General features: G+C 63.8%; 246 protein-coding genes, 6 tRNA genes, 1 rRNA gene and 2 pseudogenes (1 of these 255 running past the window's edge). 179 read left to right on the top strand and 76 right to left on the bottom strand.

Annotated features, from left to right (window positions below):
• Positions 1-99, top strand: a 5S ribosomal RNA gene (gene rrf / locus CH305_RS17685); the annotation flags it as partial.
• Positions 100-807: 708 nt separating this feature from the next.
• Here the strand turns inward: rrf and CH305_RS17690 are convergent.
• Positions 808-2,397, bottom strand: coding sequence for an adenylate/guanylate cyclase domain-containing protein (locus CH305_RS17690; RefSeq protein WP_032402505.1), 1,590 nt, complete (start codon positions 2,395-2,397; stop codon positions 808-810).
• Between the two features lie 42 nt (positions 2,398-2,439).
• Between CH305_RS17690 and nucS the strand changes: the two genes are divergently transcribed.
• Together nucS and CH305_RS29515 are read left to right on the top strand one after the other, a co-directional pair.
• Positions 2,440-3,111, top strand: a complete 672-nt coding sequence (gene nucS, locus CH305_RS17695; protein WP_032375951.1) for an endonuclease NucS — start codon at positions 2,440-2,442, stop codon at positions 3,109-3,111.
• Between the two features lie 41 nt (positions 3,112-3,152).
• Positions 3,153-3,470 carry an ATP/GTP-binding protein gene (locus tag CH305_RS29515; RefSeq protein ID WP_094704448.1) on the top strand — a complete coding sequence of 106 codons (318 nt, stop codon included), beginning with the start codon at positions 3,153-3,155 and terminating at the stop codon, positions 3,468-3,470.
• Between the two features lie 28 nt (positions 3,471-3,498).
• On the opposite strand, the gene CH305_RS17705 is transcribed toward CH305_RS29515, so the two are convergent.
• Both CH305_RS17705 and mce read right to left on the bottom strand, forming a co-directional pair.
• Positions 3,499-4,449, bottom strand: coding sequence for a hypothetical protein (locus CH305_RS17705; protein WP_094610027.1), 951 nt, complete (start codon positions 4,447-4,449; stop codon positions 3,499-3,501).
• A gap of 59 nt (positions 4,450-4,508) precedes the next feature.
• Positions 4,509-4,991 (bottom strand): methylmalonyl-CoA epimerase, encoded by a 483-nt coding sequence (gene mce, locus CH305_RS17710; RefSeq protein WP_371828250.1) that lies wholly within the window; start codon positions 4,989-4,991, stop codon positions 4,509-4,511.
• Positions 4,992-5,096: 105 nt separating this feature from the next.
• Here mce and CH305_RS17715 point away from each other — a divergent pair, with 105 nt between their 5' ends.
• From CH305_RS17715 to CH305_RS17725, 3 genes are all read left to right on the top strand, one after another.
• The gene (locus tag CH305_RS17715) at positions 5,097-6,287 is read left to right on the top strand and encodes an acetyl-CoA C-acetyltransferase (RefSeq protein ID WP_094704449.1); all 1,191 of its coding nucleotides are present in this window, start codon (positions 5,097-5,099) and stop codon (positions 6,285-6,287) included.
• Between the two features lie 67 nt (positions 6,288-6,354).
• Positions 6,355-6,726, top strand: a complete 372-nt coding sequence (locus CH305_RS17720) for a DUF3817 domain-containing protein (RefSeq protein WP_170944783.1) — start codon at positions 6,355-6,357, stop codon at positions 6,724-6,726.
• 104 nt (positions 6,727-6,830) lie between these two features.
• Positions 6,831-7,718, top strand: coding sequence for a tetratricopeptide repeat protein (locus tag CH305_RS17725; protein ID WP_094610108.1), 888 nt, complete (start codon positions 6,831-6,833; stop codon positions 7,716-7,718).
• A 5-nt stretch (positions 7,719-7,723) separates the two neighbouring features.
• On the opposite strand, the gene CH305_RS17730 is transcribed toward CH305_RS17725, so the two are convergent.
• From CH305_RS17730 to CH305_RS17740, 3 genes are read right to left on the bottom strand one after another with little or no spacing between them, the layout of a single operon-like run.
• A complete protein-coding gene (locus CH305_RS17730; protein WP_094610029.1) occupies positions 7,724-9,172 on the bottom strand; it encodes a metallopeptidase in 1,449 nt (482 codons plus the stop codon).
• Positions 9,173-11,374 (bottom strand): 1,4-alpha-glucan branching protein GlgB, encoded by a 2,202-nt coding sequence (gene glgB / locus CH305_RS17735; protein ID WP_094704642.1) that lies wholly within the window; start codon positions 11,372-11,374, stop codon positions 9,173-9,175.
• 11 nt (positions 11,375-11,385) lie between these two features.
• Entirely contained in the window at positions 11,386-13,392 is a 2,007-nt protein-coding gene (locus tag CH305_RS17740; protein WP_094704643.1) for an alpha-1,4-glucan--maltose-1-phosphate maltosyltransferase, read from the bottom strand.
• A 205-nt stretch (positions 13,393-13,597) separates the two neighbouring features.
• Between CH305_RS17740 and glgP the strand changes: the two genes are divergently transcribed.
• Positions 13,598-16,120: an alpha-glucan family phosphorylase gene (gene glgP / locus CH305_RS17745; protein WP_094704450.1), complete on the top strand. Its 2,523-nt coding sequence runs from the start codon at positions 13,598-13,600 to the stop codon at positions 16,118-16,120.
• Between the two features lie 11 nt (positions 16,121-16,131).
• Here glgP and CH305_RS17750 read toward each other — a convergent pair whose 3' ends face one another.
• Together CH305_RS17750 and CH305_RS17755 are read right to left on the bottom strand one after the other, a co-directional pair.
• Positions 16,132-18,180 (bottom strand): ATP-dependent DNA helicase, encoded by a 2,049-nt coding sequence (locus CH305_RS17750; RefSeq protein ID WP_032402288.1) that lies wholly within the window; start codon positions 18,178-18,180, stop codon positions 16,132-16,134.
• A 50-nt stretch (positions 18,181-18,230) separates the two neighbouring features.
• Positions 18,231-19,487 carry a nicotinate phosphoribosyltransferase gene (locus CH305_RS17755; RefSeq protein ID WP_230592419.1) on the bottom strand — a complete coding sequence of 419 codons (1,257 nt, stop codon included), beginning with the start codon at positions 19,485-19,487 and terminating at the stop codon, positions 18,231-18,233.
• Positions 19,488-19,637: 150 nt separating this feature from the next.
• On the opposite strand from CH305_RS17755, the gene clpS reads away from it, so the two are divergent.
• From clpS to CH305_RS17795, 8 genes are all read left to right on the top strand, one after another.
• On the top strand, positions 19,638-19,997 hold the full coding sequence (clpS, locus tag CH305_RS17760) for an ATP-dependent Clp protease adapter ClpS (RefSeq protein ID WP_170944785.1): 360 nt from the start codon (positions 19,638-19,640) through the stop codon (positions 19,995-19,997).
• 40 nt (positions 19,998-20,037) lie between these two features.
• On the top strand, positions 20,038-20,607 hold the full coding sequence (locus tag CH305_RS17765; RefSeq protein WP_032375959.1) for a DUF2017 domain-containing protein: 570 nt from the start codon (positions 20,038-20,040) through the stop codon (positions 20,605-20,607).
• A gap of 9 nt (positions 20,608-20,616) precedes the next feature.
• Positions 20,617-21,702, top strand: coding sequence for a P1 family peptidase (locus tag CH305_RS17770; protein ID WP_094704451.1), 1,086 nt, complete (start codon positions 20,617-20,619; stop codon positions 21,700-21,702).
• A 107-nt stretch (positions 21,703-21,809) separates the two neighbouring features.
• Entirely contained in the window at positions 21,810-22,391 is a 582-nt protein-coding gene (locus tag CH305_RS17775; protein ID WP_371828252.1) for a rhomboid family intramembrane serine protease, read from the top strand.
• Positions 22,392-22,503: 112 nt separating this feature from the next.
• On the top strand, positions 22,504-23,262 hold the full coding sequence (locus CH305_RS17780; protein ID WP_176457261.1) for a cyclic nucleotide-degrading phosphodiesterase: 759 nt from the start codon (positions 22,504-22,506) through the stop codon (positions 23,260-23,262).
• 21 nt (positions 23,263-23,283) lie between these two features.
• Positions 23,284-24,069, top strand: coding sequence for a ribonuclease PH (gene rph / locus CH305_RS17785; RefSeq protein ID WP_032375961.1), 786 nt, complete (start codon positions 23,284-23,286; stop codon positions 24,067-24,069).
• Positions 24,062-24,676, top strand: coding sequence for an RdgB/HAM1 family non-canonical purine NTP pyrophosphatase (gene rdgB, locus CH305_RS17790; RefSeq protein WP_094704452.1), 615 nt, complete (start codon positions 24,062-24,064; stop codon positions 24,674-24,676). Before rph ends, rdgB begins: the two co-directional genes overlap by 8 nt.
• 3 nt (positions 24,677-24,679) lie before the next feature.
• Positions 24,680-25,489, top strand: a complete 810-nt coding sequence (locus CH305_RS17795) for a triacylglycerol lipase (RefSeq protein WP_094704453.1) — start codon at positions 24,680-24,682, stop codon at positions 25,487-25,489.
• Positions 25,490-25,491: 2 nt separating this feature from the next.
• Here CH305_RS17795 and CH305_RS17800 read toward each other — a convergent pair whose 3' ends face one another.
• From CH305_RS17800 to CH305_RS17815, 4 genes are all read right to left on the bottom strand, one after another.
• A complete protein-coding gene (locus tag CH305_RS17800; protein WP_032375964.1) occupies positions 25,492-25,845 on the bottom strand; it encodes a DUF3817 domain-containing protein in 354 nt (117 codons plus the stop codon).
• Positions 25,842-26,243 carry a glucitol operon activator gene (locus CH305_RS17805; RefSeq protein ID WP_032375965.1) on the bottom strand — a complete coding sequence of 134 codons (402 nt, stop codon included), beginning with the start codon at positions 26,241-26,243 and terminating at the stop codon, positions 25,842-25,844. The genes CH305_RS17800 and CH305_RS17805 overlap by 4 nt, the downstream gene beginning before the upstream one ends.
• An 88-nt stretch (positions 26,244-26,331) precedes the next feature.
• Positions 26,332-26,991 (bottom strand): maleylpyruvate isomerase family mycothiol-dependent enzyme, encoded by a 660-nt coding sequence (locus CH305_RS17810; RefSeq protein WP_094704454.1) that lies wholly within the window; start codon positions 26,989-26,991, stop codon positions 26,332-26,334.
• A gap of 71 nt (positions 26,992-27,062) precedes the next feature.
• A tRNA-Leu gene (locus tag CH305_RS17815) sits at positions 27,063-27,144 on the bottom strand.
• A gap of 83 nt (positions 27,145-27,227) precedes the next feature.
• On the opposite strand from CH305_RS17815, the gene CH305_RS17820 reads away from it, so the two are divergent.
• Complete coding sequence (locus tag CH305_RS17820; RefSeq protein ID WP_032402293.1) at positions 27,228-28,016, top strand: TetR/AcrR family transcriptional regulator; 789 nt, start codon at positions 27,228-27,230, stop codon at positions 28,014-28,016.
• Here CH305_RS17820 and CH305_RS17825 read toward each other — a convergent pair.
• Positions 27,983-28,714, bottom strand: coding sequence for a hypothetical protein (locus tag CH305_RS17825; protein ID WP_143545296.1), 732 nt, complete (start codon positions 28,712-28,714; stop codon positions 27,983-27,985). The genes CH305_RS17820 and CH305_RS17825 overlap by 34 nt on opposite strands.
• Before the next feature lie 433 nt (positions 28,715-29,147).
• Here CH305_RS17825 and CH305_RS17830 point away from each other — a divergent pair, with 433 nt between their 5' ends.
• Both CH305_RS17830 and CH305_RS17835 read left to right on the top strand, forming a co-directional pair.
• Positions 29,148-38,450, top strand: coding sequence for a type I polyketide synthase (locus CH305_RS17830; protein WP_094704456.1), 9,303 nt, complete (start codon positions 29,148-29,150; stop codon positions 38,448-38,450).
• A complete protein-coding gene (locus tag CH305_RS17835) occupies positions 38,450-38,842 on the top strand; it encodes a holo-ACP synthase (RefSeq protein WP_032375969.1) in 393 nt (130 codons plus the stop codon). Before CH305_RS17830 ends, CH305_RS17835 begins: the two co-directional genes overlap by 1 nt.
• Positions 38,843-38,917: 75 nt before the next feature.
• Here the strand turns inward: CH305_RS17835 and CH305_RS17840 are convergent, their stop codons facing one another.
• Positions 38,918-39,559: a TetR/AcrR family transcriptional regulator gene (locus CH305_RS17840; protein WP_371829127.1), complete on the bottom strand. Its 642-nt coding sequence runs from the start codon at positions 39,557-39,559 to the stop codon at positions 38,918-38,920.
• A gap of 349 nt (positions 39,560-39,908) precedes the next feature.
• On the opposite strand from CH305_RS17840, the gene CH305_RS17845 reads away from it, so the two are divergent.
• Positions 39,909-41,237 (top strand): hypothetical protein, encoded by a 1,329-nt coding sequence (locus CH305_RS17845; protein WP_256983848.1) that lies wholly within the window; start codon positions 39,909-39,911, stop codon positions 41,235-41,237.
• Between the two features lie 74 nt (positions 41,238-41,311).
• Entirely contained in the window at positions 41,312-42,676 is a 1,365-nt protein-coding gene (locus tag CH305_RS17850) for a dipeptidase (protein WP_094704458.1), read from the top strand.
• Here CH305_RS17850 and bcp read toward each other — a convergent pair.
• Positions 42,665-43,138: a thioredoxin-dependent thiol peroxidase gene (gene bcp / locus CH305_RS17855; protein ID WP_094704459.1), complete on the bottom strand. Its 474-nt coding sequence runs from the start codon at positions 43,136-43,138 to the stop codon at positions 42,665-42,667. The genes CH305_RS17850 and bcp overlap by 12 nt on opposite strands.
• Positions 43,139-43,215: 77 nt before the next feature.
• Here bcp and CH305_RS17860 point away from each other — a divergent pair, with 77 nt between their 5' ends.
• Together CH305_RS17860 and CH305_RS17865 are read left to right on the top strand one after the other, a co-directional pair.
• Entirely contained in the window at positions 43,216-43,437 is a 222-nt protein-coding gene (locus CH305_RS17860; RefSeq protein ID WP_032375974.1) for a DUF3618 domain-containing protein, read from the top strand.
• 92 nt (positions 43,438-43,529) lie between these two features.
• Positions 43,530-43,603: transfer RNA gene (locus CH305_RS17865), tRNA-Lys, on the top strand.
• 200 nt (positions 43,604-43,803) lie between these two features.
• Here the strand turns inward: CH305_RS17865 and CH305_RS17870 are convergent.
• A complete protein-coding gene (locus tag CH305_RS17870; protein WP_094610040.1) occupies positions 43,804-44,379 on the bottom strand; it encodes a DUF6461 domain-containing protein in 576 nt (191 codons plus the stop codon).
• Positions 44,380-44,468: 89 nt separating this feature from the next.
• Between CH305_RS17870 and CH305_RS17875 the strand changes: the two genes are divergently transcribed.
• The 7 genes from CH305_RS17875 (at position 44,469) to CH305_RS17905 (ending at position 49,744) form a co-directional block, all read left to right on the top strand.
• Positions 44,469-44,942: an SRPBCC family protein gene (locus CH305_RS17875; RefSeq protein WP_141215876.1), complete on the top strand. Its 474-nt coding sequence runs from the start codon at positions 44,469-44,471 to the stop codon at positions 44,940-44,942.
• Positions 44,943-45,087: 145 nt separating this feature from the next.
• Positions 45,088-45,558, top strand: a complete 471-nt coding sequence (locus CH305_RS17880) for a hypothetical protein (protein WP_037151123.1) — start codon at positions 45,088-45,090, stop codon at positions 45,556-45,558.
• A 320-nt stretch (positions 45,559-45,878) separates the two neighbouring features.
• The gene (locus tag CH305_RS17885) at positions 45,879-46,361 is read left to right on the top strand and encodes a GNAT family N-acetyltransferase (RefSeq protein WP_094704460.1); all 483 of its coding nucleotides are present in this window, start codon (positions 45,879-45,881) and stop codon (positions 46,359-46,361) included.
• Between the two features lie 143 nt (positions 46,362-46,504).
• A complete protein-coding gene (locus CH305_RS17890; RefSeq protein WP_094704644.1) occupies positions 46,505-46,837 on the top strand; it encodes a putative quinol monooxygenase in 333 nt (110 codons plus the stop codon).
• 60 nt (positions 46,838-46,897) lie between these two features.
• On the top strand, positions 46,898-48,109 hold the full coding sequence (locus tag CH305_RS17895) for an alpha/beta fold hydrolase (protein ID WP_179278329.1): 1,212 nt from the start codon (positions 46,898-46,900) through the stop codon (positions 48,107-48,109).
• A gap of 352 nt (positions 48,110-48,461) precedes the next feature.
• Positions 48,462-48,632 (top strand): hypothetical protein, encoded by a 171-nt coding sequence (locus CH305_RS29070; RefSeq protein ID WP_155289238.1) that lies wholly within the window; start codon positions 48,462-48,464, stop codon positions 48,630-48,632.
• A gap of 83 nt (positions 48,633-48,715) precedes the next feature.
• Complete coding sequence (locus CH305_RS17905; protein ID WP_094704462.1) at positions 48,716-49,744, top strand: LLM class flavin-dependent oxidoreductase; 1,029 nt, start codon at positions 48,716-48,718, stop codon at positions 49,742-49,744.
• 7 nt (positions 49,745-49,751) lie between these two features.
• On the opposite strand, the gene CH305_RS17910 is transcribed toward CH305_RS17905, so the two are convergent.
• A complete protein-coding gene (locus tag CH305_RS17910) occupies positions 49,752-50,459 on the bottom strand; it encodes an enoyl-CoA hydratase-related protein (protein WP_094610045.1) in 708 nt (235 codons plus the stop codon).
• A gap of 59 nt (positions 50,460-50,518) precedes the next feature.
• A complete protein-coding gene (locus CH305_RS17915) occupies positions 50,519-51,637 on the bottom strand; it encodes a hypothetical protein (protein WP_256983849.1) in 1,119 nt (372 codons plus the stop codon).
• A 113-nt stretch (positions 51,638-51,750) separates the two neighbouring features.
• Here CH305_RS17915 and CH305_RS17920 point away from each other — a divergent pair, with 113 nt between their 5' ends.
• The gene (locus CH305_RS17920) at positions 51,751-52,032 is read left to right on the top strand and encodes a Rho termination factor N-terminal domain-containing protein (protein WP_094704645.1); all 282 of its coding nucleotides are present in this window, start codon (positions 51,751-51,753) and stop codon (positions 52,030-52,032) included.
• A gap of 1 nt (position 52,033) precedes the next feature.
• On the opposite strand, the gene CH305_RS17925 is transcribed toward CH305_RS17920, so the two are convergent.
• The 3 genes from CH305_RS17925 to CH305_RS17935 form a co-directional block, all read right to left on the bottom strand.
• Complete coding sequence (locus tag CH305_RS17925; RefSeq protein WP_037151116.1) at positions 52,034-52,522, bottom strand: SRPBCC domain-containing protein; 489 nt, start codon at positions 52,520-52,522, stop codon at positions 52,034-52,036.
• Between the two features lie 96 nt (positions 52,523-52,618).
• Positions 52,619-53,572 (bottom strand): ABC transporter substrate-binding protein, encoded by a 954-nt coding sequence (locus tag CH305_RS17930; RefSeq protein WP_256983850.1) that lies wholly within the window; start codon positions 53,570-53,572, stop codon positions 52,619-52,621.
• Positions 53,573-53,613: 41 nt separating this feature from the next.
• Positions 53,614-55,302 carry a nitroreductase family deazaflavin-dependent oxidoreductase gene (locus tag CH305_RS17935; protein WP_094704463.1) on the bottom strand — a complete coding sequence of 563 codons (1,689 nt, stop codon included), beginning with the start codon at positions 55,300-55,302 and terminating at the stop codon, positions 53,614-53,616.
• 112 nt (positions 55,303-55,414) lie between these two features.
• Here CH305_RS17935 and CH305_RS17940 point away from each other — a divergent pair, with 112 nt between their 5' ends.
• Positions 55,415-56,008: a TetR/AcrR family transcriptional regulator gene (locus CH305_RS17940; RefSeq protein WP_230592410.1), complete on the top strand. Its 594-nt coding sequence runs from the start codon at positions 55,415-55,417 to the stop codon at positions 56,006-56,008.
• 92 nt (positions 56,009-56,100) lie between these two features.
• Complete coding sequence (locus CH305_RS17945) at positions 56,101-57,720, top strand: MFS transporter (protein ID WP_052077535.1); 1,620 nt, start codon at positions 56,101-56,103, stop codon at positions 57,718-57,720.
• On the opposite strand, the gene CH305_RS17950 is transcribed toward CH305_RS17945, so the two are convergent.
• The 3 genes from CH305_RS17950 to CH305_RS17960 form a co-directional block, all read right to left on the bottom strand.
• Complete coding sequence (locus CH305_RS17950; RefSeq protein WP_094610051.1) at positions 57,713-58,609, bottom strand: SDR family oxidoreductase; 897 nt, start codon at positions 58,607-58,609, stop codon at positions 57,713-57,715. The two genes, CH305_RS17945 and CH305_RS17950, sit on opposite strands and share 8 nt — an antisense overlap.
• A 112-nt stretch (positions 58,610-58,721) precedes the next feature.
• Positions 58,722-59,084, bottom strand: coding sequence for an STAS domain-containing protein (locus CH305_RS17955; RefSeq protein WP_032402344.1), 363 nt, complete (start codon positions 59,082-59,084; stop codon positions 58,722-58,724).
• Positions 59,085-59,277: 193 nt separating this feature from the next.
• Positions 59,278-60,207 (bottom strand): aldo/keto reductase family oxidoreductase, encoded by a 930-nt coding sequence (locus CH305_RS17960; RefSeq protein ID WP_094704464.1) that lies wholly within the window; start codon positions 60,205-60,207, stop codon positions 59,278-59,280.
• 153 nt (positions 60,208-60,360) lie between these two features.
• Here CH305_RS17960 and CH305_RS17965 point away from each other — a divergent pair.
• Together CH305_RS17965 and CH305_RS17970 are read left to right on the top strand one after the other, a co-directional pair.
• Positions 60,361-60,447, top strand: a pseudogene (locus CH305_RS17965) (LacI family DNA-binding transcriptional regulator); the annotation flags it as partial.
• Between the two features lie 65 nt (positions 60,448-60,512).
• Positions 60,513-61,417, top strand: a pseudogene (locus CH305_RS17970) (zinc-binding dehydrogenase); the annotation flags it as partial.
• Between the two features lie 15 nt (positions 61,418-61,432).
• Here CH305_RS17970 and CH305_RS17975 read toward each other — a convergent pair.
• The 10 genes from CH305_RS17975 to CH305_RS18020 form a co-directional block, all read right to left on the bottom strand.
• The gene (locus CH305_RS17975; RefSeq protein ID WP_032402346.1) at positions 61,433-62,017 is read right to left on the bottom strand and encodes a hypothetical protein; all 585 of its coding nucleotides are present in this window, start codon (positions 62,015-62,017) and stop codon (positions 61,433-61,435) included.
• A gap of 106 nt (positions 62,018-62,123) precedes the next feature.
• On the bottom strand, positions 62,124-63,209 hold the full coding sequence (locus tag CH305_RS17980) for a glycosyltransferase family 4 protein (protein ID WP_094704465.1): 1,086 nt from the start codon (positions 63,207-63,209) through the stop codon (positions 62,124-62,126).
• Between the two features lie 39 nt (positions 63,210-63,248).
• Positions 63,249-64,514: a hypothetical protein gene (locus CH305_RS17985; RefSeq protein ID WP_256983854.1), complete on the bottom strand. Its 1,266-nt coding sequence runs from the start codon at positions 64,512-64,514 to the stop codon at positions 63,249-63,251.
• A complete protein-coding gene (locus CH305_RS17990) occupies positions 64,501-65,610 on the bottom strand; it encodes a glycosyltransferase (RefSeq protein WP_032402348.1) in 1,110 nt (369 codons plus the stop codon). Before CH305_RS17990 ends, CH305_RS17985 begins: the two co-directional genes overlap by 14 nt.
• A complete protein-coding gene (locus CH305_RS17995; protein ID WP_256983856.1) occupies positions 65,600-66,865 on the bottom strand; it encodes a hypothetical protein in 1,266 nt (421 codons plus the stop codon). The genes CH305_RS17990 and CH305_RS17995 overlap by 11 nt, the downstream gene beginning before the upstream one ends.
• Positions 66,866-67,108: 243 nt before the next feature.
• On the bottom strand, positions 67,109-68,635 hold the full coding sequence (locus tag CH305_RS18000) for a flippase (protein WP_094704466.1): 1,527 nt from the start codon (positions 68,633-68,635) through the stop codon (positions 67,109-67,111).
• The gene (locus CH305_RS18005; protein ID WP_037151095.1) at positions 68,635-69,687 is read right to left on the bottom strand and encodes a glycosyltransferase family 1 protein; all 1,053 of its coding nucleotides are present in this window, start codon (positions 69,685-69,687) and stop codon (positions 68,635-68,637) included. The genes CH305_RS18000 and CH305_RS18005 overlap by 1 nt, the downstream gene beginning before the upstream one ends.
• Positions 69,597-70,970 carry an O-antigen ligase gene (locus CH305_RS18010; RefSeq protein ID WP_032402351.1) on the bottom strand — a complete coding sequence of 458 codons (1,374 nt, stop codon included), beginning with the start codon at positions 70,968-70,970 and terminating at the stop codon, positions 69,597-69,599. The genes CH305_RS18005 and CH305_RS18010 overlap by 91 nt, the downstream gene beginning before the upstream one ends.
• Before the next feature lie 40 nt (positions 70,971-71,010).
• On the bottom strand, positions 71,011-72,489 hold the full coding sequence (locus tag CH305_RS18015) for a sugar transferase (RefSeq protein WP_032402352.1): 1,479 nt from the start codon (positions 72,487-72,489) through the stop codon (positions 71,011-71,013).
• A 155-nt stretch (positions 72,490-72,644) separates the two neighbouring features.
• Entirely contained in the window at positions 72,645-73,352 is a 708-nt protein-coding gene (locus tag CH305_RS18020; protein ID WP_032402353.1) for a GAF domain-containing protein, read from the bottom strand.
• A 147-nt stretch (positions 73,353-73,499) separates the two neighbouring features.
• Here CH305_RS18020 and CH305_RS18025 point away from each other — a divergent pair, with 147 nt between their 5' ends.
• Complete coding sequence (locus CH305_RS18025) at positions 73,500-74,612, top strand: endo-1,4-beta-xylanase (protein ID WP_037151092.1); 1,113 nt, start codon at positions 73,500-73,502, stop codon at positions 74,610-74,612.
• Positions 74,613-74,648: 36 nt separating this feature from the next.
• Positions 74,649-75,572 (top strand): alpha/beta hydrolase, encoded by a 924-nt coding sequence (locus CH305_RS18030; protein ID WP_094610054.1) that lies wholly within the window; start codon positions 74,649-74,651, stop codon positions 75,570-75,572.
• Here the strand turns inward: CH305_RS18030 and CH305_RS18035 are convergent.
• Positions 75,566-79,732 carry a bifunctional nitrate reductase/sulfite reductase flavoprotein subunit alpha gene (locus tag CH305_RS18035; RefSeq protein WP_094704648.1) on the bottom strand — a complete coding sequence of 1,389 codons (4,167 nt, stop codon included), beginning with the start codon at positions 79,730-79,732 and terminating at the stop codon, positions 75,566-75,568. The two genes, CH305_RS18030 and CH305_RS18035, sit on opposite strands and share 7 nt — an antisense overlap.
• 261 nt (positions 79,733-79,993) lie before the next feature.
• Between CH305_RS18035 and CH305_RS18040 the strand changes: the two genes are divergently transcribed.
• A complete protein-coding gene (locus CH305_RS18040) occupies positions 79,994-81,187 on the top strand; it encodes an Ig-like domain-containing protein (RefSeq protein ID WP_094610116.1) in 1,194 nt (397 codons plus the stop codon).
• 19 nt (positions 81,188-81,206) lie between these two features.
• Here the strand turns inward: CH305_RS18040 and CH305_RS18045 are convergent, their stop codons facing one another.
• The 3 genes from CH305_RS18045 to orn form a co-directional block, all read right to left on the bottom strand.
• Positions 81,207-81,968 (bottom strand): M23 family metallopeptidase, encoded by a 762-nt coding sequence (locus CH305_RS18045; protein WP_037177223.1) that lies wholly within the window; start codon positions 81,966-81,968, stop codon positions 81,207-81,209.
• Positions 81,969-82,283: 315 nt separating this feature from the next.
• Positions 82,284-82,359, bottom strand: a tRNA-His gene (locus tag CH305_RS18050).
• A gap of 78 nt (positions 82,360-82,437) precedes the next feature.
• Positions 82,438-83,049: an oligoribonuclease gene (gene orn, locus CH305_RS18055; RefSeq protein ID WP_080730668.1), complete on the bottom strand. Its 612-nt coding sequence runs from the start codon at positions 83,047-83,049 to the stop codon at positions 82,438-82,440.
• 94 nt (positions 83,050-83,143) lie between these two features.
• Between orn and CH305_RS18060 the strand changes: the two genes are divergently transcribed.
• Positions 83,144-84,868 (top strand): helicase HerA-like domain-containing protein, encoded by a 1,725-nt coding sequence (locus tag CH305_RS18060; protein ID WP_094704649.1) that lies wholly within the window; start codon positions 83,144-83,146, stop codon positions 84,866-84,868.
• Here CH305_RS18060 and cmrA read toward each other — a convergent pair.
• The 3 genes from cmrA to CH305_RS18075 are packed head-to-tail and all read right to left on the bottom strand — an operon-like array spanning position 84,865 to position 88,261.
• A complete protein-coding gene (cmrA, locus tag CH305_RS18065) occupies positions 84,865-85,668 on the bottom strand; it encodes a mycolate reductase (protein ID WP_032379250.1) in 804 nt (267 codons plus the stop codon). The genes CH305_RS18060 and cmrA overlap by 4 nt on opposite strands.
• 23 nt (positions 85,669-85,691) lie before the next feature.
• Positions 85,692-87,737: an FAD-dependent oxidoreductase gene (locus CH305_RS18070; protein ID WP_094610055.1), complete on the bottom strand. Its 2,046-nt coding sequence runs from the start codon at positions 87,735-87,737 to the stop codon at positions 85,692-85,694.
• Positions 87,734-88,261 (bottom strand): PadR family transcriptional regulator, encoded by a 528-nt coding sequence (locus CH305_RS18075; RefSeq protein ID WP_032379248.1) that lies wholly within the window; start codon positions 88,259-88,261, stop codon positions 87,734-87,736. Before CH305_RS18075 ends, CH305_RS18070 begins: the two co-directional genes overlap by 4 nt.
• A gap of 83 nt (positions 88,262-88,344) precedes the next feature.
• On the opposite strand from CH305_RS18075, the gene CH305_RS18080 reads away from it, so the two are divergent.
• Positions 88,345-89,667: an MFS transporter gene (locus CH305_RS18080; protein ID WP_094704650.1), complete on the top strand. Its 1,323-nt coding sequence runs from the start codon at positions 88,345-88,347 to the stop codon at positions 89,665-89,667.
• Here the strand turns inward: CH305_RS18080 and CH305_RS18085 are convergent.
• Positions 89,664-90,482 (bottom strand): alpha/beta fold hydrolase, encoded by an 819-nt coding sequence (locus CH305_RS18085; protein ID WP_094704651.1) that lies wholly within the window; start codon positions 90,480-90,482, stop codon positions 89,664-89,666. The genes CH305_RS18080 and CH305_RS18085 overlap by 4 nt on opposite strands.
• A 35-nt stretch (positions 90,483-90,517) precedes the next feature.
• Positions 90,518-91,168: a TetR family transcriptional regulator gene (locus tag CH305_RS18090; RefSeq protein WP_230592413.1), complete on the bottom strand. Its 651-nt coding sequence runs from the start codon at positions 91,166-91,168 to the stop codon at positions 90,518-90,520.
• A 171-nt stretch (positions 91,169-91,339) separates the two neighbouring features.
• Between CH305_RS18090 and CH305_RS18095 the strand changes: the two genes are divergently transcribed.
• The 3 genes from CH305_RS18095 (at position 91,340) to CH305_RS18105 (ending at position 93,958) form a co-directional block, all read left to right on the top strand.
• On the top strand, positions 91,340-92,452 hold the full coding sequence (locus CH305_RS18095) for a ferredoxin reductase (protein ID WP_032402360.1): 1,113 nt from the start codon (positions 91,340-91,342) through the stop codon (positions 92,450-92,452).
• A gap of 61 nt (positions 92,453-92,513) precedes the next feature.
• Positions 92,514-93,698 carry an acyl-CoA desaturase gene (locus tag CH305_RS18100; protein ID WP_032402361.1) on the top strand — a complete coding sequence of 395 codons (1,185 nt, stop codon included), beginning with the start codon at positions 92,514-92,516 and terminating at the stop codon, positions 93,696-93,698.
• A 23-nt stretch (positions 93,699-93,721) separates the two neighbouring features.
• Complete coding sequence (locus CH305_RS18105) at positions 93,722-93,958, top strand: hypothetical protein (RefSeq protein WP_032379604.1); 237 nt, start codon at positions 93,722-93,724, stop codon at positions 93,956-93,958.
• A gap of 55 nt (positions 93,959-94,013) precedes the next feature.
• On the opposite strand, the gene CH305_RS18110 is transcribed toward CH305_RS18105, so the two are convergent.
• From CH305_RS18110 to CH305_RS18120, 3 genes are all read right to left on the bottom strand, one after another.
• On the bottom strand, positions 94,014-95,123 hold the full coding sequence (locus tag CH305_RS18110) for a class I SAM-dependent methyltransferase (RefSeq protein WP_094704652.1): 1,110 nt from the start codon (positions 95,121-95,123) through the stop codon (positions 94,014-94,016).
• Positions 95,124-95,136: 13 nt separating this feature from the next.
• Positions 95,137-96,279 carry a N(5)-(carboxyethyl)ornithine synthase gene (locus CH305_RS18115; RefSeq protein WP_094704467.1) on the bottom strand — a complete coding sequence of 381 codons (1,143 nt, stop codon included), beginning with the start codon at positions 96,277-96,279 and terminating at the stop codon, positions 95,137-95,139.
• Between the two features lie 74 nt (positions 96,280-96,353).
• On the bottom strand, positions 96,354-97,817 hold the full coding sequence (locus CH305_RS18120; RefSeq protein ID WP_032402363.1) for an MFS transporter: 1,464 nt from the start codon (positions 97,815-97,817) through the stop codon (positions 96,354-96,356).
• A gap of 95 nt (positions 97,818-97,912) precedes the next feature.
• Between CH305_RS18120 and CH305_RS18125 the strand changes: the two genes are divergently transcribed.
• Positions 97,913-98,512, top strand: a complete 600-nt coding sequence (locus CH305_RS18125; RefSeq protein ID WP_032402364.1) for a TetR/AcrR family transcriptional regulator — start codon at positions 97,913-97,915, stop codon at positions 98,510-98,512.
• 189 nt (positions 98,513-98,701) lie between these two features.
• Here the strand turns inward: CH305_RS18125 and CH305_RS18130 are convergent, their stop codons facing one another.
• The 4 genes from CH305_RS18130 to CH305_RS18145 form a co-directional block, all read right to left on the bottom strand.
• Positions 98,702-99,886: a site-specific integrase gene (locus CH305_RS18130; protein WP_179278330.1), complete on the bottom strand. Its 1,185-nt coding sequence runs from the start codon at positions 99,884-99,886 to the stop codon at positions 98,702-98,704.
• Positions 99,887-99,903: 17 nt separating this feature from the next.
• Positions 99,904-100,131 (bottom strand): DUF3263 domain-containing protein, encoded by a 228-nt coding sequence (locus tag CH305_RS18135; protein WP_218828604.1) that lies wholly within the window; start codon positions 100,129-100,131, stop codon positions 99,904-99,906.
• Entirely contained in the window at positions 100,128-100,553 is a 426-nt protein-coding gene (locus CH305_RS18140; protein ID WP_179278331.1) for a hypothetical protein, read from the bottom strand. Before CH305_RS18140 ends, CH305_RS18135 begins: the two co-directional genes overlap by 4 nt.
• Positions 100,554-100,620: 67 nt before the next feature.
• Positions 100,621-101,433 carry a hypothetical protein gene (locus CH305_RS18145; protein WP_143545298.1) on the bottom strand — a complete coding sequence of 271 codons (813 nt, stop codon included), beginning with the start codon at positions 101,431-101,433 and terminating at the stop codon, positions 100,621-100,623.
• Positions 101,434-101,611: 178 nt separating this feature from the next.
• Here CH305_RS18145 and CH305_RS18150 point away from each other — a divergent pair, with 178 nt between their 5' ends.
• The 95 genes from CH305_RS18150 to CH305_RS18600 all read left to right on the top strand — a co-directional run bounded on the left by CH305_RS18150 (position 101,612) and on the right by CH305_RS18600 (position 163,237).
• Positions 101,612-101,884: a helix-turn-helix domain-containing protein gene (locus CH305_RS18150; RefSeq protein ID WP_094704472.1), complete on the top strand. Its 273-nt coding sequence runs from the start codon at positions 101,612-101,614 to the stop codon at positions 101,882-101,884.
• Between the two features lie 80 nt (positions 101,885-101,964).
• Positions 101,965-102,768 carry a phage antirepressor N-terminal domain-containing protein gene (locus tag CH305_RS18155; RefSeq protein ID WP_179278332.1) on the top strand — a complete coding sequence of 268 codons (804 nt, stop codon included), beginning with the start codon at positions 101,965-101,967 and terminating at the stop codon, positions 102,766-102,768.
• Positions 102,765-103,049, top strand: coding sequence for a hypothetical protein (locus tag CH305_RS18160; RefSeq protein WP_094704474.1), 285 nt, complete (start codon positions 102,765-102,767; stop codon positions 103,047-103,049). Before CH305_RS18155 ends, CH305_RS18160 begins: the two co-directional genes overlap by 4 nt.
• A complete protein-coding gene (locus CH305_RS18165) occupies positions 103,046-103,276 on the top strand; it encodes a helix-turn-helix domain-containing protein (RefSeq protein ID WP_094704475.1) in 231 nt (76 codons plus the stop codon). The genes CH305_RS18160 and CH305_RS18165 overlap by 4 nt, the downstream gene beginning before the upstream one ends.
• Positions 103,273-103,530 (top strand): DUF1508 domain-containing protein, encoded by a 258-nt coding sequence (locus tag CH305_RS28755; RefSeq protein ID WP_143545299.1) that lies wholly within the window; start codon positions 103,273-103,275, stop codon positions 103,528-103,530. Before CH305_RS18165 ends, CH305_RS28755 begins: the two co-directional genes overlap by 4 nt.
• Positions 103,527-103,865, top strand: a complete 339-nt coding sequence (locus CH305_RS28760; RefSeq protein ID WP_143545300.1) for a hypothetical protein — start codon at positions 103,527-103,529, stop codon at positions 103,863-103,865. The genes CH305_RS28755 and CH305_RS28760 overlap by 4 nt, the downstream gene beginning before the upstream one ends.
• A 297-nt stretch (positions 103,866-104,162) precedes the next feature.
• Positions 104,163-104,798, top strand: coding sequence for a hypothetical protein (locus tag CH305_RS18175; RefSeq protein ID WP_143545301.1), 636 nt, complete (start codon positions 104,163-104,165; stop codon positions 104,796-104,798).
• Positions 104,795-104,962 carry a hypothetical protein gene (locus tag CH305_RS29075; RefSeq protein ID WP_179278333.1) on the top strand — a complete coding sequence of 56 codons (168 nt, stop codon included), beginning with the start codon at positions 104,795-104,797 and terminating at the stop codon, positions 104,960-104,962. Before CH305_RS18175 ends, CH305_RS29075 begins: the two co-directional genes overlap by 4 nt.
• Positions 104,959-105,288: a hypothetical protein gene (locus CH305_RS18180; protein WP_143545302.1), complete on the top strand. Its 330-nt coding sequence runs from the start codon at positions 104,959-104,961 to the stop codon at positions 105,286-105,288. Before CH305_RS29075 ends, CH305_RS18180 begins: the two co-directional genes overlap by 4 nt.
• Positions 105,285-105,677: a hypothetical protein gene (locus tag CH305_RS18185; protein ID WP_094704479.1), complete on the top strand. Its 393-nt coding sequence runs from the start codon at positions 105,285-105,287 to the stop codon at positions 105,675-105,677. Before CH305_RS18180 ends, CH305_RS18185 begins: the two co-directional genes overlap by 4 nt.
• Positions 105,678-105,980: 303 nt before the next feature.
• Positions 105,981-106,250 (top strand): hypothetical protein, encoded by a 270-nt coding sequence (locus CH305_RS18195; RefSeq protein ID WP_143545303.1) that lies wholly within the window; start codon positions 105,981-105,983, stop codon positions 106,248-106,250.
• The gene (locus CH305_RS18200; RefSeq protein ID WP_094704482.1) at positions 106,247-106,846 is read left to right on the top strand and encodes a hypothetical protein; all 600 of its coding nucleotides are present in this window, start codon (positions 106,247-106,249) and stop codon (positions 106,844-106,846) included. Before CH305_RS18195 ends, CH305_RS18200 begins: the two co-directional genes overlap by 4 nt.
• Complete coding sequence (locus CH305_RS18205) at positions 106,843-107,304, top strand: RNA methyltransferase (protein ID WP_094704483.1); 462 nt, start codon at positions 106,843-106,845, stop codon at positions 107,302-107,304. Before CH305_RS18200 ends, CH305_RS18205 begins: the two co-directional genes overlap by 4 nt.
• Entirely contained in the window at positions 107,301-107,564 is a 264-nt protein-coding gene (locus tag CH305_RS18210; RefSeq protein WP_094704484.1) for a hypothetical protein, read from the top strand. The genes CH305_RS18205 and CH305_RS18210 overlap by 4 nt, the downstream gene beginning before the upstream one ends.
• Positions 107,561-108,073, top strand: coding sequence for a dual specificity protein phosphatase family protein (locus CH305_RS18215; RefSeq protein WP_094704485.1), 513 nt, complete (start codon positions 107,561-107,563; stop codon positions 108,071-108,073). The genes CH305_RS18210 and CH305_RS18215 overlap by 4 nt, the downstream gene beginning before the upstream one ends.
• Positions 108,070-108,315, top strand: a complete 246-nt coding sequence (locus tag CH305_RS18220) for a hypothetical protein (RefSeq protein WP_094704486.1) — start codon at positions 108,070-108,072, stop codon at positions 108,313-108,315. Before CH305_RS18215 ends, CH305_RS18220 begins: the two co-directional genes overlap by 4 nt.
• Complete coding sequence (locus CH305_RS18225; RefSeq protein WP_094704487.1) at positions 108,312-108,578, top strand: hypothetical protein; 267 nt, start codon at positions 108,312-108,314, stop codon at positions 108,576-108,578. Before CH305_RS18220 ends, CH305_RS18225 begins: the two co-directional genes overlap by 4 nt.
• A complete protein-coding gene (locus CH305_RS18230; RefSeq protein ID WP_143545304.1) occupies positions 108,575-108,769 on the top strand; it encodes a hypothetical protein in 195 nt (64 codons plus the stop codon). Before CH305_RS18225 ends, CH305_RS18230 begins: the two co-directional genes overlap by 4 nt.
• Before the next feature lie 78 nt (positions 108,770-108,847).
• Positions 108,848-109,366 (top strand): hypothetical protein, encoded by a 519-nt coding sequence (locus CH305_RS18235; protein ID WP_094704489.1) that lies wholly within the window; start codon positions 108,848-108,850, stop codon positions 109,364-109,366.
• Positions 109,363-109,725 carry a hypothetical protein gene (locus tag CH305_RS18240; protein ID WP_094704490.1) on the top strand — a complete coding sequence of 121 codons (363 nt, stop codon included), beginning with the start codon at positions 109,363-109,365 and terminating at the stop codon, positions 109,723-109,725. Before CH305_RS18235 ends, CH305_RS18240 begins: the two co-directional genes overlap by 4 nt.
• The gene (locus CH305_RS18245; protein WP_218828605.1) at positions 109,722-110,180 is read left to right on the top strand and encodes an HNH endonuclease signature motif containing protein; all 459 of its coding nucleotides are present in this window, start codon (positions 109,722-109,724) and stop codon (positions 110,178-110,180) included. The genes CH305_RS18240 and CH305_RS18245 overlap by 4 nt, the downstream gene beginning before the upstream one ends.
• Complete coding sequence (locus tag CH305_RS18250; protein ID WP_094704491.1) at positions 110,177-111,361, top strand: AAA family ATPase; 1,185 nt, start codon at positions 110,177-110,179, stop codon at positions 111,359-111,361. The genes CH305_RS18245 and CH305_RS18250 overlap by 4 nt, the downstream gene beginning before the upstream one ends.
• Positions 111,362-111,474: 113 nt before the next feature.
• Positions 111,475-112,110: a hypothetical protein gene (locus tag CH305_RS18255; protein WP_143545305.1), complete on the top strand. Its 636-nt coding sequence runs from the start codon at positions 111,475-111,477 to the stop codon at positions 112,108-112,110.
• Between the two features lie 163 nt (positions 112,111-112,273).
• On the top strand, positions 112,274-113,821 hold the full coding sequence (locus tag CH305_RS18260; RefSeq protein WP_094704493.1) for a DNA cytosine methyltransferase: 1,548 nt from the start codon (positions 112,274-112,276) through the stop codon (positions 113,819-113,821).
• Complete coding sequence (locus CH305_RS28765) at positions 113,818-114,102, top strand: hypothetical protein (RefSeq protein WP_143545306.1); 285 nt, start codon at positions 113,818-113,820, stop codon at positions 114,100-114,102. Before CH305_RS18260 ends, CH305_RS28765 begins: the two co-directional genes overlap by 4 nt.
• Before the next feature lie 122 nt (positions 114,103-114,224).
• Entirely contained in the window at positions 114,225-115,427 is a 1,203-nt protein-coding gene (locus CH305_RS18265) for a site-specific DNA-methyltransferase (RefSeq protein ID WP_373454572.1), read from the top strand.
• Positions 115,424-115,768 (top strand): HNH endonuclease, encoded by a 345-nt coding sequence (locus CH305_RS18270; RefSeq protein ID WP_094704495.1) that lies wholly within the window; start codon positions 115,424-115,426, stop codon positions 115,766-115,768. Before CH305_RS18265 ends, CH305_RS18270 begins: the two co-directional genes overlap by 4 nt.
• A gap of 164 nt (positions 115,769-115,932) precedes the next feature.
• Positions 115,933-116,160: a hypothetical protein gene (locus tag CH305_RS28770; RefSeq protein ID WP_143545307.1), complete on the top strand. Its 228-nt coding sequence runs from the start codon at positions 115,933-115,935 to the stop codon at positions 116,158-116,160.
• A 611-nt stretch (positions 116,161-116,771) separates the two neighbouring features.
• A complete protein-coding gene (locus CH305_RS28775; RefSeq protein WP_143545308.1) occupies positions 116,772-117,083 on the top strand; it encodes a hypothetical protein in 312 nt (103 codons plus the stop codon).
• Positions 117,080-117,415 carry a hypothetical protein gene (locus tag CH305_RS18280; RefSeq protein WP_094704497.1) on the top strand — a complete coding sequence of 112 codons (336 nt, stop codon included), beginning with the start codon at positions 117,080-117,082 and terminating at the stop codon, positions 117,413-117,415. Before CH305_RS28775 ends, CH305_RS18280 begins: the two co-directional genes overlap by 4 nt.
• 405 nt (positions 117,416-117,820) lie before the next feature.
• The gene (locus CH305_RS18285; RefSeq protein WP_094704498.1) at positions 117,821-118,006 is read left to right on the top strand and encodes a hypothetical protein; all 186 of its coding nucleotides are present in this window, start codon (positions 117,821-117,823) and stop codon (positions 118,004-118,006) included.
• Complete coding sequence (locus CH305_RS18290) at positions 118,003-118,755, top strand: hypothetical protein (RefSeq protein WP_094704499.1); 753 nt, start codon at positions 118,003-118,005, stop codon at positions 118,753-118,755. Before CH305_RS18285 ends, CH305_RS18290 begins: the two co-directional genes overlap by 4 nt.
• Complete coding sequence (locus CH305_RS18295; protein ID WP_094704500.1) at positions 118,752-119,123, top strand: hypothetical protein; 372 nt, start codon at positions 118,752-118,754, stop codon at positions 119,121-119,123. The genes CH305_RS18290 and CH305_RS18295 overlap by 4 nt, the downstream gene beginning before the upstream one ends.
• A gap of 94 nt (positions 119,124-119,217) precedes the next feature.
• Positions 119,218-119,430, top strand: coding sequence for a hypothetical protein (locus CH305_RS18300; protein WP_094704501.1), 213 nt, complete (start codon positions 119,218-119,220; stop codon positions 119,428-119,430).
• The gene (locus CH305_RS18305; RefSeq protein WP_094704502.1) at positions 119,427-119,720 is read left to right on the top strand and encodes a hypothetical protein; all 294 of its coding nucleotides are present in this window, start codon (positions 119,427-119,429) and stop codon (positions 119,718-119,720) included. The genes CH305_RS18300 and CH305_RS18305 overlap by 4 nt, the downstream gene beginning before the upstream one ends.
• A complete protein-coding gene (locus CH305_RS18310; protein ID WP_094704503.1) occupies positions 119,717-120,115 on the top strand; it encodes a hypothetical protein in 399 nt (132 codons plus the stop codon). Before CH305_RS18305 ends, CH305_RS18310 begins: the two co-directional genes overlap by 4 nt.
• Entirely contained in the window at positions 120,112-120,366 is a 255-nt protein-coding gene (locus CH305_RS18315) for a glutaredoxin domain-containing protein (RefSeq protein WP_094704504.1), read from the top strand. Before CH305_RS18310 ends, CH305_RS18315 begins: the two co-directional genes overlap by 4 nt.
• On the top strand, positions 120,363-120,563 hold the full coding sequence (locus CH305_RS18320; protein ID WP_094704505.1) for a hypothetical protein: 201 nt from the start codon (positions 120,363-120,365) through the stop codon (positions 120,561-120,563). The genes CH305_RS18315 and CH305_RS18320 overlap by 4 nt, the downstream gene beginning before the upstream one ends.
• Complete coding sequence (locus CH305_RS18325; RefSeq protein WP_094704506.1) at positions 120,560-121,357, top strand: hypothetical protein; 798 nt, start codon at positions 120,560-120,562, stop codon at positions 121,355-121,357. The genes CH305_RS18320 and CH305_RS18325 overlap by 4 nt, the downstream gene beginning before the upstream one ends.
• Complete coding sequence (locus tag CH305_RS18330; RefSeq protein ID WP_143545309.1) at positions 121,354-121,734, top strand: hypothetical protein; 381 nt, start codon at positions 121,354-121,356, stop codon at positions 121,732-121,734. The genes CH305_RS18325 and CH305_RS18330 overlap by 4 nt, the downstream gene beginning before the upstream one ends.
• The gene (locus CH305_RS18335) at positions 121,731-122,138 is read left to right on the top strand and encodes a hypothetical protein (protein ID WP_094704508.1); all 408 of its coding nucleotides are present in this window, start codon (positions 121,731-121,733) and stop codon (positions 122,136-122,138) included. Before CH305_RS18330 ends, CH305_RS18335 begins: the two co-directional genes overlap by 4 nt.
• A complete protein-coding gene (locus CH305_RS18340; RefSeq protein ID WP_094704509.1) occupies positions 122,135-122,485 on the top strand; it encodes a hypothetical protein in 351 nt (116 codons plus the stop codon). The genes CH305_RS18335 and CH305_RS18340 overlap by 4 nt, the downstream gene beginning before the upstream one ends.
• 453 nt (positions 122,486-122,938) lie before the next feature.
• Positions 122,939-123,202: a hypothetical protein gene (locus CH305_RS18350; RefSeq protein WP_094704511.1), complete on the top strand. Its 264-nt coding sequence runs from the start codon at positions 122,939-122,941 to the stop codon at positions 123,200-123,202.
• On the top strand, positions 123,199-123,363 hold the full coding sequence (locus CH305_RS29080; protein WP_179278334.1) for a hypothetical protein: 165 nt from the start codon (positions 123,199-123,201) through the stop codon (positions 123,361-123,363). Before CH305_RS18350 ends, CH305_RS29080 begins: the two co-directional genes overlap by 4 nt.
• Positions 123,360-123,521 carry a hypothetical protein gene (locus tag CH305_RS29085; protein ID WP_179278335.1) on the top strand — a complete coding sequence of 54 codons (162 nt, stop codon included), beginning with the start codon at positions 123,360-123,362 and terminating at the stop codon, positions 123,519-123,521. The genes CH305_RS29080 and CH305_RS29085 overlap by 4 nt, the downstream gene beginning before the upstream one ends.
• Positions 123,518-123,787, top strand: a complete 270-nt coding sequence (locus tag CH305_RS18355; RefSeq protein WP_094704512.1) for a hypothetical protein — start codon at positions 123,518-123,520, stop codon at positions 123,785-123,787. Before CH305_RS29085 ends, CH305_RS18355 begins: the two co-directional genes overlap by 4 nt.
• Positions 123,788-123,956: 169 nt before the next feature.
• Complete coding sequence (locus tag CH305_RS18360; RefSeq protein ID WP_094704513.1) at positions 123,957-124,211, top strand: hypothetical protein; 255 nt, start codon at positions 123,957-123,959, stop codon at positions 124,209-124,211.
• Positions 124,204-124,560: a hypothetical protein gene (locus CH305_RS18365; RefSeq protein WP_094704514.1), complete on the top strand. Its 357-nt coding sequence runs from the start codon at positions 124,204-124,206 to the stop codon at positions 124,558-124,560. The genes CH305_RS18360 and CH305_RS18365 overlap by 8 nt, the downstream gene beginning before the upstream one ends.
• 226 nt (positions 124,561-124,786) lie before the next feature.
• Positions 124,787-125,389, top strand: coding sequence for a metallophosphoesterase (locus CH305_RS18375; protein ID WP_094704516.1), 603 nt, complete (start codon positions 124,787-124,789; stop codon positions 125,387-125,389).
• Positions 125,386-125,718: a DUF6221 family protein gene (locus CH305_RS18380; protein WP_094704517.1), complete on the top strand. Its 333-nt coding sequence runs from the start codon at positions 125,386-125,388 to the stop codon at positions 125,716-125,718. Before CH305_RS18375 ends, CH305_RS18380 begins: the two co-directional genes overlap by 4 nt.
• Before the next feature lie 2 nt (positions 125,719-125,720).
• Positions 125,721-126,110 carry a hypothetical protein gene (locus tag CH305_RS18385; RefSeq protein WP_094704518.1) on the top strand — a complete coding sequence of 130 codons (390 nt, stop codon included), beginning with the start codon at positions 125,721-125,723 and terminating at the stop codon, positions 126,108-126,110.
• Positions 126,103-126,252 carry a hypothetical protein gene (locus CH305_RS29090; RefSeq protein WP_179278336.1) on the top strand — a complete coding sequence of 50 codons (150 nt, stop codon included), beginning with the start codon at positions 126,103-126,105 and terminating at the stop codon, positions 126,250-126,252. Before CH305_RS18385 ends, CH305_RS29090 begins: the two co-directional genes overlap by 8 nt.
• Before the next feature lie 277 nt (positions 126,253-126,529).
• On the top strand, positions 126,530-128,125 hold the full coding sequence (locus tag CH305_RS18390) for a TROVE domain-containing protein (RefSeq protein ID WP_094704519.1): 1,596 nt from the start codon (positions 126,530-126,532) through the stop codon (positions 128,123-128,125).
• A 232-nt stretch (positions 128,126-128,357) separates the two neighbouring features.
• Positions 128,358-128,762, top strand: a complete 405-nt coding sequence (locus tag CH305_RS18395; RefSeq protein WP_094704520.1) for a hypothetical protein — start codon at positions 128,358-128,360, stop codon at positions 128,760-128,762.
• Entirely contained in the window at positions 128,755-128,922 is a 168-nt protein-coding gene (locus CH305_RS29095; RefSeq protein WP_179278337.1) for a hypothetical protein, read from the top strand. Before CH305_RS18395 ends, CH305_RS29095 begins: the two co-directional genes overlap by 8 nt.
• The gene (locus tag CH305_RS18400; protein ID WP_094704521.1) at positions 128,919-129,215 is read left to right on the top strand and encodes a hypothetical protein; all 297 of its coding nucleotides are present in this window, start codon (positions 128,919-128,921) and stop codon (positions 129,213-129,215) included. Before CH305_RS29095 ends, CH305_RS18400 begins: the two co-directional genes overlap by 4 nt.
• Complete coding sequence (locus CH305_RS18405; RefSeq protein WP_094704522.1) at positions 129,212-129,763, top strand: DUF5565 family protein; 552 nt, start codon at positions 129,212-129,214, stop codon at positions 129,761-129,763. The genes CH305_RS18400 and CH305_RS18405 overlap by 4 nt, the downstream gene beginning before the upstream one ends.
• Positions 129,760-130,158, top strand: coding sequence for a DUF6221 family protein (locus CH305_RS18410; RefSeq protein ID WP_143545310.1), 399 nt, complete (start codon positions 129,760-129,762; stop codon positions 130,156-130,158). The genes CH305_RS18405 and CH305_RS18410 overlap by 4 nt, the downstream gene beginning before the upstream one ends.
• A gap of 112 nt (positions 130,159-130,270) precedes the next feature.
• A complete protein-coding gene (locus CH305_RS18415; RefSeq protein WP_094704524.1) occupies positions 130,271-131,035 on the top strand; it encodes a hypothetical protein in 765 nt (254 codons plus the stop codon).
• A gap of 198 nt (positions 131,036-131,233) precedes the next feature.
• On the top strand, positions 131,234-131,440 hold the full coding sequence (locus tag CH305_RS18420; RefSeq protein WP_094704525.1) for a hypothetical protein: 207 nt from the start codon (positions 131,234-131,236) through the stop codon (positions 131,438-131,440).
• A 96-nt stretch (positions 131,441-131,536) separates the two neighbouring features.
• Positions 131,537-131,797 (top strand): hypothetical protein, encoded by a 261-nt coding sequence (locus tag CH305_RS18425; RefSeq protein ID WP_094704526.1) that lies wholly within the window; start codon positions 131,537-131,539, stop codon positions 131,795-131,797.
• On the top strand, positions 131,794-132,084 hold the full coding sequence (locus tag CH305_RS18430; protein ID WP_094704527.1) for a hypothetical protein: 291 nt from the start codon (positions 131,794-131,796) through the stop codon (positions 132,082-132,084). Before CH305_RS18425 ends, CH305_RS18430 begins: the two co-directional genes overlap by 4 nt.
• Positions 132,085-132,138: 54 nt before the next feature.
• The gene (locus tag CH305_RS29100) at positions 132,139-132,282 is read left to right on the top strand and encodes a hypothetical protein (protein WP_179278338.1); all 144 of its coding nucleotides are present in this window, start codon (positions 132,139-132,141) and stop codon (positions 132,280-132,282) included.
• 56 nt (positions 132,283-132,338) lie between these two features.
• Positions 132,339-132,623: a hypothetical protein gene (locus tag CH305_RS18435; RefSeq protein WP_094704528.1), complete on the top strand. Its 285-nt coding sequence runs from the start codon at positions 132,339-132,341 to the stop codon at positions 132,621-132,623.
• Positions 132,623-132,787 carry a hypothetical protein gene (locus CH305_RS29105; protein ID WP_179278339.1) on the top strand — a complete coding sequence of 55 codons (165 nt, stop codon included), beginning with the start codon at positions 132,623-132,625 and terminating at the stop codon, positions 132,785-132,787. Before CH305_RS18435 ends, CH305_RS29105 begins: the two co-directional genes overlap by 1 nt.
• Before the next feature lie 611 nt (positions 132,788-133,398).
• Complete coding sequence (locus CH305_RS18445; RefSeq protein ID WP_256983865.1) at positions 133,399-133,812, top strand: hypothetical protein; 414 nt, start codon at positions 133,399-133,401, stop codon at positions 133,810-133,812.
• 358 nt (positions 133,813-134,170) lie between these two features.
• Complete coding sequence (locus CH305_RS29520) at positions 134,171-134,860, top strand: hypothetical protein (RefSeq protein WP_256983866.1); 690 nt, start codon at positions 134,171-134,173, stop codon at positions 134,858-134,860.
• Positions 134,861-135,047: 187 nt separating this feature from the next.
• Complete coding sequence (locus tag CH305_RS18455) at positions 135,048-135,449, top strand: hypothetical protein (RefSeq protein WP_256983867.1); 402 nt, start codon at positions 135,048-135,050, stop codon at positions 135,447-135,449.
• A gap of 20 nt (positions 135,450-135,469) precedes the next feature.
• Positions 135,470-136,816, top strand: a complete 1,347-nt coding sequence (locus CH305_RS18460; RefSeq protein ID WP_179278341.1) for a phage portal protein — start codon at positions 135,470-135,472, stop codon at positions 136,814-136,816.
• A complete protein-coding gene (locus CH305_RS29110; protein WP_179278342.1) occupies positions 136,803-138,692 on the top strand; it encodes an ADP-ribosyltransferase in 1,890 nt (629 codons plus the stop codon). Before CH305_RS18460 ends, CH305_RS29110 begins: the two co-directional genes overlap by 14 nt.
• 1 nt (position 138,693) lies before the next feature.
• The gene (locus CH305_RS18470) at positions 138,694-138,996 is read left to right on the top strand and encodes a hypothetical protein (protein ID WP_094704534.1); all 303 of its coding nucleotides are present in this window, start codon (positions 138,694-138,696) and stop codon (positions 138,994-138,996) included.
• 156 nt (positions 138,997-139,152) lie between these two features.
• Positions 139,153-139,767 carry a hypothetical protein gene (locus CH305_RS18475; protein ID WP_094704535.1) on the top strand — a complete coding sequence of 205 codons (615 nt, stop codon included), beginning with the start codon at positions 139,153-139,155 and terminating at the stop codon, positions 139,765-139,767.
• Positions 139,768-139,782: 15 nt separating this feature from the next.
• A complete protein-coding gene (locus tag CH305_RS18480; protein ID WP_094704536.1) occupies positions 139,783-140,142 on the top strand; it encodes a capsid cement protein in 360 nt (119 codons plus the stop codon).
• 58 nt (positions 140,143-140,200) lie between these two features.
• Entirely contained in the window at positions 140,201-141,103 is a 903-nt protein-coding gene (locus CH305_RS18485) for a hypothetical protein (RefSeq protein WP_094704537.1), read from the top strand.
• Positions 141,104-141,113: 10 nt separating this feature from the next.
• The gene (locus CH305_RS18490; protein ID WP_094704538.1) at positions 141,114-141,350 is read left to right on the top strand and encodes a hypothetical protein; all 237 of its coding nucleotides are present in this window, start codon (positions 141,114-141,116) and stop codon (positions 141,348-141,350) included.
• Positions 141,351-141,353: 3 nt separating this feature from the next.
• A complete protein-coding gene (locus CH305_RS18495; protein ID WP_094704539.1) occupies positions 141,354-141,740 on the top strand; it encodes a hypothetical protein in 387 nt (128 codons plus the stop codon).
• Between the two features lie 380 nt (positions 141,741-142,120).
• Positions 142,121-142,387, top strand: coding sequence for a hypothetical protein (locus CH305_RS18505; RefSeq protein WP_094704541.1), 267 nt, complete (start codon positions 142,121-142,123; stop codon positions 142,385-142,387).
• A 405-nt stretch (positions 142,388-142,792) separates the two neighbouring features.
• A complete protein-coding gene (locus CH305_RS18515; protein WP_094704542.1) occupies positions 142,793-143,236 on the top strand; it encodes a hypothetical protein in 444 nt (147 codons plus the stop codon).
• A gap of 133 nt (positions 143,237-143,369) precedes the next feature.
• Positions 143,370-143,933, top strand: coding sequence for a hypothetical protein (locus tag CH305_RS18520; protein ID WP_094704543.1), 564 nt, complete (start codon positions 143,370-143,372; stop codon positions 143,931-143,933).
• A 15-nt stretch (positions 143,934-143,948) separates the two neighbouring features.
• Positions 143,949-144,329, top strand: coding sequence for a hypothetical protein (locus CH305_RS18525; protein ID WP_094704544.1), 381 nt, complete (start codon positions 143,949-143,951; stop codon positions 144,327-144,329).
• A gap of 50 nt (positions 144,330-144,379) precedes the next feature.
• Positions 144,380-144,751, top strand: coding sequence for a hypothetical protein (locus CH305_RS18530; protein ID WP_094704545.1), 372 nt, complete (start codon positions 144,380-144,382; stop codon positions 144,749-144,751).
• Between the two features lie 62 nt (positions 144,752-144,813).
• Positions 144,814-149,787: a phage tail tape measure protein gene (locus CH305_RS18535; protein ID WP_256983870.1), complete on the top strand. Its 4,974-nt coding sequence runs from the start codon at positions 144,814-144,816 to the stop codon at positions 149,785-149,787.
• Positions 149,784-150,677: a hypothetical protein gene (locus CH305_RS18540; RefSeq protein ID WP_094704547.1), complete on the top strand. Its 894-nt coding sequence runs from the start codon at positions 149,784-149,786 to the stop codon at positions 150,675-150,677. Before CH305_RS18535 ends, CH305_RS18540 begins: the two co-directional genes overlap by 4 nt.
• Complete coding sequence (locus CH305_RS18545; protein WP_094704548.1) at positions 150,674-152,272, top strand: hypothetical protein; 1,599 nt, start codon at positions 150,674-150,676, stop codon at positions 152,270-152,272. Before CH305_RS18540 ends, CH305_RS18545 begins: the two co-directional genes overlap by 4 nt.
• A gap of 11 nt (positions 152,273-152,283) precedes the next feature.
• Positions 152,284-152,895, top strand: coding sequence for a C39 family peptidase (locus tag CH305_RS18550; RefSeq protein WP_094704549.1), 612 nt, complete (start codon positions 152,284-152,286; stop codon positions 152,893-152,895).
• A 107-nt stretch (positions 152,896-153,002) separates the two neighbouring features.
• On the top strand, positions 153,003-153,497 hold the full coding sequence (locus CH305_RS29760; RefSeq protein ID WP_094704550.1) for an NUMOD4 domain-containing protein: 495 nt from the start codon (positions 153,003-153,005) through the stop codon (positions 153,495-153,497).
• A 172-nt stretch (positions 153,498-153,669) separates the two neighbouring features.
• Positions 153,670-154,290, top strand: coding sequence for a hypothetical protein (locus CH305_RS18560; RefSeq protein ID WP_143545311.1), 621 nt, complete (start codon positions 153,670-153,672; stop codon positions 154,288-154,290).
• Positions 154,290-154,772 (top strand): hypothetical protein, encoded by a 483-nt coding sequence (locus CH305_RS18565; RefSeq protein WP_094704552.1) that lies wholly within the window; start codon positions 154,290-154,292, stop codon positions 154,770-154,772. The genes CH305_RS18560 and CH305_RS18565 overlap by 1 nt, the downstream gene beginning before the upstream one ends.
• On the top strand, positions 154,772-155,251 hold the full coding sequence (locus CH305_RS18570) for a hypothetical protein (protein WP_094704553.1): 480 nt from the start codon (positions 154,772-154,774) through the stop codon (positions 155,249-155,251). Before CH305_RS18565 ends, CH305_RS18570 begins: the two co-directional genes overlap by 1 nt.
• A complete protein-coding gene (locus CH305_RS18575) occupies positions 155,229-155,705 on the top strand; it encodes a hypothetical protein (protein ID WP_143545312.1) in 477 nt (158 codons plus the stop codon). The genes CH305_RS18570 and CH305_RS18575 overlap by 23 nt, the downstream gene beginning before the upstream one ends.
• Positions 155,702-156,037: a hypothetical protein gene (locus CH305_RS18580; RefSeq protein WP_094704555.1), complete on the top strand. Its 336-nt coding sequence runs from the start codon at positions 155,702-155,704 to the stop codon at positions 156,035-156,037. Before CH305_RS18575 ends, CH305_RS18580 begins: the two co-directional genes overlap by 4 nt.
• 61 nt (positions 156,038-156,098) lie before the next feature.
• Entirely contained in the window at positions 156,099-157,181 is a 1,083-nt protein-coding gene (locus tag CH305_RS18585; protein WP_094704556.1) for a hypothetical protein, read from the top strand.
• Entirely contained in the window at positions 157,181-159,556 is a 2,376-nt protein-coding gene (locus CH305_RS18590; RefSeq protein WP_094704557.1) for a hypothetical protein, read from the top strand. Before CH305_RS18585 ends, CH305_RS18590 begins: the two co-directional genes overlap by 1 nt.
• 64 nt (positions 159,557-159,620) lie before the next feature.
• Positions 159,621-160,568: a hypothetical protein gene (locus CH305_RS18595; protein WP_094704558.1), complete on the top strand. Its 948-nt coding sequence runs from the start codon at positions 159,621-159,623 to the stop codon at positions 160,566-160,568.
• The gene (locus CH305_RS18600) at positions 160,568-163,237 is read left to right on the top strand and encodes a hypothetical protein (RefSeq protein WP_094704559.1); all 2,670 of its coding nucleotides are present in this window, start codon (positions 160,568-160,570) and stop codon (positions 163,235-163,237) included. The genes CH305_RS18595 and CH305_RS18600 overlap by 1 nt, the downstream gene beginning before the upstream one ends.
• Positions 163,238-163,244: 7 nt before the next feature.
• Here CH305_RS18600 and CH305_RS18605 read toward each other — a convergent pair whose 3' ends face one another.
• Positions 163,245-165,395 carry an acyltransferase family protein gene (locus tag CH305_RS18605; protein ID WP_256983874.1) on the bottom strand — a complete coding sequence of 717 codons (2,151 nt, stop codon included), beginning with the start codon at positions 165,393-165,395 and terminating at the stop codon, positions 163,245-163,247.
• A gap of 94 nt (positions 165,396-165,489) precedes the next feature.
• Here CH305_RS18605 and CH305_RS29115 point away from each other — a divergent pair, with 94 nt between their 5' ends.
• The 9 genes from CH305_RS29115 (at position 165,490) to CH305_RS18645 (ending at position 168,513) form a co-directional block, all read left to right on the top strand.
• Positions 165,490-165,663: a hypothetical protein gene (locus CH305_RS29115; RefSeq protein WP_179278343.1), complete on the top strand. Its 174-nt coding sequence runs from the start codon at positions 165,490-165,492 to the stop codon at positions 165,661-165,663.
• Positions 165,664-165,722: 59 nt separating this feature from the next.
• Positions 165,723-165,950 (top strand): hypothetical protein, encoded by a 228-nt coding sequence (locus CH305_RS18615; protein ID WP_094704562.1) that lies wholly within the window; start codon positions 165,723-165,725, stop codon positions 165,948-165,950.
• A gap of 11 nt (positions 165,951-165,961) precedes the next feature.
• Positions 165,962-166,342, top strand: coding sequence for a DUF6221 family protein (locus tag CH305_RS18620; RefSeq protein ID WP_094704563.1), 381 nt, complete (start codon positions 165,962-165,964; stop codon positions 166,340-166,342).
• Positions 166,333-166,656, top strand: a complete 324-nt coding sequence (locus tag CH305_RS18625) for a hypothetical protein (protein ID WP_143545313.1) — start codon at positions 166,333-166,335, stop codon at positions 166,654-166,656. The genes CH305_RS18620 and CH305_RS18625 overlap by 10 nt, the downstream gene beginning before the upstream one ends.
• Positions 166,657-167,007, top strand: a complete 351-nt coding sequence (locus CH305_RS18630) for a hypothetical protein (protein ID WP_094704565.1) — start codon at positions 166,657-166,659, stop codon at positions 167,005-167,007. It begins immediately after the preceding gene.
• Positions 167,000-167,344 carry a hypothetical protein gene (locus CH305_RS18635; RefSeq protein WP_094704566.1) on the top strand — a complete coding sequence of 115 codons (345 nt, stop codon included), beginning with the start codon at positions 167,000-167,002 and terminating at the stop codon, positions 167,342-167,344. The genes CH305_RS18630 and CH305_RS18635 overlap by 8 nt, the downstream gene beginning before the upstream one ends.
• Positions 167,345-167,392: 48 nt before the next feature.
• On the top strand, positions 167,393-167,536 hold the full coding sequence (locus tag CH305_RS29120) for a hypothetical protein (protein WP_179273190.1): 144 nt from the start codon (positions 167,393-167,395) through the stop codon (positions 167,534-167,536).
• Positions 167,533-167,766 (top strand): hypothetical protein, encoded by a 234-nt coding sequence (locus tag CH305_RS18640; RefSeq protein WP_094704567.1) that lies wholly within the window; start codon positions 167,533-167,535, stop codon positions 167,764-167,766. Before CH305_RS29120 ends, CH305_RS18640 begins: the two co-directional genes overlap by 4 nt.
• A gap of 486 nt (positions 167,767-168,252) precedes the next feature.
• Entirely contained in the window at positions 168,253-168,513 is a 261-nt protein-coding gene (locus tag CH305_RS18645; protein ID WP_143545314.1) for a hypothetical protein, read from the top strand.
• Positions 168,514-168,633: 120 nt separating this feature from the next.
• On the opposite strand, the gene CH305_RS18650 is transcribed toward CH305_RS18645, so the two are convergent.
• Positions 168,634-168,816 (bottom strand): hypothetical protein, encoded by a 183-nt coding sequence (locus CH305_RS18650; protein ID WP_094704569.1) that lies wholly within the window; start codon positions 168,814-168,816, stop codon positions 168,634-168,636.
• 140 nt (positions 168,817-168,956) lie between these two features.
• On the bottom strand, positions 168,957-169,169 hold the full coding sequence (locus tag CH305_RS18655) for a hypothetical protein (protein WP_094704570.1): 213 nt from the start codon (positions 169,167-169,169) through the stop codon (positions 168,957-168,959).
• A 104-nt stretch (positions 169,170-169,273) separates the two neighbouring features.
• On the opposite strand from CH305_RS18655, the gene CH305_RS18660 reads away from it, so the two are divergent.
• Positions 169,274-169,498: a hypothetical protein gene (locus tag CH305_RS18660; RefSeq protein WP_094704571.1), complete on the top strand. Its 225-nt coding sequence runs from the start codon at positions 169,274-169,276 to the stop codon at positions 169,496-169,498.
• 290 nt (positions 169,499-169,788) lie between these two features.
• On the opposite strand, the gene CH305_RS18665 is transcribed toward CH305_RS18660, so the two are convergent.
• The 4 genes from CH305_RS18665 to CH305_RS18680 all read right to left on the bottom strand — a co-directional run bounded on the left by CH305_RS18665 (position 169,789) and on the right by CH305_RS18680 (position 171,446).
• Positions 169,789-170,001 carry a hypothetical protein gene (locus CH305_RS18665; protein ID WP_094704572.1) on the bottom strand — a complete coding sequence of 71 codons (213 nt, stop codon included), beginning with the start codon at positions 169,999-170,001 and terminating at the stop codon, positions 169,789-169,791.
• Between the two features lie 58 nt (positions 170,002-170,059).
• Positions 170,060-170,464: a hypothetical protein gene (locus CH305_RS18670; protein WP_094704573.1), complete on the bottom strand. Its 405-nt coding sequence runs from the start codon at positions 170,462-170,464 to the stop codon at positions 170,060-170,062.
• Positions 170,461-171,063 (bottom strand): DUF2637 domain-containing protein, encoded by a 603-nt coding sequence (locus CH305_RS18675; RefSeq protein ID WP_094704574.1) that lies wholly within the window; start codon positions 171,061-171,063, stop codon positions 170,461-170,463. Before CH305_RS18675 ends, CH305_RS18670 begins: the two co-directional genes overlap by 4 nt.
• A 307-nt stretch (positions 171,064-171,370) precedes the next feature.
• Positions 171,371-171,446 (bottom strand) — tRNA-Arg (locus tag CH305_RS18680).
• A 145-nt stretch (positions 171,447-171,591) separates the two neighbouring features.
• Between CH305_RS18680 and CH305_RS18685 the strand changes: the two genes are divergently transcribed.
• On the top strand, positions 171,592-172,749 hold the full coding sequence (locus CH305_RS18685; RefSeq protein ID WP_094704654.1) for an XdhC family protein: 1,158 nt from the start codon (positions 171,592-171,594) through the stop codon (positions 172,747-172,749).
• A 44-nt stretch (positions 172,750-172,793) separates the two neighbouring features.
• On the top strand, positions 172,794-174,857 hold the full coding sequence (locus tag CH305_RS18690; RefSeq protein ID WP_037151078.1) for a cytochrome c oxidase assembly protein: 2,064 nt from the start codon (positions 172,794-172,796) through the stop codon (positions 174,855-174,857).
• Positions 174,858-174,867: 10 nt separating this feature from the next.
• Here the strand turns inward: CH305_RS18690 and CH305_RS18695 are convergent, their stop codons facing one another.
• Positions 174,868-175,293, bottom strand: coding sequence for a MarR family winged helix-turn-helix transcriptional regulator (locus tag CH305_RS18695; RefSeq protein ID WP_032402367.1), 426 nt, complete (start codon positions 175,291-175,293; stop codon positions 174,868-174,870).
• Positions 175,294-175,391: 98 nt separating this feature from the next.
• Between CH305_RS18695 and CH305_RS18700 the strand changes: the two genes are divergently transcribed.
• The 8 genes from CH305_RS18700 to CH305_RS18735 all read left to right on the top strand — a co-directional run bounded on the left by CH305_RS18700 (position 175,392) and on the right by CH305_RS18735 (position 186,902).
• Positions 175,392-177,188, top strand: coding sequence for an ABC transporter ATP-binding protein (locus CH305_RS18700; RefSeq protein WP_094610058.1), 1,797 nt, complete (start codon positions 175,392-175,394; stop codon positions 177,186-177,188).
• Between the two features lie 10 nt (positions 177,189-177,198).
• Positions 177,199-177,831 (top strand): YigZ family protein, encoded by a 633-nt coding sequence (locus CH305_RS18705; RefSeq protein ID WP_170944788.1) that lies wholly within the window; start codon positions 177,199-177,201, stop codon positions 177,829-177,831.
• 169 nt (positions 177,832-178,000) lie between these two features.
• On the top strand, positions 178,001-178,486 hold the full coding sequence (locus tag CH305_RS18710) for a single-stranded DNA-binding protein (protein WP_032402368.1): 486 nt from the start codon (positions 178,001-178,003) through the stop codon (positions 178,484-178,486).
• A 126-nt stretch (positions 178,487-178,612) separates the two neighbouring features.
• Positions 178,613-180,292 carry an energy-dependent translational throttle protein EttA gene (gene ettA / locus CH305_RS18715; RefSeq protein ID WP_032402531.1) on the top strand — a complete coding sequence of 560 codons (1,680 nt, stop codon included), beginning with the start codon at positions 178,613-178,615 and terminating at the stop codon, positions 180,290-180,292.
• 1 nt (position 180,293) lies between these two features.
• Positions 180,294-180,719, top strand: a complete 426-nt coding sequence (locus tag CH305_RS18720) for a thioesterase family protein (protein ID WP_032402369.1) — start codon at positions 180,294-180,296, stop codon at positions 180,717-180,719.
• Between the two features lie 126 nt (positions 180,720-180,845).
• Positions 180,846-185,699, top strand: coding sequence for an NAD-glutamate dehydrogenase (locus tag CH305_RS18725; RefSeq protein ID WP_094704575.1), 4,854 nt, complete (start codon positions 180,846-180,848; stop codon positions 185,697-185,699).
• Between the two features lie 56 nt (positions 185,700-185,755).
• Entirely contained in the window at positions 185,756-186,220 is a 465-nt protein-coding gene (locus CH305_RS18730) for a thioesterase family protein (RefSeq protein WP_052058437.1), read from the top strand.
• Positions 186,213-186,902 (top strand): hypothetical protein, encoded by a 690-nt coding sequence (locus CH305_RS18735; RefSeq protein ID WP_094704576.1) that lies wholly within the window; start codon positions 186,213-186,215, stop codon positions 186,900-186,902. Before CH305_RS18730 ends, CH305_RS18735 begins: the two co-directional genes overlap by 8 nt.
• Here the strand turns inward: CH305_RS18735 and CH305_RS18740 are convergent.
• Positions 186,899-188,482, bottom strand: a complete 1,584-nt coding sequence (locus tag CH305_RS18740; protein WP_094704577.1) for a glycoside hydrolase family 13 protein — start codon at positions 188,480-188,482, stop codon at positions 186,899-186,901. The two genes, CH305_RS18735 and CH305_RS18740, sit on opposite strands and share 4 nt — an antisense overlap.
• A 210-nt stretch (positions 188,483-188,692) precedes the next feature.
• Here CH305_RS18740 and CH305_RS18745 point away from each other — a divergent pair, with 210 nt between their 5' ends.
• Positions 188,693-189,157: a cupin domain-containing protein gene (locus CH305_RS18745; protein ID WP_032402373.1), complete on the top strand. Its 465-nt coding sequence runs from the start codon at positions 188,693-188,695 to the stop codon at positions 189,155-189,157.
• A 12-nt stretch (positions 189,158-189,169) separates the two neighbouring features.
• Here the strand turns inward: CH305_RS18745 and CH305_RS18750 are convergent, their stop codons facing one another.
• Together CH305_RS18750 and CH305_RS18755 are read right to left on the bottom strand one after the other, a co-directional pair.
• Positions 189,170-189,565 carry a globin gene (locus CH305_RS18750; RefSeq protein ID WP_032402374.1) on the bottom strand — a complete coding sequence of 132 codons (396 nt, stop codon included), beginning with the start codon at positions 189,563-189,565 and terminating at the stop codon, positions 189,170-189,172.
• Positions 189,566-189,628: 63 nt separating this feature from the next.
• Positions 189,629-190,588 carry a mechanosensitive ion channel family protein gene (locus CH305_RS18755; protein WP_094704655.1) on the bottom strand — a complete coding sequence of 320 codons (960 nt, stop codon included), beginning with the start codon at positions 190,586-190,588 and terminating at the stop codon, positions 189,629-189,631.
• A gap of 231 nt (positions 190,589-190,819) precedes the next feature.
• Between CH305_RS18755 and CH305_RS18760 the strand changes: the two genes are divergently transcribed.
• The 3 genes from CH305_RS18760 to CH305_RS18770 all read left to right on the top strand — a co-directional run bounded on the left by CH305_RS18760 (position 190,820) and on the right by CH305_RS18770 (position 192,279).
• On the top strand, positions 190,820-191,482 hold the full coding sequence (locus tag CH305_RS18760) for an HNH endonuclease (protein WP_170944789.1): 663 nt from the start codon (positions 190,820-190,822) through the stop codon (positions 191,480-191,482).
• Positions 191,483-191,564: 82 nt separating this feature from the next.
• On the top strand, positions 191,565-191,816 hold the full coding sequence (locus CH305_RS18765; RefSeq protein ID WP_032379229.1) for a hypothetical protein: 252 nt from the start codon (positions 191,565-191,567) through the stop codon (positions 191,814-191,816).
• A complete protein-coding gene (locus tag CH305_RS18770; RefSeq protein WP_032402376.1) occupies positions 191,803-192,279 on the top strand; it encodes a DUF5130 family protein in 477 nt (158 codons plus the stop codon). The genes CH305_RS18765 and CH305_RS18770 overlap by 14 nt, the downstream gene beginning before the upstream one ends.
• Before the next feature lie 90 nt (positions 192,280-192,369).
• Here CH305_RS18770 and pepN read toward each other — a convergent pair whose 3' ends face one another.
• Positions 192,370-194,943, bottom strand: a complete 2,574-nt coding sequence (gene pepN / locus CH305_RS18775) for an aminopeptidase N (protein WP_094704578.1) — start codon at positions 194,941-194,943, stop codon at positions 192,370-192,372.
• A gap of 157 nt (positions 194,944-195,100) precedes the next feature.
• Between pepN and CH305_RS18780 the strand changes: the two genes are divergently transcribed.
• Positions 195,101-195,718, top strand: a complete 618-nt coding sequence (locus CH305_RS18780; protein WP_032402378.1) for a DsbA family protein — start codon at positions 195,101-195,103, stop codon at positions 195,716-195,718.
• Positions 195,719-195,780: 62 nt separating this feature from the next.
• Here the strand turns inward: CH305_RS18780 and CH305_RS18785 are convergent, their stop codons facing one another.
• On the bottom strand, positions 195,781-196,443 hold the full coding sequence (locus CH305_RS18785) for a DUF429 domain-containing protein (RefSeq protein ID WP_094704579.1): 663 nt from the start codon (positions 196,441-196,443) through the stop codon (positions 195,781-195,783).
• A 16-nt stretch (positions 196,444-196,459) separates the two neighbouring features.
• On the opposite strand from CH305_RS18785, the gene CH305_RS18790 reads away from it, so the two are divergent.
• Positions 196,460-196,939, top strand: a complete 480-nt coding sequence (locus tag CH305_RS18790) for a ribose-5-phosphate isomerase (RefSeq protein ID WP_032379225.1) — start codon at positions 196,460-196,462, stop codon at positions 196,937-196,939.
• Entirely contained in the window at positions 196,940-197,734 is a 795-nt protein-coding gene (locus tag CH305_RS18795) for an Fpg/Nei family DNA glycosylase (RefSeq protein WP_094704580.1), read from the top strand.
• Here CH305_RS18795 and CH305_RS18800 read toward each other — a convergent pair.
• Together CH305_RS18800 and CH305_RS18805 are read right to left on the bottom strand one after the other, a co-directional pair.
• A complete protein-coding gene (locus CH305_RS18800) occupies positions 197,731-198,537 on the bottom strand; it encodes a hypothetical protein (RefSeq protein ID WP_094704581.1) in 807 nt (268 codons plus the stop codon). The two genes, CH305_RS18795 and CH305_RS18800, sit on opposite strands and share 4 nt — an antisense overlap.
• 110 nt (positions 198,538-198,647) lie before the next feature.
• A tRNA-Gly gene (locus tag CH305_RS18805) sits at positions 198,648-198,721 on the bottom strand.
• 170 nt (positions 198,722-198,891) lie between these two features.
• Here CH305_RS18805 and CH305_RS18810 point away from each other — a divergent pair.
• From CH305_RS18810 to clpX, 5 genes are all read left to right on the top strand, one after another.
• Positions 198,892-198,965, top strand: a tRNA-Pro gene (locus CH305_RS18810).
• 113 nt (positions 198,966-199,078) lie between these two features.
• A complete protein-coding gene (gene tig, locus CH305_RS18815; protein WP_179278345.1) occupies positions 199,079-200,458 on the top strand; it encodes a trigger factor in 1,380 nt (459 codons plus the stop codon).
• 100 nt (positions 200,459-200,558) lie between these two features.
• On the top strand, positions 200,559-201,191 hold the full coding sequence (locus tag CH305_RS18820) for an ATP-dependent Clp protease proteolytic subunit (protein ID WP_032379221.1): 633 nt from the start codon (positions 200,559-200,561) through the stop codon (positions 201,189-201,191).
• A 46-nt stretch (positions 201,192-201,237) separates the two neighbouring features.
• A complete protein-coding gene (locus tag CH305_RS18825; protein ID WP_008715342.1) occupies positions 201,238-201,879 on the top strand; it encodes an ATP-dependent Clp protease proteolytic subunit in 642 nt (213 codons plus the stop codon).
• A 294-nt stretch (positions 201,880-202,173) separates the two neighbouring features.
• Positions 202,174-203,454, top strand: coding sequence for an ATP-dependent Clp protease ATP-binding subunit ClpX (clpX, locus tag CH305_RS18830; RefSeq protein WP_032379220.1), 1,281 nt, complete (start codon positions 202,174-202,176; stop codon positions 203,452-203,454).
• Positions 203,455-203,522: 68 nt separating this feature from the next.
• Here the strand turns inward: clpX and CH305_RS18835 are convergent, their stop codons facing one another.
• The 3 genes from CH305_RS18835 to CH305_RS18845 all read right to left on the bottom strand — a co-directional run bounded on the left by CH305_RS18835 (position 203,523) and on the right by CH305_RS18845 (position 206,540).
• Positions 203,523-204,320, bottom strand: coding sequence for an N-acyl homoserine lactonase family protein (locus tag CH305_RS18835; protein ID WP_094704583.1), 798 nt, complete (start codon positions 204,318-204,320; stop codon positions 203,523-203,525).
• Between the two features lie 6 nt (positions 204,321-204,326).
• Entirely contained in the window at positions 204,327-205,688 is a 1,362-nt protein-coding gene (locus CH305_RS18840; RefSeq protein WP_094704584.1) for an MFS transporter, read from the bottom strand.
• 174 nt (positions 205,689-205,862) lie between these two features.
• On the bottom strand, positions 205,863-206,540 hold the full coding sequence (locus tag CH305_RS18845; RefSeq protein ID WP_032402382.1) for a TetR/AcrR family transcriptional regulator: 678 nt from the start codon (positions 206,538-206,540) through the stop codon (positions 205,863-205,865).
• A 110-nt stretch (positions 206,541-206,650) separates the two neighbouring features.
• Between CH305_RS18845 and CH305_RS18850 the strand changes: the two genes are divergently transcribed.
• Positions 206,651-207,550, top strand: coding sequence for a shikimate dehydrogenase (locus tag CH305_RS18850; protein WP_094704585.1), 900 nt, complete (start codon positions 206,651-206,653; stop codon positions 207,548-207,550).
• A complete protein-coding gene (locus tag CH305_RS18855; protein ID WP_094610066.1) occupies positions 207,547-209,436 on the top strand; it encodes a sugar phosphate isomerase/epimerase and 4-hydroxyphenylpyruvate domain-containing protein in 1,890 nt (629 codons plus the stop codon). Before CH305_RS18850 ends, CH305_RS18855 begins: the two co-directional genes overlap by 4 nt.
• 34 nt (positions 209,437-209,470) lie before the next feature.
• Here CH305_RS18855 and CH305_RS18860 read toward each other — a convergent pair whose 3' ends face one another.
• From CH305_RS18860 to pcaH, 6 genes are read right to left on the bottom strand one after another with little or no spacing between them, the layout of a single operon-like run.
• The gene (locus CH305_RS18860) at positions 209,471-210,682 is read right to left on the bottom strand and encodes an acetyl-CoA C-acetyltransferase (protein WP_094610067.1); all 1,212 of its coding nucleotides are present in this window, start codon (positions 210,680-210,682) and stop codon (positions 209,471-209,473) included.
• On the bottom strand, positions 210,675-211,496 hold the full coding sequence (locus tag CH305_RS18865) for an IclR family transcriptional regulator (RefSeq protein ID WP_037151053.1): 822 nt from the start codon (positions 211,494-211,496) through the stop codon (positions 210,675-210,677). Before CH305_RS18865 ends, CH305_RS18860 begins: the two co-directional genes overlap by 8 nt.
• On the bottom strand, positions 211,493-212,662 hold the full coding sequence (gene pcaD, locus CH305_RS18870; protein WP_094704586.1) for a 3-oxoadipate enol-lactonase: 1,170 nt from the start codon (positions 212,660-212,662) through the stop codon (positions 211,493-211,495). Before pcaD ends, CH305_RS18865 begins: the two co-directional genes overlap by 4 nt.
• Positions 212,659-214,008 carry a 3-carboxy-cis,cis-muconate cycloisomerase gene (gene pcaB, locus CH305_RS18875; RefSeq protein ID WP_094704587.1) on the bottom strand — a complete coding sequence of 450 codons (1,350 nt, stop codon included), beginning with the start codon at positions 214,006-214,008 and terminating at the stop codon, positions 212,659-212,661. The genes pcaD and pcaB overlap by 4 nt, the downstream gene beginning before the upstream one ends.
• Before the next feature lie 23 nt (positions 214,009-214,031).
• Positions 214,032-214,670, bottom strand: a complete 639-nt coding sequence (gene pcaG, locus CH305_RS18880; protein WP_094704588.1) for a protocatechuate 3,4-dioxygenase subunit alpha — start codon at positions 214,668-214,670, stop codon at positions 214,032-214,034.
• Positions 214,663-215,379, bottom strand: coding sequence for a protocatechuate 3,4-dioxygenase subunit beta (pcaH, locus tag CH305_RS18885; RefSeq protein WP_032402390.1), 717 nt, complete (start codon positions 215,377-215,379; stop codon positions 214,663-214,665). The genes pcaG and pcaH overlap by 8 nt, the downstream gene beginning before the upstream one ends.
• Before the next feature lie 108 nt (positions 215,380-215,487).
• On the opposite strand from pcaH, the gene CH305_RS18890 reads away from it, so the two are divergent.
• Both CH305_RS18890 and CH305_RS18895 read left to right on the top strand, forming a co-directional pair.
• Positions 215,488-216,237 carry a CoA transferase subunit A gene (locus tag CH305_RS18890; RefSeq protein WP_179278346.1) on the top strand — a complete coding sequence of 250 codons (750 nt, stop codon included), beginning with the start codon at positions 215,488-215,490 and terminating at the stop codon, positions 216,235-216,237.
• Positions 216,234-216,881 (top strand): CoA transferase subunit B, encoded by a 648-nt coding sequence (locus CH305_RS18895; protein ID WP_032379210.1) that lies wholly within the window; start codon positions 216,234-216,236, stop codon positions 216,879-216,881. The genes CH305_RS18890 and CH305_RS18895 overlap by 4 nt, the downstream gene beginning before the upstream one ends.
• Here CH305_RS18895 and fdhD read toward each other — a convergent pair.
• Together fdhD and malQ are read right to left on the bottom strand one after the other, a co-directional pair.
• Complete coding sequence (fdhD, locus tag CH305_RS18900; RefSeq protein ID WP_094704589.1) at positions 216,858-217,703, bottom strand: formate dehydrogenase accessory sulfurtransferase FdhD; 846 nt, start codon at positions 217,701-217,703, stop codon at positions 216,858-216,860. The two genes, CH305_RS18895 and fdhD, sit on opposite strands and share 24 nt — an antisense overlap.
• 60 nt (positions 217,704-217,763) lie before the next feature.
• Positions 217,764-219,950 carry a 4-alpha-glucanotransferase gene (gene malQ, locus CH305_RS18905; RefSeq protein ID WP_256983891.1) on the bottom strand — a complete coding sequence of 729 codons (2,187 nt, stop codon included), beginning with the start codon at positions 219,948-219,950 and terminating at the stop codon, positions 217,764-217,766.
• A gap of 147 nt (positions 219,951-220,097) precedes the next feature.
• Between malQ and CH305_RS18910 the strand changes: the two genes are divergently transcribed.
• The 5 genes in view from CH305_RS18910 to CH305_RS18930 are tightly spaced (at most 60 nt apart) and all read left to right on the top strand, a layout consistent with a single transcriptional unit that may run on beyond the window.
• On the top strand, positions 220,098-220,529 hold the full coding sequence (locus tag CH305_RS18910; protein WP_032379208.1) for an anti-sigma factor: 432 nt from the start codon (positions 220,098-220,100) through the stop codon (positions 220,527-220,529).
• On the top strand, positions 220,529-221,311 hold the full coding sequence (locus tag CH305_RS18915) for a SigB/SigF/SigG family RNA polymerase sigma factor (RefSeq protein WP_032379207.1): 783 nt from the start codon (positions 220,529-220,531) through the stop codon (positions 221,309-221,311). The genes CH305_RS18910 and CH305_RS18915 overlap by 1 nt, the downstream gene beginning before the upstream one ends.
• A gap of 60 nt (positions 221,312-221,371) precedes the next feature.
• Positions 221,372-223,363 (top strand): prolyl oligopeptidase family serine peptidase, encoded by a 1,992-nt coding sequence (locus tag CH305_RS18920; protein ID WP_094704590.1) that lies wholly within the window; start codon positions 221,372-221,374, stop codon positions 223,361-223,363.
• 9 nt (positions 223,364-223,372) lie between these two features.
• The gene (locus CH305_RS18925) at positions 223,373-226,042 is read left to right on the top strand and encodes a valine--tRNA ligase (RefSeq protein WP_094610071.1); all 2,670 of its coding nucleotides are present in this window, start codon (positions 223,373-223,375) and stop codon (positions 226,040-226,042) included.
• Positions 226,043-227,276, top strand: partial view of a folylpolyglutamate synthase/dihydrofolate synthase family protein gene (locus CH305_RS18930; RefSeq protein ID WP_052077517.1) — the 5' portion only. It continues 197 nt past the right edge of the window; only the first 1,234 of its 1,431 coding nucleotides appear in the window; the start codon lies at positions 226,043-226,045; its stop codon lies beyond the right edge, outside the window.

The raw sequence follows: 227,276 nt of genomic DNA on the forward strand, positions 1-227,276 counted from the left end.
GGGGAAACGCCCGGTCCCATTCCGAACCCGGAAGCTAAGCCCTCCAGCGCCGATGGTACTGCACTCGACAGGGTGTGGGAGAGTAGGACACCGCCGAACACAACTTGGACCAGACAACCCCCGACCATCACGGTCGGGGGTTGTTTGCATTCGAAACCACTTAAAGTCACAACAGTATTCGTGGCCTTGTCCGTCGTCGGTATCCCTGAATTCCAGGGCTCCGACATCTGCACCGCAAGTCCCATCATTGCGATGCGGCCGCGTGTCTCGCCCCCACCCGGGTCGCACACGCGAGCGCACTCGCCAGACGCGAGTAGAACAGCGACACCAGACCGCGCGCACCTGACAAACGCACGCGCATTCGCATAATCCAGAGGTGTCAGCACCGCCGGTTGCCTCCGATGGTGTCGGCCGTCGACTCGTCACTGTCACCCCCCGTCGCACACGCGAGCGCATTTCCCGCAAACAAAGGGAATCAGTGATGCCCAGCTGGGTCGGCCGCCTGACTTGTCATTGCCAACCCCGGTCACAAACGCGCGCGCGTTTGCGGGCCCCCGAACCGGACTGAACCCCAACAAGTCGAGTACTGCTATCGAAGCTTGGCGATCGAGGTTGGCGGGCTTACGCACACCTGGCTTCTGCAGACGCGCTCGCCTTCGCGAGGCGCGCGCAGAATCGTCAGCGATGTGGTGAGCGTTCGACAAACGCGAGCGCGTTTGCGAGGGGACCGGGAAAGGACGGCCAAGTCGTCAGTGATGAAAACGGCAGGGACGCAGCGCACTACACCTGCTGAGCCCAACGATCGGGTCAGGCGTGAACAGCTTCGTGCTCATCCGCCTCGACCTTGACGTCCTTCGGATTTGCAAGAACTGTTTCCGCAGAGCGTCCGCGAAGAGTGACTGCATCACCGAATTCCCAACGATGTGCTTCCTCGTCAGCAGCACCGTCGACGGCAGTCTTGGAGGCGAGGATGGCTCCGGGCGCATTCTTTGCCAGTTCGGAGAGACGAGCTGCCTCGTTCACCGGGTCTCCGATAACGGTGTACTCGAATCTGGACTTTGCACCGACGTTGCCGGCAACCGCCCGTCCGGCAGCGACGCCGACGGCGGCGCTGCATTCGGGCACTTCCACCAACAACCGTCGAGAAATTGCTCGTGCTGCAGCAAGTGCGGAGCCGCAGTGGTCGGAAATTTCGTTCGGGGCCCCGAAGATGGCGAGCGCGGCGTCTCCCTCGAACTTGTTGATGAAGCCGCCGTGTTCGTCCACCTCGTCGACCACGACTGCGAAGAATCGGTTGAGTAGGTCCACGACCTCGGTAGGGGGCCGGGATGCTGCCAGCTCCGTCGATCCCACCAGGTCGATGAAGAACACTGCGACATCACGTTCTTGTCCGCCGAGTTCGCTGTCGGACTGCAACGCTTTCTCGGCAACTTCGTGCCCGACGTGTCGGCCGAACAGGTCGCGGATCTTCTCTCGATCGCGCACACCGTCGGCCATGCGATTGAAGCCGCTCTGCAGTTCGCCGAGCTCGGTGCCGTCGTACACCGCGAGGCGGACATCCATGTTGCCCTTCTCCACCTCGGCCATACCCGCACGCACGTTGTTGATGGGTGAAGTGGTCGCGAAGCCGCCCAGCACGGTCAACGCGAGCCCGAACACGATCGTGATGCCACCCAACGCGAGGATGGAGATGGCCAACTGAGTCGATGTGGTTTCGGGGTTGATGAAGCGGAAGATCGCGATGATCATCAAGCCACTGACCGGGACGCCCGTTCCCAGTAGCCACGACAGGATGGAGCGGCCCATGACTCCTGCGATACGAATTCGTCGAGGATCACCGGCTTCGAGGGCCCGAGCGGCAGCGGGACGAAGCGCGAATTCACTGAGTAGGTAACTGAACGCACAGACGACGGTGCCACCTGCGGCGATCGTGAAGGCAACCTTGGGAATCGACGCCGGGTCGATGATCCCGTCGATCGTGGGGAGCAGCAGCAAGGCTCCGATCCACAGCAGAATCTGGATTCGCGTCAGTCGCCAGGGCATAGCGAGCGTCGCGACCTGCTCCTCGCGGCTGGGTTGACGGTCCTCGATTGCCCACCGCAAGCTTCGCAGGGCGTGCGTGGTGCCCCAGACAGCACCGACGACGAATGCCACGAACACGTAGACCGGTACGACGATGTAGTTGACCCACCAGTACTTGCTCGGATCGAGCACGTCCGGTCCCGGCACGACAACGCTGATCAACACACCGACGATTACGGCGCCGATCAGGTTCGACAGGATGAGGAAGACCGTCAACAGCAGCTGAATGCGAACCCGTCGTCGGCGCGGGGACTCGGAGGTGTCGCCGAGCAGTCGGGAACCCAGGGGAGCGGCGGATCGTCTCAATTGCGGCATGGTCGTCACAGACTAACGGGGCGCCTGCCTTATGGTGGTCGAGTGCGTTTAGTTATTGCTCGTTGCCAAGTCGACTACGTCGGCCGTCTCACCGCACACCTTCCGTCCGCTCGCCGTCTGTTGCTCGTGAAGTCCGACGGATCGGTCAGCGTGCATGCGGACGACCGCGCGTACAAGCCGCTCAATTGGATGTCTCCGCCGTGTTGGACGGTCGAGACCACCGAAGACGAGACGATCAAATGGGTCGTCACCAACAAGGCGGGCGAGGAACTTCGCATCACCATCGATGACGTCGAGCTCGACTCGAGTCACGAGCTGGGCATAGACCCGGGTCTGGTGAAAGACGGTGTGGAGGCACATCTTCAGGAGCTGTTGGCCGAGCACGTCAGCACCTTGGGCGACGGATACACCCTCGTCCGACGCGAATACATGACGGCTATCGGCCCGGTGGATCTGCTGTGCCGCAACGCTGATGGCGGAACAGTGGCCGTCGAGATCAAGCGACGTGGTGAGATCGACGGCGTCGAGCAGTTGACCCGTTACCTGGAGCTTCTCAATCGTGATCCGCTGCTGGCCCCGGTGAGCGGAGTCTTCGCTGCCCAGGTCATCAAGCCGCAGGCGAAGACGCTGGCCACAGACCGCGGCATTCGTTGTCTCACACTCGACTACGACGTCCTACGGGGAACCGACAGTACCGAGTTCCGTCTTTTCTGACGACTGTCGGCACGAGTCGGCCTGTTCTCTACACTGGACGGGTGCCCCGTCGTAACCAACCCCGCCGACCGAATCGGAGCGGCCCGAGTGATCTCGGTCCGGCAACCGACTCGGTGCTGGGTGGCAACCGGGTCGAGGTCGGTCCGGATGGAGACACGTACACGACGCGGATGATCCCGGGTGCCAAGGCCGTCAAGACGTATCGCTGCCCTGGCTGCGATCACGAGGTGCGGCCGGGCGTCGCGCATATCGTCGCGTGGCCGTCGGACGATTTCGGGGGCGCGGACAACCGCAGACATTGGCACTCCGGATGTTGGAGCGGCCGAAACACGCGAGGCCTCACCCGCAGGTGGTCGTAGCAGGGGAGGCCCAGCGTGTACTGCGAAATCAGGACGCCGAGTCGGCCGATTCCTTCTCGTCCTCGGCCTTCGCGGCTGCCTTCTCTTCTTCCTTCTTGAGGATTGCCGTCGGGTCGGGATTGTCGAGCAGTTCGCTCTCGCGGTTGACCGAGGCGAGCATGGCCGGAACCGAATCGAGCTGTCCACGGATTCCGAGAAGCTGGGCGAGTACGCGGCTGCGCAGCACACGCAACTCCTCGGCCAGTTCCTTGGAGTGGGCGATCCGCCGTTCGGCTTGTTCGCTGGCGGATTGAAGCCGTCGAGCAGCCTCGGTGGTTGCCTCCTCGATGCGACGGGCAGCATCGGCCTTGCTCGACGCTTCGAGTTCTTCGAGCGCGGTCAACACCTTGGTGCGGCGCTCGGCCATCGTGATCTCGAAATCTTCCTGAACCTCGGCGCGCTTGGCCTCGGACTCGGCGGCCAGCTTGTCGCGCTCGGCCTGCGCGGCCTCGACCACCCGGGCTGCCTCGGTGCGCGCCTGAGCCATGGTCTGCTGGTGCTCGGTCTCGAGCGCCGTCCGACGCTCTTCGAGTTCTGCCACCAGTGACTCGTGCCGTCCACGCAGTCGCGCACTCTCTTGCTGCGCAACCGAAATCATTTCTTCGGACTCCGAATGCGCCTTGGCGCGTACCTCGGATGCCTCGTCGGAGGCCAACCGCAGCATGCGCGAGATGCGATCACTCATACCCTCCGCTGTGGTGGGCGGAACCGACAGGCGATCGATGTCCTTGCGCAGTTCGTCGATCTCGTCACGCGCGTCGTCGAGTTGCTTGGCCAGATCACGAGCCTGGGCTGCGGCCGCATCACGATCAGCGGTCGTCAGCCGGAGCTCGGCGTCGAACCGCTCGAAGTAGTTGGTGACTTCGTCGCGATCGAACCCCTTCCGGACGATGGAAAAGGGAAGTTGCACCGCGGAAGTGCGCTCATGATCGATGGCCATGGCCGTCAATTTACCGGTGAGTCAAGTAGAGAGCCATACGGCTCGTTCACAGAGTTCGATCAGTGCGCGTCGGGGTTCGGCTCGACGAGTTCGATGAGCACGCCACCGGCGTCCTTGGGATGGACGAAGTTGATCCGAGAATCGGCAGTGCCCCGGCGCGGGGCGTCGTACAGCAGCCGAACGCCGCGGGCGCGCAATTCGGTCGAGATCTCCTCGATATCGGTGACGCGGTACGCCAACTGCTGTAGTCCCGGTCCGTTGCGTCCGATGAACTTGGCGATGGTGGACGACTCGTCGATCGGGGCGAGCAACTGCAGTGCAGCGGACTTCTCTCCGGCACCGGGGAACGAGAGCATCGCCTCGCGAACGCCCTGTTCTTCGTTGATCTCCTCGTGCACGGCGACCATGCCGAGGTGGTCGGTGTACCAGGCGATGGCGGCGTCGAGATCGGGCACCGCGACACCCACGTGGTCTATAGCCGTCACCAGGTCGGAGCGCAGCGGGGCTCCCGTGTAAGACTGCGTGCTGGAGGTCATGGCCATGACGTTAGCGCCAGCTGCGTTTCGGTGCTCCGCCCGGCCGGTATCGGTAGGGGGCGTCGGAGCGTTGATCTCGACAAGGCCGTCTTCACACTTTCGGAGGAAATCGTGACCACAACAGTCATCGTTGCCGGTGCTCGTACGCCCGTCGGGCGCTTCTCGGGCGCACTCAAGGACTTCTCGGGATCGGACCTCGGCGGAATCGCCATCAAGGGTGCCCTCGAGAAGGCCGGTGTTGCGCCGGATCAGGTCGACTACGTCATCATGGGACAGGTTCTGACCGCCGGAGCCGGCCAGATTCCGGCCCGTCAGGCTGCCGTTGCCGCCGGCATTCCGATGACCGTGCCTGCACTGACGATCAACAAGGTGTGTCTGTCCGGTGTCGACGCCATCGCGCTGGCCGATCAGCTCATCCGCGCCGGTGAGTTCGAGATCGTCGTCGCCGGTGGGCAGGAGTCGATGACCCAGGCTCCGCACATGCTCGAGAAGTCGCGCGCCGGGTTCAAGTACGGCGACGTCACGATGCGTGATCACCTCGCGTACGACGGTTTGTACGACATCTTCACCGACCAGGCCATGGGCGCACTCACCGAGCAGCGGAACCAGAGTGCCGAAGCCATCAGCCGCGAGGAGCAAGACGCTTTCGCCGCCGCGTCGCATCAGAAAGCCGCAGCCGCCTGGAAGAACGGCGTATTCGACAACGAGGTTGTCCCCGTGTCCGTTCCGCAGCGCAAGGGCGATCCGATCCAGGTCACGGAAGACGAAGGCGTCCGCGCCGACACCACGGTCGATTCCCTCGGAAAGCTTCGACCCGCCTTCGACAAGGCCGGAACCGTCACCGCGGGATCGGCGTCGCAGATTTCCGACGGTGCTGCCGCCGTCGTCGTGATGAGCAAGGAAAAGGCCGAGTCGCTCGGTTTGACCTGGCTCGCCGAGATCGGTGCCCACGGAGTGGTGGCAGGTCCCGACTCCACGCTGCAGTCGCAGCCGGCCCGGGCGATTGCCAAGGCGTGCGCGAAGGACGGCATCGATCCGAAGGACCTCGACGTCGTCGAGATCAACGAGGCGTTCGCGGCGGTCGGAATCGCCTCGACACGCGAGCTCGGCATCGATCCGGAGATCGTGAACGTCAACGGTGGCGCGATCTCCATCGGACATCCCCTCGGCATGTCCGGTGCCCGCATCGCATTGCACTTGGCCCTCGAGCTGCAGCGACGCGGCGGCGGAGTCGGCGCAGCCGCACTGTGCGGCGGCGGTGGACAGGGCGACGCCCTCATCGTTCGAGTACCGAAGAAGTAGGACCGCGGTGGCTCTGGTCGGGAGTGAGACCAGAGCCACTACGTTCTGTCGTAGCAAACCGGGCACAATGGCTGGCATGACCAACTTCTTCAACCTGAGCAGCACGGCCACCCGTTTCCGTTTCATCGCTGTACTCGAAGCGTTCACCTGGCTGGGACTGCTGATCGGAATGGCGTTCAAGTACATCCCCGCCGATGGCAACGAAATCGGCGTGAAGATCTTCGGGCCGATCCATGGCGGCGTGTTCGTCGTGTACCTGGGCATCGCGGTGCTGACGGCAGTGAAGTTGAAGTGGGACGTCAAGGCAACACTGCTGGCGCTCGTCGCAGCATTCCCACCGTTCGGCACGGTGATCTTCGAGATCTGGGCCGCGCGCACCGGACGCCTCGCCGAGCTGAGCACAGGCCGACCCGTAGCCGACGCGAAGGTCCTGTCCTGACTGCCCGCCAGTGGATGACGCATCGGGTTAGTGACAAACTGTAGAACGTGACTCGACCCGGTTCCCGTCCTCCCGTCCGCCCGTCAGCTGCCGTCCCCGCCTCGATCGCCGGTGCTGTCGACCTGTCCGTTCTCAAGGACCGTCCGGCACCTGCTCCCGCGGCCGAGCCCGCCGGTGAATCCGGGGGACTCGCACCGATCGTGGACGTGACCGCGGCGACGTTCGAGGCCGAGGTTCTGCAACGATCCACTCAGGTCCCGGTGATCGTCGATCTCGGTTCGGCCCGCTCCCCGCAATCGCAGGCGTTGACGCGACAGCTCGGCCAATTGGCCGTCGAGGCAGGCGGCACGTGGGTGCTGGCCCGCGTCGACGTCGATTCCAATCCACAGATCGCGCAGGCGTTCGGTGTGAAAGCCATTCCGACTGTGGTTGCCGTTGCAGCCGGTCAGCCACTGGCCGACTTCGAGGGAACGCAGTCGGACGAGCAGCTGCGTCAGTGGCTACAGGCCGTCGAGCAGGCGACTGCGGGAAAGCTCACCGGGCCTCCCGGGGCGGCTGCTGCAGAACCGGAACCCGAGATCGAGGACCCCAGAATCGTCGCTGCCGAGGAAGCCATCGACGAGGGCGACTTCGACAAGGCGGCGGCCGCATACCAGGCGATCATCGACGCCGAACCGAAGAACACCGACGCCGTCGCGGCGCTGCGTCAGGTCAGGTTCTTGGCTCGGGTGCAGAACATTGCACCTGACGCCATCGAGATCGCCGACGCCGATCCCGCGAACGTGCAGGCCCGGATCGCGGCCGCAGACGCCGAGATGGCTGCTCAGCAACCGGAGCAGGCTTTCGCTCGGTTGATCGACGGCATCAAGATCAGTGCGGGCGACGACCGGACCGCACTGCGCACTCGACTCCTCGAGCTGTTCGAGTTGTTCGACGCAGCCGATCCGCTGGTGGTGTCCGCGCGGCGCAAACTCGCGTCCGCTCTGTACTGAGTTCCTCAGCTGTAGCGCGAGTCGCACAGCTCCTTGCCGCCGAGAACTCCCGAGCGGAAGGCGTCGACTCGGGAGAATCCGGATGGCAACGTCGTTCCGTTGACGTCGCTGGCTGCGAGTCCGTCGCTGAGTAGGCCCGACACCGCCTCGTCGAGATCGCCTGGGGAAAGAAAGACTTCGAGGCCCGTCGAACCGTTCTCGGCGCTCATCGCCGAGGTGATGACCCCGGACAGGCACGCCGAACGCAGAGCGGTCTGCGGGTCGTCGAGGGTCTGGCCGGCTTCCTTCTGCACCGCGAGCGTGTAGCGGGAGGCGAACAGCACGTACGCGCTGTAGTCACCGGAGACGTTGAGCGGCAATATGTCTCCGCGCTGCGGGGTCTCGGGCTGTCCGACTTCGGCCAGGGCCTCGACGTCGACGCCGATGGTATTGGTCGAGGGGCAGTACGACACCGGCGCAGTGGCTTCGGCGTCGGCGCATCCGACGTCCGAACCGGTGTAGTCGACGGCCGGGGGAGTTGTGACGGGCAGTACCTGCTCGAAGGATCGAGTGAAGGCGTCGAGGGAGTCCTCGGTGACCGGTAGTTCACCCGAGTCGTCCGGATCATCGAACTTCTGCGGCAACGATGCTCGACGCGAGTCGATTTCGGCCTCGTCGATGCTCGTGCAGGCCCCGGCACCGTCGGTGAAGCCGATCTGCACAGCCGTGACGCGCTCGAAGGCCGAGCCGTGCACCGATTCCGGATCGTTGGGATCGACATCGCGAACGGCGACGGTCGCGGCGAGAACGCCGTTGAGTCCGTCGGAGGTATTGATGGTGAAGTGCGGCGAATCGTCCTCTGCGACATGGCGAATGAACGCGCCGGCAAAACAGTCGGCCTGTTGCTCGGCCACGATGGTGGGAGTGTCGTCACCGACGAGTCCCGATTGATGCTGGATGGCGTGACCGTATTCGTGGGCGATCACCATCACCACCGACATCGGTCCGAATGCGTCGACCAGAGCAGGAAGCAGAATGGTGCGATCCCACCCGATCGAGTCGTCGCGCGTGCAATACGCGGCATTGGGGATACCGCCGGTTCGATCCCCGCAGAACCTGACGCCGGATCCCTCGTCCTCGGACGCGTCCCACGAGACCACGTTCGAGATCGGCGTGAACGAGCCTTTGAAGAGGGCTGGGTACTGCTCGGCCCAGAACTGTTGAATGTCGTCGATCGCGTTGGTGGCGAGGATATCGGAGTCGGTGCCCTCGGCGTTCTCGACCTCGATCGTCGAATCGGGGACACCCGGTCGTGGCCCGCTCGGTCCGCTCGTGACCGGCAGTCCGGCGACGGTGAACGGGTTCTCGTAGATGGACACGGCGTTGCCGCCGACAGTCTGTGCGCACGAGGCGAGGAGAAGGAGTCCTGCAGTGGCGGCCGCGGCCAGTAGTCGGGGTGTGCGGCCGCCACTCATCTATCGCTCCAGTCTTATCCAGATCGCCCCGTTGGCGGGAAGTGCAACCTGGCCTGACGCAGGTCGACCGTGCCACGAGTGCGATGTTGCCGTCACTTCACCCAGGTTGCCCATTCCGGAGCCGCCGTATTCCGTTGCATCGGTGTTCAGGATCTCGATCCAACGGCCGGGTTCCGGTAGTCCCACACGATAGCTGCCGTGCTCGGAACCGGAGAAGTTGAAAATACACGCGATGACCGAACCGTCGGACCCGTACCGCAGAAAGCTCAGCACGTTGTTCTCGGTGTCGTTGGCGTCGATCCACGAGTACCCGCTCGGCGAGGTGTCGAGTGTCCACAGTGCCGGATGCGACTTGTACGTCGAGTTCAGATCGGAGACAAGGGATTTGACGCCATTGTGCAGGGGCTCCTCGTCGATCTGGTACCAGTCGAGGCCGCGTTCCTCGGACCATTCACGGGTCTGGCCGAACTCCTGGCCCATGAACAGCAGTTGCTTGCCCGGGTGCGCCCACATGTAGGCGAGCATGCCGCGCAGCCCTGCTGCCTTGGTGTAGTCGTCACCGGGCATCCGAGTCCACAGCGTCCCCTTGCCGTGCACCACCTCGTCGTGGCTGATGGGCAGCAGGTAGTTCTCGCTCCACGCGTAGACGAGGGAGAAGGTGATCTCGTGGTGGTGGTAGCTGCGATGGATCGGATCACGCCCGAGGAATCCCAGGGTGTCGTGCATCCAGCCCATGTTCCACTTCATGTTGAAGCCGAGTCCGCCGACGTTCGTCGGGCGGGTGACGCCGGGCCATGCCGTCGACTCCTCGGCCACGGTGACGACGCCGCGGTGCTTCTTGTGCACCGTCGCGTTCATCTCCTGCAGGAACGTGACGGCCTCGAGGTTCTCCCGGCCGCCGTAGATGTTCGGCGACCAACCGCCCTCGGGGCGGGAGTAATCCAGGTACAGCATCGATGCAACGGCGTCGACACGGAGGCCGTCGATGTGGAACTCGTCGATCCAGTACAGCGCGTTCGCGACCAGGAAGTTGCGCACCTCTCGGCGGCCGAAGTCGAAAACAAGTGTGCCCCAGTCGAGTTGCTCGCCGCGCTGGGGGTCGCCGTGTTCGTAGAGCGGGCCGCCGTCGAATCGAGCGAGGGCCCACTCGTCCTTGGGGAAGTGCGCAGGCACCCAGTCGACGATGACGCCGATTCCGGCGCTGTGCAGATGATCGACGAAGTAGCGGAAATCGTCGGGGCTGCCGAAACGTGATGTGGGTGCGTAGTAGGACGTGACCTGGTAGCCCCACGACCCGCCGAAGGGGTGCTCCGCGACCGGGAGGAGCTCGACGTGGGTGAAGCCGGTTTCGGTGATGTACTCGGCCAATTGCTCGGCCAGTTCGCGGTAACCCAGGCCCGGTCGCCACGACGCCAGATGGATCTCGTAGACACTCATCGGTCCCTGCGTTGGCTCGATTCCGGCCCTGGTGTCGAGCCACTTCTCGTCGTTCCACGTGTACGACGACGCGGTGACGACCGATGCGGTCGACGGCGGAACCTCGGTGGCGAAAGCCATCGGGTCTGCCTTGTCCTTGACCGAGCCGTCGGCACCGTTCACGCGGAACTTGTACAGGGCACCCGGCGCGATGTCGGGTACGAACAGCTCCCACACTCCGGTCGAGCCCAGAACACGCATGGGCCAGCTGCGGCCGGTCCAGCCGTCGAAGTCACCGACGAGGGTGACGCCCTGTGCTGCGGGGGCCCACACTGCGAACGAGGTGCCGACCACCGGACCGTCCGGCGTCGCGTACGACTGCTGATGCGCGCCGAGGATGTCCCACAGCCGCTCGTGCCGACCCTCACCGAACAGGTGTAGATCGAGCTCACCGAGAGTGGGGAGGAACCGGTATCCGTCGGCGGATTCGGAGACGTGCCCGCCGGGCCACGTCACGACGAGCCGATAGTCGATCAGGTCCTCGAACGGCAGCAGCGCCGAGAACACTCCGTGCGCGACGTGAGTCAGCTCGTGGTCGACACCGCCGACTCGGGCGACGACCTTCTCGGCGTCGGGCTTGAGCGCTCGGATGGCCGTTCCGCCGGGTACCGGATGGGCACCGAGAACGGAATGCGGGTTGTAGTGCCGACCCGCCGCGATGAGTTCCAGATCGTTGTCGGACGGGGCTGCGACGGTGTCTTCGGGCGTCGTCGGATTCTTGGTCACGTTGAATCCACTCACTTTCGGTTGCCGCGGTAGGCCAGTTCGATTCGTGCCGGGTAGGGAATGTGGGGGAGCGTGAAAATGTGCGCCACCGACGTCCAGGGCTCGAGTCGGACGAAATTGGTGTGGCCCCAGTCGTAATGAACGCCGCTCACCTCGTCCTTGATCGTGAGGGTGTCCTGCCAGTCGTGGCCGAGGGCAGGCATGTCCAGATGGATGGTGCCTTCCTCGGCACCGAACGGGTTGAGGTTGATCACCACCAGGATCGAGTCGCCGGTCTGCGGGTCGAACTTCGAGTACCCGATCAACGCTTCGTTGTCGATCGTGTGGAAGTGGATGTTGCGGAGCTGCTGCAGCGCCGGATGCGCGCGCCTGATCGCGTTCAGCGTGGTGATCCAGGGCTCGAGCGACTCGCCTCGGGCGAGCGCACCCTCGAAGTCGCGCGGACGCAACTGGTACTTCTCCGAGTCCAGATACTCCTCGCTGCCCTCACGCACGGCCTGGTGCTCGAACAGCTCGTAGCCGGAGTAGACGCCCCAGGTGGGGGCCATCGTCGCCGCGAGAGCTGCCCGGAGAGCGAACATTCCGGGCCCACCGTGCTGCAGGCTCTCGTGCAGGATGTCCGGGGTGTTGACGAACAGGTTGGGCCGCGCGTCGTCGGCGCGTCGCGCATGCTCCTCGGCGAACTCGGTCAGCTCCCACTTCGCGGTACGCCAGGTGAAGTACGTGTACGACTGGGTGAACCCGCGCTGTGCCAATCCGTACATGCGCACCGGACGGGTGAAGGCCTCGGCGAGGAACAGCACGTCCGGGTCGGCCTTCTTGACCTCGGCGATGAGCCATTCCCAGAAGTCCGGTGGCTTGGTGTGCGGGTTGTCGACTCGGAAGACCTTGACCCCCAGCGAGATCCAATACCGGACCACGCGCAGTACCTCTTCGTAGATGCCGCGTCGATCGTTGTCGAAGTTGACCGGGTAGATGTCCTGGTACTTCTTCGGTGGGTTCTCGGCGTAGGCGATCGTGCCGTCCGGCAGCACGGTGAACCACTCGGAATGCGTTGCTGCCCAAGGGTGATCGGGAGCGGCCTGCAGGGCGAGGTCGAGCGCCACTTCGAGGCCGTACTCCTGCGCGGCAGCGACGAAGGCACGGAAGTCGTCCTCGGTTCCCAGTTCGGGATGGATGGCGTCGTGCCCGCCGTCCTTGGATCCGATCGCCCACGGCGACCCGACGTCCTCGGGGCCCGGAGTCAGCGTGTTGTTCGGGCCCTTGCGGTTGATGGTGCCGATCGGGTGGATGGGCGGCAGGTAGACGATGTCGAATCCCATCCGCTGGATGCGAGGCAACTGCTCGATCGACGTTGCGAACGTGCCGTGCCGCGGCGATCCGTCCTCGTTCCACCCGCCGGTCGATCGAGGGAAGAACTCGTACCAGGCACCGTTGAGAGCGAGATTGCGATCGACCCAGATGTTGACCGCGCGCGAGCGTGTCACCAGCTCGCGCAGCGGGTGCGCGAACAGCAGTTCGGCGACCGACGACGCGAATGCCGACGACACTCGGGCCGGCAGCGGTCGGTCGGTTTCGCGCAGCGCGGCAGCGACGTCGGCCAGCAGTTGCCTGCTCTCGGCAGGAACCCCGGTGGCGGCGCGCAGGAACAGCCGCGCCCCGATCTCCAGATCGTTCGCGAGTTCGTGCGCGCTCTGGCCCACTCCGAGCTTCGCTTCCACGGCATGGCGCCAGGTGCTGATCGGATCGCTCCACGCTTCGATGCGGCAGATCCAGTAACCCGGCCGAGAGGGGACGAACACCGCGTCGAACGTGTCGGGTTCGCGGCCCGGTGTCATCGGGATGCGTTCGAGTTTGCCTCCCGGTCCGCGCACCGACAGTGTCGCGGCCACCGCGTCGTGACCCTCGCGCCAGACGTCGGCGGAGACTGGAAACGTCTCGCCCACCACCGCTTTCGCGGGGTACTTCCCGGTCGTCGTATCTGGAAGGACATTGTCGATACCAAGTCGACCTGTCACTTCACACTCCATTCTTCGCTAGAGGTATGGCTGCGCGGGCGCAACCTCTGATCGAACCGATATTGGTGTGCTTCTATTCGTCAACCGTAATGCAGCAATGCAGATGGCGCGTGCGCCGACGCATACTGCCCGCGACGGGCACCGCGGAGCAGATTTCGTGCAAGCCGCCCATCGACACAGGTGTCCGTGGGTAGGGTTCGATCCTGTGAAAGCTTTGCGCCGATTCACCGTCCGAGCCCATCTTCCCGCCCGCTTGAATGCCCTCGCCGAGCTCTCGACAAACCTCAGGTGGTCGTGGCACTCGGCGACGCAGGATCTGTTCGAGCACATCGATCCACTGTTGTGGACCGAACTCGAGCGCGATCCGGTGGCTGTACTGGGAGCCGTCGCACCCGCGCGGCTCGAGGAACTCGCGGCCGACGAACGTTTTCTGGCCGAGCTGGACGCCGCGGAGGCGGATCTGCACGACTACCTCGCCCGTCCGCTCTGGTACCAGAACGAGCTGTCGAAGGGGCGGGCTCTGCCGTCGGGCATCGGGTACTTCTCCATGGAGTTCGGTGTCACCGAAGTGTTGCCGAACTATTCGGGCGGGCTCGGCATCTTGGCCGGGGACCACCTCAAGGAGGCCTCCGACCTGGGCCTGCCGTTGATAGGCGTCGGGTTGCTCTATCGCTCGGGGTACTTTCGCCAGTCGCTGACTGCCGACGGCTGGCAGGCCGAACGCTATCCGTCCCTCGACCCGCACGGTCTGCCGCTGCGGTTGCTCACCGACGACGGCGATTCTCCGGTGCTGATCCACGTGTCGATGCCGGGATCTCGCGTTCTGCGGGCGCGCGTGTGGATCGCCCAGGTGGGGCGCGTCCCACTGTTGTTGCTCGACTCCGACATCGCCGACAACGATCCCGAGCTGCGCGGGGTGACCGACCGGTTGTACGGCGGCGACCAGGATCACCGCATCAAACAGGAGATCCTCGCCGGTATCGGCGGAGTACGAGCGATCCGGGCCTACACCCGTGCACACGGACTTCCCGACCCCGAGGTGTTCCACATGAACGAGGGCCACGCCGGCTTCTTGGGCGTCGAACGCATCCGCGAACTCGTCACCTCGGGAACCCTGGATTTCGACGCGGCGCTGGCTGCGGTGCGGGCCGGCACCGTCTTCACCACCCACACCCCTGTCCCCGCCGGAATCGACCGGTTTCCGGCCGATCTGGTGCGGCACTACTTCGGAAGTGCGGACGGCGGCGCGGACTCGGCGCTACTGCCGGGATTGCCGATGGACCGAATCCTCGCCCTCGGCGGCGAGAGCGACGCCTCGGTGTTCAACATGGCGCACATGGGATTGCGGCTCGGCCAACGAGCCAACGGTGTGTCGAAACTCCACGGCATCGTCAGCCGCGAGATGTTCAACGGTCTGTGGCCGGGATTCGATGCGTCCGAGGTGCCGATCGGATCGGTCACCAACGGCGTCCATGCTCCTACGTGGTCTGCTCGGGAATGGGCACAGGAGGAGGAGATGTCCTCGGAGCGCGTGTGGTCCACGCGTAACGCTCTGCGTGCGCAGTTGGTGGACGAGGTACGCCGCCGAGTGCGGCGGTCGGCACTCGAACGCGGTTCCACGCAAGCCGAGATCAATTGGACTGCAAGTGTTTTCGATCCGAACGTGCTGACCGTCGGTTTCGCTCGTCGCGTACCGACGTACAAGCGACTGACTCTGATGCTGCGCGAACCCGAGCGACTGCGGGCGATGTTGCTGGACCCGGAACGACCGGTCCAACTCGTGGTCGCAGGCAAGTCGCATCCGGCCGACGACGGCGGAAAGGCGCTCATTCAGCAGATCGTCAAGTTCGCCGATCAAGCCGACGTGCGACATCGCATCGTGTTCCTGCCCGACTACGACATGTCCATGGCGCGCTTCCTGTACTGGGGATGCGATGTATGGCTGAACAATCCGCTGCGGCCGCTCGAAGCGTGTGGCACCTCGGGCATGAAATCGGCACTCAACGGCGGCCTCAACCTCTCGATCCGCGACGGCTGGTGGGACGAGATGTACGACGGCGAGAACGGCTGGGCCATCCCGACGGCCGATGGTGTCACCGACGACAATCGACGGGACGATCTCGAAGCAGCTGCTCTGTACGAGCTGCTCGAACAGGCTGTGCTGCCCAAGTTCTACGACCGCGGCGAGGACGGCGTGCCCGGTCGATGGATCGAAATGGTGCGGCACACCCTCGAACAGCTGGGCCCGAAGGTGTTGGCGTCGAGAATGGTTCAGGACTACACGCTCGGCTACTACGCGCCTGCTGCCGAGTCCGCTCGCGCGGCGTCGGCCGACGGTCACCGCGGTGCCACGGACGTGGCGTCGTACCGTCGCCGCGTCGAACAGGCCTGGGGCGCAGTGAAAGTCACCCGCGTCGACAGTGAGGGGCTACCGGATACTCCGGTGATCGGTGCGGAACTGTCGCTGCGCGCGAACGTCGATCTCGGCGGCTTGGACGCGGCGGACGTCGTGGTGCAGGCGGTGGTCGGTCGCGCCGATGACGAGGAGAACCTCACCGACATCTCCGCGACGCCCATGACACACGTGGGCACGGAGGGCGGTGAGCACGTCTATGCCGGCGAGAGCACGCTGCCGCACAGCGGCGCAGTGGGATACACCGTGCGGGTGCTGCCGCATCACGACGGCCTGGCCTCGGATGCCGAGCTCGGATTGGTGTCCACTCCGTAGGGGTAGTGGCGCTACTTTCCCGCCAGCCGGGTGAGCGCCTTGCGCACCACCTCCGGGTCCGAGGTCTCCCAGAACGGAGGCAACGAGGCTCGGAGGTAACCGCCGTAGCGGGCAGTGGCCAGACGTGAATCGAGAACGGCGACAACGCCTTTGTCGTCCACGCTGCGGAGCAACCGGCCGACGCCCTGCGCGAGCAGCAGGGCGGCATGGTTGGCGGCGACAGCGAGAAACCCGTTGCCGCCGCGGGATTCCACGGCCTGCTGACGGGCTACGAGCAGCGGATCGTCGGGCCGCGGAAACGGAATCCGATCCAGAATCACCAGACTGAGCGACGGGCCCGGCACATCCACTCCCTGCCACAGCGACAACGTCCCGAACAGGGAGGTGGCCTCGTCGTCGGCGAACTTCTGCACCAGTGCGCCGGTGGAATCGTCGCCCTGGCACAGGATCGGCGTATCGAGTCGCTCGCGCATTTCCTCCGCGGCGGCCTTGGCTGCACGCATCGACGAGAAGAGTCCGAGTGTCCGTCCTCCGGCTGCGCTGACCAGAGACTCGATTTCGTCTAGGTAGGACTTGGAGAGGCCGTCGCGTCCGGGCGGTGAGAGGTGCTTGGCGATGTACATGATGCCGGCCCGGGCATGATCGAACGGTGACCCGACGTCGAGCGAATTCCACCGGATCGACCCGGTATCGGACGGCGGTTCCACACCCGACGCCATCGCGGTATCGCTCCGGGACGGCGTCTCCGCAGGCAGGCCCCAGTTGACGGCCAACCCGTCGAACGACCCGCCGACGGTCAAGGTTGCCGACGTCAGGACCACGGTGGACTCGGCGAACAGGCGCGCTCGGAGCAGTCCGCCGACCGAGAGCGGGGCGATACGGACCGTGCGTTTGACGTTGCCGCGGAAATCGTCGACCGCGTGCCAGACGACGTCCCTGCGTTTGGCCGGATCGGGTTCGTCGAAGGCCGTGAGAACTCGAACGGCGCTGTCGTGCACCTCGTCGACCGCGACGAGTGCAGCGCTGCGAGCCGCGGCAGCCTCGGGGTCGCTGGCCGCCATGCCCTGCTTGTTGGGGCCGATCGCGGTGCGCACTGCCCAGGCGGCGTCGCGGATGGAGGCGAGGGCCGGCCCGACGCCGTCGGGCAGAGATTGCCAGCGACTCGGGGGCAGCTCGTCGAGAATCGCGGCCCAGTTCTCGGCTGCACCTTCGAGCTGGTCCACCGTCTCTTCTTCGATCAACTTCGCGCTCCGGCGAGCGGCAGCGGTGACGGTTGCTGCCGACAGCTCCTCTGTTGCAACGCCCGTCACTCGATCGACCAGTTCGTGAGCCTCGTCGACGACCACGACGTCGTGCTCGGGCAGGATCTGGATGCCGGTGATCGCATCGATCGCGAGCAGCGCATGATTGGTCACCACGACGTCGACCTGGGCGGCCTCGGTGCGGGCGCGCTCGGCGAAGCAATCCTCGCCGACGGGGCAGCGGGACTTGCCGAGGCATTCGCGCGCAGTGACGCTGACCTGGCGCCAGGCCTGATCGCTGACTCCGGGCACGACGTCGTCGCGGTCGCCGGTCTCGGTCTCGGACGACCACTTGGTCAGCCGCACCACCTCTCGGCCCATGCGCGAGACCGCGAACGGGTCGAACAGTTCTGCGTCCGGTGCCTCCTGCGCGGCACCGGTGTGGATCTTGTTCATGCACAAGTAGTTGTTGCGGCCCTTGAGGATCGCGAACTTCGGTCGTCGACCCAGAGCCTCGGTCAGTGCGTCGGACAGGCGCGGCAGGTCGCGGTCGACCAACTGCCGCTGCAGTGCGATGGTGGCCGTGGAAACGATGACGGTCTTTCCGGAGTCGACCGCGTGCCTGATGCTCGGGACGAGATAGGCGAGGGACTTTCCGGTACCGGTGCCTGCCTGCACCGCGAGATGCTCACCGGTATCGATCGAGTGCGCCACCGCCGACGCCATCGTCAGCTGATTGCTCCGTTCCTTGCCGCCCAGTGAGTGCACCGCTACCTGCAGTAGAGCGGGAACGGTTGGCAACTCGGTCTTCGACGGCACCGAAGAAGACTACTGCCGATTGCCCACCGGGTTCGGCATCGACACCGCCCCTAGCCTTCGACGAAGCGGGTGGGTATCGCCGGTTCGCCCTGAGACAGTTTCAGGCCCTCCCACGGGAGGCTGACCAGGCGCCCGGCCAGTAGTTCACGGCCGTCGGCCAGCGTCGGCAGGCCGGGGACGCGCTCGCCGCCGCGGACCAAAGGCGTGGTCAACGTCTCCACCGTCATATCGTCGCCGATGGTCGGGGGAGAGTCGAAGGGGTGCACGATCTCCTCGACGGCGGTGCCGGTGCTGCGCGCCGTTCGCACCGCGGCCTTGGTGCCCCCGCGCGATTCTTTGTGACTGCTGCGCTTGGCGACAGGGATGCCGTCGACCGTGACCAGCTTGTAGACCATGCCCGCCGTCGGGGCACCGGAACCGGTGACCAGTGACGTGCCGACGCCGTAGGAGTCCACTGGTTCGGCCCGCAGCGCGGCGATGGCGTACTCGTCGAGGTCGCCCGAAACGACGATCCTGGTCTTCGGCGCACCCAGGGCGTCCAGCTGGTCGCGAACCTGCCGCGCGAGCACTCCGAGGTCGCCGGAATCGATGCGTACCCCGCCGAGTTCGGGCCCGGCGACCTCGATGGCGTTGGCGACGCCCTGGGTGATGTCGTAGGTGTCGACGAGCAGCGTGGTGCTCACGCCGAGTGCTCGTACCTGCGCCGCGAATGCGGACCGTTCGTCCGGGCCGTCGACGGTGGTGTGCAGCAGGGTGAACGCGTGAGCCGATGTGCCGGCTCCGGGGACGCCGTGCCGGCGGACGGCTTCGAGATTGGACGTCGCGGTGAACCCGGCGAGGTACGCCGCACGCGATGCGGCGACGGCCGCTTCCTCGTGGGTTCGACGCGATCCCATCTCGATGATCGGCCTGGACTTCGCGGACGCCACCATCCGTGCTGCCGCCGATGCGATCGCGCTGTCGTGATTGAGGATCGAGAGCACGAGTGTTTCGAGGACGACGCACTCGGCGAAGGTTCCGCGGACGGTCAGCACGGGGGAGCCGGGAAAGTACAGCTCCCCTTCGCGATAGCCGTCTATGTCGCCGGTGAATCGGTAGTTGCGCAGCCACTCGACGGTGTCGGCGTCGAGAAATTCGGCCACGATGCGTAGCTCGTCCGGGCCGAAACGAAAGCGCGCGATGGCGTCGAGGATGCGGCCGGTGCCCGCGAGAACTCCGTACCGGCGGCCCGCAGGCAGCCGTCGCGCAAAAACCTCGAAGCTGCAGACACGATCTGCGTTACCGCTGGCCAGAGCGGCTGAGAGCATCGTGTACTCGTACTGATCGGTCAGCAGCGCGGTACTGACGTCGTCGGTGAAAATCGCGTGATCTGTGGTCGCGTCGTTGCTCACCTCGCCCACACTACGAGCGCAGGGGCGAGCGTGTGACGCTGGCCCGACACGCCGTACCCTGTGGACATGCCTTGGTTGACGGTGGATGGAACGCTTCTGCCCGTGGACGGCGTCTCGGCAGGTGATGTTGTCGCAGCATCACCGCAGGCGGTTCCGGCCCAGACCGAGGCCGTTGCTGCCGACGAGTCACACGACACTCCATGGGTCACGATCGTGTGGGACGACCCGGTCAACCTGATGCACTACGTGACCTACGTGTTCCAGAAGCTCTTCGGCTACAGCAAGGCCAAGGCCACCGAGCTGATGATGCAGGTGCACTCCGAGGGCAAAGCCGTCGTGTCTAGCGGCGAGCGCGACGCGATGGAGAACGATGTTCGACGCCTGCATGCGGCTGGTCTGTGGGCCACGATGCAGCAGGACAAGTAGTAGCTCACCACCTCTACGTCAGAGAAGGACATCAGCAACAGTGCGCACGTGGACGAGACGGAATTCGCTGTCCGGGGTCAAGATCAAATCCGAGATCGACGCGCGTGAGGCGGCAGTGCTTCGGTCTCTCGTCGGCTCGGTACTGGGACTGCTGCGCGACCGATCCGCCGCTGCCCCCACCGACGAGCTGGCCGCGCTGACCGGTCTGCGTACCGGCCACAACACTCCGCCCGACGATGCCGCGCTGGCGCGGCTGCTTCCGGACTTCCACCGCGCCGATCCCAGCCGCGACGAGGAGGATCCGACCGACCTCAACGGCGCTCTGCGTGGCCTCCACGAGCCCGAGATCATCGACGAGAAGTTGGCGGCCGGATCGATCATCCTGGCCACGCTTCCCGAGTCCGGTGGCAAGATCGTGCTGACCCAGGAGCAAGCGGATGCATGGTTGACCGGCCTCAACGACGTGAGGCTGGCGCTCGGCACGACGCTGGGGATCAGTGCGGACACACCGGACGTCCTCGACGAGGGTGATCCTCGCGCTCCGCATCTCGATGTGTACCACTGGCTGACCTGGATGCAGGATTCACTCGTACAGGTCCTCATTCCCTAGGACGCGCGCGTGACCGCAGCCTTCTCCAACCCCGGACCGCGGGACTCTCTGACCGACGTGGCAGGTCTTCTGGTCGGTCACCATCACGAACTCGACGACGACGCCACGATGGGATCCGGCTCGGCCACCGGTGCCACCGTGGTGCGTGCACTCGGTGGAGCGACGGCCGCAGTCGACGTCCGCGGCGGCGGGCCGGGAACTCGCGAGACCGATCTGCTCGATCCGAGCCATTCCGTTCAGCACGTCAACGCGATACTGCTGACCGCGGGCAGTGCGTACGGGCTCGCGGCCGCAGACGGCGTCATGCGATGGCTGGAAGAGCACGGTCAGGGCATTCCGATGGGCAGTCCCGATCACGTCGTTCCGATCGTGCCGGCTGCGGTGATCTTCGATCTTCCGGTCGGTGAGTGGACGGCGCGTCCGACCTCGGAGTTCGGCTATCTCGCGGCGGCAGCAGCGGCGGCCGAATTCGCTACGGGATCGGTCGGAGCAGGAGTCGGTGCTCGTGCCGGAGTGCTCAAGGGCGGCGTGGGCACCGCGAGCACGGTGATCGAAGGCGGTCCGGCCGACGGGGTGACGGTCGCGGCGCTGATGGTCGCCAATCCTGTGGGCGCGGTATTCGACCCCCGCACCGGATTGTTGTGGGGCACCGGCACACTCGGGCCCGCAGCGTTCGGCATGCGCAAGCCCGACGTCAACGAGGTGTGGACCGCCTCGGCGCTCGAACCCAAGGGCACTGCCCTGAACACCACGATCGGTGTGGTCGCCACCGACGCGACACTGTCGTCGGCGTCGTGCAAGAGGATTGCCGTCGCGGGTCACGACGGTCTTGCTCGGGCCATTCGGCCTGCGCACTCGCCCCTCGACGGCGACACGATCTTTGCCGTGTCCACGGGCACCAGAGCCGTCACTGCCGAGTCCTCGGTCCCCGCCGCGTACTCGGCGGAGCTACCGGTCCTGGCGGCGGTCACCGAAGCCGCGGCGATCGTCGTCGAGCGGGCCATCGTGCGTGCCCTGCTCGACGCCACCTCGGTGGCCGGCATCCCTACCTACCGCCAGATCTTCCCGTCGGCGTTCGCCGCGTCGCGCACCTGAGGGCAGGTCTCGACCCGTCCCTGACCGGTACCGTGGAGGAACCGAGGTTGGAGGCGATCATGAGTGATATCGGCAAGCTTCCCGGCAAGCGTGAGCGGCCGGTCTGGATGCAGGCCGCCGTCTACGTCGGGGCATTCACCGCGCTGCTGTGGATCATCGAGATCATCGATGTGGCCAGCGGGTCGAGGCTCGAACGCAACGGCATCGAGCCGCGTTCGGTCGAGGGTTTGTGGGGCATTCTGTTCGCGCCCGTGCTGCACGACGACTGGCAGCATCTGATCGCGAACACCGTGCCGATCATCGTGCTCGGGTTTCTGGTGTTGCTCTCCGGACTGGCGCGTGGGCTGGCTGCCACCGGGATCATCTGGGTGGTCGGCGGGTTCGGCACCTGGCTCACCGCCGGCTCCTACTCGAACACGATCGGTGCGTCGATTCTGATCTTCGGGTTCATCGCATACCTGTTGGTGCGCGGCTTCTTCACGCGCAAGCTCGGGCAACTCGCGATCGGTGTGGTGGTGTTCGTGCTGTACGGCAGCGCCCTGTGGGGCGTGCTCCCGAGTGATCCGAACATCTCGTGGCAGGGACATCTGTTCGGTGCGGTGGGCGGAGTGATCGCGGCTCGACTGTTGTCAGCCGATGCGCGCGCCGAGAGGTCGCGTGCGAAATCGCTCGATCGGCTCACTCCGTAGGTGCGAGGTAACTGCAGACACACCTGTCGTCGCTGGTGAATTTCGCCGACTCGCGCTGTGAATACTGCCCGAACGTTTCTGGTGATGCTCTCGGCGTGGCAGCATGGCTTTCATGCGAATTACCGTCCTGGGATGTTCGGGCAGCGTGTCCGGACCCGATTCACCCGCGTCGGGCTACTTGCTGGAAGAAGAGGAGACCGCTCCGGTCGTTCTCGACTTCGGTCCCGGCGTGCTCGGGGCGTTGCAGCGTTACGCCGACCCGGGGGATGTGAGTGTTCTGCTCTCGCATCTGCACGCCGATCACTGCCTCGATGTTCCAGGTCTGCTGGTGTGGCGTCGCTACCATCCGAACCCGCCGGAAGGTCGAGCGATCGTCTACGGGCCGAAGGACACGGCGTTTCGGCTCGGAGTCGCCTCGGCAGAGTGCGGCGGGCAGATCGACGACATGTCCGACACGATCGACCTACGACGCTGGGTGGACGGCCGCACCGTGGAGTTCGGCAAATTGTCGATTCTGACGCGGCAAGTGTTCCATCCGCCGGAGTCGTACGGCATGCGGATCACCACCGGTGAGGGCCGCACCTTCACGTACAGCGGCGACACGGGAATGTGTCAGGCGGTGCGGGATCTGGCGCACGGAGCCGATGTGTTCCTGTGCGAGGCATCGTGGACCGACAGCCCCGAGCGACCCGAGGGCGTGCACTTGTCCGGAACCGAGGCCGGCCGAATCGCTCGCGAGGCCGGGGTCGGAGAATTGCTGCTGACCCACATTCCGCCGTGGACGTCTCGCGAGGACGTCATAGCCGAGGCCAAAGCGGAGTTCAGTGGACCGGTGCATGCCGTTCTTCCGGGGGACGTATTCACCGTCTGAGGACGCGCTAGGCTTCGAGTCGTGTCCAGACGAGAAGACGGCAGGGCGGACGACGAGCTCCGCAACATCAAGATCACCCGTGGATTCACCAGCCATCCGGCAGGGTCGGTGCTGGTCGAGTTCGGCAACACCAGGGTGATGTGTACGGCCAGCGTCGAGGAGGGCGTGCCGCGTTGGCGAAAGGGATCCGGCCTCGGTTGGCTCACCGCCGAATATGCGATGCTTCCGGCCGCGACGCATACCCGCAACGGCCGCGAGTCCGTCAAGGGCAAGGTCGGCGGACGTACTCAGGAAATCTCTCGCTTGGTCGGACGTTCACTGCGTGCCTGCATCGATCTGGCCGCCATCGGTGAGAACACCATCGCACTCGACTGCGACGTACTCCAGGCGGACGGCGGCACCCGAACTGCTGCCGTCACCGGAGCGTTCGTGGCGCTCAACGACGCCGTCACCTACCTACGGGCAGCGGGACGCCTGGCCGATCCGCAGCCGATTTCGTGCATGATCGCCGCGGTCAGCGTCGGCGTCGTCGACGGACGGGTGCGTCTCGACCTGCCGTACGAAGAGGATTCGCGTGCCGAGGTCGACATGAACGTGGTCGCCACCGACACCGGCACCCTGGTGGAAATTCAAGGCACCGGAGAAGGCGCGACCTTCCCGCGCACCACACTCGACAAGTTGCTCGACTCCGCGTTCGTCGGCATCGAGAAGTTGTTCGAGGTTCAGAAGGAAGCTCTGGCGCTGCCGTACCCGGGGGATCTGCCCGAGCCGGCCGCCGCGGGATCGAAGAAGAAATTCGGTGCCTGATACCAAGCTCCTGGTCGCGAGTCGCAACGCGAAGAAGTTGCGTGAATTGCGGCGAGTTCTCGACGCTGCCGGGCTCGTCGGCATCGAGTTGATCCGTCTCGACGAAGTGCCTCCCTTTCCCGAGGCACCCGAGACCGGAGCGACCTTCGAGGACAACGCGCTGGCCAAGGCTCGCGACGGAGCCGCAGCCACCGGATTGCCTTGTGTTGCAGACGATTCCGGAATCGAGATCGATGCACTCAACGCGATGCCCGGGGTGCTGTCGGCTCGCTGGTCGGGTGCACACGGGCAGGACGAGGCCAACACCGCGCTGGTGCTGGCTCAGTTGACGGACACGCCCGACGAGCGCCGCGGGGCGGCATTCGTATCGGCATGTGCGCTGGTGCTGCCAGGCGGCAGCGAGACCGTGGTCCGCGGGGAATGGCGGGGGGTCGTGGGGCGAGAGCCGATGGGGGAGAACGGTTTCGGCTACGATCCGATTTTCGTTCCCGAGGGCGACGGCCGCAGTGCAGCGCAGCTGAGCCCGGACGAGAAGGACGCGGCCTCGCATCGCGGCCGCGCGCTACGCAAACTTGTTCCCGCGCTCGAAGAACTGACGGGGCGGTAGCTCGTGGGGGCGCGCGCAGTGCTGGGGCGTACGTCGGTTGCGCTCGCCGGCGTCGCGGTAATTCTGACTGGTATCCCGGCCTCGGCCAAACCTGCGGCAGGCTCGTTCGCCGAGGCTCTCGCATATTCGATCGCGCACCCTGGAGTGACGCCTCCGGGCTCGAACGACTACTCGTGCGTCCCCAGTGCGCAGCACCCGGAACCGGTGGTGCTGGTGCACGGTTTCCTGGAGAACTCGTACGACAACTGGGCGTCCTTGTCGCCGAACTTGGCCGATGCCGGGTACTGCGTGTTCGCGATCGACTACGGAAACACCGGGCCTGTGCCCGCGCTCGGAGCACTCGAGTCCATCCCCGAGAGCGCTGCCGAACTGTCGACGTTCGTCGATTCCGTCCTCGCGGCAACAGGAGCCGAGAAGGTGTCGATCGTCGGTCACTCGAAGGGTGGCACGGTGCCCCGCTACTACGCGCGCTTCCTCGGTGGGGATCGCACGGTGGCACGGATTGTCGCGTTGTCGCCGCCGAACTATCCGACTGCGGGCCCGCCCGTGCAGGACGACGTGCTGCAGAGACTGAACGAGGGGAGCGACACCGTCACGGGGATCGAGTACACGACGATCGTCACCCGCTACGACCAGATCGTCGTTCCGTACACCGCGTCACTGCTGACCGGTGCAGGAAACACGAACGTGGTGTTGCAGGACGTATGCCCGGCCAACGTCGTCGAGCACACAGGGATCTCCTACGATCCGCTCGCCAAGCGGCTGGTGCAGAACGCACTGGATCCGGAGAACTCGCAGCCGATCAGCTGCTGACGTCAGACGGCGAAGTCGGCTTTGACCTGCTTGGTGCGCTTGTGCTCGATGTAGAACGACAGGAACGGGATGGTGCCGGCCAGTAGCGTGCCGATGGTGCGGCCGGCGGGCCAGCGCACCTTGATCGCGAGGTCGATCGTCAGGATCAGGTACACGAGATAGACCCAACCGTGCACGACGGCAATCCAATTCGGCACGTTCTCGGCCTTGAAGATGTACTTCGCGACCATCTCGGCCACGAGGACCAGCAACCAGATACCGGTGGCATAGGCCAGAACGCGGTAACGCAGCAACGCGGATGCAATCTTCTGGGTCTTGTTCGCAGATGCCTGCGCCTTCTCCGGTGCCGAACTCACGTGGTGCTCCTGTCGGTCCCGCGGGATTCGTTCAGCTCCGCGAGGTAGCTGTTGTATTCGAGTAGTTGCCGGGCCTCGGGATCGTCGAGATCGCTCGTATCCGCCGCCGGGGCATGCCGCTGGGGAAGCAGGTCGAGGGGCACCTCGGTGGGACCGTCGGGTCGCGCGGCTGCCGCTTCGTCCGGATCCTCGTCCTCGAGTCGGACGAATTTGCGGTAGGCGTACACCACGAACGCGGCGAACAAGGGCCACTGGAACGCGTACCCCAGGTTCTGGCCGTTGCCACCGACCGACTCGAAGCGTTCCCACTGCCACCAGCCGAGGCCGAGACAGACCGCCGCCGCCACCACGACCAGCGCGATCAACGCAGGTCGACGGTTCGGGCGGGAGGTGGTCACGCTTCGACGGTACCGGAGGTACTACTACTGGAGGTAGTCGCGTGCTGCGGCCCGGCGGTGATTCTCACCATGAACGGCCCTGGTGTTCCTACGATCGTCGCCGACTCGCCCGCGCCGCCGCGAGTCGGTCCGCACCCGCGCCGGTGACGTCGGCGAGCGCGCTGCTACGTCCGGTAAGAATCAGCGCCAGCGTGCCCGCCGATCCTTCGATGATCGGACCGTCGCCGCGGGTCCAGTCGAGATCGGTTGCGCGCCAATGCAATCGAAGCTCGGGGCCTTTGAACGGTGCCGCGCCGGTTGCGGGCACCAGGAAATCGAGCATCGTGATCATGCGGTGGTCGGGAACGTGGTGCTCGATGCCCAGCGGCCGACACATGTCCAATCCATGCACGATGACGTCGGACAAGGGAGCCATCGGCCCGTGTCCCGGCGGGGTGAACTTCTTGTCTGCGTGAGCTGTGAGGAGCGCGGGTAATTCGGCGCCGTGCTTGCGACGCACACGCTGGGTCATCAGCTGATTGGCCCGGTCGAAGTTGCCTCGGGTACGTGCCATGGCGAGGCCGAATTGCCAGAGGGGGACGATCAGCGGGACCACCAGATGGGCGGCGACGTCGCGCACAGTCCAGGCGTCGCACAGCGACGGGGTGTCCCATTGTTCGGGGGTCAAGGTCTCGAGTGTGCGCGCGATGGAGCGTCGTTCTTCGGAAATTTCGGCGAAGATCGCGTCGTCGTCGGGATCGCTGGACATACGAGCCACCTTCACACGTCGGAACCTGCAAACCTGGGAGTCTCGAGAAGGGCCGGGCCGAACGACCGTTGTGCGCGAGGGGGGACTTGAACCCCCACGTCCTGAGACACTGGAACCTAAATCCAGCGCGTCTGCCAATTCCGCCACTCGCGCGTGCCGGTGAAGTCTACAACCGATGCTCCTACGTGTGCGACGCGGTTCTTCGAGCCAGGTCGACCTCCGATTAGGCTCGCCGGGTGGTGAAGAAGGAGAACTCGTTCGACCCGGCGCGCATCCTCGAGTTGCTGTGGCGGGTGGGGGCGAAGCCGAGCCGAACAGGGCTGAGCGTGGACGCGATCGTCGACGCCGCCATCGAGCTGGCCGACGCGCACGGCCTCGAGTCCGTGTCGATGCGCAACGTGGCCGAGCATCTCGGGGTCGGCGCAATGTCGCTCTACACCCACGTTCCGGGTCGAGAGGAGTTGGCGGATCTGATGATCGACCGATCCCTTGTCGGCCTTTACTCGCATGCCGACGAGCCGTCTTCTGTTCCCGGCGGGTGGCGTCCTGCTCTGCGGTTCGTCGCCGAGCGCAATTGGTCTCTGTATCAACGGCATTCGTGGCTGCTGGAGGCGGAAGGGGCGCGGCCGGTGCTGGGTCCGCACACCAACGACAAGTACGAGGCCGAACTACGCCCCCTGGTCGGCACCGGCCTGACCGACATCGAGATCGACTCCGTGCTCACACTCGTACTCACGCACGTCTCCGGTACCGCGCGTGCCCTCGCGGGCGTCGTGCGGGTGAAGGAGCAGTCGGGAATGACCGACGCCCAGTGGTGGGCGGCCACTGCTCCGATCATCGAACGGGTGATGGACCGTGAGCGTTTTCCGGTGTCGTCTCGGGTCGGAACGGCCGCGGCGGCGTCGTACGACGCCGCCAGCGACCCCGTGCACGCCTACCGGTTCGGGTTGGAGTGCATTCTCGACGGTGTGGAGGCGCTGATGTCTCGCGGTCAGCCTGCCGATCGCAATTCCGCTTCGGAGTGACCCTGCTTCGCCCTGCGTGATTTGTGCTGATATCGCCACACCGCGTGCTCGAGCGAGGCGAGGTCGGTGCCGAGTGCGTTCGCTGCCGCTGTGAGGATCGCGGGGAAGCGGTCTTCGGCAATTCCAGCGGCGAGGTTCTGGCGGAGCGGTTCGAGTGCGTCGGCGACGAACGAGTTCAGATGTGCGGTCGCCTTGTCGGTGCGCACCCCGAGATGCATGAGCATGCACTCCCAGGTGGTCTCGCCGAGGCCGGGGATCGCGCGGAACGCATCGAATTGTTCTTTCGTGTGCTGCTCGAAATCGGTCGAACAGCTCAGCCCCACCGAGATCAACGTCTGTGCCGCCACGGTTGCAGCTGCTGCCTTGGTTCGACTGTTGCCCGGAACGAACTGACGGTTGGACAGAATCTCGACGAGTACACCCGGGTCCGAGGTCAGTTCTGCGAGTGTTGTCAAGTCGTCGAGTCGGTTATCGCCACGATGCGATCGCCATCGCGCGAGCACTGCGCGGACCCCGCTGGTCGGTCCGCCGTACGGGGCGCGGGCGGAGAACAGTGCATCGAGCAGCGCGACCTCGCTCTCGCCGCGCCACCCGGGTGTCCAGTGCGGCGAACGTGATTGTGACGCAACCGATTCGATGTGCAGCAGTACTGCGTCGAGTTCGTTCGGTGTGTAGATGTCTGTTACCGATGAATACATGAATTCCCCCCGAATTCTGTCGACCACCCTCGTGAGGAGTGGTTCGAGTGACGAAGCTAGAGGACCCCACCGACAGGATTGACTGGAGCTGATCTGTGCTCGAGATCACATCACGAAAAGATAACGAAAAATACGAGGGTTTCCTCATGTTCTGCGCGCCGAGGCGATCCCCTCGCCAGGGTGAATGTGGGTTACCGACGAGTTGGGTAAACAAAAAGTAATGCCGCGCGACGGGGCGTACTCGCTGGTAGCACTCGGACGTCCGAGCAAACCTGAGGATTTCCTCATGATTTTGTGTCAATCTTGAGCAGCGCGGAGAGACCTGTCGACGACGACCGGCTCACTGCTTCTGCCTGTAGCCCACGACGCACTCGGGCAGCCACCACAGCGAGCGCCCCGACCCCCGAGGCGCCCACGAGAGGAATCTTCAGCCTTGACGATCAACGAGAGCACACCATCACACGGACGCGGCACGCGGGGGAACGGCAACGCAGGCAAATCCCCTAGAAGCAATGGCGGCTCTCGGACTCTGGCAGATCGTTTCGCCGCGGGTGAGCCCTACGCTCTGGCATTCGGTGGCCAGGGTGCACCGTGGCTCAGCTCCCTCGAAGAGCTGGCCCGCGACTCCGCACTCGAGCCCGAACTCACCGATCTCGTCAACGAGGCTGCAGCCGTACTCGCGCCCGTCTCCGACGAGCTACTGGTCGTCCGCTCCGTCGGATTCGACCCCATCGGCTGGATGCTCGAGCAGGATCTCGCCGACGACGACACTGTCGGCTCGTACGGACCGTCCGAGGCTGCGCTGACTTCCGCCGCAGTCTCGCTTCCCGGAGTGTTTCTCACCCAGGTCGCAGCACTGCGTGCGCTGAAGCTGCAGGGACTCGATCCCTCCCAGACCCCTCCCGTCAAGGTGGTCGGACACTCGCAGGGGCTCATCGCTGCCGAGTCCGTCGCTGCGGACGGTGCGCAGGATGCGAACTTCCTCGCGATCGCTCAGCTCGTGGGTGCAGCAGCGGGTCTCGTCGGCCGCCGCCGCGGAATCATCGGAGCAGGCGACCGTGCGCCGATGGTCTCGGTCGCCAACGTCGAGCCCGAACGCCTGCAAGCCATCATCGCCGACCTGGAGATCGTCGGAGCGCCGGAGCGATCCGCCGCACTCGCTATCCGCAACGGTCGTCGTCGCGTCGTACTCTCGGGACCGCCGGCCCAGCTGGCCCGCGTTCAGGAGAAGTGCGAGCAGATCGCTGCCGAGGAAGAGCGTGAGCGCGACGCCAAGAAGCGTGGCGGAGCCGTGTTCGCTCCGGTCTTCGAGCAGCTTCCGGTCGAGATCGGCTTCCATCACCCCGCTCTCGAGGACGCTGTCGAACTCGTCAGCGCCTGGGCTCAGCGCTGTGGACTCGACGTCGAGCTTGCTCGCGGCCTCGCACAGAAGATCCTGGTCGACTCCGTGGATTGGGTCGACGCCATCGACGGCGTTGTCGACGCCGGTGCCGATTGGATCCTCGACCTCGGTCCGGGCGACCTGCTCACCCGCATGACCACTCCGGCACTGCGCGGACAGGGCGTCGGCATCATCGCCGCATCCTCACGCGGGGGCCACCGGAATCTACTCACTCCGGGAGCCGCACCCGAGGTGCAGCCCGCATGGTCTGCCTTTGCGCCCAAGCCGGTCACGCTGCCCGACGGCCGCGTTGTGGTCGAGACCTCCTTCACCAAGATGACCGGACGTTCACCGATCCTGCTCGCCGGCATGACGCCGACGACGGTCGACGCGAAGATCGTTGCCGCAGCGGCCAACGCAGGCCACTGGGCCGAGCTCGCCGGTGGCGGCCAGGTCACCGAGGACATCTTCACCGATCGCGTCGCGGAGCTCTCCACTCTCCTCGAGCCCGGCCGCGCCATCCAGTTCAACTCGCTGTTCCTCGATCCGTACCTGTGGAAGCTGCAGCTCGGCGGTCGCCGCATCGTGCAGCGCGCTCGCGCAGCAGGTGCCGCCATCGACGGCGTCGTCGTCACGGCAGGAATCCCCGAACTCGACGAGGCAGTCGCTCTCATCGAAGAGCTGTCCGAGGCGGGCATCAGCTACGTCTCGTTCAAGCCCGGCACCGTCGCGCAGATTCGCGCCGTCATCCGCATCGCCAACGAGGTGCCGTCCTACCAGGTCAACGTCCACATCGAAGGTGGCCGCGCAGGCGGGCACCACTCGTGGGAGGACCTCGACGACCTGCTGCTGACCACCTACGCGGAGCTGCGGTCGCGGCCCAACCTCGTCATCTGTGTCGGCGGCGGCATCGGAACCCCCGAGCGCGCAGCGGAATACCTCACCGGCACCTGGTCGGCCGTTTACGGCTACCCCAAGATGCCGCTCGACGGAATCCTCGTCGGCACCGCTGCCATGGCCACCCTCGAAGCCACCACGGCACCCGAGGTCAAGCAGCTTCTCGTCGACACACCGGGAACTCCCGACTGGGTCGGGGCCGGAACCGCCACCGGCGGAATGGCTTCGGGCCGTAGCCAGCTCGGTGCCGACATCCACGAAATCGACAATGCGGCATCGCGTTGCGGTCGACTGCTCGACGAGGTCGCCGGCAACGCCGACGCCGTGGCCGAGCGCCGCGACGAGATCATCGCCGCACTCGACGGCACTGCAAAGCCGTTCTTCGGTGACGTCGCCGAGATGACCTACCAGCAGTGGCTCGCCCGCTACCTGGATCTGGCCATCGGTACCGACTCGCGCAGCGACTTCGATTGCGGCGGTGAGTTCACCGATGCCGTGACCGAGGCACGTGAATCGGTATGGCTCGACATCACCTGGCGCACCCGCTTCCTGGAGATGTTGCAGCGCGCCGAGGCTCGTCTGCACCCGGTCGATCGCGGACCCATCCCCACCCTGTTCGCCGACGCCGAGGTTCTCGAACGTCCGCGCGCAGCACTGAAGTCGCTGCTCGCGCAGTTCCCCGACGCCGCCGATGTGGTGCTGCACCCGGCCGACATCACCTTCTTCACCTCGCTGTGCCGGATGCCCGGCAAGCCGGTCAACTTCGTCCCCGTCGTCGACGGTGACGTGCGCCGCTGGTGGCGCAGTGACTCGCTGTGGCAGGCACACGACCCTCGCTACTCTGCCGATCAGGTCTGCATCATCCCCGGAACCGTTGCCGTTGCAGGCATCACCCGTGTGGACGAGCCGGTCGGCGAACTGCTGAACCGTTTCGAGAAGGCCACTGCGGACCAGCTTCTCGCTGAGGGTGTCGAGCCGGCGGCCATTGCCAGCCGCCGCCACGCCGAGATCGCGCCCGGACTGCTGGGCATCGTGCTGGCAGCTCCCGACGTCACCTGGGCTTCGCGTATGACGCAGAACCCCGTTGCACGCCTGGGTGATCCTGCCGAGTGGACCGTCGATTCCGATTCGGTCGCCTCGCATCCGCAGACCGGCTCCTCACTGACCGTGCTCGATGCCGAGCATGTGGAGCTGCTGGTTCCTCTCGCTCCGGGCAAGGAAGTACGCATCCGTCTGACGGTGCCCGCCTCCACGATCGACGGCGGCGCTCCCGTCGTCACCGCACAGGATGCCCAGCAGGCCATGTCGGCACTACTCGGAGTTGCTGCCGGCCAGGAGCTTCCGGCCGTCAAGGGCGGCGTCGCGCGGCTGAACATCGCGTGGATCCCCGACCTGATCGCCGACCACGCCGGCGTCACCGGTTCCGGACTGCCCGACACACTGACCGTCAGCGGCAAGGCCGTTCCCGACGTTCTGGTCGGTGCCTGCTGGCCCGCCGTCTTCGCCGTCCTCGGTGCTACCCGCAACGCCGAAGGCATCGACGTCATCGAGGGCATGCTCGACCTGGTGCACCTCGATCACAGCGTCAACCTGGTCGGTGAATTGCCTACCGACACTTCGATTCTCGTCGTCAAGGCGGCTGCGGGAGAGGTGCTCGACACCGACCTCGGGCGCGTCGTCGAGGTCACCGTCGAGATCGGTGCCATGCTCGGCGAGGGCCTCGATGCTCCTTCTGTCGCAACCCTGGTGGAGCGCTTCGCGATTCGTGGACGCACCGGCAAGGGCGAGCTGTCCGATCCGGCTCGCGCCGGCGGATCCCTCAGCGCCGACGCCAAGGACACCCCGCGTCGTCGTCGCCGTCAGGCCACCATCGTGGCCCCGCGCAACATGGCGGCGTTCGCTCAGGTCTCGGGTGATCACAACCCGATTCACACCTCGGACGCCGCAGCACTGCTCGCCGGTCTCGGCAGCCCGATCGTGCACGGCATGTGGCTCTCCGCGGCTGCCCAGCAGACGGTCACCGCAGTCGACCACGCGGACACCAAGACTCCGCCGCGTCGCCTCACTGCATGGACGGCACGCTTCCTCGGCATGGTTCGTCCAGGAGCCGAGATCGACGTTCGCGTCGACCGCACCGGGTTCGACCAGGGTGCAGAGCTCGTCGAGGTGTCCTGCCGTGTCGCAGGCGAACTCGTCATGGTCGCCACTGCTCGCACCGCTGCGCCGAAGACCGTCTACGCATTCCCCGGCCAGGGCATCCAGCGCCCGGGCATGGGACTGGACGCACGGGCTCGGTCGAAGGCCGCACGTGAGGTGTGGGAGCGTGCCGACAAGCACACCCGCAGCGCACTCGGATTCTCGATTCTCGCTGTGGTGCGCGACAACCCGACAACTCTCAAGGCGCGCGGCGTCACGCACAAGCATCCCGACGGCGTGCTGCACCTGACCCAGTTCACCCAGGTCGCGATGGCCGTTCTCGGTGTCGCACAGGTTGCCGAGCTGCGCGAATCCGGTGCGTTCGTGGAGAACTCCATCCTCGCCGGCCACTCGGTGGGTGAGTACAACGCACTCGCCGCTGTCGCCGGTGTGCTTCCGCTCGAAGCCGTCCTCGAGGTCGTCTTCCAGCGTGGCTCGGCCATGCACGCACTCGTTCCTCGTGACGAGAACGGCCGCAGCGACTACCGGATGGCAGCCATTCGCCCGTCTCAGATCGGCCTGGCCGACGAGGACGTGCAGGGCTTCGTCGCCGGTGTCGCAGCAGAATCCGGTGAGTTCCTCGAAATCGTCAACCTCAACCTGCGCGGTTCGCAGTACGCCATTGCAGGCACGGTCGCCGGCCTCGGCGAGCTCGAGAAGAAGATCGCGATTCGACGGGCAGAATTCGGTGGCAAGGCCGCCTACATCATGGTTCCGGGCATCGACGTGCCGTTCCACTCGACCGTGCTGCGCGGGGGAGTCGACGACTTCCGCAACCGCCTGCAGACCCTGCTGCCCGAGCAGCTGGATCCGGCGATCCTGGTGGGGCGCTACATCCCGAACCTGGTGCCCAAGCCGTTCTCGCTCGACCGCGAGTTCGTCCAGGAGATCGCCGATCTGGTGCCGTCCGAGCCGCTGAACACTGTTCTCGCGGACTTCGATTCGTGGGCCGCACGGCCGAGCGACCTGTGCCGGGTGATTCTGACCGAGCTGCTGGCATGGCAGTTCGCCAGCCCGGTTCGATGGATCGAGACGCAGGACCTGCTGTTCGCGGACGAGTCCGACGGCGGCATGGGCATCGAACGCTTCGTCGAGATCGGCCTCGGTGCAACGCCGACCGTCGCCAACCTCGCGTCGCAGACCCTCAAGCTGCCCGGCCGCTTCGGTCACCCGGTCGAGGTGCTCAACCTCGAACGTGAAGCCGCGATCGTCTACGGCACCGACACCGACCCGGCTCCGGCCGACGAGGACGAGGCAACTCCCGCTCCCGAGACCGCCGCTCCTGCAGCCGCGGCTGCTCCGGCGGCAGCACCTGCTCCGGCAGCTGCACCGTCGGGCGGACCTCGCCCGGACGACATCGCCTTCGTCGCTGCAGACGCGACCAAGATCCTCATCGGCCTGTGGACCAAACTGCAGCTCGATCAGATCGGGCCCGCCGACACCATCGAGGCACTGTGCGACGGCGTCTCCTCACGTCGTAACCAGCTGCTCGTCGACCTCGGCTCCGAGCTCTCGCTCGGTGCCATCGACGGCGCAGCCGATGCCGACATGGGCGCGCTCTCGGGCACGGTCAACAAGCTGGCTCGTACGTACAAGCCGTTCGGCCCAGTGCTCAGCGATTCGATCAACGATCACCTCCGCAAGGTGTTCGGCCCCTCGGGTCGACGCCCGGCCTCGATCGCCGATCGCGTCAAGAAGACCTGGGAACTGGGCGACGGCTGGGCGCATCACGTCACCGCCGAGGTCGCTCTCGGCACCCGTGACGGTGCCTCGGTCCGCGGCGGTGCACTCGGCGGCCTGGCCGACGGCGCTCTCGCCGACGGCTCTGCTGTCGACAACGTCATCGATGCGGCAGTAGCCGCGGTGGCCGCACGTCGCGGCGTCGCAGTCTCGATGCCGCAAGCAGGCGGTGGAGCCGGCGGAACCGTCGACGCTGCTGCTCTGGGTGAGTTCACCGAGCACATCACCGGCCGCGACGGCGTTCTCGCCTCCGCAGCCCGGTTGGTGCTCGAACAGCTCGGACTGGCCGATGCCCCCAACTCGCTGCTCGCCGAGGACCCCGACGCCGCTCTGGTCGAGCTGGTCTCCGCCGAACTCGGATCGGACTGGCCCCGCCTGGTCGCTCCCGCGTTCGACGCCAAGCGCGCCGTGCTGATCGACGACCGGTGGGCAACTGCCCGTGAGGATCTGGCCCGGTTGTGGCTCGGTACCGCAGGCGATGTCGCCGTCGAGTCCTTTGCAGGCGCAGGCAATGCTGTTGCAGCTCAAGCACAGTGGTGGAAGGCCAAGGCCGACTACGAGAACAAGACCGTGCTCGCCGAGACCTTCGGACGCATCGCGGACATCGCGGTCGCATCCGAGGACAAGGGCCAGTGGGCCGACGAGGTCGCTGTCGTCACCGGTGGCAGCAAGGGATCCATCGCAGCAGCGGTGACCGCCAAGCTGCTGGCCGGGGGAGCGACGGTCTTCGTCACCACCTCCAGGCTCGACGACGAGCGGCTCGGCTTCTACCGGGCGCTCTACCGCGACAACGCACGTAGCGGAGCGTCGCTGTGGGTGGTTCCGGCCAATATCGCGTCGTACACCGACGTCGATGCTCTCATCGAGTGGATCGGCAGCGACTTCATCGACACTGCCGGTGGCGCAAAGACTCTGGTCAAGGCCGCCACCACGCCGACGATGCTGTTCCCGTTCGCCGCACCCCGGGTCATGGGCGAGATGTCCGACGCCGGTGCTCGCGCCGAGATGGAAATGCGCGTGCTGCTCTGGTCGGTCGAGCGTCTGATCACCGGACTGGCGAAGGTCGGCTACGACACCGACATCGACACCCACCTGCACGTGGTGCTGCCGGGATCGCCGAACCGCGGAATGTTCGGTGGCGACGGTGCCTACGGCGAGTCGAAGGCTGCACTCGATGCGGTTGTCGCCAAGTGGGGCTCGGAGAAGAACTGGGCCGAGCGGGTGTCCATCGCCCACGCTCACATCGGGTGGGTGCGTGGCACCGGCCTGATGGGTGGCAACGATCCCATCGTCGAGGCCGTCGAGGCCGAGGGTGTGCGCACCTGGTCGACCGAGGAGATGGCGACCGAGCTGCTCGAACTGTGCACACCTGCCGCTCGTCGTCAGGCTACGCAGGAACCGATCACCGCCGATCTCACGGGCGGCCTGGCCAACACCAAGCTCAACCTCGTCGAGCTCGCTCGGGACGCAGCTGCGGCCGCGGCCGAGAAGACCGAAGAGGCAGTGGACAACTCGGTGATCGCGGCACTGCCCGCACCGCCGCGGCTGTCGACGTCGACCACGGCTCCGGCATGGCCGACCCTGGATGTCGATCCGAAGGACCTGATCGTCATCGTCGGTGCAGGTGAGCTCGGACCGTACGGTTCGGCGCGTACCCGCTTCGAGATGGAGGTCGACGAGCAGCTCTCTGCCGCAGGCGTTCTCGAACTCGCATGGAATACCGGCCTGATCGCCTGGGAGAACGATCCCAAGCCGGGTTGGTACGACATCGAGTCCGGTGACCTGGTGCCCGAGGAAGACATCGCCGACAAGTACCACGACATCGTGGTCGAGAAATGCGGTATCCGCACCTACGGCGACGACGGTGCGATGGTCGGCAACACCGCTCCGCTGATGACCTCGATCTTCCTCGACAACGACCTCACCTTCGTGGTCGGAACCGAGATCGATGCCCGGTCGTTCGCGGCAGCGGATCCCGAGCACACGCTGATCACACCGGTTCCCGATTCGAGCGACTGGCAGGTCACCCGCAAGGCAGGCACCGAGATTCGCGTTCCGCGCAAGATGAAGCTCACCCGCACCGTGGGTGGACAGATTCCGACCGGATTCGATCCCACCAAGTGGGGCATCTCGCCCGACATGGCCAGCTCGGTCGACCGAGTCGCCCTGTGGAACATCGTCACCACGGTCGACGCGTTCATCTCCTCGGGCTTCAACCCGTCGGAACTGATGCGCTGGGTGCACCCGACGCTGGTCGCCAACACGCAGGGCACCGGCATGGGCGGCATGGAGTCCATGCGCTCGCTGTACATCGATACCCTGCTCGGTGATGCTCGTGCGAACGACATCCTGCAGGAGGCTCTGCCGAACGTCGTTGCTGCGCACGTGGTCCAGTCGTACATCGGTAGCTACGGCGCGATGGTTCACCCCGTCGCCGCCTGTGCCACCGCTGCAGTCTCGGTCGAGGAAGGCGTCGACAAGATCAAGCTGGGCAAGGCTCAGCTCGTGGTCGCCGGCGGATTCGACGACCTGAGCACCGAAGGCATCATCGGCTTCGGCGACATGTCGGCCACCGCGGACTCGGCAGCGATGTCCGCCAAGGGAATCAGCGACCGACGCTTCTCGCGGGCCAACGACCGCAGGCGCGGTGGATTCGTCGAATCGCACGGCGGCGGAACGATTCTGCTCGCCCGCGGCGATCTGGCACTCGAGATGGGCCTACCGGTTCTCGGAGTGGTTGCCTACGCACAGTCGTACGGCGACGGAGTGCACACCTCCATCCCGGCTCCGGGACTCGGCGCGCTCAGTGCCGGTCGCGGCGGCAAGGACTCGGCACTTGCGCTCTCGCTCAACGCACTCGGCGTCAGTGCAGACGACGTGGCCGTGATCTCCAAGCACGACACGTCCACCGCAGCCAACGACCCGAACGAGGCGGAACTGCACACCCGCCTCGCCAAGGCCATCGGCCGCTCGGACGGCGCTCCGCTGTTCGTCGTCTCGCAGAAGAGCCTCACCGGACACTCGAAGGGTGGAGCGGCTGCCTGGCAGCTGATCGGCCTGTGCCAGGTGCTGGCCAACGGCGTCATTCCGCCGAACCGCAGCCTCGACTGCGTCGACGACAAGATGACCGGCTTCGAGCATCTGGTGTGGGCACGGGAGCCGTTGCGCTTCGGCGACTCGGTTCCGCTCAAGGCGGGTCTGCTCACCTCGCTCGGATTCGGGCACGTGTCCGGACTCATCGCTCTGGTGCACCCGCAGGCGTTCATCGAGGCCGTTCCCGCGGATCGCCGTGCGGAGTACATCGCCAAGGCGAACGAGCGTCGAATTGCCGGTCAGCGCAGGCTGATCTCCGCAATGGTGGGAGGCGACTCCCTCTACGAGCGGCCCGACGATCGACGGCTCGGACATGACGGGACGCCGGCCAAGGCGTCGCGCGAACTGGAGGCAAACGTGTTGCTCAACGAGTCCGCTCGCCTCGGCGAGGACGATGTCTACTCCTCCGGTCTGCCGGGTGCCATCTGATGGCGATTCTCGGAGTGGGTTTCGACCTGGTGACGGTGTCCGACTTCGCCGAGCAGATGGAGAAGGTCGGCACGACGATGATTCGCGACAGCTTCACCGCGGGTGAGCGTCGGCATGCCGCGACGAAGAGTTCCGATCCGACCCGCCACTACGCAGCACGGTGGGCCGCCAAGGAAGCAGTGCTGAAGGCTTGGGCGACATCGCGATTCGCTCGGCCGCCGCAGATCGGTGACAACCCGTACCCGTTGATCGAGGTCGTCAACGATGCGTGGGGCCGTCCGTCCATCAAGCTGCACGGCATCGCGCAGGAGTTCCTGCCGACGGTCAAGATTCACCTGTCGCTGACGCACGACGGCGACATCGCTGCCGCGGTGGCGATCCTGGAGGAGTGAGTCTCCGCTGAAACGAGTAAGGCCCGTCCGATCCACGAGATCGGGCGGGCCTTTCGTCTGTGCGGGCTCGGTTGCTCAGGCTTGCTCGTTATCGCTCGCCGAGCCGCCGGAACGCCTGCTCTCCTTCTCGGCGACGAGCAGATAGGCCATCATGATGCGTTTGAGTTCGGCGACGGCGTCTTCGTGGCTCTGGCCGTCCTGCACGGAGAAGTTGAGCATCGAGTAGACGATGTGCACCAGCACCTGAGCCATGAGGTTCCTGCGGTGCCGTGGTGTGCGCGGAGTCAACGGCCCGAGCATGCGCGAGACCTGATCGGCGAACTCTCGCTCGTGGATGACTCCGGTCGCACGCGTCGACGGCGTCGACTGCATGGCGAGCCACACCTCACGGCGCGACGGGTCGGTCATCCACATGCCCGCCATGTGGTCGACGAAGTTGTTGAGGAACCGCACCCAATCCAGCGACGGGACCTCGCCGTCGAATTCGGCCAGCTCCTGTTGTACTCCGACGAGGTCCTGGCGATTGAGCTCGCAGACGATGACGTATTTGTTGGCGAAGAACTGGTACAGCGTGCCGATCGGCAGTTCGGCGCGCGACGCGACTTCCTCGCAGGTGAACGACTCGAACCCCACGTCGCTGAGCAACTCACGCGAGGCCTGCAGCAGGGCGTCGAATTTGCGTTGACTGCGTTCCTGGGTGGGTCGGCGGCGCGGCATCAGTTCCTGCGTCTGTGCCGTCGACTCGAGCGCGGCGTCGAGACGGCGCGAGGACTGAGCACGAGCAGAGGATTCCACCCGGTCAGGCTATCCGGCGGACGGGCCCGGTAGCCACACCTGGTCCGCTACCTGCGGGTCGGCAGCCGAGAGTTTCGAACGAACATGGGGTTGACGACAACGACCGGTTCCAATCCCTGTGACAAACTCCAAGACCGATCTGGACCAATTTAACCGTCAACAGGTATGGTTCAAGGAACAGAATCAATTTCCGTGCAGGGTGATCGTCGTTCGGATCCGCTGGATGACGTTCATGGTCGGGTGCCTCCACCCTGAGCACAGGGAGACTGCCATGGCAACCATTGGTATAGCGATCGAATCTGGCTCGATGCAGACAATTCTTGTCGAGCCGACCTCAGGCGAGGTACTCGCCGATCGGACGACGCCACTGCACCCCGACGCGGCCACCGTACTGACCGAAGCGATCGAGATCATGCGTGCCGAGGCCGCGACCCTCGATACCGACGTCGACGCAGTAGGCGTGGTGTATCGATCCGAGGCGGAACGCGCCGAATTCAGCGGTGCTCTCGGCGACGAACCTGTGACGTTGTGTTCGGCGTCCGAGTCGTTCCTGACCTGGCTGGCCCAATCGGAAGAACTCGCCGACGCGAAGACAGTGCTCCTGTACTACATGGGTGAGGCTGGCGTCTCCATCTCTCTTGCGGATGCCGCAGAGGCATCGTTCACCCCTACGAGAACCGCCGAGCTGGATTCGATGTCGCCCGAACGCATCGGCAGCACCATTCCACTGGCGTGGGACGTAGTGGATCACTCCGGCAAGAAGCCCGAGTTCGTGGCCCTGTTCGGCGACTCGTCGAGCAATCGCGACCTCGTCGACATCCTGGCTCTCGGACTCGGTGTTCCCGTGATGCGAGTGGGAGATGCCGATCAGATCGCCGCACGAGGGGCTGCGCTACTGGCGCTCGCGGACGGGCCGGCCCCAGTGGAAGAGGCAGTCGCAGCGCCGGCCGTCGCGCCGGTGGAGCCGTTGTCCGCCGAATCGGAGCCGGAGCAGACTGCCGAACCCGACGAGGCCGACGCTCAGGACACTGTCGCGACGCCACTACTCGTGACCGCTGTTTCTGCGTCCGCAGTGCCGACGGTTGCCGACTCGAAGCCATCACAGGCCGGGAGCTCCGGTCGCAAGCTCGTGTTCGCAGCCGTGCTGCTGGCGGGCGTGCTGTCGGCAGGTGTTGCGGTTGCTGCAACGTTACCGGGTGACTCGGAATCCACCGCGGAGCAGAGCGTCGACCAGCGTGATGCCGGTGCCGATCTGGCCGGGGCAACCCGTTACGTGGACCCAATGACGACGACCGACCCGGCTGCCCTGGCCGCACCGGCCCTTGCACCGCTACCGGAGACGATTCCTCCTACCGTGGATCCGGCAACCGTTGCCACACCGACACCGACAACGGACGCGTGGGCCACGCAGGATGCGCCGCAGGCCGTGGTCGCTCCGCAGCCGGCTCCCGCTCCGACGAAGGTCGACCCTCCGCAGTTCACCGTCCCTGTCGTTGTGCCGGAGCCGGGAAAGTCGCAAGAGCAGCTCGAGCAGGAAGCGTGGGATCGACACTGGCAGCAGACCGGTGAGTGGATTCATCAGGAGTTGGCCGGGGGCTGACAGCGGGCGCTCCGCGCTACGAGTGATGACAGACTGGCGAGAGCCTGTCTGTCATTTTCTCGTTTGGAGGACTCATGCCTGCCGATGCACCACCCGTGGACGTTCGATCCGACATCGAAGCGGCGATGCCCCGAGCGAAAGCGGAGTTGGCAGAGCTGGTTCGGTTCACGTCGGTACACGATCCCCGACAGTTTCCGGTCGAGGAATGCTTCGGTGCGGCACGCTGGGTGCAACAGGCTTTCCTGGACGCGGGTGTTCCGGACGTGCAGTTGATCGAGACGGTCGACGGCTCGCTGGCCGTTGTCGGCTCGCGTCCGGCACCCGCGGGAGCGCCGACCGTTCTGCTCTACTCGCACTATGACGTTCAGCCTCCGGGAGAGCAGAATCTCTGGAACAGTGCGCCTTTCGAGCTGACCGAGCGAGACGGTCGGTGGTACGGGCGAGGATCGGCCGATTGCAAGGGCAACGTGATCATGCACCTGTTGGCGCTTCGGGCGCTGGGGGAGTCCATCGGTGTGGGCGTTCGGATCGTCTGTGAGGGTTCGGAAGAGACGGGCACGGGTGGGCTCGAAGCGCTCGTGGAGCAGCGACCGGAATTGTTCGCCGCCGACGTGGTCGTCATCGGCGACACCGGGAACGCGCGGGTGGGCCTGCCGACGGTGACGACCACTCTTCGCGGTATCGCCAATGTGGTGGTACACGTGGAAACACTTGCAGGAGAGGTTCATTCCGGCATGTACGGCGGTCCGGCTCCCGATGCGCTCGCCGCGTTGGTGCAGGTGCTCTCCACCCTGCGCAACGAGCAGGGTGACACCGTGGTCGACGGTCTCGACGGAGGGCAGACGTGGGACGGAGTCGCGTACGAGACGGAACAGTTCCGCTCCGATGCCGGGGTGCTCGACGGCGTCCGGCTGGCGGGCTCGGGCACTGTGGCCGACGCGGTGTGGGCGCGGCCCGCTCTGACCATTCTGGGTATCGACTGCCCGCCCGTCGTGGGGTCTGCGGCGGCGATCTCACCGCGTGCGTCCGCGAGGCTCAATTTGCGCGTACCGCCGGGAATGGATCCCAAGACGGCTCAGGATGCTTTGGTGGCTCATCTCGAGGCGCGAACGCCGTGGAATGCGCGCGTCACCGTTGAGCGTGAGGCTGTCGGATCGCCCTTCCGGGCCAGGACCGACGGACCGGGCTACGCAGCACTGTCCGAGGCGCTGGAAGAGGCGTTCGGGCATCCGATGGGGACGGCCGGGCAGGGCGGGTCCATTCCGCTGTGCAACGCGTTGGCTCAGGTGCTGCCGGACGCCGAGATCGTGCTGATGGGCGTCGAGGAACCTCGGTGCCGGATCCACGCTCCCAACGAGAGCGTGGACCCGACGGAGATCGAGAAGATGGCCGTCGCCGAGGCGTTGTTCCTGCAGCGGCTGGCCGGGTCAGACGGCTAGATCGCGGCGGAGCTTGGCGACGTGGCCGGTGGCGCGGACGTTGTACTGCGCTACCTCGATCTTGCCGGCCTCGTCGACGAGGAACGTGGAGCGGATGACGCCCTCGTAGACCTTGCCGTAGTTCTTCTTCTCCCCGAATGCGCCCCACGCCTGCAACGTCGTCTTCTCCTCGTCGGAGAGCAGCGGGAACGTCAGCTCTTCCTTGTCGCGGAACTTCGCGAGCTTGGCCGGCTTGTCGGGGGAGATGCCGATGACTTCGAGGCCTTCGCCGTTGAGCTCGGCGAGACTGTCGCGGAAGTCGCAGGCCTGCTTGGTGCAGCCGGGGGTGCTCGCGGCGGGGTAGAAGTACACGATCACCTTCTTGCCTGCATAGTCGGCGAGGGAGACGTCGTTGCCGTCGGAATCGGGCAGGGTGAACGCCGGAGCGGTGTCGCCCGGCTCGAGCTTGCTGTATTCGGTCACCGCACGAGACTATCGAAATATCGTCGTGCTCTAGGCTCGACTGCGACCGAGACTATTTGCAACAAGTTGGAGGACACGTGGCCAAGGACACCGACCGAATCGAGCGCGAGATCGAGGCCGCTCGCAATCAGCTCGCCAGCACCCTGGACGAGCTGAGCGTCCGTGCCAGCCCCAAGAACATCGTCGCCAACACCAAGCAGTCCGTGGTGGCAAAGCTCAACGAGCCGGCAGTGAAGTTCACTCTGCTCGGAGTGGGCGCAGTGGTGGCAGTTCTCGTGGTTCGCAGGATCTTCAACTGACGCAACAGGCGCTTTGACCAGCCGATTTCACATCTGGCGGCATCTGCTGTTAATGTTTCTCCCGCACCGCAGAGAACACGCGGTGCGGATCGGCGCCATTAGCTCAGTTGGTTAGAGCAGCTGACTCTTAATCAGCGGGTCCGGGGTTCGAATCCCTGATGGCGCACACTGAAACGCCCGTTCACCAGAACCATCTGGTGAACGGGCGTTTTTTGTTGGGTGGCTGCCCAGTCGATTCGTCTCGGACGTATCCGCCGACGAGTGCTTGGATTCAGTCGGGTATGCCGGTGGTCCGTTGGATGTAGTGCTTCGCCGCTGAGCGGACTACTCCTCGGTGGAGCTCGCGATACCTCGCATCGAGTTCCACTATTCGAGGGAGTCACCTATCTGAAACTGCGCGCTGCGCAAGAGCTCCCGAGTCAGTTCGACGCCAGTGTGGTTGACGATCATCGCCAAATAGACCTCCAGCGTATGAAACAGGCCGTCGGGCATGGAGTCCTCGGTATCGGGGGCATCGCCGACGTCACGCATGCGATCTCGCCAGGGGCTGTCGAGTTCATCGAAACCCGGCCCATCCTTCAGCAGCGCATCGAACATCGCCGTTCGTACGCCGTCGACCCATTGGGCAAAATTGCTGTGACCCAACTGAGTCGCGAAGGTGAGGGCCTCGCCACCGACCGACAACGGTGCCATCAATTCATGGGCCAACCCTGCAACCGACGGTGCGACCACCAGAACCCAAGCACCCACCTGAACGACGCCAACGACCTCGACATCGGCATTGACACCCTCCAAACCGGTAACCGTGCCGGTCCTCGACGTGGTCAGGGCGTCGAGGACCGCTTCCGCATCGTCGTGGTGGACGAATGTGAACGACACGCCCGTATGCACCCATTCGTATTCGTCGGAGATCCAGGTGAAGTCTTCCCAAGTTGCAGGCATAGCCGAATTCTCACACGCTCGACGTACCGGATTCCGCCTGTGTGGAAGGCCGTCTGGATCAGCGGAAGGTGTCCTGCGAAGCTGTGCGGATGTCTTTCATCATCAGGCTGACGACGTCGATCGACGCGGACCCGGCAGTGGTGTTCGATCTGGAATCGGATGCTGTCGTTCACGCCGAGTCTCAGGGTTCGTTCGATGAGAGTGTGCGGGTCGACTCGGGTCGAAGTGATCTTCGTTTGGGCGATGAAATCGAAATCCGTTCCAGGCACCTCGGTGTGTGGTTCACCTTGACCAGTCGCATCACGGAGTACGAGCCCTCACGATATTTCGTGGATGAGCAGGTCACCGGCCCCGTTGCCTCCATGCGTCACGAGCATTTGTTTCTCGCACGACGTGAACACACGCACATGGTCGACATCACGTCGGTGACATTCCCTGGCGGACGACTCGGCGCTGTGATCCTGGACGTCCCCGGCAAGCTGTATCTTCGGCGCGTCCTGCGCGTTCGGAATGCATACATCAAGAAGCGTGCGGAATCGGAGCAGGGAACTGGTGGACGGTAGACGTCTGCAATCTGACACCGACACAACGGTTCTCGATCCTGTTTTGTGCGACCTCAGGCTGCATTCGGTTCGAAAGATGCTGATCGGTATTTTTTGAGGCAGACTGTTGAACCGGACGTAGTTCGCTCGAACGAGGAGAATTGCCATGCAATCGACCCGCCGACTTCTGCTCGGGGCTCTACTCTGCGCCCCAGCACTATTGGTGTTCCCCGCGACGGCATCGGCGGCGCAGTCGACAGATGTGACGTACGCGTTCGAGGTCGACGGGTCGACCGTGACAAACACGATTACCAACAATTCCGGTAGCGAACTGACTTGCGGCACATCGTTGGCTCCCGCACCGGGCGGAGTGCTGCCTCCAGTGTGGGAGGTCGTCGGCAACGGTCAGTCGCTGTACTCGACCGACGACGCGGGCCAGGTCGGAATCAGTACCCAACACGTCACCGATATCCCGGCCGGCACCTATGTTGCGCTCGCATCGTGCGTTACCGAAGGCGCCGATCCCACAACAGCGTGGGTCTCGGACTACCCCGGCCTCCCCGACGTCCTCGCAACCCTGCCATGGACCTCGTACACCGTGCAGCAGGCATCGCCGATCGTAACGATCGAAAGTTGAGCGCTGGAACCTGATTCGGTCCCTGGCAGCTCTGCCTAACCGATACGTTTCGAGGAGGAGCCGAATTCGACCGTCCGGCAACGTAATCGACGATGAACTCAAGGTCGCGTTGGGCTGTGGCTTCCCACGATGCGGTGGTCCAGGTATCGTCGGAAATGTTGCTGCCACCGGCTTCTCGGGTGATCTGCGACGGAGCCGAGGTGCGGTGGGACGTGAAGGCTCGGGGTCGGCGTCGTTGAACAGAAACCACCCGTGCGCGATCGCTGGTGGCCGAGCGACCTGATCAGCGTTGACGGCTATCGGTGCGGGATACTCGATCGATGGTGGTCGTCCGATCGAGAGATCCAGCTGACCTGCCGCTGTGTGTCGAGGCGCTGATCGACGTCCACAAATCCGACGACTATCCGCATCGTTGGCCACACGATCCGGCTGACTGGTTGACGCCCGAGAACATGGCGGCCGCGTGGGTTGCTGAGCATGAGAATCGCATCGTCGGACATGTCGTCATCGTCGACAAGGCGGGTGCCCTCTGGGTGTCCCGACTCTTCGTGCGACCGGGACACCGGGGCTCGCTCGTCGGAGATGCGCTGTTGCGGCAGGCGCGAATTGGAGGTGCGTCGATGCTCGATGTCATCGAGCGCTCCAGCAAAGCGATCGAATTGTACGAACGCACCGGCTGGACGCTGGTCGACAGGCGTCCGGCAGAGTGGATCATGTCTGACGGTCGTAGGCCGGTCGAGCGAATCTACCGTGCGGATCCGCGCTCGACCGAGCACAACTCGACGGGCCCAACACTCCGGTGATCGTTTTCGATGCCCGATCAGGAGCGTACTGGGATGCCTGGGGCTGATCGGACCGACTCACGGCCCTCTCACTCCACAGTCGAATGTCCGACCCATGGTGCATGATCGCGGGCATTGGATGCGTCGACCGAAAGGAAACCGAGATGTCAACAGAACCCGAGGCCGGCTCCGGCGTCACGGTGGTCGTCTCTCACACGACCCTGCCGAACCAGCGCGACGCTGTCCGAGCCCTGTGGGAAAAGCACATGGCTTCGGCTGTGCTCGACAATCCCGGGCATCTCGCTTACTACTACTGTCTCGATTCCGACGATCCCGATCGCATCACTGCGTTTCAGCACTACCGCACCGCCGAGGATGCGGTCACATTTCTCCAGCATCCCGCTTATCGGGAGTACGAACGTGAAGCGGCACCGCTGTTGGCCGGCGCACCACAGGTACGCACCCTTGTCCCGACATGGATCAAGCCGGGAAAGTAGCGGGAAGACGGCGAACAGCGAATGCGGATCAGCACTCGGGGCCGCATACTTGGCCGCGAGATGAGACTCCTTTCCGTCACCTTCGCCCTCTCCGTCCTTGTCGGGTCCCTCGTGCTGTCGGCCGCACCCGTCTCGGCCGCACCCGTCTCGGCCGCACCCGTCTCGGCGGCACCGGGTAGTGCCGATTTCTACGGTGCTCCCGTTGCCGATTTGGAGGCGTACGCACCTGGGTCCATCGTGCGCCGAGAACCCGTGCCGCAGCTCGACCTTCTGGGGTCGCACACCGAGCGCATTCTGTACCGATCTGCCGATCCCCGTGATCGAGCGGTGGCGGTGTCGGGGCTTCTGGTCACACCCACCCGTGCATGGGCAGGGCCCGGACCCCGGCCTGTGATCGCTTATGCGCCGGGCAGTTACGGGATCGCCGACCGCTGCTCGGGTTCCTCCGAGTTGGGACTGACAACGACGATGCCGGCGCTGTTGCCGCTTCTGGCACAGGGGTATCAGGTGGTCACGACCGACTACCAAGGGCTCGGTACCCCCGGCGAGTACGAGTTCCTCGGCCGGGTCGCCAGCGCACGTGCCCTGCTCGACTCGGCGCGGGCCGCGGCACGTGAGACCGACGCGCCCGTTGTCCTTTACGGCTACTCGGCGGGCGGCGTCGCGTCGGCTGCCGCCGCAGAGCTCGCCTCCACGTACGCGCCCGACGTGTCCGTGGTCGGGGCCTTCGTCGGTGCCGCACCGACCGATCCTGTGGTCCGCGTCGAAGGCCAGGACGGCTCCGCGTGGGCCGCGACAATGCTCTATACGATCGACGGCCTGATCGGCGCGCACCCCGACCAGGCCGACCGAATCCGCGCTCTGTTCAATGATCGCGGACGGGCAGCTCTCGATGCGGCACTGGATTTCTGCAACACCGACGCGCTCGGGTACGGATCACTGCGGTCCGAGGACCTGACTGCGGACGGCACGTCGCTGAGCGCGCTGATGCTGGGTCCCGTACTGGGCCCACTGACGGCGGCGAACACCATTGGATTCACCGCGCCCGTCGCGCCCGTGATGATCGTTCACGGCATCCACGACCGTTCTGTCGAGATCGAGCAGAGCCGACTCCTGACGCAGCGCTGGCGCGCCGCCGGAGGTACCGACATCACCGTTCGGGAGTTCGACTTCGGAACCGATCTCGTTCCCGCAGTCGACCATACGGCCACCAACATCGCTGCTTACCCCGAGTTGCTCGAGTGGATCGACCGACTTGTCGCGCAGGCCTAACGCGGTACCCGGTAGATAGTCAGTGATGTAGATCACACGTGAGCGATGTGTGCTTGCTCGCGCTCGAATCGACTTACTCGGCGCAGCTACCAGGTACAGGGCGTACCGGAAAGCCTGCTGCTTCCGAGAAAGGACCAACAGAACATGATCACCACTGGAAACGAGGCCACACTATGAGCAGCCGAAGAAGTCTCTCCAGCCGACTCTTCGAGGGTCTCGGCCGCATCACATGGGGCTACGGAAAGCGAAAGCTGGACGAACGGCGCGCACGTAAGCGCGGCGGGCGATAAGCCGAACGGCGTCTGCTCGGTGGGTGTCCGATTTCGGCATCTTCGATAGGTACGGTGCAGCCATGGACGGATTCGAGATAGGCGACGGAGTCACTCCGCTGAGTGGGCCCATGAGCGGTGTCTACGGAACTGTGGTGTGGTTCTACGAGGAGAAGCAGCAACTGTTGGTTCGCTTCGGCGGTAGTCAACAGATGTACTTCGCGGGGGACGAGTTGAAGCGATGGGGAGCGTAGTCGTCTGCTCGGCCTCCCAGCGGAATAATTGAATCTTCACCGATGCTGATGGAGTCGACCATCCCGAATCGAAAGGTCCCACCATGCATCTGGGCGTCGACAGTTTCGTCTCTTCCGTGACCGACCCGACCGACGGTCGGGTGATCGCGCCCGAGGAGCGGATGAGTCACCTGCTCGAGGAGATCGCACTCGCCGATCAGGTCGGGCTCTACTCGTTCGGTATCGGCGAGCATCATCGCAGCGAGTACTACGACTCGGCCCCGTCGATCATCCTGGCTGCTGCAGCCGCCCGAACCGAGAACATTCGGCTCGGTAGCGCCGTCAAGGTGCTCAGTGCGGACGATCCAGTGCGGGTGTTCCAAGAGTTCGCCACCCTCGACCTGATCTCCAAGGGCCGGGTCGATCTGGTCGTGGGTCGCGGTTCGTTCACCGAATCGTTCCCGCTGTTCGGCCTGGATCTGGCCGATTACGACTCGCTCTTCGCTGAAAAGCTGGACCTCCTGCTGCAGATCCGCGACAACGTAGAAGTCACCTGGTCGGGTCGGCACCGTCCGGCGCTCAACCGACAGGGGATCTATCCGCGCCCACTTCAGGACCCGTTGCCGATCTGGGTCGGTGTAGGTGGCACCCCTGAATCCTTTGCTCGCGCAGGACTTCTGGGACTCCCGCTGATGATCGCCATCATCGGCGGCGAGCCACGCCAGTTCGCTCCGCTCGTCGACCTCTACCGCCGCGCCGGCGCGCAAGCGGGTCACCCGCCCGAGCAGCTGAAGGTAGGTCTGCACGTGTTCGGCTTCGTCGCCGAGACAACCCAGGCTGCAGCCGACACCATCTATCCCGGCTGGAACGAGATGTTCACCAAGATCTCCCGTGAGCGTGGATTTGCCCGACCGAGCCGGCAACAGTTCGACGCCACTTCCGGCCCGAACGGCGCGTTCTTCATGGGCGATCCGCAGACGGTGGCAGACAAGATTCTGCGAGTGGGTGAGCAACTGGGCGGTGTGGATCGACTGTCGCTACAGATGACCAATCCGCGGCTGGCGCACAGCGACCTGCTTCGCGGCATCGAATTGCTCGGCACCGAGGTCGCGCCCCTCGTGACTGGAAAATGAGGCCTACCTAGTTCGAGGCCCATTCCATTTCGTCGACGCCTGCGACAGGCGTCAGCAGGGAACGGATCTCACCGGCGTACATGGTGCGTTTGATCTCGCCCAGAACGTCGCCACGAGTTCCGGCCAGGTCGCCTGCGCGGGCGACGGCGTCGTCGAGCAGTGAATCGGCGGGCGATACAGCATCGACCAGCCCGAGTGCCATGGCGTCACCTCCGCCGTAGCGGCGTCCGGTGGTGAGTGCCTCGTGGAACGCATGGGGCGCCAGTCTCGCTCGCACCATGTCGACGGTTCCCGGGCTGTAGGTCGCGCCGATGTTGACACCGGGGAAGCAGAGGAAGCCGCGATCGGATCGCATGATCCGGTAGTCGTGCGCCATCACGAAAAATGCGGCACCACCGAAAGTGTGTCCCTGCATGGCCGCGACTGTCTGCATCGGAAGCGTCAGAAAGCGCACCAACATCTCCTGAACGGTGCCGATGAATCGGTTGATCTGGTCGAGATTCTCCGCACCCCACGACAGGTCCACTCCGGTGGAGAAGTACTTGCCTGTCGCTGTCGTGACGAGCGCAGCGGCACCGGAACTGGCCTGGACTTCGTCGAGCAGAGTATTGATCTCGGCAACCCAATCCGGACTGATGCGGTTTTCGGTGTCGTCGACACCTCGGCTTCCGAGGTTCAGTACGAAGACATCGGCAACTCGTTCGAGATATGGCATATCCCGAACGTACCCACATCTGGTTGTTCTCACTCACAACGCCGAGGGTTCGACGGTCGTTACGAGGACGCGCTGGCCGACTCTCGACGAATCAGTTCGCGGTGACCGTAGGTGGCACCGAGAATGTCCTCGCGATTTGCCACGGAGGAGCCGACTGCGCCTGCCACCGTACCCAGCGAAGCGGCGAGCCATGCGAGGGAGAGATAGTCGCCAAGAGTCGCGTCGCGACCGATCTGTGTAGTCAGGAAGTCCGGCGAAATGACCACCGCTGCCGAGAACAGTACGACTGCGGACAGCAGCGCGTACATGCAGAGCGCACCGGCCAGGACAGTTCCGAGGGTGGCTGCGTTGTACATCCAGCGATCGATCGTCGAGCTTCGGAACGATCGTTTCTCCCACAGCCCGTTGGGGAAGACGACCCACACCGTCATGGCGATCACCGCGGTGACTCCGATCATCGCCAGTCGTCCTAGGCTCATCGACGCCGCCATCTGCCAGATGCTCGCGTAGAACACACCGAAGGCGGACGCTGCGCTCGCGGCTGCAAGCGCGCTCGACAACGTGGGAACCAACCGCCACGGACGATTACACCGAATCATTCCCGATACCAACCTGATTCGCCCGAATATGCTCGACGTCAGGAGAACTTCGGCACCCTCCCCGGAATCACTCGGAGCCCAGCGAGAGCGAGAGTATCTACGTGGTTGCCGTGAGGGGTCGTCGGCTTCGATCAACTCGTGCAACACCGCCAGTGCGGCCGAGACAGCGCGTCGCCGGACCGCCAGTGTTCCGAAGGAGGGCACGTACAGCGCGCCCGTCGTACCGCCTCGAATCTCGGCGATCACCGGGCGCGACCCGAGGCGGCGAGGAACCTCCGAGACACACAAGACAATGTCGTAGTTGTCGGTGGCTTGCACCGATGCCAGCCACTGACCGAGTGGGGCGGCACCGGTTGCGGTGGGTGGGAGCGGAACCGATGCTCCGGACACCCGTAGTTCTCGCCGGTGCCCGTCGATCATCGCGTGATCGGGCAACTTCTCGATGATGGCGGACGCGACGGTCGACGCAAAGCCGTCGTCACTGACCACGCCGACCGAGAGGGGCGCGACGTCTGCGTCGGTGGCATGTGTGTTGTCGGTGGTGTCCGGGCCCGCTGAGGCCGGTCGATCGAAGTGCATCCAGTTCGCTTACCCGATGACACTCGATGCACACCACGCGTAGAGGGGTTTGTCGTCGCGCAGACCGGGTGGCGCACTTGACAGTCGATGCAGTCCAGCGAGAGGAAGTTCCGATGCCGGCGAAAGACAACGAAACCGAGGACCAGCCGCAACTGAAGGATCAGGGCCTGTACGAGAAGCTTCGAGAAGAAGGCAACTCGAAGGAGAAGGCTGCTCGCATCTCGAACGCAGCCGCGAAGGAGGGCAGGGATCAGATCGGTGAGAAGGGTGGGAAGTCCGGATCCTACGAGGACTGGACCGTGGACGAATTGACCGACAGAGCCAAAGAACTGGGCCTGGAAGGTTACTCGAAACTGAAGAAGGAGGAGCTCATCGACGCGCTCCGACACCACTGATTCACTGCGGGCGCAGCGATGAGTAGTACTCCTGCTGGGATGGGTAGTAGTCGTCGAAACTCGGGAGTGGGTCGCCGCTTCCGGCCGCGACGAACATGTCCAGGTAGTACTCCCACCCCGGTCCGATGTCGCCCAGACCGTCCGTGCTTTCGCAACTGTGTACGAGCACGAGAAGGGTCGCTGTGCCTCTCTCGGTCAGGCGGACCTCGAGTGGCCACTGGCCCTCGCCGGTCATCCGTACTGCCAGGAGGCCCGGTGCCTCACACGTTTCGATGATCATGTCCGAGGCCGGCTCGCCCTCCTCGAAACTCATGGTGACCCGAATGGTGTTGTCCGAAATGCGCTCCCATGGACCGAACCACAGTGCCGTCCGGGAAGATTCGGTGAGGTGTGCCCACACGTCCTCGCGTGGTGCCGAGATGGTTCTGCTCAATTCGAGGGCGTAGCCGGTGTCGGTGCTCCGCAATGTGCCCACGGGTGTCGGTGCCATCGAGTGATTATGCGACTCACGTACCACTGCCGTCGAGCACCATCATCATTGCCGTTGCGCGGGCACGGTGCTCGATGAACTCGAGCGAGCAATCGATCAACTCGGGGCGTAGAGCTTCTCCACCAAGCCGAGGGCCCACATGGCGGTGAGGGGACCACCGTCGTTGGTGAACTTGTCGGTCCGCACGATCCGGTCGCTGCGCACCGCCGGTAATCCGGTCCAGAGTGGGTTGGCGTTCATCGCCTGCAGATCCTCCTCCGACGTGATCGCGGCGATCATCGCCACTGCGTCGGATGCGGCGGTGACGTTCTCGGGTCCGTATTCGATCTCCGGGGTGGCGGCGGCCCAGGCGGAGCCGAAGCGGGCTCCCACATCCTCCAGTGCAATGGATGTCACCCGGTCGCGTCCTATCGAGATCCCGCCTTGCTCCGACGTGCTGACAGGTAGGACGGCGGTATCGGCGATCGCATCGGCGTACTGCGTCGTGAGTTGGTCTACGCCAGTGGTGTATTCGTCGATTATCGTTCGGGCCTCATCCTGCAGATTCAGTGCCGCGCCGATCGTTGTCACGTCCTGCTGCCAGCTGACTCCGGTGCCGGTGGAGCCCACCGGCAGTACTGGCGCTATGTGGCTGAGCTGGTCGTAGATTTCTTCGATCACCTCGTCGCGCCCGATGATCAGGTCAGGATCGACACGTGCGATGGCTTCGAGGTCGACGGTGTTTCGCGGATACAGCTCGGGAACACCGTCTGCGAGCAGCATCCTGGTGGGCTCGGTCAGAGGACCCGGTATTTCGGGCGGAGCTTCGGTTTCCACCGGCATTCCGGCGATGGGCAGATCGAATGCCAGGGCGATGTCGAGGTCGCGTCGTCCGTCGATCACGACGACCGACTCGATTCGATCCGGTACCTCCACGGTGCCGAACTGCGTGGTGACCGTGTGGGTCGCCGGGTTTGTGGCTGCAGGCTCGGTGTCCGAACCGCAGGACGACATCAGGGAGGCAGCAAGGACCGCGCCTAGGGCAACGGACAAGTGGGGGAGTCTCTTCATAACTTAAGTAAACCAAACCTAAGTAAATTGCGAAGAACTGGTCAAACGTCGTACTCGACTCGCACCGAAACGGGGTCGGTCTGCAACGCACGGAAGCCGGCTCCGATGATAAGTCCGAGTACCGGATTGTTCGAGAAGGATCGTGCTCGGAGGGCAACGTCGTCGTCGGGCACGAACGTTGCTGTTCCGGTGCGCCACCGGCTACCCACGCGAATGCGGATCCTCGGCTCGTCGGTGATGTTGGCTCCCCAGCCGGATCTGGTTCCGTGTTGGGATATCAGCCACGCACCGGAGTCGTCGAACGACGCCGACACCGGCACGCGCCGGGCGAGTCCGGTTTTACGGCCCACTGTCTCGATGTCGGTCACCAGCGAGGTGGTCACACCGATGGATGTCAATCCGTTGACGATGGGATTCGCGACGTATTTGCCGATCAAGCGCTCGCGTCGAAACTTCGCAGCACTGGCAGCGCTGGTCGGATTGCCCGTGCCGCGACGGTTGCGGAACGCGTCCCAGCCGTTGCGCTGCATCATCGTGGCCGCAGTCTTCCACGCCGGACGACTCGAATTCGGTTGCCGCCCAGCACCGATGAGCTGCAACTGGTCGGTGTGCCACTGCAGATCGAGAGCGCCGTTGATCTGCTTGAACGCGCTGGACTTCGACGGGACGCGCAGAGCCACGCGCGGCGACTCGACCCGATCCAGCGTGCCGTCGACCAGAGAGTTCGCGACGGCCGGATCGAGGGCCGTGGGACGGCCGAGACCCACCATGTCGCACTCGCCCGACTGGACCGCCGAACTCATCACCGAACGGGTGCGGAATCCTCCGGTCACGGCCAGTGGCACCGTTCCTGCAGCGTCGCGTACCGTCCGCGCGTATTCCAGGAAGTAGGCCTCGCGCTCTCGGGTACTCGAGGTGCCCATCATTGCGGGGGATTCGTAACTACCACCACTGATTTCGATCAGATCGATGGATTCTCGGACCAGATGCTCGACGGTGATCCGCGATTCTTCTTCGCTGAACCCGCCGCGCTGGAAGTCTGCCGAATTCAGTTTGATTCCCACGGCGAAGCTGGGGGACACCGTTGACCTGATGGCGCGGACCACTTCGAGAACGAACCGCATTCGCCCGTCGAGGTCGCCGCCCCAGGCATCGTCGCGTTTGTTGGACAACGGCGACAGGAACTGAGACACCAGGTAGCCGTGTGCGCCATGGATCTGGACGCCGTCGAAGCCGGCCGACTCGGCCACAGCTGCTGCCGTGGCGAATCGATCGATGATGTTGCGAATCTCGTTCTCGCTCAACGCACGCGGTGCCGGAATGCCCGGGATGTTGGGGGCAATGGCGGACGGTGCGACGGGCTTGGTGCGGGTGACGATCGGATTGGCCTGCCGGCCCGGGTGATTGAGCTGCATCCAGATGGGTGCGCCGCCGTCGGATGTCGCCTTTGCCCACCGAGCAAGTGCGTCGCGGTCGCGGTCGTCTTCGATCACGACGTTGCCCGGTTCTCCGAGATGGGATCGGTCGACCATGACGTTGCCGGTCACAACAAGGCCGTAGCCGCCTGCACCCCATCGGCGGTACAGCGTCTCGAGGCGAGAGTCGGGTGCATGCTCGGCCGTCGCCAGTCCCTCGCTCAGAGCCGACTTCATCACGCGGTTCGGCAGGATCTGCCCGCAGGCGAGTGTGAGAGGGCTGCTCAGGTCGATGACCTCGGTGTCGGGGGACATGGCGTTGCTCCGATTCCAGTGGATAGCCGTTGCGGGCTATGCTCAGCAGCATAGACAACGCGACCCTAGATGTAACTTCGCGTTACGTCAATAACGGTCGAGAAGGGTTCGAATGGCCAATCGGAGTAGCGCGCGGGCAGACATGCTGCGCAGCGCCGCGCAATTGTTCCGTCGGCGTGGAGTGGAAGCCACCTCGTTGGCCGACGTCATCGATCACGCGGGCGCGCCGCGTGGCTCGATCTATCACCATTTCCCTGGCGGGAAGCCTCAGCTGGTGGAGGAGGCAACGCGAACCGCGGGTGCCGCGATGAGCGCGATGATCTCGGCCGGCCTGGCTTCGGCCGGTCCGGCGGCAACCGTCCGGGCGATCATCGACGGATTCCGAAGCGAGCTGCTGGCGACGGATTACGTTGCAGGGTGCCCGGTCGCGCCTGCTGCGCTCGAGGGGCTGCATGCGCCGGCCGCTGTCGCGGCGGCAGGTGAGTCCTTCTCGTCCTGGGAGGACGTGATCGCGGCGTCCCTGTGGCAGCGCGGATTGGCCCGCGAGCGGTCCTACACGTTGGCGACTTTCTCGATCGCCGCCATCGAAGGCGCGCTGATCGTGGCCAAGGCGCAGCGATCCACCACCGCTCTGGACCGGACGGAAACCGAACTGTTGGCCCTGCTCGGGGCGGTACTGGACGCGTCGAACCCTCCTCGTCCATGAGTCGGTAGCGGTTGGCCCTGTTGCTATAACACCCAGTTACAGTTACTTTCCCTTCGGGAACTATGCCGATCGTCATAGTCGAAGGGATCCTGATGTCGTTGCCTACAACTTCCCGTCACCGAGCAGATGCCCCGCCGCGGAGTCGGCGATACCTGGCGCTGCTCGTCATCTGCACAGCTGAGTTGCTCGTCGTTCTCGACAACACCGTCGTCAACGTTGCGCTGCCCTCCATGGGGTTGCAGCTTCGTGCCGATATCAGCGGGCTTCAGTGGGTGGTCGACGCGTACACGCTGACGTTTGCCGGACTGTTGCTTGCGTTCGGTCACCTCGGTGATCGCTATGGCCGAAAGAGGGTCATGATTTTCGGGCTGGCCGGTATCGCGGTCATGTCCGTCGGCGGCGCTCTTGCCGCGGATCTAGGGCAGGTCGTCCTGGCTCGGGCGGCGATGGGTGTGTGTGCGGCAGCAGTGTTCCCGGCAACGCTCGCGCTGATCATCAATATCTTCACCGACGCCAAGGAGCGGGCGCTGGCCATCGCCGCCTGGACCGCGATGGCAGGTTTCGCGATCGCTATCGGTCCCACAGCAGGCGGTTTTCTGCTCGAGCACTTCTCGTGGCACTCGGTGTTCTGGATCAATGTTCCTGTGGCGCTGTCGGTTCTGATAGCCGCTGTGTGGTGTGTCCCGGAATCGCGGGCCGAGCATGTCGGGAAATACGACCCGCTGGGCATCGCGCTGTCGTTGGCCGGTATCACGGTGCTGGTGTGGGCGATCATCGAAGCGCCGCACAATGGATGGTTGTCTGCGACGAGTGTCGTTGCCTATGTTGCCGGTGCCGTCGCTCTTGCCGGGTTCGTCTGGTGGGAGCTCCGGACACCATCCCCGGTGCTGGACCTGAATCTGTTTCGGAACAGGCGGTTCTCGTTGCCGGCCTTGGCGATTGCCGTCGCCTATTTCAGTATGTTCGGGTTCCTTTTCATGATCACCCAGTACTTCCAAGGCGTGATGGAGCTGACGCCGCTGCAGTTCGGCATCCACTCGTTGCCCTTCGCGGTGTCCATCGCGATCGGCGCACCCATGGCCACGGTGATCGCACAGCGCATCGGAACCACGGCCGTGATCGTCTTCGGCTTGGTGGTGATGAGCGTCGGGATGTTCATCGCCGGCCAGGTGAAGGTCGAAACCCCTTATCTGGGACCGGTTGTGGTGTCGATGGTGCTGATGGGCCTCGGTTTGGCAATCGTGCAAGGCCCGGCCACCGAATCGATCATGTCTTCGGTGTCGCTCGACGAAGCAGGTGCCGGCTCCGCGGTGAACGACACCACCCGGGAGGTCGGCGGAACCCTCGGAGTTGCCGTCCTCGGATCCATCGTCGCGTCGATCTACACCGCACAGGTGAGTCCGAAGATCGACGCGATACCCGACGCGATCATGGAGCCGTACCAAAAAGCGTTCGCTCGCGAAACGGTTGTCAGCGTCATCGAGATCGTGAAAGCGCCCACCAACCCGATCTTCGCGACGCAGAAAGCGGACCTGATCTACGCGATGAAGGCGGCCTCGTTGGAAGGCTTTCAGCTCGCATCGTTCGTCACAGTCGGGGCCGCCATGACGTGCGCGATCGCTGTTGCGCTGTTCCTGCCCTGGCGACGACCCGAGGGTAGCGGTGTGCTTCTGGCGTGGCGCGACCACACGGACGCCGACGGGGTCAGTTGAAGGGCGTGCCGCCGGTGACGGCGATGGTCTCGCCCGTGATGTAGCTCGACTCGTTCGATGCCAGGAACACGTACGCCGGAGCCAGTTCCGCGGGGTGGCCGGGTCGTCCGAGAGGAACGGTTTCGCCGAACTTCTCGTACTTCTCGGCCGGCATCGTAGCCGGGATCAGTGGGGTCCAAATCGGTCCTGGCGCAACGGCGTTGACTCGAATACCACGCGCTGCCAGGTCGCCGGCGAGTCCCTTGGTGAAGGCTACGATTCCCGCTTTGGTGGTGGCGTAGTCCATCAGCTCCGGAGATGGATTCGATGCCTGAATCGAGGTGGTGTTGATGATGGTCGCCCCAGCGTCCATCGTTTCTGCAGCGCGTTTGGAGATCCAGAACAGGGCGTACAGATTGGTCTTGAGCACGCGATCGAACTGCTCGGTGGTGATGTCGGCGATGCCGCCCATCTGGGCCATCTGAAACGCGGCGTTGTTGACGACGATATCGAGTCCGCCCAGAACGTCGGACGCGGTGTCCACCAGCTGGACACACTGATCTTCGTCGGTCACGTCACACGCGATCGCCCTGCCTGCTCGGCCTGCACTCTCGATCAGGTCGACGGTGGCCTGAGCGTCAGGACCCTCGGACTCGAGATGAGCGATGACGACATCGGCCCCTTCGCGAGCAAAAGCCAGTGCGACGGCCCTCCCGATTCCCGAATCGCCGCCGGTGACCAGGGCCTTACGACCGTGCAGACGGTCCGATCCCCGGTAGGAGTTCTCGCCGTGATCGGGGGCGGTCACCATGTCGCGCGTCAGCCCGGGGTGGTCCAAGCGATTCTGCTCTGCCCGCTCCGGCATCGGGAATGCGGAAGTGGGGTCGGTCTTGCTGAACTGGTCGGACATTGTCGATCCTCGCCTCGGTGCATGAAGTGCTCCGGACGGCGATACGACAGCCGCCCCGGAGTCGCTGTCCACCGAGGGTTTGCCGGATGCGGCCTTCTGCAAACCTGGGCCGTCAGTACCGACGCGGATCCGTCACGATCGCCGCCGCACCCAGGGCTTCGAGAATCATGCGCGCCGGCCGCGTCGGCGCGAAGACTTCGAGCCGGCCGGCGCTGCGGGAAGCGGCGTCGATGATCACGCTGGCTGCGCCGGAGTAGATGAACGACACCGCCGACAAGTCCAGCAGCACAACGGTTTCCTTGTGCAGGGCCTCCCGGATTGCGTGTTCCAGATCGGCACGGGAGTTCAGCTCGAGATCGCCGGTTGCCCGGACGACAGTCAGGTCTGCCGAGTACGACTCGGTCGTGATCGAGTAGCCGGGACGGCTGCGCACGATGGGTGCGATTCGAGATTCGAGGTGGTCGGTGACAGTCACGGTGCGAACCTCTCAGTTCGGATGGCCTAGCGACCGGCATGCTCTGGGTGGAACCCGAGGGCTACAGGTTCCGTCGTATGCCGTGCGGCAATCCTGACAGCGCAACGTCACCGAATCGAGGCCTCCCCATCACGGAGCGATAGCGAGTGAGTAACGAGATGGTAACGGTGGATGTGACGCAGCTGAGCAACGCTCAGGGCAAGGTGTGACCTGCGGCGACGAAGAGTCGGTACCACTCCTGCCTGGTCAAACGCAGGTCCGAACCTGCGGCGGCCTCGACCACTCGATCGGGATTCGTGGTGCCCAGCACAACCTGAATGTTCGCGGGATGTCGAGTGATCCAGGCTGTCGCGATCGCCGACGGGGTCGAGCCGTGCGACTCGGCAATCTCATCGAGTGCGGTGTTGAGTTCTGGATAGTTCACTCGGTCTCCTACGAAGACGCCGGAGGCGCTACCGCTCTGAAAGGGCGACCACGCCTGCAAGGTGATGCCGCGCGCCCTCGCGTAGTCCAACAATCCGTTGTCGCGATCGATCGATTGATCCTCCGAGCTCATGTTGGCGGTCAGGCCGGCCGCGATCAGGGGGGAATGAACGATGCTCAGCTGCACTTGATCGAACAGAATCGGTTGTTCCACAGCGGTCTTCAGTAACTCGATCTGTCCGGGTGTGTGATTGGAGACGCCGAAGGTCAAGACCTTGCCCGACGCGTGCAGCTCGTCGAACGCCGCCGCCACGTCCTCCGGTTCGACGAGGCTGTCCGGTCGATGCAGCAGCAACGTGTCCAGATGATCGACACCGAGTGCAGTGAGGGATTCTTCGACCGTGGCGACGATGTGATCCTTGGAGAAATCGAACCAGCCTTCGCGAATGCCAACCTTGCTCTGAATCTCGACGCGCTCGCGCTGGGCCGGAGTCAGCTTCACCGCATCTCCGAATCGCTTCTCGCACGTGTGCGGGGTGCCGCCGTAGATGTCGGCGTGGTCGAACACGGTGACGCCCACGTCGAGGGCGGTGTCCACCAGCCTTCTGATCTGGTTCTCGTCCAGATCGGTGATGCGCATGAACCCCAGCACGATGCTCGAGACGCTTGCGCCGGTCTGGGGGAGGGGAAAGGTGCGCACGGTGGATCTCCTGTTCGCCGGTCGAGCTGTCGGGTCGAGTCTGTCAAAGACGGGCGGGCCGCTACCTCCAGGCTTTTGCGCAAGGTGTTGACAATATTGCGCAATACCTGCATTCGTTGTGCTCAGCATCACAAACAACATCCGAGGTGAACCATGGCACCCACCCTCACACAGGTGGCGCAACAGGCAGGTGTGTCGTTGTCGACGGCGTCGCGCGCCTTCAGCAATCCGGACCGTATCGGTGCAGACACGCTGGCCCCGTCGACCTGTCTTGGCACGACAGTTTCGACCTCGATGCGATTGCTGCCGACATCGCCGACTGGCAGCACGGTGCGGCAGGACAATCGGTGTTGAAGCGCCGATGAGGTTGGGCCACGAGGCATCGGGAACGGTGGTTCGCCGTGCCGAGGACGGTAGCGGACCCGTCGAGGGCACCACGGTGACGTTCCACCCGGCAACACCGGGCGGAACGGGCGCGAAGTATCCGGCGGATCGTCCGAACCTGTCGCCCGGGTGTCGGTACATGGGCAGTGCCGCGCAGGTACCGCACAACGACGGACTCTTCATCGGGCACGTCGCCGTCCCGACACGGATGCTCAGAGCATTGCCCGAGGGACTCGATCTGAGGATCGCAGCGTTGGCCGAGCCTGCGAGCGTCGCTTGGCACGCCGTCGAGCGCGCCGCCGACGTCTCGGGCAAGACCGTCCTCGTCGTGGGCACCGGCCCGATCGGTGCCCTCATCGTGGCGGTCGCCGCGCGGGCGGGTGCGGCACACATCGTGGCGGCCGACCTGACGGAGTTCTCGCTCGACGTGGCACGTGCACTCGGGGCGCATCGAACTATCGATGCTCGCGAGTCCGCAGCGATCGCCTCCGTGGAGGCGGACGTCACGTTCGAGTGCTCGGGCAACCACCGCGGCCTCGCTTCGGCGATCGACGGCACCATGCGCGGCGGGCGAGTGGTCATGGTCGGGCTACCGCCGGCGGGGGATCAGCCGGTGCCGGTGTCGCTGGCGATCACCCGCGAGATAGACCTGGTCGGATCCATCCGTTTCAACGACGAGATGGACGATGTCATCGAGGCTTTGGCGGACGGCTCTCTCGACGTCGAAGCCGTCATCACAGCGGAGTATCCCGTTGCGGAGGCGCTCGACGCCTTCGCGCTGGCTGCGGACGCGTCTCGATCGAGCAAGGTCCTACTGACTTTCTGATCGAGTGTCCGGTCGTTACTCGAATTCCAGGCGCATGGATTGCGTCGTGGCCTGGAGTATCACCACGAAGCCGGTCAGCGTCACCACGATCGGTGCCCACAGAACAACCGCGACGAATATGTCCACGTCTCGCTCCATCACGATGAACACCGCAACGATGGACGTGCCGGCCAAGCACAGTGCGATGTGCGCGGCCAAACGCCACTTGTCGAAGAAGAAGCCGGCCAGCATTCCAATGGGGATGAGGAACGTGCATTTCCCGAGCGTGACCTCGGGTGCGAAGTTCGCTGTGATGGTGGCTCCGAAGATCGCGATGTCGGCAATGACGACGAAGGCGAACGCCTGCCCGAGTGTCGGCCACGGGCCGAACCACCAGAACGCGCCCATGATGTACGCGGCGATCATGGAGGTCCATTGCACGATCGACGGGAGCGGTGTGGTGGCGCCGTAGCCGTATGCCAGCTCGAGGGTGACCACAAGGGCCATGGACAGAGCAGCCGCCGAGACGATGCGTTTGACCACAGTGGTGATGGCGAGAGACGTCATCACCCCGACGCCCCACTGATAATGCTCGTTCGATCTGGTCGCAGCGCGAGTCATTTCGGCCCCTATCGTTCCAATCGGCAACCGATTGAAACACAGCCGTGATTGCGGGGATCGACTTTCGCCGAGTCCCCACTCGTATCCTGTCCGTTCGGCTTTTCGGTCAGCTGGTCAAGCGTGCCAACAGTTCGGGGAGCGTCTCACCGATGTCGTGGCGGCTTGCGACTCGGTATCTCGCGGCGCTGCCGAGAGCGCGACGTCGATCCGAATCGCCGATGACGGTCGAGATTGCACCGGCGAGGGCGGCAGCGTCACCGGGTGCGACGAGAATCCCGGCACCGTCGGCGAGGAACTCGTGGGTGCCACCGTGGTCGGTTCCGATCACCGGAAGTCCGTACGACATTGCTTCGAGCACCGACAACGGACCGGCCTCCGGTGACGTACTTGCCGAGACGACCACATCCCATCTGCGCAGCGCCGATGGGGCGTCGGTGTGTCCGAGGAACTCGACACGGCCCGCGAGGTCGGGTCGAGATGCTCGCTCGTGGAGCTCCGCGACGTACTCGCGGTCACCGGGGAAGCTCCCCCCTGCCAGTTCGACACGAATATCGGGGAGGGTGGCCACGGCGTCGAGCAGTACTCGATGGCCCTTCCACGGCGTGAGGAGGGCGAGTATGCCGACAACCGGCGGGGAATGCAGCTCGCCGCCGAAACGCGGTACCGGCCACGTGACTCCGTTGTGTGAGACCACGACCGGAAGGCCGGCCGCACGGAGAGGTACCGCAGTGGCTTCCGATACGGAAACCGCTACCCGAATTGCGGAGCGGGCGTAGCGAACTACCAGACGTTGCTTGAGGGACGTCATGGTGTCGTGGACCAGCCATGAGGCACCGCGGGGCGGGCGGGACAATGCGGCGACCGGGAGGGCGAAGAGCGAGTTGACGACAGTGGCCGTACCCGGCGCGCGGGCAATTGTGCGGACCGAACGTGATGCGATGACCCACCTCGCGACCATGCGTATCGCCGCGATACCTCTGGCCGCTCCTCGTTCGCCACCCAGACCGAGTTCGCCGATGGGGATGTGTCGCGTCGTCCTGGGGACACGATCGGCCAGTGGGCCGTTCGGACACGCGATCACAGTGTCGTGGCCGCGGCGCTCGGCCTCGTCGATCAAGTCCAACAGGACCTTCTCGGCGCCGGAGACCTGCCCGGTGTGGGCCAGGAACAGCACTGTCGAATCTTCGGTCATCTGTAGGCCCGTCTGTGCAGCGAAGGTCGTTCCGGCAGATCAATACACATCGCGGAGCAGCGCCACTGGGTCTTCACACATTCTCCGCAGCGCTGCATCCACGACCGACACGTCGACCATCTTGCTGCAGAACGAGGCCGTGTAGGTTCGCCCACCGGCAACTTCGGCGATGAGCATCGTGCAGCCGTCCGGGCCGTCCGGTTCGAGTGATGCGGCCATCTGCGGGGGTCTGCCGTCATCGGTCCAGTCGAGGTGATCGAACACTCGTACTCGGCCGAGGTCACTGACGGCCAACCGCAACGGCTCTGGAACCTCGACGACCGAATTCTCGTCAGGCAACTGCGCCGAACGTCGAATACGCGACGCCACATCGCGGAGATGTGACATGCCCAGTACTGCGATGGGCCAGCCGGATTCGATCACCTCGCGCATTGCCGTAGCGATGGCGACGGGAGTCGTGCCGGCGGGGAGGTGAAGTGGAATGCCGACGGCAAAGTTCCCGTGCGAACTCTGCTGCGCCGGATCGAGATAGCGCCTGCTGTTGAACAACACCATGATGTGATCGTCGACGTCGACGGCTTCTGCTCGAAGTGCAGCGCTCCACAGGGCAATCGATATCGACGCAGGGGTCGCTCCAGGCAGGTTCTCGGCCGTCCAGTGCTTGAGTTCGTCGACTACGGCTCTGCTCATGTACCCGGCTCGGCTGACTTTTCCGGCTTCCCAGTTCTCGATCCGGCGCCGGGGACCGGACCCGCCGTTCGTCTCCGACCGATGGCGAGCGCGCAGTGCCCAGAAGTCGGCCAGTGTCTTCGGATTTCGAGAGTAGTGACGCCAGAGAGCTTTCCACGTCGTGCTCGGCGGCAAGCCTGCGGCCAGTCCCGGAACCAATGACCCGTCGGCATCGTCGCAGAATGCCGCCAACATCAGGACGCCGATCTGGCCGTCCCCGATTCCGTGCGAATAGTCGACAGCGAGATGGTCGTCGAACACGACCACTTCGAGTGGACCGCGGGTACCTCTTCGAGATCGAATGTCGGTCAGTATCTGCCCCAGGTCTTCGGTGGGGCTGCTGCTCGAGATGACATTGTCGCCGGCGATGTCGCTGCGGTACCGCCACCGTCGGGCATCCGACCGTGGTTCCAGCGCGATGTGCGGTGCCGCGTCGACGTGTTCGGCGGCGGTGAGCGTTCGACGCGTGCGCTCTATGTCGAGTCCGCGAACGGGGCCGACCGCGGTGACTATTCGGGTATCGGCGAACACGCGATCCAGCGCGGTCGAGCGGTAACTACGTTCAGCGGACGGCATCGACGACCTCCTGCATACGACTCCGGAAGTTGGCCCGCGAGAAGCCCTCGGCCCATGCGCGAATTTCACTGCGGTCGAAGTCTTCGGGAGTGAACGACCGCATGGCGTCGGCGAACCCGGCGACGACTGCCTCGTCGGTGCCCGGCTGCACATGCAGGCCGGTCTTGCCTGGAATCACGGAGTCCATGGCACCGCCGTCACCCAACGCGATGACCGGGGTTCCGGTTGCCATGGACTCGACGGGGACGATGCCGAAGTCTTCTACTCCGGGCATCAGAAGGGCACGCGTCGTTCGATGAAGTTCGAGGAGCTTCTCGTGTGAAACCCGTCCCAGAAAGGTCGTTTTCGGTCCGGCCAGCTCCCGGCAGGCGTCCATCGCACGGCCGTCTCCCGCCACCACGAGGGGCACGTCGGCCTCGGCGGCGGCGCGTACCGCGATGTCGGGACGCTTGTAGGGGACGAGTCGGCCGGCGAGCAGGAAGAAGTTCTCACGCTCGATCGACGGGTCTGGAGTGAAGCCCTGGGTGTCCACCGGCGGATGGACCACCACGGCGTCGTCGCGCCCCCACCAGTCTTCGATCCGACGAGCGACCGCAGTCGAGTTGGCTACCACGGTCGTCAGTTTCGGTGCGGCAGCGATCTCACATCGACGGGCTACGGCCGACAGCGCCGTCAAAATCGCCGCTCCGGCTCTGCCGCCGCCTTCGCCTGCGCGCAGTTCGGGGTCCCAGGCCCACCGTGCGGGGCTGTGTACGTAGGCGATCACCGGGGAGTCGGTGGCGAACACGGCCTGAGTTGCAAAGGCGTGATGGCTCACCACCACTGCATCGAAACCGCGGAGCGGCATGCGGCGAAAGGCCAACGGCATCAACGGAAGAACAGGTGCGTACGACCGTTGGCCCAAAGCGCTGTACACGCGATCGAGGCCGGACGTGTGCGGCTCGCGGCTTATTCCCGACGGAACCCCGGACGGCCGGGAGATGGGTGCGAACACCTCGGCCGCGGGCCAGTGCAGGGCAAGTTGTTCGATGACGTGCTCGGATCCGGCGATTTCGGTGAATCGTTCGTGAACGACGGCAATTCTGTCAGCTGGCATTGCGTTGGCCTTCCGGCGCGATCGTCTGCGCGGTCTGTTCCGCTCGTCGGGTCGAGGTCTTGTTCTGCAATACCAGGTGTACGGGAATGTCGAAGTCTCCCAGTCGCCGCAGCGTCGTAGTTGCTGCCTTCTTGTCTCGTCCACGTTTCGACACCAGCACCACGACGGTCTCGACATCACCCACGTCGGTGTACTGCCACCACTGTTCCGACAGGCCGAATTCCGCTGTGGCTTCGTGATGTCCGGTTGTCGGCCCCTGACCCCGTGTCGACTCGAAGACCGCACCGTCCCCGACCAACAGGAGAATCACGCTGTCGCCCTTGGGAGCAGCGTGTCGCGCACTTCTGGACGCAGGCCGGTCGCCGCGCTCGAGGGCCGCAATCCGTGAAGCGACGACGGGGGGCATGGTGTCGCCGGCTGCCTGGTCGAAGTGTGCACCGTACTTGCGGGACACGCGCCGCGCCCAGGAGCGAGAGGGCGTGCGGCCGAATCGTCCTCGAAGCAACACGATCAGTTCGGCCGCGACGATGAGGGCAGCGAGAGCTGCGACGAGTGCCTCCGAGACCGGTTTCGGTGAGACCGGAGTGGTGCTCTGCTCGGGGTTTGACAACACAACCAGTCGATCTCCACTCGCAGCGGCCTCGAGTTCACTCTGGCGGGTGCGTAGTTCGGCCAGCTCGGACAGTGATGCAGCCCGATTGGGATCGTCGGCGGCGAGAGCGTTCACCTGCGCCTGTTTCGCGTCGATGGCGGACTGTCCCTCGTCTGTTCGCTCCTGCGAGTCGCGGATCGCATTGTCCGAGGCGGTACTTGCCATCGTCGACACCATCGCCTCGGCAAGATCTGCGGCGAGTTCGGGGGATCGGGTCGTCACGGTCACGGTCAGCAGCGCGGGCGAGGTACCGGGAGAGAGCTCTACGCTCGAGGCCAGTTCCGCCGCGTCCATACCGGCGTCCACCTGTGAGAGGACCTGATCTAGCACGCCGCGATCGGTTGCCAATTCGATGAACGGTGCACGCATCTGCTCGATGAACGCGTCACCGGGAACGAGGGCCTGGACCGGTTCGATCTCGGCGACGATCGACGCGGCGTACTGCTTGTCGGTGAGCTCGCTCCTGAGGTAGAACACGCCCGCACCGACCAGTGCCGCAATGATCACGGCGGGCAGCAGTGCCCGGCCGAGCTCACGCATGTGTCCCGCGAGGTCGATCGGTGGGGGCACGTCGCCCCGGTGTACGGCATCGTGGACGGACATCAACCGCGTACCCTTCCGTCGTCGATGCGAGCGGATGTACCGCTTCGGTGATTCGTGGAGCCGATGGGCTCGATGATAGCCGGGCACCGGCGCTGTTCGCGTAGCCGTGCCGTTCGCGAATGGAGCTGCATATCAACAACATTGGAATAACATGCGCAGCGGTCCGAAAAAATCGTGAAACCGAACTTCGACTCCGCAGCGCGCGGACCGAATCGGGTGATGTGTCCGATGTACCTGTGGGCCTCACTGGGAGCGTGCACGGTGTCGTCCTTTCTCGGCTGATCCCGGCAACGGTGACTCGACGAGTCCGATGGCGACGAACGCGTACAGCGAGATCGCGACCAGTAGGGCTGCCGCAACGGAAACGAGCAGCCACAGACCGGGGTAGTGCTGTACCAGGAACCAGCCCCCGACCGTCGTGGCGACGGCGATCACGACGACGATCGAAATGGACTGCAACGGAAACAGTCTGGGGACGGGCATGCTTCGAGCAATCACGATCCACAGCAGGACGAGGGTGGTTCCGATCGTCGCGACCGTGGACACAGCAGCTCCGTCGTACGACATCCGCGGGATCAATACGAGGTTCAACCCGATGTTCAGGGCCAGACCGACCAACGCAACCACGGGGTAGTGACGTTGCATTCCGGCCGATGCGAGCAGAAATATGCCCAGCATCACCAACGACATCAGCGCTGCGCCGATCACGAGCAGACGGGCAGCGTGAGCACCGTCGACGAATCTGTCGCCGTACAGCAGACCGATCAACGGCTCGGCCGACGGTACGAACGCCGCGACAGCCATCGCGCCGAACAGCGCGAACAGCAGTGCGGCCGAACGTGAGCGAGCTCGGAATGCTGTGGTGTCGTGGGGCCACGACGCGACGAGCAAAGTGCTGATCGGTGCCACCGCCGCCAGCACGAAGGTGTCGATCATGTCGGAGAATTTGTAGCCGATGGAATACAGTCCCACGGCCTCGAAGGTGTCGAGGAGGCTGAGCATCAGCATGTCGATCTTGAGCATGGCGATGGTGAGGGCGAAGCCGATCGCCAGCGGCACGGCCTCTCTCAGATACGGCCCCCAGCGGCGCACTTCGATGTGTCTCGACGGTCGCAGCCCCATGGAACGGTTGCCTATACCGAAACCCTTCGTGACCAGCTTGAACACTTCGTTGACCACTGCTGGAAGCACGAAGATGAGCAGGGTGGGGGCCAGCACGGCCGCCAGCACGGTCAAGGCCAATTGTATTGCCTGGCCCGCACTTTCGGCCACGGCCACCAGCACCAGGCGGTGACGGCTCTGGAAGAGGACGCTCAAGGCGTGGCCCGGTGTGGCGAACACGACCACCAATCCGCCGAGCGATGTCGCGAGCACCACCTCCGCCGGATACTGCAGTAGGAGAACGTACGCGACTGCCAGCACGTACCCCACCAACCCGAGGACGGTACGCAGAGCCAGGAACGACGACGCCGTTCGACCGATCTCTTCGGGATCGTCGTCCATCAGTTTCGCCAGCACGACGCGTCCGACTCCCAGATCGGTGACGACGGACATCAAGCCGAGCAGTGCGAAGACGAAGCTGAACTGACCCCAGTCGTCCGGTCCGAGGGATCGCGCGATGACGACGCTGCCTGCCCATCCCAGGGCTGCGATGATCACTCGGCTGATCAGGACGGCAATCGTGGCTTTGGCCGCAGCTTTCGGATCCGCGGCGACTGCGCGGTAGTCGGGGGGCTGCTCGGTGCCGTCGAGTGCGAGGTCCTCGGCCATCAGACCGCGCCTGCGGCTCGATACGCGTCGGCAGTGAGTTCCGCTGTTCGACGCCAGCTGATCCGGCGTGAGGCTTCGGCCGCAGCTCCGACGAGGGCGGCGCGGGCGTCCTCGTCGAATGCGATGGGCCGCATGGCCCGTACCCAGTCGTCCACGTTCTCCGACTTCACCAGAACGGCACCGTCACCCACGACATCGGGTAGGGCTCCGACTGCGCTGGCGACCACGGCACCGCCGCACGCCATCGCCTCGACCGGTGGGAGTCCGTAACCCTCGTACCGAGAGGCGTAGGCGGTCACGGTCGCAGCAGCGTAGAGCGCCGGGAGGTCCGTGACGTCGACGTAGCCCAGACCATGCGAATTGTGCGGGGCGCTCGGCCCGGTGGAACCGGCACCGGCCAACACGCACGGTAGTCCGATCTCCTCCGCCGCATCGGCCACCAGTCGAACGTTCTTGCGTGGCTCCACTGTTCCGACCTGCAGGACGAATCGATCCGGCAGAGCGAACTTGTTGCGGACGGCGTCCACCTCGGCGTCGGTGGGAACGGCCGCCCATGCGGCCGGTGCCAGCCCGACGACAGTGGCTTCGCGGCCGCTGACTGCTTCGATCCGATCGGCGGTGAATCGCGATACCGCTATCAACAGATCTGCACGACGCAGCGCATGGCGAACCAGCCGCTGTTCACCCGCCGCCCTGAATCGGCTCGATGCCGACGGCATGTCGATGACGGAAAGGTCGTGCACCGTCGCGACAGTGAAGGCTTTCGTGAGCAGTGGGAGATCGACGTCCAGCCCATGAACCACATCGCACGCTCCGAGGGGGAGTGCTCCGAGTACTGCCCGAGCCGCACCGCTCGAGACGGGTCGCTCGATCGGCCGCACCGAGGGCGGGAGCTCGCTCACTGCGTCGCGCTGCACCGATGCGGCGAGGTCGGCATTCGGCAGGCAGTGCGGTAGCTCGTTCAGTAGTTCGCGTATGTAGGTCTGTACGCCGCTTCCGCCCGGTCGGAGGGCGAGCGCCCCGAAGACGATTCGTGTTGCGCTGCTGCGCATCCCACCACTCCTAACAAGAGCCAGAAATAGACATCGATCGGAAAGATCTCGAAGTACGTCGAGACGAGACTGGCGAACATGGCTGCGACGATCGACGCACCGACTCCCAGCGCCAGTGCGCCGTCACCACCGGGCAGTGTCCGCGACAGGCGCGTGCACCACAGCAGCGACGTGACGAGTAAGGCGACCACGACCCACAGACCGATGGGGCCGAGTTCGAGCAGCGCCTTCACGTAGTAGTTGTCCGGCTGATAGTTGGTCGACAGACCGGATTGCGTGAACGCCGTGCCCTCGGCAGTGGAAATACGGTCTGCCGCAGAACCACTCGATCCCAGTCCTGTTCCGAACGGATGAACCAAGATGCTCGCGATGATGTTGGCCCAGCCGTCTCCACGCTGACCGAGGCTGCTCGACGAGAAGAAGACCGACGTTATCTTCGGTACGAAGGGAACCGTGACCGCCACGGCCAGTGCCGCCAGAGCAAGAGGTGCAGCGAGGTAGCGGAAACGCACAGCGATCAAGTAGATGGCCCCGACCGCGAGCCCGAGAATTGCTCCTCGCACGATCGAACTGGACATGGCGACCACCATCATCGGAGTCGCCCAGAGGAACAACATGTTTCGGCGTCGGCGCGGATCGGCCAGGGCAACGGCTCCGCCCACGAGCAAGGCCAGCATCACGTACAGCCCGAACGGGAAGGGCAGGTTGAACGTGCTGAACGTTCGGAGCAGGCCGCCCGAGGTTCGCACTTGCGTGCCGTACTCGTACCCGAGCGACACCAGCGCAGCCGGTCCGGCCACAAGTTGTGCGATGCCCACCGCCGAGGTGAACACACCCATACCCATCAGGATGGAGACGAGGTGATCGCGATCCTTCGCGTCGAACGGTGCGAACCACATCACGACAACCAGCAGAACGTAGAAGAACGTCACCTTGATACCGAATATGCCGACGATGCCGAACGTGGCGAACGCGGAGATGCTGCCGAGTACGACGAACAGGGCCGCCGCCGGCCACCACGGCATGAACACCCGAGGCGTCGAGCCACGGACGTGTCGCGGTCGGCGCAACCACGCACACAGAACCGTGAAGACGACAAGACCTTCCTTCCAACCGGACACCACGCCGGGCAGGGGAACGAGAACCAGAAGGCCGTGCAGTGGAACGAATGCCGCGAGCAACAGTATTCCGCGCTGGGGTCGCCGGTAGATCGTCACAGCAACTGCGCAACCGAGCGCGACGACCACCACCGCGCCGAAACCGATGGCGACGTACGTGATCACGGGGTGACCCGAACCTGGCCGTATTCGGCGTAGACCACGATCAGTCCTCGGCGCGTTTCAGAACGGCCAGCACTGTGAGGAACAGGATCTTGATATCGAGCCAGACGGACCAGTTCTCGATGTAGTAGTTGTCCCACTCCGCGCGGTCGGCAATGGAGGTCTGGCCGCGAAGGCCGTGAACCTGAGCCCATCCCGTCACACCGGCCTTGACGCGGTGGCGTTCGCCGTATCGACGGATCTGCATTTCGAACAGGTCGACGTACTCGGGTCGTTCCGGCCGAGGGCCGACCAGACTCATGTCACCGCGAATGACATTGATCAGCTGGGGAAGTTCATCCAACGAGGTCTGTCGCATGATCTTTCCGATACGGGTGCGCCGATCGACTCCCTCGACGCCACCGGGCGCGTCCCCGGCCTTTCGCTCGAACGCGGCGTCCGATGCGCGCGGGGGCCGCATGGAGCGAAACTTCAGGCAATCGAAGGGCAATCCGTCCCGCCCGATCCGCTCCTGCGCGAAGAAGATCGGGCCGGGGGAGCTCAGGCGCACGAGCAGCATCAGCGTCAGGAAGACGGGGGAGAGCAGCAGGAGACCGAATGCCGTCAGGACTCGATCGAGAACACCTTTGAGGGCGAACTGCCACCCCTTGGGGTTCACGTGCGGCAGCACCATCAACGGCAGGCCGCCGATGTGCTCGACGCGAGTGTTGACGCCGACGGCGTCGTACAACCTGGGCACCACCCACACCCGCATACCGAGCCGATGCGCAGTTCTGATCGCTCCGACCAGGACTCGGTCTTCTGTCGGAGCGAATGCAACGATCAGTTCTTCCGCACCGGTCCTACGCGCAACTGCCTCGAAATCGCCCGGCAGCCCGAGGTGTGGCAGATCGGGTAGCTCGCTTTGCGGCGAGACGTCGGCGATCGGGGCATCGCCGACGTAACCGACCGGAGCAAGACCGTACTCGGGAAATTGTCTTGTGCGAGAAACGAGTTGATGTGCGATCGGATCGTTGCCGAGCACGATGGCCGGTGCCGCGGATCCGAACTTGGTGCGAAGCAAGCGCTGGACGACGACGCGGATCAGACGTGCGATCGCAATCGTGAGCGCGCTCAGCAACCACAGTCGCAACACGACCGCGCTGGGCCGGTAGTCGGTGTCGGCCAGGAACATCACGACCGTCAAAGCGAGCGACGCGAACGCAACAGCCGTTTCGGCCGGCCCTATCTCGTCGAGGAAGTTGCGACGTAGGCTGCGCCGGTACATCGACTTGCCGGCCATGATTCCGATGAGTAGTGGCAGGAACAGCCATGGGAGCCAGCCGGTGTCGGTGAGACTGCCCGAATGCCACAGTAGCGCTCCGATCAAAGCAACGGCACCGGCGAGCACATCCACCGCGACGGTGATCGCGGTGTTGAGCGGATCGACCCGTAGTCGGTCCACCAGTGTGCGGCGGACCGCAGCGGTGTCGGGCTCGACAGACCGCGGGCGAGTGTGCGGTGATTCGAGTGTTTCGGGCACAGCGTCTTCCCGGTGGCTAGTTTCGGATGGGTAAGTCTTTGATATCCCATTGAATGTATACCGCTGAGAAAGAGGTCACCCGGTCGACTTCATGAAAAAAACCCGAGGTCGGTTGTAGGCCGAGAAAAGCTATTAGCAGTTGAGGAAAGTGGCCTTTATTCGAAAACTCGCTCGCGAATAATCCAGGCCAAGTCCTGCAGTATCTGAACGTGGCCGGTGGTCCACTGCCGCGGCTGCCGATCCCACACGCAGAGGGTGCCCACGGAATGGCCGCCGTCGTCGACGAGCGGAACTCCGAGGTAGGAAACGAACAGATTGCTCTGGACCGACGGATGATCCTTGAGTGCGTCGTTGAGTCTCGCGTCCTCTACCACCAGCGGCTGGCCCAGATCGATCGCATAACGGCAGATGGACGCTTCGAGAGGAACCTCCTGCGCGCCACCGAGTTCCGACGGAAGTCCGAGTGCACTCTTGAAGTACTGACGTCTGTCGTCGAGAAGCGAGAATGCGGCCGACGGAGCGTCCAATGCATCGGCGACCATCGCGACGATCCGGTCGTAGCCGGCGTCGGATCCGGTGTCCATCAACCCTGTCCGAGTCACTGCTGCCAGCCTCTCGGGGTCGTCGATCGGGGTACCGAATGCCCGCGTCACCTCGACCGGGTCGACGCCCTTCTCGGAGGCGGCCTGCAAGGCCCGCAGCAACGCACCCACGTCGGAGTCCTGGTCGTCGGACAGTTCGCGAACGAGCCGGTCCACCACTGCGCGCCGAATGAATTCTTCGGTGGAAAGACCGGATTTCTCCGCTTGCCGGGCGAGTAGCTCGTTCAGACGCTCGTCGAAACCGGGAAAGCCTGTAGTCATTGGGCAAATGGTAGTACAGGCAAAGTTGTCGTACCGATGACTGCCGCAAGAAGATATTTTTCGATTCTGAAACACGCCGCCTTTGCGACAATGCGTATGACAATCCATTCGTGAATGACTGCGCCCCGTTGTTGCTAGCATCTGTCGATGAGAAGGAATTCGACGCGACGAGCGAGTGCCGCACTGGTGATCGTGCTGTTGGCGTTCGCTGCCGGGTCGATACCCGCTGCTGCATCTGTTGTGCGGTCGCAGCAGGCCGGAAGTCCATTGTGTGCTCGGCAGTCCGATGCAGTTCGGATCGGGGTATCGCCGGGCGCGTCGATAGGCACACTGTCTCCGGCGGATCTGGATCGGGAACTCACTCTTGCTCGAGACGCCGGGGCTTTCGCCGTTCGTGTCGACATCGATTGGTCCGCAATCGAATCGACTCGGGGCCGCTTCGATTGGAGTCGCACGGACCGAGTTATCGACGCCGTTGTGGCCCACGGGATGTGCCCGCACGGCATAATCGCCTACACCCCGAGATGGGCACGAGTGGCGGCTGCCATCAACGATTCGCACTCCCGACCTGCCAATGCCGCCACCTTTGCTGCGTTCGCCAAGACCGTGGCGCAACGGTACTCGAGCCGAATCGGCATCTGGGAGGTGTGGAACGAGCCGAACATCGTGACGTTCTTCAAGCCGGCCCCCGATGTGACGGCATACTCGGCGCTACTGCGCGCCAGCTATACCGCAATCAAGCAAGTGCAACCCGCATCCACGGTGCTGGCGGGTGGGATGGCACCCTCCGAGGACACCAACGGAAACATCTCCGGTACGTCGTTCCTGTCGCAGATGTACGCGCAGGGGTCGAACAAGTACTTCGACGCCTTCAACGTCCACCCGTACACATGGCCGTATCTACCCAACGACCCCAGCACCGCGTCGTGGAACACCGCCATGAAGATGTGGTCCATGCGAGACACCATGATTGCCGGTGGTGACAGTGCCAAGCAGATCTGGATCACCGAGTTCGGTGCTCCTACCGGAACATCTCCCAACAGCGTCAGTGAGCAGGTGCAATCGGACAGCATCGGGATCGTGCTCGATGCTGTCCTCGGTAACGATTGGCTCGGGCCTGCCTACGTCTACAGCCTCCGCGACGCCGGTTCCAACACCGCCGACACCGAACAGAACTTCGGATTGGTGCACAGAGACTGGACGCCCAAGATCGCCTACGGACGCGTCGACGCATATGCCGCGGAGCAATCCGGTCGATGATCGACCGATTCTCCTGGTGTGGGCTACTGTCTGCCCATGACGTCGCAGCCGGGGGGCTCGTTTCCTGATCGTGTAGAGGTCTCGTTCGATTCGCAGGGGGATTCCTGCGCGGCGTGGCTCTACCTTCCGAACGACCCGCGCCCAGCTCCGGTGATCGTCATGGCGCACGGTCTGGGCGGTACCCGGGAAATGCGACTCGACGCCTATGCCGAGCGCTTCCGTGCCGCCGGGTACGCCTGCCTGGTGTTCGACTATCGCTACTTCGGGGCCAGCGGCGGCGAGCCGCGTCAGCTGCTCGATATCGAGTCCCAGTTGCAGGACTGGGCTTCGGCCATCGCCCATGCGCGTTCGCGTACCGATGTGGACAACGGTCGAATCGTGTTGTGGGGCTCGTCGTTCGGCGGGGGCCACGTCATAGTCGCTGCCGCCCGAGACCAACAGGTCGTGGCCGTCGTGGCGCAGTGCCCGTTCACCGACGGCATTGCGTCGGGGCTGGCGTCGAACACGTGGACCTCGGTGAAGCTGTCCGGCCGGGCCTTGGCAGACCTCGCGGGATCGGTGATAGGGCGCCCGCCGCTGATGGTGGCGACGGCTGGGCGACCCGGGACGACCGCGCTGATGACCTCACCCGACAGTTACGACGGCTATCTGGCCCTCGCTCCTGACACCGACGAATCGTTCCACAATCGGGTAGCGGCCAGAGTCGCGCTGCAGATCGTGCGGCACCGGCCCGGACGTCGAGCCGAGGATGTTCGATGCCCCATTCTGTTCGTCGTCTGTGAGACGGACTCGGTCGCGCCCGCAAAAGCAACCCTGCGGTACGCACGGAAGGCTCCGGTCGGCGAGATCAGGACCTACGACGCCGGTCACTTCGAGATCTATCTGGGAGAGGCGTTCGAGAGGGTGGTGGCAGATCAGCTCGAGTTCCTGACGCGCACCGTGCCACTGCACCGTCAGTAGACGTCACGCACGTAGCGCTTCTCGGCAGCAAGAGCTTTGACGTAGGCCTCGGCACTGCTGGGAGCGAGCTTTCCGTGCTGGGCCACCACGCCCTTCAGCGCAGCGTCGACGTCCTTGGCCATTCGCGTTGCATCGCCGCAGACGTAGAAGTGGGCGCCACGAGCAATCCAGTTCCACAACTCGGCCCCGTGCTCACGCATCCGATCTTGAACGTAGACCTTGTCTTTCTGATCGCGCGAGAAGGCAACGTCCAGGCGGCTGAGCGACCCGTCCCGCATCATCTCCGTCAGTTCGTCGCGGTAGTAGAAATCTGTATCCGCATGTTGCTCACCGAAGAACAGCCAATTCCGGCCGGTGTGACCCAGAGCCCGACGCTCGTGCAGGAACGCTCTGAACGGGGCGACGCCCGTGCCGGGGCCGACCATGATCATCGGGGTGGCGGGGTCGTCCGGTGGCTTGAAATGCGAGGACTTCTGCACGAAGATCCCCACCTCGTCGTTCGCCGCGTGGTCGGCCAGATATGTCGAGCACACGCCGCGTCGCGGAACTCCGTGCACGTTGTACCGTACGGCGGAAACAGTCACCTGTACCTCGTTGGGATTCTCCTTCGGACTCGAGGAAATCGAGTACAGCCGCGGCTGCAGCGGTTTGAGAACTCCCAGCCAGTCTTCTACCGACGCCCTGACCGGATGGGCAGCGAGGACATCGATCGACTGGCGACCCCACATCCAGTCGAGCAACGCATGTTTGTTGTCGGGATGCAGCATTGCTTCGAGATCGTCCACCGCGGTCCGGCGGTGAATGAATTTCAGTAGATCCGGTGTTGCACGGGCGATCTCGAGGTGGCTGCGCAGTGCCGTGCGCAATGTCATGGCACCGGTGCCGCTGAGATCGACATTCGTGTCGCCGTCCAGTCCGGTTGCCAGCAACCACTCGTCGACGAAAGCATCGCTGTTGCGCGGCCAGACTCCGAGCGCATCGCCCACTTCGTAGTCGAGTGTTCCGTCGGGTAGGTGAAAGCCGAGTTGACGCACGTCCTTCATCGATCCGCGCGAATTCAGTACTCGGTTGCGTACGACAGTCGTCACGAGCGGAGACTTCTTGCCGAAGCGCGCCGGGGCGGCATCGTGTGTTGTCTGTTCGATAGGTCGTGTCTTCTCTACCGTCGTCGGCGCGACGAGGCCACCTGTGTTCGAGGGGCTTGCGGTGTCATCGTTACGAAGGCAGACCACCACCGCGTCGAGCCACGATGCGGCCTCGTCTTCGTAATCGGGTTCGCAGTCGACTCGGTCGAGGAGCCGGGTAGCACCCAATTCGGAGAGGCGCTCGTCGATCCTGCGGCCGTGGCCGCAGAAGTCGGCATAGCTCGAGTCGCCGAAAGCGAGTACTGCGTAACGGATTCCATTCAGACCGCGCACTGACTCGTCGACCAGGCTGTCCCAGAACGTCGCTCCGTTGTCCGGAGCTTCGCCGTCACCGGTGGTACTGCTGACGATCAGCACATCTGCCTCAGCGGGCAGTCGATCGACGGTGAAGGAGTCCATCGAGTGCTCCGCGACGGTCAGCCCTGCTCCCTTCAGATGTGACAGGCAGGTCTGCGAGTACTCCTCGGCAGTCCCGGTCTGCGAGGCCCACAGCAGAAGGAGCGGCCGCCCCGACGAGTCGGGGGAGAGGGCCGGTGCCGTGGTCGGCGCGCCGTCGAAGTCGATTCTGCGCGAAAACAATCCGGCGAGAACTCCGTCGAGCCAGGCGTGAGTCTCGGGGGACAGGGGTGTCTGCGCCGGCAGGGTGGGAGTTCCCGCGGCCGCACGGCCTGCCGCGCTACCCAGACCCTCCAGCAACCCGGCGATGTAGCTCTGCTCGACCGCGGTGAACGGTGCCGGCGGGCGGGCGGGTCGGCCGACCATCTCGGCGAGTGCGTCGATCGGATCCTCGGTACCGTTCTCGACCACAGGCGACGGTGGCTCCACTGCAGCAACTTTGGTGAGTGTGACTGCGCACGCCTTGAACTCGGGTTGCTGGCTGTACGGATCGACCGCATCGTTGGTGACCGCATTGATCGCCAGATTTTCGCCGAACTCGTCGTTCCAGTGAAACGGAGCGAAACAGTTGCCCGGGAGAACTCGATCGGTGACGACTGCCGGGAGTACCGCTCGGCCCCGTCGAGATACGATTTCCACACTGTCGCCCTCGGCGAGACCGAGACGGTCGGCATCGATGGCATGTACCTCGACGAACGGGCCGGGATCGAGCTTGTTCAGCTTGGCGACCTTGCCGGTTTTGGTCATGGTGTGCCACTGATGGGGCAGGCGACCGGTATTGAGAACGAACGGGTAGTCGTCGTCCGGCATCTCGGCCGGTGCCATGCTCGGCCTGGCGAAGAACTGTGCTCGTCCGGTGGGGGTGGGGAAGGACAGTGCGGGAATCGATCCGTCCTCGCAGATGCGTTGTCTCTGGCTGACCCCGTCGTTGAGGTAGCGGATCGGGTTTCTTGTGGTCGTTGCATCGGGCGGGCACGGCCACTGGAGTGGATTCTCGCGCAGGCGCTCATAGGTGACACCGCGGATGTCGTAGCCGGTGTCAGGGTTCGAGAATCGCTTGATCTCCTCGAACACCTCCTCGGCGCTCGAATAGGTGAATGCCTCCGAATATCCCAGCGCGCAGGCCATGTCGGCGATGATCTTCCAGTCCGGCAGAGCCCCGCCCGGTGCCTCGACTGCCGGTTGGAACAGCGTCAGGTTGCGCTCGGAATTGACCATCACGCCCTCGGCTTCGGTCCACAGGGCCGCGGGAAGCATGACATCGGCGTAGCTGTTGGTCTCGGTATCGGCGAATGCATCCTGAGTGATCACCAACTCGGCGCGTTCCAGGCCGTCGATCACTGTCGTTCGGTTGGCCACCGAGGCAACCGGATTGGTGCAGATGATCCAGCAGGCCTTGATGTCCCCTGCGGCGAGCTTGGAGAACATCTCGATGGTTCCGCCGCCGACGTCGGTGCGGAGCGTCCCCTCGGGGATGCTCCATCGATTCTCGACGAATTCACGGTCGGCATCGCTGATCACCGATCGCTGTCCCGGGAGTCCCGGGCCCATGTAGCCCATTTCTCGTCCGCCCATGGCGTTCGGTTGCCCGGTCAAGGAGAAGGGTCCGCTTCCGGTCTTGCAGATGGCACCGGTAGCCAGATGAAGGTTGCACAGTGCGTTGGTGTTCCAGGTTCCGTGCGTCGACTGGTTGAGGCCCATGGTCCAGCAGCTCATCCAGTTGTTCGCATCACCGATCATCGCGGCCGCGGCGCGCAGGTCCTGCTCGTCGAGACCTGTTGCAGCACAGACTTTGTCCAGGGTGTAGTCGGCGAGGAATTCCGGCATCGCGTCCCACCCATCGGTGAATTTCGTGATGAACTCGGGGTCGGTGTTGCCGCCCTCGACGATGAGCGCCAGCAACCCGTTGAGTAGGGCCAGGTCCGAGCCCGGCTTCAGTTTCAGATGCAGGTGGGCCTTGTCTGCGGTGGCGGTACGTCGAGGGTCGACGACGATCAGCTTCGCGCCGGCCTTGACTCGGTCCATCATCCGCAGAAACAGAATGGGGTGGCAGTCGGCCATGTTGGAGCCGATGACGAAGAAGACATCGGCGTGGTCGAAGTCCTCGTAGGATCCGGGCGGGCCGTCGGCACCGAGCGACTGTTTGTATCCGGTTCCCGCGCTTGCCATGCACAGGCGCGAGTTGGATTCGATCTGGTTGGTGCCGATGAACCCCTTGGCCAATTTGTTCGACAGATACTGAGCTTCGATCGACATCTGCCCTGATACGTACAGTGCCACTGCATCGGGACCGTGCTCGTCGATGATGGTGCGGAGCCGCCCAGCGGCGTCGTTGATCGCCACCGCGGTGTCCGTGCTTTCCGCGCTCTCGCCGCGGCGATGCCGAATCTGCGCTTTCTCGAGTCGACCGGGCCCGGCCAGCATGTCTGCAGTGGTCGTTCCCTTGGTGCACAGGCGGCCGAAGTTGGCCGGGTGAGACTTGTCGCCGACGGACTTGGTGACGACGGACCTGGTGACGGCGGGGCGTGCGTCCGCCGACGTCGAGAGGCCGCCGACCTGGAGCACCATGCCGCATCCCACACCGCAGTACGCGCAGAGTGTCTTCACCGTGGTGACCATGGATTCCACAGTGCCCGGCCCAAGGTGCGCGGCCATTACACGTCAGTTAGCCCGATATGACGTTGTCCTCACCGTGCTGTGCGGGGCTCGGTGATCTGGTGTCGTGAAGCGCATCGCATGGGGTGAGGAGGTAACACGAACTTTGCGCCTCGCGATTGGTACTCGAACGTTATTCATCGAACGGGCTGTCGAGTGGAATGTGAAGATTCTCCGCTGGCACAATCGTGCGAGTCGGGCTCGAAGTGGGAAGTGGTGTGGTTGATGAGGGTGAATCGCGGATTCGTACTCGCCGCGGTGGGAGTCGTCGCTTCGGTGGCGGTCCTGTCGGGATGTAGCTCTGCGTCGGACATTTCCGAGCCCTCGGTGCCCATCGACTCCAATCCGATGACCGAGCTGATGAAGCCGAAGTTGACGTCGAGTGTCCTCGACGGAGCAGTCGGATTCTCGCCCGCCGACCCGGTGACCGTCTCGGTGGCCGACGGCAAATTGTCCTCGGTGACGATGCTCAATCCGGCTGGAGAGCCGGTGTCGGGGGCAATCGCGCCCGACGGTTTGTCGTGGACCAACACCGAGCCGCTCGGCTACGACCGCGAGTATCGCGTGCAGGCCGACGCATACGGACTCGGGGGAGCGTCGAGCACGATCACCAGCTTCACCACCAGCCAGCCCGGTAACTTCACCAAGCCGTACGTTCTGCCGAATCCCGGTGACGTCGTGGGTATCGGGCAGCCCGTCGCGGTCCAGTTCGACGAAGCCATCACCGACAAGCTTGCTGCACAGAACGCGATCACGGTGACCACGACGCCTGCCGTCGAAGGCGCGTTCTACTGGGTCAACAACAAAGAGGTTCGCTGGCGACCACAGAATTACTGGGCACCGGGCACCAAGGTCGACGTGGCGGTGAACGTGTACGGGCGCGACCTCGGTGACGACATCTACGGTCAGGAGAACGCGACGACGTCGTTCACGATCGGTGATGCCGTCATCGCCACAGCCGACGACAACACCAAGCAGGTGACGTTCAACGTCAACGGCCAGGACGTCATCACCATGCCGACGTCGATGGGCAAGGACAGCACCCCGACCGACAACGGCGTCTACATCATCGGTGACCGTTTCGAGCACCTCGTGATGGATTCTTCGACGTACGGCGTGCCGGTGAACTCGTCCACCGGATACCGAACGCCCGTCGATTGGGCGACGCGAATGTCCTACAGCGGCATCTTCTTCCACTCCGCACCGTGGTCGGTGGGGCAACAGGGGTACTCGAACGCCTCGCACGGTTGTCTGAATCTGAGCCCGACCAATGCCAAGTGGGTCTACGACAACACCAAGCGCGGCGACATCGTCGTCGTGAAGAACACCGTCGGTGGAACGCTGTCGGGTACCGACGGCCTCGGTGATTGGAACATCCCGTGGGACGAGTGGAAAGCGGGCAACGCCACCACGGTCTGATCGGTTTCGATCGGGTGGGTCAGCTTCGATCGCGGGTTTGATACAGCGAAGGATCTATGCCGAGTGTCTTCAGGTACGCCACCGGTTCGATGCTCGAGCCGTTGTTGCGTACCTCGAAGTGCAGATGCGGTCCTGTCGAATTGCCGGTGCTGCCGACTGCGCCGAGTACGTCTCCCGGTGCCACCTCGTCGCCGACCGACACCGCGAGGCTGGACTGATGGCCGTAGTAGGTCTCGGTATTGCCGCTCTTGACCCGAACGAGCTTGCCGTAGCCGTCGCCCGCGTCTCCGGCCTGAACGACGGTTCCGCCGGTCACCGCATGGATGGGGGTCCCGCTGTCGGCGGCCAGGTCCACGCCCTGGTGGTACTGCGCGCCGTTGCCGGTCGGGTTGTTGCGTCCGCCGTAGCCGGAGGTGATGCGGTATTTGCCTGCATCGATCGGCAGCACGGCACCGCCGAGACCGACGGTCGGCGGTGCGGTCGGTAGTTCGATCTCGGGAACATCGACAGTGCTCGGAGCGTCCGGCGAATCCGGTACCGACAGCACGTCGCCGTCGAGAACGATCGCCGCGACCTGGTTGATGAGAACACCGGTGGCGTCGAGCACCGCGGCGAGAATCGCGGCCCGCTGTTGGGCATCGGGCTGGGGGATCGGGATCTGAGGTAGTTCGATCGTGGGTTGAGCGGTGGCCACCGCTGGGCTGAGCAAGCCGGTTGTGCCGATGCACAGTGCTGCCGACAAGATCGAACCCGCTATGACTCTGTGCATTCTGCGACCCACGAAAAGCCTCCTCGTCTGCGTCCTCCGCGCACCGTCGGATGGGTGCGCGCAGGACGTAAGAACATGTTCGGTGACGCTTCGGGGCACGCTGAACTCACGTAGCAAAAAACACATGAATCACATTGGTACTTTTCTTCCCCAAAAGTGCCATTAGTAACCGTACGTCACATCAACCCCACAGGAAACCTGAAAGTTGAATTACAACAACGTAATTCGAGGTCAGGGTGGGTGCGTTAGCACCTCCGGCCGGTCTGAGACGTGTGAAATGAACGCACGAAAAAGGCCGGTCTCACGAGGAGACCGGCCTTCTTCGTATGGGGTGAGCGACGGGACTCGAACCCGCGACATCCAGGATCACAACCTGGTGCTCTACCAGCTGAACTACGCCCACCATTGCACGCGTCCGCAGAACCTTTTCGGGCTCTGCATCAGCAGCGTCGACAATACTAGCGGGTTGAATCCGCGGTTGCTAATCCGCCCCCGGTTGCGTGTCGAGATCCTGAACAACGGCCGCGATGTCGCTGGTAGACGGCCCCGGCGGAGCCACGAAGGCCGTCCGGCGGTAGTACTGCAGTTCTTTGATCGACTCCTTGATGTCCGCCAGGGCACGGTGCGCAAGGCCCTTGGCCGGCTGTCCGTAGTAGATCCGCGGGTACCACCGTCGGGAAAGTTCCTTGATCGAGCTGACGTCGATCATTCGGTAGTGGAGGTAGGTGTCGAGCGCGGTCATGTCGCGAGAGATGAATCCACGATCGGTCCCGATGGAGTTTCCCGCGAGCGGAACCGTGCCGGCCACCGGGACGTGCTCCTTGATGTACGCCAGTACGCGCTGCTCGGCTTCCTCCAGCGTCACCGTCGATGCGCGCACTTCGTCGGTCAAGCCCGACTTGGCGTGCATGTCGGTCACGACGGCAGGCATGTTCGCCAACGCGTCGTCATCGGCGTGGATGACGATGTCGACACCCTCTCCGAGGATGTTCAGCTCACTGTCGGTCACCAGCGCCGCAATTTCGATCAGCTTGTCCTTGCTCAGGTCCAAGCCGGTCATTTCACAGTCGATCCACACGAGTTTGTCCTGCACGCGCTCCACACTAGTGCGAGCTGTGATGCCACTAGGGTTTGCGGTGGCGATCGAACCAGTTCAGCACCAGCACACGTTCACGGAGGACGCGGACATGACAGTCGACCCGACCCAGCCGGCACCCACACTCAGCCCTGCCGAGAGGGCGAAGGCGGCCAAGGCGGCGGCCGTCGAAGCCGCACGGGTGGCTGCCGAAGCTCTGGCTGCAGCGGACGCCGCCGAGGCCGAGGCGCTTGCCGCGGAACAAGGGTCGACACCGACAGCGAACGGCAAGGCTGCCGAGATTGCCGCCGGCTACGCATCATCAGGTGCCGCACTGGAACTGGGAACCGTGGTTCTCGACGGCGTCACCGACCCCGCTGCTCGCATCCGAATTCCGTTGGCCACGTTGAACAGGCACGGTCTCGTTGCCGGGGCCACCGGAACCGGTAAGACGAAGACGCTGCAGGGGATTGCCGAACAGCTCTCTGCGGCAGGGGTTCCCGTCGTCATGGCCGATGTCAAAGGCGATCTGTCGGGACTGTCCGCGCCGGGCGAGGACAACGAGAAGATTCGGAGCCGCGCTGCGGACACCGGGCTCACGGACTGGGCTCCGGCCGGACACCCGGTGGAGTTTCTTTCTCTCGGCACCGAGGGAATCGGAGTGCCGGTCCGTGCCACCATCACGGCGTTCGGTCCGATCTTGCTGAGTAAAGTGTTGGGGCTGAACAATACTCAGGAATCCACCCTCGGTCTGATCTTCCACTGGGCCGACTCCCAGGGGCTCGCCCTGCTCGACCTCAAGGACCTGCGGTCGGTGATCATGCACCTGACCAGTGACGAGGGGAAAGCAGATCTCAAGGGCATCGGCGGGGTCTCCTCGGCCACCGCAGGAGTGATTCTGCGCGCGCTGGTCAACCTGGAGGCAGACGGAGGAGACACCTTCTTCGGTGAGCCGGAGCTCGAGACCGAGGACCTGCTTCGCGTCGGACCGGACGGCAGAGGGGTCATCACTCTGTTCGAGCTCGGGGCGCAGGCGTCGCGGCCGGTGATGTTCTCCACGTTCTTGATGTGGGTGCTCGCCGACCTGTTCCAGACGCTTCCCGAAGTCGGTGACATCGACAAGCCCAAGCTGGTCTTCATCTTCGACGAGGCACACCTGCTGTTCGCCGATGCGTCCAAGGCGTTTCTGCAGCAGGTGGAACAGACCGTCAAGCTCATTCGCTCGAAGGGCGTCGGCGTCTTCTTCTGCACGCAGTTGCCAACCGACGTTCCCAACGACGTGCTCTCACAACTGGGCGCACGTATTCAGTACGCTCTGCGCGCCTTCACGCCCGATGATCAGAAGGCGTTGAACAAGACGGTGCGCACGTACCCCAAGACCGACGCGTACGACCTCGAAAAGGCGCTGACGTCGTTGGGGACCGGCGAAGCAATCGTGACGGTGCTCTCGGAGAAAGGCGCGCCGACACCGGTGGCGTGGACGAAGATTCGTCCGCCCCGCTCACTGATGGACACCATCGGCAACGACGCCATCGCCGCGGCCGCATCGTCGAGCACCCTGTCCGCGAAGTACCGTGAAACGATCGATCGCGAGTCGGCCTACGAGCGGATGAACGCGCGCGTGGCGAACGTGCCCGCTCCGGCCGAGAAGTTCGACATCCCGCCGCTGCCTGCCGATCTGCCCGACCTTCCCCCGAGCGAGCCTGACGGCCCGTCGGCTGCCGAGCGCATCATGGGCAACCCGGCGGTCAAGAGCTTCCTGCGATCGGCTGCTTCGGCTGCCGGGCGGGAAATCTCGCGCAGTATCTTCGGAACCGGACGCCGGCGCCGGCGCTAGCTGCCGAGCTTCTTGTAGAAGCTGCCGATGATCGGTGCGGAGATGCTGCGTGGGCTGTACTGCCCGGCGACCGACATACCCTTGCTCAGCAGGCCCGGGACGACGCGCATCTTGTTCTTCGCGAGGCCGTCGAGGGACAGCTTCGCGGTGTAGGCGCTGTCGATCCACAGGAAGTCGGGAACCATCTTGTCCACGATCGAGGCGTCGGCCGGGTCGGGTGTCTCGGTGCGGACCGGGCCCGGAGCGAGAAGCGTGACGTTGACGCCGGTACCCGCGAGCTCGCCGCGCAGCGACTCCGAGAAGGTGTTGACGAAGGCCTTGGTCGCGGCGTAGGTCGCGTTGTTGGGGATGGCCATGTTGCCCGCCGCAGATCCGGTGATGAGGATTCCGCCTGCTCCGCGACCGATCATGCCGGGCATGACCGCGAGCGTGAGGTCGTGTACGGCAACGGCATTGAGCTCCACCTGATCGCGCTCGTACGCCGGGTCCAGACCGGCCACCGGTCCGAACGTCGCGATGCCCGCGTTGTTGCACAGGATGGAGATCTCGCGCTCGGACAGCTCGGTGACCAGTGCCTGCCGCTGCTCACGATTCGACAGATCCGACTGACGCACCTCGACGGCAACGCCGTGTTCGGCCGTGAGCTTCGCAGCCAACGCCTCGAGCAGCTCGCCGCGTCGAGCCACCACGATCAGCGAGTGACCACGGGCGGCGAGTTCGGTGGCCAGGGCTTCACCGATACCGGAAGAGGCTCCGGTGACGACGGCGCGGGCATCGGGGTTGGGCTTGGGCAGGCTCACGGTGAGACAGGCTAGCGGACAGATCAGATCGTGGCCGCGAGCCGGGTGCCTTGCTCTATCGCCCGTTTGGCGTCCAGCTCGGCCGCGACGTCCGCACCGCCGATGATGTGCGTGGTGGTACCCGCGGCCTTCAGCTCGTCGACCAGATCGCGAACCGACTCCTGGCCCGCGCAGATAACGATGGTGTCGACCTCGAGCAGACGCGCGCGCTCATGCTTCTCGCCGAACGAGATGTGCAGGCCCGCGTCGTCGATTCTCTCGTAGTTGACGCCTGAAAGCTGATGCACGCCTTTGGCTTTTAGAGCGGCGCGGTGAACCCAACCCGTCGTCTTGGCCAGCCCTGCGCCGATGCGTCCCGGCTTGCGCTGCAGCAGATACACCTCACGCGGTGACTGCGCGGGCACCGGTGTGGTCAACGCTCCTGGCGCGGCCTCGGGCTCGGTGACGCCCCACTCCTGCTTCCATTCCTTCAGGTCCAGCGTGGGGGAGGCGTCGGTGGTGAGGAACTCGGAGATGTCGATGCCGATTCCGCCGGCTCCGATGACCGCAACCCGATCACCGACCGGCTTGCCGTCCCGAACCAGTTCTGCATACGACAACACCGAGGGGTGTTCGATGCCGGGGATGCTCGGAATCCGGGGAGTGACGCCGGTAGCCAGCACCACCTCGTCGAATTCGCCGGCAATCAGCTCCGCGGCTGAGACTCGGCTGCCCAAGTGGACGGCGACGTCGGCGGTGCGGAGCGCGCTGGAGAAATAGCGGATCGTCTCTGCGAATTCCTCCTTGCCGGGAATCAGCCGCGCGATACCGAACTGACCGCCGATCTCGCTTCTGGCCTCGAACAGGCTGACCGCATGGCCGCGTTGCGCGAGATTGAGGGCTGCGGCCAAGCCTGCGGGCCCGGCTCCGACGACCGCGACCTTCTTCGTCTTCTTCGTCGGCAGCAATTGCAGGTCGATCTCGCGGCCCGCACGGGGGTTGACCAGGCACGAGACCTTCTTGTGGACGAAGGCGTGGTCGAGGCAGGCCTGATTGCAGGCAATGCAGGTGTTGATCTGGTCCGCGGAGTCGGTGGCTGCCTTCTGGACCCAGAACGGATCGGCCAGCATCGGCCTGGCCATCGCGATCAGCTGTGCGTCCCCGCGGGCGAGAATGTTCTCGGCGATCTCGGGCATGTTGATGCGGTTGGATGCCGCAACGGGAATGGTGACGTACTTCTCCAGCTTGCCGGTGATGTCCGCAAACGCTGCTCGCGGAACCGAGGTGACGATGGTCGGCACCCGCGATTCGTGCCAGCCGATGTCGGTATTGATGATGTTCGCGCCTGCAGCCTCGACATCCTCCGCCAGGGCAACGATGTCGTTCCAGCTCTGGCCCTGTTCCACCAGGTCGGCCATCGACAGCCGGAACACGATGAGGAAGTCCGGGCCCACTGCAGCCCGCGTCTGTCGCACGATCTCCACGGCCATCCGACGGCGATTCTCCGCCGAACCGCCCCACTCGTCACGCCGCTTGTTGGTGCGCTCGGAGAGGAACTGATTGATGAAGTATCCCTCGCCGCCCATGATCTCGACGCCGTCGTATCCGGCGCTCTGTGCGAGCCGGGCGCAACGCACGAAATTGCGGATCTGCCAGCGGACGCCCCTCGACGTCAACCGCCGCGGCCGAAAAGGGTTGATGGGGGCCTTGATCGAGGAAGCCGACACGCTGAACGGTTGGTACGAGTAGCGACCGGCGTGCAGGATTTGCAGCGCGATCTTGCCACCCTCACGGTGTACCGCCGCGGTGATCCGGCGGTGCCGACGGGCCTCGAGACGGTTGGTCAGCTTGGCTCCGAACGGCAGGAGCCAGCCGGTGCGATTGGGGGCGTAGCCGCCGGTGACGATAAGGGCGACGCCGCCGCGGGCTCGCTCGGCGAAGTAGGCCGCCAGACGGCCGGTGTCTCGGGCGCGGTCTTCGAGGCCGGTGTGAATCGAGCCCATGATCACCCGGTTCTTCAGCGTGGTCGCACCGACGTCCAACGGCGACAACAGAATCGGATAGGGGCCAACGGACTGCTCGGTCTTCACAGCTTCTCCAATACTTCGGTGCACCACTCGGTGAATCCTTCTTCGACGCGAATTCCGCCTCGCAGCACCAGGTATTGGTGCAACGCGGTGCCGGTGAGGGCAGCGGGGGCCGGAAAGTCCTGCTTCTCGATCAGTCGGTAGACGTCGAGGCGGGTGGCATGAACATCGCGATGGCGGGCGACTTCGACCTTCAAAGCGTCGATGTCACCGTTCGCGGCACCGCGAATCTTGACGGCGAGTTCCTCGCGTAGCTGCGAAGGATCGGTCGGCGCCGCGATCCAGCGATCGAGCTCGGCGCGGCCCGCGGCGGCGACCGAGTAGACCTTCTTGTCGGGACGGCCGTCTTGTGCGACGGCCTCACCGGTGATCCACCCGGCCCCGTCCATCCGCGTCAGCGTCCGGTAGATCTGCTGATGTGTTGCGCTCCAGAAGAAGCCGATGGACTTGTCGAACCGTCGGGCGAGCTCGTACCCCGAGCCACTGAGCTCGGTGAGGGAAACCAGAATCGCGTGTTCCAAAGCCACAACCGAGAGTATGTATGCAACGTGGTGACTATGCAACTAGGTGCACCAAAGAATTCGGATTCCGCGGTCTAGTGTTGGCAACCATGGGAACCCAGCCGGAGGCCGCCGTCGTCGGAGTCGCAACCACTCGTAAACAGGTCACTGCCTGGGGATTCTGGGATTGGGGCTCGGCTGCGTTCAACGCCGTGATTCTCACGTTCGTGTTCTCGGTGTATCTCACCGATGCGGTCGGTGACGACCTGCCCGGCTCGATCTCGGCCACCACCTGGTTCAGCTGGTCCATCGCACTGTCGAGCGTCGTCATCGCGCTCCTCGCGCCGGTCTGCGGGCAGTACTTCGACGCGCGCGGCAAACGGAGATGGTTGCTGGGGGTGTTGACCGCACTGACCGTCGTGGCCATGGCCGGTCTGTTCTTCGTGCAGGACAACTATCACTATCTCTGGCTCGGTCTGTTGCTGCTCGGTCTCGGATCCATCATGTTCGAGTTGGCCAGCATCCCGTACAACTCGATGCTGCGGCAGGTCTCCACTTCGGAGAACATCGGTCGCGTATCCGGATTCGGTTGGGCGATGGGCTATTTCGGTGGAATCGTGCTGCTTCTCCTGTGCTACGTGGGCTTCATCGTCGGCGACGGCGACACTCGGGGCTTGCTGGGGTTGACCACCGACGGTGGCCTGAACATCAGACTCGTCGCCGTACTCGCGGCCGTATGGTTCGCGGTCTCGGCCATCCCGGTGATGTTCGCAGTTCCCGAAGTGCCCAGGGCCGTTGCCGATCCCACGGCTGCACAGGCCGGGTTCGCGGAGTCCTATCGCGTCCTCTTTCGCGATGTGCGCGAGTTGTGGAGTGCAGACCGGCGCGCCGTCTACTACCTGATCGCCAGCGCACTGTTCCGAGACGGACTGGCAGGTGTCTTCACCTTCGGGGCCGTTCTCGCCGTCAGCGTCTACGGCATCGGCGCGGCGGACGTACTGCTGTTCGGCGTCGCCGCCAACGTCATCGCCGGCCTCGGTGCCATCGTCGCCGGCCGGTTCGACGACAGAATCGGACCCAAGAAGGTCATCGTCTTCTCGCTCACGTCCATGATCGCGGCCGGCACCATTCTGCTGTTCGTGTCGGGACCGACGATGTTCTGGATCTTCGGACTGATCCTGTGCCTGTTCGTGGGGCCCGCACAATCCTCTGCGCGTACCTTCCTGGCCCGACTGGCACCTCCTGGGCGAGAAGGTCAGTTCTTCGGACTGTTCGCGACAACGGGTCGTGCCGCGTCGTTCCTCGCGCCGTCCCTGTTCGGCCTGTTCGTGTGGATGTTCGACGCCGACCGGGCAGGTATCGCCGGGCTGATCATCGTCCTTGCCGCCGGTCTGCTGGCGTTGCTGAAGGTGCGGGCTCCGGAGCAGGTCTAAGCGGAGTCGATACGGGCCAGGATCTCGGTCGTGAGTTCCCCGGGGGCTTCCTCGGGGATCCAATGGGAGATGCCGTCGAGTTCGACGAATCGGTACGGCGCATCGACGAATTCGCCGCAGCGCTCGGCACCGGCTCGGCCGATGGCGGTGTCGCCGTTGCTCCAGACGTACGTGGTGGGGACGGTCACCGGAGGGAGGTTCGCGAACTCCCTGGTCATCGCGGCGTACCAACTCGATGCGGCCGTCAGTGCCCCGGGGACGGTGAGATGCCGAACGTACTCGTCGTCGAGGCTCTCGGCACCGAACATCGCGCGCAGACGCTGTGCGTCGTTCTCCACCAGAACTCGCTCGGCCTTCTCCGGCTTCCGGAGCAGGCCGAAGTACTGCGACCGCTCCTGCTGATCCGGATCCTCGCGGATGGCCCGGTTGAACGCCGCCGAATGCGGAACCGATGCCGCGGTGAGCGTGCGGACACGATCGGGGTGCTCGGCCGCCAGGTGCCAGGCAACCACCGCACCCCAGTCGTGTCCGACCAGGTGCGCCGACGGTAGATCGAGCGCGTCGAGCAAACCGAGGATGTCACCGGTGAGCTGCTCGATGCGATAGTGCTCGACCCCGATCGGCCGGGCTCCGGGGGAGTATCCCCGCTGATTGGGCGCGATCACGCGACAATCCGCGGCGACGAGTCCGGGGGTCACGCTGGTCCACGACGCGTTGGTTTGCGGAAAGCCGTGCAGCGCAACGACTGGAACTCCATCCGAGGGGCCCGCCATCGCAACTTCGAATACGTACGCGCCGACACTTACCTCGGACATGAACTTCCCTTCGTGGACGTGTTCTTCTCGAACGGTCAAGCCCGCCGTGGTTCCCATCGGCTCATCCCGAGCATGATCATGCGGATCTGCTTCTCGGTTCGCTCGATCAGATCCTTCTCGTTCTGACTACCCGGTCTGTCGATTTCCAACAGGCCGACCACCGCAGTGAGCATGGTCGAGACGAGCAGATCGGCGGTCATCTCCAGATCGGCGACGTCCCACTGCTCGAGACCGGGCATGCGGGAGAGATCGATCGTCAGCTCACTGACGAACAGTCGCAGCTCGGTGGCGAAGGCACGACGAACCTCGGTGACGCCGCCGTACCGCTCGCGACTGAGAAAACGGAACTGATCCTCGTGGCTGCGAACCTGGCGGACCAGGATGCCGAAGGATTCGGTGGCCGTCTTGGCGCTCGGGTTGCGACGGGCATCACGCAACATCTGCCGCAGCATGCGCATGCTGTCCTCGACGAGAGCGACGCCCAGATCCTCCATCGAGGCGAAGTGGCGGTAGAACGCAGTGGGAACGATGCCGGCCGATCGGGCGACCTCGCGCAGGCTGACACTGGCGAAGGATCGTTCGCGTAGCAGGTCGAGGGTGCCCTCGATGAGGGCTTGGCGCGTGCGCTCCTTGCGCTCGGCGCGGGTCCCCGGTTCTGTCACAACGTCCAGTTTATGGGCGCGCATCCTGTGACCTTCCTTCCGGTTCTACCCGGACCCCCGTCGACGGCCGTTTTTGCTGTGTAACGACGGTCACATAAACGTTGACAGGTACCGGTGTCGCTCTGTCACACTCATGTTAGTGCACAATCGTTCACTGAATGGGTCGTTGGTTTCGATCCGGTTAGGGAGGATGGAATGACGCTTCAAGAACGTCCGTCGCGAACGTCGGGTTCGCGCAAGTTCTCGCTTCTTTCCCTGTTCGAGGCCATGGCCACACCCCACGCGCTCGATCGGTACCTCGAGCTCGTCGATCCTATGACGACGGTTCGCGACCTACGCGGAGAAGTGACCGAGATACACCGGTCCACCGAAGACTCGTTGACGCTCACCATCCGCCCGACACGTCAGTGGAAGGGCTTCAAGGCGGGTCAGTTCGTCCAGGTCGGTGTCGTCATCGACGGTGTTCGGCAGACGCGCTGTTACTCGCCCGCCTGCTCGCAGTACCGCAAGGACGGCCGGATCGAACTGACGATCAAGGCGCATCCCGAAGGCCTGGTGTCGCAGTACCTGCACAAGAACGCGCATGTCGGCCTCGTGGTCAGCCTGTCGCAGGCGGACGGCACGTTCGAGCTTCCCCAACCACGCCCGGCCAAGACGTTGCTGATCAGCGGTGGCAGCGGCATCACGCCGGTGTTGTCGATGCTCAGGTCGCTGCTGGACGAGGGGTACAGCAGCGACCTGACCTTCCTGCACTACGCGTTCACCGAGAACGACGTCGCGTACAAGAAGGACCTGGAGAAGATCGCCGCCGAGCACGAGAACGTGAACATCGTCTTCGCGTACACCGAGCAGAAGACGGGCGGCGACCTGTACGGGTTCTTCGGCCAGGAGCACCTCGATGCCGTGGCACCGTGGTTCGCAGACGCGGACACGTTCCTGTGCGGCCCTCCCGGACTCATGAAGGGCGTGAGGTCTTTCTTCGACGACGCAGGCCTCGGCGAGCGACTGCACCTCGAGGAGTTCACGCCGTCGTTCGCCACCGTCGGCGACGACGTCACCGGAGTCACCACGTTCTCCGGGAGCGATGTGTCCTCGGAGAACGACGGCGAAACGCTGCTCGAGCAGGCAGAGGCCGCTGGTCTCTCGCCGGCCAACGGGTGCCGGATGGGAATCTGCTTCACCTGCACCTCGGTGAAGAAGTCCGGCTGCACCAAGAACATCAAGACCGGCGAGACCGACACCGAATCCGACAAGAAGATCCAGCTCTGCGTGTCCGTCGCCGTCGGCGACGTCGACATCGACATCTAGGTCCACCCAAGACATTTCGACACACAGACCATCTCGACCCGATCGAATTGGAGATCATCAGATGCTCGGAACGATTCTCTCGATCCTGCCCACCGCGGTCCTACCGTTTCGCCGCAACGAGACACTGCCGGACGCGCCTACCGTGCTGACCTACGAACAGGTCGAGGAGCTCGGCCGTGAGCTCGACGACCTGCGTGCCCGAACCGTCGCCAAGCTCGGCGACGAGGACCGCGAATACATCTACAAGATCATCAAAGCGCAGCGCGGCCTGGAGATCACCGGACGCGCGTTGATGTACCTGCCGTTCCTCCCGCCGGCATGGCTCGCCGGTGTCGGTGCCCTCGGCGTTGCGAAGATCCTCGACAACATGGAGATCGGCCACAACGTCATGCACGGCCAGTACGACTGGATGCGCGAGCCCGGTCTGAACTCCGAGGTGTTCGAGTGGGACACCGTCTGCCCCGCAGACCAGTGGAAGCATTCGCACAACTACATGCACCACACCTTCACCAACATCGTCGGTATGGACCGCGACATCGGCTACGGCATCCTGCGGATGGACCAGGAACAGAAATGGAATCCGTACTACCTGGGCAACCCGGTGTATGCGTTCCTGTTGATGACGTTCTTCGAGTGGGGCGTCATGCTCCACGACCTCGAGACCGAGAACATCGTCGCGGGCAAGCGCAAGTGGCACGACGTCAAGCCGCTGCTGCAGGGCATGTGGCGCAAGGCGGGCAAGCAGGCGCTCAAGGACTACGTGATCTTCCCGGCGCTGACCGGACCGTTCTTCGCGTCCACCGTGGTCGGAAACGTTGCTGCGAACCTGATTCGCAACGTGTGGACCTACTCGATCATCTTCTGTGGCCACTTCCCGACCGGAGTCCAGACCTTCAGCCAGGAGGAGACCGCCGACGAGAGCCGCGGCGAGTGGTACGTGCGTCAGATGTTGGGATCGGCCAACATCGAGGGAACCCCGCTGTTCCACATCATGTCGGGCAACCTCTCGCACCAGATCGAGCATCACCTGTTCCCGGACCTGCCCGCGCATCGCTACCCGCAGATCGCGCCCGAGGTCAAGGCGTTGTGCGAGAAGTACGACCTGCCCTACAACACCGGCGGCTTCTTCCATCAGATCGGTTCCGTGTGGGGCAAGATCTTCAAGCTCGCCCTGCCCAATTCGCTCACGGGGTCGGCAGCTCCGGCCAGTGTTATCGTCGAGCGTAAGAAGACCAGCGCAGCGTGACGACTTCGAAGGGGGCGGTCCTGTTGGTGGGAAAGTTCGAGCGCAACAAGGACACCGTGCAGGAGTTCACCGAATCTGCCGCCAATCACGTCGGCCGGATCGTGGTGATCATCACCGGAGCCGTCCGCGATGTCACCCGTGAAATCGGAGACCTGATCACCGATGGCATCGAAATGCGGGAAGCGGCGAAGAAAGCGGAGCGTGACGCCCCGCTGGGCACCGTGATCAACGGAGAGTTCGAGACTCGCGACCGTCGTTGAGGTAGAGCACTATCGACAAAGCCGCCCGAGTAATGCTCGGGCGGCTTCGTCGTATCTAGCGGCGGTGCAGTCTCCACAGTGACGTCGTCTCGCGCGAGCGGGCCTCGTGCAGCACATCGGAGGAGTCGGTGACTCGCGAGTGCGTCGGTGTGGTGTCGCTACGGTCGACAACCACCAGCCCTGCAGCGTCGAAAGCCCCGAGAAGGTCTGCGCGCGTGACCAATCCGAGCAGTTCGGCGAGATCGGACAGAACCAACCATGCTTCGCCGTTCGGTGTCAGGTGCCCACCGAGGCGGCTCAGGAACGACTTGAGCATCCGCGAGCCCGGGTCGTAGACCGCGTGCTCGATGCCCGACGTCGGCTTCGTGGGAATCCAGGGCGGATTGCACACGATCAATCCCGCGCGCCCGGTCGGGAAGATGTCGGTCTGCACCACCTCGACTCGATCGGTGCAACCGAGTGCGTCGATGTTCTCTCGTGCACAGGCGACCGCCCGCGGGTCCTTGTCGGTGGCGACCACCGAGCTCACGCCGCGGCGGGCGAGTACTGCAGCCAGAACGCCCGAGCCGGTACCGATGTCGAACGCGCGGTCCGTGGGAGGCAGTGGTGCGTCGGCGACGAGTTGGATGTACTCGCCGCGAATGGGGGAGAAGACCCCGTAGTGCGGGTGGATCGAGGCGTCGAGAGCCGGGACGAAGACGCCCTTGCGACGCCACTCGTGTGCGCCGACCATGCCGAGGAGTTCGCGCAACGAGAGCACGCACGGCGCGGCATCGGGGCCGATGGCCTCCGACACTGCGGCCTGGACATCCGGTGCCCGGCCGAGATCGAGGCGGGCACTCGAATCGAGTTCCATAAGAAGCATTCCGAGCACTCGAGCGCGGCGCGCCTGGTTTTGGCGATGCAGATGAAACTGCTCGGCGGGCGACGCATCGAGCGACCGTTTGGCGGGCGGAACCCGACGGGTCATCGCGGACAACAGTTGTCGCGCATTGTTGTAGTCACCGCGCCACAGCAGAGCTTCGCCGATCGTGGCCAGCTTGTAGGCCACGTCTGCGGTCGTCGAATCGTCGACGATGCGCACCGCACGAGGCGCGGGAGCGCCGTTCTCCGACTGCCAGCGGGAGGTGCGTTCGCTCCCGTCCTCGACCCAGGTGATGCTCATGTCGCGCTGTCGTTCACGCTGCAGTGTGCGGGTACTCCGCACTGCGATGTTGGAAGGCAAGGATATTGGGGTTGACGATGACGCCGCCCCGGATCTCGATCGATCGCTCGATGGTGGAATCGGCGCTCCACGCCGAGGGGCCGTCGAGCACGATCCGAAAGTACGGCAGCAGCGATTCGCTGATCTCCCAGGTGGCCGAATTCCACAGATAGGACGGACTGTGGTCGACGGCGTAGTACCGCACGTTGTCGCCCACTGTGAACATGGGATCGGCGAACGCCGTGGGCTTGGCCCACTCGAATCCCATACCCTCGTCGCAGGAGACGTCCACCACGAGGGTCCCCGGTGCGAGGGTGGGTAGGTCCTGGTTCGTCAGGAACGTCAATGGTGAATTGGTATCCTGTAGAACACAATTGACGATGACGTCATGGTCGGCCAGGAAGTGTGACAGTGGTACTCGACCGTCCGGAGTGAGTGCTCGACTCTGGCGAGGGTCGGCGTCGTCGAGATCGAAATTGACGATGTTGGCCGAATGGATCGGCGAACTGACCGCAGTGACTCCGCGTTGGGTGAGAACGTCCACATCGTGAATGCCGTGGGCGTTGAGTGCGGTGACCGCACCGCGAGCGGTGGCTCCGAAGCCGATGACCGCAGCACGCAACCGGCGGCCGTAGTCGCCGGTGGACCCGATCAGTTGCAGTGCATGCAGCACGGAGCAGTAGCCGGCCAATTCGTTGTTCTTGTGGAAGACATGCAGATTGAACGAACCCTCGTTGGTCCAGTGGTTCATGGCCTCGAAGGCAATCAGTGTCAGCTTGCGATCGACGGCGATCTGCGTGAGCTTCTCGTCCTGCACACAGTGGGGCCAGCCCCACAGTGTCTGCCCTGGGCGTAAGGATGCAAGATCCTCCGCCTGCGGCTTGGGCAACAGAATCACATCGCACTCGGCGATGAGCTCCTCGCGTGTGCGAATGCCTCCTACTTGGCCGGCCAGGTGCTCGTCCGAAATTCCGAACGGTTCGCCGTAGCCGGATTCGACGAACATCCGGGCGAGGATATCGGCGTCGATTCGATCGAAATGCAGTGGATGAATCGGTAGTCGACGCTCATCGGGCTTGCGCGAACGTGAGAGGACTCCGAGAGTGAGCTGATGCACGTGTGACCCTTCGTTACCTCCAAGTCAACCACAGCGAGCTGGGACGGATTACGTTCGCGCTGGTCAGGGCGTAGTCATCGTTCTCGAGTGAGCTCGGGTACCTCGGTTGCGATGACGGTACGCGCTGGTGCCGCACGCAACGTTGGGATGAAACCGGCCAGGACCAAAGACAGTACGGCGGCACCGGCCGCCACGCCCATTGTGACGTGGAAAGCCGCTTCCGACGGAATCTCCCGGCCGCCGGCACTGACGGTGAGCTGAGCCAGAATGACGCCGGCGACCGCGCTGGCGAACGATGTTCCGAGAGAACGCATCAGCGTGTTGAAGCTGTTGGCTGCCCCGGTTTCCGACGCCGGGACCGCGCCCATGATGAGTGCAGGCATCGCGCCGTACGCCAGGCCGATGCCTGCGCCGATCACCAACGAGATCAGGACCAGGAGCCAGACGGCACCGAGCGTGACAGCACCGACGAGGTAGCCGGCCGCGATCACCGCAGCACCCAGCATCAGTGTCGTCTTCGGTCCGCGCGTAGTGGTGATGCGGGCCGACAGCGGCGCGACGAACATCATGACGATGCCCGAGGGGGCCATGACCAAACCCGCGGCGAGAATCGACTGGCCCAGTCCGTATCCGGTCTCGGTGGGCAGTTGCAGAACCTGAGGGAAGACCAGAGACATTGCGAACAAAGCGAATCCGATGGCGATCGAAGACAGGTTCGTGAACAGGATCTGGCGCCGCATGGTCACTCGGAGGTCGACGAGGGGTAGCGGTGTGCGTAGCTCCCACCAACCCCAGAACAGAAACGCAGCGAGGGAGAGCGCGAGCATCCCCATCGTCGTTCCGCTGGTCCAGCCCCAACTCGAACCCTTCGATATCGCGAGAAGCAACGACACGAGCGCGATCGACAGTGCCGCGGCACCGGGGAAGTCGAAGCTGCCCCCCGCTCGTACCGTCGATTCGGGGACGACAAGAACGACGAGAACGGTAACGACGACGCCGAGAGCGGCCGACGTCCAGAACAGGAAGTGCCAGTCGGCGTACTCCGCGATCAACGCGGCGGCCGGCAGGCCGAGCGCGCCGCCGACTCCGAGCGAGGCGCTCATGAGAGCGACGGAACCGGCGAGTTTCTCTCGGGGTAGGACGTCGCGCATCACGCTTATGCCGAGGGGGATCACACCCGACGCGAGACCCTGGAGTACCCGGCCGACGATGAGGGGCAGGACGGTGTCACTGAGCGCACCGACGACAGAACCGAGCACGAGAAGGGCGAGTCCGACCAGGAGTAGGCGGCGTTTGCCGAACATGTCGCCGAGGCGACCCATCACCGGGACGGCAACCGCGCCGGCCAGAAGCGTTGCCGTCACGACCCACGCGGTGTTCGCTGCAGAGGCGTTCAGCAGTGTCGGCAGCTGCGGAATGATCGGAATGACGAGTGTTTGCATCAATGCGACGACGATGCCGGCAAACGCCAGGACTGCAACAATCCCGTTCGTGCCGAGGGTTTTCGGTGCCGTGTCGTCGGGTGAAATTGCAGACATGCCGCTCCTCTGGTAATTGGTTGGTAAAGTATTTAAACCGGCTGACTTAAATAAGTTAAGTCATGTGATTGAACATGGCAAACGGAAGGGTGCACATGCACAGCGACGACACACGCGAAGTGATCCTGGTGGCCGCCGAACGGCTGTTCGCCGAGCGTGGCGTGTTCACGGTGTCCAATCGTCAGGTCAGCGAGAGTGCAGGACAGCGGAACAGTTCGGCCGTCGGCTACCACTTCGGGACCAAGGACGACCTGGTACTGGCCATCGTCGAGAAACATGCGCGGCCTATCGAAGAGCGCCGCGTCCGGATGCTGACGGAGGTCGAGGGGTCTACCGATCTTCGTGACTGGGTGTCGTGCCTCGTCCTTCCCTACATCGAGCATCTCGCATCGATCGGTGAGTCCTCGTCCTACGCTCGGTTCAGTGCGCAGGTGATGACGGATCCGACACTGCGCGGACTGGTCTACGAGACCGCACTGGAATCGCCTGCCCTACGTGGGATTCTGGAGGGAGTGCGGAGCTGCGTCGGCGATCTCCCGGAATCGGTGCGCAGGACGCGCGGAGACATGGTGAGGCAGCTGATGGTCCACATGAGCGCTGAGCGAGAGCGAAGCAACCCCCGCGAGTGGACGGGCTTCGGGACGGATCTGGTGGATGCCATGGTCGGGCTGTGGCGCGCGTCGGTCACCCAGTGACTTCGCTGGGATCGGTCGCAGCGAACCGAAAGTGCGATGTGCATTTCGACTGGTCAGAGTGTGCCCCCGGCAGGATTCGAACCTGCGACCAAGGGATTAGAAGGCCGTTCGATGGGTTTCACACTGCTTCACAATGCTAACTATTCCCCACCTTTCGCCAGCTCGGGCCGGGTTTATGCCTGCCAGTGCCTACCCATGCTTCACCACCCTTAACACCGGGTTTGCTGTACGAACTGCTGTACGCCGGTTGAGAGCCTCGGCCACTGCGCCCCACTGCGAATTCCCCAGATGTGAGTACCGCATCGTGACGACGATCGACGAGTGGCCCATCAGCGTGCAGACCTGAGCGAGGTGGATCCCGGCCCGGATGAGCGTTGAGGCGTACGTGTGGCGAGTGTCGTGGACCCTCGCGTGCCCTACTGGAATGTCACGACCCTGACTGTCCCTTACGGCTGCGCGGCGGCAGCCTCGCTCCCAGCGGCGGTGCCGGAAGTTGTGGCCATCGATCGGCTTCCCGTCGGCCTGGGTGAACACCAGACCGGTCCGGCACTTCGTGGATCCGTTGTGCACGATCGGGCACTGCAGAGCAGGCGCGCTGTCTACACGGAGTTGCTCGAGCAACATCACTACTTCGTCGGGTATGGGTACTGCCCGCATCGCGTAGGACTTCGGTGCCTTCATCGACCTGTCTTCGGGGTCGTAGGCGTGCCGGACGTGAAGTGTCTTTCCGTCGAGGTCGATCGACTCCCAGTGCAGGCCGATGATCTCCCCGAGGCGGAGTCCGGTGCCGAACGCCAACCGGACCAGTACGAGGTCCTGGCCGTCGAGCTCGGCGCAGATAGCGTCCTGCTCGTCGTCGGTCAGATACCGCTCAGGTGACACCCCGTCCTTCGAGATCTTGACGTCGAAGCACGGGGACTTGTCGAGCACCTTCGCAGTCACAGCGGCCCGCATCGACGACGACAGGAGTCGGTAGCACTTCGTGACCGTCGACGCCGACAGCGGCCGCCCCGCCTCGTATCGGCTGGTGGTGCGTACCCCACCGGATCGACGGAGCTCGTTCACCCACTCCTGGATATCACCCTGAGTGATGTCAGCGAGCGGTACGTCACCCCACTTAGGTCGGACGTGGTGTTCGATCTTCGACATGTCCGCCTTCAGTGACTGCGGCGCGACGGATCGTCGGGCGAGCCACCGCGGTTCCCACTGTGCCCAGGTGATGGTGCGGGCTTCGGGGGAGCGGGGGTTGATCCGTGCATCTTCCTCGGCGGACGCGGCCTTGGACAGGGCCTGCCGTTCGCGGGGGAAGGTGCCGGCGGATCGTTCCTTGCCGTAGGCGTCTCGGTACAGCCCTTGGAACTTCCCCGATGACAAACGACGAGTCCACGCCATTATCCGGCCCTTCGTAGTTTTGCTCGGCTGTCGCGGATGCGGCGCAGGCTTTTCACGAGCACGGGGTCGGCCTTCAAGGCGTCCGGGTCGTCGAGCAGTGCGGCGAGAATCTGATAGTAGCGTACAGCCGACAGGCCGAGCTGGTCACGAATGTCGGCTTCTTTGTTGCCTGGCGCTGTGTACCAACGCTTTTCGAACTTCAGGATCTCTGCCTGTTGTGGTGTCACGGCTGTCTCCGTTCGAGTTCTTTGTCGATGAATGTGCGCTCGTCGTCGGTGAGATTGCGAACGCGCGTGAGGAGGGTGGGGAGGTCGACCCATAGTTCCTCGGCTGCCTCGTCGTCGATGCGGTACCGATTCCATGCGATGACGTCGACGAGCCGATCGAGTTCGATCAGTCGCTCGGCGGTGATGCGGTCGACGGTTTCTTCCTCGCGCATCGCGAGTCGCAGATCGGCCGGCACTGGGCCGCGTTCGACGTGCACGATCTCGTGAGTGAGGGTGCACCGCCGCTCGCGCTGGTTCGATCGACGGTTGATCTGAATGCCATCGGCCGTCCAGGTTCCGAGACAGCCACTGCCGCCGTCCGGATACGCGACGTGGACGTGTGGGTGCTCGTCTCGGAGGTGTCGCCACGGGTGCCAGGTCATGAACACACCATGCGGTATGACTCCGACAAACTACGCAGGTGTAATTCTTCGACCTGCGGAAACGGCCTTATTCGTACGGAATTCCGAGGCGCTCGCGCTTCTCGTCCTCGGTTTCGCCTTTACGTGCGGCGAGGTGGTAGTCAACCTGATCGCCTTGATCCGGCTTATTCCAGGGTGCAGGCTTGACGCCTGCATTCATGGAGGGTTCGCTGCCTTCCGGGCTGCCGCCTGCGCGGCGGTTGATCGTGCTCGGCGTGCTCGTCCTCGGTTGCGTGATGTCCGTGTCATTGTCTTCCTCATTCTGGTTGTCGGTGGGGGGACGGAACTGGTCTTCCCAGTTGTAGTACCGCGAATTTCCGAGTTCGGTGATGTAGTCCTTCACCATCTGGCGTTCTTCCGCCGTAAACGTCTCCATGCGTTCACGGACCCATTCGTGATCCGCAAGCTCCTGTAGGTCCGCTGCAGTCAACCGTGTACCTGTCCCGCTTGCACTGCGGAGTATCCGAGCGAACAACTCCTGCATCCCTCCAGTCCCCGCGGCTGGATCTGCGTACGGGTCCGGTGGGATTGCAACCTTGTTGGCGTAGGCCTCTTCGTACGTCAGTCCTTGCGACTGTAGGTAAGCGTCCTGGTGCGAAATCTCGATCGGGTCATTTCCCCTGAGGATTTCGGAGATGCTTCCGATTTGCCACCGAAGAATCTTCTCGAGTGGCTCGAGCGTGCCCGCTCTGTAGTCGCCGCCCTTGCCGCCTTCAATTCCTCGCAGTGTCGCGGTTGATGGACCGCCCAAGTTCTGCACTTCCACCTGAGTGAGTCGAAGTTGCTTTCGCCTCTCCCGCACAAGCCGTGCTAACCGCTGTTGGTTCGTCTCGTTGGGCATGGCAAAAGACTGTCAGAACAACCTATGACAGGTCCAGTGACAACACGACAAGTTAGCGCCAGCTTCCCGCCAGTTCAGCGACGCGACAACAAATGACATGGCTGTCATTCCGCTGGTTAACCGCTAACTTTCCGAAAGAACATTGCCAAAATAGCGATGGTTGTCTAGAGTTGTCGCTATGCCAGCGACAGAACCGCTAGGACCGATGGTCCGGATCAAAGACCTCCGACTTGCACACGGCCTGAGCCAAGCGCAGTTGGTCGAACGAATTGGCGAGCAAGGCGTGGCCATCACGGAGGCCGGAATCTCGAATGTCGAGAACGGCAACAAGAAGGCCAGCGACCGCCTACTGACTGCGTGGGCCAAGGCCCTCGGCGTCGAGCCGCTCAATGTGTGGCACGGACCCCTCCGCCCCGCCGTCGTGCCGGGCAAGCCTGGCCGGGCCGCTTAAGTCACCCCGAACGCAGAAAAGCCGCCCCGGTACCAGCGGGACGGCTTCGAGACAGACCAACATTTAGGGAAGGAAAGTCAGTGACTGATCTTACGCAGCTCGTCACAGTTCCGGTAGATGGGACGGCTGGCATCACGGCAACTCTCGTCGACGGAAAGCCGATCGCGGCCTTCAAGCCCGTCGTCGAGATGCTCGGCATGGCCTACTCCGCGCAGCTGCAGAAGCTGAAGGGCAAGTCATGGGCAGTCGTGTCGAAATTCGACACGACTGGATCGGACGGCAAGACCTACGAGATGGTCGGCGTCGACCGCAAGACGCTCACCATGTACCTCGCCACCCTCGATGAGAACCGAGTGAAGGAAGAGTTTCGACCAACGCTCGTCGCGCTCCAGCGAGAGGCGGCCGAGGCGCTCGACTCGTACTTCCACGACGGCGGAGCGGTCAACCCGAACGCGACCGTCGTTCAGCTCGACGCGTTGGCGGCGAAAGCTCAGCAGCGGATTCAGTTGCTCGCTCTCACCAAAGGCCTCGTCGACGACAACTGGCTCGAGACGAAGGTGCGGCATCAGGTCGCGGTCGCTCTCGGCGAAGAGCCGGAGATCGACCCGCTCAAGCGCACGCTCACCGTGTCGGACTACCTCGACGGCAAGGGTGTGAACGTAGCGGGGCAGCGCAAGTTTGCTGGCTCCATGGGCGCTCTCGTCAAGAAGCAGTACCGCGAGCTCCACGACAAGGAGCCCGGCAAGGCAGTCCGATTCGTCAACGGAGCTGACCGAGAGGTCGCGGCATACGCCGAGCGTGATCGCGCACTGTTCGATCGCGCATGGGGCGTGTTCGGGTCTGCAATCGAGCCGCAGTACTTCACCGGCGAGGTGGCGGCATGAGTATCACAAGATTTTCGGATCAAGAGAACCTGCTGGACGGCACGGTCATCATGTACGACCCGGTACCGAAGGAAGGCGTTTACGCGACCATCCTGGGCCGAAACGGTCAAGTGTTCGTGATTGCTTTCGACTTCAAGGATCTGGCGACGCTACATAAAGCGGCCGAGTCTGCGTTCGACGGTGACCTGAGGGCCACTGCCGAGGATCGGAGTCGAGTCACCGAACGCGGCCTGGAGTACCTGAAGACGATTCTTCCGGAGTCGCCAGAAGGCGAAGCATGAGCGCCCAAACGTCACCGTGGCTGACGGTGCAGGAAGCAGCGGATCGTGTTCGCCGCCACCGCAACTCGGTGTACAAGGCGTTGTGGGCGGAGCAGGCGAAGCTGGGTAGTGGTCTTCGTGGCCGCCAGTTGGTGGAGCCGCAGGGCTCGTGGCTGATTCACGTCGATGATCTGGATGCGTGGGTTGCTGGTGAGGCCCCTGCGCGCCGGTTGCGGAGGTCGGCATGAGTGCCCCGCACGTCATCACCCTTTATGGGGCTCGCGGTATTGGGTTCCGGTGGACTCGCCGCGCCGGCAACCACCGCATCGTGGGTGCCGCCACTGAGGATTACGCATCGAAGCAAGGTGCGGTGAAGAACATGATCACCGCGAATGCTGACGTCGAGGATTGTGTGATCCGGGATGTGACGGGGCTGGTGTCGCCTCGGTCTCGTGCTGCGCGTACGGATTTGAGTCGCGGCCCGTTGGGTGGTGCCGAATGAGTATCACACCCATCGAAGGTCACGCTCCGGATGGCACACGTGACGGGTTGAACGCCTGCGTCTGCGGTACTGCATTCAGCGGCACGTGGGAAGAGCACGTGTCCCGTGAAATCAGGGCAGCCGTGCAGCGCGCGACGATGGTCGACACCTGTGCGCACTGCGGTGATCTCGTCATCACGCACGACCGTGAGAACTGGATTCACTACCGCGGTCCAGGGCGTCGGTTGAACCGTTGTCAGCACACGGTGCCGTACGGGCTCGATGCGACTCCAGCGCATGACGGCGAATACGTCCAGCTCAACGCCGCTCCCATTAAGGGGGACACGAATGTCTGACGACGTAGTTGTGAACCCGAAGGTAGGCGACAAACTCGTGTGCCCAGGTTGTGGCGAAATGTTGACGCTGGACTGGGCCAACGGCTGGCGGAATAGCAACGGCTACGGATGCAGGCCGGCTCGTACAACACACAGTGACCACATTGTCACTCTTGTTGCCGCTGAGGGGGAGTCATGAGCACCCTTCGGGTCGTCACGGTCAACGGTATGCACGTCACTGTCACTGAGTGCCCGCGTCGTTCGGGCTTCGGTCCACGTCCGGTGTTGGCGGCTGTGACGGATGACGGTGTGCGAACTGTGTTCAACACCAATCTGTTTCCGAATGCGGTGGGTCGTGCGCGGGATATGGCTGCGGCGGCCCGGAAGTCGCAGAAACTCGTTGCGGGATACGTATCGGGCGCAGTGGTTGGCGCTTGCTCAGGTCATCGAAGAGTTGGGAGTGAAGGCATGACCATCGAAAGCGGTGCACTCGTGCACTACCACTCAACGGCCCTCGAGCTGGATCGTGGGTTCGACTACAGCAAGGAACATCAGCGCACCGACAAGCCGACCGGGCTGTGGGTCTCGATCGCTGGCGAGGACGACTGGGAGTCGTGGTGCCGGCTCGAGGAGTATGCCGTTGATGCCCTTGCGGTTCCGCATTTGGTGACACTGGCGGATTCCGCGAACATTCTGATCCTTACGACCGTCAACGATCTTGTCGAGTTCGACAGCGAGTACGGCATCGAGTCCACGTACGCCTCGCGGACATACCGATTCGAGGTCGATTGGCCCCGCCTGTACGGGGAATTCGATGGCATCATCATCGCGCCATATCAGTGGTCACAGCGCCACAATGGCCCGCAGTGGTATTGGGGTTGGGATTGCGCGTCGGGCTGCATTTGGAACCTTGACGCGATCGCGGCCTTTGAGCCATCGGTGGTGCCGGTATGAGCGCTATCGATTTCGCGAAGGTTCGTGCTGTTCATCGTCGGGAGATCCGTAACGATCCGTGGCCTCGGCATGAGTCGGATCGTCGCATCCTCGCGTTGGGGTTCTGCTCGGTGATGGTTGTCGTGGTCGCCGTTGTTACTGCGGTGGCGGTGATGTGGCCATGAGTGAACCACTCGACCTCGACGCGATCCAAGCCCGAGCCGACGCATCCGATGCCGACCCGTGGCCCATTATCGACGACGACATACCAGCACTCATCGCTTGTGTCCGAGAGCTGACTCCCCGCGTGCTCGAGGGGGATTGGGAGACGGTCCGGGATGCACTGGACGCACTGCCGGAAGGTGCGCAGATCCGGTGGGTGACAGGCATCGTCGAGCACGTGGCTCTCGCAATACGTCGCGGCAAGTACTGGGCGATCACGGGCTACAGCGGCCCGCTCACGTCGGAGTCCATCGCCCGCGATGAGACACCCATCGAGGTGATCGCATGACCGAGCGCATCCCGATCGAGTATTTCAGTACATGGCTTGCCACGGGCGAGCGAGGCATCAGCTCCGAAATGATCGCAACGCATCTGACCGGTGTGCCGATCTTGCCTGACCGTTGGTCGAACCGACGTGATTCGCATCCTCACGACCCCAGCGATTTTCGCCGCTGTGAACTACTCCTGAGGGCTGTACCCAAAGCACGTCAGCGCATGGATTCAGTCGGTGACCTCTCGCCTGTATGGCGGAATCTAGTCGACCACTGGGATGAGATCGTCGCCCTGTGCGAAGAGGAGTCGCCGGGGTGCTTCGACGGGCCTCGCGCTGGGGGTAAGGCATCAAAGGCGTACTCGCTGATGAAGGAACTGATCGAGGAAGCGAGGGCTGCCTCATGATCCGCCGCAGCATCCGCCGTCTCCGTCCCCACCTAATCCTCGCGGGCATCCTCGTCGGCGGCCTGGCCGCCTCGCCACTCTGGCAGGTGACGGGATGATCCCTTACCCGTTCCAGTTGCGGACCCGCTTCGGACGATGGCTCCCGATCTGCACGGTTCACGAGACGGTGTTCTCGAACCGCCGTCAGTACGAGAACCACTACACCGACGAGTGCTCGCGTCCGATCCTGCTGGACATGCCCGAGTCGGATGATTTGCGGCACTGGAAACCGCTTGGCTACAAGCGTGTTTGGTGGTGGCAGTGATGACCTTCATCTCCCGAGGCGAGGTCTACAACGGCCCATTCACCGACTGCGACATCGACGCACTCATCGACGCACGCCTGGCGATCTGCATGCACCGATCGAACTGGCCCACGTCAGTCGCATCCCTGTTCACGGATGCGTTCGCAGCTGCCGCCGGCCTCCTCCCCGAACTACCCGCTGCCGCCGGGCTGGGTGGCGCGGGTTCCCCGGTGCCGGTGAGCGGTCTCGCCGCCGCTCCCGGCACCCCAAACGAAATGAGAAACGAATGATTGAGAACACCCGCGACCGGGACAACATGGTCCACCTGATGGGGATCCTGTCGGACGGTCAATCCGGCTACATCGAAGGCATGGAGTCCGCTGGGCAGCGACAGCTGGTCCAGTCCAGCGTCCTACCGACGGAGATCCTGGACTACGACTCGGACAAGCCGTGGTCGAAGTTCGAGTCCCTCGGATTTGTTCGCGGGGAACAGGTCCCGGGCGACCCGCTGTTCACGTCGGTGACCCTTCCTGAGGGGTGGACGAAGGAAGGTTCCGATCACGCGATGTGGTCCTACATCCTTGATGATCGGGGACTGCGGCGGGTGTCAGTGTTCTACAAGGCAGCGTTCTACGACCGCAGCGCGCACATGGGTCTGATGGACCCCGCGGCCGACCTGGCCAGCAGTGCGATCTATGACGAGTCGGGTGCCGGCGCGACCCTCCCAGCCCAGTGGCCCGCGCTGACCGCCGACGAGAAAGCGTCGTTCGCGGACTCGGTAGAGGACTACATCGCCCGCGCAGCCAACCACCCAGACATTTATGGCGATCGCCTGCCGCGCGCAATGCGGCTGCGTGAACTCCTCGCCGAGGGCGATGCGGCATGAGCGGCTACTTCGGGATCGCGGTGTGGCATCCGAAAACGGAATCGAACGTCGGCACTCTGTGGCGGCACGCGAACCTCTACGGGGCAGCGTTCGTCGGGACAGTCGGTCTGCGGTATCGGCATCAGGCGTCGGACACCAGCAAGGTGGACCGCCGCATCCCGCTGATCCATTACGTGGACTTCGACGATCTGGTGCGGCACCTGCCGCACGGCTGCCCGATCATCGGCGTCGAGCTCGACCCGCGCGCGAAACTGCTCGACGAATCGTTCCATCACGACGAACGCGCCCTGTACCTGCTCGGCGCTGAAGACCACGGTCTGCCGCCGGCCGTGCTGGACCGGTGCCACCGAATCGTGCAGATCCCGACACCGTCGGTGCAGTCGATGAACGTCGCTGTCGCCGGGACTTTGGTGATGCATGACCGATACGCGAAGACGCGGCAGCGGGTGGCGGCATGAGCGCCCAGGTACTGGCTGTCGATGTGACGACGCAATGGGGTATCTACGCCCACGGCACTCCCGTCGACATCGCCGAATCCACTGACACCGAGTACGTCATTGTCCTCGCCGACCTGCCCCGTAATCGCCTGTTGGCTCGGGTGCCGCGGTCTGCGGTGCGGCGTTACGGCGGGCTGCCGCCGAGGACGCGGCGTGCCCCTCTCGACATCGAAGCTGCCGACCCTGTCGCCGCGGCATGGTCCGAAGGAGAAGCAGCATGAGCGAAGACCCCACCGCGATCGATATCGATTTCGATCCGCAGCAACAGCGTATGTCGGGCGTCGCATTTCACGGCAACACCCCGTTCGATGTCCCGTTCATCAGTGAGATCGCACCGAACCTGTGGCAGGGCGGCTGCCGCCGCGGCCTGGTTCTGCCCGAGTTCATCACTCATCTCGTGTCGCTCTACCCGTGGGAGGCATACACCTACGAGCACGACATCGACAGTGCGATCAATGTCCGGATGTACGACAGTCACGAGCAGGGGATCGAGCAGGTCGATTCGCTTGCCGCATGGGTGAACACGTGCCGCAAGAGTGGTGCGGTCCTCGTCCATTGCCAGGTCGGTCTCAATCGATCGAGCCTCGTCGTAGCGCGGGCACTCATGCTCGAAGGGGCGAATGGGGCTGACGCCATCGCGACTATCCGCGAGAAGCGGTCGCCGGCATGCCTGTGCAACGAGGCTTTCGAGCGCTACCTGCTGGGTCTCGATGCGGGGGCCGCAGCATGAGCGATTACCTCGAGGTGGATCGCGGCGTGATCACCGCGGTGCCGCGGCATCTGCGGCTCGTGCCCTCCACCACCGGACCGACATACACCGAAGCTGACGAAGATCCGTATGAGGTCGACGTGTTCGATGCATCGTTCCCGAAAGATGACCGGCTCGATCCGTGGTCGAAGTTCGTCATCTGGGGCTGCCTCGTCCTGCTGTGCTGGGCGATCCACTACGTGTGGACCGGAGGCACCCTGTGAGCCTCCACTTCGTCCTCAAGGCCAACGAGCAGCCCATCGGTTCCTTCGTCGCCACCCGCACTGTCGATCACGGCACAACCGATGACGCAGTCAACGGCTACGACGTGACTATCGATACGCCGGACTGGGAGTGGGACGGCCACGTTCAGCACCGATACGGCGACGGAGCATGGACCTTGGTTCGGCGCGCTATCGATCAGATGGAAGCAGAAGTTGCTGCGGCTACGGCCGCTCATGCTGCGGTAGTCGAGGCGAAGCATTGACCGGGCCGATGGTGTGGGACGAGCAGTCCCTGTGGCGTCTGCCCGCCGGCACTCGATTTCGTGAGATCGGACGCCTGGGCCGCGAGTTCATCGTCGACGACCACCGCCCGGGTGTCCTGTGGCTCGGCTCGACTCCCTGCCCGGTCGCTGTGGTCGAACTGCCGGTCGAGGTAGTTACCCGTGCCGTCTGACTTCGACCCATTCGAGGATCCCGCTTCGCGGTGGGACACCGAAACCATTCCTACTCAGACCATTTCCGAGGAGAAGTTGTGAACGATCGACAGAAGTTGTTGCGGACCATCGCGGCGGGAACCGCAGTGAAGCAGATCGCGGACGAGGCGATCAACGCGGCGAAGAAAGCGCTGCAGACGGACCTGCCGCGCGGCACCGAGTACCTGTACACGTCCGCGGATCCGGAGACGCGGGAGGAGCTCGGGTATGCGACGGTCCCGAAACCGACTCAGCCGAAACCGAAACCCGAACTGCGGGATGAGGAAATCTTGCCGTGGCTCCTCGAGGAAAACGAGGATGCCGTCGAAGTGCGGTATGTGATCAAGGACTGGGCGCGGAAGGACCTCGAGGCCGCAGCGCTCGCCGCGCACAAGGCGGGGGAGCCGCAGAAGCCTGGCATCGATGTAGTCGTTCCTGCGGCGCGGCCGGCGTCGGCACGGTTCACTCCGTCGAAGGATCTGGTGCCGCTCGTGCGTGGGATGTGGCAGTCCGGCGAACTCGACCTCGTCGACGTGCTGGCTATCGAGGCCCGATCAGAGCCAGGTGACGCAGCATGACCACATCCCAGATCCTCGCCGACGCTGCCGATCTGATCGACCGCAAAGGGCATTCGACCATCCACTACCAAACCGCTGATGGCCGTCTCTGCACTATCGGCGCGATCGTCCTCGCTGCCGGTGGAACCTTCACCTACCAAGCCGACCGGGACGAGCCGGACGATTTCCACGGCCCGGACGGTGACGATTGGGCTGTCACGGACGCTATCGCCGTCGTCGAGTCTGTCGTCACAGGCCTGCCCGTCAACTCACTGATGATGCCTGGTGGCTCGTTGGTGGAGTGGAATGCGAAACCGGATCGGACTCAGCAGGAAGTCGCTGACGCGCTCCGCACCGCCTCGAAGCGGGTGGCCGCATGATGATCGAGTTCGAGGACGCAACCAAGATCGAGACTCCAATCAGCTCTTGGGTCTACGAGTACCGATTGATGCAGCGATGCATCGTCAACAGCAATGGGTGCTGGCTCTGGCAGGGACCTACAGCTCCCCATGGCTATGGCACGACCATCCGGGCGTGGGGGAGGGGCTGGCTACCGCACAGGCTCGCCTACACGGTGATGGTCGGCGAGATTCCCGAGGGACTCCAGATTGATCACCTCTGCCGAGTCCGCAAGTGCATCAACCCCAATCATCTGGAGGCTGTCACTCAGGCGGAGAACCTGCGCAGGCAAGGCGCAGCCGTCACCGTCTGCCCCCGCGGCCATGCCTACACCTCTGGAAACACCTACATCACCCACGGAGGCGGCCGGGCGTGCAAGGCCTGCATCCGGCTCCGCAGCCGAAACCGCTACGCAGGGCAGGGGGCGTTGGTATGACGTTGCAGACTCGACCACCAACTGGCTCGGTCCCGTACCCGCTCATCATGCTCGAGGGTGAAGAGAAGGCGGGCAAGTCCTGGGCGATCGCTGAACTGTCGGCATCCGACAAGGTCTCGCGCACACTGTGGCTCGATCTCGGTGAGGGTGCAGGCGACGAGTATGGCGCGATCGACGGTGCCCGTTATGAAGTCATCGTTCACGACGGACGCTGGTCGACGATCATCGGCCAGATCCGCGACGCCCGAGATCTCGCGCAGCAGTACCACGACGAGGGGAAGCCGCCGGTCGTTCTCGCGATCGACTCGGTGACCGCCGAGTGGGAGATGCAGAAGGAATGGGTCGACGCGAAAGCGCGCCGCCGCGAGAAGAACTCGAAGATCCTCGACAAGAATCCGGACGCGGAAATCCAGATCACGTCGGACCTGTGGAACCTGGCAAACGCGCGCCACAAGGACATGATGCTGATCCTCAAGCGTTTCCCGGGGATCGTCGTCATCACTGCGCAGGGTGCCGAGGTAGCTGTCATGGACAAGGCCGGTAACCCGACGAAGGACAAGACGTGGAAGGTCGACGCGCAGAAGAAGACCCCGTTCGATTGCTCGGTGTGGGTTCGGATGTTCCGCACCGAACACCCGCGGATTGTCGGGGCTCGATCGGTTCACATGGGCATCAAGCCGGGTGAGGACAAGCCGAAGATTGTCCCCGATCTGACGTTGGAGAAGCTGATCTTCGAGATGCTGAAGTGCAATCCGGCGGAGGCTCACGTTCGGGATCTGCAGTCCGGTGTGACGGCTGAGGAAGTGTTCCGTGTCGCCCGGGCCGCGGTGTCGAAGGATGACGTGAACTCGACGTGGAAGTTGGCGTTCGAGGAGGACATGCTCGACGAGTCCGATGGCGGGCAGACGGTCCGTGAGGTGTTGCTTGCCCGAGTCGACGCGATCAAGGCTGAAGCGGCCGCCACTGAGATACCCACTGCGGCATCAGATGCGGGTACGCAGGGACCGGTGACGCCTGGCGATGAGGCTCGCGCCGCTCTCGCAGCCTCGTTGCAATTCAAGGGGATTGCGTGGGAGGTGGCAGTCGAGAAGTTCCGAACCGGAAACAACGATGACCTCGACACAACCGAGGACGTCGAATCGGTCAAGGCACTCACCCAGCATTACCGGGGGGTGAAGTGATGCGCGGAGAAGGGCTGGGATTCCCTGTTTCTCGAATCTGTCGCAGCTCTCGAGCCGACCTGGTCGATACCACTGCGGTCCGTGAACACATTGCGCGGTTGGAGTCGGTGGGGATGTCGATCGCGATGATTGCCCGGGCTGCTGGGATCACCGACACTCAGATCAGCCTGTACAAGTCAGGACAACCGTCGACCCGAAGGTCCTACGCCGTTGCAGTGTTGGCGGTTGATGGGCGTCCGTCGAAGCATCAAGCGTATGTGCTGGCCGTGGGTTCGGTGCGCCGTCTGCAGGGTCTGGCACGCATCGGTTACACGTTGGAGCAGATCGCCACCGAGGTGGGGATGTCTTGGTCGTCTCTGTCGAGGGTGAGGTGCTCGACGGGGGCTGTGTTGTGGGAGACCCATGTCGCGGTTCGTGATGTGTTCAACCGCTTAGGCATCGATGGCGGTTCGGAGATTGCTCGGCAGCGGGCCATCCGTAAGGGGTGGGTGCACCCGTTTGAGTGGACAGATATCGACGACCCGTTCGAGGTGCCCTCGGCACCGGAGGAATCGGGGCTTCCGGATCCGGTGGTTGTGGAGCGGCTGATGGCTGGCCAGCCGACGAATGCGACCCGCGAGGAGCGCAAGGCCGCGTTCTTCATGCTCCGCGAGTCCGGCATGTCGGTGAATGCGGCCGCGGATATGGCACATATCAGTCCTCGTACGGCAGAACGTTATTCGAATCTTGAGAAGGGTGTGGCGGCATGACGAGACGGATTGATGAGTTCGAGCAGCCGATGGATGGCGGGCATTACGCGGCCCGTTGGAAGGATCGTGTGCCCTCGAATCTGGGGGAGTGGGATCGGGAGCAGGAGCGTTCTGATCGATTGCGGGCGTTGGCCGCTGAGCGTGCCAAAGAACGGAATCGGCCATGACCTTGACTCTGACTGACATGTTCTGCGGCGCGGGCGGATCCAGTACCGGCGCAATCCAAGTACCAGGCGTCACGGTTCGGGTCGCATCGAATCACTGGCAGCTCGCAATCGAAACCCACAACACCAACCATCCGGACGCTGACCACATCTGCGCAGACCTCACACAGATCGATCCGCGCTACTTCCCGACGACGGACATCGGTTGGTTCTCGCCGGAATGCACGAATCACTCGATTGCTAAAGGGAAGAAGCGGGCGGACTCGACTCCAGACCTGTTCGACGAGGTTCTGCCCGATGATGCGGCGGAGCGGTCACGGGCAACGATGTGGGATGTAGTTCGTTTCACCGAGTTCCACCGGTACCGCGCGATCATCGTCGAGAACGTCGTCGACGCCTGGAACTGGACACCATTCAAGGCGTGGCTGATGGCGATGGATTCCCTCGGCTACCACCACGAAGTCGTGTATCTGAATTCGATGCACGCGCAGCTCCGTGGGCCTGGTGCTCCGCAGTCCAGGGATCGGATGTACATCGTGTTCTGGCAGCACGGGAACACGAAACCAGCACTGCACCGCGTAACTCGACCTCATGCGGTGTGTGCGGAGTGCGGTCCGGTCCGTGCAATGCAGTCGTGGAAGAGGACCGACCGTGCTCCTTGGGGTCGGTACCGCGCGCAGTACGTCTACAGGTGCCCGAATGTGAAGTGCCGGAACCGGATTGTGGAGCCAGCGTATCGGCCGGCGTCGGACATCATCGACTGGTCGCTGCAGGGCACCCGGATCGGTGACCGGCCTCGACCGTTGGCGGCGAAGACGATGGCACGGATACAGGCAGGTATCGATCGATACTGGTCCGACCCGTTCATGATCGACCGCCGCGGTGAGTATCGCGTTCGGGGCATGGACGCGCCGCTGTCTACCGTCACTGCGACGGAGACGACCAAGGCGCTCGTCGTCCCGGTGGAGGGCCGCGAAGGAAAGTCTGCTGCATCTACCGATGACCCGATGCGGACGATGACGACTCGTAGCGAGACGGGTGTGGCGTTGCCGTTCGTGACGGTGATGCGCGGCCAGTCTAAGAACCATCGCTCGGATGCGGCGCTGTCGACGGTGTCGGGCGGCGGCATTCACCACGGTGTTGTGTCGCCGCCGTTCATCGCTGAACTTCGTGGCGGCGGATCGGTTGCACGACCAGCTAGTGATCCGCTGGCGACGGTCACGGCATCGGGGAATCACCACGGGTTGGTAACTGCGTTCTACGGCAAGGGGAGCAACACATCCCCGACGTCGAAGTCACTACCTACGGTCACGACAACTGAGCGACACGGACTGCTTGAGGCGGAACGACCAACGATCGATATCGATGATGTCAGGTTCCGGATGCTGGAACCGCGGGAGATCGTTGCGGCGATGGACTTCCCATCCGAGTACATCGTGTTGGGTACTCGTCGTGAGCAGGTCCGGATGGCGGGCAATGCGGTAACCCCGCCTGCCGCGCGGGATCTCGTCGCCGTCGTCGCAGAGTCACTGCTCGGTGCGGCATGAATCCCGTAACGACGCCGCCGGTGTGCGAGCTACCGCAGGGAATGGTCGGGACGCCCCGGTGCACGAAGGCCGCCGAACACGTCGCCGATATTCACGGATGCATCCTCGATCAGCCTGAGCGGGAATGGATCCGGGTCCGGGTGTGCATCGACCACGTCGTCGCCGGCCATAAGGCGTGGACGGCGATGGTCGCGCAGTCGGTGAGCGGCCGGGCCGTGTGTGCGGACTGCGGTAAGCCGTTCCCTCGGTTCCGGGAACTGTTCCGGAAGGTGCGCTCATGACGGTCTATTACGTCGACGACGTCGTCACGCTCCACCACGGTGACTGCATCGACATACTCCGTGCCCTCCCGGACAATAGCGTCGACTCCGTCGTCACCGACCCGCCCTACGGCCTCGAATTCATGGGCAAAGATTGGGACGGGGCGGATGGGTTCCGCCGCAGCTTGAACGCCGCTGACGCCAGTCGTGAATCGGTATTCGGTCGAACCTCACGAAAAGCGCCGGAGTACAACACAGGCCGAGGCGTCCGCGTTGCCGACGAACGCGCCACCGAAATGACTCCGACGGGCCAAGGTCATTCGACAAGCGCGGGCCCCTATCTCGCGACGCGGGTCGACTCCACGCGGATTGCAGGAAAGCCGTTCGAGCAGTGGTGTGGGGCCTGGGCTGCGGAATGCTTGCGTGTGCTCAAGCCTGGTGGCTATATGGTGGCGTTCGGCGGTTCGCGTACATGGCACCGACTTGCGTCGGCTGTCGAAGACTCGGGTTTTGAGATTCGCGACTCGATTGCGTGGCTGTATGGATCAGGATTTCCGAAGTCTCTCAATCTCCCAGGCGGACTAGGGACGGCTCTCAAGCCTGCGTTCGAGCCGATCGTCGTCGGACGTAAACCGTTGATCGGCACGGTTGCTGCCAATGTTCTCACTCACGGCACAGGTGCACTCAATATCGACGCATGCCGTACCGAGACCACGGACAAATTGGGGGGCGGCGCGGAGAGCGGTTCGACTGCGTGGTCTGCACACGAGGAGTGGCAGCGACCATGGATGACCGACCCTGAGAAGTTGGCCGCACACAGTGCGCGCGTCAGCGACAACGTCGAGAAGGCTGAGTTGCTGGGTAGATGGCCGACGAACGTCCTACTCGACAAGGGGCAAGCGGACGAGCTGGACCGTCAGAGTGGTGCTCGGGCGGCAGGAGGGAGTGTGCGCGGCGATGAACCATCAAGCCGAACAAGCGCTGTCTATGGCGAACACGAGCGGACCCCGTTCGTAGGTCACGGCGATACCGGCGGGGCTGCCAGGTTTTTCCCAACGTTCCACTATCAGGCGAAGGCCCCGAGCAGTGAACGCCCAAACGTCGACGGTGTGCAGCATCCGACGGTGAAGCCGCTCGACCTGATGCGTTGGCTTGTCCGACTGGTCACGCCTCCGAATGGTGTTGTGCTGGAGCCGTTCGCAGGATCGGGGACGACAGCTGAGGCATGCGTGCATGAGCACATGAAGTGCATCGCGATCGAGCGGGAGGCGGACTATCTGCCGCTGATCGTTGCTCGCTTGTCCAAGCCGATTGAGGTCGGGTTTGACTTTGGAGCGATGCAGTGAGGGCGGGCGCGTTCACCAACGACACCCGTCTCATCATCGAAGCACGCGCAATGGGTGTCTGTGAGATCTGCATGAATGCCCCGATCCAGCAGTTTCACCACCGCCGGCCGCGGGGCAGTGGAGGTACTCGCCGCCCTGAGACCGCGTACCCGTCGAACGGACTCGCTCTCTGCTCGCCGTGTCACGCAACCGTCGAGAGCAACCGCGACGAGTCGTATCGCCTCGGCTATCTGGTTCGGCAGCAGCACAATCCGGAAGATGTGGCGGTGTGGATTGGTGGCCGATTCATGTTCTTCACGAAGCACGGTGGCATCGAGTCGCCACCGCAGGAGGCTGACTGATGGAAAGCCAAGAGGTGTTGCGACACAACCAAATACACCACATCGGTATAGAACGTTTGCGTGGCGAACGATGTAGGATAAAAAGCGACCCCGCATCATCGGCGCGCCAACGCCTAGCGGGGTCTGACCAACCCCAAACCAGTCATGACATAGGGAAGGCTGATGTGACTATAGCCAGTGTAGAAGGCGATCCCGAGCCAGAGCAGGTCGATCGCATGATCGGCCGCCTCGATCAGGTCCGTGACCTGTACGAATCGTCCCGAATGAACCGTATCCGGTTGATGTCGGAGGCCCGGAAACTGGGCATGTCGTGCCACGAAATCGGGATCGTTCTGGGGATCACCGAGAACGCTGTTCGTTCGGCGATCAAGCGGGCAGGTGGCGTCACCTGATGTCCCGTATCCGAACAATCAAACCGGGGTTCTGGACGGACGGAAATATCGTTGTGCTGTCTCCGTTCGCCCGTCTGTTGTACATCGGGATGTGGAATTTCGCGATGTGCGATCACGGGCATGTCGCGGATGATCCGATGAAGCTGAAGCTCGAAGTGTTGCCGGCCGATGATGTCGACATCGTGGCGTTGCTGAACGAGTTGATCGGTCGCGGTCGGGTGGTTCGGGTGGCCGATCCGGAGGGTCGTAGCTATCTGTTGGTGCGTCGTTTCGAGGATCATCAGAAGATCGATCCGCGGTGGAAAACGAGGTGCCCCGCCTGTTCTCACCCAGACTCACTGAAACCCGTAGAAACTCACGCGAGTTTGTCTGAGTCGGAGCGAGTTTCATCGTCTTCGCAGGTCAACCCCCATCTCACCGAAACTCACTCGAGTTCACCCAAACTCACCCTAGGAAGGGAAGGGAAGGGAAGGGATAGGAAAGAAAAGACTTCTTCGTCGGCTACGCCGCCGAGGCTGGATGTCGAAGAACTCTGCACACATCTCCGAGATCGTGTCGTCGCCAACGGAGGCAAGGCGACCGTCTCCGAGAAATGGCGAACCGAAGCCCGCTTGCTGATCGACCGCGACGCCGTCGACATCGAAGTAGCTCACCGACTCATCGACTGGTGCCAAGACGATTCGTTCTGGCACTCGAACATTCTGTCGATGCCGAAGTTCCGGGAGAAGTACCAGCAGCTGCTACTGAAGGCCCGGTCGACATCGGCGAGACCGTCAGGGCGTGGCTCAAGTGGACTGACTCCACGCGAGATGGAGATCGCCAACGCCGAACTGCTCAAAGAGCATCCCGATCAATCCATTCTCGAACGCGCTGGGTTGTCGACGCCGACCACTCTCCGCGCCATAAACGGAGGTGCATCGTGACGCACGACGAGATCGTGGAACTGCTGCAGGTGATTTCGGCGTACGACTCCCGGAAGATCGACGGCCCGACTGTCGCGGCGTGGAAGGAATCGGCGTCGCGTGGGCGGTGGAAGTCGGCGGATGCATTCGATGCGGTGCATTCGCATTTCGCTAAGTCGACGGCGTGGTTGATGCCGGGTCATGTCAGTGAGCTGATCAGGGCCGGTAAGCGTCATCCCGCGCCGGCATCGGAGGTTCTCGCTGTGGGCGGTGGCGCGCCAGCCTCCGAGGAGACGCGGGCGCGGTTGATGGCTGAGATCCGGAAGCTCGCGGACTCGAAGGCTGTGAAGTGATGGCTGACCTGATGGGTTTTGCGTGCAGCCACGAGGGCGGGACCGGTTGCCCGGACGACGAGAGCGGTCGCCACTACTACGCCCACATAGACCCGAGCATTGACGGTCGCATCTGCATTGACTGCGGCTCGATTGAGGTGAAGTCGTGACGGCGGCTCGGCGCGACGCCGAGATCGTTCCCTGCCCGACATGCCATGCCGCGTCTCGTACGCCGTGTGTGTGGGCTACGGGGGAGCGGAGACGGCTTCCGTGCCTCGCTCGTATGAAGGCCGCTGAACGGTACGACGCGATCGACCCACAGTCGAGTGCCGAACCGGATGCCCTGAACCGTCCACAGCCCGTACAGCTCGATTCCGGGCCATCTCAACGCGACATCACCGAACCACTACATCCACAGGAGACCGAATGATCACCGTTTGGTACACCGCCGCTTACCGAGACCACAGCGGCTCGATCGTCGCGGTCGGCATCGAGAGTCGCAACAAGGCCGTCGCCGAGGGGGAGCTCGCGGACTGGCGACGAGATGCCCCCGACCGCGACAGCTTCCTCGCCTACCGGAACGTCCCGGAATGGCAGGAGGTCGGGGAATGAGGACGTGGTGGCCGGACGGGGCGAAGCGTGGTGCTGCGAAGGACCGCCCGGATGTCGGCGACATCATCGGCCACGACTTCAAGCCGTGGCGAGTCATGGAGATACGCGACTCACCACTCCGAGACGGTGAATCGACCTGGCATAAGCCGTACATGCTGCATCTCCGCCCCGCCCATCTCGACACATGGCGGACTGCGATGGACGAAGACATCCACGGCCGGGTCGTCGGGATGCGCTGGCCGATCCTCGGTGAGCACTACCCGGTGTGCGTGAAGTGCGGAGACCTGACCCCGTGCCGGGAGATCGTCGCGACGGAGACGGCAGCCAGGTCGGCTGAGAATGCGACTCGCTTCGAGACGGCCGGCGTCTGCCCGGAATGCGAGGAAGTGGTCACTCACCGGCAGCAGTCGGTGACGTGGCAGGAGAACGTCGTCGCGATCCTCGGTCCACCCGTCACGTTCCACCTACGAAGCAAATGCTTTTGGGGCGCATACGAGTACGAGCAGAAGTGGTCACGCGAATACCCCGACCGGCCACTCCGATTCCACTGCGGCGGCGATGTCGTCAACCACGGTGACGGAACGTACGAATGCACCCGCGAGGGTGACTGCCCGGGCCCGACCGCGAGACACCGCAGCATGTCGGTCTGCCGGGATTGCTGCAACCCGAGACCACGGGACTGCCACCCGGGTCCGAACTCCACCAACCGGATTCAGCCTCAGCTGCTGCACCCCCAGGAGGGGAAATGACCGAGCAAAAGACCTTGACCGTCGACTTGACCGCATTCGTCGCCGATGACCAGTCACGATTCAGCTCCGATGGAAACCCGATCTACACCGGGCCCAACGAAGTCAGGGTGTCTTCACCGCGCGGCAACGGGTGGTGCGTCGTAGATGACCACGGTCATCCGTTCGCGTCGAACCTGCGGTCCAGAGACGCCGCCGAGTTCGTAGTGCGATGCGTCAATGCGTTGCACGGTGTCGTGCCAATTCAAGGGACCGACAAGGGCGCAGACATCGCTAAGGCACGCGAAGCGGAGGCGGGCATCCGGCACGCCGAGTGGGAGCTGGAGAAAGCACGTGCACGCCTCGCATCCATTGCAGGAGAGCGACAGTGAGTCATCCGGGCAGTTACTCGATGAAATTCCCGACTGAACAACTACCTAGATTCGACCATCCCGCACAGCAGAACCTTCACCTCAAGGAGAACTCATGAGCACCACATCCCAGTCCACCTCACGCTCAACCGGTATCGGCTTCACCGGGGCACTGTTCCTGGTGTTCCTCGTCTTGAAGCTGACGGGGGTCATCACGTGGTCGTGGTGGGCAGTCACCGCGCCACTGTGGGGCGCGTTCGCACTTTTCCTGGCCGTGATCATGTTCATCGCCGTCGTCGCGTTCGTCACCGCGGTCGTGAAGCGATGACCATGTGGAATCAGCAGCCGCGTCAGCAGCACATGGAGACCGAGCAGATGGCGGCGATGGAGAAAGCGCGTGAGAAACGGGAACGAGAAGCTCGGCGCGCGAAGCTCACCACCGAACTGAAACTCGAAGCGCGGGATCACATCACACTCGCGGACCTGGACGAGATCATGGGGCAGACCGCGAACTGGGATCGGAACACCGTCGTCTCCGTCAACACCAAAACCTATGACCAGCGTGGCGAGGCATACCTGCACACCATCTCGGTGGTTGCAGGTCGGGTCGCAAGATGACCGGGCCGCTGGTCGTGAAGCTCCCGTACTTGCGGCCACCATTGTCTCTCAACGATTCCGGTGCAAGCCAAGGGGCAATGTTCGCGAAGGCCAGAACCATCAAGGAAGTTCGGCAGACGGTGGCGTGGCTCGCGAAAGCTGCGAAGCTGCCGATCGGTGTCCCGCACGCTGTCGTCGAAGTCCACTACCGGCCCGCGACGCGCGGACGTCACGACGCGGACAACGTCGTCCTGTCGAGTAAGGCCATCTTCGATGGTCTGGTCGACGGCGGCCTCGTCCCGGACGACATCCCCGAGCTGATGTCGAAACCCGAAGTAGTGCTCCACAAGTCCGGGAATCCCGGAATGTGGCTCGAAATCACTGTTCTCGATTCTCCGAGGGAGCTACCCGAATGAAGGTCACCGTCTACTCGTCACCGAACTGCATGCCGTGCCGCGCCACGAAACGTGCACTCACGAAAGCGAACGTCCCGTTCACCGACATCGACGTCTCCGAGGACGCGACGGCCGCTGAACACCTCAAGACCCTCGGCTTCAAGTCGACACCCGTCGTGGAAGTCGAACTGCCCGACGGGATGGATCGGTGGAGCGATCACCGTGAGAACAAGATCAAAGCCCTGGCGTCGATCGCGGAGCGACCAGCATGAGCGTCGAACACGAGCATCAGTGCGAACGCACCATCGTGACGACAGTGCACGAGATCGACGGCCTGAAACGGCAACTGGCGGAGGCCCTCGCAGCGATCGAAGGGGCACGGGAAGTATGCATGCCGCACCCGTTCCGAATACCACTCGCAGACTTCGCGTTACGTGGGGAAGTCCTGGCAGCATTGGAGATGTCATGAGCGGCGTCATCGACACGTTCGTCGCCCGCGGCACCGGCAATGCGCCCGGCCCTCGGAACGACATGTGCGGGCTCGTCACCCGCAAGCTGAACCCTGAGAAGTTCCGGCTGTTCGATGTGAACTACCCGGCCACCATTGGCCGTATCGGTGCATCGGACGGTCGTGGGGTGCCGATGGATGAGTGCGTCGAGATCGGCGTTCAGGACCTCGCGAGGCAGGTTCTCAACTCACCGAACCGCGCCGGCATCGTCTCGTACAGTCTCGGCGGCATCGTCGCATCACGGTTCCTCGAGCGGGTCGAGCGTGGGGAGTGGCTGAACAGGAACGGGTCGAAGCTCGATATTGCGTTCGTGGTGAACATCGCGAATCCGGCTCGTGCTGCTGGGGATTCGATCGTGCCCGCACCGGGATTCGGTCTGCATTCGTCGCACGGGAAGTGGCCGGCGAGCACCGTCGTATATGAGCTCGCCAACCCCCGCGACATGATCTGCTCGACCGATCGGTTCAGTCCGGCTCGGCGGATCGCAGCGGGAGTATCCCCGTACGCGGCGCTCGAGCTGAACGAATCTGATCCGTTGAAGAGGCTCGACGGGTTGCGGTCGACGGACTGGCTCGCACGCCTCCGGAGTGGTTCGTACACCGCGGCGGCCGCTGGGTTGCTCGGGTATCTCGTGCCCTACGGCAACCCGCCGCGCACCACACACACGGCGTACGGCGTGGAGTTCGTGCCGGGTACGAACGTCACGTGGACGGATTGGGCTGCGGCTGAACTGAACAAGGGGTGGGGGAAGTGAGCGCGGCGGAGGCCCGTATTGCGGCCGCACTCGCAGAGCACCGTTTCCGGGAGCCCGAGCGTGTGTGCACCTGTGGTGTGCTGTGCGGTGTTGTGTGCGACAACCTGACGTATGCCGAGCACCTGGCGTCTGTGGTTGCTGCCCTACCCGACATCGCCGTGGTGGAGTTGCCGCTGGGGAATGTCCGCGAATACGGCGGATTCTCCTGGGGTGCCGACGAAGACGACGAAAACCCGACCGTCACTGCGACTGCTGGGTACGACACGGTCCGCCTGTATCAGGAAGACGCACGGCATACGAGTCAGGACGCTGTGGAGATCGCGGGCTTCCTGCTCGCTGCTGCCAGGGCTGCTCGCACTGCGGGAGGCCAACAGTGAACGGCGACAAGCTCAGGGTGCAGGTCGGCGACGTTATTCGGCAGGGCAGAGGCGACTACTCCCAGACCGTAATCATTGTCTGGACCAATCGGTCGTACGTCCCCGGTGCCACCACCGCGACGGCGACCGAGTTTGAGGCTCCAGCCGAGCGAGCCCACCCTGCCGATGCCATCTGCTTAGCGCCTCCCGTGGGTGACGGCCAATTCATGGGAACAGCGCTGTTGCCGAGCTTCATGACCTACTTGGGCTTCCTGAATTACACCGACGACGAGCAGACTGCTGCCGACGAAGCAGATGACGAGTACGCCGCACGGGATGGTCATACGTGGGAGGTCAACCTGCCAGGCTATGAGCACGTGGCCACGCCTTGGTGGGAGACGTTCCGTCAGGTGGATGCGGCATGACCCCGGGGGAGTTGGCGGCGATCGCAGCACGAGCGGACGCAGCGACGGTAGGTCCGTGGGAAGTCGCTACCAGCCGCGACGTGTATTCCGCTGTCATTGCACCGGCAGGCGGCGCAACGGTCGGCATGGACTTCGAGAGTGACGCCAACGCCGAGTTCATTGCGCATGCCCGCGAGGATGTGCCGGCGTTGTTGGCTGTGCTGCGGGAACGGGACAACACCATCGCACGAGTACGGGATGTTCTCGACGACTACGACCACCTCGGTATCGAACCCATCCCGACGCTTTCGGCGCACGCGTGGATGCATGAGGTTCGCGCTGCCCTCGACCCACAGGAGACGGAATGAGTAACCCAGACCGTTGGTGCCCGAAATCGCTCACCGAGAAACTGTGCGCGCAGCAGGTGTTTGCACCAGACGCATTCACTCGCAACGAGATAGGTCGCTTGGTGAACGTTCTCGCGCTGCACAGGCCGACGGGATCGAACGGTAAACACGGAAACCTGCACACGCCGACGTGCGGCTGCGAAGACGCTGAGTCGGGGGTGGTGTTGTGAGCGCAGTGAACCCCGTCGAGCATTGCGCGCACACCGAGGTATCGGTAGAGGTTCACGCCGAAGCCGCTGGCGTAGACGCTATCCGCCATGAGATCCGCAAGCGATGTGACTTATGCGGCCTCGTGTTAGCCGAACCCATTCACAACTACGGCTGCGACGAGTGGTGTAACCACTGTCAGGTATGCGGCGAAGGAGCCCTGTACGGCTCGCGCTGCCATGACCATCCGATCGTCGGAGGTGCGCAGTGAACCCCACACACATCATCGCGGAGGCGCTGTTGGCTTTCGATGACGGAACAGCATACGAACTCGCCGCCCACGCGATGTCGAAGCTGACGGAACACGGCTACAGCATCATCCCCACGCCGCGCACAACCAGGTTCGGCCACGAGTTCATCGGAAGCGACCCGGAATGCTGCTGCGCTGGCATAGGTGCCGGCGAACTCTGCGGATACCCGATTTGGAAACACACCGCCTTCTCCATTGCCGCTGAGGGGGAGAAGGCATGAGCACGCTCGCCACGAACGGCATCTACCTCAACCACAGGTACGCGGTAGAACTCGCCGCGTCGATCGCAGCCGAAACCGGGGACCGAACACGAGTGCAGCAACTCCCCGGAAACCGGCGACTCTGGGAGATCGTCTGGGCTACCGATGGAGACGTGCGATGACCACTCATGAGCTCGAGGAGGACTTCTCCGCGCAACTCTCCCGCGGCGACAGTCGATGGTGGTGCTCCTGCGAGAAGTGGAGTACCCCGATCTGGCATACGCCGCATGCGGTTCGGGAGCACGCGGGGCATGTGCGAGAAGTCGAGGGGGAGCAGTGAGCACCGACAGCTACGAATGGCGACCGTACATCTCGCCGATCGAACCGCAGCACGCCGACGAGGAAGCCGCCGAATGCATGGAACGGGAACGTATCCGCATCGCGGCAGAAACCCTCGGAGTCGATTTCGACGAACGGCATGTGACTGCAGCGACTTGGGATCTCGCCGGCTTCGAGGACGGCTACCACAACATGTGGCGAATCAAGCACGGCGTCGATTCGGATCTCGTTGCCCGGGTCGCCGATGTCGCGAGGTGGAACACATGACCGGTGAGCAGTTGGTGGAGTGTCGTGGTCTTCATGGTGAGCGTATCGCTGTGACTGATGTGGAGTTGAACAAGGCGTGGTGGCGTGGGATGCCTGGCCGTCTCGCTGACCGTCGCCGGGCGTTGGGGTATCCGGTGGGCAGTCCTGAGCGTCGAATGTTGGAGGAATCATGAGCGATCGTGCGTATGAGATTCACATCGCGGAGTTGTCGATTCGTCAGCGTGCTGTGCGGGAGGGGCGAGGGTTGTCGCGGATGGAACGCCAACACCTGGCGAAGCTCGCGGCGGAGGCGAAGGAGCTCGCGGACATGTTGGAGGCGGAACGCGCCGCCGACTACAGGCCCGCAACCGAATACCACCTTCCCGCACCAGCGTCCGATCCTGTCCGTCGCCGCAACGTAGGAGATTGGGGACCCGATGCCTGAAGTCTTTTCACCGGTCGCGATCGAGCAGAAGATCGCCGACGTATCGAACCGCATCGCCACCGGTGTGAACCTCGCGGACGAGAAGTACCGGGCGTTCCTCGATGCGGACCGGGCCTACGATGCAGCGTTCGCGAAGGCGTACATGGCGTACTCCGGCCCCGCCCACGCGAAGAAGTACGCGGCCGAGCTCGACACCACCGACGAACGCGCCGCCCGCGACGTCGCTGACGCTGCATACCGGTACACAGACCGACGTACCCGCGCCTACCAGGATGAGCTTCGGAGCCTTCAATCAATTGGGGCCTCGGTCCGCCAAGCATATTCAGTAGCAGGAAGGAACGAGACATGAGCAAATTGGCAGCCATGAAGACGAGTACTACGTACACGGGTCACGGTGCCCCTCACTCACACGAGTATGTCAACGGTGCGGAATGGTCGTCGTCTGTGGATGCGGGAGATGGTTCGGGGCCGCACCGCCACAAAGTGATCGACGGGAACGCGTACACCGATAGTGCCCGGTTGGAGGGCGGGATGATGCACAACCACCAGCTGCCCGTGATCGCAGAAGTGACGCAATGAGTGTCTGGTTCTGCTCGGATCTTCACGTCGGGCATTTGAAGGTTGCGGAGACCCGGGGGTTCGATACTGCCGCCGAGCATGACGTGTCGATCTTCGCTTCCCTCGAGGAGACGTTGAAGCGTGGCGACCAGTTGTGGATCCTCGGCGATGTGACGGTCGGTGGGACTGGCGCGGAAACGCAGGCCCTGTCCCAGTTGGGCACGCTCGCCGAGATCCTGGGTGTCGAGCTGCATCTCATCGCAGGGAACCACGACTCGTGCCACCCGATGGCGAACCGCAACAGTCACACCCGGCAGAGGGTGTTCCTCGAGGTGTTCTCGTCGGTGCAGTTGTTCGCTCGCCGGAAGATCGCTGGGCAGCCGGTTCTGCTGTCTCACTTTCCGTACGAGGGCGATCACTCCGAGACGGATCGTGGTGTGCAGTACCGCCTGCGGGATGAGGGGGAGTGGCTGCTGCACGGCCACACTCACAGCCAGGTGGCGATCGATGGGACCCGGCAGCTGCATGTGGGATGGGACGCATGGAGTCGACCTGTTCACCTAGATGAGATCGCGGACATCATCATCACCGCCGCGACCACGACGGAAGGCAACGCATGACTATCATCGAGTTCCTGGAAGCGCGCCTCGCCGAGGATGAACAACTCGCTCACGAGTCGCACTCGATCCTTCTACTGATCGGCAACGACACTCGTGTGCTCGTTGAGGGTTCCGATGAACGCAACACCTACCGGTTCATCGAGAGGTTCAATCCTGCCCGGGTGTTGCGTGAGGTAGCGGCGAAGCGAGCTCTCATCAAGTCGACAGTCAAGCGAATCGAGGAAGGTTGGGGCTACCACGACAACGAAGGCATCATCTGCGCTGATCTCCGACCGATGGCTGAGATCTACTCTGAGCATCCGGATTTCGCATCGATCGATTGGGAGTAGCCATGACCGAACTCAGACTGACTGCGGAGATCGTGGACCAGCTTTCGTTGGACTACAACAAGGCCCGGCGCGAGTCGGGTGTCAAGGAGTGGCAGTGTCTCACCGAGCGGCTGATCGAGGAGTACGTAGAGATTGAACGATTTCAGCCGTCGAAGACCTTCCCCTCTGCTGTGTATCGTTCTTCGCCGATTCGTCTGGCGACGGAACACCCGATCGATTTCTTGACGGACCGTCGCTCGCAAGTGCCGGAGGAGCGGTGGTCGCGTATCGAGGAGGCGACGTACCGACTGTCCAATGGGGTAATCACCGAATTGACGGTCAAGGCTGCGGTGAAGCCTTCGGTTGGGGAGTGGCGTGAAGTCGACACCGGAGTCGGGGGTTCTGGTGAGTAAGCGTGTGGAGCGTGCCCTGTTCCGTGGTGAGCTTCTGTCGGTGTTGCGTGAGCAGGTGGTGGTGTTGCGGCGTATTGCGGCGGTGATGGAACGGGATGCACTGGTGCAGGTGGATGTCGAGCGCGAATCGTCTGGTGGATGACGGTGTAATGCGTTACACTCGGTGATGAGAGCGGGCCGGAGCTGATCGGTTAACTCCTGCTAAGAGAGAGACCCGGGTTCAAATCCCGGCATCCTCCGGGATGTAGCTCAGTGGCCTAGAGCGCTTAACCCCGGTCGGCACAACACGCCCGCTCTCGCAGAACATCACGATGTTGCGGGCCGGATTCCAGCCGGTTATCACTTGGGATGATCACCCCGGTTGGAGATGACACGCCCGCAACCTTCGTTCTGCCCACCACCCTTTCCGGGAGCCGAGCATGGACATCCTCACCACCGTCAACACGAAGCGCACCTCCCAGGCAGAGCAGGCCGACTCCCGCCAGGCCCAGAACGCGGCCGGCGGATTCACCTTCACCGTCACCCCCGAGACCCGACTGCGCCGGTTCCTGACCCTCGGCACCGACGGTGGCACGTTCTACACATCAGCTGCCGACCTAACAAAGGACAACGCCCAGGTCGTCCTCGACTTCGCCGCGAACAACACCGCCACCCTGGTGCGCGAAGTCGTGTCCATCTCTCAGGCCGGTCGTGCACCGAAGCAGAACCCCGCCTTGTTCGCCCTCGCAGCAGCAGCGTCCCTCGGTGACGATGACGGCCGGAAGCTCGCACTCGCAGCCCTCCCCGATGTGGCACGTACCGGAACACATCTGTTTCTGTTCGCCCAGTATGTGGAGCAGTTCCGTGGGTGGGGCCGCGGCCTACGCCGAGCGGTCGGGAATTGGTATCTCGACAAGCCGACCGATGCTGTCGCGTATCAGGCGGTGAAATATCGGCAGCGTGAAGGATGGTCGCATCGAGACCTCCTGCGCCTCGCGCACCCGATCACCGATGACGCTGCCCGGAAGGCCCTGTTCGACTACATCGTCCGTGGATCCACTGATGGAGTCCCTCGTATCGTGGAGGGGTTCGAGAAGGCTCAGGCGAAGCCGCACAAGGCCGCGAAGTATGTCACCAAGTACGGGTTGTCGTGGGAGATGCTGCCCGATTCGGCATTGAACGATCATGAGGTGTGGGAGGCGCTACTGGACAACGGTGTACCGCAGACCGCGTTGATCCGCCAGCTTCCGCGCCTGACTCGGATGGGCCTGTTGGATCCGATGGGAAGCCGCACCGCGTTGGTCGCTGCGCAACTCGCCGACCCCGAACGTCTACGGAAGGCCCGTGTCCATCCGATCAACGTGCTGGTGGCGCAACGCACCTACGCGTCCGGGCATTCAGCTCGAGGCGGAGCGGAATGGACCCCGTCACCTGCCATCGTCGATGCGTTGGATGCGGCGTTCTATGCGGCGTTCGGTGCGGTGGAGCCGTCGAACAAGCGGCACCTACTAGCCCTGGATGTGTCGGGGTCGATGATGTCCCCGATATCAGGTCTTCCGTTGTCGGCGCGTGAGGCATCCGCTGCGTTGGCGTTGGTGACTACAGCGACGGAGCCGGCCCACATGATCGTCGGATTCACCTCGAGCCGCACAGGATTCAGGTCAGGCACCGGGTTGACGCAACTCAACATCAGCCCCCGACGCCGCCTCGACGACGCAATCCGCGCCGTCAGCAACCTCCCGTTCGGTGGAACGGACTGCTCACTGCCGATCATGGCCGCGCTGCAGCAGAACATCAAGGTCGACGTGTTCAGTGTGTACACCGACAACGAGACATGGGCTGGACCCATTCATCCGCATCAGGCGCTGCAGCAGTACCGGCGTGAGGTAAACCCGAACGCGAAGCTCGTCGTCGTCGGTATGACCGCCACCGAATTTTCGATAGCCGATTCGAATGATTCTGGAATGTTGGATGTCGCTGGGTTCGATTCGGCGACACCGTCGCTCCTGTCTGGGTTTGCTCGCGGTGACATCTGACGCTCGCGCTCAGCAGGCGCGTGAGCATCACCGGCAAAGCCAGGAAGCGGAGTCGACCGCTGAGCAGCATCGCCTGGTGCGGAATCAGTTGGTGCGGTCGTTACGGGCTGATGACCCGGAACGGTGGACGTACAAGGCGCTCGCTGCCGCAGTCGGGTGCACCCCTGAGCTTGTAGCAGCCATCGTCAAAAACCGAGTCCCATAGGCCCGGATTCCGAAAAGGGAGCACAGCATGACTTACGTGAAACCGCAGGTCCGCATCGCAGCCGTACTCGGGAAGCACTACGCGGTCTCATTCGGGTTGTGTTTGTGCGGATGGCGAACGACCCGCACGAAAATCGGCGAATCCTGGCGTCCTGAGTTCGACGAACACCAGGCCGAATTGGTTGCTGCCCTCCCCGATATCGAGATCGTTCCGGCTGGCACCAGCACGGCGATGGGTGCGTTCGCCGCCGGTTCGGTCACGAAGCAGCGTGTGCTCGAGGACATCGCCTACGTGCTCACCGGCTGGCGTTACGAGGAGCCTGAGGACACGTGGGCCGCTGTCGCTGCCATCGCGAAGGGCATGGGCAACGGCGCGCTGGTAGCCGAGATCGAGAAAAGCTACACCGCCGATGAGGTGCGCACCGATGGTTGATCGCCTCGAAGCTGAGTTACGTGAACTGGAGCGCACCGATCCGGATGTAGCCGATGCCGCTGCCCGCCTCGAAGCGCTACCTGACTATCTCGCGCGCACCGAGCGGTGGCAGGAAGCGCGCCGCAAGGTACGCGCTGCGGCTGAGGAGGAAAAGCGATGAGCGCGTCGGGGCGAACACTACCGCCGTTCCCCACCGACGACGTGACACTGCACATGCTCGAAAGAGCCATCGACACCACTGCGGATGCACGTGACAACGGTGAGTTCACGCTGCCGCAGCTGCTCGACTTTCTGGCAAATTACGACCCTGCCCGTTCCGTCGACACTGGCGACCGGATCGACGGAATCCCGGTGTTCGACCATCCTGACCAGATTTACAGCGAGAGTGACGTTATCCGGTCTCTGATCGCTACCGTTCGAGGCCTTCGCGCCAATGAAAGCGAGAAGCTATGAGGAAGATTCCGACCCTGTTCGTCCGCGACTCTGAGGATCGCGCACATGTGCTGGCTGAGGTGAACCCTGAATGCCAGTGGGTGATTGACGGTGAAGGTGTGGCGACCCGGAAGTGGGACGGCACTTGCACTCGCCTTGATGAGTCGGGGGAGTGGTGGGCTCGCCGTGAGGTGAAGCCCGGCAAGCAGCCGCCCCCGAATTGGGTTGAGGAAGAGGCCGATCCGGTCACGGGGAAGCGTGTTGGTTGGGAGCCGATGGCGCAGTCAGCGTTCGCGAAGTTCCATGCCGAGGCGCTGCACTCGTGGACGGGTCTACGGGCAACAGCCGGCACCTACGAGCTTGTCGGCCCGAAGATCAACGGCAACCCCGAAGGCCACGCGACGCACCTACTGATGCCGCACGGTACCGACCTACTGCTCTCGTCGCCACGGGACTTCGCCGGCCTCCGCGAGTGGATGGCGGGATGGTCGGACGACAATCTTGAGGGGGTTGTGTGGTGGCATCCTGATGGTCGCCGAGCGAAGCTGAAGGTGAAGGACTTCCGATGAACGTGGCCGATTTTCTGGAAGCCCGCCTAGCTGAGGATGAAACCATCGCGTGGGAGGCAGTGACGGTTGACGGCCAACGCTGGGTCACGGATGGCCCGTTCGGAACTCCCGAGTTCTACCACGTGCAAGGTGGCTACATTGAGCCTGTCGCCGTCAGTTTGGCGAAGTCTGCTGCTGTTCATGTAGCCCGTCATGATCCCGCCTGGGTATTGCGTGATATCGCGGCAAAACGGGATGCGATTACTGCCGCCCGGCGAGTACTCGAAGCCCCAGTGAACGGTGAGCTTCCCGAGGCACCGCGGCTTGCTGAGCAAATGCTGTGCGCTCTCGCTGGCGCTTATTCCGACCATGATGACTTCGAGCCGGAGTGGTTGAGGATCGTGAAGTACGGATGATTGGAAACGTGACTGATTTTCGGCCATGACCTGCGATGTCGCGCTTCCTTAGTGACGCTAACGAGTGTATGATCGAACGTGTTCACCTGCCCGGCAACAGGAGTCGTGACACATGACCGTTCAAGACCGCGCAGACCACATGTATCTTTCCCGCGAAGAACAGCGGGAGTTCATGAACCTGATGGTGAAACTGCAGTGGGTGGTGGAGGAGCTCGACGTAACCCTCACTCGGCAGTCCCAGTTCGGGAGTAAGTACGAGACGGGTAAGTCGACGGAGACACCGGTGGTGTTCCACGAGACAGCATCTGAGATTGCGTACGAACTGCACGGCACGGTCAGCGTCTGGGTGAATGAGGTGTGCACGCAACGTGGCCTGGAGTTTCCGGGTGTGGATCGGACAGGAAGGATGGCGCGCTGGTTGTGGCAGCACGTCATCGACCTTGCGTTGATCGAGGAAGCCGCGACGGCCCTCGATGAGATCCGGCACGCCCTGAAGCGGGCAGAACATGTCGTCGACCGACCACTGGGCCGCATCTACGTCGGACCGTGCGGCACCGACTCGGACACCGGCCGTTGCGCCGCCGACCTGTATGCGACACCACTGAAAGCTGAAGTGCAATGCAAGATCTGCGGTGCCACCCACGAGGTCGAGAAACGACGGGAGGCATTGCGGCAGGAAGTGAGAGGGCTTCTCGGCACCGCGGTGGAACTCTCTCGGATGCTGCCGTGGATTCTGGATTCACCGGTGCGAGAGAACACGATCCGGCAGTGGGCGAAACGGAAACGCCTCGTCGCTCACACTGTGGATGGCACAGGTCGACCGATGTACAGGGTCGGGGATGTCATCGACCTCCATGTGTTGGCGAAGGCAGGGTGACACGCCGATCTTCCCGCTACTTGACAGGACTGTCACGCCGCCATCTGTTAGGCTTTAGCCGTTAGGCGTGGTTGATCCCCTGGGTCCCACGCTTTTTCTGATTCTTGGGGTGGTTGTGGCTTCCCCACCACCATGGTCCCGCACCTCTCCTCGGCTAAGCGGGCACGCCACCCCAACCAACTTCGCGGAGATGCACAGATGCCGAACGTGATGCAAGAGTTGAAGTCTGCAACTGAATGCCGAGCAGCGGCCCTCGGGCTCTTGGCCGCTGCCGACCAGTCCGACGACCGCGTGACGCGTGACTACCTTGTCGCCGCCGCGCAGGTGTACGCCATCTTGGCGACCTCGGCAGAGACGATCTATTCGGTCACGCCGTCGCCGACATCAACCAAACCAGGAGCCTGACATGCTGTTCGGATATCCGTTCTCGACGTACCTGTCGGTGGCCAAGGCGATCATCGGCATCGCTGGCCTGATCATTCCGCTGCTGTCCCTGTTTTCATGATCGGGCCGTCGGCAACACTGTCCGGTGCGCATGCCGATCCACTGACCGACCAGTCGGAGTGGACGGAGCTGGTCGATGTCTCGCAGATCCCGTACGAGATGAAGGTTGCGATGCTCGAGGCATGCGCATCGGCATCCCGCGCGGTCACCGCCATCTGCGGCATCGACCCCGAGCCGTTCGTGACCGAGATGTGCGACATCGCTGCGCAGTCCATGGACGACGCGGGTGTCCTGCCGATGGACAGCCGAGACCTGTGAGTGACCCGAACGAGACTCTGCAGCAGGCGATCACCCGCACCCTGGATCCTGATCGGCCGCAGCCGCCGTACCCGACCACCGAACATCACACAGTCAAAGCCCTCGCGAAAGACCTCAACGGCCTGGCGTTCGGTGAGCAGGACTGGCACCAGAACTTCCGCACCGCCGACCCCTACTACGGCAACCTCGCCCAAGCCATCTTGAATGCGCAGGCCGGGTGGGTGTTCGACATGGCATCTCATGTGTGGGTGACGAAGCAGGAACGTGATGCCCGATCTGTGGGCTGAGCTGGTCGCCCGTGTGGTGCGTTGGTGGATGCTCCGACCGTAGGGGGTTCCGTGATGCCGTCATTGGAGCAGCAGATCGAGGACGCGTACCTGTTGATGTTGGGTGCACGTGAGCGCGGTGACGTAGACGCTGAGTTCGTACAGACCGAACGCGTGAACAATCTCCTCGCCCGCTACCCAAACAGTTCACGCTTCTGACCAGCGCAAAGGCAACATCGCTCACGGGCGGGTAAGCAACCCGAGAGGCAACGCACGTGGCACTCACACCTGAACAGATCGCAGCCGACGAAGCCATCGAAGCTGCTATCGAACAGGCCCGCATCGCATACGGCGAAGACGACCCAGACAGCGGCAAGATCATCACAGCCTGGTACGTCGTCGCGAAGGCTAGCTATTTCGACGATGACCAGGACTTGGTCGCATGGTCGTTCTTCAAGCGAAGCACCATGGACATCGGTGACAGTCAAGGCATCCTCCGTGTCGCCACCATCCGCGAAGACGGCATCACGAACTCCGTCATATACGGAGACGAAGACTGATGACCGTTGGCGACATCCATGTCGTACCTGTCAACGACCTGATCGAGCACCTCGACGACGACTGCCCCTGCGGCGCAACCACCGAACCGGTACCACGCGACGACGGCTCCGTCGGCTGGCTCATCACCCATCACAGTCTCGATGGCCGAGAGCTGCACGAGTAATGGCCCGCGCGACCCTCAAGGTGTGCCGCATCCACGGGTGCCCACACATGCAAGCCGGCCCACTATGCCGAGACCACCTGCGAGAGCAGGAACGCCACCAACGCGCCACCGTCCCCACCAAGATCCACGAACCGGCCGACAGAGCGAGACGTAAAGCCGCAGTCGAAGCCCACCGAGCTATCAACGGTGAATGGTGTCCGGGCATAGGCAGACCAGCCCACACACTCACACCACGCGATGGCGGCCTCACCGCCAACCACATCACCCCCATCGCGCTCGGCGGCTCACCCACAGGACCACTGGCAGTCACCTGCCGATCCTGCAACTCACGCCAAGCAGCCCGCTTCTGAAACCCCTGACCACATAGGGGTGGGGAGTACCACCCACACGGGGGGCCACCACGTTTGGCCGCGGGGGAGGGCGCTCGTAGGTCTGTCAGGTTCTAACAACTTCGAGTCGGTGCGATGCCGGCTCCATTTCCGAGCGGGGCGCGATGCCTCGGATGGAGTGTCGATATGGCTCGTGGTGGTGCTCGCGCAAATTCTGGTCCGCCTCCTGATCCGATGGCGCTTCGTCGTGATCGGCCGTCCGATAAGGATGGTTGGACGACGTTGCCTTCGGAAGGCAGGACGGGGCCGACTCCGAAGTTTCCGTTGTCCCCGTTCTCGTTGGGTGAGGACGCGGATCCTGCTTTGCAGACGCGGGTGCGTCAGCGTGAAGCTGTTGTGTGGCGTCAGATTTGGCGGACTCCGCAGGCTGTGCAGTGGGAGCGATTCGGTTGGTCGCATGATGTCGCGATCTATGTACGGATGCTGGTGATAGGCGAGAACGGTGATGTGAAGGCTCTGTCCGAGGCTCGGCAGTGGTCGGATCGTCTCGGTTTGAATCCTGCTGCGATGCTTCGGAATCGGTGGCGCGTCGCGTCGGATGAGATGCAGGGGAAGCGCGCCGAGAAGGTTGCTGCTGCTCCGAAGAGTTCGAGTTCGCGGTCGCGCATGAAGGTTGTGCCCGGTGGAGGAGCCTGATCGGTCGATCAACTTTCCGACTCTTGGGTTCCTGGTTGCGGATTGGATCGAAGCGCACTGCATCATCCCTGATGGGTTCAAGCTGGGCCAGCCGTTCCGCCTGTACAACGATCAGTTGTTCTTCCTGTGCAATCACTATCGGGTCAAGTCTTCTGCGGTGTGGGTGCCGTCGGATCCGGTGTTGGCTCCGGCGTTTTTCTACCGTCGTTCGCAGTTGGTTCGGCCGCAGAAGTGGGGAAAGGGTCCTCTGACTGCGGCGATCATTGCCAACGAGGGTGCTGGACCGTCGACGTTCGCGGGCTGGGCGCGGGGTGGGGAAACCTACGATTGCCGGACCTACGGGTGTGGTTGCGGGTTCGTGTTCGAGTACGAGCCCGGTGACCCGATGGGTATCCCGTATCCGACCCCGTTGATTCAGTTGACGGCTACATCGGAAGAGCAGACCGACAACGTGTATCGGCCTCTGCAAGAGATGATTCGCCGCGGCCCGCTCGGCGAGTTGATGCGTGTAGGTGAGGAGTTCATTCGCCTCGCGGGGAATGGACGTATCGATGTGGTGACGTCGAGTGCGACGTCCCGCCTCGGTAACCCGATCACGTTTGCGCTGCAGGACGAGACCGGCATCTGGTTGAAGTCGAACCATATGCAGCGGGTTGCTGATACTCAGCGTCGTGGTCTTGCCGGTATGGGTGGTCGGTCGATCGAGACGACGAATCCATGGGATCCGGCTGAGAGTTCTGTTGCGCAGACGACGTTCGAGTCACGTGCTGAGGATATTTTCAAAGACTTTCCGCAGGCACCGGCGTCGTTGTCGTATGGCGACAAGCGGGAGCGGCGGAAGATTCACCGGTTTGCCTACGGTGATTCTTTGCGTGAGCGCGGTGGGCATATCGATTTGGATGCGATCGAGGCCGAGGCGATGGAAATCCTTCCTCGCGATCCGTCGCAGGCGGAGCGGTTCTTCGGGTGCCGTCTTGTGTATGGGCAGGGGTCGTGGCTGCCGGCCGGTTTGTGGGAAGGGTGCTACGCGAATGCTGTGGCTACCTAACCCGCCGGATGGGACCGCGATTTGTGTCGGGTTCGATGGTTCGGACTCGGATGACCACACTGCTTTGCGGGCTGAGACTCGTGAAGGGTTCCAGTTCACCCCGAGGTATGGGCCGGATCGTCGCCCGACAATCTGGGATCCGGCCGAGTGGGATGGGCAGATACCCCGGGATGAGGTCCACGCGGCGATGGACGAAGTGTATTCGCGGTTCGTCGTTTTGCGCGGGTATTTCGACCCACCGGACTGGCGTAGTGAGATCGGCGACTGGGCGCTGTTGTACGGCGCTGAGCACGTCACGGAGTGGGCGACATACCGCACCACGCAAATGCATGAGGCGTTGAAGCGGTTCGTCACCGACCTTTCCACTCACCGGACGACACACGACGGGTGTTCGTCGACCGAGATTGCCGTCGCGAATGCTCGGAAAAAGGCCCGGCCAGGTCAGCGATACATCCTGTCCAAGCCAACTCAGACCCAAAAGATCGACCCTGCAATGGCTTCGGTGCTTGCGCATGAAGCGGCCGCGGATGCGCGCGCCGCCAACTGGCCGGAACCCCGGCCAGTGAGCAACAAAATGATCGGTTTCTGAACCGTAGAGGTGGGGGTGTCGTGGCCGTTGTAAATCCGATCGACCTGATACCCGTCCTCGAAAAGGGACTGAAGGCTGACGCCGCAAACCTGACAAAGTGGGACAACTACTACGAGGGTGAACAGCCCTTGAAGTACATGTCGGAGGCAATGCGGCAGGAGCTCGGCGACACTGTCGCCGAGCTGGTCATCAACTGGGCCCGTTTCGTCGCTGATGCGTACGAGAACCGTTTGGATGTCGAGGGTTTCCGATATGGCGACCAGGATTCCGGCGACGAAGATCTGTGGGCGTGGTGGCAGTACAACAACATGGACGAGAAGTCTCAGCAGGCGCACCTCGATTCCATTTCGTTGTCGCGGTCGTATGTGACGATCGGCTCGAACCCTGAGAAGGGTATGCCTCCGATCAATTCGATCGAGTCGCCGTTTCAGGTGTGGGCGCAGCGGGATCCTGCGACACAGAAGGTCACTGCTGCGATCAAGCGGTGGAAGGACCTCGACGACATCGAGCATGCGCTGGTGTACACGCCGGTGGAGACTGCGGAGTTCGTGCAGAAGCAGGGCGGTTGGGCGACAGGCGAATTCCAGGACAAGCACAATTTCGGGATTGTCCCGGTGGTGCCGTTGGTGAACCGTCCGCGTACGTTGCGGCCGAACGGGACGACCGAGTTCAAGGATCTGATCCCGCTGGCGGATGCCGCGAACAAGATGGCGACGGACATGATGATTTCCGGCGAGTTCCATGCGATGCCTCGCCGGTATGCGTTCGGTTTGAAGCAGTCCGATTTCGTCGACAAGAACGGCCAGCAGGTGTCGGCGTGGTCGATGCTGAAGAACAGGATCTGGGCGAACGAGGACAAGGACGTCAAGGTCGGGACGTTCGAGGAGTCCGACCTGACAGTGTTCCACAATACGATCAAACTGTTGGCGCAGTTGGCGTCTCAGATGGCCGCGCTACCCCCGCACTACATGGGGTTCGTCGGTGACAATCCCGCGTCCGCCGATGCGATCCGTTCCTCGGAGACGCAGTTGGTGAAGCGCATCGAACGCAAACACACGTTCCTCGGTGGAGCTCACGAGGAAGCGCAGCGCATCAACCTGATGTTCATGCGCGGGAAGAGTGAACTCGAGATCCGGGATTTCAGTTTGGAGACGGTGTGGCGTGATCCGTCGACTCCGACCGTGGCGCAGAAGGCGGATGCTGCTGTAAAACTTCACCAGGCAGGTATCACTCCGTTGGAGCAGACGCGTATCGATATGGGGTATAGCGAGACTCAGCGGAAGCAGATGGCGAAGATGGATGAGGCTGCGGTTGCGGCGTCTCCTGCTGCCCGTTTCGCGCGGCCGCTGACCGATGCCACTTCCTGATACGGCGAAGGACCATTACCGGGGTCAGCAGCGGCTGACGATGGAGGTCCTCGCGTACGCGGAGGAGGTGTGGGGGTCTCGGCCGCCTGCTGATTTCGATGTGTGGTTCGCTGCGAATGTCGATGCTTTGGTGCAGATCATGTCGGTCGGTCAGGTTCGAGCTGTCGAGGGTACCGACGAGTACGTGTCGGGGACTTTGGATGAGCTCGGCACACCGGTTGCTTCGGAGTTCGATGTTGTGCCGGAGTCGTTTTCGGGTGTCGCATCGGATGGTCGTTCGCTGGATGGGCTGTTGTACGGCGCTGTGGTGACTGCTGGGAAACAGGTCGAAGCCAAGGGTCCCTCGGCGGCGTGGGGGATGGGTTTGCAGGCACTACAGGTGTACATGCAAACCCAGCTGGCTGACGCTTCGAGGGTCGCTACGAACGTCGCGGTGACTGCCCGCCCGAACACTGGGTATGTGCGGATGCTGAATCCGCCGTCGTGCTCGCGGTGCGCAGTGTTGGCGGGCCGCTGGTACCGATGGAATGCAGCGTTCCGTAGGCATCCGGGTTGTGACTGCAGAGCGGTTCCCAGTCTCGCGGATGCTGCCAGTGACATCACGGTCGATCCGGTGAAGTACTTCGATTCACTGTCGGTCGCCGAGCAGAACAAGACGTTCACCATGGCGGGTGCTGACGCGATCCGGTCCGGCGCAGATATCGGGCAGGTCGTCAACGTCCGCCGCGGCGCTACCGGTTTGGATTCGGCGGCCGGGTCAACGGGGTCATTGCAGACCCAGGATGTGTATGGGCAGCAACTGTTCACGTCGACGGAGGGTGTGACGAAGCGTGGTGTCGCCGGCAAGGTGATCCGTGCGCGCGGCCGTAACCCTGCGACGACCCCGAGGTTGATGCCGGAGTCAATCATGGAGCTCGCTGAGTCCCGTGAAGATGCGTTGCGGTTGCTTCGAGCGAACGGATACATCCTGGACCGGTCAGGCCCTGTATCCGGTGCTGGTTCACGAACGGGCCTGGTCCCGGATATCCGCAAGCCGGTCCGTCCGGTCATTGATCTCGATGCGGTCGCTGCAACGGAGGCGGCGAAACGCGCAGCCTTCCAACAGAACGTCGATGACACGAAGTCGTGGTTGGCCGCGGAGTCGAAATACACCGCAGACGTCACCGCGTGGCTCGCGGCGGAGAACACGTACAAGGCGACCCAGCCAGCTCGGGTGTTCACCGACGACGAAGGGCATGACTTCGGCTTCGACGTGTGGCACGGGTACGCCGACGGTCTCGATGCCCAGCAGCGAGCAATGATCCTCGAGTACACCGGAAACGGTTACCGGGCGATCAACAGCGGGCTCCGCGGCGACGGTGCCCATGCGCCGGGTTCGTTCGGGAACATCACCGACCCGGTCGAGCGCACGAAGCTGCTCGAGAACGTCACAGAACTCGTCAGGGTCATCGCCGCGGCCCCGCGGATACCGGAGAACATTCGGGTTTCGCGAATGGTCGAAGAACGAGTGCTCGGCATCAGCCGCGACGGCTCTCTCCGAACCGCTCAGGCTTCCAGTCTCATCGGCGACGTGAAAAGGGACGACGGCTTTATGTCGACGTCCATGGAATCGTCGTCGAGTTTCGGGAACACCGGCGAACTCCAACTCGTGCTCGATGTTCCGGAAGGCACTCAGGCGTTGTACGTGTCGTCGCATGAACGTCTCGCGAACGGTAAAGCCGACCCGAAAGGTTTGGCGGCATACGGTCCGGAAGAGAACGAGCTGGTCCTCGGCCGCGGCGTAGAGTACGAGATCACCGGCATGGCCGAGAACGGCCGCCATCTGATTCTGTACGCACGAGTGGTCGGGCAGAATCCCGACCGGATCGGGGGGTGAGATGGGAAGCCTGTCGGATCCCTCCGATGTCGGTGCGCGCGCCATCAGCGGTGCGTCGTACGCAGTGAACATGTCTGGCCCGGGGCGTTGGGTGCGGCTACCTGATCTCGGGTTGTTGTGGACCAATGATTCGGACTCGGTGCAACTGAACTGGGTTCCCAACGCCGACCAGGACGCTGCGAACGCAATCCGCGTCGGCTTGAAATCGCTTGCCAGGAGCAGCGTTCCCGCCGCCGTGGCATTCGACCAGATAGCTTCCCGTTACTCCGGAATCGTTCGATCCGGAGACTTGTCTTCACTCTGATTTCCATCGCTCACTGACCCCGTACGCCACGCGCTGCGGGGTTTTTTGATGCCCACATTCTTCCCCGCACAGCGGGGATGTTCATCCACTCCAGGCGATCTGGGGTGGTTCGACGTCGCGATGACGTTTCCAACCCATCCTGGAGGTTCCATTCCTATGACCACTCCCGTTCCGGCTGCTCCTGTTCCCACTCCCGCCGAGGTGGCACCACAAGTCACCCCGGCAGCCCCTGTCGAACCTGCACCTGTTGCTGTTCCGGCACCGGTCGCTACTCCTGCTCCTACTCCCGGCGCGACGCCGGAGTACCCCGAGGGTCTCGGTGACCCTGGCAAGAAGGCGCTCGATGCAGAACGAGAAGCACGTGCGACAGCTGAGAAGGCGCTGAAGGAGTTTCAGGACAAAGCGGCGGCCGATGCCAAGAAGATCGCGGACGAGAAATTGTCCGAGCTCGAGCGGGCGCAGAATCTGGCGTCCGAGAAGGCTACGGCTGCAATGGAGAAGGAAGCCGAGAACCTCCGGCTTCGGTTCGCCATCACGAATTCGGTTCCCGCTGTATGGATCGATCGACTCAAGGGCGCGACGCCCGAAGAGTTGGCTGCTGATTGGGCGACCATCCAGCCGACTCTGGCTCCTGCTGTACCGCCGGTTCCTCCGGTGGACCCGAACGCACCGCGTGTTCCCGCGCCGGTTCCTTCGCAGGGGCCGCAACCCGGACGTCCGATGACGCCGGAAGAGCTGCTGTACGAGCAGTTCCACCCACAATCCAACTGAAAGTGAGGCCTTGACATGGCCGAATACATTCCCATCCGGAAGCCGGGTGCCGACGTCCCGTTGACGGCATCTGTGGCTGTCACCGGCGGTCAGCTGGTGTTCATCTCCGGCAACGAGACCGTCGCTCCCACAACCGCTGCAACGTCAGCGTGGGTCGGTGTCGCCGCGAACGATGCTGCCGTCGGCGAGAAGGTCACCGTTCACCGCGGTGGTGTCCACGAGCTCGCTGCATCCGGTGCTATCGCCGCCGGCGCTCGAGTGCTCCCCGCTGCTGCGGGTGCTGTCGCCACGATCGGCGCAGGAACCGACTACTCCCAGGTCGTCGGTATCGCAACGTCCGCTGCCGCCTCCGGCAAGGTCCGCGTCGCTTTCTGAGCGACCCACCTCAATCCCTCTGGAGCCCAGCGGCTCCCAGTACTGAAGGAGAGCCACTATGGCGATCACATACCCAGCGGGGCCGCCCGTCTATTCGGGTGACATCGAATCGATCAACCGGTACCTCGCTACCCCGTCCGTCGTTGCACGCCGCATCAATACCATCGCGGCACAGCGCTTCGTGTCGGATTTCATTCTGACCTCCCGAACCGATGTGTCCGGTGGCGCAGTCGTCTTCGAGCAGGACGATCCGCTGTACACCGACCGCGCACCCGAGGCCATCAGCCCGGGCGGTGAGTACCCGCTCACCGGTCTCGGTGACGGAACTCCGCAGGCCGTGAAGGTCACCAAGTGGGGCCAGGACGTGCCCATCACCGATGAGAAGATCAAGCGCTCCAACTTCTCTCCCGTGGAGAAGGCATTCCAGCGTCTGGTCAACACTCTGGTGAAGACCGTCGACGGTCTCGCCCTGTCCCTCGTCGCGTCGCAGGTCACCGCGACTCAGGCAGCTGCTGCTTCGTGGGCTGGTTCGACGTCGACGATCCTCCGGGACATCATGCTCGCGAAGGCGAAGGTCACAGCCCTGAACAAGGGATACGAGCCGAACGCCATCGTCGTTGACGACGCGACGTGGGCGCTGTTGGCATCCGACGACAAGCTGTCGACTCTGATGGCACGCGAGGACAAGGGAAATTCGGTCTACACCGGCGAATTCCGTGTCGTCGCTGGTCTGACGATCCTCCCGACGCCGAACCTGCCTGCGGCCGGCGCGTGGATCATCGACACCAATGCTCTCGGCGGTATCGCCGACGAGAAGCTCGGCCAGGGCTACACCGGTGACGTCGTCGAGACGAAGTCGATCCGCGACGAGGACAACGACCAGTGGCGTGTCCGTGCTCGCCGTGTCTGCGTTCCGTACGTCAACGAGCCCGGTGCCGCCATCAAGATCACCGGAATCTGAGAGGTCTGACATGGGATACGTAGTCACCGCGCCGCTCGTCGGCGTGAACGGCGAAGACGGCAAGCTGAAGATGCTCTACAAGGGCGCTCTCGTTCCGGCTGATGTGTCGGCTGAGGATCTGGAGCGTCTCGAGGACGGCGGGCTGATCACCAAGACCGACGACAAGTCGGACGATGGTGAGCCCTCCGCAGCTGAGAAGCGTGCAGCAGCTGCTGCAGCGAAGGCTGCCGCTGGGGCCAAGGCCTGACCTGTGGCCTACCCGCTGATCGAGTTGGTGGACCTGCAGGAGTGGCGTCAAGAGGTGTTCCTCGAGGCGCAGCAACCGCAGGTCCTCCGACTGATCCGGTTCGCGTCGGCAGTCGTCCGGGATGAAGTCCCCACTCTCGATACCGATGTCCAGAATGCTGTTCTGGACCGGGATCTCGTCGAAGGCATCATGTGCGTCGTCGTGTCCCGCGCGTTGGACAGCATGCGGGTCGGCACCAACATCAAGTCCGAGCAGTTCCCGGAGATCACCACCGAGTACAACTTCCAGTCCGTCGACATGGAAGAGGTCGTGTATCTGTCGGCCGGGCAGAAGGAGCGCCTGTCCCCGAAGACGGAGCAGGGTTCCTCGTTTTCGATTGCTCCCGGATGAGGTTCGTGGAGCGGTGGGTTCTACTGCGGGACAACCCGGGTGTCCCCGATGAGTCGACTGGTGTGCTGAAACCGGTTCCGCCGACGGAGATTCCGTATGCGGGGCTGTTGCAGCAACGCCAGTTGTCGTCTTCATCGGTCGATGCGGGGAACACGGAACTGTATCCGGGGAATGTTGTGTCCTCGTTCGTGCTGCTGCTCGAACCGGCCCCTCTCGACGGGTCGGTGTTGGATCCTCCCCGCGCGAAGGACCGCTTGCGGGGCCCTGACGGACTTGTTGTGCACGTCGTCGGTCTGACTCGGCCCCGGCGGAATCGTAATCATCAACCCCGCTATATCGCGGCCATCGTGCGCGCGAGCAGCGATATGAAGGAGTGAATCATGGCTGACGAAGCCACTACTGAGACCCCGAAGTCGGGGATCGTCAAGTTCACCGACGCCGACGGAAACACGCGGTGGGGTGATGTGAACTCGAAGCTGTACGAACGGCATGTCCGAGACACGTCGAAGGACGACGACAAGCATGAGGCAGTCGCCCCGGATGCTGCGCCTGTGGATCCGCCGGCCGAAGTGAAGGCCGACAAGATCCCCGACGTCGTCGTTCCGCCTGAAGACAAGTCGCGTCGCCCCCGGGTCGCCGGAGCCTGACATGGCCCGCGTCGCGATCTACCGGGAGCAACTCCGGGCGGAAGCGCTACGCCTTTCGACGCCAGGTCGTACCGAGATTGCCGAGAAGATCCTCAATCGATTCGACGCAACAGTCCCGAACCGCACTGGTGAGTTCCAGCGGGGAGCAAGTGTTCTCGTTGAGGGCTCACGGGTGTACGTCGAAGACGACGACCCGGAAGCCTTCTGGAAGGAATACGGCACTTCGCAGCGCCGTGCATTGGCGACACTCACCAGTGCGGCTCGCGAGTTCGGTAGGTATCGCGGCTTCCAACCACGGAGGGGCGGTTCATCTTCCCGGAGCAACCTTGTCAGCTACACGACTCGGTCCGGGACTGTTCGGATGGTGACACGCGCCCAACGTGACTACTTCAATCGAGGTAGGGCATGACGACGTCCACACCGTACGTACCTGGCGCTATCCGCCAGTTCCTGCGGAGCATCGACGAGTACACGACACTCTGCCCTGCGGACGGGATCGTCACCGGCGATCTACCCCCTGGGGACATCACGGCACCGTTCGCGACGATCACCGCGCCATCGAATTACGGGGTCGACCCCATGCTGCGGCGGCCGCTCATCCAGATCGATGTGTGGGTTCCGCGGTGGGAAATCCTCGGCGGCGATGTCGAACCCGAGGAACTGGCCTGGAACATCGGCGATCTCGGTGCCCGGCTGATCCACAAGGCCCGGCAGCAGAAGTTCCGAAACTGCACATGGAATGCCGAATGGATCGACGGGCCGATCACCGAAGTCGACCGGCAGCGGGGCGTCGATCTTCCCTTGTTCCGCTCCATCACTCGGTTCGACGTGAAAGTCGTCGTCCGCTAGCGCGCTTTTCGCGCCCCTGTTCCGCCTATCCGGCGGCCATAACGTCCCACCTCTGGTGTTGCTTGCTCGGCATGTCCAGGGGTGGGGCTTCCACAAGAGCTCACGAGCGTGAGCCAATCAAGGAGGTACTTTCGTGAGCACTTACGTAGATCCGGAGAAGGCGTATGTCTGGCAGGACGGCGACGCTTTCCGCGCCCCTGCAGGCACCCTCATCCCAGCGAACCCGTTCGCCCCTTCCCCTTCCACTGGTACTGGCACCCCGGTCGTGTGGGATCCGTTCGGTGGCATCGAGGCCGGGTTCGAGCAGAACCCGTCCCAGGACACCAAGGAACTGAACATCTGGAACAACCGCAAGTCGGCGTACAAGCTGGCCCGCGGACCTCGTTCCGACCGTTTCAAGATGAAGCCCGTCGACTACTCCAAGGCCACCGTCTCCACGGTGCTGCAGGGTGGCGCGATCACGCAGGTCGGTTCCACCGACGTGTTCCGTTGGGATGTCGGCGATTCCGAGGAATTCGCGATCCTGCTCCGCTTGTACGACGACGAGGATTCGCTGGTTCTGTACTGCTCGCGGGTCACCCTGTTCACCCCTCCGGCGCGAAATCTGGGTGGCGACAAGATCGACGGCTGGGACATGGAACTCCTGGCCCTGTCCGAGGTCGTCCCGTACACGAACACCAACCCGCTCGCTATCTGAGCTTAGGAATCAATCATGCCGAGCACCCCACGTAAGTCCACGGCCCGTCCGGCTCAGCGCGATGCTGAGCCGGCGGCAACGGTCGAGCGACTCGATCTGTTGGATTGCCTTGCCACCGAACCCTTGCCACCTCTCGAGGTGACGTTGCTCGGTGTCGACGCTGACATCAGGCGGGAGTTCACAGGTAAGGAATCGGTTCGATTCTTTCAGCTGCTGAACGCCGGTAAGCATCTGTCGATGCTGCAGTTGATCGTCGGTGACGACGCCGGCGCGGCGTTGTGGGAAAAGGTTTCCCCGCCCGTCCCTCCGGCTCATGCTGCGAAGGTCATCAACCGGATCGTGAACCTGTCGACTCTCGCCGAGGGGGAAATTCTAGCGCCCTTGCCTACCTCCTGACCGAGGATGGCCAGGGCGCAGCATTCGCAGGATTCCGGAAACATTTCGGGATGGGCCTCGCAGACGGGTTAGCTCTTCCGCATCGCGAGTTCACGTCACTGCTGCGGTCGGTATTCGACTGGGATGCGCAGTCCCGGTTCGATTCCGAGAATATCGCGATGCTCGTCGACCGTGACGACTTCTGGCTCCACTCGGAGTACCGGCAGTGGATCACGGACCCGAACGATCCTGAGGTGAAGAAGCAGCGTGAGCAGGCAGCGAAGCCTCCACCGGACCCGCTGATCCCTCCTGTCGGGCAACGACTGGAACGCAATTCTTCCGCCTTGTGGGAGGACTACGCCCGCAAGGTGAAGAAGTACAGCAGCGTCGAGAAGAAGAAGATCCCGCTCAGTGAGCTCGGGAAGATGTGGCAGATCGGCTGACCGACAATTGAATTCGACCATCGGAGGTGAGTCCCATAGCCGGTGGACGGATAGATATCGAGGTGGGCGCTGATCTATCAGCCCTCAACAGTGAGGTGCAGTCCGGTGCAGATTCTGCCGCGGACACCCTCCAGGGGCTGATCGGTAAGGTCGCTCAGTTCGCTGCCGTCGCCGGGGTCGGGTTGTCGTTCGCGTCGGTCATCGAGACCGGCAACGAATTCACTCGCACCCTCAACAGCCTGTCCGGTGTTACCGGTGCCACGGCCGCTGAGATGGACACGCTCAAAGCGAAGTCGATGGAGCTCGGCAACGACGTCGATCTGTCGGCGACGTCCGCGAACGATGCTGCGTCCGCGATGTTGGAGTTGTCGAAGGGCGGCTTCACTGTCGAGCAGTCGATGGAGGCCGCGAAGGGCACTCTGCAGCTGGCGGCGGCAGCTCAGATCGATGCTGCGGAGGCGGCGACTATTCAGTCGCAGGCACTGCAGGCGTTCGGCCTGGACGCATCGTATGCCGCCACTGCGTCGGATGTGTTGGCGAACGCCGCGAACGCGTCGTCGGCGGAAATCACCGACATCGCATCGGGTCTCGCCCAGTCGGGTGCTGTTGCGAACCAGTTCGGTCTGTCGATCGAGGACACGTCTGCGACGTTGGGCATGCTCGCCAACGCGGGCATCACCGGATCCGATGCCGGCACCCTGCTGAAGTCGACACTGCTGTCTCTGACAGACACGTCGAAGCCTGCCCAGGGGGCGATGGAGACTCTCGGTCTCACTGTCTATGACGCGCAGGGCCAGTTCGTCGGCATGGAGTCGCTGATCGGGCAACTGCAGACCGCGTCCCAGAACCTGACACCTGAGCTATATCAGCAGGCGACCGCAACCCTGTTGGGGTCGGATGCGATGCGTCTCGGTGGTGTCGCCGCCGAGCAGGGTGCCGCCGGGTTCAACTCGATGCGCGCCGCGGTCGGTGAGCAGGGCGCTGCTGCAGCGTTGGCTGCTGCCCAGAACCAGGGACTCCCTGGCGTTTTCGAGCGGATGGGGAACACGTCGGAGCGGTTGCAGCTGCAGCTCTACGACTTGATCGACGGACCTCTGACATCCCTCGGAACTGCGGTCGTCGACCTCGCCGACAATGCGCTCGACAACTTCGATGGTGTCGTCGCGAACGCACAGACGTCGATGACTGGTCTCGGTGGCACCTTGTCGAATGTTGCTCTGTCCGACTTCCCGATGTTGGAGTCGGCGTGGGGGAGTCTGTCGAATTCCGGTGAAAGCCTCGTCGGGATCGCGTCCACAGCCGGGACTGCCCTCCTGGATCTCGGTGAAGGCGCACTCGTGTCGGGTGGCCTGCTCGACACTCTGCAGGCCGCCGGGCAGGGTGCGTCCGCAGGCCTCTCCGGCGTGTTGAACGTCGTCGAGCCGTTGGCGTCAGCTGCGGGATCTCTGGTGGGGGTCTTCAGCAACCTGCCGGGTCCAATCCAGACAGCAGCGTTGGCGCTGGTCGCGTTCCGTGTCGCATCGTCGGCATTCGGCACCCTGATGGCCCGCCCGACCTCCGAGTTGGGTCGATTCGGGACGGCAATCCAGAACACAGGAAGGTTCGCGCAGAACCTCGGTCCCAATCTTCAGTCCGCCGCGGCGAATGCCCGCCAGTTCGCCACCGCTACCGGTGCAGTGGTTCAGACGACTCGCATCGGTGCAGTGTCTGTCGGTGGGTTCGGGTCGTCGATCGCAGCTCTTGGGCAACGAGCTCCGTCGATCGCCGCGATCCAATCGTCGTTCGTCGGCGCTGCTGGTGCCGCGGCGCTAGCCGGTCAGTCGCTGGCCCGCACCCAGGGTGCTCTTGCAGCCACCGGCACCGCTGTCCGCCTCGGAGCCGGTGGGTTGGCCACCGCCCTCGGTGGCCCGGTCGGTATCGCGATCACTGCTGCTGTCGTCGGCTTGTCGCTGTATGCGTCGAATCAGCGGAAGGCTGCGCAGGCAACGGAAGAGCACAAGGCCGCTATCAGTGGTCTGATCGGAAACCTCGACGCCGAGACCGGCGCACTATCCGAAGCCGGCATCAAGGCCAACGCGGAGGCACTCGCCAAAGACGGCTACATCGACAAGATGAAGGACGCTGCGTTCACGACGCAGGAATTCACTCAGGCCACAGCGGGTTCCGTCCCCGAACTGGAGAAGGTCAACACCGCTCTGCGTGAGCAGACCCAGGCAGCCCTCGAAGGCAGTGGACCGTTCAAGGTCCGAGCTGATGCCCTCAAGGAAATGGGCATCTCCACCGATGACCTGACGCGTGCACTGATGGGTGATGCCGACGCGCAGGATCGCGTCAACGGTGCCCTCGATACGCACAACAAGACTTCCGGTGAAGGCACCATCCGGCTGAAGGACTTCGCGGACGGGCTCGGTGAGTCCGGCACGAACGCTGTCGATCTGAGCCTCAAGCTCGGCTCGATGAACGCTGATCTGAGCGAGGCTCAGAAACAGGCGCAGCAGGCAGCTCAAGCACTGGCGGATGCCGACCCGGCTGCCCGGGATCTCGCGAAGTCGATGGACACTCTCTCGTCGTCGACCGCCTCGGCGGAAGACAAGACATCAGCCCTGAAGAATGCTCTCGACATTCTGTCGGGCGGCGCTAAGGGATTCGACGCCGCAGTCGCCGCGGCGAACGAGCAGATCGGGCAACTCCCGGAACTGTGGGCCGCGGCAGCCGATACCGGTGCCGTCGATGCTGCCGGTAACAAGATCCTCGACTACGGCACGATCATCGACCAGACCACCGGCCGTATCAGCCTGAACACCGATGCCTCACGTGCGTTGTCGGAGAGCATGTACGGGGTCCGCGACAACATGGCTGCCGCGGCGCAGGCCGCACAAGACTATGCGCTGAAGAACGGGCAGTCCCAGGATCAGGCACGGCAGGCGGCGCTCGTTGCGTCGCGGGGAATCTACGACGCGTTCCTCAAGTCATCGGAGGGTGCTCGACTCGCCGGCGTCGATGTCGATGCGCTCGCGGCCGCGTTGGGGATTCTTCCCCCGGAGAAGCTCGTGGATCTGTTGGTCCCCAATGCCGGCGTGGTCACTGCCGAGTTGGAGAACATCAAGCGGCTGCTCGACGAGACTCCCGACAACAAAGCCATCACTGTTCAGTCGTTGTCCGACGATGCCCGTTCCAAGCTCGAGGACATCGGCATTACGGTCCGAGAGTTGCCTGATGGGCAGTTCGAGATCATCGCGCAGGATCAGGCGGCACGCGACAAGATCCGGGATCTGCTGATCCCGCAGACGTTGACGGTCACGATCGACACCGCGTTGACTGCGAAGGCTCAGAGGGACTTCAACCGCGACGGTGTGCAGGGGCCGGTCGCTCCTGTGCTGACCCCCCCAGGCAGGGCCGACGGCGGGTTCCTGCCGACGACCGGTCCGGGTACCGAGGTTGTGGATGGGTTCCTCGGTCTCATCGGCGGGATGCCTGCTGTGCGTCTCGACGGCGGGGAGGCAATCACCCGCCGGACGATGGCCCAGAAGTATCCGGCGGAGCTCGAGCAGATCAATGCGGGCACGTTCCCGAAGCTCCCCGGTTATGCGACCGGCGGTGTCATCGACGGCGTCACGGCGGCGCAGCAGTACGTCCAGGGTATGGACGGAATGGAGTACGTTCCCGGGTCTCGGGACTGCTCGTTTGTCGTGTCGGCCGCGCAGTCAATAGCGATGGGTGGAGAAGCGAAACGTCTCTACACCACCTACTCACTGCTCGACGGGATGACCGCTGGGCTGGTCGCGGGTGGATCGCCATCGGATCTGTTCGTCGTCGGAACGTCGCAGGAACACATGTCTGCGACGGTCGGTGGAATCAACATCGAGTCCGGTGGAGCAGGCGGCGGCGTGCAGTACGGCCGGACCGCCGCTGGCGCTTTCGATCCACAATTCACGAGCCTGTACCACCTTCCGCTGGAACTGATTTCACCCCCGGTCAGCGGGGATAGTTCCGCAACATCGGTCGGCGGCTACTCGTACTCGGGTACGTCGAAGAAGGCGACGTGGGCGGAGAAGGACCAGATCGCGCTCGAGCGTGCTGTCGTCGCGGTGCAGCAGGCGGAAGAGGCCCGCGACAAAACGTTCGCGAACGGTAAGAAGTCCGAAGCGGACCGGCAGCAGGCTGTCCTGAAAATCACCGCAGCAGAGCAGAAGGTCAAGGACCTCGAAGCCAAGAAAAATGCTGCAGCGAATGGACTGGATACCCCTCCTGCCCCGCAGGCCCCGGAGCTGACAACGAACTACACCGACGACGAACTGTCGCGCCTGGATCTGGAAGCAGCTGTCGTGGAGGCGAATCGGAAACGCAACGAGGTGTATGCGGCATCCGACCCGGAATCCACCCCGGAGGAGAAGGCCGACGCGGACCGTGCGCTGCAGCGTGCCCGGAATGCGCTGACGAAGAGTAAGTCCGGTGGGTCTTCGGGAACGGGTGCGTTCACCACAGCTGATCAGTGGTCGGCCGCTCTCGGCGAGATCGTTGGGTCCGCCGTGACCGAGAACGTCGGTGATGTTCTCGGCTATTACGGGGCCGACGACATGGGTGTGGTCGGGAAGCTGGCGATGGTCGGCCTGAACGCTGCGATGAATCCCCCGGAGATGCAGATCTCACCGGAGGAAGCACAAACCCAGTTGCCGGTCACCCCGGGTGCCCCGAACTGGATCGAGGAGTTCATGAAGGCGATGAACCCGAAGTTGTTCGACACCGGTGGCGAGTGGGCGTCGGGGACGTTGGGAGCGAACATGTCTGGTTTCTCGGAGCTGGTTCTGACCAACGATCAGCGAAAGTATTTGGAGTCGGAGCGCAACATGATTGCAGCATTGGCAAAGGGCGGGTCGCAGGTTGCGGCCGCTGCGCCTGCAGGGGATCCGTTCGCCGGTCAGCGACCGATCACCATCAACGCCAAGGGTTACGACCGCCGAGAAGTCAAGGCCGGTGTCCGCGCAGCCCGCGTCCAGGAGCATTTCGAGGGTCTGTCTGTGCGGGTGCAGGGATGACATTCTTCCCTGACGGCACAGCGAATGTGACGATCGCCGGTCCGGGACCGAAAGAGTATCTCCCGGAACGGTCCTGGCTACTGTCCGAACATCACCAGGTAGCTCAGCGTGATGGAACACCACGTCCCGATGGGGGTGTGGTGATGGCGACCGGCTGGGCGGACTACGTCGAGCCGAAAGCTACCCATCAGTGGTTCAAGTCGGCTCGAGGTGACGGCGCAATCTGGTTGGGTTCGGTCGTCGAGCCTCGCGAGTTCCAGATCCCCGTGTACGTGCATCGCACTCTGGGTCGTCCGTTCGGCGACGTGAACGACTCGTTCTGGCAGGACATCGCCTACGAGTTCCAGTCACGCCTGTTCGTGAACTCGAAGCGGCGTGGGACGTTGTTCTGCGACTTCCGGCTCGCGGACATGCCGCAGATCACCCACGACCAGGACCCCGAGTTCGAGCAGTTTCAGCCGTACCTCATTCCTGTCGTCGTGGAGCGGCCGTGGTGGTTCGGACTCACCGAGGTGTTCACGTGGGTGAACGGGCAGCCGACCGCGAAGAAGTTCATCTACAACTCCGGTGACCGGAAAGCGATGCCGATCTGGACGCTGAAGGGCCCCGGGGTATTTCAGCTCCCGGTCGGCCCCACCGGGGATGCGGTGGTGACCACACCGAACCTGCAGTCCGGGGAAGTCGTAGTCATTCACACCGACAATTCCCGCACCCCGAAGTCGAACAAACGCCAGTTCTTCTACCGCGACATGGGAGCTCAACGATTCCGAGGAATCAACGCCGTCCCCGGGCATCGGAAGTTGCCGATGACTCTGCTGCGGTGCATCGGCGGTAACGCTGCGTCGTCTGCGGTGTGTGAGATCGAACCGAAATCACGGAGGCCGTTTTGACTGCACCCGTCATTGATGCCTCCCATGTCCCGCTCGATGCGTGGTCTGCTGCTGCGTGGCGGGAACTGCTCGACGTCCCACCGTCTCGTGGTGTCGACGCCGAGTTCGAGGTGGAACTGTTCGATTCGGAGATCAAGCCGGTAGGGATGATCGTCGACTACTCGTCGTGCCGGATCAAGTTCGTGAAGAACAAGATCGGGCCTGCGCAGATCGTCATCCCGGGGTCGTCGGAGTTCGCCGGCCAGATCATGAAGTGCGACTCGACGACAGTGTTCATTCGGGTCACGTACAACGGCCGGAACTACGACGGTCTCGTCGACGAGGCGATCCGTAAGGGCATCAAGGGCAACAAGACCATCACGGTCAACTTGGTGGACATGCAGATCTACCTGGCCTGCATCATGGCGTACCCGATGCCGTTGCCGGGTTTCGAGGAGGTGCAGTTCCCACCGGAGGACCTGTATGTAGGTCCTCTGCGGTCGGGGATCTACTGGTATCTGCAGCGGAATGTGTGGAGGTTGCAGTTCCGCACTGGGCAGTGCCCGATCACCCTGTTGCCGTACGACATTCTGCGTGACACCTCCGAGTGGGTGACGATGCAGGCCCGGATGGTGCCGCTCGACGAACTGTTCGAGCGGGTGTTGAAGGATTCGTCGTGCATGATCCGGATGCGGATGTGGATCAAAGGGCGTGACCCTCAACCGATGCCGGACCGGCTGACGTTGCTCGAGTCGCAGATCATCGTCGATGTCGTGGACCGCCCGAAGTCCGGTGGAGTACTCAACACCGGGTTCATCGTCGACGGGTTGGCGAACACCATCTCGGAGACCATCGCAGATTCCATCAACGGTTTGCTCGGCGGGTTCCTGCCCGGGTTGGCGGATCTGATCTCGAAGCAGCTGAAGCAGACCGAGTTGCCGTCGTGCGTGTGGTCGGAGGATTCCGAGGGAATCATCGATGCGACTGTCACTGCGAAGGCGATGGAAGCGTATTCGGTTGTGGTGGGCGGCAAATCACCCACCTGGCTGAACAAACTCTTACAGCTCGCCATCGAGCAGGGCATCATCGCGCTCGCCACATCGGTGCTCACATTCCTGTCCATCCCGATCGGTGGCCTCGGCGGCATCATCGGCGGCGTCGCAGGGGCCCTGTCGGGGATCTTGGACGATGTGTTCCTGGCGTTCATGAAGGCCACGAACTACAAACTCAAACGCGAGCACGGAAAGTTCGCTCGCCCAGAGAAGTTCGTCAACGGCGGTGCCGCGGGCTACACGTTCTCCAGTTTCCAGAACGCGCAACAGGGATTGTTCGACAACGCCGGCAAGCGCCGCGCGAAGGTCGAGGTTCTCGACTGGGCACCGTTCGGTGCGTTCTACGACTACGACCTGGGTCATCTTGTCGGGTGGGAGGACGAGGGGGAGACGTTCTTCGATCGGGTGGAGTCGATCGAGGTCAACGACGACCGTGATGAGCGGGTGGTTGTGCGGACTGTCATCGGTGATGACGAGCCGGAGAAGTCGCCTGGGCAGAAGTCGCAGGAGCGTATCAAGCGTTTGTTCTCGATGATCAACGCCGCCACCCTCGCAACGAATTAGAGGAGCGTTTCATGGCTGACATCGTTCTGTCTCACAACACGACGATCATCCCGCAAGAGACTGGATATTGGTGTGGTCCTGCGTCGACGCAGGTTGCTCTCGATGTGCGGGGGATCGGGTCTACGGAAACGGATTTGGCGAAGCAGTTGGGTACGACCCGTAACGGGACGAGCCACATCGGGCTCATCATGGACCTGCTGAATCGGAATGTCGATGCGGACTATGTGACTCGCCAGATCCCCGGCAACGATGCGACGCCCGCGCAGCGTGAGCTGCTGTGGTCGGACATTCAGGCGTCGATCCTCGGCGGCTATGCGGTCGTCGTCAACGTCGTTGTGCCGCCGTCGAACTACCCGATCGGAACCCGCGGCGAGAAACCCGCGTACGGCGGCGGGACGGTCTACCACTACTTCACGGTCGTCGGATTCAATGCCGAGACCCGGGAGGTGTTCGTCGCCGACAGTGGGTTCCGGCCGTACGAGTATTGGATGTCGGTCGATCAGTTGGCGTCGTGCATCGCGGGCAAGGGGTACACGGCGACACCGAACGTCGCCCCGGTCGCTGATGCGGATGCCGCGGTCTGGGATGCGGTGTTGGTGCAGTTCATGGGTCCGGTGTCGTAAGAGCGAAATCCGTTGCTCCACAGGTAGAATCAAGCGAGGCCGCGCGGTGGTGGAACACCGAACGGCCTCTGACCCACCCATCTGATTACAGCAGAGAGGGGCTAGCAATGAATGCTACCCAATCGTCAGAAATATGGATCGGCGTGCCCGGTTATGAGGGCCTGTACGAGGCCAGTGATCTTGGTCGCGTCCGTAGCTTGGATCGTCCAATCCGCCGCGGTCAGATCTTGAAGCAAGCAGAGACGGATCGCGGCTACCGAGTGGTCTCACTTTCCCGGCTGGGCAAAGTCCGCCAATGGCGAGTACACCGTTTGGTGGCGTTGGCTTTCCTGGGTGAAGAAACTGCCGGTATGGAGGTATGCCACAACAACGGCATTCCGTATGACAACCGACTCTGCAACTTGCGCTACGACAGCCACAGTAATAATCAGCGAGATCAAGCGATCCATGGCACTCACAAGAAGGCTGCACAGACGCATTGCCTGAGAGGCCACGAATTCTCCTTCGCTAACACATATGTCACAAAGTTTGGCCAGCGAAGTTGCCGAACGTGCCATCGCCACAAGGTGGCGGAACGCCGGAGAATCACAGGGAAGCGGTGACATGAACGCCGAAACACTAGCTCGTGCAATGGACTTCCGTGTATCGAACGAACGCTACGAGGAATTGGTCCCAGCATGGAACCTTGCTCTCATTGAAGCCGACTGCACCTCCGTCGACAGGGTCGCAATGTTTGTGGCGCAAATCGGCCACGAGTCGGGCGGGCTCCTGCACATGCAAGAGATTGCGTCCGGGTCCGCATACGAGGGCCGAACAGACCTCGGCAACACGCAGCCGGGCGACGGTAAGCGATTCAAGGGCCACGGTCCGATTCAGATCACCGGGCGCTACAACCACACGAAAGTGTCGGAGTGGGCGTACTCGAAGGGCTTCGTTCCGACGCCGACATTCTTCGTCGACGACCCGAACGCCCTGGCGGGTGATGAGTTCGGGTTCCTCGGTGCCGTCTGGTACTGGACGGTGGCCCGCAACATGAATGGGTTCGCCGACCGCCAGGACCTGCTCGGCGCGACGAAGGCTGTCAACGGCGGCACCAACGGTCTCGACGACCGCCGCAAGTTCTACTACCGCGCGCTCGCACTCGGCGACGCGTTACTTCCTCAGGAGGATGACATGGCAAACGCTGCAGATGTTCAGGAGCAGTTACTCGGCCCCGACGGCAAGGGCTGGCCGCAACTCGGAGACGAGTTCAACGGGAACAAGGGCCGCAGTCTCGTCGACGGCATCGCCCGTCTGATCCAGATCGGGAACTTCGCGGTCGAGCAGAACGATCGTATCGAGAAGGCGCTTGCTCGTATCGAAGCGAAGATCGGGACCCAGCCGGAGGTCAAGTGATGGCCGACAACACCGCCATTGGCATCCTCACCCGGGAGATCACCAGCAAGGTGACCGCCGAGCTCACTGCACGATTCGAAGGCGCTGTCTCCCAGTTCAATGCGGAGGTGGTGTCCGCCCAGACGCGTGCCGATGAACTATTTGATCGGCTCGAAGCCGAGGGGCAGCGCAGGATGAACGAGCTATTCGCAAACATCCCGGTTGCGGCAGTCATCACCGAGGACGGCGATTTCGATCCGATCGGGTGGATCAAGTCCCAGGCCAAGTCGCGCGCCTGGCGAACACTCCTTCAAGGGCTGTTCGCTGTCGTCCTGGTGGCAGCTGGCAACGTCGTGACCCAGTCGATCGCCAATCCTGACTTCAACGCGTTCTCGTGGGACGACTGGAAGGTCGTCGGGGCGCTCGCCGGCACCGCCGTGCTGACAGGCCTCGTGTCGTACGTGCAGAACTCTTTCGGCATCAAGCCACCGAAGGTGCAGTAGTGCCGGGGCAGGGCGAAGCGGACGTGTATCTCCCGCCGTTCCGGGCCGCCGTACTCGCATTCTTCCTCGGCACCGCCTTCATCATCGGCGGACCGGAACGCATCGCAGGCCCGTCGTACGCGACACTCCGCCAGTTCGGCGGCGAAATCATCTGGGGCATCGGCTTCCTCATGGTCGCCGTCATCCTGCTCGCCGCCTCAAAGTTCTCGGCGCGGGTCCTGTTTCACGCCTACATGGCAGCCGCCACCGGCTACGCACTGTTCGCCCTCGCCGTCCTTGACGCTGCACGCCAACTCGAGACAGGCGGCCTGACCGGCATCGTCGTCTACACCTGGGTGTCGTGGATCCACATTCTCGCAGCGGCCGCCAACAGTCACGGCCGTTTCGCGTTCGCGTTGCTCGCTCTCCATAACCGGCTACGCACTTTGCTTCGTCTCCGAGACCGAAGGGGATCCGATGCAACCACTGGTAGTCCGTAGAGCAGGGTCATTCGAGAAAGTCGCCTTCGGATTGTCGACATGGATCGGGATCCTCGCTGTAGCAACACCGTTCGAGATTTCTTCGGCACTGGACAATGCATGGCCGACCGGGTCGAACTTCTACTTCGCCATCATGGGTGTCGGCGGTCTCGGCGGCCTGATAGCAACGTGGAACTCCAGCCGGTCCCGAACACCCGAGCAGATCCGGCAGGAAGTCGCCGCAGAGATCACCTCACTGTCGATCATCGGTGTCCTGTGGTTCGGGTACGGCATCGCCGCGTTCGCACTCGGTACACGGGCTATGACCGCCGGAAGCGTGGGGGTAGCCATCACAGTAGCGAGCGTCCTCCGTATCTGGAACATCGTTCGTGATCGCCGTCGAATGAACCGAGCGTTGATGGTCCCCCGTCCTGCAGATCCGCCGGCGTTGGCAGAGGGTGAGGGCGATCGATGACATGGCTCGACACTGTCCTGAAGGTCTTCTCGGTGATCACCCCACTCGCAGTTGCGGTACTCGCTGCCCAGTTGTGGATGATTTCGTCACAGAAGCGGAAGGTCAATGCGGACGCAGGGAACAGTGAAGCATCAGGTGCGGCAACCCTTTCCGCGGCCGCACTGACACTACTGTCCCCGTACAAAGACCAGGTCAACGACCTGTTGATCAAGGTCCAGAAGATGGAAGAGTTCATCGACCTGCAGGTCGATTGGGAACTCGTTGTTGTGAAGACCTGCCGTGATGCTGGTGGGCCGATTCTTCCGGCCCCACCCGCCCGGCCGCGGTTCTGATTCTTTCCCTTGCACGGAGCGGTGGATTTGTGCTGCCCTCCTCAACGTTGAGAGGCCTCACATGGCGTTCAATTTCACCCTGCCCGCGAAACTGAATGTGCGGCTAGCGGATCAATGGGATATCCGCAACTCGGGTCGCGGTCTCATTGAGATCGAAGCCGGGAACATGGATGTCGACGTCCTCGCCTACAAGGGCGATCCGGGTGACCCCGGCCGGGACGGCGTAGCGGTGCAGATTCACCGTGCGGAGATCCCCGCCGACATCCCACTGCTCGGGGACCTGGACGATACGTGGATCGGGCACGGGTGGAGGGTCGACGGTTCCCGTGACGTGAAGCTGTTGGTGGAGGAAACCCCCGGCGGCGCACTGAAGTTCGAGACCCTCACCAACTACTTGGGCGACAAGGGCGACACCGGTCCCCGACCGACGTTCACTGCGGGAACGGTCACTGCCGGGACGACACCCACGGATCTGAATCTGACGGTCCGGGAAATCTCCGAGGGCGCATATGCGATCGACGCTGTCCTGCCCCGCGGTAACCCGGGTGCGGCGTCGACAGTCCCGGGCCCGACTGCCTCGTTCTTCGGGGCATCCGACGGCGACGGCCTCACCGCCGCCAGTGTCGGAGATGTCCTGTACAAGAGATCATCCGGGACGATCGGTGCGAAGCCGCTGAACGTCTCACCGGGTGTGTACAAGAAGGCCGGTTCGGACGCGGACTGGCTCGCAGTGAACACCGGCAACGGGTGGACGGGCGCATACCAGACCATCACGACGATGGTGATCCCTGCACAGCCGTACGCGTACGAACCGGACGTCACCGGCTTGTGTGAGTTCTTCGTGACCACCGGTGTGCGAATGGATCTGGAGGCGCACCTCGGTGCCGTCTCCGGACCCCTGCTGGCACGAGGACCCGGTGCGTCCCTGTCGTCGTGGAACAACGAATGGATGCCGCGGCTGCTGGTGCCAGGGTCCGACGAGACCATCGCAGCCCCGACATCGTCGTCGACGATCGTCCCCGCGAACACTGCAGCGACGATCTACCTCATCGCTGTACGGGTGGATTCATTGACGGCGGTCCGGTTCGAGTCACGTAAGACCCGCGCGTACCTGCGGGTGCGACCGGTCCCGGTCGCTGTCTGATGGCAGAGCAGTTCCTACCCGGAAACCCGGACGTCGGGTATTCGGGGACTGATCAGGACAAGCCCGCGAAGGGCTTGAACATGGGGTCGTCGGAGGCGTTGCGGGCGATCGGTGAAACGATCGGCGGGGACAACGGATTCGAGAATGTTCCCACTGCGGTCGGTCGTCAGTACGACGGCCAGGTCCTCACCGCTGGTCTCGCTGGGCGTATCGCGACGCTCGAGTCGAAGCTGGCGACCGGTGCCGAGTACGTGGACCTGTTCAACCGCGGCGATTCGTCCACTCTCGGGTCGCCGCAACCGGGAACGATCCCGGCGTGGACTCAGTTCGGTGACGGCCAGAACCTCGGTATCAAGGATCAGGCGGCGCAGCTCGATACCGATGCCCCGTTCAACCTCGTCGACGACGGCACCCGGTATGCGTTGTGCCCGACAGCTGCCACGTCGAACGACTACTCGATCGCTGCGATCGTCCACCCCGCCAGTACCGGCAAGGTGTCGACCCGAGCTCGGACGTCACTGTACGGGCGCTGCAACGCCTCCGGTACCGAAGGCGTGTATGTCGACTTCTTCGGCGGCAACTGTCAACTGGGGCGGTTCACACGCTCGGGTACGGCGATCTCCCGGTCACAGTGGGCCGCGAATCCATCGAAGTCCTATTCGGGGTCGTCGACTCCCGAATTGAGGATGAACGGAAGCCAGTATCTCGTCGTCGTCGACGGTGTCACGTTGATCGACTGGACCGATGTGTCCGGGTTCCCGGTCGACGGTAATCACCGATTCTCGATGTTCTCACTGATGGCGTGGACCGGCATCCTTTTTCAAGCACCCGAGTTCTCCAGTGGGCTGACGGGGTTCAGCGTCCGCGGGTCGAACTACACGGCCATCGAGACCGCCACGTCGATCGCAGAAGGCGCACAGACGGCCGCGGAGAACGCGGTCGGTACCGCAGTGACTCAGGCGACGGCGGCCGCGAACGAAGCAGTCCAGGTGGTGCAGAAGGAGATCATCACCAAGTTCGCGGTGTTCGACATCAAGTCGCCACGGCCTCTGCATGAGTCGTTCAATCCGACGGTGTACTCAAGCTTTCCTGAATCGCAGCTCGTGTACGGATCGGTAATTAACGCAACAAATCTCGGGTCGCACCTGCACCGGGAGAACAACCAGACGGGCGCGATCCGGAATACCGATTCGACCAACCTCGGATCGCACACGCACACCGAGACCGTAACCCTGCCGACGGTGACTGTGACAGTTGCCGATCACCTGTTCACCTGCATCCGTGTCGAACAGGACGGCGAGCTCGAAGGCGTCTCGATCGCCGCTGTCCCGAACACCACGATTACCGGACTGTTCTTCCGGGTGTACGTAATGTCCGCAACCGGAGACATCGCCTATACCTCGCCGGAATCACCGAACCAGAAGGACAGTCTCGGTGACGGACAGGTGACCGACCCCATTGCGATCGTGTGGAACTTCGCCGACAAGCTGCTGATGGAGGCTGGCACCATCGTGGCCGTTGGGATGCGCGTCACTGGTGCCTCGCTCGCGGTCATCGGAATGCGGAAGTACACCCGACCGCAGCTTCCCGGCTTCTACCCGAAGTGCTACACGCCGAAGATGGCACCGGGAGCGGGTGTCGCACTGCCGGATTCGGTGGCGGAAGCGAGCCTTGACTGGACCAACACCTACGTTCCGCACATCGTCATCGGCAGCAACCTGCTCGCTGGCGCGGTCCCGGTACTCGAGAAGCGGAACCACGAGGACCTGTTCGATGTCGCGGACACGTCGGGTTTCCCGTCGATCGGTAGCAACTACTCCCAGCGGTCCACGATTCTGAGTACGTCCGGCATGTACATCAGGGACTTCGCGGTCGGCTGGTCCGGGAACGACGACGGGTCGACGTCCGCTCTGTACAAGTCCCCGATGACGACGGACAAGACGTACAGCCGAATCCATATCGGTGCCGTCGAATCCACGGTGAGACCGCCGTGGTCGCGTCTGTTGTTCCGGTGCTCGTCCGACACTGCGACCGGTCTTGCTGTCTCGTTCAAGCAGGGCACGCTCACGTTGGACCGGAAAAATGCGGCAAGCGCCGCGATCGGCAGCTACACGACGATCGAGACCCATGCGATTACGTGGAGCGAAGGCGATTTGATCGAGGTGTGGAACGGCGAGCAGATCGCCGACATCTTCTACCCCGGCCGAGTCGTCGTGAAGGTCAATGGTGTCACGGTCGTCGACACCACTGTGTCGGCGTCGGTGGTTCCGTACGGCATCGGAAGGCGGTACGGCGGTTTCGCGGTGCAGCGCAACAACTTCTACAACTCGTTCCGTATCCGCGATTTCAAGATCCAGGATGTCCCCGATGTGTGACCGGACCGGAGTCGGTACGCACCGAAGTCCTACCCATGATCTACCAGGCCAGGAAGGATAAGCCATGGCTTTGGGATTCACCACTGTCCGCGTCAACATCGGCGCACTCATCATCGACGGGATGGACACCGACGACGTTTTCGACGACGTCCCTGTCTCGGGGACGATGATCCTCAAACCTCGCATGGAAACCTCCAGACCCTTGCAGGTCGATGATGCCGGCGTCATGAAGATCAAAGCGATCACGGAGATGGCCGTCGATATCGGGTTGACGGGCGACATCAGTCACCGCAACCGCGACTATGTGACCGTCCCCGCCCCCACCTCGGCTACGTCGAATGTCGCGCAGTTGCAGTGGGAGGCATCGTTCCCGTCACTGAAGTACGGGCTGAAAGCTGTCACTGTTCCCCCGATCTACTTCTGGGCGGAACCGGGCGCGTCGATCAACCTCGCTGATTTCGTGAACGTCGCTCCGGTGTCGACGGCGGTGCAGATTTCTCGTGGCCTCCGCGGCTACGCGGTCGGTGACGCACTCGTCGAGGGCAGCGAGTTGGTGTTCCTGTCGGAGGCACCGGGGGAGCCGGAGATCGCGCGCGTCCCTCTGCCGTCGGGTGGCGGTGTCGCTGATGGGGGCGTGACGACAGCCAAGCTCGCGGCGGATGCGGTCACGTCGGACAAGATCGCGTCCGGTGCGGTGAACGGTCCCGAGCTCGGTCAGGATGCGGTCACCGCTTCGAAGATCGCCAACGACGCCGTGGCTCGGGCGAAGCTCTCGGAGGAAGTCCGGACCGAGCTCGACGGGAAACTGTCCGCAACGGTTGCTGCAAATAGTTATGCCCCCCTTTTTCAGCCGCTGACTCCGTACCTCGCGGGCGCAGTCGCGGTCCTCCCGGCACCGACCAACGCACTCGGCACACGCATCGCGGACGGCACCAGTCGCGCCGCGTACGACGCCACCGAACAGGCCCTCTGGGCAACCGCCACCGGCGGCTACGACGGGGGGACCATCTGATGGCACGAGGAACCGGAATCCGGCCATGGAAGCGCGGCACCGAAGCAGCCCGCGCAGCGTCGACGACGGTAGTTCCCAACGGCGACGTTGTGGTGACCGACGACGGCGGACTGTTCGCGGGCGACGGCACCACCCAGCTCAAGGATCTGCCCCGGCATGCGCGCGTCACCGACATCGACTCCCGTACCGCGACGTTCCCGGTGGAATCGTTCGGCAATCCCGACACCGACTACTCGGCATCGCTACTCGCCGCGATCACGGCGTCGCAGGCCAACAATGGCATCGTCACCCACCGGCCGGGCAAGAGCTACACCGCCCGGTCGACAGTCCCTTGGACAGGGCCGGTACGCATCGACTGGCGCGGCGCGAAGATCACCCGCTCTGCCGACGCCCCCAACTCGCCTGTCCTCGATATCTATCACCCGGTCTCGACGCCACAGGCGGTCGTTGCGATCACGCAGGCGAACCGAGTCTGGCCAGGCAGCACCGATGCAACACTGGTCTCCCGCATCGAGGTCGCTTCGGTGGCCGGATGGACGGTCGGAGACTGGGGCGTCATCGTCGGAGACGACACCATCCCCGGTGGTAGCCCTGCTCGCGCGCAGCGGGAGGGCGAACGCTTCCGCGTCGCAGCGATCGACGGCAATTTACTGTGCCTGTCTCGACTCGTGCGGGTCACCTTGACGACGGCGATTCGGGTGGCGCGGATGACCGAGCGTGAAGTGAGGTTGATCGACCCGTACTTCACGGACGATCCCGCTTCGCCGACGACCCGCACGGCACCGATGATTCAGATCCGCACCGCTGTGCGCCCACGTGTGTACCGACCGAGGTTCGAGAACCTGATGTCGGAGGGTCTGCGGTACGTGGCGTGCGTTGAGAACGAGACGCATCACGAGCAGGCCGACAAGTTGCGGACGTCCTTGACCGCGGGTGCGTGGGGTTACGGCGTGCGGGACATGTCCTGCAACGACTCCCTCCACGTCGGCCTGCGGGGCTCTGATCTTCGCCACGTCTACACCTCGGGTGCGTACGAGTCGACCGCAGCAGGATCGCCGGACACCTGGCGGTTCGGGTCCACGATCGGTGCCCGCATTGTCAACGGCAGCGCAGGCGAGGTCGGGCACGCAGCATTCGACCTCCACGAGGAAGCTGCATACTGCCTGTTCGACAAATGCAGTGTCGCGTTCAACCACAAGGAACCGGACGGCTCACAGTTCGCATTCCAGCTCCGCGGCCGCGACAACATCATCCGGGACTGCACCAGCATCGGACCCGGCGCTGTGTCGATCCGAGGCTTCGACGGCGGCGGACGGCACCAGATCATCGGTCACGTCCACACCGTGCCGCGTGGACTGTCGACAGCCAGCGCATTCCGCATCGCCTACACCGACATGACCGCTCGCGGTGCAGCGGAACTGTCCGCCACCGTCATCGCGCCGGCCTTCGCTGGGACTGCGGTGGCGCTGCTCGCCCGCAAGGCGGTCATCCGCATTCCGTCGCTGGTCGTCCGCACCGACAGCGCGCAAGCGATACACCGACTCACCGACATCGCAGACTCGGCGCTGCTTGTCGACGAGATGGTCGTCGACCTCCGAGGCAGCACCGGTGAGACCCGGATCTTCTCGCTGATCGACTCGCTGTCCTCGGTGCGCGTGAACCGGCTTGTCGTCCTCGCGGGCGGCGCAGCGTGGCGGGTGGCGGATCTGGCGACACTGAACGGCACGGTTACCGTTGCTCGCATCGAGACCGACACAGCACCTGCCGGGGGCGGGTTCGCCGATGTCGGCGCGACGGCGGTCACGTCCATCGGGGAGATCGTCGTCGATCAGGCATCGAATCTCACGGCTGCGGCGGTGGTCGGTGATACCGATCTTGCACCGTCTGCGGTCGGTCCGGCTCGGCACATCCTGACGGCACCACTGACAGCGGATCGGACGGTGACCGAACCGACAGCAGCGGCGCAGGGTCGGTCGATCACCTACACCCGAACCGCGGCCGCCACAGGCCGCTACCGGTGGATCGTCGGCTCGGAGTCCGTCGATACCGGCGGGTGGATCACTCGGACCTGGACGGGCACCGCGTGGACGACGACAGCGCGTGGACGGACCGAGCCGAGTGCAGTGGCGGCACCTATCCCTGCGGCGGGTTCGTACGCCTTCACTGCCGTCAGTGGCACCTCGACCAGCTCGGCGTCACCGAATCAGCAGGTCCGCGCGCAGCCGTGGTTGCTGGACCGATCGGTCACCATTGATCGCATCGGAGTGGAAGTCACGGTGGCGGGCGGTGCCGGGACGAAGTGGCGGCTGGGGATCTACGCCGACAACGGCAATGGATACCCCGGCGCGCTGGTCCTCGACGCAGACGCGGTCGCAGGTGATGTGGTCGGCATGATCGAGAAGACGATCACCGCGCTTCGGCTCCCCGCTGGATTGTGGTGGGTTGCTGCGGTGATGCAGGACGCAGCGACCACGCCGCCGACTGTGCGCGTCCTCAATGCGTGGTCGCCACCGGTGATGATGACGTTGGGCACAGCGCTCCCCGCGAACGGTTCGGTCGGTGCCGCCGGGTTCACTCAGTCGAATGTGTCGGCGGCTCTGCCGGACACGTTCTCGACCTCGGTGTTCACGACGTCACTCGTGCCTCGGGTGTTCGTCCGCACCGCCTGATCCGAGACTAGAGCCCTGCCCCGGTCAACGCCTCGGCGATGACCGGGGCGATCTTGGCTGCATACTCCGGCGTCATGTGGCTGTAGTCGTGTTTGACGGGTGTCGATCCGACGAAGCTCGGGCAATAACCGCTGGTGGTGCAAAACCATGGACGTGAGTCGATGAACAACCCGTTGGCCTGCGCCGCCAGTTCCCGTTCGTTGCTGGCTCGTTCGGTCCACGTCGTGGTCACTCGCGAGATGCAGTCTGCGGGACTGTTGAGGCGGTTGTAGCAGTCCCCGATTCGAATGTCCGAGGGCGGCGCGGCGAGGAACACGATCTTGCCGACGTTGCCCGCGAACTGAGACGTGAGCGCGTTCATTCCGGCAGTCCACTCGGCGCTGTCAATAGGGCGGTACAGGTTGGCGATGATCACCACGTCAGGACGGACCTGGTTCACCGCTGCGATTGCGTCGGCCTTGCGTTGAGGGCACGCAGCGCCGAGCGTGTCGTCGCTCTCGCGTAGATCCATTCCCACGAACGCGCAACCGAACATTGCCTCGTTCTGCACTTTCCACTGCCCGCCAGAGTTCGCTGCGAAGTACTGCAGCGGCCGCACGTAAGTCATCGCAACGGAGTCGCCGAGCACCATGATCGTCTTCTCCGCAGCAGCGCTGCCCCAAGTGCACGATGCGGCGGGTAAGCGGTCGACAAGTCCACACCGCGCGGTGTCAGGTGGTGCCTGTGGACCGTCGATCGCGGCTTCCATCGTGGGATTGAGGTCCGGCCATGCCGTCGCCTGCGTGGCCTCGTTGATCTCGTCGGTCAACTCAGCCTGTAGCTGTCCGGCCACTAGTGGATCGGACAACGCGGGCGCGGCGTCGGCGCTTGCGTTCACGGCGACGGGCGGAACGATCGTGACCGTCGGTGGCACCAACGCGATTGCGGCGAATCCAACGGTGAACAGCATCGCGGCATTAACACCGACAACCTGATTCTCGCGCGACATCTTCTTGGGCTTCGGAAGTCGCCAGCGTGACTTACGGAGCATCGAATTCTCGGTGCTCTCGCTGGGGGTGGAGAGCCACCCGGACTTGCGGATGGGGTCCTCGAAGTAGTGGTAGCTCAGGACTGCGAACGAGAACATCAGTCCCAGCGCGGCGACGTAGAGGTAGGGGCCATCGTCCATCGCTGCGCCGAGCAGGATGATCACCGGCCAGTGCCAGAGGTAGAGCGAGTACGAGATGTCGCCGATGTAGGTGCTCGCCCGGTTGGTGAGCACGGAGAGGAATCGGTGCTCACCACTCACGCCCGCGGCGATCACCATCGCTGCACCGAGAACGGGAAGCGCAGCCCAGGGCGCGGGGAAGCCTCCGCCGGTTTCGGAAATCGCGAATGCGCCGATGACGATGGCAAGCAGGCCGGTCCAGGCAATCACGGGGCGAAGGACGTCGGGGAGGCGCTCGAAGTAAGAGATGGTGATCGCCAGCAACGCTCCCACGCCCAGCTCCCAAACCCGGGCGAACGTTGAGAAGTACGCCCACGTCGGTGACTCGGCTGTGTTCCACACCGAGTATGCGAACGACGCAACGACCACCGCGCCCATGACCGCGGCCGACAGCGCGAGCCGGTGCCGGCGCGAGCGGGCACCCACGGCAAGTCCGATGAGGACAATGACAGCGGGCCACACGAAGTAGAACTGCTCTTCCACACTCAGTGACCAGTAGTGCTGCAGCGGGGACACGCCGTTGCCTGCGGTGAAGTAGTCGGTGCCCTCGGCCGCGAACCGCCAGTTGGCGAAGAACAGGAACGACGCACCGGCGTCGAGAAGGGTCGACTTCGCGCGAGTAGCGCTCAGGATCAGATATGACGCGATGACGGTGGCAAGCAGTACGAGTGTCGCGGCTGGGACGATTCTGCGGATGCGTCGGCGATAGAAGTTCGCGAACGAGATGCGGCCGTACCGCTCCTGCGTGTGCAGCAGTGACCCTGTGATGAGGAACCCGGAGATGACGAAGAATACGTCGACTCCGATGAATCCGCCTCGCGGCCAGTCGAACAGGTGCGAGAGGACGACCAGCATCACGGCCACCATTCGGAGGCCTTGGATATCGGGGCGCGGCCCGGAATCTGCATTCTTGCCAGCGGCCCGAGCGCGGTTGCGAAGCATGGTCGTCATGCGCGACATCATGCCGTACCGCGCGGTCTCTCGCGCCCTGATCATTCGCCTGAATGACGAGACTGGCGGCACCCGAACGCATATCGTTCGGCGCATGACCGAACAGAAATGCGCCACGTGCCCCGAGATTGCGACCCGCTACTACGGAAAGACCAAAGCCTCGCACCTGCTCGCGCAGAAGGATGTCTTCGAGTGCGAGAACTTTCACCTCACGTCCGAGGGCGGCGGTTTCGTAGAGGCCGATGACGTCAACAAGGCCTCGTCCTGACCCGCCCATAACGCCAAGTCTGTCCCACATTGGGACGGCTTTGGCGGTAAGGTCACGGCATGACATTCGTTATCTTCGCGCCGGCCAAGGACAGTCCGTCCACCTTCTCCAGGGAATGCGAGGTGGAACAGGTTCCGAGTGTCGGGGAGTTCGTCTCGTTCGACGATCCGACTGCCGACGACGGTCCGTACTTTCGAGTGACAAGTGTTCGATGGGCTGTCCTACCGCAGGGTGGAGCAGAGGCGATCGTCATCATGGAGCCGGCACCCGAACTGGACGACGAGTGAGGTCTGGTGGCATGGGCGTAGTCGAATTTCTCTTGGCCCGCATCGATGAGGACGAGCAAGTGGCAAGCGCGATCGACAGCAAGCAACTCGACTCGGGATGGTCGACGAGCTACAACCAGTTCGGTCTCGCAAACACTCCGCCCGGTTGGTACATCACCCCGCACATCGGGTTGGCGTACGAGGAAGAGGGCGCTCGGCACATCGCGCGATTCAACCCCGAGCGTGTTCTGCGTGAGGTGACAGCAAAGCGAGCGCTCATCAAGTCGACGATCAAGCGCATTGAGGAGGGATGGGGCTACCACGGCAACGAAGGTATCGTCTGCGCCGATCTCCGGCCGATGGCTGAGGTGTACTCCGACCACCCAGATTTCGCTTCGATCGTGTGGGAGTAGTGACACCGCAGCGCAAGGGTGTGGTCCCGGACGCTCTCGCGGATCGACTCCGTGCCGCTGTCGCCGCTCAGTCGGAGGCGGTCGTAGAGCTGCACGCTGCGATCGCTGCGGCACTCCTCGCGGGCGGGTCGGTGCGTGAGGTCGAACGGATCTCGGGTGTCCCTCGGAACACGGTGGAGCGGTGGGGCCGGCGCGGTGGCTGGCCGTCCGCCGAGCAGAAGGCGCAGTGGGCCGAAGAGAAACGCAGGCGCGACGAGCTGGCCGAGAAGCTCGACGCTGCACGCAGGCAACTGGACGAACAAGGGGAGCAGTAGATGCCGCACTACATAGTGAAGATCAGTCCCGACGAAGATCTGTACGTCGACTGGTCGACCATCACCGACTGCCCGGCAGTGTGCGGCGACCGTGCCGCTCTGACCGAGGCGCTCGGCCCGGAATCGTCCGGTCCTGAAAGGTGGGAGCGAGCCGACCGCACGGGTAGTTCCTCCCGTGATGGCTTCTATGACTGGACCGATGACGAGTTCATCGCCGAACAGCGAGGCATCGTCAAGCGGAAGGATCTGCCGGAGATGGCTCGGTGTCTGTACGCAGGCCTGCCGTACCCGCACATCCTGCACCCGTTCGAGGATGGGCACATCAACGACAAGTGGTCAGCCAATGGCTGAGCCTCACGTCGATCAGGACATGCGCGAGCTCGGCACGATTTCCTGGTTCGCGGGTCAAGGACCGCGGGCGAATCAGGTGCCGTACGTCGGAGACTGCGATCACTCCCTGCAGCGGGTGGTCGGCTGGGGACCGGACGAGAAGCACTACGAGTTGTGCGAGTGCGGCGACTGCGGTGCTCGAGCCTGGTCGGATGGCAGGGCCCGCGACACAACGCCGTGGCTCGTACCCGCAGTTCTTGGCAAGCATGCGTATGACGAGGCCTTCCCCGAATTGCCTCCGGGGGAGTACTCACTCGCAAGTCTTCCCATCATCGAACGGCCGAAGCGTCGCGGCTGACGCGACATCAGCGCGAGCATCTATGGGCGCGCTGGGATACTCGTCGGCATGGCTGACGAACCAATCTTCACCCCGCCCGCCGACGAAGGACAGGCCGGATGGGTGCTGCTCCCGGACGGCCGCCGCGGCTACCGCTACGAGGGCTCCGACGACGTGATCATCCACAAGGAACCCGCAGGGGAGAAGACATGAGCGACTGGCATGAGGCCTTGGCGGCATCGGAGCGTGAGCTGGGCGCGCGGTACGCCGCGGGATCCGACTCGCGAGGGCTCATTCAGGACGCCATAGAGCACTACATGCAAGCCTGCCTCTTTCATCTGGACGGAAACACATATCTCGGCGCAAGTGGCAACGACTCGAAAGAGATGGCCCGATTCATAGGTCGATGCCTGACCGCCGCGGGGTTCTCGGTAACGCGCTGACCTATCGGCTACGGCCATCGAAGCTGCTGTCTGTGCACTCGCCGGTCATCGGCGGTGTGTAGACCACCTTGCCGCACTCCCGGCACGCATGAGTCCGGTGGTGGTGGATCTCGCAGGAGCAGACCTGAGACCCGACGAGCACCCGGCCGCCGCGAAGTTCGTGCCCCGCTGGGCAGTGACTAGGCGCGCGCTCTGCCCATCGATCGCCGATCCGGTACAGCTCCACAAACGCCCTCCCGAACGTAGTAGCGGGACACGATCCAGGCTTCCCTTCCTGACCGCGTCCCGCTGACCACAACCTAACAGAACTCGAACACCCGTGCGAACAGTGCCGGTGTTTTCTCATGCCCGCATGCGGGCTCACAGGTCCCCCAACAAGGGAGGGAGACAGCCATGCTCGCCTGGCTGCTGAACCGCGAACCCCAATGGGTTTGCGACATCCACGCGCACATCCGTGTCGCGGAACAACGAACCAAGGAGTACATCATGAGTGCTGCACAGGACACCGTCGATCAGCTCACCGCCCAGGTCCTCAAGTCGAAGGACGAAGTTCTCGGCAAGATCGCCGACCTCGAGGCTCAGGTCGCAGCCGGGGAGACCCCCGACTTCACCGAGCTCAAGGCTGCGGTTCAGGGTGTCGATGACATCGTCACCGACGTCGTGGTCCCGGCCGAGCCTGAGGTACCCGTCGAGACGCCGGCCGAGCCGGTCGACGAGACCGTCACCACGGAAGAGCCCACCGCCTAGACTGAACACTGCTGGACGATCCACCCGCATGGGTGGGGTAGCTCAGCCGTCAAGGCACACAGCCTCTTCCGTACGAGAATGCTCCCCATCACCTTCGGGTGGTGGGGAGCATTTTTGCGTTCAGTCGACCTCGCCGAGACGGTGGTGCTGCGCGAGCTCCTCAAGCAGATCGATCTCGTCGTAATCGAAGACGGCGTGCCGGCCGCGTGGGGTGAAGGTGATCTCGGCGTCTTGGAGGAGTGCGTCGAGGTCGTAGTGCTCAGAGTTGATGTTGAGGGTGCGGGCAATGAGGGTGTCGGTCACGGCGAGCCTTTCGGGGCAGAAGTAAAGATCGTTAGTTTTGCGAGGGAATGACATCCACAGGGTCTTTGGGTGAAGGCAAAAATTGTTAGTTTTAGTCAGCAACCTGCTTGGCCCGACCCTTTCGGGCCGGGCCTTTCGGCTCACTCGGGCTTGCGGTGGCTCTGGTTGCCTCGCTCGGGCTTGGTGTATCCGCAGCGGCGGTAGATGGCGTCCAGGTCGTAGCTGAACTCGATGCTCATGCCCTTGTTTCCAAGTCCGTCTACCCATCCGCCTGCGGTAAGGGCTGTGGCGAGGAGGTCGGCGGCGGTGACGGTCTTACGGGTCTGGCTGGCGAGTGTCTCTGTGTTTGTCATAAGGCAATTATAGCATCCGATAGGAAGTGACGCAAGCGGAATTGGCGAAAAGAAATATTTATTTTCGACTTGCATGGCATCCGATAGGATGCTACAATTAACGTATGAGCAAAGCAGAGATCACCGCCAAGATACTTACCGACATCATCACCGCGGCCGGCCACAGCACCCGCCACTTCGACATCAAGGCCACCCTCGCTGCCATCACCGCCCACAACGAGGATGAGGGCACCGAAGCCCCGGTCGACATCGAGACCGCCACCGAGTGGCTGGACGAGACCGGCACGCAGGGCATTGGATACCAGCTCTGCCCCTGGCTGGAAGCGTGAGGGGCAGACCCCTCGGGGTCGGCCCATGTGATTCGTGCGCAAAACTAACGATCTTTACTTCTGCCCAAACTCACGTCTTGGGCAGAAGAGAACCCCCAGGGGCTTCCTGGGGGTTGGTGTGTGGCCGTCTCTCGTTTCTACCGTCGACCCGGGTCGTTACCCTCATGGCGTCGTGAGCGGGTTTCTTAGTCGCTTGCGCGATACCCTCTGTCCTCGTGTTCGGTGAGTCTGTGAGCCACTCTCTTTTGTTATAACTCAATTGTAGCATCCTATTGGATGTGGCGCAAGTGTTATTTTCGGGCGTTCTCGAACTCGTCTAGAGCGTGCCAGTGGTCGACAGTCTCGGGTAGCCACCCGAACCAGACGCGGCCCTCTATGCCCACCTGAGCGTCGGGTTCCGGGAACGATCCCTCGGGTGCCTTGGCGGACATCAGCCACTTCAAGCGGTTGATGGGGACGCCGGTTCGGGTCTCGATGTCCCGAATCGCGAGGAAGATCTTCATGCGAGCATCCTATCAGATGCCACATCGGTCGTTGCGCGAACTAACAATCTGGGTATTGCTACCCGGCACTGATCACAGCCTCGACGGTCGCCTTTCCTGATGTCTCCTTCTGCACCAGCACCTCGCCACTGTCGTAGTCGGTGAGTGTCGTCGTGCATGTTCCACGGGTGGGTGATGTCGTCACGGACAGGGTCGCGTCGTCCATACCTTCACGAGTCCCGTAGGTCGACGAGAACGACTCCTGCCCGCCGGCGAGTTGCGTCGTGGGATTGCGCCCGATCAACGTCTCTTTCACGCCACCGGTGCCGTAGGACGCGCTGACGCCGGCTACCCCGTCATCTCCGCAGTCGACGGTGGCAACGATGCTGGCATCCGGCCCGGTGACGGTCGGGATCTCAGGCTCGCTCGAGCTACATCCCGCCATCAGAAGTGCACCAGCCGCGACGATCAGAGTCCGTTTCATGTGCCTACTCCTACCAGACTGTCAGGTTCGATCTCTTGTTTGGCGTCGTCTCGCCACCGCCGGACAGTGCGGTCGTCGACACCGACACGGCGTGCGATCTCGCGGAACGGCACACCACCTTCCGCGATGAGCTCGAGCGCCCGGGATCGAGGGTCGACCTCCATTTGGGATGTATCCGGCGTTTCCGTGATTTCAGTGCGTTCGTCATGGTCGGCTTTTTGGTCGGTATCTTCCGCGCGCCGGCCGAGCTCCACAGTCACCGAGGTGGTCCACAGCAGGAAGATCGGGGGAGTGAGCGCCACCCCGACCGAGATCCACGAGTGGTGGGTGATCCATGCGTGGACGGCGTTGCCGGTGATGGAGACGAATGCTCCGGCGATGAGCAGCGACCACGCGCCACGACTCTGGCTGAGCGCGACGACGGACACCGTCCCGATGACTACGGTGCCGTCGATCATGACCGGCCACAGGTACGCCTCTGGGCCGAGCCCCGCGATGCGAGCGAGGTCCGCGAGGGCGATGTACGAGATCGCGAAGCAGACGAGAGACAGGAAGACGGTGCCGCGGCGTGCCGTCGTCAGAGCTGTAGATATGGACATGGCGAACCTTTCGAGTTCGGTTTCGAGTATCCACGTCGGGCCAGGTCAGTCCGCAGGCCGAGGTTGCAAGTCGGCTTTCAAGTAAGTGGCGGAACCGGACGTCGGCCAGCGACGTCGAAGTGGGTATGGATGCAGAAGAGCGGGCCGCGATCGTCGACGAGGGATTCAACCCGGACGATCCGGCGGTGGTGGAGGCGATGTTGCGTGTGCGCGCTGATCTGCGGCGTCTCGGATATCAGAATCGGCGGCCGTGCTGTACATATGCTGTACGCGGTGTCGGTGATTAACCGAAATATGCCCTCTGACCTGGTGCCCCCGGCAGGATTCGAACCTGCGACCAAGGGATTAGAAGGCCCTTGCTCTATCCCCTGAGCTACGGAGGCTGGCACGTACGGGCGAACCCGCTCGAGCACGGTTGACGAGTGTACCTTTCCGTATACGTCGATCGCGCAGGCATGGGTTGGGCGACGGCCGTAGCGGGAAAGCAAAGGTCTCGGAAACGTTCCGATGCATGTCGAAGGAGGTTCGATGCACGACATCCTCGACGACGCGATGAGCGCATGGAAGTCCGACGACATCGCAGCGGTGGCAACCGTGATCCGCACGTTCGATTCTGCACCGCGTCCCGCCGGAGCGGCCATGCTGGTCGGCGCGGACGGCACGGTTGCCGGGTCGGTGTCGGGCGGCTGCGTCGAAGGCTCGGTCTACGAACTCGCACAGGACGTCCTGCGCACCGGAACTCCGGTTCTCACTCGATACGGAGTGTCCGACGACGATGCGTTTGCCGTCGGGCTCACCTGCGGCGGAACACTCGACGTCTTCGTCGAAGTGTTCTCCCGGCAGACGTTCCCGGAACTCGACTCGGTCGTGGCGGACGTGCGCGACAACATTCCCGTCGCGGTGGCGACCGTGGTGTCGCACACCGATCCGGAACGCATCGGCCGAAGGATGGTCGTCGGAGAGGAGGGCACCCGCGGCTCGCTCGGCAGTGCGCGGGCCGACTCGGCCATCGCTGACGACGCGAAAGGGCTTCTGGCATCGGGACGTTCGGCCGTACTGACGTACGGTCCCGACGGTCAGCGACGAGGTGAGGGCATGGAGGTGTTCGTGTCCAGCCATGCACCGCCGCCCCGAATGCTGGTGTTCGGGGCCATCGATTTCGCCGCTGCGGTGGCGCAGCAGGGCGTTTTCCTCGGCTACCGCGTCACCGTCTGCGATGCGCGTGCAGTCTTCGCCACCCCGCAGCGATTTCCCGCCGCCGAACAGGTCGTCGTCGCCTGGCCGCACGACTACCTGACGGAGCAGTGGTCGGCGGGGGAGTTGGACGCGCGCACTGTTGTCTGTGTGCTCACTCACGACCCCAAGTTCGATGTGCCACTGCTCGAGGTCGCGTTGCGCCTGCCGAGCCTGGCTTTCGTCGGTGCGATGGGCTCACGCCGTACTCATGACGACCGCATGGCTCGGTTGCGCGCAGCGGGGCTGACCGAGTCCGAACTCTCCCGGCTGGCCAGTCCGATCGGTCTCGATCTCGGTGCACGTACGCCTCAGGAGACCGCGGTATCGATCGCGGCGGAGATCATCGCACGTCGCTGGGGCGGCACCGGGGAACCGCTGCGGGCCCGACACGGTCGCATTCATCACGACGCGATCGAGGACGGGCGCGGGGGTAAGTACGACGCTGTGTAGGACTCGCCTTTCGAGTATTCCCGATCACCTCCTACTCTGGTGGTATGGCAACACCGGATCTCGAGAAGACCGAACCCTCGACCGCTGAACTCTCGGCGGACGATGTGCGGACCGACGGGGAACCGCGTTCGGCCACCACAACGGTGTTCGTCACTGCCGGCGTGATCGCCGGTGTGGTGGCCGCCCTCATCGTGATGCTCTCCGCGTCCGACGCATTGGTGTTGCTCGGAATCCCGGACCCGGGCCCGGCCACCACCTACGGTCTGCCTGCTCTGCGGGCGATCGGCGAGATCGCGGCCGTCATCGCCATCGGGTCCTTCCTGCTGGCAGCGTTTCTGGTGCCGCCGCAGAAGAACGGCGTCCTCGATGTCGACGGCTACCGGGCGGTGCGCACCGGCTCGGTCGCATCCATCGTCTGGGCTGTGTGCTCGCTTCTCCTCGTGCCCCTGACGTTGTCCGACACCTCCGGTCAGCCGTTCACGGAGGCCATCAAGCCGGCGAACCTGTGGATCGCGCTCGATCAGGTGGAGATTGCCAGTGCGTGGCGTTGGACGGCGATCATGGCCGTGGTGCTGGCGATCTTCTCGCGCACGGTGTTGCGGTGGTCCTGGACCCCCGCGCTGCTCGGGTTCTCCCTCGCGACGCTGCTCCCGATCGCGTTGAGCGGCCACTCGTCGGCGGGCGGGTCGCACGATGTCGCGACCAACAGCCTGATCCTGCACCTGGGTGCTGCATCACTGTGGGCAGGCGGGCTGTTCGCGTTGCTGGCGCACGTACGCAGGGGAGGCGCGCACTCCGACGTCGCGGCGCGCCGGTTCTCCACCATCGCCGGCATCTGCTTCGTCGTCATGGGTATCAGCGGGGTCATCAATGCGCTGGTTCGGGTCTCGATCGCCGACCTGTTCACCACCACCTACGGCTTGTTGATCGTGGGGAAGATCGTCGCGTTGATCGTGCTCGGCGGATTCGGGTGGATGCAGCGTCGGCGGGCGCTGCCCGCACTGGTTGCCGACCCCACTGCACGCGGACCGCTGCTTCGCTTCGCCGGGGCCGAGGTGCTCGTTCTCGCTGCGACCATCGGCCTGGCCGTCGGGCTCGGGCGCACACCTCCGCCGGCCGAGATCGATCCCAACCTCACACCCGCGGAGGCGGCACTCGGATACGACCTGAGCGGACCGCCCACGTTCGCACGGATGGCCTTCGACTGGCGCTTCGACCTGATCTTCGGCACCGCCGCAATCGTGATGGCCGTGGTGTACCTGATCGGCGTTCGTCGTCTGCGGCTGCGCGGAGACGCGTGGCCGGTGGGACGAACCGTCGCCTGGATTCTCGGCTGCCTCACGTTGCTGATCAGCACGTCCTCGGGAATCGGTCGCTACTCCACCGCGGTGTTCAGCGTGCACATGACCGGACACATGATGCTCTCGATGCTGGCACCTGTCCTCCTCGCGCTCGGCGGGGCACTGACGTTGGCGTTGCGAGTCCTGCCCGCAGCAGGCAAGGACGGTGTCCCCGGAATGCGCGAGTGGTTGCTGCTCGGCCTGCACAGTCGCATTTCGCAGTTCGTGACTCACCCACTCGTGGCGGCGTTGATCTTCGTCGGCGGCTTCTACGTGCTGTACCTCGGCGGGATATTCGGAGCCGTGCTGGACAGTCACGGCGCGCACCTGCTGATGAATCTGCACTTCGTACTCAGCGGCTACCTGTTCTACTGGACGGTCATTGGCGTCGATCCGTCGCCGCGCAAGATCGCGCCGGTCACGAAGCTGGCGGTCGTGTTCGGATCACTGCCGTTCCACGCGTTCTTCGGGGTGGCCCTGATGAGCATGAACACCGTCATGGGTGCCTGGTTCTATCGGACCCTCGGACTGGATTGGAACTCCGACCTGCTCGGAGATCAGAAGCTCGGCGGCGGGATCGCCTGGGCAACCGGCGAAGTTCCGCTGGTGCTTGTCATGTTGGCGCTGCTGATCCAGTGGTCTCGGAGCGATGACAGAGATGCCAGGCGCGGCGACCGCGCCGCCGAGCGGGATCACGACGCCGAATTGGCGGCCCACAATGCGATGTTCGCCGAGCTCGCCCGACGAGATCAGACGGGCGGACGCTGACCGAACGGGGTCAGTCGCTCTCGGCAATTTTGCCGAGTAGTCGATTCAGCTCGACGCGTTCGGCCGACTCGAGGCCGTCGAACATCTCGGACGACACCTGACGACGTGCGTCGTCGATCCGGTCCAGCAGTGCGCGACCGGTATCGGTCAGCGTCACCAGCACGGCCCGCCGATCACTCGGATCCGGCTGCCGCATCACCAGCTGCGCCGCTTCGAGCGAGTCGACGATGTCGGTGGCCGATCGCGCCACGATGCGGAGGTGTTCGGCGAGATCGCGCAGACGCATCGATTCCGGCTCGCGGGCCAGGACGTGCAGAGCCCGGCTCTGTGAGGGATTGAGTCCGAACGGTTCGAGCGCACTCATATGGCTGCGCCGGATGCGCCGGGCGACAGCCATGAAACTTTCGCTCAGATTGGTCGAATGTCCGGGATCCATGGAACGGATCATAGCGAGGGTTGCTCGCAACCTCATAGTGAGGTAACCTCTGCATATTGCTTCAGTGACCCTGCTCGTCAACTTCCCCGGAGGTCTACTTGGAAAGCCGACCCGAACGTTCTCTTCCCGCATCCGATCCAGCACCCGTCAGTCGAGTCCTGGCTCTGTTCACGCCCTATCGGCGCAAGATCGCCATCGTCAGTGCGATCATCGTGGCCAGTGCGATCATCGCGCTCGCCTCTCCCTTACTCCTTCGCGAACTCCTCGATCATGCGATCCCCGACCGTGACGTCACTCTCGTCACTCTCATCGCGCTCGGCATGATCGCAGTTGCAGTCGCCACCAACACCCTCGGCGTCGTACAGACCTGGATGTCCAACGGCGTCGGCCAGCAACTCATGCACGACCTCCGCGTACAGGTCTACTCGCACCTGCAGCGGCAGTCCCTCGGATTCTTCGCTCGCACGCGCACCGGTGAGGTGCAATCGCGTATCGCCAACGACATCGGCGGTATGCAATCGGTCGTCACCAACACCGCGACGTCCATCGCTCAGAACGCGACCACCGTCGTCGCGACGGTGATCGCACTCTTCCTGCTCGACTGGAAGCTCGCGACCTTTTCGTTGATCATCCTGCCCGTTTTCGTTCGGGTCGCCCGCCGCATCGGCGACGAGCGTCGCAAAATTTCGACAAAGCGGCAGAAGCTGCTCAGCGACCTCTCGGTGCAGATCGAGGAATCCCTCTCTGTCAGCGGCATTCTGCTGGGTAAGACCACGGGTTCCGCACAGGTGCTGACCCAGAAGTTCGCCGATCGATCCCACGAAGTGGCCGGCGTCGAGCTCGCAGCGATGATGGCAGGAAAGTGGCGGATGGCCACCATCCAGATCAGCTTCGCAGTCATGCCTGCCCTGGTGTACTGGTTCGCCGGCATCACCATCGGCCAGGGGAGCGCGTTGACGATCGGAACTCTGGTCGCCTTCACCGCTCTGCAAACTCAATTGTTCCGGCCCACCATGCAATTGCTCAACACGGGAGTCGAGGTGCAGGCCTCGCTCGCCCTGTTCGGGCGGGTGTTCGAGTACCTCGATCTGCCGATCGACGTAGCCGAGCCGGCGCATCCGGTGGCGCTGCCCCGAGAGGCCGTGCACGGCGACGTCGCCTTCAGCGGCGTCGATTTCACCTATGCCGCGGCGACAGCTCCGACCTTGAGCGACATCGACCTCGAGGTCCCGGCCGGAAGCACTCTCGCCCTGGTCGGTGCCACCGGATCGGGCAAGACGACACTGGGCTATCTCGTTGCGCGACTGCATGATCCGACGTCCGGATCGGTGACCATCGACGGCATCGATCTGCGGGAGATGGCGTCGGAGAACATCGCCGACCTGGTCGGCGTCGTCTCACAGGAGACATACCTGTTCCACGCCACCATCAGGGAGAATCTGCGGTTCGCCAAACCCGATGCCTCCGACGAGGAGATTTTCGCGGCCGCCCGAACGGCGCAGATCCACGATTTCATCGATGGTCTCGACGACGGCTACGACACGATGGTCGGTGAGCGCGGATACCGGTTCTCGGGTGGCGAGAAGCAGCGGATCGCGATCGCGCGCACCGTCTTGCGGAACCCGCCGATTCTGGTGCTCGACGAAGCGACCAGTGCCCTCGACAACCGCACCGAACGTGCAGTGCAAACAGCTCTCGACGGTCTGATGGACGGTCGAACGACCATCCTCATCGCGCATCGACTGTCGACGGTGCGTTCCGCGGATCGCATCGCAGTACTCGATCACGGGGTCGTGCGTGAAGTCGGAAGCCACGAGTCCCTGTTGGAGCAAGGCGGCATGTACGCCCAATTGGTTCGAGCCGCAGACGATGTCGTGGACAGTGTGGCTGCATGAGTGAGACCGGGTGATCCCGCTGCGGACCATCGCGGGGCGCGTCGAGTGCGAGATCGAGATCAAGAAATCTCGCTTCGTCGCGGTCGTAGATCGTGCGGCCACCGAAGCAGACGCGCGAGTGCTGATCGAACGCGCCCGCAAGGCCGATCCTGCTGCTGGGCATCACTGTTCGGCGTTCGTTGTCGACGCGTCGTCCACCGATCAACGCATCGAGCGGTCCAACGACGACGGTGAACCCGGTGGCACGGCAGGGATGCCGATGCTCGAGGTGCTGCGTGGACACCACCTGACGAACGTCGTCGCAGTGGTCAGCAGATATTTCGGTGGAACCAAGCTCGGCACCGGTGGTCTGGCCCGCGCCTATTCCGGCGCGGTGACCGAGGCGCTGATCGGCGCGGCATTTCTCATCCGGGAGCGACGCGAGATACTGACCCTCGAACTCGATCACGCCGAGGTCGGTCGAGTCGAATCGGAACTTCGCGGGCACGGAGTGCTCGTGGTGGGGACTTCCTATGCAGCCCGCGCGGTCCTGACCGTCGCGGCCGCGGACGCCGATTCGGTTGCGACACTTGTTGCTTCGCTCACTGCTGGACGCGTGGCCCCGGTACGCAGCGGGCACATGTACGTGGAAATTCCGGACTAGCACAGCACACCGACATTCTGGGGTCCGACGAGCCCCGATCCGGGCCGTTCATCCACAGGGCACGCGTCTGTCCACATTTTGCGAACACGTTCACCACGGACGTCCTGCGCGTAGCAGTCTCGAATTCGATCGCAATCACGCGATACTCCAATCGAGAGGGCAGAGAACCATGTACGAAGCACAATGCGCCGTGGTCGGCACAGTCATCACCAACCCCGTCAAGCGGTCGACACCCACCGGCGACGAAGTCCTCAGCTTTCGGATGGCCAGCAACGCTCGGCGTCAGGACCGCAACACGGGTGAATGGACCGACGGCGGAACCCTCTACCTGACGGTCACGTGCTGGCGCCGTCTGGTGCGCGGCGTCGGGGCCTCGCTGATGAAGGGCGATCCGATCATCGCCTACGGACAGTTGCGAACCAACGAATACACCAATCGGGACGGAGTCGAGCGCGCCGATCTCGAGATGAGCGCCAGCGCGGTCGGACCGGACCTCGCGCGGTGCAACGTCTCGATCCATCGGACCAAAGCAGTGGTGCCCGAGGCGGCGACGGACGGAGATCCGGGAGCGGCGGAACCCCTCGACCGCGATGGGGAGTCGATGGCGGACCGCGAATCGATCGACGAGGACGTTCGAGAGTCGGTACCTGCCTGAACGACTGCCGGCATCCGCCGTCCACGCTGCAACGGAAGCTGCGATCGAGTGTGGACGACGGATGCGGGCTCGGCACGTTCTCGGGCGATGGTGTTCGGACGCGCTCGCACCGATAAGCTGGGCCTCATGGCTGAATTCATTTACACCATGAAGAAGGTGCGCAAGGCGCACGGCGACAAAGTCATCCTCGACGACGTGACGATGAGCTTCTATCCGGGAGCGAAGATCGGCGTCGTCGGCCCCAACGGCGCCGGTAAGTCCAGCATCCTCAAGATCATGGCGGGAATCGATCAGCCCGGAAACGGTGAGGCGTTCCTCGCTCCCGGTGCATCGGTCGGCATCCTCATGCAGGAGCCGGTTCTCGACGACACCAAGACCGTTCGCGAGAACGTCGAGGACGGTCTCGGCGAAACGATGGTCCAGCTCAAGCGCTACAACGAGATCGCCGAGCTGATGGCCACCGACTACTCCGACGAACTGATGGAGGAGATGGGCGAGCTGCAGGAGAAGCTCGACCACGCCGATGCCTGGGAGATCGACTCTCAGCTCGAACAGGCGATGGACGCACTCCGCTGCCCGCCGCCCGAGTCACCCGTCACCAACCTCTCCGGTGGCGAGAAGCGCCGTGTGGCGCTGTGCAAGTTGCTCCTGAGCAAGCCCGACCTGCTGCTGCTCGACGAGCCGACCAACCACCTCGACGCCGAAAGCGTGCTGTGGCTCGAGCAGCACTTGGCCGCCTACGCCGGGGCCATTCTCGCCGTGACCCACGATCGGTACTTCCTCGATCACGTCGCGCAGTGGATCGCCGAGGTCGACCGCGGCCACCTGTACCCGTACGAGGGCAACTACTCCACCTACTTGGAGAAGAAGGCCGAACGTCTCGAGGTTTCGGGCAAGAAGGACCAGAAGCTGCAGAAGAGGCTCAAGGACGAACTGGCCTGGGTTCGCTCCGGTGCCAAGGCTCGTCAAGCCAAGAGCAAGTCTCGTCTGGCTCGCTACGACGAGATGGTGGCCGAGGCGGAGAAGACCAGGAAGCTCGACTTCGACGAGATCCAGATACCGAACCCGCCGCGCCTGGGCGACGTCGTGGTCGAGGTCAAGAGCCTCGACAAGGGCTTCGACGGCCGCGTGCTGATCAAGGATCTGTCGTTCACGTTGCCCCGCAACGGCATCGTCGGCGTCATCGGCCCCAACGGTGTCGGTAAGACGACGCTGTTCAAGACCATCGTCGGGCTCGAGGAGCCGGACGGCGGAGAGGTGAAGATCGGTCAGACCGTCAAGCTCAGCTACGTCGACCAGAACCGCTCGGGCATCGACTCGAAGAAGACGGTCTGGGAAACGGTCTCCGACGGACTGGACTTCATCACCGTCGGCAGCTCCGAGTTTCCGTCCCGTGCGTACATCAGCTCGTTCGGATTCAAGGGCCACGATCAGCAGAAGCCTGCCGGAGTGCTCTCCGGTGGTGAGCGGAACCGTCTGAACCTGGCGATGACGCTCAAGCAGGGCGGCAACCTGATCCTGCTCGACGAGCCGACCAACGACCTCGACGTCGAAACGCTCGGATCGCTCGAGAACGCGCTCGAAGAATTCCCCGGTTGCGCCGTGGTCATCTCGCACGATCGCTGGTTCCTCGACCGCACCTGCACGCACATCCTGGCGTGGGAAGGTGGCTTCGGCGACAACGAGGCAGCGTGGTACTGGTACGAGGGCAACTTCGAGGGCTACGAGGCCAACAAGGTCGAGCGTCTCGGGCCCGACGCGGCGCGTCCGCATCGCGTCACACACCGAAAGCTGACCAGGGACTGACATGTCGGGAAAGACCTTCACCTGCACTCTTCAGGTGCGGTGGGGAGATTCCGATCGCCTGGGCCACGTCAACAACACCAGGTTCGTCGAATACCTCCAGGAAGGCCGCGTTCAGTTCCTGAACGCAGTCTTGGGAGGTTCGGGGCCACGCGGCGCAGCGGTGGTTCGTAAGCTCACCACCGATTTTCTGCATCCGATACTCGACGACTCGGGACCGTTGACGATCGAACTGTGGGTCACTCGGATCGGGAACACCTCGTACGGCGTCGAGCATGTGGTCACCGACCGCGATGGAACGGTCTGCGCGAGGGCGGAGGCGCTGATGGTCGCCTTCGATCTCGCAACCTCCTCGTCTCGTGCTCTGAGCGAGGACGAGCGACGTCTCCTCACGGAGTATCTCGTCGCCGGAATCGAGTCCCCGGAATAGTTCGCCGCGCTGGGTCTGCAAGGTCACTGCGGTAATCGAGTCTTCGACACTAAGGTCGAGGAGTCATCGACGACCGGCGATCGGCGGGCGTCGGGAAAAATCCTCACGAGGGAGTACTCGAACACCATGCCGCGCTCGCTGGACCTGACCGACAACGCCTGGGCCGACGGGCTCGACGACCGACTTCTGAGCGAGCTGGAGAAGCTGCGCGCCGAGTACTTCGAGCACGTGGACACCACCGCCGTCGGGGCGTCTGCACATGCGCCCGACATCACGTCGTTCCGCCGGCACGTCCGGCTCGCGGCCCAGCGTCGGCCGGAGACGGCGAACGTGGCCGTTCACCGACCGAGTGAGTCGGGTTCGGCAGCGCAGCAGGCCGCCGGAAGCTATCTGCAGATCGTCACCGACGACATGCCGCTCCTCGTCGAATCGATCATTTCGCTTCTTGCCCGTCTCGGCATCGAGTACACCGACGTTGTCCACCCGATTCTGTCGGTCGCCCGCGAGGCCGACGGCGTGCTGACGGGGCTGAGCTCGAGCGGATCGCACGAGTCCTGGATCCACGTTCAGCTCCATCCCTCCACCTCCGAAGATGCGGTTGCCCGGCTCGAGTCGGAGGCGAGCCGCGTACTCGCCGACGTTCGACAGGTCGTCGGCGACACCGATCGAATGCGTCGAGTACAGGCAGAGGTCGCCGATCGCCTGGACGAGGTTGCCCAGCGGGCCGACGCTGCGGATTCCGACGCTTCCGATACCGGCAGTGCCGTGGAACATCGCGACGCAGCAGCGTTGCTGCGCTGGCTCGGCGACGGCCACTACACGCTGCTCGGCTACCGGCGGTACCGCACCGATCAGGTCGACGGCGACCGGACAGCGACCGGCGACGAGTCGAGCAGCCTCGGGGTCCTACGCGACTCGGTGCACCACGTGGACGGCCCCGAACATGTGGGACAGCGCGATCTGGTGACGTTGACCCAAGGAGCGAGCCCGGCCACGGTGCATCGTGCCGTCTACCCCTACTTCGTGAGTGTTCTCGACGACGACGATTCCGCCGAACATCGCTTCGTCGGCGTCTTCACCGTGACCGCGCTGCACGAGAACGTGCTCGACATTCCGGTCATCGAACGGCGGGTGCGCTCGGTGATCTCCCGCGCAGGCCACGATCTCGGATCGTTCTCGGGTCAGGCCATGCTCGAAGTGCTGCAATCGATGCCGCGCTCGGAACTGTTCGCCACCACGGCGTCGTGGCTGTTCGAGACGGCGAGTGCCGTGCTTGCGCTCGGCCGTCGGCGAAAGGTCAAGCTGTTCGTCCGGCCCGACGCCAGCGGCTCGTTCGTCTCCGCCCTGGTGTATCTGCCGCGAGATCGGTACACCACCCGTGTCCGCCTGGCCATCCAGGATCGATTGCTCCGCGAACTCGGCGGAACTTCGCTCGATTACACGGCGCGCGTTACGGAATCGGATCTGGCACTGTTGCACGTCACCGTGCGTCGGGCACCCGGGACTGCGGCGACCGAACTGTCGGCCGAGGACATCACCCGGATCGAGACGGCTCTCACCGAGACCACCAGAACCTGGGAAGATTCGCTCGGCGACGCCGTCTCCCTCGACCGTACGGTCGATCCACTGCGGATTCAGCGGTACACCGACGCGTTCCCGGAGGCCTACAAGCAGGACTTCAGTCCGGCAAGAGCCGTGACCGACATTGCTCGCCTCGAAGCGCTCGGCGACGAGTCGATCGACATGCAGCTCTATCGCAACGAGCAGTCCGCAGTGGGCAGCTGGCGTTTCTCGCTGTACATCGGCGGCGCGGGCGTCTCGTTGTCTCAGGTGTTGCCCATTCTGCAGAGCCTCGGTGTCGAGGTGGACGACGAACGGCCGTACCCGGTGGTGCGACCGGACGGAATGTCCTGCTGGATCTACGATTTCGGGCTGTCGGCCTCGCGAGAGATGCTGCGCTCGGCGATCGACGGCGACATCGATGCAGAGCTGTCCGAGGCGGGTACCGCCGATCGTGAGAGCCGGGTTCAGCACCGCTTCACCGATGCATTCGCAGCGGTGTGGAGCGGTCAGGCCGAGGCGGACCGGTTCAACGAACTGGTGATGCGCGCCGGCCTGCACTGGCGGCAGGCAGTGGTGTTGCGTGCGTACGCGAAGTACTTGCGCCAGGCCGGTTTTCCCTACAGTCAGTTCAACATCGAGGGTGTACTGCTGACGCATCCGCGCACGGCGCGGTTGCTCGTCGGTCTGTTCGAGGCGCAGTTCGACCCCGAGGTGAGCTCGGAGGAGAACGCGCAGGCGATCGGCACCCAGCTGGGGGAGCTGATCGACCAGGTCGTCAGCCTCGACGCCGACCGCATTCTGCGCAGCATGTTCGAGCTGATCCGCGCGACACTACGCACCAACTATTTCGTGATGGGAGCCGACGGCGGCCGTCGTCAGTACCTCTCGCTCAAGTTCGACCCGCAGTCGATCGCCGAATTGCCCAAGCCGAAGCCGAAATTCGAGATCTTCGTCTACTCGCCCCGCGTCGAGGGAGTGCACCTACGGTTCGGTGCCGTGGCCCGCGGCGGCCTGCGCTGGTCGGATCGACGTGAGGACTTCCGCACGGAGATTCTCGGGCTGGCGAAAGCGCAGATGGTCAAGAACGCCGTCATCGTCCCGGTCGGTGCCAAGGGCGGATTCGTCGTCAAACGTCCGCCGGTGGTCACCGGTGATGCCGATCGAGATCGCCAGGCATACGCCGAGGAAGGCAAGGCCTGCTATCGGTTGTTCATCGCCGGGCTGCTCGACATCACCGACAATCTCGATCGTGCAACAGGTTCGGTGTCGGTACCCGAAGGCGTCGTGCGCCGAGACGGAGACGACACCTACCTCGTCGTCGCCGCAGACAAGGGCACCGCGACGTTCTCCGACATGGCCAACGACGTTGCCGCGCAATACGGCTTCTGGCTCGGCGACGCCTTTGCCTCCGGTGGGTCGGCGGGCTACGACCACAAGGCCATGGGTATCACGGCCAAGGGCGCGTGGGAAAGCGTCAAGCGGCACTTCCGTGAGCTCGGAATCGACACGCAGAGTCAGGATTTCACCGTCGTCGGTGTCGGTGACATGAGTGGGGATGTGTTCGGTAACGGCATGCTGTTGAGCCGACACATTCGCCTGCTCGCCGCCTTCGATCATCGGCACATCTTTCTCGATCCCAACCCGGAGCGGGAGTCGTCGTTCGCCGAGCGAGAGCGTCTCTTCGCGCTGCCGAGGTCGTCGTGGGCGGACTACGACACGTCGCTGATCAGCGAGGGCGGCGGAGTGTGGGAGCGGACGCGCAAGTCGGTTCCCATCAGCGCGGCAGCACGTACGGCGCTCGGGCTGGGGGACTCGGTCGAGTCGTTGTCTCCGCCGGAATTGGTGAACGCAATCCTGAAGGCTCCCGCCGATCTGCTGTGGAACGGCGGAATCGGCACCTACATCAAGGCATCCACCGAGACCAACGCCGAGGTGGGCGACAAGGCCAACGACGCGGTTCGCGTCGACGGGATCGATGTACGAGCGGCCGTCGTGGGGGAGGGTGGCAACCTCGGTGCCACCGCACTGGGGCGTATCGAATACGCCGCAGCCGGCGGCAAGATCAACACCGACGCCGTCGACAACTCCGCGGGCGTCGACTGCTCCGACCACGAGGTCAACATCAAGATCCTGCTGGAGACAGCCATCACCAACGGGAACCTGGCACGTGAGGACAGGGACGAGTTGCTCGCGTCCATGACCGACGAGGTGGGGCGACTGGTGTTGTGGGACAACATCATGCAGAACGAGCTGCTCGGCACGTCCAGGTTCGATGCGCCCAGTCTCGTCACCGTGCACAGTCGAGTGATCGAGGATCTGGAAGTACGTCGGGGACTCGACCGTGAGCTCGAGGCCCTGCCGACCGAGGCTGATCTACGACGACGAAAGCAGGACGGTCGAGGACTGACGTCGCCGGAACTCGCCACCTTGATGGCGCATGTGAAACTGGCGTTGGAAGCGGAGCTGCTCGACAGCGAGCTCCCCGACAGCGACGTCTTTGCTCCGCGCTTGCCCAAGTACTTCCCCGAACCACTGCGGGAGCCGTACGCCGAGGCGATCAAGGCGCATCCGCTCCGGCGTCAGCTGGTGGCGACGACACTGGCGAACGAGGCCATCGATTGCGGCGGAATCACGTTCCCCTACAGGCTGACCGAGGATTCCGGTGCGGCGGGCACCGACGCCATTCGGGCGTTCGCCGCCGCCACCGAGATTTTCGGACTCGACGAGGTGTGGAATTCCATCCGTGCCGCGGATGTGCCGACCGCAGTCTCGGCCGAATTGCTGCTCGAATCGCGTCGCATGCTCGACCGTGTGTCGCGCTGGCTGCTCGCCAACCGCCCACAGCCTCTGGCTGTCGGAGCGGAGATCAGTCGGTACGCCGGTCAGGTTCGGGCTCTGCAACCGTCGGTGTCCACGTGGATCTCCGGGCACCAGGCCAGTGATCTGGACGCGCGGTCGGCAGCCGCGATCGAACGAGGTGCACCGGCCGGGCTGGCCCGGCGCATCTACGGCCTGCTCGACGTGTACTGCCTACTCGACATCATCGATATCGCGGACATCGTCGATCGAGACGGAGCCGAGGTAGCCGAGCTCTACTTCGCTCTCGATGCGCACATCGGAATCGACTGGCTGCTGTCGGCCGTCTCCAAACTGGCCCGCGGAGATCGTTGGCACTCGTTGGCGCGCTTGGCTCTTCGCGACGACCTGTATTCCTCGCTGAGAGGAATCACGCAGGCGGTGCTGGCCGGCGGGGAACCGGACGAGTCGGTGGCAGAAAAGATCGCGGAATGGGAATCGACCAATTCCTCCCGCCTGGCGAGGTCGCGTGCTGCGTTGACCGAGATCGCCGAGTCGGGAACCCTGGACTTGGCAACGCTGTCGGTTGCCGCCCGCCAGGTCCGCAACATGATGCCCTGACCCGAATCCGGAGCAAGGGAATCCGCGACACTCGACCGAGAAGAGGAAACGACCACGTGAGTGTGCCCGACGACCATCTGTCCGACAAACGACCTGCAACCGAGCGAGTGGGCTTTCATGCCGCCGTGGACGTGCGGTGGTCGGATATGGATGTCTACCAACACATCAACCATGCCCGGATGGTGACGCTTCTCGAAGAGGCGCGCATCCCATGGCTGTTGGTGGACGGCAGGCCGACGGCAAATCTGCGCCACGGAGCAGTGATCGCGGATCTGCACGTGAAGTATCGAGGCCAGCTTCGGCACGAGGACGGTCCACTGGATGTCTTCATGTGGATCGATGCGGTCCGTGCAGTGGACTTCGTCGTGGGATACGAGGTGCGGGCGCGGGGTGCATCGCTCGATACTCCGGCGGCCGTGGTGGCCTCGACGCAGATCGCAGCCTTCGATATCGATGCACAGCGGCTGCGCCGGCTCACCCCGGAAGAGCGTGCGTTTCTGGTGAGCTGGCAGCGTGTATGAGCGCGTACTGACCGTTCCCGAAGCGGTCGATCGTGAGAATCTGGCGACGTTCTGCACCAAGGCATTGCGATTGGACGAGGCGGCGGTGATCCGCATGCGAACGCGTGCGGGCGGGGGCGTGTCCTGTTGGGCGATCACCGGATTCGATGCCCTGGCGGCGCGAGTGGTCACCGGTACCGTGGTGCCCGACGATACGTGCGCGGGTGCCGACGTGCTGGCTGCCGCGCTGCCGCACGCGGACGACGGCGTGGTGGACCCGGGATTCTCGATGGACTCCGCATGGCGTGGAGCACTGCCCCCGGACGGCGGATTCGAGCATCTCGACGATGTGCCTGCCCGGGTACTGGTCGGGCTTGCGCAACGCGGCGCGGCACTGGCGAAGGAGCACGGAAGCAGCCATGGCCCGCCGAGTTCGCTGCTCGAACAGGAGGTGCTGCACGTCGCCGGCGACGTCGACGAAGTGTCGATCTCGATGCGCACCGTATTTGCCTTGACGGCAATGGGATTCGTGCCCCACAGTGGCAGTGACCCCATGACGATCGACGTCGATCCGGATCGGATCGCCGCCGACGAGGTGGTGCGGGTGCGCATATCACCGGTGTGGTTACGTCTCGACGCCCGCTACGGTTCGGTGTACGTTCGCCGCGCCGGCCACCAGCTGTCGCTGACGGTGGAGCGCTAGACGAGCCAGGCTGCGGCGTTCGCGTCGAGTCGGCCGTTCACCAGTGGGGCACTGGCAAGCAGTAACTCGCCAGGGGGCAGGGGGATCGGCTCGTCGGATGCGTTCAGGGCGCAGATGAGTCCTCCGCGTCGACGGAACGCCAGGCAGCCGGGGGGCGCTCCGTACCAATCGATTCCGGCACCGGTGAATTCCGGACGCAGGGCTCGGAGCTCGAAGGCCGTGCGGTACAGGCTCAGCATGGAATCGACGTCTTCGAGTTGTGCCTCGGCGGTGTGTCCGTCCCACTCCGGCGGCATCGGCAACCAGGTTCGATCGGTGGAGGAGAATCCGAACGGTGGTTCGTGTCCTTCCCAGGGCATCGGCACCCGGCAGCCGTCGCGACCCCGTTCGGCGTGCCCGGAGCGCTCCCACACCGGGTCCTGGAGCGCGCTGTCGGGCAGCTGTACGTTGGGCAGCCCGAGCTCGGCACCGTTGTAGACGAAGATCGTTCCGGGAAGGGCCAATTCGACCAGAATCATGGCGCGAGCACGGGTGCGGCCGACGTCCCCGCCGCCGTACCTGGTGACCTCACGTTCGACATCGTGGTTGGACAGCGTCCACGTCGGAGTGCCGTCGACGAGCTCGACGGCGGCGAGTGAGTTGGAGATGGCGTCACGGATGGTCTCGGCGTCGAAATCGACACTGGCCAAACGGAAGTTGAATCCCAGGTGCAGCTCGTCCGGCCTGATGTACTCGGAGAACCGAACATTGTCCTGTACCCAGATCTCGCCGACGGTGACCGTTCCGGGAAACTCGTCCATGACCGTTCTGATGCGCCGGTGGAGGGCGTGGACGCGGGGATTGTTGAACCGAGGATCGTCGTCGTCGTTCTTCATCAGCGCGTTGAGTTCGAGACTCATGTCGGCCAGGTCTGCTGGTTTGGCCATGCCGTGTGCCACGTCGAGTCGGAATCCGTCCACGCCGCGGTTGAGCCAGAACCTCAATGTGCGCGCGAAATCCTCGAACACTTCGGGGTTGTCCCAGTTCAGATCCGGTTGCTCGGGCGCGAAGATGTGCAGGTACCACTGCCCGGGGGTGCCGTCGGGTTCGGCGATGCGGGTCCACGCCGGGCCGCCGAAGATGCTCGGCCAGTTGTTCGGCGGTTGTGAACCGTCGTCACCGCGGCCGTCGCGAAAGATGTAGCGGGCACGCTCGGCGCTTCCGCGTGGTGCCGTCAGAGCCGACCGGAACCACGGGTGCTCGACGCTGGTGTGGTTGGGCACCAGGTCCATCGTGACCTTGATGTCGCGAGCATGCGCCTCGTCGACCAGTGCATCGAAGATCTCGAGATTTCCGAACAGTGGGTCGATGTCGCGGGGATCGGACACGTCGTATCCGTGATCGGCCATCGGTGATCGGGTGATGGGGCCGATCCAGACGGCGTCGATCCCCAGCAATTCGAGGTAGCCGAGCTTGTCCCGAATACCGTCGAGGTCACCGACCCCGTCGCCGTTGGAGTCCGCGAAAGACCGGGGATAGATCTGGTAGAAGACGGCGTCCTGCCACCACAACAACTCGGAGCTCTCGATCGGATCGGTCACAAGTGGCAATAGTGCCAAACGACCGGCCGCGTAACGATTCAGGGGCGCTGGGGTCGATCGGACCGATCATTCCCGGTCAACGTCGAGTAAAGCTTTGTGCTCATTCACATGACCGACACGTGCCTGTTGCTTTGGAAAGTGTTGTATGTTCTGCATCGGAAACCAGTAGCGGCGGAAGCCGCGCCCGACGGTGAGGACGCGACCCACGCCATGACTACGTCGACCATCGAAGCAGTACGGCTCGGAGACATCGCGCTCGACGACAGTCCCATCGAGCCGACGTGGATTCTCGAAGGGAACCCGCACGCACGCGTCGCCGAGTGGTCGAAGAGCATCGACGGCACAACGACCACCAATGTCTGGGACTGCACGGCCGGCCGGTTCCGCTGGTTCTTCGCAGTCGACGAGATCGTGCACATCATGGACGGTTCGGTGACTGTCTCGAGTGACGATCACGCACCGCGCACCCTGGTCGCAGGAGACGCGGCACTCTTTCGTGCGGGCACCTGGACCGAATGGCACGTGGAGAACTACGTGCGCAAGCACGCCATCCTCCGCCAACACCTGCCCCGGCCGGTGAGCTTCGCGCTCAAGCTTGCCGGTGCCCTGCGGAGCAGAGTCAGCAAGCGCAGAACGTCCAGGGGCACCAGTCCGCAGCGCGTCGGGTCGCTGTGACCACACGCCTTCTCAGATAGCCGAGTTCACCATCGAATTCGCGGCCATGTCCATGTAATCGGTGAGCTGCGCACGGTGTGCAGCGTCCAACACCGACGGGTCGATGGACGCGATCGCGATGTGCATGCATCGAAGCCACGCATCTCGTTCGATCGGCCCGATTCGAAACGGGTTGTGCCGCATCCGCAATCGAGGATGGCCACGTTCGTCCGAGTAGGTCCGCGGACCACCCCAGTACTGTTCGAGGAACATTCGCATCCGCCGTTCGGCCGGTCCGAGATCCTCCTCGGGATACAGCGGGCGAACGATCTCGTCCTTGGCGACTTCTTCGTAGAACTTCGCCGTGAGTAACCGAAACGTCTCGGCACCGCCGACCGCGTCGTAGAACGTCTGCTGCGGTTCGGTCATCACACTCTCTTGTTTCTCGTCGTTTCTGCGGGCTCTCGATCGGCGTCCACCGCTCATTGTCCCTCAGGAGCCGGAGTCGGCCGCGACCCCACCCGGACGCCCCAATGCATACGGCGCTTTGATGTCGGCGTCGTCGAAGGCCTCGAGGATGTCCTGATGAAGGCGGCGCTGGACGGCCCACTGGCGTCCGGGGCGCGTTTTGATCGTGATGCGGATGGTGACGGTGTCTGCGCTGACCGCGTTGACTCCGAGCATCTCGGGCGGTTCGAGGATGTCGTTCTCGAAGTCGCCGGACTTCACCAACGACGCAGTGGTGCGTTCGGCCACCTCGCAGGCGTGCTCGATGTTCGCCGTGTGCGAGATGGGGAGATCGAGAACGGCGACCGCGAAGCCCTGGCTCATGTTCCCCACGCGCAGCACCTCGCCGTTGCGGCAGTACCACACCGTGCCGTTGATATCTCTGATCGTGGTGACCCGCAGACCCACGCTCTCGACGGTGCCGGTGGCCTCACCGAGGTCGACGACGTCGCCTACTCCGTACTGATCCTCGAGCAGCATGAAGATTCCGGACAGGAAGTCTCGCACCAGGTTCTGGGCACCGAAACCGAGTGCGACACCGACGATGCCCGCGGACGCGATGAACGGTGCCACGTTGACGCCGACGACGTCGAGAACCGAGAGCACGAACCAGGTGAGAATCATGACCGAGACGGCCGACTTGAGCACCGAGCCGATCGTGCTGGCCCGTTGTTTGCGACGCTCGTTGAGGATTGCACCCTTGACGGTGCCGGACGAGCGGTCGCGAAGCGGTCGCAGCAGGATCGGCGATTTTCCGCTGCTGTTGTCGGTGAAACGGTTGATCATCCGGTGCAGACACAGGCGCAGCACTACGGCGAGGACCAGATAACCGAGGACCTGCAGCGGCCGATCGACCAGCCAGTCGCGTCCGGTATCCGTCAGCTCGAAGGCTCGGGTGTCGAGCTCCCGCAGAAGCGACGGCTCGGAAAGGGGTGATGCGGACAGAAGGGTTGATACAGACACCCGAAAAGTCTACGGAGACCCAGAATTCTCGCCAGTCATGCAGCGCATGGCGGCGTCGTTCGGCCGTGCCGAGCGTGAGGATGCGAAATGTTCACCGATCGGCAACAGGAAATGCGGAGAAAAAGCCTGTGCGCGGGCGGTGCATTCGTGTTCCACTGTGAATCGTGTTCCACGCAAGCCATGCGCGGGCGCCGACTGCTTCTGGAGTAACGCATGAAGAACTCTCAACATCGCCACCGACAACTCCCGCCCACTGAGGGCCGCAGCGCGCACGACCAGCGTGAGACGGCCTCGGGGGCTTCTCCGCTGCGCGTGGTGCCGACGGCCCACGATGCCACGGGCGACGACGCCGTACCGGCGTGGGTCAAGCGCCGTGTGCTGCTCCTCAACGCCACATTCGAACCACTGACCGCGCTTCCGATGCGCCGGGCGGTGGTTCTTCTCGTTTGTGGGAAGGCCGACGTGGTGCACGACGATCCGGAAGGACCGTTCATTCGATCGGCCGGGTTCTCGGTGCAGGTGCCGTCGGTGATCAGGTTGCGGACCTTCGTTCGCGTTCCGTATCGGGCCCGTGTGCCCATGACACGCGCCGCGCTGATGCATCGCGACCGCTTTCGGTGCGCGTACTGCGGGAGCAAGGCCGAGACTGTCGACCATGTGGTGCCGCGAAGCCGCGGAGGCGGTCACTCGTGGGAGAACTGCGTCGCGTGTTGCGCGTCGTGCAATCACCGCAAGGCCGACAAACTCCTCAGTGAGATCGGGTGGACGTTGCGCGCGCAGCTGGTGCCTCCGAAGGGTCCGCACTGGCGTCTGTTGGCGACGACGAAGGAGTTGGACCCCAGTTGGCTGGCGTATCTCGGCGAGGGTGCGGCCTGACGGTCGACCTGTGTGACCATTTCGGTCACAACACCGGCCCCGACGTGGTCCGACGCGCAATTGTCGACTAACGTCACACCCTGTGAGCATTTTTGAGACCACGCTGATTTTCGGGGTGATTCCGGTTGCGGTGATCGGACTCATCGGCGCGTTGTCCTACCTGACCGACAAGCAGCCCGGTATGGATGTTCCTCCCTACCGACTGACGGACGAGTGGACGCGCGAGCCATTGCTGTGGAGCGCAACGGACGAGGTGACTCCCTTCGGAGGCCACGGATCGCACGATGCCGACGCAGCCGACTCGATCGGAGGTGCTGCAAGTGGCAAGTGGTGAACTCGTCCGCAGCGACATCAAGGAAGAAGACCTGCCGTTCGGGGCTGCTGTGACGGCGAGTGGTCGCGTCTCGGCTGCTCACGAGTTCGGAACGGTCAATCCCGAGCACCTGCCTTTTGCGACGCAGGAACTGGTGGCCCTCGACGACGCGCTGACCGAGGCGACTCGGCAGACCAAGATTCGGTTCAACATCTACATCGGTGATCTCGGAGACGATCCGGCCGCTGGTGTCGAATCGGTGTTTCCGGGCACGCCCGACGCTGTTCGATCGATTTTGATCGCCGTCGACCCCAATCGGCACGCCCTGGAGATTCGCAGCGGTAAGCGCGTCTCGAACCGAGCGACCGACCGCGTTGCGCAGTTGGGTGTGACGGCTGCGCTCGGGCCGTTCCGCGACGGCAACCTGATCGACGGTCTCGTCGCTTCCGTGCGGGTGATGGCTGCGTCCATCCTCAGTCCCTAGCGGTCACCACCTGAGCGCGCTTTCACGACCAGGGCCGGTTGTTCCACCTCGCGGTGGAGCAACCGGCCCTGGTCGTATGTGCGGGAGCGATCAGCTCGCGTCGAACTCCCGTGCTGCGAGAGCCCGGACGACGCCTGCCCGTCCCTCGATCACCAGGCGACGGAGTGCCGGAGGCAGTTCGCCCTCCAGGAACCCGTCCGCGGCCGCGAGTGACTGTTCACTGATCGACCAGGAGGGGTACAGCCCGATCACGACGGTCTGCGCCACCTCGCTGGATCGACGAGACCAGACACCCTCGATGGCATCGAAGTAGCGGGCGACGTAGGGCTCGAGCAACTCGCCCTGGCCGGGCCCCGCGAAGCCGCCGATGATCGAGCGCGCCGTGATGTTCGGCACCGAGTCGTCGTCGACGACGGTTGTCCAGGCCTGCTCCTTGACCTCGGCGCTCGGTCGAGCGGCCCGCGCAGCCGCGGCCGACCTTGCCCCGGCGGCGGTGTTGTCCGCGCTCGCTTCTGCATCGATGACCGGCGAATCGAGCCCGTCGGAGTCGATCGCTCCGGCCGCGGCCAGCGCCGTGACGATTCGCCACCGCAGGTCGGTATCGACGCCGAGGCCGGACAGGGACTGACCGTCGGCGTCCCCGTCGAGCAGGGCACGCAGCACGTCGATGTGGCGGTCGTGGAGTTCGGTACCGGTGAGGGCGTTGACGAACGCCAGCTGGTGATCCGAGCCCGCCTCGGCACCGCGTGCCAGTTCCAGCAGTGCGTCGGCGAACTCGGGGGTGCCGTGCTCGGACGCCCACGCTGGATCGGCGTAGCTGGTGATGGCGGTCTGTGCCTGCAGCAGAAGGCGTTGCACCACACCCACTTCGCTCTCGCCGCCGATTCCGCGCTGGACGAGGGCAACAAAATCTCGGGCCTTCATCTCGGCCGATCGAGTCATCTCCCACGCTGCCGACCACGCGAGGGTGCGGGGGAGTGGTTCGGCGATGTCGCCGATCCGAGACAGGAGCGTCTCGAGCGAGTCCGGGTCCAGACGCACCGCGCAGTACGTCAGGTCGTCGTCGTTGACCAGCACCAGCTTGCCTCGCGAGACGCCGACCAGCGCATCGACATTCGTCGATTCGGCTGCATCGAGATCGAGCTCCACTCGGTCGGTGCGCACGAGCTTGCCGTCGACGTCGTCGTAGATGCCGACGGCGATGCGGTGGACTCGATGCTCGCCTGCACCCGGCGCGGCACCGCTCTGCCGAACCGCGAAGCGCGTGAACTTACCGTCGCCATCGACGTCGAAGTCCGGGCTCAGAGTGTTCAGGCCGGTTGTCCGCAGCCACTGCGTGCCCCAGTCGGACAGGTCGCGACCCGACGACTTCTCCAGGGCAGCAAGCAAATCCGAGAAGGTGGCATTGGCGAAGGCGTGGTCGACGAAATATGCCCGCAGTCCGGCCAGGAAGTCTTCCTTGCCCACGTAGGCCACCAACTGCTTGAGCACACTCGCGCCCTTTGCGTAGGTGATCCCGTCGAAGTTGACCTCCACCGCGGCCAGGTCGGGGATGTCCGCTGCGATGGGATGCGTCGAGGGCAACTGGTCCTGGCGGTACGCCCATGCCTTCTCGACGTTGGCGAACGTGGTCCATGCGTTCGAGTACTCGGTGGCCTCGGACTGGCAGAGAACAGAGGCGAACGTGGCGAACGATTCGTTGAGCCACAGGTCGTCCCACCACGTCATGGTCACCAGGTCGCCGAACCACATGTGCGCCATCTCGTGCAGCACCGTCTCGGCGCGACGCTCGTACGAGGCCCGTGTCACCTTGGACCGGAAGACGTAGTCCTCGAGGTACGTGACGGCGCCGGCGTTCTCCATGGCACCGGCGTTGAACTCCGGTACGAAGAGCTGGTCGTACTTGCCGAATGCGTACGGGGTGCCGAAGTTCTCGTGGTAGAAACCGAAGCCCTGCTTGGTCTCGGTGAACAGGCGCTCCGCATCCATGTGCTCCGCAAGCGTTGCGCGGCAGTAGATTCCGAGCGGGATAGTGCCGTGATCGTCGGTGTAGGAGTCGGTCCACTCCGCGTACGGTCCGGCGATCAGCGCGACGAGATAGGTACTCATCAGCGGGGTCGTGTCGAACACGTGCTCTCCCGCGGCAGGCTCGGCACCGTGCGCGGCATTGGAGATCACGGTCCAGCTCTCGGGAGCGGTGACCTTCAGGTCGAAGGTGGCCTTGAGATCGGGCTGATCGAAGCAGGCGAACATTCGCTTGGCGTCGGCGGTCTCGAACTGCGAGTACAGGTACACCGAACCGTCCGACGGGTCGACGAATCGGTGCAGGCCCTCACCGGTGTGCGAGTAGAGGCAGTCCGCGTCGATGACGAGCTCGTTGTGTTCGGACAGATTCTCGAGTGCGATACCCGTCGACTCGTCGTAGTTCTCAGTGTCGAGGGCGGTGCCGTTGAGCGTCGCGGAGCGAATCGTGCTCGCAATGATGTCCACGAAAGTCGACGATCCGGCGGTGGCCGCGAACGTGATGGTGGTGAGCGAGCGGAACGTCTTCTCGCCCGGATTGCCTTCGCCGTCGGTGAGATCGAGAACGATCGCGTACTTCGTTTCCCCGATGATCGCCGAACGTTCGGAGGCTTGGTCACGCGTCAGGTTGGGAGCAACCACTTCAGTCGACACCTCTTCGTGTAGTTATGGGTAGTGCTGTCCATCCCATCACGTCACGAGTGGCTCGCGCTGGCCGACCGGTAGTGCGGAATGTATGCGCGGTGGGCGGTTGTTATCGCAAGAAGAGATGTTGACCTCGACTTCCAAGGAGTAGACAGTGGCCGGTTCAGGACAGAAAGACACTGCGGATTTTTGGTTCGACCCACTGTGCCCGTGGTGCTGGATAACCTCGCGCTGGATTCTCGAGGTGCAGCAGGTGCGAGACATCGACGTGAACTTCCATGTCATGAGCCTGGCCGTACTCAACGAGGGCCGCGATCTGCCCGAGGAATACGCCACGATGATGAAGAAGGCGTGGGGTCCGGTTCGGGTGGCGATCGCCGCCGCGAAGCTGAAGGGTGACGAGATCCTCTCGCCGCTGTACACCGCCATGGGTACGCGAATCCACAACCAGGGCAACAAGGATTTCGACGTCGTCATCCGAGAGTCCTTGGCTGAACTGGACCTGCCTGCCGATCTCGCGACCGCAGCCGAGAGCACCGACTTCGACGAGGACCTGCGCACCAGCCATCACGCAGGAATGGACAAGGTGGGCCCCGACGTGGGCACCCCGACCATCCACGTCAACGGAGTCGCGTTCTTCGGCCCGGTGATCTCGCGAATCCCGCGTGGCGAAGAGGCGGGCAAGCTGTGGGACGCGTCGGTGATCTTCGCCTCGTACCCGCACTTCTTCGAGCTCAAGCGCACGCGCGACGAGGATCCACAGTTCGACTGATCGCACGAGCATCTCGCGCGTGGAAATTCGTAGCAGGAGGCGAACTTTCACGCGCGGGGTGACTAGGCGACGATGCGATCCGACGCGTCGGCGGTACCGAAAGTTCGGTGCTCGCCGACGTGGAATCGCCTCGCCGACCACGCCGCTGCGGCCGCGTCGAGAAAGTCGTCGACGACCGGCCCGTCCGGGAGGTCGTCCAGGTCGAGATGCCCGCTCCACCGTCCCAGCGCAGCCAACCGCTGTCCGACGCCGCGGCCGCTCTTCTTCGATGCGAACGTCGTCGTCGGTGACATTGCCCGGAAAGAACATTCGGGATGGACCTCGACGTAGATGTCGGGATCGAAGTCCGCCTCGCGCCATGACTGCACAGCAGGCAGGATGTGCCACGTCTGCTTGCTGATCGCTTTGCCGGTGATGCTGCGCGAGAGTGCGCAGGCATGCTCGTATGTCGAGGCGTCGAGAACGTCGACAACGGGCGTGTGGAATATGGAGCTTCGCGCCCGGCCGAGAAACGCCTTCGCCTCGAGTTCGCTGATGCGATAGCCGTCCACCGGCAGAGACAGTGGCATGTCGACGCCCACTCGCGCGCAGTCTCGGGTGTGCTCCAACACCTCGGCCACGGAGGAGCAGCCGGTCCACGTCAGTCCCGAGCCGTCGAAGACTGCAACCACCCATGCACCCTTCGCGCCGTCGACACCGGCGAATTTCTCGGCTCGTGAGTTCACCTGTCAGACTCTAGGCATGCGCGTATACCTGGGTGCCGACCACGCCGGCCTCGAGTTCAAGAATCAGATCATCGAACACCTGACGGCGACCGGGCACGAGCCCGTCGACTGCGGTGCCTTCGACTACGACCCCGTCGACGACTACCCGGCCTTCTGCATCGACGCAGCACGGCGCGTCGTCGCCGATCCGGGCAGCCGCGGACTGGTGCTCGGCGGCTCCGGAAACGGCGAGCAGATCGCTGCGAACAAGGTGCCGGGCGCTCGCTGCGCACTGGCATGGAGCGTCGAGACCGCAAAGCTGGCCCGCGAGCACAACGATGCTCAGCTCATCGGCATCGGTGGCCGTATGCACACGTTGCCCGAAGCCCTCGCCATCGTCGACGCGTTTCTCGGCACTCCGTTCTCGGGCGAGGAGCGCCACCAGCGCCGCATCGACATCCTGTCCGAGTACGAGCGCAGTGGCGAGGCACCCGAGGTTCCGGGAAAGCCCGCGTAGGTGCCCGAAGGCCACAACCTGCACCGACTCGCTCGGCTGCATCAACGACGGTTCGGCGGGGCACCGGTCGAGGCGAGCAGTCCCCAGGGACGGTTCACCTCCGGTGCCGCGCTGATCGACGGGCTCGTGCTCGAAAGAGCGGAGGCCTGGGGCAAGCATCTGCTGCACCGTTACGAGACCGATCTGATCGTGCACATTCACCTGGGCCTGTACGGAAAGTTCACCGAACAGGCAGTGCCACTGGACGATCCGGTGGGCGCAGTACGTCTGCGCATGGTGGGGGAGAAGTACGGTGCCGACCTGCGCGGCCCCACCGCGTGCGAGATCTACACCGAGCAGCAGGTCGACGCCCTTCTGGCGCGGCTCGGGCCGGACCCGCTCCGCAAGGATGCAGATCCGGACGCGGCCTGGATGCGAATCTCCAAGTCGCGCACCGCGATCGGGACACTACTGATGGATCAGAAGGTGCTGGCCGGCGTCGGAAACGTCTATCGCGCCGAAATCCTGTTTCGCCACGAGATCAATCCGATGCGCCCGGGGAAGGACCTCGATCGAGCCGAGTGGGACGCGATCTGGTTCGACCTCGTCGACCTGATGAAGATCGGCGTTCGACGCGGTCGCATCATCACCATCCGGCCCGAGGACGATCACGGAGACACCTACGGTGCCCGTCGACCTCGCTCGTACGTCTACCGCAGGCAAGGCCTTCCGTGCCGCGTGTGCGGGACCGAAGTCCTGCACTCGACGATGCAGGCGCGAAACCTGTTCTGGTGCCCGGTCTGTCAGGCAGCCTAGAACCCGCCGAAGTCGCCTCCACCGCCGAAGTCGCCTCCGCCGTCGAACATGCCCCCGCCGCCGTCCATGGCACCGAAGTCGGTGTCGCCGCCGCTGTAGTCGTCGCCGCCGGAACCGTCCCCGTTGTAGTCGTCACCGCCGGAACCATCGCCCGAGCCGTCGGCTCCCATGTCTCCGCCCGCTGCCGTCTCGTCCGGCACTCCCGCCATGCCGGAGAACATCGCCGAGAACAGGAACATCGAACCCATTCCCCACGCGCCGGCGACCAGGGCGGGCCGCCACCACGGCTCGGAGTACCAGCCCGCAGGGACCGGACGGCCTGCTACGCGGCCGCCCGGGTAGTAGTTCGGGGTGCGGTCCGACGGATCGGGTGACGCTGCGATCTCGCGGCCCTCGAAGTCGACCTTGCGCTCTTCGCTGACTCGTCCGGCCTGCTGCTGGCCGTCGATGCCCTGCACCTCCGGGCCTGGGTCCATGCCCATGGCCAGGCGTGCCGCGCGGATGTAGTAGAGCCCCTCGAGTGCCGTCTGCTTGGCCAGTCTGGCCTGTTCGGGGGTGGTGGCCTGGTCGATCTGCGACCCGGCGGCGATATTGCGCTCGGACGCATCGGCCAGGGCCTGCTTGGACGGTGTGTCGGTGCCGATCAGGTTGTAGACCTGACCGCCGAGGCGTTCGATCGACTGGCGGGCGTCGGCCTTGGCGTCGGCCAGTGCAGTTTCGGCCGCCGCAGCCGAGTTCTTCTTGCTTCGCAGCACCAACAGGGCCACTGCGGCGATGACGAGGACGATCAGGACTATTTCCACTTCGGGCCTTCCGCCGACGGTGCATGTCCGGTTCGTTCGGACAATTCGGACTCCGTTTCAGGGTACGCGGACACGAAAAAGCCCCGCACTGAAAGTACGGGGCTTTTCGATGGAGCCGATGACGAGAATCGAACTCGCGTAGCCTGTTTGGAAGACAGGGGCTCTACCATTGAGCTACATCGGCGTGCAAACAACAGTCGTGGGATCGCCAGTTCCGTCGCCTGCGTTTCAAGACTGTACCCAAAGCCGTCGCCGGATTCCAAACCGGCATGCCGCGCCGGGTTCGCCCGAACGCCATCGGTGGGGCGCCGATGAGGGGCTACTATCGGTTGCTGTTCAATGGTGTGGGTACGACGGGGTGTGGCGCAGCTTGGTAGCGCATCCGCTTTGGGAGCGGAGGGTCGCAGGTTCAATTCCTGTCACCCCGACAAATGAGGGCCGCAGGCACGGTTCGCCGTGTTTCGCGGCGAGCGAGGTAAGACCGCAAGCCAGCACCGTAAGCACCACCAGCAAGCAAGAATTACCAGAAGGAGCATGTCCCGTGAAGAGCACCGTCGAGCAGCTGAGCCCGACGCGAGTCCGTATCAACGTTGAGGTGCCCTTCGAGGAGCTCAAGCCTGATTTCGACCGCGCATACAAGGCTTTGGCTCAGCAGATCCGCCTCCCCGGATTCCGTCCCGGTAAGGCTCCGGCCAAGTTGCTCGAAGCGCGCGTCGGCCGTGGTGCGGTGCTCGAGCAGGTCGTCAACGACGCTCTTCCCGCCCGTTACTCAGAGGCCGTGACGAACGAAAAGGTCAAGGTCATCGGCCAGCCCGAGATCGAGATCACCAAGATCGAAGACGGTACGGAGCTCACGTTCACCGCCGAGGTCGACGTGCGTCCCGAGATCGCACTGCCGGACTACTCGACCATCAGCGTCGTCGTCGATCCGCTCGAGATCAAGGACGAGGCCGTCGACGAGCAGCTGCAGTCGCTGCGCCAGCGTTTCGGCACCCTGACCGGCGTCGATCGCCCGGTTCAGTCCGGTGACTTCGTCTCGATCGACCTCTCGGCCACTGTCGACGGCGAGAACGTGGACGAGGCAACCGCGAGCGGACTGTCCCACGAGGTCGGCTCCGGCCAGCTCATCGAGGGACTCGACGATGCGATCATCGGGGTCTCCGCGGACGAGTCGAAGGAGTTCACCTCGACTCTGGTCGCCGGCGAGTACGCAGGCAAGGAAGCTGTCGTCACGGTCAAGGTCGTGTCCGTCAAGGAGCGCGAGCTGCCCGAGGCCGACGACGAGTTCGCCCAGCTCGCCAGCGAGTTCGACACCTTCGACGAGCTGCTCGCCGACCTGAAGACGCGCGTCGAGCGAGTCGCGAAGGTCGAGCAGGCCGGTCAGATCCGCGACAAGGTGCTCGAGACGTTGCTCGAGACGCTCGAGATTCCGGCTCCCGAGGCCGTCGTCAAGGCCGAGGTCGATTCCCAGGTGCACGAGGCCATTCACGGCCTCGATCACAACGAGGAAGCACTCGCCGAGCTGCTCGAATCTCAGGGTTCGAGCCGCGAGGAATTCGACAAGGACGTCAAGGAAGGTGCCGAGAAGTCGGTGCGTACCCAGCTCCTTCTCGATGCGATCGCCGAGGCCGAGAACACGCAGGTCGGGCAGGAAGAGCTCACCGAGCGGATCATCTTCCAGGCGCAGCGCTACGGCATGCCGCCCGAGCAGTTCATCCAGCAGGTGCAGCAGGCCAACCAGCTCGGCGCGGTGTTCGCCGACGTCAAGCGCGGTAAGGCCCTCGCTTCGGTCGTCGAGCGCGTCACCGTGACCGACACCAACGGCGCGAGCGTCGACACGGCCGAGCTGTTCGGTAGCCCCGCCGATGCTCCCGACGAGGTCGAAGCAGCTGATTCTTCCGAGGGCGAACAAGAGAAGTAACGCTCACAGCGAACGACGGCGGTTCCGGGACTCCGGAGCCGCCGTCTTTCGTTAGTGTCTGTGTCAGGAACCAACGATTTGTTATGAAAAGGCAGGTACCGTGACTGTTCAGAATCCGGCGGCTTCGCACGAGCAGAGTCCCGTCATGACTTCGGCCGCAGCAGGGTTGAATCTCAGCGACTCCGTGTACGAGCGTCTGCTTCAAAACCGCATCATTTTCCTCGGTACCCAGGTCGACGACGACATCGCCAACAAGTTGTGCGCCCAGATCCTGTTGCTCTCCGCCGAGGATGCCACTCGCGACATTTCGCTGTACATCAACTCGCCCGGTGGCTCGGTCACCGCGGGCATGGCCATCTTCGACACCATGGAATTCGCCGAGTGCGACATCGCGACCTACGGCATGGGTTTGGCCGCTTCGATGGGTCAGTTCCTGCTCTCGGCCGGTGCCAAGGGCAAGCGGTACGCCCTGCCGCACGCGCGCATCATGATGCACCAGCCCTCGGCCGGTATCGGCGGCAGCGCATCCGACATCGCCATCATGGCCGAGCAGTTCGCGCACACCAAGCGTGAGATGGCCGAGCTCATCGCTCAGCACACCGGCCAGACCGTCGAGCAGATCACCGAGGACTCCGATCGCGACCGGTGGTTCACCGCCCAGGCCGCCAAGGAATACGGGTTCGTGGATCACGTCGTCAGCCGCGCGCAGCAGGCCGGCGGAATCGGCGAGTAAATCGGCCTGTACCGGCGACCTCGATCACTCACATCTTGGAGAAACGATGACAAACCTGTTCGATCCCAACCAGTTGCCGTCCTCGCGGTACATCCTTCCGTCCTTCGTCGAGCACTCCAGCTACGGCGTCAAGGAATCGAACCCGTACAACAAGCTGTTCGAGGAGCGCATCATCTTCCTCGGCGTGCAGGTCGACGACGCGTCGGCCAACGACGTCATGGCGCAGCTGTTGGTGCTCGAGGGGCTCGACCCCGACCGGGACATCACCATGTACATCAACTCGCCCGGCGGATCGTTCACATCGCTGATGGCGATCTACGACACCATGCAGTACGTCCGCGCCGACGTTGCGACCGTCTGCCTCGGCCAGGCCGCCTCTGCCGCGGCAGTTCTGCTCGCCGCCGGTACGCCCGGCAAGCGTGCGGCTCTGCCGAACGCACGGGTGCTCATCCACCAGCCTTCCAGCGGTGGAATCCAGGGCCAGGTCTCGGACCTCGAGATCCAGGCTGCGGAGATCGAGCGCATGCGTCGTCTCATGGAGACCACTCTCGGTCGCCACACCGGCAAGGACCCCGACGTCATCCGCAAGGACACCGATCGCGACAAGATTCTCACCGCGGAGCAGGCCAAGGACTACGGCATCATCGACACCGTGTTCGAGTACCGCAAGCTTTCCGCACAGAAGTAGCACTGCGAGTACCACCGGTCGGGCCGTAGCGGTCCGGCTCGAGTTCCGGCGCCGGGCGCGAGTGAGAAACTCCGCCCGGCGATCGCGATCGACGGCCCGATTTCTGGTACAGACGAAATCGGGTGGCGAATCACCGGAAACAACCCGCCCATGTTCGGCGAACACGGGTAGCGTCGCACCCAAGAACTCGGGCGGTCGATATCGGCACGACGAAAGCCCGGGAAGTAGCCCACGGTGTCTCGGCACAGTCGGACGGCGTGGGGCGTACGCGGACAAGGAAGTAGGAACCTCCGAATGGCACGCATCGGTGACGGTGGCGATCTGCTGAAGTGCTCGTTCTGCGGCAAGAGCCAGAAGCAGGTCAAGAAGCTCATTGCTGGACCAGGGGTGTACATCTGCGATGAGTGCATCGACCTGTGCAACGAGATCATCGAGGAGGAGTTGGCCGAATCGAGCGAAGTCAAGCTCGACGACCTACCCAAGCCCTCCGAGATCAAGGATTTTCTCGAAAATTACGTGATCGGTCAGGACGCTGCCAAGCGCACGCTGGCCGTTGCGGTCTACAACCACTACAAGCGAATCCAGGCCGGTGACAAGGCCCGTGACGTGCGGGGCGAGTCGGTCGAACTGGCGAAGTCCAACATTCTGATGCTCGGACCGACGGGCTGCGGAAAGACGTATCTCGCGCAAACGCTGGCCAAGATGCTCAACGTGCCGTTCGCCATCGCCGACGCCACCGCGCTCACCGAGGCCGGATACGTCGGCGAGGACGTCGAGAACATCCTGCTCAAGCTGATCCAGGCCGCCGATTACGACGTCAAGCGCGCCGAGACCGGCATCATCTACATCGACGAGGTCGACAAGATCGCCCGCAAGAGCGAGAACCCGTCGATCACGCGAGATGTGTCCGGTGAAGGCGTCCAGCAGGCATTGCTGAAGATTCTGGAAGGAACTCAGGCCAGCGTGCCGCCGCAGGGCGGTCGCAAGCATCCGCATCAGGAGTTCATCCAGATCGACACGACGAACGTGCTCTTCATCGTCGCCGGTGCCTTCGCCGGTCTCGAGAAGATCGTGTCCGATCGCGTCGGCAAGCGTGGTCTGGGCTTCGGGGCCGAGGTTCGCTCGAAGGCCGAGATCGACACCCAGGACCACTTCGCCGAGGTCATGCCGGAGGATCTGATCAAGTTCGGCCTGATCCCCGAGTTCATCGGCCGGTTGCCGATGATCGCGTCGGTCACGAACCTGGACAAGGAATCGCTCGTCACGATTCTGTCCGAGCCGAAGAACGCGCTCGTCAAGCAGTACCGTCGTCTGTTCGACATGGACGGTGTGGAGCTCGAGTTCACTGCCGAGGCCTTGGACGCAATTGCCGATCAGGCAATTCTCCGTGGTACCGGTGCTCGTGGACTTCGCGCGATCATGGAAGAAGTGCTGTTGCCGGTGATGTACGACATCCCCAGCCGCGACGACGTGGAGAAGGTTGTCGTCACTGCAGAAACGGTCAACGACAACGTGCTGCCGACGATCGTGCCGCGCAAGCCCGAGCGGCCGGAACGCCGCGACAAGTCGGCCTGACCAGTCGCCGATTCGACGAAAGAGCCCCGATCATCGTGATGATCGGGGCTCTTTCGTCGTTCGGAAGGTCAGCCGAGGCTCACCACGTGGGGCTGTCGATCGACTGCCCTGAATCGTTCGGACACCAGTGGGTCGTGTCCGGGCACGATGTGATCGGGACCGTCGGCCAGTTCCTGGATTCGGTCGAAGGCTCCGAACATGTCCGGAAGGTAATGCAGGATCGCGAACGGGTTGTCGGACTCGATGTTCTCGTAGAAGTGGCTCGCGTCCGACGCCAGCACGATGTTTCCCCGCGCTGTGCGTACTCGGACAATCTGCATGCCTGCGGTATGGCCGCCGACGGAGTGCACCGACAGACCGTCCAGCAGTTCACGATCTCCGTCGACGAGGTCGAGTCGCGTGCTCGCGGCCACGTGATCGATGTCCGGTCTGGAGTGCAACCATCGCTCCTGTTCGATGCGCGTTGCCCACGGACCGTTCCAGTACTCGAGCTCGCGCCGCTGTACGACGTAGCGGGCTCGGGGTAGATCGGCCACGACCCCGGTGTGGTCGTAGTGCAGGTGCGTCAAGACACAAAGATCGATGTCGCCGGGCGCGATCCCCAGACCGCCGATGATCTCGAGCGGGGAGCCGAAGTAGTCCAGTCCCTGCATTCCTTCGGCGGTGGAGGGGGCGAGCCCGGCGTCGATCAGAACGGTGTCGGTCTGCGAGAGGGCGAGCCACACGTAGTAGGCAGTGGGATGTGGCTCGCCGCCACGGTTGTCGGGATAGTGGAAGTGTGTGCTGCGCAGTGCCGTTCGAGTCGCGTACTGCACGGCGAACACTCGCCACAACCCCGGGGTATCAGGCCGTTCTGCGTCGATCATCGACGGTCACTGCAAGTTCGCGGTGGCGGTTGCATCGACGGTACGAGGCTTTGTGCCGAGTTCGTCGGTGGGCGTGCGGAACGTTTCCTTGGACGTGGAGACGATGGCGACGTTGATGGCACAGAACACGGCGGTGACGATGGCGACCGGTAGCCAGGCACCGATCTCGGCACCGGCGATCGCTCCGGCGATGGTGGGCGCGAATCCTGCGATGGCGAAGCCGATCTGGGTACCGAGGGCGGTGCCGGTCAGACGAACCCGAGCCGGGAACATCTCGCCGTAGAACGAGGGCCAGACTCCGCCGGTAGCACTGTGGACGAATCCGAACATCACGATGCCGAAGACGAAGATCAGTGCGTAGCTACCGATCGAGATGGACCAGAGGTAACCGAACATGAGGATGGCGCAGCCGATCGATCCGAACAGGAACACCGGCTTGCGGCCGACGCGGTCGGAGAGCGAACCGAAGAAGGGCAGCGAGAACAGTGCGACCACGTTCGCGAGCACGCCGACCCAGAGCATCGGAGTGCGTTCGAGGCCAACGGTATTGACGGCATACGACAGGGCGTAGACGGTGAAGATGGTGCTGACCGAGGCGATCACAGCGGCGAACATGACGCGAAGAACTGCGCGCCAGTGGTCGGCCAGCAGTTCGGCCAAGGGCAGGCGCTGCGGTTCGTTGGAAGCAACCTCTTCCTCGAACACCGGGGTCTCGTCGAGCGAACGGCGGATGAGGAACGCGGCGACGACGACGAATGCGCTGAGGAAGAACGGGATTCGCCAGCCCCAGCTGAGCAGCTGCTCTTCGGGAAGCATCGCGACGGGGAGGAATACGGCGGTGGCGAGAATCTGGCCGCCCTGGGTGCCGCTGAGTGTGAAGCTGGTGAAGAACGCGCGGCGGTTGTCCGGGGCGTGCTCGAGTGTCATCGAGTTTGCGCCTGCCTGCTCACCGCCGGCAGAGAATCCCTGCGCGAGTCGAAGCAGAACGAGGATGATCGGCGCAGCGATTCCGATGGACTCGTAGGACGGGAGAACGCCGACCCCGAGGGTCGCGACACCCATCAGCAGGACGGTGGCGACCATGACCTTCTTGCGGCCGTAGCGATCACCGATGTGTCCCAGCACCAATGCTCCGAGCGGACGCGCAAGGTAGCCGACGCCGAATGTCGCCAGGGCCAACAGTGTGCCGGTGGCGGGATTCGACCCGGGGAAGAACACGCGGCCGAATACCAGGGCTGCCGCCGTGCCGTAGATGAAGAAGTCGTAGTACTCGAGCGCGCTGCCCACCCATGCTGCGGTGGCGGCTTTGCGCGGGTTCGCACCCGGTCGAAGGGGTGTGGGGGTCGGTCCGGCTGTGACGGGATCCATCGTCGTTCGTCTCTCTTCGTGTGACGGGGGGAGCTGAGGTGCCCTTCGACACTGCGATCCAGCCGACCGGATCGCTAATGTACGAAATAGTTAAAACGAGGCGCTCCTAGATACTGAACGTGATCCATGCCACGTGTCAACCCCGGATGAGATTCGAAGGACTCGGCGAGCGCGTCAGGGGGCCGGTTTGGTGAGAAACGCGATGATCATGTCGCCGAGCATGGAGCGCAGTCGTTCTCGGTGCGCCGGGTCGGTGAGGTCGCGACCGAACAGGGCCTCGAAGGTGTAGCGATTGGACAGCCGGAACACACAGAAACTACTGATGGCCATGTGGATGTCCAATGCGTCGACGTCGGTACGAAACAGCCCGTCGGCCTGACCGCGCTCGAGAATGCTGGCCAACAGCTCGGCCGCGGGGTTGCCCAGATTGCTCAGTGCCTCCGAGGTGCCGATGTGCTCGCCGCGCAGGATGTTCTCGGTGGACACCAATCGGATGAAATCGGGATTTTGTTCGTGGTGATCGAAGGTGAGGGACGCGATGGCGCGAATGGCCTCGACCGGTCCGAGTCCTTCGACGTCCACGGCTCGTTCTCGCTCGCGAATGCGCAGGTATGACCGTTCCAGAACGGCCTTGTACAGGCCTTCCTTGTCGGTGAAGTAGTAGTACAACATTCGTTTCGTCGTGTGCGTCCGCTCGGCGATCTCGTCGATGCGGGCACCGGCGAACCCCTTGTCCGCGAACTCTTCGGTAGCTACCTCGAGGATGTTGTGCCGGGTCAGGTCGCTGTTGCGGCGACGTTTGACGGCCGGTCCGCTGCTGTCGTCGGACGAGGCGGTTGCGCGCGGAGGCATGGATCAACTCTATCGCCGTCGATTGTGCGGAAAAGGTTGGGCGCGGGGCGACGGCGTAGTACCGTCGATCTAACTCACCAATTAGTACATTAAATAGCTAGGAGATCGAGATGCCGGAATCCGTGCTCTGTGGACTGATCGGGACGGGTATCGGCAAGTCGCTCACGCCCGCCATGCACGAGAAGGAAGGTGTCGAGCAGGGGCTGAACTACCTCTACCGCATCATCGATCTCGACCGACGTGGGCTGACTGTCGAGGATCTGCCCCGCCTGGTAGCGACGGCCGCCGACGTCGGATTTCGTGGACTGAACATCACTCACCCGTGCAAACAACGCGTCATCGGTTGCCTCGACGAGCTCTCCGACGACGCGGCCCGACTCGGGGCCGTCAACACGGTGGTGTTCGCGGACGGCCGAGCCGTCGGACACAACACCGACTGGTCCGGATTCGATCGCAACTTCGGCCGCGGGTTGCCCGGTGCCGACCTCGCCGATGTGGTCCAACTCGGTGCAGGGGGAGCAGGCGCAGCCGTCGCGTACGCCATGGCGCGCCGCGGCGCAGCCACACTCACCTTGGTGGACGCCGATCCTGTTCGAGCGCAGCAACTTCGAGACTCCCTTGTGGCGATGTTCCCCCATGTCGAGATTCTCTCGGCCGGACTCGATCGGCTCGGCGCCGTCCTCGAAACCGCGACCGGGCTGGTGCACGCGACCCCGATCGGAATGGTGGAGCACCCGGGATCGGCCGTGCCCGAGCACCTCCTGGATCCGCGCATGTGGGTGGCCGAGGTGGTCTATCGTCCGGCGGAGACCGAGTTGCTCTCGGCCGCAGCCAGAGTCGGTTGTCGAACGCTCAGCGGAACCGGGATGGCCGTATTCCAGGCCGCCGATGCATTCGAGATCTTCACCGGCCGCACCGCCGATGCGGATCGAATGATCGCCCACATGAGCTCGTTGATCGAGCTGGAGGATCGCCTCGCTGCCACTGCGGTAGCCGGAGCGCTCGCATGAGCGCCGTCGCGACGTCCGTCGCCACGGTCTCGCTCAGCGGATCGCTCGACGAGAAGATGCGTGCCATCGCAGATGCCGGGTTCGACGGCTTCGAGGTGTTCGAGCCGGATCTGATCAGCTCACCCGACCTGCCCGAGGACATCGCGAAGAAGGCCGCCGATCTCGGCCTGACTCTCGATCTCTATCAACCGTTTCGGGACGCAGACTCGGCAGACCCGGATCAGTTCGCCCGTAACCTCGTTCGCATCGAGCGCAAGTTCGACGTGATGGAGCAATTGGGATGCGATCTACTGCTGGTGTGTTCCTCGCCGCTGGCCGGTGCTGTGCGCGAGGACGATCTGCTGATCGAACAGATGGCGATTCTGGCCGAGCGTGCGCACCGGCGCGGAATGCGATTGGCGTACGAGGCGCTGGCCTGGGGCACCCACGTCGATACCTACGGTCATGCCTGGGACATCGTTCGACAGGTCGACCATCCGGCACTCGGCACCTGCCTGGACAGTTTCCACATCCTCTCCCGCGGTGACGATCCCGCGGGAATTCGCGACATACCGGGCGAGAAGATCTTCTTCCTCCAACTGGCCGACGCACCTCACCTGGTGATGGACGTGTTGCAATGGAGCCGCCACCATCGGTGTTTCCCCGGGCAAGGCAACTTCGATCTTGCTCGCTTCGGAGCGGACGTGGTTGCCTCCGGCTACACCGGACCATGGTCGCTCGAGATCTTCAACGACGTCTTCCGGCACTCCGACACCGGGCGAACGGCATCCGACGCCCATCGCTCGCTGCTGTACCTGCAGGAGCAGGTGCGCGCCATCGAAACACCCTCTGCAGAAACAGATCTCTTCTCGCCTCCACCGCCCGGTCCGATCGAGAACGTCGTATCCCTACGGATAGCGGCGGGGCCGGCGAAGGCAGCGCAGCTGGGGACCGTTCTGCGCCAGTTGGGTTTCGACCTGACGGCTGCACACAGCGAACACGGACTGTCGTTGTTCACCCAGGGTCCACTGGCGGTGGCGGTCGACACGACCGTGGACACGTTGTGGACTGCGCCCGGCGTCCCGGCCCACTTGCCCGCGTTGGCTCAGATCGGCGTCCGTAGTGAGCGCCCCGATCTGTGGCTCACTCGGGCCCGCGCTCTCGGCGTCACCGCATCCACCGTCACCATGCCGGGTGTTGCGGACGCGACCGACGCGGTGGTGCGCCTTGCGGTGACCGGCGCAACCTCGCTCGACCTGCGCACCCGAGACAGTGCGGGTGCCTGGCAGTCGGCGTTCGACCTGGCACCTCGGGTGACAGAACGCCATGACGCCTGTGTCTCCCACGTCGACCACATCGCTCTGGCCGTACCCGCGGAGAGCTGGGACGGCGTGATGCTCTTGTTGCGTTCTGTGTTCGGCATGGTGCCCCGCGACGGGCAGGACGTCGTCGACGCGATCGGCCTGGTGCGGAGCCAGGCCCTCACGCTGGACACCGCGGGCGGCACGATTCGGCTCTCGCTCAACATGGTTCCCGGCCGGCCGTCCGACTCGGACCCGCTGCCCGCCGCCCGCCGCGGAGGCGTCGGACACGTGGCGTTCGGATGCGAGGACATCTACGCTGCGGCGTCGGCGATGGTCGACCGCGGCCTTACCCCGTTGCGTATCTCTCCCAACTACTACCGCGATCTCGACGCGCGATTCGAGCTCGGATCCGACACCTTGGACGCGATGCAACGCCTGGGAATTCTGTACGACGCGGACGCGTCCGGCGGGGAGTTCTTCCACTTCTTCACCGGAACCGTCGGCGACGATCTGTTCTTCGAGGTGGTCCAGCGAACAGGTAGCTACGAGGGCTACGGGGAGACCAATTCCGCGGTGCGACTGGCGGCTCAGCTGCAGGAGTGACGCCCGCAGGCAGCCGGCCGCCCGTCGCCGTGGGTCAGGTGAGGCGCTCGAAGACCGCAGCCAGGCCCTGGCCACCGCCGATGCACATCGTCTCGAGTCCGTAGCGGACCTCGCGGCGATCCATCTCGCGAAGCAGGGTGGCGAGAATGCGAGCTCCGGTTGCACCGACAGGGTGTCCGAGCGAGATGCCGGAACCGTGCGGGTTCAGTCGAGGGTCGTCGGATTCGATGCCCCAGGAACGGGTGACGGCGAGGGCCTGGGCAGCAAATGCTTCGTTGAGTTCGATGATTCCCATGTCGTCGAGGCTCAGACCGAGCCGTCCGAGTGCCTTCTCGCTGGCGGGGACCGGCCCGATACCCATGGTGCGCGGAGCAACTCCGGCGACACCCCATCCGGCCAGTCTGGCCAGCGGCCGAAGACCCAGTGCAGCAGCCTTGTCCGGAGTGGTGACGATCGCAAGCGCGGCACCGTCGTTCTGGCCGCTGGCATTTCCCGCCGTCACCGTCGATTCGGGATCGATCGACGCGCGAATAGCCTTCAGCTTCGCGAGTGACTCCACAGTCGTGTCGGCACGGGGATGTTCGTCGGTGGTGACGAGGAGTGGATCCGACTTACGTTGGGGGACAGACACTCCGACGATCTCTTCGGAGAACACCCCGCTGTTCTGTGCGGCGACCGCGCGCTGGTGGGATTGGACTGCCAGCGCATCCTGATCGGCTCGGCTGATCGAGAACTCGGCGCGAAGATTCTCTGCGGTCTCGATCATGCCGCCGGGCACGGGAAAGTTCTTGCCGCCTGCGGTCACTCGTGCCCGAGCGAGTCGGTCGGACAGGGCCACCGCCTCGGCTTTGACGCCCCAACGCATGCCGGTGGCGTAGAACTCGGTCTGGCTCATGCTCTCGACGCCGCCCGCCAGAACCAGATCGTTGCCGCCGGACTGAACCTGCATGCACGCGTGCAGAATCGCTTGCAGGCCGGAACCGCAGCGCCGGTCGACCTGCATGCCGGGGACGTCGATACCCAGGTCGGCGTCGAGTGCTGCGATACGTCCGATCGCCGGCGCATCGCCGTTGGGCGACGCCTGGCCCAGGATCACGTCGTCGATGTCGGCACCGGAAATGCCGGTCCGGGCAACGAGTTCCGCGATGACCGTGCCGGCCAGGGCTTGGGCGGAGATATCGCGGAACTGACCGCCGAAGCGGCCGACCGGGGTTCGAAGGGGCTCGCAGATCACGGCGTCAGGCATGGTTGTTTCCTCGCTTGTCGTTGGGTCCGGTACTCACCCGGAGCAGGTCGGTCTCGATGGCGCGGGTGGCGTCGAGCAAGGCCGGGAGTAGTTCGGTGCGGACTTCGTCTGCGGAATGACGCGCAGCTTGCGTCGAGACGTTCGCCGCCGCGACAACCACGCCGTTGCTGTCGTGGATGGGTGCGGCGATCGATCGCAGGCCCTCTTCGAGTTCCTGATCCACCAGACAGAAGCCCTCGGTCCGTACTCGTTCGAGTTCGCGTCCGAGGGCAGCCGCCGAGGTGAGCGTCTTACCGGTCAATGCAGTCAGCTGGATTCGGTCGAGGTATGCCGCGAGCTCGTCGGCCGGTAGACCGGCCAGCAATACGCGTCCCATCGAGGTGGCGAACGCGGGGAATCGCGTACCGATGTTGATTCCGACGGTCATGATGCGGCTCACCGGAACTCGGGCGACGTACACGACGTCGTCACCGTCGAGAATCGACACGGAGGACGATTCGCGTACCCGTTCTGCGAGAGCCTCCAGATGCGGTCCGGAGACTTCCGGCAGGGACAGGCTCGACAGATAGCTGTACCCCAGTTCGAGCACGCGAGGGGTGAGCCAGAACAAGGAACCATCGGTTCGGACATATCCGAGCTCGACGAGCGTGAGCAGAAACCGTCGAGCAGTGGCGCGAGTGAGTTCGGTTGCTCTCGCGACATCGGAGAGCGTTCGACGCGGATGCTCGGCGTCGAACGCTCGAATCACCGCAAGTCCGCGGCCGAGTGATTGAACGTAGTCCGAGGACGGTGCCGGCGATTCCCCGGAGTTCACGAGCTACCCGAATCGGTCTCGGCGATGGCCGCGTTCGCCAGGCCGAATGCGCTGTTGCTGTTCGGAACCCCCGCGTACACCGCGGTGTGCAGAAACACCTCGGCCAGTTCGTCCGGTGCCAGTCCTGCGCGGAGCGCTGCGCGAATGTGCATATCGAGCTCGTGCTGGTTGCCTACGGCCGTCAGAATCGCCAGGGTCAGGAGTCTGCGGGTGTGGTGGTCGAGTCCGGGGCGGCTCCAAATGTCACCCCATGCGGTGCGGGTGATGAAATCCTGGAACGGCGCGGTGAATTCGGTTCGCGCGGAGATGCTTCGGTCGACGTGAGCGTCGCCGAGGACGCTGCGCCGCACCGCCATGCCGGTGTCGTGGGCCGCCGCCCGGCCCGCAGCGTACGGATCCGACCCGATGTGTGCGGCGATCGCTGCGGTGACGGGTCCGGCCTGCTCGACGTTGGCCAAGTGTGCTGCAGGGTCGAGCACTCGGAACGTCGATCCGGTGACACCGTCGGCGATGATCTTCAGATCCTCGGGTGTGGTCGAGGGGTCCTGACGGCCTGCCATCACGAGGGTCGGGGAGCTGATTCGACCGAGGTCTGCGCGAGAGTCCCAGTCGGACAACGCCTCACAGCATGCCGCGTAGCCCTCGTCGGAGGTGTCGACGATCATCCGCCGATGCCGTTCGACGAGATCGGTGTCGCGACCGGCGAGTTCGGGAGTGAACCACCGGTCGAGTACTGCGTCGGCCACCGAGGCCGTTCCGCCCGCGCGGACCGTGGCCGCGCGATCGAGCCACTGCGCGGGCTCACCGAACTTGGCTGAAGTGCACAGCAACGTCAGAGTGTGCACTCGCTCCGGTCGATGGATGGCGATCCACTGCGAGACGGCACCGCCTAGCGAGAGGCCGACTATGTGAACGCGCTGCAGGTCCAATGAATCCAGCAGGGCCAGGACGTCTTCGGCCAGATCCGCGACGGAGTACGGGCCAGGGGGCACCGGGGATGCCCCGTGCCCACGCAGATCGACGGCGAGTACTCGAAGCGACGCGGAGAGCGGACCGACCTGCGGGTTCCACATCGATCGATCGGAGCCGAGGGAGCCGATCAGCACGACTGTCTCGGCCTCGGTGCCCGGTCCTTCGACGAGTCGGTGAGCCAGTGCGACTGTCATCGTGAGTCCTTCGAGTCTGAGGTGTTGTCGGTGTCGAGAGCGAGCTCGGCCAGGATGGTGTCGACCAGATCGGATGCGTGGCCGAGATACCCGGCCGGGTCGAGCAACTCGCGCACCGTCGGCGGTGCGAGAAATTCGGTGATCGCAGGGTCGGTGTCCAACGGTGCTCCGGCAGCACATCGAGCGGTCACGATGTCCCGGGCATCGTTCGTATGGTGCGACAGGGCTGCCGTGACACGTTCGGCGAGAAGCGCTCCGCCCGTCGCGTCGAGATTACGAGCCATCATCTCGGGATGTACGTGTACGCCGCCGAGGCTGCTGGCGATGCGGTGTGCTGCGCCGCCGGTGAGGCGCAGCAGGTCGGTGATCGTCTCCCACTCGGCGTGCCATGCTCCCGCGGCGCGCTGGTACTCGTGATCCATGTTCGAGAGCACCGTCGATAATGCCCCCGGCACGCGGCGGGCCGCGGCGCGAGCCGTGATGGCCGCAACAGGGTTTCGCTTGTGCGGCATGGCCGAGGATCCCCCCGGCGCGTCCTCGGACAGCTCGCCGAGCTCGGTGGCGGACATGGACACGATGTCCCCGGCGATCTTCCCGATCGCCCCGGCGGCCGTGCCCAACGCGCACGCGAGATCCGCGATTGCCGTGCGCTCGGTGTGCCAGGGCGCGACCTGCGGAGCGAGTGACAGTTCGGCGGCCAGCGCGGCGGCTATGGCCGGGCCGTGCGGATACACGGCCGCGAGAGTGCCTGCGGCTCCGCCGTATTGAACCGAACATGCTCGCCGAACGGCCGTCAGGCGGGTGCGCGCACGATGCAGCCCCGCCGTCCAGTTCGCTGCGACGAGGCCGAACGTGGTGGGCAGCGCCTGCTGACCGAGAGTGCGCGCCGCCATGGGCGTGGTGCGATGCTTCAGTGCGAGATCGCGTGCAGCGCGGCACGCGTCGTCGAGCGAGGCGTCGATGGCGGCGAGCGCATCGCGCGAGACCAGCATCAGTGCCGTGTCCATGATGTCCTGGCTGGTGGCACCGGGATGCACTGCACTGGGCGGAACTGCAGAGGGTGACACAGCCCTGCGAAGCATCGTCACCAGCGGAATGACGGGGTTTCCGCCGGCGGCCGCATCGAGCCCGAGCTGGCTGATGTCCAGCGACGAGCCGAGCTCCGCGGCTGCAGCAGAGACGACGTCCGCGTGGTCGGCATCGACCAGTCCGACCGAGGCCGCGGCACGCGAGAGTGCAGCTTCCACGTCGAACATCGCTGTCACCCAGGCGCGGTCTCCAACGAGTGGTGCGATGGAGTCGCTGCCGAACGTGGGATCGAACAGTGCACCTCGGTCGGATGCCATTGTCCTCCTTCGCGAATCGTTCGTCACAGTTCGAAGAACGGAGTCTCGTCGCCGTCCGGGTCGGTGTTCTGCAGCACGATATCGAGGTGATAGCCGCCGTCGACCGACCGTGCGACGAGTCTGGCACGCTTGTGCTCGGGCAAGGCGGACAACACCGGATCGACGGCGTTGGCCTCGGCCTCGTCGGGGAAGTACACCCGGGTCACGACCCGTTCGAGCATTCCGCGAGCGAAGATGCCGACGTCGATGTGCGGAGCCTCGACGGCACCGTTCTCGGCGGGCAACGGTCCCGGCTTGATCGTGGTGATCGTCATCGTCCCGGTCGCGTCGGCGAACGCTCGCCCGAATCCGCGAAAGCCCTCGATGCGTGGCGCAACTGCGCCCCGTGGGTCGTCGGAATGATCGAACCTGCCGTCGGCATCGGCTTGCCAGGTCTCGATCATGGCGTCGGCCATGGGGGTTCGGGAGCCGTCGATCAACGTGAACGTCACCGTGACGGCACCGTCCGTGCCCGGCGGCACCACGTGTTCGCCGTCGGGCCACAGCAGTCCGATGTGGACGTACGGTCCCACCGTCTGGGACGGGGTCTGTCCGAAGGGGGCGGTGGTGAAGTCGGCTCCGGTGACCACGGGGTAGCGAGGCGCGAATTCTGGGTCAGTCATCGTGGTCGTCTTCCTCGAAGGGGGTGGCGTTTCGGCCGCGCAGCACGATGTCGAATCTGAAGCCGAGTGCCCAGTTCTCCTGCGTTGCTTCGTAATCGAACGTGCTGATCATGCGAGCGCGAGCGTCTTCCGGTGCGGCGTTGTAGATCGGATCCTGGAAGAACATCGGGTCGTCCGGGAAGTACATCTGGGTCACCAACCGTTGGGTGAACGCCTGTCCGAACAACGAGAAGTGAATATGGGCGGGACGCCACGCATTGTGATGATTGCCCCAGGGGTATGCGCCCGGCTTGATCGTGGTGAATCGGTAACGGCCCTGCTGGTCGGTGAGCACTCGGCCGACTCCGTCGAAGTGCGGATCCAGTGGTGCCGGCCAGCGGTCACCGGTGTGTCGGTATCGCCCGCCCGCGTTGGCCTGCCACACCTCGACGAGCGTGTTGGGGATTGCCTTGCCGTCACTGTCGAGTACTCGGCCGTGCACGATGATGCGCTGCCCCTGTGCTTCACCGCCGTTCGCCAGAGTCAGATCGGCATCGGCGGCGGTGATCCGCCCCTCGCCCAGTACCGGTCCGGTGATCTCGGTGAGTCGCTGGGGAAGCAGCGTCAATGGCTGTGCTGGGTGTCGCAGAGCCGTGGTGCGGTACTCGGCGAAGTCTCGCGGGGCGTTGGTGCCCGCTTGATCCCGATAGTCGGGCGGGAGATGAAGCATCGAAGGTTCCTCACGATCGTGGTGATCTACGCAATAGCTACCCTACGGAAGTGTTCGCATAGTGGCAAGGTGTTCACATAACGCACGAATTCGGGTAGCGTGGATCTCATGTTGGACAAAGTCGTGGCCAGCGCCACCGAAGCCGTATCGGACATCCCGGACGGATCCTCGCTCGCCGTGGGGGGATTCGGACTGGTCGGAGTGCCGGAAATCTTGATCGACGCAGTACTCGCGCAGGGTGCCACCGATCTCGAGACCATCAGCAACAACTGTGGAACCGACGGATTCGGTCTGGGAGTTCTGTTGGCACAGCACCGCATTCGTAGAACGATCAGCTCGTACGTCGGGTCGAACAAGGAGTTCGCGAGGCAGTACCTGTCCGGCGAACTCGAAGTCGAACTCACGCCCCAGGGCACTCTTGCCGAACGACTGCGCGCCGGCGGTGCCGGAATCCCTGCCTTCTTCACTCCGGCAGGTGTCGGGACGCAGGTTGCCGACGGTGGACTCCCGTTGCGCTACGACGGCAGCGGCGGAATCGCCCTGGCCGGTCCGCCGAAAGAGACACGCGAATTCGATGGCCTGACCTACGTGCTGGAGCGCGGCATCGTCGCCGACTACGCACTCGTGCACGCGTGGAAGGGCGATCGACACGGGAACCTGGTATTCCACGCCAGTGCGCGAAACTTCAATCCACCTGCGGCAGAGTCGGGGCGGATCACCATCGCGCAGGTCGAGCATCTCGTGGAGCCCGGCGAGATCGGGCCGGACGAAGTGCACACTCCGGGCATCCACGTGCAGCGGGTGGTCCACGTCGGACCGGTCGAGGTCGGCATCGAGCAGAGGACGGTACGAGCATGAGCGAGAAGATGACCCGCGAACAGATGGCCGCTCGGGTGGCACAGGAACTCGGTGACGGACAGTACGTGAACCTGGGCATCGGAATGCCCACGCTCGTGCCCAACTACATCGCCACCGACATCTCGGTGATCCTGCACTCCGAGAACGGAGTCCTCGGAGTCGGCCCGTACCCCACCGAGGACGAGCTCGATCCCGAGGTCATCAATGCAGGCAAGGAAACCATCACAGTCCTTCCGGGTGCCTCCTACTTCGACTCCGCGCAGTCGTTCGGAATGATCCGTGGCGGCCAGGTCGACGTGGCAGTCCTGGGTGCGATGCAGGTCAGTGCCACCGGTGATCTGGCGAACTGGATGATCCCCGGGCACATGGTCAAGGGCATGGGCGGCGCGATGGATCTGGTGCACGGAGCGCGGCGCGTGATCGTCATGATGGAGCACGTCTCGCGCAAGGGTGAGCCGAAGATTCTCGAACAGTGCACCCTGCCGTTGACCGGCAAAGGCTGCGTGCACAGGATCATCTCCGACATGGCCGTACTCGACGTCACCGAGAACGGTCTCCGTCTCGTCGAGACCGCACCGGGTGTGTCCGTGGACGACGTCGTGAACGCGACTGCAGCCGAACTACTGGTCGACGTGATCGCCTGACACCAGTACGCGGTCGGTACAGGAGTAGAGGTTCATCGACCGACCGCGAAGGAATCCGATGACCGTCAGACCCGACTCGGTCGCCAGATCCACCGCCAGAGACGACGGTGCCGACACTGCCGCGAGGATCGGTATGCCGGCCATCACGGCCTTCTGCGCCAGCTCGAACGAGGCGCGGCCACTGACCATCAACACCATGCCGCGCAGCGGAATTCGATCGTTGGTCACGGCCCAGCCGACGACCTTGTCGACGGCGTTGTGGCGTCCGACGTCCTCGCGCAACACCAGCATCTCACCGTCGGCGGTGAACAGCGCCGCGGCGTGCAGACCGCCCGTCGCATCGAAGACTTTCTGCGCAGCGCGCAGTGTGTCCGGCAACCCGGCAAGAGTCTCCGAGGTGACGACGACCGTGTCGGCCGCGGGGGAGTGCTTGGTGCGCAGTCGAATTGCATCCAAGGATCCCTTACCGCACACCCCGCACGACGACGTCGTGTAGAAGTTCCGTTCGACGCCCGTCTCCGGGGGAGCGACGTCCTGGGCCAGCGTGAGATCCAAGACGTTGTACGTGTTCGCGCCCTCGTCGTCGACCCCGTCGCAGTAACGAGCTGCAGCGATGTCTGCTCCCGAGGCGATCACGCCTTCGGTCAGCAGGAAACCGTGTGCCAGCTCCACATCGTGTCCGGGGGTGCGCATGGTCACGGCCAATGCCTTGCCGTCGACCCGTAATTCGAGCGGCTCTTCCACCACCAGGGTGTCCGGGCGCTCGACTCGGTGCCCAGCTCGGAGGCGGACCACCGGTCTGCGAGCAGTGATGCGGCCCATCAGTACCGGCTGTCTTCACGGCGAATGCGGTAGTTCATCCTTCGATTGTGGACCTCGGCGTCATCGGTCCGTCGACTCGGTGGCCATAGCCGCTGCCAACGACACCATCCGGGGATGGTCGACGAGATCCTCGACCAGCACACGCCTGCCGTCTGCGTCGGCCAACGGAACCTTCCAGTTCTCGTACTGGGTTTCGTCGGTTCCTGGCTGGTTCTGAATGCGGTGTTCGCCGACAGCGTCCACGAGAGCGACACCGATCAGCAGAGACGGACTGCGCTGCACGAGACGATGCAGAGCCTCCACCGTCCGATGATCGTCGGCGGCGGTGTCGGTGTGAAGCAACCCGCGTTCACGTGCCAGGTCGAGAACCGCCTCGCGCTTGCGTGCATCGACCTCCTTCTCGGCGTCGATGTCGCGTTCGAGCAAGCCGAGACGTGAACGCAGGTCGATGTGCTCACCACGGAGATACCCGGCTGTGGGTGGTAGGTCGTGCGTGGTCACCGAAGTCAGGCAGAGACTGCGGTACTCCTCGGGCGCGATCGGCCCGGATTCGTCGGCTTCGAACCACAGGATCGAGGTGCCGAAAATGCCGCGTTCGGTGAGGTACTCCTGCACCATCGGTTCGAAGACCCCGAGATCCTCACCGACCACCACCGCGCCCGCACGCTCGGCCTCCAGCGCCAGAATGCCGATCAATGCTTCGTGGTCGTACTCGACATACGTTCCGCCGCCGGCATTCTCGGCCTCCTGCGGAATCCACCACAGACGGAACAGGCCCAGAATGTGGTCGACGCGGATGCCGCCGGCGTGACGAAGGATCGTGCGCAGCATGTCTCGATACGGGATGTACGCCATTTCTCGGAGGCGGTCGGGGTCCCACGGTGGCTGATTCCAGTTCTGGCCCTGCTGGTTGAAATTGTCCGGCGGCGCGCCCACCGTGACACCCGAGGCCAACACATCGCCGAGCGCCCACGCGTCGGCTCCGCCCCGGGCCACACCGACCGCAAGGTCGTGCATGATGCCGATGTCCATCCCCGCCTCGAGCGCACCGCGTTGCGCGGCGGCGAGTTGCTCGTCGCAGATCCACTGCAGCCACATGTGGAAGTCGATGCGATCGGCCAGTTTCGCGCGTTGCTCTCGGACGAAGTCGGTTCGTGGATGCGCCGCCCGATCGGTCCAGACCGGATCCTGAGGGCCGAATTTCTCTGCAAGCGCACTCCATACCGCGAAGTCGCGCAGTCCGGTGCCCTCACGCTCGACGAATGCGCGGTACGCGGATTCGCGAGCCGGGCTGCGTTCGACCTTGTGAACGCGTTCGAGGGCACGAAGTTTCGCCGTGAACGTCCGGTCCCGATCCAGCTTCTTGGTTCGTGTGTTCGCCTTGTCGAACCGTCTCGCTGCGTCGTGGATCTTGCCGAACTGCTTCGGCGAGAGTTGTGCGGTCTCGCGAATGTTCTCGACTCGAATGTAGAGCGAGTTGAAGAATCGACGCGTGGTCGGCAGGTACGGGGATGCCTCGACCGGGGTGGTCGGTCGGTCGGCGTGCAGTGGATTGACGAGAAGGTAGTCGAATCCGTGCTCGCGGCCGGCGATGTCGGCCATGTCCTCGAGATCGGCGAGATCGCCGATTCCCCACGATCGTCGCGATCGCACCGAGTACAGCTGGGTGAGCAGTCCGGTCCGCTGTCGATCAGCCAGTTCCGCGTTGGGCGACAACGACTTCGGTGTGACCACCACGACCGCTTCCGATGTACGGACCGTGTTGTCCTCGCTGATCGTCGTCGCGGTCAGACTGTGCCAGCCGAGCGGGGCGTTGCCGGGAACGACGAAGGTGGCGCGACCGATCAGGTGGCCGTCGACCTCCCGTGGATCGACCCAGACGTCGGCTTGGGTGATGTCGATCGACTCACCGTCCTCGGAGACCATCGAGACTTCCACCGGATTGCCGTGCGGCACATGCACCCACACCGCGGAATCGGTGCCCTGCGTGGCCACGACCACCGGTGGTAACAGCCGTCGCCAGGGTGCGTTCTCGATGTCGGCCAGTGCTCGGTCGACGTCCTCGGCCGACTCGGTGGCGTAGCCGCGTGCGGTGAGCACCTGTTGCAGGGTGTCGTCGCTCACTTCGTGTTCGGTGTCGTCCCAGCCCCGATACGAGGTCGAAGTGCCGAGACGTCGGGCGAGAGTGCGAAGTGCCTGCGAGTGATCCACGGTGTCGATCGTGCCAGGTCGCCGCCCGTGCGTCATCCGGGCCACCGGGTCGTTCATCGATCGTTCGTCCGGCTGCGGTGCCGGAAGACCCGGTTCCCGAACTGTGAGGATTGAAACGTGGTCGTCTGGGTAGTCTTGCTCGGCAAACGGTAATTCAGTGCGCGGCGACGATGGGAAGTGCGGATGGCTGGGGTCAGCAAGATCGAAGAACTGGAGCGAGGTTCCGGTGCACCGGTCGAGCTGAGGGTGCGCGCCGAGGCCGACCAGCTTCCGGTGGTACGCGCCGTCGCAGAAACCCTCGTGGTTCTGAGCGACTTCACGCTCGACGACATCGCCGACGTCAAACTGGTCGTCGACGAAGTGTGTTCGCAACTGATCAAGGGCTCGGTGGCGGACTCGGAGCTCTCGTGCCTGTTCTCGGTGAGTGACTCCGGAATCCGGATCGTCGTCACGTCCACGTTGGCTGCCACGTCCGTGCCGAAGAAAGACAGCTTCGGCTGGCACGTTCTGCAAACCCTGACCGACTCCATCGAGCTGCGCGCAGACGACGCAGACGACAGCGATGCGGTTCGCACGGTTGCCATCGACGTGGTCAAGCGGAGGAGCACGATCTAGTGCCGGTGCACGAACGAAGCACGCGGCGAGAGTCCGACGACTACAGCGACGTTGTCGCTCTGATTCAGCAGATGCAGGCGCTCGACGAGAATTCGCCACAGCGCCGAGTGCTGCGCGATCGCATCATCACCCGTTGCCTCCCGCTCGCCGAACACATCGCACGCCGATTCGGCGGTCGTGGCGAAGCCCACGAGGACCTGCTGCAGGTCTCCCGTCTGGGCTTGGTGAACGCAGTCGACCGATTCGACATCGAGCGCGGATCGGACTTCGTCTCGTTCGCTGTGCCCACGATCATGGGCGAAGCTCGCCGCTACTTCCGCGACGCGGGATGGTCGGTTCGGGTGCCGCGGCGCATGAAGGAACTGAACTCGATGATCTCGCAGGCGGTGGGCTCGTTGTCGCAGAAGTTGGGCCGAGCTCCCACAGCCAGCGAGATCGCCGTCGAACTCGGAATCGACGTCAAGGAAGCGTCGCAGGCGCTGCTCGCGCGCAGCGCGTACCAAACCGTGTCGGTCGACTCGGTGGTCAGCGAAGATCGCCTCCCGCTGATGGACACCCTGGGTGCCGACGATCCCGAACTGGAAAAGATGGAGAGCTATCTCGCCGTCCGCCCTGCGCTGGAGAAGCTGCCCGAGCGGGAACGGCGCATCGTGGTGCTCCGCTTCTTCGGGTCGATGACCCAGACTCAGATCGCGGAGAAGGTGGGAATCTCGCAGATGCACGTCTCGCGGATCCTGGCTCGTACTCTCGCCCAGCTCCGAGAGGATCTCGGCGAGGACTGAGGGCAGGAGTGGAGCCCGCGGAACGACCATAGTGGACTACCGTTTGGCTAGGCTCGGTGTATGAGTATCTACGACGACGTCGACGAGTACATCGGAGCCCGGCGAGTGACCGATGTGGCCGTGACCGCCGACTTTTTGCGAGCGGTGATTTCCATTGCTGCACTCGATGATTCGCGGACCGAGTACCGAACGTCGTTGTGGGAGCTCGACGTCGACGGCAGGTCACCTGCCCGGCGCATCACCCACGGCGAGTGGGGTGAGAGTGCGCCGATGTTCACCGCTTCCGGTGATCTGTTGTTCTCGCGTCGATCGAACAAGGACGATCCGGCCAGGCTGTGGATTCTGCCTGCCGCGGGCGGCGAAGCGCGACTGCTCGAAACCCGATCCGCCGGGCTGAGCGGGATCAAGGCCGCTGGTTCGGAGGCCGTACTCGTCGGATTCTCCCCGGTATTCGGCTCGTCGAGCACCGAGGAGGACGACGACGCTCTGCGCACCGAGCGCACGGCCAACAAGGTGAATGCGATTCTGCACACCGGTGTTCCGGTGCGCTACTGGGATCACGATCTGGGTCCGGCGACTCCACACCTTTTCGTGGGATCGGCGGACGGTTCGCCAGGACTGCGTGACCTCACCCCGGATGCGCGCACAGGACTGCACGAAGCAGCCTTCGATGTCAGCGCCGACGGTTCGTTCGTCGTGTCCACCTGGGTCGTTCCCGGCTCGCTGGGGACCGTGCGGACAGTGTTGGTGCGCATCGAGATCGAGACGGGGGAGCGGACGACGATCGTCGACGATGCCGATGCCGATCTGGGAGCCCCGGCGATTTCACCCGACGGCGGGTCCGTGGCGTTCGTGCGTGAGTCGATCTCCACCCCCGAGGACGCGCCGCGAATGACATTGCAGCGGTACGACTTCGGCGACTCTTCGGTCTCCGATCTCGCGACCGGTTGGGATCGGTGGCCGAGCGACCCGGTGTGGCTGCCGGACGGATCAGGATTACTGGTGACCGCAGACGACGACGGCCGGTCGCCGATCTTCGTCGTCCGCGACGGTGCGGAACCGCGTCGGCTCACACAGACCAGCGATGCCTACACACATGTGCACGTGTCCTCGGACGGCACCAGGGTGCTGGCGCTCGCCGCCTCGTATCTGGCTGCGCCGCATCCGGTGTCGATCGAGCTGTCCGACGGTGCCGTCACTGCATTCGACACCGGCATCGACCACAGTCCGTTGCCCGGAACTCTCACCGAGATGGACACCATCGTCGCCGACGGTGCCCGGGTACGCGGTTGGCTGGCACTGCCGGTCGGGGCATCCGAGCTCGAGCCCGCTCCTTTGTTGCTGTGGGTGCACGGGGGCCCGCTGAGTTCGTGGAACACGTGGTCGTGGCGCTGGAATCCGTGGCTGATGGTCGCTCGTGGGTACGCGGTGTTGCTGCCCGATCCGGCGCTGTCCACCGGTTACGGCCAAGAGTTCGTGCAGCGAGGTTGGGGCGCGTGGGGCAAGGCCCCGTTCACCGATCTGATGGCGTTGACCGACGTTGCCGTCGCACGGCCGGATATCGACGACACCCGCACCGCCGCCATGGGCGGGTCCTTCGGCGGGTACATGGCCAACTGGATAGCGGGCCACACCGATCGGTTCGACGCCGTGGTCACCCATGCGAGTCTGTGGGCACTCGATCAGTTCGGACCCACGACGGACGCGCCGTGGTACTGGTCGCGGGAGATGTCTCCGGAGATGGCCGTGGAGAATTCCCCACACCTGTTCGTGGCGGACATAGCAACGCCGATGCTGGTGATCCACGGCGACAAGGACTATCGCGTGCCGATCGGCGAGGGCCTGCGGCTGTGGTACGAGCTGCTCAGCGAGTCGGGTCTGCCGGCCGACGACGAGGGCAACACCGAGCATCGATTCCTCTACTTCCCCGCCGAGAACCACTGGATCCTGAGTCCCCAGCACGCCAAGGTCTGGTACGAGGTCGTGCTGGCATTCCTGGCGCAGCACGTGCTGGGCGAGAGCGCGTCGATGCCGCGAATCCTCGGCCACTAGAATCGCCGCGTGACCAGTTCCGTGCCAGAGACACCCGACAATCCAGCAGACCGCTTGCCCAAGAACTGGGACCCGAGCGAGGTAGAGGCCGAGCTGTACCGTTCCTGGGTCGACGCCGGGTACTTCGAGGCCGATGCCACCAGCGGCAAGCCGCCGTACTCCATCGTGCTGCCTCCGCCGAACGTCACCGGCAGCCTGCACATGGGGCACGCTCTGGACCACACGCTGATGGACGCGCTGAGTCGCCGCAAGAGGATGCTCGGGTACGAGGTGCTGTGGCTGCCGGGCATGGACCACGCGGGCATCGCCACGCAGACCGTGGTGGAAAAGCAGCTCGCCGCAGACGGTAAGACCAAGGAAGAGTTCGGCCGCGAGCTGTTCATCGACAAGGTCTGGGACTGGAAGCGCGAATCCGGCGGAACCATCGGCGGCCAGATGCGACGGATCGGCGACGGTGTCGATTGGAGCCGCGAGCGGTTCACCATGGACGACGGTCTGTCCGAGGCTGTGCAGACCATGTTCAAGCGGATGTTCGACGACGGCTTGATCTACCGTGCGGAGCGGCTCGTCAACTGGTCCCCGGTGTTGCAGACTGCCATTTCCGACATCGAGGTCAAGTTCGAGGATGTCGAGGGCGAACTCGTCTCGCTCCGTTACGGCTCCCTCGACGATTCCGAGCCGCACGTGATCGTCGCGACCACGCGAGTGGAGACGATGCTCGGCGACACCGCAGTGGCGGTGCATCCCGACGACGAGAGATACAAGGCTCTGGTCGGCACCACCCTCGAGCACCCGTTCACGGGTCGGCAGATCCCGATCATCGCCGACGACTACGTCGATCCCGAATTCGGCACGGGCGCAGTGAAGATCACCCCCGCACACGACCCCAACGACTTCGAGATGGGTGTGCGGCACTCGCTGCCGATGCCGTCGATCATGGACAAGGCCGGCCGAATCACGGACACCGGAACACAATTCGACGGGATGGACCGCTTCGAGGCGCGCGTCAAGGTTCGTGAAGCTCTCGCCGAACAGGGCCGCGTGGTCGCCGAGAAGCGTCCGTACCTGCACAGCGTCGGCCATTCCGAGCGCAGCGGCGAGCCGATCGAACCGCGGCTGTCCCTGCAGTGGTGGGTCAAGGTCGACGGCCTCGCGAAAGCTGCCGGTGACGCAGTACGCAACGGCGATACCGTCATTCACCCCAAGAGTCAGGAGCCACGCTGGTTCGCCTGGGTCGACAACATGCACGATTGGTGCATCTCGCGCCAGTTGTGGTGGGGACATCGGATTCCGATCTGGTACGGACCCGACGGTGAGACCGTCTGCCTCGGACCGGGAGAAAGTGCGCCCGAGGGCTGGGAGCAGGATCCCGACGTCCTCGACACCTGGTTCTCGTCCGGCCTCTGGCCTTTCTCGACGATGGGGTGGCCGGAAGCCACGGCTGATCTCGAGAAGTTCTATCCCACCGGCGTTCTCGTCACCGGGTACGACATCCTCTTCTTCTGGGTCGCCCGCATGATGATGTTCGGCACCTACGTCGGAGCCGACGACGCGATCACCGCAGGCAAGCAAGGGCCGCAGGTTCCGTTCCGAGATGTGTTCCTGCACGGATTGATTCGCGACCAGTACGGCAAGAAGATGTCGAAGTCGCGCGGCAACGGAATCGATCCGCTCGATTGGGTCGATCGGTTCGGTGCAGATGCGCTGCGCTTCACGCTCGCTCGCGGTGCCAACCCGGGTGCGGACATGTCGGTCGGTGAGGACCACGCGCAGTCCTCGCGCAACTTCGCGAACAAGCTGTTCAACGCCACCAAGTTCGCCCTGATGAACGGTGCGGCACCGGCAGACCTACCCCCGCGTGCCCAGCTGACCGACGCCGACCGTTGGATCCTGGATCGACTCGAACAGGTTCGTGCAGAGGTGGATTCGGCCTTCGACCGCTACGAGTTCAGTAAGGCCTGTGAGGCGCTCTACCACTTCGCCTGGGACGAGGTCTGCGATTGGTACCTCGAGATAGCCAAAGTGCAGTTCGCCGACGAAGCCATCGCCGCCACCACGCGCGGAGTGCTCGGAAACGTGCTCGACGCGTTGCTGCGCCTGCTGCATCCGGTCATTCCGTTCGTGACCGAGACGCTGTGGAAGGTGCTCACCGGCGGCGAGTCCCTGGTGATCGCGACGTGGCCTGCCCCTGCCGCTGAGCCTCTCGATCACGTTGCGGCACAACGGATCGCGGACATGCAGCGCCTGATCACCGAAGTCCGCCGATTCCGCAGCGATCAAGGGCTCAAGCCCTCGCAGAAGGTCGCGGCCCGCATCGTCGGAGTATCCGAGGCGGATCTGGACGGACAGATTTCGGCGGTCACGGCTCTGGCCCGACTGACCGAGCCGGCCGAGGACTTCGCGGCCACGGCGTCGGTGGAGGTGCGACTGAGCAAAGCGACCGTGGTCGTCGAACTGGACACCTCGGGCACCGTCGACCTGGTCGCCGAACGAGCTCGGCTGGTGAAGGATCTCGCCGCTGCCGAGAAGGAGTTGGCGCAGACCACCGGAAAGCTCGGTAACGAGGCGTTCCTTGCGAAGGCTCCTGATGCTGTGGTGGACAAGATCAGAACGCGACAGTCCATCGCGCAGGAAGAAATCGCCCGGATCAACGCGCGCATCGAATCGATGGGGAACTAAGTGACCGAGCCCGACGCCGCACTGCCGACGCCGCCGCCGAGTCCGGTCGACCTCGCCGAACTGGCGTTGGTCGAGGCCGAGCTCGACAAGCGTTGGGGCGAAACGAAGATCGAGCCGTCGACGGATCGAATCTCGGCGCTGATGGACCTTCTCGGTTCGCCGCAGAAGGCGTACCCGTCGATTCATGTGGCCGGCACCAACGGCAAGACCTCGGTCACGCGCATGATCGATGCTCTGCTCACGGCCTTCCACCGACGCACGGGCCGCACCACCAGCCCGCACCTGCAGATGGCGACCGAGCGGATCAGCATCGACGGGCGGCCCATCTCGCCGCGGCTCTACGTCGACACCTACAACGAGATCGCACCGTTCGTCGAGATGATCGACGCGCAGTCCGAAGCCGCGGGCGGACCGCGAATGAGCAAGTTCGAGGTGGTCACGGCAATGGCGTTCGCAGCGTTCGCCGAGGCACCGGTGGAGGTCGCTGTCATCGAGGTCGGGCTCGGCGGACGCTGGGACGCCACCAACGTCGTCGACGGTGAGGTCGCTGTGATCACCCCGATCGGGCTCGATCACGTCGAATTCCTCGGCGACGACCTCGCGACGATCGCAGGGGAGAAGGCGGGGATCATCAAGAAGGCACCGGAATCGCTCGTGCCGCGGGACACCGTAGCGATCCTGGCGCAGCAGAAGCCCGAGGTATCGGATGTTCTGCTGCGGGCGGCGGTGCAAGCAGACGCTGCGGTGGCGCGGGCGGGATCGGAATTCACCGTGCTCGGCAGGCAGATCGCGGTGGGCGGTCAGCAACTGGAACTGCAGGGGCTCGGCGGGGTCTACACCGACATCTTTCTTCCGCTGCACGGCGAACATCAGGCTCACAATGCGTCCCTCGCGCTGGCGGCGGTCGAGGCGTTCTTCGGTGCCGGCCCGGATCGTCAACTCGATCAGGACACCGTCCGCGCCGCGTTCGCGACGATCGTCAATCCAGGGCGACTCGAGCGGGTCCGCAATGCCCCCACCGTGTTCCTCGATGCTGCACACAACCCGCACGGAGCGGCAGCCCTCGCTGCCGCCCTCAACGACGAGTTCGACTTCCGCAAACTGGTCGGCGTCGTCAGCGTCATGGCGGACAAAGACGTCGGAGCCATTCTCGACGAACTGGAGCCGGTCTTCGACGACATCGTCGTCACCCACAACGGGTCGGCACGGGCGATGGATGTGGACGCTTTGGCCG

The organism is Rhodococcus sp. 15-649-2-2 (assembly GCF_002258645.1).
Taxonomy (GTDB): Bacteria; Actinomycetota; Actinomycetes; order Mycobacteriales; family Mycobacteriaceae; genus Rhodococcoides.

Coding starts and splice junctions, on each gene's coding strand:
- CH305_RS18405 (WP_094704522.1), top strand. CDS start 129,212: ATGAGGAAGATTCCGACCCTGTTCGTCCGCGACTCTGAGGATCGCGCA.
- CH305_RS18605 (WP_256983874.1), bottom strand. CDS start 165,395: ATGACGACCATGCTTCGCAACCGCGCTCGGGCCGCTGGCAAGAATGCA.
- malQ (WP_256983891.1), bottom strand. CDS start 219,950: ATGACGCACGGGCGGCGACCTGGCACGATCGACACCGTGGATCACTCG.
- CH305_RS18470 (WP_094704534.1), top strand. CDS start 138,694: ATGGGAAGCCTGTCGGATCCCTCCGATGTCGGTGCGCGCGCCATCAGC.
- CH305_RS18305 (WP_094704502.1), top strand. CDS start 119,427: ATGACCATGTGGAATCAGCAGCCGCGTCAGCAGCACATGGAGACCGAG.
- CH305_RS18040 (WP_094610116.1), top strand. CDS start 79,994: ATGAGGGTGAATCGCGGATTCGTACTCGCCGCGGTGGGAGTCGTCGCT.
- CH305_RS29070 (WP_155289238.1), top strand. CDS start 48,462: ATGGACGGATTCGAGATAGGCGACGGAGTCACTCCGCTGAGTGGGCCC.
- CH305_RS18145 (WP_143545298.1), bottom strand. CDS start 101,433: ATGCCCAACGAGACGAACCAACAGCGGTTAGCACGGCTTGTGCGGGAG.
- CH305_RS18620 (WP_094704563.1), top strand. CDS start 165,962: ATGGGCGTAGTCGAATTTCTCTTGGCCCGCATCGATGAGGACGAGCAA.
- CH305_RS17845 (WP_256983848.1), top strand. CDS start 39,909: ATGGCAACCATTGGTATAGCGATCGAATCTGGCTCGATGCAGACAATT.
- CH305_RS18340 (WP_094704509.1), top strand. CDS start 122,135: ATGACCCCGGGGGAGTTGGCGGCGATCGCAGCACGAGCGGACGCAGCG.
- CH305_RS29120 (WP_179273190.1), top strand. CDS start 167,393: ATGGCTGACGAACCAATCTTCACCCCGCCCGCCGACGAAGGACAGGCC.
- CH305_RS28760 (WP_143545300.1), top strand. CDS start 103,527: ATGAGTATCACACCCATCGAAGGTCACGCTCCGGATGGCACACGTGAC.
- CH305_RS18480 (WP_094704536.1), top strand. CDS start 139,783: ATGGCCGAATACATTCCCATCCGGAAGCCGGGTGCCGACGTCCCGTTG.
- pcaD (WP_094704586.1), bottom strand. CDS start 212,662: ATGACAGTCGCACTGGCTCACCGACTCGTCGAAGGACCGGGCACCGAG.
- CH305_RS18825 (WP_008715342.1), top strand. CDS start 201,238: ATGACAAACCTGTTCGATCCCAACCAGTTGCCGTCCTCGCGGTACATC.
- CH305_RS18185 (WP_094704479.1), top strand. CDS start 105,285: ATGACCGAGCGCATCCCGATCGAGTATTTCAGTACATGGCTTGCCACG.
- CH305_RS17925 (WP_037151116.1), bottom strand. CDS start 52,522: ATGGCACCGACACCCGTGGGCACATTGCGGAGCACCGACACCGGCTAC.
- CH305_RS29110 (WP_179278342.1), top strand. CDS start 136,803: ATGCCACTTCCTGATACGGCGAAGGACCATTACCGGGGTCAGCAGCGG.
- pcaB (WP_094704587.1), bottom strand. CDS start 214,008: ATGGCATCCGACCGAGGTGCACTGTTCGATCCCACGTTCGGCAGCGAC.
- CH305_RS18490 (WP_094704538.1), top strand. CDS start 141,114: ATGGGATACGTAGTCACCGCGCCGCTCGTCGGCGTGAACGGCGAAGAC.
- clpX (WP_032379220.1), top strand. CDS start 202,174: ATGGCACGCATCGGTGACGGTGGCGATCTGCTGAAGTGCTCGTTCTGC.
- CH305_RS18265 (WP_373454572.1), top strand. CDS start 114,225: ATGGGCAAAGATTGGGACGGGGCGGATGGGTTCCGCCGCAGCTTGAAC.
- CH305_RS17905 (WP_094704462.1), top strand. CDS start 48,716: ATGCATCTGGGCGTCGACAGTTTCGTCTCTTCCGTGACCGACCCGACC.
- pcaH (WP_032402390.1), bottom strand. CDS start 215,379: ATGCTTCATCTCCCGCCCGACTATCGGGATCAAGCGGGCACCAACGCC.
- CH305_RS18410 (WP_143545310.1), top strand. CDS start 129,760: ATGAACGTGGCCGATTTTCTGGAAGCCCGCCTAGCTGAGGATGAAACC.
- CH305_RS18670 (WP_094704573.1), bottom strand. CDS start 170,464: ATGAAACGGACTCTGATCGTCGCGGCTGGTGCACTTCTGATGGCGGGA.
- CH305_RS18485 (WP_094704537.1), top strand. CDS start 140,201: ATGGCGATCACATACCCAGCGGGGCCGCCCGTCTATTCGGGTGACATC.
- CH305_RS18295 (WP_094704500.1), top strand. CDS start 118,752: ATGACCGAGCAAAAGACCTTGACCGTCGACTTGACCGCATTCGTCGCC.
- CH305_RS29760 (WP_094704550.1), top strand. CDS start 153,003: ATGAATGCTACCCAATCGTCAGAAATATGGATCGGCGTGCCCGGTTAT.
- CH305_RS18125 (WP_032402364.1), top strand. CDS start 97,913: ATGCACAGCGACGACACACGCGAAGTGATCCTGGTGGCCGCCGAACGG.
- CH305_RS18675 (WP_094704574.1), bottom strand. CDS start 171,063: ATGTCCATATCTACAGCTCTGACGACGGCACGCCGCGGCACCGTCTTC.
- CH305_RS17940 (WP_230592410.1), top strand. CDS start 55,415: ATGGCCAATCGGAGTAGCGCGCGGGCAGACATGCTGCGCAGCGCCGCG.
- CH305_RS18245 (WP_218828605.1), top strand. CDS start 109,722: ATGATGATCGAGTTCGAGGACGCAACCAAGATCGAGACTCCAATCAGC.
- CH305_RS17835 (WP_032375969.1), top strand. CDS start 38,450: ATGGCGATTCTCGGAGTGGGTTTCGACCTGGTGACGGTGTCCGACTTC.
- CH305_RS18590 (WP_094704557.1), top strand. CDS start 157,181: ATGGCAGAGCAGTTCCTACCCGGAAACCCGGACGTCGGGTATTCGGGG.
- CH305_RS18640 (WP_094704567.1), top strand. CDS start 167,533: ATGAGCGACTGGCATGAGGCCTTGGCGGCATCGGAGCGTGAGCTGGGC.
- CH305_RS29080 (WP_179278334.1), top strand. CDS start 123,199: ATGAGCACGCTCGCCACGAACGGCATCTACCTCAACCACAGGTACGCG.
- CH305_RS17975 (WP_032402346.1), bottom strand. CDS start 62,017: ATGACTCGCGCTGCGACCAGATCGAACGAGCATTATCAGTGGGGCGTC.
- CH305_RS17935 (WP_094704463.1), bottom strand. CDS start 55,302: ATGTCCCCCGACACCGAGGTCATCGACCTGAGCAGCCCTCTCACACTC.
- CH305_RS18320 (WP_094704505.1), top strand. CDS start 120,363: ATGAGCGTCGAACACGAGCATCAGTGCGAACGCACCATCGTGACGACA.
- CH305_RS17705 (WP_094610027.1), bottom strand. CDS start 4,449: ATGGCCATCGATCATGAGCGCACTTCCGCGGTGCAACTTCCCTTTTCC.
- CH305_RS18415 (WP_094704524.1), top strand. CDS start 130,271: ATGACCGTTCAAGACCGCGCAGACCACATGTATCTTTCCCGCGAAGAA.
- CH305_RS18180 (WP_143545302.1), top strand. CDS start 104,959: ATGAGTGAACCACTCGACCTCGACGCGATCCAAGCCCGAGCCGACGCA.
- CH305_RS18035 (WP_094704648.1), bottom strand. CDS start 79,732: ATGGTCACCACGGTGAAGACACTCTGCGCGTACTGCGGTGTGGGATGC.
- CH305_RS18690 (WP_037151078.1), top strand. CDS start 172,794: ATGGCAACACCGGATCTCGAGAAGACCGAACCCTCGACCGCTGAACTC.
- CH305_RS18205 (WP_094704483.1), top strand. CDS start 106,843: ATGAGCGGCTACTTCGGGATCGCGGTGTGGCATCCGAAAACGGAATCG.
- CH305_RS18540 (WP_094704547.1), top strand. CDS start 149,784: ATGACATTCTTCCCTGACGGCACAGCGAATGTGACGATCGCCGGTCCG.
- CH305_RS18160 (WP_094704474.1), top strand. CDS start 102,765: ATGAGTATCACAAGATTTTCGGATCAAGAGAACCTGCTGGACGGCACG.
- CH305_RS17840 (WP_371829127.1), bottom strand. CDS start 39,559: ATGCCGCGCCGCCGACCCACCCAGGAACGCAGTCAACGCAAATTCGAC.
- CH305_RS17870 (WP_094610040.1), bottom strand. CDS start 44,379: ATGCCTGCAACTTGGGAAGACTTCACCTGGATCTCCGACGAATACGAA.
- CH305_RS28755 (WP_143545299.1), top strand. CDS start 103,273: ATGAGTGCCCCGCACGTCATCACCCTTTATGGGGCTCGCGGTATTGGG.
- CH305_RS18845 (WP_032402382.1), bottom strand. CDS start 206,540: ATGCCTCCGCGCGCAACCGCCTCGTCCGACGACAGCAGCGGACCGGCC.
- CH305_RS18290 (WP_094704499.1), top strand. CDS start 118,003: ATGAGGACGTGGTGGCCGGACGGGGCGAAGCGTGGTGCTGCGAAGGAC.
- CH305_RS29105 (WP_179278339.1), top strand. CDS start 132,623: ATGACCGTTGGCGACATCCATGTCGTACCTGTCAACGACCTGATCGAG.
- CH305_RS18110 (WP_094704652.1), bottom strand. CDS start 95,123: ATGAGCATCACCTGGGTCGAGGACGGGAGCGAACGCACCTCCCGCTGG.
- CH305_RS18655 (WP_094704570.1), bottom strand. CDS start 169,169: ATGACAAACACAGAGACACTCGCCAGCCAGACCCGTAAGACCGTCACC.
- CH305_RS18850 (WP_094704585.1), top strand. CDS start 206,651: ATGCCGGAATCCGTGCTCTGTGGACTGATCGGGACGGGTATCGGCAAG.
- CH305_RS18195 (WP_143545303.1), top strand. CDS start 105,981: ATGACCTTCATCTCCCGAGGCGAGGTCTACAACGGCCCATTCACCGAC.
- CH305_RS18565 (WP_094704552.1), top strand. CDS start 154,290: ATGGCCGACAACACCGCCATTGGCATCCTCACCCGGGAGATCACCAGC.
- CH305_RS18515 (WP_094704542.1), top strand. CDS start 142,793: ATGACGACGTCCACACCGTACGTACCTGGCGCTATCCGCCAGTTCCTG.
- CH305_RS17755 (WP_230592419.1), bottom strand. CDS start 19,487: ATGCTCTCAGCCGCTCTGGCCAGCGGTAACGCAGATCGTGTCTGCAGC.
- CH305_RS18420 (WP_094704525.1), top strand. CDS start 131,234: ATGCCGAACGTGATGCAAGAGTTGAAGTCTGCAACTGAATGCCGAGCA.
- CH305_RS18710 (WP_032402368.1), top strand. CDS start 178,001: ATGTACGAAGCACAATGCGCCGTGGTCGGCACAGTCATCACCAACCCC.
- CH305_RS18250 (WP_094704491.1), top strand. CDS start 110,177: ATGACGTTGCAGACTCGACCACCAACTGGCTCGGTCCCGTACCCGCTC.
- CH305_RS18220 (WP_094704486.1), top strand. CDS start 108,070: ATGAGCGATTACCTCGAGGTGGATCGCGGCGTGATCACCGCGGTGCCG.
- CH305_RS17990 (WP_032402348.1), bottom strand. CDS start 65,610: ATGCCAGCTGACAGAATTGCCGTCGTTCACGAACGATTCACCGAAATC.
- CH305_RS18615 (WP_094704562.1), top strand. CDS start 165,723: ATGACATTCGTTATCTTCGCGCCGGCCAAGGACAGTCCGTCCACCTTC.
- CH305_RS18005 (WP_037151095.1), bottom strand. CDS start 69,687: ATGCGCAGCAGCGCAACACGAATCGTCTTCGGGGCGCTCGCCCTCCGA.
- CH305_RS18395 (WP_094704520.1), top strand. CDS start 128,358: ATGACTTACGTGAAACCGCAGGTCCGCATCGCAGCCGTACTCGGGAAG.
- CH305_RS18685 (WP_094704654.1), top strand. CDS start 171,592: ATGCACGACATCCTCGACGACGCGATGAGCGCATGGAAGTCCGACGAC.
- CH305_RS29100 (WP_179278338.1), top strand. CDS start 132,139: ATGCCGTCATTGGAGCAGCAGATCGAGGACGCGTACCTGTTGATGTTG.
- CH305_RS18375 (WP_094704516.1), top strand. CDS start 124,787: ATGAGTGTCTGGTTCTGCTCGGATCTTCACGTCGGGCATTTGAAGGTT.
- CH305_RS18315 (WP_094704504.1), top strand. CDS start 120,112: ATGAAGGTCACCGTCTACTCGTCACCGAACTGCATGCCGTGCCGCGCC.
- CH305_RS18385 (WP_094704518.1), top strand. CDS start 125,721: ATGACCGAACTCAGACTGACTGCGGAGATCGTGGACCAGCTTTCGTTG.
- CH305_RS18720 (WP_032402369.1), top strand. CDS start 180,294: ATGTCGGGAAAGACCTTCACCTGCACTCTTCAGGTGCGGTGGGGAGAT.
- CH305_RS18840 (WP_094704584.1), bottom strand. CDS start 205,688: ATGGATCCCGTCACAGCCGGACCGACCCCCACACCCCTTCGACCGGGT.
- CH305_RS17720 (WP_170944783.1), top strand. CDS start 6,355: ATGGCTGGCATGACCAACTTCTTCAACCTGAGCAGCACGGCCACCCGT.
- CH305_RS18080 (WP_094704650.1), top strand. CDS start 88,345: ATGGGAACCCAGCCGGAGGCCGCCGTCGTCGGAGTCGCAACCACTCGT.
- CH305_RS18240 (WP_094704490.1), top strand. CDS start 109,363: ATGACCACATCCCAGATCCTCGCCGACGCTGCCGATCTGATCGACCGC.
- ettA (WP_032402531.1), top strand. CDS start 178,613: ATGGCTGAATTCATTTACACCATGAAGAAGGTGCGCAAGGCGCACGGC.
- CH305_RS18760 (WP_170944789.1), top strand. CDS start 190,820: ATGAAGAACTCTCAACATCGCCACCGACAACTCCCGCCCACTGAGGGC.
- CH305_RS18150 (WP_094704472.1), top strand. CDS start 101,612: ATGCCAGCGACAGAACCGCTAGGACCGATGGTCCGGATCAAAGACCTC.
- CH305_RS18020 (WP_032402353.1), bottom strand. CDS start 73,352: ATGACTACAGGCTTTCCCGGTTTCGACGAGCGTCTGAACGAGCTACTC.
- CH305_RS18380 (WP_094704517.1), top strand. CDS start 125,386: ATGACTATCATCGAGTTCCTGGAAGCGCGCCTCGCCGAGGATGAACAA.
- CH305_RS18090 (WP_230592413.1), bottom strand. CDS start 91,168: ATGCGCGCCCATAAACTGGACGTTGTGACAGAACCGGGGACCCGCGCC.
- CH305_RS18210 (WP_094704484.1), top strand. CDS start 107,301: ATGAGCGCCCAGGTACTGGCTGTCGATGTGACGACGCAATGGGGTATC.
- CH305_RS18095 (WP_032402360.1), top strand. CDS start 91,340: ATGACGCTTCAAGAACGTCCGTCGCGAACGTCGGGTTCGCGCAAGTTC.
- CH305_RS29075 (WP_179278333.1), top strand. CDS start 104,795: ATGAGCGCTATCGATTTCGCGAAGGTTCGTGCTGTTCATCGTCGGGAG.
- mce (WP_371828250.1), bottom strand. CDS start 4,991: ATGGCCATGACCTCCAGCACGCAGTCTTACACGGGAGCCCCGCTGCGC.
- CH305_RS18390 (WP_094704519.1), top strand. CDS start 126,530: ATGGACATCCTCACCACCGTCAACACGAAGCGCACCTCCCAGGCAGAG.
- CH305_RS18425 (WP_094704526.1), top strand. CDS start 131,537: ATGATCGGGCCGTCGGCAACACTGTCCGGTGCGCATGCCGATCCACTG.
- CH305_RS18855 (WP_094610066.1), top strand. CDS start 207,547: ATGAGCGCCGTCGCGACGTCCGTCGCCACGGTCTCGCTCAGCGGATCG.
- CH305_RS17930 (WP_256983850.1), bottom strand. CDS start 53,572: ATGAAGAGACTCCCCCACTTGTCCGTTGCCCTAGGCGCGGTCCTTGCT.
- CH305_RS18920 (WP_094704590.1), top strand. CDS start 221,372: ATGAGTATCTACGACGACGTCGACGAGTACATCGGAGCCCGGCGAGTG.
- CH305_RS29085 (WP_179278335.1), top strand. CDS start 123,360: ATGACCACTCATGAGCTCGAGGAGGACTTCTCCGCGCAACTCTCCCGC.
- CH305_RS17950 (WP_094610051.1), bottom strand. CDS start 58,609: ATGTCCGACCAGTTCAGCAAGACCGACCCCACTTCCGCATTCCCGATG.
- CH305_RS17985 (WP_256983854.1), bottom strand. CDS start 64,514: ATGCCGTCCGCTGAACGTAGTTACCGCTCGACCGCGCTGGATCGCGTG.
- CH305_RS18285 (WP_094704498.1), top strand. CDS start 117,821: ATGATCACCGTTTGGTACACCGCCGCTTACCGAGACCACAGCGGCTCG.
- CH305_RS18255 (WP_143545305.1), top strand. CDS start 111,475: ATGTCGATCGCGATGATTGCCCGGGCTGCTGGGATCACCGACACTCAG.
- CH305_RS18745 (WP_032402373.1), top strand. CDS start 188,693: ATGACTACGTCGACCATCGAAGCAGTACGGCTCGGAGACATCGCGCTC.
- CH305_RS17980 (WP_094704465.1), bottom strand. CDS start 63,209: ATGACCGAAGATTCGACAGTGCTGTTCCTGGCCCACACCGGGCAGGTC.
- CH305_RS18360 (WP_094704513.1), top strand. CDS start 123,957: ATGAGCGATCGTGCGTATGAGATTCACATCGCGGAGTTGTCGATTCGT.
- CH305_RS18140 (WP_179278331.1), bottom strand. CDS start 100,553: ATGACCTGGCACCCGTGGCGACACCTCCGAGACGAGCACCCACACGTC.
- CH305_RS17850 (WP_094704458.1), top strand. CDS start 41,312: ATGCCTGCCGATGCACCACCCGTGGACGTTCGATCCGACATCGAAGCG.
- CH305_RS17890 (WP_094704644.1), top strand. CDS start 46,505: ATGTCAACAGAACCCGAGGCCGGCTCCGGCGTCACGGTGGTCGTCTCT.
- CH305_RS18895 (WP_032379210.1), top strand. CDS start 216,234: ATGAGCGAGAAGATGACCCGCGAACAGATGGCCGCTCGGGTGGCACAG.
- CH305_RS17945 (WP_052077535.1), top strand. CDS start 56,101: ATGTCGTTGCCTACAACTTCCCGTCACCGAGCAGATGCCCCGCCGCGG.
- CH305_RS18725 (WP_094704575.1), top strand. CDS start 180,846: ATGCCGCGCTCGCTGGACCTGACCGACAACGCCTGGGCCGACGGGCTC.
- CH305_RS18365 (WP_094704514.1), top strand. CDS start 124,204: ATGCCTGAAGTCTTTTCACCGGTCGCGATCGAGCAGAAGATCGCCGAC.
- CH305_RS17995 (WP_256983856.1), bottom strand. CDS start 66,865: ATGTCCGTCCACGATGCCGTACACCGGGGCGACGTGCCCCCACCGATC.
- CH305_RS17780 (WP_176457261.1), top strand. CDS start 22,504: ATGCGAATTACCGTCCTGGGATGTTCGGGCAGCGTGTCCGGACCCGAT.
- CH305_RS18750 (WP_032402374.1), bottom strand. CDS start 189,565: ATGACCGAACCGCAGCAGACGTTCTACGACGCGGTCGGCGGTGCCGAG.
- CH305_RS28765 (WP_143545306.1), top strand. CDS start 113,818: ATGAATCCCGTAACGACGCCGCCGGTGTGCGAGCTACCGCAGGGAATG.
- CH305_RS18505 (WP_094704541.1), top strand. CDS start 142,121: ATGGCTGACGAAGCCACTACTGAGACCCCGAAGTCGGGGATCGTCAAG.
- CH305_RS17775 (WP_371828252.1), top strand. CDS start 21,810: ATGCAGGCCGCCGTCTACGTCGGGGCATTCACCGCGCTGCTGTGGATC.
- CH305_RS18890 (WP_179278346.1), top strand. CDS start 215,488: ATGTTGGACAAAGTCGTGGCCAGCGCCACCGAAGCCGTATCGGACATC.
- CH305_RS18790 (WP_032379225.1), top strand. CDS start 196,460: ATGCGCGTATACCTGGGTGCCGACCACGCCGGCCTCGAGTTCAAGAAT.
- CH305_RS18530 (WP_094704545.1), top strand. CDS start 144,380: ATGGGCCTCGCAGACGGGTTAGCTCTTCCGCATCGCGAGTTCACGTCA.
- CH305_RS18030 (WP_094610054.1), top strand. CDS start 74,649: ATGACGTCGCAGCCGGGGGGCTCGTTTCCTGATCGTGTAGAGGTCTCG.
- CH305_RS18120 (WP_032402363.1), bottom strand. CDS start 97,817: ATGTCTGCAATTTCACCCGACGACACGGCACCGAAAACCCTCGGCACG.
- CH305_RS17910 (WP_094610045.1), bottom strand. CDS start 50,459: ATGCCATATCTCGAACGAGTTGCCGATGTCTTCGTACTGAACCTCGGA.
- CH305_RS18060 (WP_094704649.1), top strand. CDS start 83,144: ATGACAGTCGACCCGACCCAGCCGGCACCCACACTCAGCCCTGCCGAG.
- CH305_RS17885 (WP_094704460.1), top strand. CDS start 45,879: ATGGTGGTCGTCCGATCGAGAGATCCAGCTGACCTGCCGCTGTGTGTC.
- CH305_RS18645 (WP_143545314.1), top strand. CDS start 168,253: ATGAGTGCTGCACAGGACACCGTCGATCAGCTCACCGCCCAGGTCCTC.
- CH305_RS18455 (WP_256983867.1), top strand. CDS start 135,048: ATGGACGAAGTGTATTCGCGGTTCGTCGTTTTGCGCGGGTATTTCGAC.
- CH305_RS18910 (WP_032379208.1), top strand. CDS start 220,098: ATGGCTGGGGTCAGCAAGATCGAAGAACTGGAGCGAGGTTCCGGTGCA.
- CH305_RS18660 (WP_094704571.1), top strand. CDS start 169,274: ATGAGCAAAGCAGAGATCACCGCCAAGATACTTACCGACATCATCACC.
- CH305_RS17880 (WP_037151123.1), top strand. CDS start 45,088: ATGCAATCGACCCGCCGACTTCTGCTCGGGGCTCTACTCTGCGCCCCA.
- CH305_RS17920 (WP_094704645.1), top strand. CDS start 51,751: ATGCCGGCGAAAGACAACGAAACCGAGGACCAGCCGCAACTGAAGGAT.
- CH305_RS18635 (WP_094704566.1), top strand. CDS start 167,000: ATGGCTGAGCCTCACGTCGATCAGGACATGCGCGAGCTCGGCACGATT.
- CH305_RS17825 (WP_143545296.1), bottom strand. CDS start 28,714: ATGTATTCATCGGTAACAGACATCTACACACCGAACGAACTCGACGCA.
- CH305_RS18630 (WP_094704565.1), top strand. CDS start 166,657: ATGCCGCACTACATAGTGAAGATCAGTCCCGACGAAGATCTGTACGTC.
- CH305_RS18215 (WP_094704485.1), top strand. CDS start 107,561: ATGAGCGAAGACCCCACCGCGATCGATATCGATTTCGATCCGCAGCAA.
- CH305_RS18100 (WP_032402361.1), top strand. CDS start 92,514: ATGCTCGGAACGATTCTCTCGATCCTGCCCACCGCGGTCCTACCGTTT.
- CH305_RS18525 (WP_094704544.1), top strand. CDS start 143,949: ATGCCGAGCACCCCACGTAAGTCCACGGCCCGTCCGGCTCAGCGCGAT.
- CH305_RS29095 (WP_179278337.1), top strand. CDS start 128,755: ATGGTTGATCGCCTCGAAGCTGAGTTACGTGAACTGGAGCGCACCGAT.
- CH305_RS18860 (WP_094610067.1), bottom strand. CDS start 210,682: ATGCCTGACGCCGTGATCTGCGAGCCCCTTCGAACCCCGGTCGGCCGC.
- CH305_RS18025 (WP_037151092.1), top strand. CDS start 73,500: ATGAGAAGGAATTCGACGCGACGAGCGAGTGCCGCACTGGTGATCGTG.
- clpS (WP_170944785.1), top strand. CDS start 19,638: ATGCCTTGGTTGACGGTGGATGGAACGCTTCTGCCCGTGGACGGCGTC.
- CH305_RS18580 (WP_094704555.1), top strand. CDS start 155,702: ATGACATGGCTCGACACTGTCCTGAAGGTCTTCTCGGTGATCACCCCA.
- CH305_RS18575 (WP_143545312.1), top strand. CDS start 155,229: ATGCAACCACTGGTAGTCCGTAGAGCAGGGTCATTCGAGAAAGTCGCC.
- CH305_RS18595 (WP_094704558.1), top strand. CDS start 159,621: ATGGCTTTGGGATTCACCACTGTCCGCGTCAACATCGGCGCACTCATC.
- CH305_RS18835 (WP_094704583.1), bottom strand. CDS start 204,320: ATGATCGACGCAGAACGGCCTGATACCCCGGGGTTGTGGCGAGTGTTC.
- CH305_RS17895 (WP_179278329.1), top strand. CDS start 46,898: ATGAGACTCCTTTCCGTCACCTTCGCCCTCTCCGTCCTTGTCGGGTCC.
- CH305_RS17875 (WP_141215876.1), top strand. CDS start 44,469: ATGTCTTTCATCATCAGGCTGACGACGTCGATCGACGCGGACCCGGCA.
- CH305_RS18310 (WP_094704503.1), top strand. CDS start 119,717: ATGACCGGGCCGCTGGTCGTGAAGCTCCCGTACTTGCGGCCACCATTG.
- CH305_RS18475 (WP_094704535.1), top strand. CDS start 139,153: ATGACCACTCCCGTTCCGGCTGCTCCTGTTCCCACTCCCGCCGAGGTG.
- CH305_RS18325 (WP_094704506.1), top strand. CDS start 120,560: ATGAGCGGCGTCATCGACACGTTCGTCGCCCGCGGCACCGGCAATGCG.
- CH305_RS18300 (WP_094704501.1), top strand. CDS start 119,218: ATGAGCACCACATCCCAGTCCACCTCACGCTCAACCGGTATCGGCTTC.
- CH305_RS29115 (WP_179278343.1), top strand. CDS start 165,490: ATGACCGAACAGAAATGCGCCACGTGCCCCGAGATTGCGACCCGCTAC.
- fdhD (WP_094704589.1), bottom strand. CDS start 217,703: ATGGGCCGCATCACTGCTCGCAGACCGGTGGTCCGCCTCCGAGCTGGG.
- CH305_RS18665 (WP_094704572.1), bottom strand. CDS start 170,001: ATGAAGATCTTCCTCGCGATTCGGGACATCGAGACCCGAACCGGCGTC.
- CH305_RS18560 (WP_143545311.1), top strand. CDS start 153,670: ATGCAAGAGATTGCGTCCGGGTCCGCATACGAGGGCCGAACAGACCTC.
- CH305_RS17810 (WP_094704454.1), bottom strand. CDS start 26,991: ATGTCCAGCGATCCCGACGACGACGCGATCTTCGCCGAAATTTCCGAA.
- CH305_RS18400 (WP_094704521.1), top strand. CDS start 128,919: ATGAGCGCGTCGGGGCGAACACTACCGCCGTTCCCCACCGACGACGTG.
- CH305_RS18165 (WP_094704475.1), top strand. CDS start 103,046: ATGAGCGCCCAAACGTCACCGTGGCTGACGGTGCAGGAAGCAGCGGAT.
- CH305_RS18260 (WP_094704493.1), top strand. CDS start 112,274: ATGACCTTGACTCTGACTGACATGTTCTGCGGCGCGGGCGGATCCAGT.
- CH305_RS18550 (WP_094704549.1), top strand. CDS start 152,284: ATGGCTGACATCGTTCTGTCTCACAACACGACGATCATCCCGCAAGAG.
- CH305_RS17690 (WP_032402505.1), bottom strand. CDS start 2,397: ATGCCGCAATTGAGACGATCCGCCGCTCCCCTGGGTTCCCGACTGCTC.
- CH305_RS18600 (WP_094704559.1), top strand. CDS start 160,568: ATGGCACGAGGAACCGGAATCCGGCCATGGAAGCGCGGCACCGAAGCA.
- CH305_RS18200 (WP_094704482.1), top strand. CDS start 106,247: ATGATTGAGAACACCCGCGACCGGGACAACATGGTCCACCTGATGGGG.
- CH305_RS17730 (WP_094610029.1), bottom strand. CDS start 9,172: ATGAGTGGCGGCCGCACACCCCGACTACTGGCCGCGGCCGCCACTGCA.
- CH305_RS18695 (WP_032402367.1), bottom strand. CDS start 175,293: ATGGATCCCGGACATTCGACCAATCTGAGCGAAAGTTTCATGGCTGTC.
- CH305_RS18585 (WP_094704556.1), top strand. CDS start 156,099: ATGGCGTTCAATTTCACCCTGCCCGCGAAACTGAATGTGCGGCTAGCG.
- CH305_RS18085 (WP_094704651.1), bottom strand. CDS start 90,482: ATGTCCGAGGTAAGTGTCGGCGCGTACGTATTCGAAGTTGCGATGGCG.
- pcaG (WP_094704588.1), bottom strand. CDS start 214,670: ATGACTGACCCAGAATTCGCGCCTCGCTACCCCGTGGTCACCGGAGCC.
- CH305_RS18000 (WP_094704466.1), bottom strand. CDS start 68,635: ATGGCCGAGGACCTCGCACTCGACGGCACCGAGCAGCCCCCCGACTAC.
- CH305_RS17915 (WP_256983849.1), bottom strand. CDS start 51,637: ATGCACTTCGATCGACCGGCCTCAGCGGGCCCGGACACCACCGACAAC.